General features: G+C 71.2%; 219 protein-coding genes, 2 tRNA genes, 3 pseudogenes and 1 riboswitch. Of the genes and pseudogenes, 160 read left to right on the top strand and 64 right to left on the bottom strand.

The window, feature by feature from the left end; genetic code table 11:
• The 66 genes from ACFQS1_RS19975 to ACFQS1_RS19655 form a co-directional block, all read left to right on the top strand.
• On the top strand, positions 1-224 hold a 224-nt coding region (locus ACFQS1_RS19975; protein ID WP_378970378.1), incomplete at its 5' end, for a hypothetical protein.
• On the top strand, positions 221-829 hold the full coding sequence (locus ACFQS1_RS19970) for a hypothetical protein (protein ID WP_378970376.1): 609 nt from the start codon (positions 221-223) through the stop codon (positions 827-829). The genes ACFQS1_RS19975 and ACFQS1_RS19970, both read left to right, overlap by 4 nt.
• A complete protein-coding gene (locus ACFQS1_RS19965) occupies positions 829-1173 on the top strand; it encodes a hypothetical protein (protein WP_378970373.1) in 345 nt (114 codons plus the stop codon). Before ACFQS1_RS19970 ends, ACFQS1_RS19965 begins: the two co-directional genes overlap by 1 nt.
• A complete protein-coding gene (locus tag ACFQS1_RS19960) occupies positions 1170-1649 on the top strand; it encodes a hypothetical protein (protein ID WP_378970371.1) in 480 nt (159 codons plus the stop codon). Before ACFQS1_RS19965 ends, ACFQS1_RS19960 begins: the two co-directional genes overlap by 4 nt.
• Positions 1649-1918: a hypothetical protein gene (locus tag ACFQS1_RS19955; protein WP_378970369.1), complete on the top strand. Its 270-nt coding sequence runs from the start codon at positions 1649-1651 to the stop codon at positions 1916-1918. The genes ACFQS1_RS19960 and ACFQS1_RS19955 overlap by 1 nt, the downstream gene beginning before the upstream one ends.
• Positions 1915-2145, top strand: a complete 231-nt coding sequence (locus ACFQS1_RS19950; RefSeq protein WP_378970367.1) for a hypothetical protein — start codon at positions 1915-1917, stop codon at positions 2143-2145. Before ACFQS1_RS19955 ends, ACFQS1_RS19950 begins: the two co-directional genes overlap by 4 nt.
• Entirely contained in the window at positions 2145-2339 is a 195-nt protein-coding gene (locus ACFQS1_RS19945) for a hypothetical protein (RefSeq protein ID WP_378970364.1), read from the top strand. Before ACFQS1_RS19950 ends, ACFQS1_RS19945 begins: the two co-directional genes overlap by 1 nt.
• Positions 2336-2911, top strand: a complete 576-nt coding sequence (locus ACFQS1_RS19940) for a hypothetical protein (RefSeq protein ID WP_378970362.1) — start codon at positions 2336-2338, stop codon at positions 2909-2911. Before ACFQS1_RS19945 ends, ACFQS1_RS19940 begins: the two co-directional genes overlap by 4 nt.
• The gene (locus tag ACFQS1_RS19935; RefSeq protein ID WP_378970359.1) at positions 2908-3402 is read left to right on the top strand and encodes a hypothetical protein; all 495 of its coding nucleotides are present in this window, start codon (positions 2908-2910) and stop codon (positions 3400-3402) included. Before ACFQS1_RS19940 ends, ACFQS1_RS19935 begins: the two co-directional genes overlap by 4 nt.
• Positions 3389-3814 carry an HNH endonuclease gene (locus ACFQS1_RS19930; protein WP_378970357.1) on the top strand — a complete coding sequence of 142 codons (426 nt, stop codon included), beginning with the start codon at positions 3389-3391 and terminating at the stop codon, positions 3812-3814. Before ACFQS1_RS19935 ends, ACFQS1_RS19930 begins: the two co-directional genes overlap by 14 nt.
• Positions 3811-3984 (top strand): hypothetical protein, encoded by a 174-nt coding sequence (locus tag ACFQS1_RS19925; RefSeq protein ID WP_378970354.1) that lies wholly within the window; start codon positions 3811-3813, stop codon positions 3982-3984. Before ACFQS1_RS19930 ends, ACFQS1_RS19925 begins: the two co-directional genes overlap by 4 nt.
• The gene (locus ACFQS1_RS19920; protein WP_378970351.1) at positions 3984-4223 is read left to right on the top strand and encodes a hypothetical protein; all 240 of its coding nucleotides are present in this window, start codon (positions 3984-3986) and stop codon (positions 4221-4223) included. The genes ACFQS1_RS19925 and ACFQS1_RS19920 overlap by 1 nt, the downstream gene beginning before the upstream one ends.
• Entirely contained in the window at positions 4223-4360 is a 138-nt protein-coding gene (locus tag ACFQS1_RS19915) for a hypothetical protein (RefSeq protein ID WP_378970349.1), read from the top strand. The genes ACFQS1_RS19920 and ACFQS1_RS19915 overlap by 1 nt, the downstream gene beginning before the upstream one ends.
• Entirely contained in the window at positions 4357-4896 is a 540-nt protein-coding gene (locus tag ACFQS1_RS19910) for a hypothetical protein (RefSeq protein WP_378970346.1), read from the top strand. Before ACFQS1_RS19915 ends, ACFQS1_RS19910 begins: the two co-directional genes overlap by 4 nt.
• Complete coding sequence (locus ACFQS1_RS19905; protein WP_378970344.1) at positions 4893-5999, top strand: glycosyltransferase family 2 protein; 1107 nt, start codon at positions 4893-4895, stop codon at positions 5997-5999. The genes ACFQS1_RS19910 and ACFQS1_RS19905 overlap by 4 nt, the downstream gene beginning before the upstream one ends.
• A 13-nt stretch (positions 6000-6012) precedes the next feature.
• On the top strand, positions 6013-6180 hold the full coding sequence (locus ACFQS1_RS19900; RefSeq protein ID WP_378970342.1) for a hypothetical protein: 168 nt from the start codon (positions 6013-6015) through the stop codon (positions 6178-6180).
• On the top strand, positions 6173-6376 hold the full coding sequence (locus ACFQS1_RS19895) for a hypothetical protein (RefSeq protein ID WP_378970340.1): 204 nt from the start codon (positions 6173-6175) through the stop codon (positions 6374-6376). The genes ACFQS1_RS19900 and ACFQS1_RS19895 overlap by 8 nt, the downstream gene beginning before the upstream one ends.
• A 151-nt stretch (positions 6377-6527) precedes the next feature.
• On the top strand, positions 6528-7049 hold the full coding sequence (locus ACFQS1_RS19890; protein ID WP_378970338.1) for a response regulator transcription factor: 522 nt from the start codon (positions 6528-6530) through the stop codon (positions 7047-7049).
• Positions 7046-7261, top strand: coding sequence for a hypothetical protein (locus ACFQS1_RS19885; protein ID WP_378970335.1), 216 nt, complete (start codon positions 7046-7048; stop codon positions 7259-7261). The genes ACFQS1_RS19890 and ACFQS1_RS19885 overlap by 4 nt, the downstream gene beginning before the upstream one ends.
• Complete coding sequence (locus ACFQS1_RS19880; RefSeq protein ID WP_378970333.1) at positions 7258-8013, top strand: DNA-methyltransferase; 756 nt, start codon at positions 7258-7260, stop codon at positions 8011-8013. The genes ACFQS1_RS19885 and ACFQS1_RS19880 overlap by 4 nt, the downstream gene beginning before the upstream one ends.
• A gap of 205 nt (positions 8014-8218) precedes the next feature.
• Entirely contained in the window at positions 8219-8533 is a 315-nt protein-coding gene (locus ACFQS1_RS19875) for a helix-turn-helix domain-containing protein (RefSeq protein WP_378970331.1), read from the top strand.
• Positions 8530-9051 carry a VUT family protein gene (locus ACFQS1_RS19870; RefSeq protein WP_378970328.1) on the top strand — a complete coding sequence of 174 codons (522 nt, stop codon included), beginning with the start codon at positions 8530-8532 and terminating at the stop codon, positions 9049-9051. Before ACFQS1_RS19875 ends, ACFQS1_RS19870 begins: the two co-directional genes overlap by 4 nt.
• Positions 9052-9055: 4 nt before the next feature.
• On the top strand, positions 9056-9643 hold the full coding sequence (locus ACFQS1_RS19865; RefSeq protein WP_378970326.1) for a hypothetical protein: 588 nt from the start codon (positions 9056-9058) through the stop codon (positions 9641-9643).
• A 337-nt stretch (positions 9644-9980) separates the two neighbouring features.
• Positions 9981-10754 (top strand): hypothetical protein, encoded by a 774-nt coding sequence (locus tag ACFQS1_RS19860; protein WP_378970323.1) that lies wholly within the window; start codon positions 9981-9983, stop codon positions 10752-10754.
• The gene (locus tag ACFQS1_RS19855; protein ID WP_378970321.1) at positions 10751-11110 is read left to right on the top strand and encodes a DUF6221 family protein; all 360 of its coding nucleotides are present in this window, start codon (positions 10751-10753) and stop codon (positions 11108-11110) included. The genes ACFQS1_RS19860 and ACFQS1_RS19855 overlap by 4 nt, the downstream gene beginning before the upstream one ends.
• The gene (locus ACFQS1_RS19850) at positions 11107-11478 is read left to right on the top strand and encodes a hypothetical protein (protein WP_378970318.1); all 372 of its coding nucleotides are present in this window, start codon (positions 11107-11109) and stop codon (positions 11476-11478) included. Before ACFQS1_RS19855 ends, ACFQS1_RS19850 begins: the two co-directional genes overlap by 4 nt.
• Positions 11478-11735 (top strand): hypothetical protein, encoded by a 258-nt coding sequence (locus ACFQS1_RS19845; protein ID WP_378970316.1) that lies wholly within the window; start codon positions 11478-11480, stop codon positions 11733-11735. Before ACFQS1_RS19850 ends, ACFQS1_RS19845 begins: the two co-directional genes overlap by 1 nt.
• Positions 11736-11869: 134 nt before the next feature.
• Complete coding sequence (locus ACFQS1_RS19840) at positions 11870-12103, top strand: hypothetical protein (RefSeq protein ID WP_378970314.1); 234 nt, start codon at positions 11870-11872, stop codon at positions 12101-12103.
• Positions 12100-12711 (top strand): XF1762 family protein, encoded by a 612-nt coding sequence (locus ACFQS1_RS19835; protein WP_378970312.1) that lies wholly within the window; start codon positions 12100-12102, stop codon positions 12709-12711. The genes ACFQS1_RS19840 and ACFQS1_RS19835 overlap by 4 nt, the downstream gene beginning before the upstream one ends.
• Positions 12708-13139: a hypothetical protein gene (locus ACFQS1_RS19830; protein WP_378970309.1), complete on the top strand. Its 432-nt coding sequence runs from the start codon at positions 12708-12710 to the stop codon at positions 13137-13139. Before ACFQS1_RS19835 ends, ACFQS1_RS19830 begins: the two co-directional genes overlap by 4 nt.
• Positions 13140-13759: 620 nt before the next feature.
• Positions 13760-14131: a hypothetical protein gene (locus tag ACFQS1_RS19825; protein ID WP_378970307.1), complete on the top strand. Its 372-nt coding sequence runs from the start codon at positions 13760-13762 to the stop codon at positions 14129-14131.
• Positions 14132-14298: 167 nt separating this feature from the next.
• Positions 14299-14697 carry an HIT family protein gene (locus ACFQS1_RS19820; RefSeq protein ID WP_378970304.1) on the top strand — a complete coding sequence of 133 codons (399 nt, stop codon included), beginning with the start codon at positions 14299-14301 and terminating at the stop codon, positions 14695-14697.
• Positions 14694-14921, top strand: coding sequence for a hypothetical protein (locus ACFQS1_RS19815; protein WP_378970302.1), 228 nt, complete (start codon positions 14694-14696; stop codon positions 14919-14921). The genes ACFQS1_RS19820 and ACFQS1_RS19815 overlap by 4 nt, the downstream gene beginning before the upstream one ends.
• Positions 14921-15280 carry a hypothetical protein gene (locus ACFQS1_RS19810; protein ID WP_378970299.1) on the top strand — a complete coding sequence of 120 codons (360 nt, stop codon included), beginning with the start codon at positions 14921-14923 and terminating at the stop codon, positions 15278-15280. The genes ACFQS1_RS19815 and ACFQS1_RS19810 overlap by 1 nt, the downstream gene beginning before the upstream one ends.
• A complete protein-coding gene (locus ACFQS1_RS19805; RefSeq protein WP_378970297.1) occupies positions 15277-15573 on the top strand; it encodes a hypothetical protein in 297 nt (98 codons plus the stop codon). The genes ACFQS1_RS19810 and ACFQS1_RS19805 overlap by 4 nt, the downstream gene beginning before the upstream one ends.
• 262 nt (positions 15574-15835) lie before the next feature.
• Positions 15836-16465 carry a DUF7341 domain-containing protein gene (locus ACFQS1_RS19800; RefSeq protein WP_378970294.1) on the top strand — a complete coding sequence of 210 codons (630 nt, stop codon included), beginning with the start codon at positions 15836-15838 and terminating at the stop codon, positions 16463-16465.
• Entirely contained in the window at positions 16462-16554 is a 93-nt protein-coding gene (locus ACFQS1_RS40660; protein WP_465263212.1) for a phosphatase domain-containing protein, read from the top strand. Before ACFQS1_RS19800 ends, ACFQS1_RS40660 begins: the two co-directional genes overlap by 4 nt.
• A gap of 817 nt (positions 16555-17371) precedes the next feature.
• Positions 17372-17767 carry a P27 family phage terminase small subunit gene (locus tag ACFQS1_RS19795; protein WP_378970292.1) on the top strand — a complete coding sequence of 132 codons (396 nt, stop codon included), beginning with the start codon at positions 17372-17374 and terminating at the stop codon, positions 17765-17767.
• On the top strand, positions 17760-19277 hold the full coding sequence (locus ACFQS1_RS19790) for a hypothetical protein (protein ID WP_378970289.1): 1518 nt from the start codon (positions 17760-17762) through the stop codon (positions 19275-19277). Before ACFQS1_RS19795 ends, ACFQS1_RS19790 begins: the two co-directional genes overlap by 8 nt.
• 18 nt (positions 19278-19295) lie before the next feature.
• On the top strand, positions 19296-20774 hold the full coding sequence (locus ACFQS1_RS19785; protein ID WP_378970287.1) for a phage portal protein family protein: 1479 nt from the start codon (positions 19296-19298) through the stop codon (positions 20772-20774).
• A 9-nt stretch (positions 20775-20783) separates the two neighbouring features.
• Positions 20784-21848 (top strand): phage protease, encoded by a 1065-nt coding sequence (locus ACFQS1_RS19780; RefSeq protein ID WP_378970284.1) that lies wholly within the window; start codon positions 20784-20786, stop codon positions 21846-21848.
• Positions 21849-21851: 3 nt separating this feature from the next.
• On the top strand, positions 21852-22238 hold the full coding sequence (locus ACFQS1_RS19775) for a capsid cement protein (protein ID WP_378970281.1): 387 nt from the start codon (positions 21852-21854) through the stop codon (positions 22236-22238).
• Between the two features lie 19 nt (positions 22239-22257).
• Positions 22258-23187: a phage major capsid protein gene (locus ACFQS1_RS19770; protein ID WP_378970279.1), complete on the top strand. Its 930-nt coding sequence runs from the start codon at positions 22258-22260 to the stop codon at positions 23185-23187.
• A complete protein-coding gene (locus ACFQS1_RS19765; RefSeq protein WP_378970276.1) occupies positions 23187-23480 on the top strand; it encodes a hypothetical protein in 294 nt (97 codons plus the stop codon). The genes ACFQS1_RS19770 and ACFQS1_RS19765 overlap by 1 nt, the downstream gene beginning before the upstream one ends.
• A 2-nt stretch (positions 23481-23482) precedes the next feature.
• On the top strand, positions 23483-23860 hold the full coding sequence (locus ACFQS1_RS19760) for a hypothetical protein (RefSeq protein WP_378970274.1): 378 nt from the start codon (positions 23483-23485) through the stop codon (positions 23858-23860).
• Positions 23861-23877: 17 nt separating this feature from the next.
• Positions 23878-24525 carry a hypothetical protein gene (locus ACFQS1_RS19755; protein WP_378970271.1) on the top strand — a complete coding sequence of 216 codons (648 nt, stop codon included), beginning with the start codon at positions 23878-23880 and terminating at the stop codon, positions 24523-24525.
• A 15-nt stretch (positions 24526-24540) separates the two neighbouring features.
• Positions 24541-25020 carry a hypothetical protein gene (locus ACFQS1_RS19750; RefSeq protein WP_378970269.1) on the top strand — a complete coding sequence of 160 codons (480 nt, stop codon included), beginning with the start codon at positions 24541-24543 and terminating at the stop codon, positions 25018-25020.
• Positions 25021-26079: a hypothetical protein gene (locus ACFQS1_RS19745; RefSeq protein WP_378970266.1), complete on the top strand. Its 1059-nt coding sequence runs from the start codon at positions 25021-25023 to the stop codon at positions 26077-26079.
• A 9-nt stretch (positions 26080-26088) separates the two neighbouring features.
• Complete coding sequence (locus ACFQS1_RS19740) at positions 26089-26808, top strand: hypothetical protein (protein ID WP_378970263.1); 720 nt, start codon at positions 26089-26091, stop codon at positions 26806-26808.
• 9 nt (positions 26809-26817) lie between these two features.
• Positions 26818-27609, top strand: a complete 792-nt coding sequence (locus ACFQS1_RS19735) for a hypothetical protein (protein WP_378970261.1) — start codon at positions 26818-26820, stop codon at positions 27607-27609.
• A gap of 10 nt (positions 27610-27619) precedes the next feature.
• The gene (locus tag ACFQS1_RS19730; protein WP_378970258.1) at positions 27620-27952 is read left to right on the top strand and encodes a hypothetical protein; all 333 of its coding nucleotides are present in this window, start codon (positions 27620-27622) and stop codon (positions 27950-27952) included.
• Positions 27953-28160: 208 nt separating this feature from the next.
• Positions 28161-28565 carry a hypothetical protein gene (locus ACFQS1_RS19725; protein WP_378970256.1) on the top strand — a complete coding sequence of 135 codons (405 nt, stop codon included), beginning with the start codon at positions 28161-28163 and terminating at the stop codon, positions 28563-28565.
• A gap of 14 nt (positions 28566-28579) precedes the next feature.
• Positions 28580-28816, top strand: a complete 237-nt coding sequence (locus ACFQS1_RS19720) for a hypothetical protein (protein ID WP_378970253.1) — start codon at positions 28580-28582, stop codon at positions 28814-28816.
• A 3-nt stretch (positions 28817-28819) separates the two neighbouring features.
• Positions 28820-29410, top strand: coding sequence for a phage tail tube protein (locus ACFQS1_RS19715; RefSeq protein WP_378970251.1), 591 nt, complete (start codon positions 28820-28822; stop codon positions 29408-29410).
• 110 nt (positions 29411-29520) lie between these two features.
• Positions 29521-29964, top strand: a complete 444-nt coding sequence (locus tag ACFQS1_RS19710; RefSeq protein ID WP_378970248.1) for a hypothetical protein — start codon at positions 29521-29523, stop codon at positions 29962-29964.
• Positions 29965-30017: 53 nt separating this feature from the next.
• Positions 30018-30224 (top strand): hypothetical protein, encoded by a 207-nt coding sequence (locus ACFQS1_RS19705; protein ID WP_378970246.1) that lies wholly within the window; start codon positions 30018-30020, stop codon positions 30222-30224.
• A 16-nt stretch (positions 30225-30240) separates the two neighbouring features.
• Positions 30241-30582 (top strand): HK97-gp10 family putative phage morphogenesis protein, encoded by a 342-nt coding sequence (locus ACFQS1_RS19700; RefSeq protein WP_378970244.1) that lies wholly within the window; start codon positions 30241-30243, stop codon positions 30580-30582.
• Positions 30579-33191, top strand: coding sequence for a hypothetical protein (locus tag ACFQS1_RS19695; protein ID WP_378970242.1), 2613 nt, complete (start codon positions 30579-30581; stop codon positions 33189-33191). The genes ACFQS1_RS19700 and ACFQS1_RS19695 overlap by 4 nt, the downstream gene beginning before the upstream one ends.
• Positions 33188-34750, top strand: a complete 1563-nt coding sequence (locus ACFQS1_RS19690; RefSeq protein ID WP_378970239.1) for a hypothetical protein — start codon at positions 33188-33190, stop codon at positions 34748-34750. Before ACFQS1_RS19695 ends, ACFQS1_RS19690 begins: the two co-directional genes overlap by 4 nt.
• Before the next feature lie 10 nt (positions 34751-34760).
• Positions 34761-35030 (top strand): hypothetical protein, encoded by a 270-nt coding sequence (locus ACFQS1_RS19685; protein ID WP_378970237.1) that lies wholly within the window; start codon positions 34761-34763, stop codon positions 35028-35030.
• Positions 35027-35437 carry a hypothetical protein gene (locus ACFQS1_RS19680; RefSeq protein ID WP_378970235.1) on the top strand — a complete coding sequence of 137 codons (411 nt, stop codon included), beginning with the start codon at positions 35027-35029 and terminating at the stop codon, positions 35435-35437. The genes ACFQS1_RS19685 and ACFQS1_RS19680 overlap by 4 nt, the downstream gene beginning before the upstream one ends.
• A 2-nt stretch (positions 35438-35439) precedes the next feature.
• Positions 35440-35979: a hypothetical protein gene (locus ACFQS1_RS19675; protein ID WP_378970233.1), complete on the top strand. Its 540-nt coding sequence runs from the start codon at positions 35440-35442 to the stop codon at positions 35977-35979.
• Positions 35980-35988: 9 nt separating this feature from the next.
• Positions 35989-36282, top strand: coding sequence for a hypothetical protein (locus tag ACFQS1_RS19670; RefSeq protein WP_378970231.1), 294 nt, complete (start codon positions 35989-35991; stop codon positions 36280-36282).
• Entirely contained in the window at positions 36283-37080 is a 798-nt protein-coding gene (locus ACFQS1_RS19665; RefSeq protein WP_378970229.1) for a hypothetical protein, read from the top strand.
• A 31-nt stretch (positions 37081-37111) separates the two neighbouring features.
• Positions 37112-37372, top strand: a complete 261-nt coding sequence (locus ACFQS1_RS19660) for a hypothetical protein (protein WP_378970227.1) — start codon at positions 37112-37114, stop codon at positions 37370-37372.
• A complete protein-coding gene (locus ACFQS1_RS19655) occupies positions 37369-37647 on the top strand; it encodes a hypothetical protein (RefSeq protein ID WP_378970224.1) in 279 nt (92 codons plus the stop codon). The genes ACFQS1_RS19660 and ACFQS1_RS19655 overlap by 4 nt, the downstream gene beginning before the upstream one ends.
• 55 nt (positions 37648-37702) lie before the next feature.
• On the opposite strand, the gene ACFQS1_RS19650 is transcribed toward ACFQS1_RS19655, so the two are convergent.
• The 3 genes from ACFQS1_RS19650 to ACFQS1_RS19640 all read right to left on the bottom strand — a co-directional run bounded on the left by ACFQS1_RS19650 (position 37703) and on the right by ACFQS1_RS19640 (position 38770).
• Positions 37703-37861 carry a hypothetical protein gene (locus ACFQS1_RS19650; RefSeq protein WP_378970222.1) on the bottom strand — a complete coding sequence of 53 codons (159 nt, stop codon included), beginning with the start codon at positions 37859-37861 and terminating at the stop codon, positions 37703-37705.
• A gap of 104 nt (positions 37862-37965) precedes the next feature.
• Positions 37966-38412: a hypothetical protein gene (locus ACFQS1_RS19645; RefSeq protein WP_378970219.1), complete on the bottom strand. Its 447-nt coding sequence runs from the start codon at positions 38410-38412 to the stop codon at positions 37966-37968.
• A gap of 94 nt (positions 38413-38506) precedes the next feature.
• Positions 38507-38770, bottom strand: a complete 264-nt coding sequence (locus ACFQS1_RS19640; RefSeq protein ID WP_378970217.1) for a hypothetical protein — start codon at positions 38768-38770, stop codon at positions 38507-38509.
• Positions 38771-38803: 33 nt separating this feature from the next.
• Between ACFQS1_RS19640 and ACFQS1_RS19635 the strand changes: the two genes are divergently transcribed.
• Positions 38804-39151 carry a hypothetical protein gene (locus ACFQS1_RS19635; RefSeq protein WP_378970215.1) on the top strand — a complete coding sequence of 116 codons (348 nt, stop codon included), beginning with the start codon at positions 38804-38806 and terminating at the stop codon, positions 39149-39151.
• 88 nt (positions 39152-39239) lie between these two features.
• On the opposite strand, the gene ACFQS1_RS19630 is transcribed toward ACFQS1_RS19635, so the two are convergent.
• Both ACFQS1_RS19630 and ACFQS1_RS19625 read right to left on the bottom strand, forming a co-directional pair.
• Positions 39240-39695, bottom strand: a complete 456-nt coding sequence (locus ACFQS1_RS19630; protein WP_378970213.1) for a hypothetical protein — start codon at positions 39693-39695, stop codon at positions 39240-39242.
• Between the two features lie 100 nt (positions 39696-39795).
• The gene (locus ACFQS1_RS19625; protein ID WP_378970211.1) at positions 39796-40002 is read right to left on the bottom strand and encodes a helix-turn-helix transcriptional regulator; all 207 of its coding nucleotides are present in this window, start codon (positions 40000-40002) and stop codon (positions 39796-39798) included.
• 162 nt (positions 40003-40164) lie between these two features.
• Between ACFQS1_RS19625 and ACFQS1_RS19620 the strand changes: the two genes are divergently transcribed.
• From ACFQS1_RS19620 to ACFQS1_RS19610, 3 genes are all read left to right on the top strand, one after another.
• Positions 40165-40461 (top strand): hypothetical protein, encoded by a 297-nt coding sequence (locus ACFQS1_RS19620; RefSeq protein ID WP_378970209.1) that lies wholly within the window; start codon positions 40165-40167, stop codon positions 40459-40461.
• The gene (locus ACFQS1_RS19615) at positions 40458-40805 is read left to right on the top strand and encodes a hypothetical protein (protein ID WP_378970207.1); all 348 of its coding nucleotides are present in this window, start codon (positions 40458-40460) and stop codon (positions 40803-40805) included. Before ACFQS1_RS19620 ends, ACFQS1_RS19615 begins: the two co-directional genes overlap by 4 nt.
• Positions 40806-41045: 240 nt before the next feature.
• Positions 41046-41360 (top strand): hypothetical protein, encoded by a 315-nt coding sequence (locus tag ACFQS1_RS19610; RefSeq protein ID WP_378970205.1) that lies wholly within the window; start codon positions 41046-41048, stop codon positions 41358-41360.
• A 4-nt stretch (positions 41361-41364) separates the two neighbouring features.
• On the opposite strand, the gene ACFQS1_RS19605 is transcribed toward ACFQS1_RS19610, so the two are convergent.
• From ACFQS1_RS19605 to ACFQS1_RS19595, 3 genes are read right to left on the bottom strand one after another with little or no spacing between them, the layout of a single operon-like run.
• A complete protein-coding gene (locus ACFQS1_RS19605; RefSeq protein ID WP_378970203.1) occupies positions 41365-42210 on the bottom strand; it encodes a tyrosine-type recombinase/integrase in 846 nt (281 codons plus the stop codon).
• Positions 42207-42425: a hypothetical protein gene (locus ACFQS1_RS19600; protein WP_378970201.1), complete on the bottom strand. Its 219-nt coding sequence runs from the start codon at positions 42423-42425 to the stop codon at positions 42207-42209. The genes ACFQS1_RS19605 and ACFQS1_RS19600 overlap by 4 nt, the downstream gene beginning before the upstream one ends.
• A 2-nt stretch (positions 42426-42427) precedes the next feature.
• Positions 42428-42628: a hypothetical protein gene (locus tag ACFQS1_RS19595; protein WP_378970199.1), complete on the bottom strand. Its 201-nt coding sequence runs from the start codon at positions 42626-42628 to the stop codon at positions 42428-42430.
• 231 nt (positions 42629-42859) lie between these two features.
• Between ACFQS1_RS19595 and miaA the strand changes: the two genes are divergently transcribed.
• Genes miaA through ACFQS1_RS19580 form a run of 3 tightly spaced genes read left to right on the top strand, consistent with a single transcriptional unit; the run spans position 42860 to position 45373 of the window.
• Positions 42860-43771 carry a tRNA (adenosine(37)-N6)-dimethylallyltransferase MiaA gene (gene miaA, locus ACFQS1_RS19590; RefSeq protein ID WP_378970197.1) on the top strand — a complete coding sequence of 304 codons (912 nt, stop codon included), beginning with the start codon at positions 42860-42862 and terminating at the stop codon, positions 43769-43771.
• 46 nt (positions 43772-43817) lie between these two features.
• Positions 43818-44651, top strand: a complete 834-nt coding sequence (gene dapF / locus ACFQS1_RS19585; protein WP_378970195.1) for a diaminopimelate epimerase — start codon at positions 43818-43820, stop codon at positions 44649-44651.
• Positions 44651-45373, top strand: coding sequence for a glycerophosphodiester phosphodiesterase (locus ACFQS1_RS19580; protein ID WP_378970193.1), 723 nt, complete (start codon positions 44651-44653; stop codon positions 45371-45373). The genes dapF and ACFQS1_RS19580 overlap by 1 nt, the downstream gene beginning before the upstream one ends.
• Positions 45374-45388: 15 nt before the next feature.
• Here ACFQS1_RS19580 and ACFQS1_RS19575 read toward each other — a convergent pair whose 3' ends face one another.
• A complete protein-coding gene (locus ACFQS1_RS19575) occupies positions 45389-46849 on the bottom strand; it encodes an NAD-dependent malic enzyme (RefSeq protein ID WP_378970191.1) in 1461 nt (486 codons plus the stop codon).
• A gap of 173 nt (positions 46850-47022) precedes the next feature.
• Between ACFQS1_RS19575 and hflX the strand changes: the two genes are divergently transcribed.
• Both hflX and ACFQS1_RS19565 read left to right on the top strand, forming a co-directional pair.
• The gene (hflX, locus tag ACFQS1_RS19570) at positions 47023-48459 is read left to right on the top strand and encodes a GTPase HflX (RefSeq protein ID WP_378970189.1); all 1437 of its coding nucleotides are present in this window, start codon (positions 47023-47025) and stop codon (positions 48457-48459) included.
• A 56-nt stretch (positions 48460-48515) separates the two neighbouring features.
• Entirely contained in the window at positions 48516-50345 is a 1830-nt protein-coding gene (locus ACFQS1_RS19565; protein ID WP_378970187.1) for a hypothetical protein, read from the top strand.
• Positions 50346-50584: 239 nt separating this feature from the next.
• On the opposite strand, the gene lexA is transcribed toward ACFQS1_RS19565, so the two are convergent.
• Positions 50585-51373, bottom strand: coding sequence for a transcriptional repressor LexA (gene lexA, locus ACFQS1_RS19560; RefSeq protein ID WP_378970185.1), 789 nt, complete (start codon positions 51371-51373; stop codon positions 50585-50587).
• A 264-nt stretch (positions 51374-51637) separates the two neighbouring features.
• Here lexA and ACFQS1_RS19555 point away from each other — a divergent pair, with 264 nt between their 5' ends.
• From ACFQS1_RS19555 to ACFQS1_RS19530, 6 genes are all read left to right on the top strand, one after another.
• Positions 51638-51958 carry a LysM peptidoglycan-binding domain-containing protein gene (locus ACFQS1_RS19555; RefSeq protein WP_378970183.1) on the top strand — a complete coding sequence of 107 codons (321 nt, stop codon included), beginning with the start codon at positions 51638-51640 and terminating at the stop codon, positions 51956-51958.
• 340 nt (positions 51959-52298) lie between these two features.
• Complete coding sequence (gene nrdR / locus ACFQS1_RS19550) at positions 52299-52751, top strand: transcriptional regulator NrdR (protein WP_378970181.1); 453 nt, start codon at positions 52299-52301, stop codon at positions 52749-52751.
• Positions 52752-52807: 56 nt separating this feature from the next.
• Entirely contained in the window at positions 52808-55669 is a 2862-nt protein-coding gene (locus ACFQS1_RS19545; protein ID WP_378970392.1) for a vitamin B12-dependent ribonucleotide reductase, read from the top strand.
• Between the two features lie 214 nt (positions 55670-55883).
• On the top strand, positions 55884-56591 hold the full coding sequence (locus ACFQS1_RS19540) for a hypothetical protein (RefSeq protein ID WP_378970179.1): 708 nt from the start codon (positions 55884-55886) through the stop codon (positions 56589-56591).
• Complete coding sequence (locus ACFQS1_RS19535) at positions 56588-56998, top strand: phage holin family protein (protein WP_378970177.1); 411 nt, start codon at positions 56588-56590, stop codon at positions 56996-56998. Before ACFQS1_RS19540 ends, ACFQS1_RS19535 begins: the two co-directional genes overlap by 4 nt.
• Complete coding sequence (locus tag ACFQS1_RS19530; protein WP_378970175.1) at positions 56974-57552, top strand: DUF3618 domain-containing protein; 579 nt, start codon at positions 56974-56976, stop codon at positions 57550-57552. Before ACFQS1_RS19535 ends, ACFQS1_RS19530 begins: the two co-directional genes overlap by 25 nt.
• An 8-nt stretch (positions 57553-57560) precedes the next feature.
• On the opposite strand, the gene ACFQS1_RS19525 is transcribed toward ACFQS1_RS19530, so the two are convergent.
• From ACFQS1_RS19525 to ACFQS1_RS19515, 3 genes are all read right to left on the bottom strand, one after another.
• Positions 57561-57893, bottom strand: a complete 333-nt coding sequence (locus ACFQS1_RS19525; RefSeq protein ID WP_378970173.1) for an SRPBCC domain-containing protein — start codon at positions 57891-57893, stop codon at positions 57561-57563.
• Between the two features lie 87 nt (positions 57894-57980).
• Entirely contained in the window at positions 57981-58880 is a 900-nt protein-coding gene (locus ACFQS1_RS19520) for an alpha/beta fold hydrolase (RefSeq protein WP_378970171.1), read from the bottom strand.
• On the bottom strand, positions 58877-59335 hold the full coding sequence (locus tag ACFQS1_RS19515) for a hypothetical protein (RefSeq protein ID WP_378970169.1): 459 nt from the start codon (positions 59333-59335) through the stop codon (positions 58877-58879). Before ACFQS1_RS19515 ends, ACFQS1_RS19520 begins: the two co-directional genes overlap by 4 nt.
• A 127-nt stretch (positions 59336-59462) precedes the next feature.
• Between ACFQS1_RS19515 and ACFQS1_RS19510 the strand changes: the two genes are divergently transcribed.
• Positions 59463-60020, top strand: a complete 558-nt coding sequence (locus tag ACFQS1_RS19510; protein ID WP_378970167.1) for a hypothetical protein — start codon at positions 59463-59465, stop codon at positions 60018-60020.
• A gap of 69 nt (positions 60021-60089) precedes the next feature.
• On the opposite strand, the gene ACFQS1_RS19505 is transcribed toward ACFQS1_RS19510, so the two are convergent.
• Positions 60090-60809: a metal-dependent transcriptional regulator gene (locus tag ACFQS1_RS19505; RefSeq protein ID WP_378970165.1), complete on the bottom strand. Its 720-nt coding sequence runs from the start codon at positions 60807-60809 to the stop codon at positions 60090-60092.
• Between the two features lie 91 nt (positions 60810-60900).
• Between ACFQS1_RS19505 and ACFQS1_RS19500 the strand changes: the two genes are divergently transcribed.
• Positions 60901-62373, top strand: a complete 1473-nt coding sequence (locus tag ACFQS1_RS19500) for a recombinase family protein (RefSeq protein ID WP_378970163.1) — start codon at positions 60901-60903, stop codon at positions 62371-62373.
• A 132-nt stretch (positions 62374-62505) separates the two neighbouring features.
• Here ACFQS1_RS19500 and ACFQS1_RS19495 read toward each other — a convergent pair whose 3' ends face one another.
• A complete protein-coding gene (locus tag ACFQS1_RS19495; protein WP_378970161.1) occupies positions 62506-62859 on the bottom strand; it encodes a hypothetical protein in 354 nt (117 codons plus the stop codon).
• A 1175-nt stretch (positions 62860-64034) separates the two neighbouring features.
• Between ACFQS1_RS19495 and ACFQS1_RS19490 the strand changes: the two genes are divergently transcribed.
• Genes ACFQS1_RS19490 through ACFQS1_RS19480 form a run of 3 tightly spaced genes read left to right on the top strand, consistent with a single transcriptional unit; the run spans position 64035 to position 65182 of the window.
• Positions 64035-64565: a hypothetical protein gene (locus ACFQS1_RS19490; protein ID WP_378970397.1), complete on the top strand. Its 531-nt coding sequence runs from the start codon at positions 64035-64037 to the stop codon at positions 64563-64565.
• Positions 64471-64971: a DUF5753 domain-containing protein gene (locus ACFQS1_RS19485; RefSeq protein WP_378970159.1), complete on the top strand. Its 501-nt coding sequence runs from the start codon at positions 64471-64473 to the stop codon at positions 64969-64971. The genes ACFQS1_RS19490 and ACFQS1_RS19485 overlap by 95 nt, the downstream gene beginning before the upstream one ends.
• 16 nt (positions 64972-64987) lie before the next feature.
• The gene (locus ACFQS1_RS19480) at positions 64988-65182 is read left to right on the top strand and encodes a DUF397 domain-containing protein (protein ID WP_378970157.1); all 195 of its coding nucleotides are present in this window, start codon (positions 64988-64990) and stop codon (positions 65180-65182) included.
• A 52-nt stretch (positions 65183-65234) separates the two neighbouring features.
• Here the strand turns inward: ACFQS1_RS19480 and ACFQS1_RS19475 are convergent, their stop codons facing one another.
• A complete protein-coding gene (locus ACFQS1_RS19475) occupies positions 65235-65402 on the bottom strand; it encodes a hypothetical protein (protein ID WP_378970155.1) in 168 nt (55 codons plus the stop codon).
• A 654-nt stretch (positions 65403-66056) separates the two neighbouring features.
• Here ACFQS1_RS19475 and ACFQS1_RS19470 point away from each other — a divergent pair.
• From ACFQS1_RS19470 to dtd, 3 genes are all read left to right on the top strand, one after another.
• The gene (locus ACFQS1_RS19470) at positions 66057-67241 is read left to right on the top strand and encodes an acetoin utilization protein AcuC (protein WP_378970153.1); all 1185 of its coding nucleotides are present in this window, start codon (positions 66057-66059) and stop codon (positions 67239-67241) included.
• An 8-nt stretch (positions 67242-67249) separates the two neighbouring features.
• Positions 67250-69796 (top strand): bifunctional acetate--CoA ligase family protein/GNAT family N-acetyltransferase, encoded by a 2547-nt coding sequence (locus ACFQS1_RS19465; protein ID WP_378970151.1) that lies wholly within the window; start codon positions 67250-67252, stop codon positions 69794-69796.
• Positions 69797-69920: 124 nt separating this feature from the next.
• On the top strand, positions 69921-70343 hold the full coding sequence (gene dtd / locus ACFQS1_RS19460; RefSeq protein WP_378970149.1) for a D-aminoacyl-tRNA deacylase: 423 nt from the start codon (positions 69921-69923) through the stop codon (positions 70341-70343).
• On the opposite strand, the gene ACFQS1_RS19455 is transcribed toward dtd, so the two are convergent.
• Entirely contained in the window at positions 70340-71128 is a 789-nt protein-coding gene (locus tag ACFQS1_RS19455; RefSeq protein ID WP_378970147.1) for a sporulation protein, read from the bottom strand. The genes dtd and ACFQS1_RS19455 overlap by 4 nt on opposite strands.
• A 243-nt stretch (positions 71129-71371) precedes the next feature.
• On the opposite strand from ACFQS1_RS19455, the gene sigB reads away from it, so the two are divergent.
• Positions 71372-72346: an RNA polymerase sigma factor SigB gene (sigB, locus tag ACFQS1_RS19450; RefSeq protein WP_378970145.1), complete on the top strand. Its 975-nt coding sequence runs from the start codon at positions 71372-71374 to the stop codon at positions 72344-72346.
• A gap of 97 nt (positions 72347-72443) precedes the next feature.
• Here the strand turns inward: sigB and ACFQS1_RS19445 are convergent, their stop codons facing one another.
• Both ACFQS1_RS19445 and ACFQS1_RS19440 read right to left on the bottom strand, forming a co-directional pair.
• On the bottom strand, positions 72444-73124 hold the full coding sequence (locus tag ACFQS1_RS19445) for a phosphotransferase (protein ID WP_378970143.1): 681 nt from the start codon (positions 73122-73124) through the stop codon (positions 72444-72446).
• Positions 73125-73153: 29 nt separating this feature from the next.
• Complete coding sequence (locus ACFQS1_RS19440) at positions 73154-73504, bottom strand: hypothetical protein (RefSeq protein WP_378970141.1); 351 nt, start codon at positions 73502-73504, stop codon at positions 73154-73156.
• 138 nt (positions 73505-73642) lie between these two features.
• Between ACFQS1_RS19440 and ACFQS1_RS19435 the strand changes: the two genes are divergently transcribed.
• Positions 73643-74293: an HAD family hydrolase gene (locus ACFQS1_RS19435; RefSeq protein WP_378970139.1), complete on the top strand. Its 651-nt coding sequence runs from the start codon at positions 73643-73645 to the stop codon at positions 74291-74293.
• A gap of 105 nt (positions 74294-74398) precedes the next feature.
• On the opposite strand, the gene ACFQS1_RS19430 is transcribed toward ACFQS1_RS19435, so the two are convergent.
• Positions 74399-76816: an FtsX-like permease family protein gene (locus ACFQS1_RS19430; RefSeq protein ID WP_378970137.1), complete on the bottom strand. Its 2418-nt coding sequence runs from the start codon at positions 76814-76816 to the stop codon at positions 74399-74401.
• Complete coding sequence (locus tag ACFQS1_RS19425; protein ID WP_378970135.1) at positions 76810-77541, bottom strand: ABC transporter ATP-binding protein; 732 nt, start codon at positions 77539-77541, stop codon at positions 76810-76812. The genes ACFQS1_RS19430 and ACFQS1_RS19425 overlap by 7 nt, the downstream gene beginning before the upstream one ends.
• A 120-nt stretch (positions 77542-77661) precedes the next feature.
• Between ACFQS1_RS19425 and ACFQS1_RS19420 the strand changes: the two genes are divergently transcribed.
• The 4 genes from ACFQS1_RS19420 to ACFQS1_RS19405 all read left to right on the top strand — a co-directional run bounded on the left by ACFQS1_RS19420 (position 77662) and on the right by ACFQS1_RS19405 (position 81115).
• Positions 77662-78828 carry a sensor histidine kinase gene (locus ACFQS1_RS19420; protein ID WP_378970133.1) on the top strand — a complete coding sequence of 389 codons (1167 nt, stop codon included), beginning with the start codon at positions 77662-77664 and terminating at the stop codon, positions 78826-78828.
• A gap of 38 nt (positions 78829-78866) precedes the next feature.
• Positions 78867-79874 (top strand): response regulator, encoded by a 1008-nt coding sequence (locus ACFQS1_RS19415; RefSeq protein ID WP_378970131.1) that lies wholly within the window; start codon positions 78867-78869, stop codon positions 79872-79874.
• Between the two features lie 181 nt (positions 79875-80055).
• The gene (locus tag ACFQS1_RS19410) at positions 80056-80622 is read left to right on the top strand and encodes an HhH-GPD-type base excision DNA repair protein (RefSeq protein WP_378970129.1); all 567 of its coding nucleotides are present in this window, start codon (positions 80056-80058) and stop codon (positions 80620-80622) included.
• A gap of 43 nt (positions 80623-80665) precedes the next feature.
• Positions 80666-81115 carry a DUF3099 domain-containing protein gene (locus tag ACFQS1_RS19405; RefSeq protein WP_378970127.1) on the top strand — a complete coding sequence of 150 codons (450 nt, stop codon included), beginning with the start codon at positions 80666-80668 and terminating at the stop codon, positions 81113-81115.
• Between the two features lie 75 nt (positions 81116-81190).
• On the opposite strand, the gene ACFQS1_RS19400 is transcribed toward ACFQS1_RS19405, so the two are convergent.
• Together ACFQS1_RS19400 and ACFQS1_RS19395 are read right to left on the bottom strand one after the other, a co-directional pair.
• Positions 81191-82066: a carbohydrate kinase family protein gene (locus ACFQS1_RS19400; RefSeq protein WP_378970125.1), complete on the bottom strand. Its 876-nt coding sequence runs from the start codon at positions 82064-82066 to the stop codon at positions 81191-81193.
• Positions 82067-82137: 71 nt separating this feature from the next.
• Positions 82138-83085, bottom strand: a complete 948-nt coding sequence (locus tag ACFQS1_RS19395; RefSeq protein ID WP_378970123.1) for a pseudouridine-5'-phosphate glycosidase — start codon at positions 83083-83085, stop codon at positions 82138-82140.
• 116 nt (positions 83086-83201) lie between these two features.
• Between ACFQS1_RS19395 and ACFQS1_RS19390 the strand changes: the two genes are divergently transcribed.
• The 5 genes from ACFQS1_RS19390 to ACFQS1_RS19370 all read left to right on the top strand — a co-directional run bounded on the left by ACFQS1_RS19390 (position 83202) and on the right by ACFQS1_RS19370 (position 86443).
• Positions 83202-83426, top strand: a complete 225-nt coding sequence (locus ACFQS1_RS19390) for a DUF3039 domain-containing protein (protein ID WP_378970390.1) — start codon at positions 83202-83204, stop codon at positions 83424-83426.
• Positions 83393-83773 carry a TRIC cation channel family protein gene (locus ACFQS1_RS19385; RefSeq protein WP_378970121.1) on the top strand — a complete coding sequence of 127 codons (381 nt, stop codon included), beginning with the start codon at positions 83393-83395 and terminating at the stop codon, positions 83771-83773. The genes ACFQS1_RS19390 and ACFQS1_RS19385 overlap by 34 nt, the downstream gene beginning before the upstream one ends.
• A 44-nt stretch (positions 83774-83817) precedes the next feature.
• Positions 83818-85548: a DEAD/DEAH box helicase gene (locus ACFQS1_RS19380; protein ID WP_378970119.1), complete on the top strand. Its 1731-nt coding sequence runs from the start codon at positions 83818-83820 to the stop codon at positions 85546-85548.
• Positions 85549-85715: 167 nt separating this feature from the next.
• Positions 85716-86207: a hypothetical protein gene (locus tag ACFQS1_RS19375; RefSeq protein ID WP_378970117.1), complete on the top strand. Its 492-nt coding sequence runs from the start codon at positions 85716-85718 to the stop codon at positions 86205-86207.
• A complete protein-coding gene (locus tag ACFQS1_RS19370) occupies positions 86207-86443 on the top strand; it encodes a helix-turn-helix transcriptional regulator (RefSeq protein ID WP_378970115.1) in 237 nt (78 codons plus the stop codon). Before ACFQS1_RS19375 ends, ACFQS1_RS19370 begins: the two co-directional genes overlap by 1 nt.
• A gap of 50 nt (positions 86444-86493) precedes the next feature.
• Here ACFQS1_RS19370 and ACFQS1_RS19365 read toward each other — a convergent pair whose 3' ends face one another.
• Together ACFQS1_RS19365 and ACFQS1_RS19360 are read right to left on the bottom strand one after the other, a co-directional pair.
• Positions 86494-86733, bottom strand: a complete 240-nt coding sequence (locus ACFQS1_RS19365; RefSeq protein ID WP_263024831.1) for a DUF7455 domain-containing protein — start codon at positions 86731-86733, stop codon at positions 86494-86496.
• Positions 86734-86986: 253 nt separating this feature from the next.
• Positions 86987-88552, bottom strand: a complete 1566-nt coding sequence (locus ACFQS1_RS19360) for an RNA polymerase sigma factor (RefSeq protein WP_378970113.1) — start codon at positions 88550-88552, stop codon at positions 86987-86989.
• Positions 88553-88830: 278 nt separating this feature from the next.
• Between ACFQS1_RS19360 and ACFQS1_RS19355 the strand changes: the two genes are divergently transcribed.
• A complete protein-coding gene (locus ACFQS1_RS19355) occupies positions 88831-89604 on the top strand; it encodes an inositol monophosphatase family protein (protein ID WP_378970387.1) in 774 nt (257 codons plus the stop codon).
• On the opposite strand, the gene ACFQS1_RS19350 is transcribed toward ACFQS1_RS19355, so the two are convergent.
• Complete coding sequence (locus ACFQS1_RS19350) at positions 89601-90149, bottom strand: LytR C-terminal domain-containing protein (RefSeq protein ID WP_378970111.1); 549 nt, start codon at positions 90147-90149, stop codon at positions 89601-89603. The genes ACFQS1_RS19355 and ACFQS1_RS19350 overlap by 4 nt on opposite strands.
• Positions 90150-90515: 366 nt before the next feature.
• On the opposite strand from ACFQS1_RS19350, the gene ACFQS1_RS19345 reads away from it, so the two are divergent.
• Both ACFQS1_RS19345 and ACFQS1_RS19340 read left to right on the top strand, forming a co-directional pair.
• The gene (locus ACFQS1_RS19345; RefSeq protein WP_020512573.1) at positions 90516-90812 is read left to right on the top strand and encodes a DUF4193 domain-containing protein; all 297 of its coding nucleotides are present in this window, start codon (positions 90516-90518) and stop codon (positions 90810-90812) included.
• A 123-nt stretch (positions 90813-90935) separates the two neighbouring features.
• Entirely contained in the window at positions 90936-91826 is an 891-nt protein-coding gene (locus tag ACFQS1_RS19340; RefSeq protein WP_378970108.1) for a hypothetical protein, read from the top strand.
• Here ACFQS1_RS19340 and ACFQS1_RS19335 read toward each other — a convergent pair.
• Complete coding sequence (locus ACFQS1_RS19335; RefSeq protein WP_378970106.1) at positions 91810-92298, bottom strand: DUF3093 domain-containing protein; 489 nt, start codon at positions 92296-92298, stop codon at positions 91810-91812. The genes ACFQS1_RS19340 and ACFQS1_RS19335 overlap by 17 nt on opposite strands.
• A gap of 68 nt (positions 92299-92366) precedes the next feature.
• Between ACFQS1_RS19335 and dut the strand changes: the two genes are divergently transcribed.
• The 4 genes from dut to ACFQS1_RS19315 are packed head-to-tail and all read left to right on the top strand — an operon-like array spanning position 92367 to position 94705.
• Positions 92367-92864, top strand: coding sequence for a dUTP diphosphatase (gene dut, locus ACFQS1_RS19330; protein WP_378970104.1), 498 nt, complete (start codon positions 92367-92369; stop codon positions 92862-92864).
• The gene (locus tag ACFQS1_RS19325; protein ID WP_378970102.1) at positions 92851-93525 is read left to right on the top strand and encodes a DUF3710 domain-containing protein; all 675 of its coding nucleotides are present in this window, start codon (positions 92851-92853) and stop codon (positions 93523-93525) included. The genes dut and ACFQS1_RS19325 overlap by 14 nt, the downstream gene beginning before the upstream one ends.
• A 32-nt stretch (positions 93526-93557) precedes the next feature.
• On the top strand, positions 93558-93935 hold the full coding sequence (locus ACFQS1_RS19320; protein ID WP_378970100.1) for an OB-fold nucleic acid binding domain-containing protein: 378 nt from the start codon (positions 93558-93560) through the stop codon (positions 93933-93935).
• On the top strand, positions 93932-94705 hold the full coding sequence (locus tag ACFQS1_RS19315; protein WP_378970098.1) for a DUF3159 domain-containing protein: 774 nt from the start codon (positions 93932-93934) through the stop codon (positions 94703-94705). Before ACFQS1_RS19320 ends, ACFQS1_RS19315 begins: the two co-directional genes overlap by 4 nt.
• Positions 94706-95695: 990 nt before the next feature.
• On the opposite strand, the gene ACFQS1_RS19310 is transcribed toward ACFQS1_RS19315, so the two are convergent.
• Together ACFQS1_RS19310 and ACFQS1_RS19305 are read right to left on the bottom strand one after the other, a co-directional pair.
• Positions 95696-96382 carry a potassium channel family protein gene (locus ACFQS1_RS19310; RefSeq protein ID WP_378970096.1) on the bottom strand — a complete coding sequence of 229 codons (687 nt, stop codon included), beginning with the start codon at positions 96380-96382 and terminating at the stop codon, positions 95696-95698.
• The gene (locus ACFQS1_RS19305) at positions 96379-97044 is read right to left on the bottom strand and encodes a potassium channel family protein (RefSeq protein WP_378970094.1); all 666 of its coding nucleotides are present in this window, start codon (positions 97042-97044) and stop codon (positions 96379-96381) included. The genes ACFQS1_RS19310 and ACFQS1_RS19305 overlap by 4 nt, the downstream gene beginning before the upstream one ends.
• A 113-nt stretch (positions 97045-97157) precedes the next feature.
• On the opposite strand from ACFQS1_RS19305, the gene ACFQS1_RS19300 reads away from it, so the two are divergent.
• A complete protein-coding gene (locus ACFQS1_RS19300; protein ID WP_378970092.1) occupies positions 97158-99197 on the top strand; it encodes an APC family permease in 2040 nt (679 codons plus the stop codon).
• 37 nt (positions 99198-99234) lie between these two features.
• On the top strand, positions 99235-100515 hold the full coding sequence (locus tag ACFQS1_RS19295) for a class I SAM-dependent RNA methyltransferase (protein WP_378970090.1): 1281 nt from the start codon (positions 99235-99237) through the stop codon (positions 100513-100515).
• A gap of 144 nt (positions 100516-100659) precedes the next feature.
• On the opposite strand, the gene ACFQS1_RS19290 is transcribed toward ACFQS1_RS19295, so the two are convergent.
• The 4 genes from ACFQS1_RS19290 to ACFQS1_RS19275 are packed head-to-tail and all read right to left on the bottom strand — an operon-like array spanning position 100660 to position 103623.
• Positions 100660-101334, bottom strand: coding sequence for a hypothetical protein (locus tag ACFQS1_RS19290; RefSeq protein ID WP_378970088.1), 675 nt, complete (start codon positions 101332-101334; stop codon positions 100660-100662).
• On the bottom strand, positions 101331-102398 hold the full coding sequence (locus ACFQS1_RS19285) for an ATP-binding cassette domain-containing protein (protein WP_378970086.1): 1068 nt from the start codon (positions 102396-102398) through the stop codon (positions 101331-101333). The genes ACFQS1_RS19290 and ACFQS1_RS19285 overlap by 4 nt, the downstream gene beginning before the upstream one ends.
• Positions 102395-102730: a PadR family transcriptional regulator gene (locus ACFQS1_RS19280; RefSeq protein ID WP_378970084.1), complete on the bottom strand. Its 336-nt coding sequence runs from the start codon at positions 102728-102730 to the stop codon at positions 102395-102397. Before ACFQS1_RS19280 ends, ACFQS1_RS19285 begins: the two co-directional genes overlap by 4 nt.
• Before the next feature lie 35 nt (positions 102731-102765).
• Positions 102766-103623, bottom strand: a complete 858-nt coding sequence (locus tag ACFQS1_RS19275; protein WP_378970082.1) for a bifunctional 5,10-methylenetetrahydrofolate dehydrogenase/5,10-methenyltetrahydrofolate cyclohydrolase — start codon at positions 103621-103623, stop codon at positions 102766-102768.
• A 15-nt stretch (positions 103624-103638) separates the two neighbouring features.
• Positions 103639-103719, bottom strand: a riboswitch (ZMP/ZTP riboswitch).
• A gap of 131 nt (positions 103720-103850) precedes the next feature.
• Here ACFQS1_RS19275 and dxs point away from each other — a divergent pair.
• The 6 genes from dxs (at position 103851) to ACFQS1_RS19245 (ending at position 111858) form a co-directional block, all read left to right on the top strand.
• Positions 103851-105797: a 1-deoxy-D-xylulose-5-phosphate synthase gene (dxs, locus tag ACFQS1_RS19270; protein WP_378970080.1), complete on the top strand. Its 1947-nt coding sequence runs from the start codon at positions 103851-103853 to the stop codon at positions 105795-105797.
• Positions 105798-105865: 68 nt separating this feature from the next.
• Positions 105866-107161 (top strand): outer membrane protein assembly factor BamB family protein, encoded by a 1296-nt coding sequence (locus tag ACFQS1_RS19265; RefSeq protein WP_378970078.1) that lies wholly within the window; start codon positions 105866-105868, stop codon positions 107159-107161.
• 5 nt (positions 107162-107166) lie between these two features.
• Positions 107167-108528, top strand: coding sequence for a PQQ-binding-like beta-propeller repeat protein (locus ACFQS1_RS19260; RefSeq protein WP_378970076.1), 1362 nt, complete (start codon positions 107167-107169; stop codon positions 108526-108528).
• 32 nt (positions 108529-108560) lie between these two features.
• Positions 108561-109880, top strand: a complete 1320-nt coding sequence (locus ACFQS1_RS19255; RefSeq protein WP_378970074.1) for an outer membrane protein assembly factor BamB family protein — start codon at positions 108561-108563, stop codon at positions 109878-109880.
• Between the two features lie 71 nt (positions 109881-109951).
• Positions 109952-110626 (top strand): response regulator transcription factor, encoded by a 675-nt coding sequence (locus ACFQS1_RS19250; RefSeq protein ID WP_378970072.1) that lies wholly within the window; start codon positions 109952-109954, stop codon positions 110624-110626.
• Positions 110623-111858 (top strand): sensor histidine kinase, encoded by a 1236-nt coding sequence (locus tag ACFQS1_RS19245; protein ID WP_378970070.1) that lies wholly within the window; start codon positions 110623-110625, stop codon positions 111856-111858. The genes ACFQS1_RS19250 and ACFQS1_RS19245 overlap by 4 nt, the downstream gene beginning before the upstream one ends.
• A 4-nt stretch (positions 111859-111862) precedes the next feature.
• On the opposite strand, the gene ACFQS1_RS19240 is transcribed toward ACFQS1_RS19245, so the two are convergent.
• The gene (locus ACFQS1_RS19240; protein ID WP_378970068.1) at positions 111863-112615 is read right to left on the bottom strand and encodes a DUF2637 domain-containing protein; all 753 of its coding nucleotides are present in this window, start codon (positions 112613-112615) and stop codon (positions 111863-111865) included.
• A gap of 612 nt (positions 112616-113227) precedes the next feature.
• Between ACFQS1_RS19240 and ltrA the strand changes: the two genes are divergently transcribed.
• A complete protein-coding gene (gene ltrA, locus ACFQS1_RS19235; protein WP_378970066.1) occupies positions 113228-114688 on the top strand; it encodes a group II intron reverse transcriptase/maturase in 1461 nt (486 codons plus the stop codon).
• A gap of 119 nt (positions 114689-114807) precedes the next feature.
• Here the strand turns inward: ltrA and ACFQS1_RS19230 are convergent.
• From ACFQS1_RS19230 to ACFQS1_RS19210, 5 genes and pseudogenes are all read right to left on the bottom strand, one after another.
• Positions 114808-115056 (bottom strand): annotated as a pseudogene (locus ACFQS1_RS19230) (DUF2637 domain-containing protein); the annotation flags it as partial.
• 181 nt (positions 115057-115237) lie between these two features.
• Positions 115238-116308: a hypothetical protein gene (locus tag ACFQS1_RS19225; protein ID WP_378970064.1), complete on the bottom strand. Its 1071-nt coding sequence runs from the start codon at positions 116306-116308 to the stop codon at positions 115238-115240.
• A 171-nt stretch (positions 116309-116479) separates the two neighbouring features.
• Entirely contained in the window at positions 116480-118540 is a 2061-nt protein-coding gene (locus ACFQS1_RS19220) for a 3-hydroxyacyl-CoA dehydrogenase NAD-binding domain-containing protein (protein ID WP_378970062.1), read from the bottom strand.
• Positions 118537-119727, bottom strand: coding sequence for a thiolase family protein (locus ACFQS1_RS19215; protein WP_378970060.1), 1191 nt, complete (start codon positions 119725-119727; stop codon positions 118537-118539). The genes ACFQS1_RS19220 and ACFQS1_RS19215 overlap by 4 nt, the downstream gene beginning before the upstream one ends.
• A gap of 265 nt (positions 119728-119992) precedes the next feature.
• Positions 119993-121312: a ribonuclease D gene (locus ACFQS1_RS19210; protein ID WP_378970058.1), complete on the bottom strand. Its 1320-nt coding sequence runs from the start codon at positions 121310-121312 to the stop codon at positions 119993-119995.
• Positions 121313-121454: 142 nt separating this feature from the next.
• Between ACFQS1_RS19210 and ACFQS1_RS19205 the strand changes: the two genes are divergently transcribed.
• A complete protein-coding gene (locus ACFQS1_RS19205) occupies positions 121455-122525 on the top strand; it encodes a S1C family serine protease (protein ID WP_378970056.1) in 1071 nt (356 codons plus the stop codon).
• Positions 122526-122573: 48 nt separating this feature from the next.
• Here ACFQS1_RS19205 and ACFQS1_RS19200 read toward each other — a convergent pair whose 3' ends face one another.
• The gene (locus tag ACFQS1_RS19200; protein WP_378970054.1) at positions 122574-123140 is read right to left on the bottom strand and encodes a DUF3000 domain-containing protein; all 567 of its coding nucleotides are present in this window, start codon (positions 123138-123140) and stop codon (positions 122574-122576) included.
• A gap of 108 nt (positions 123141-123248) precedes the next feature.
• On the opposite strand from ACFQS1_RS19200, the gene hemE reads away from it, so the two are divergent.
• From hemE to hemQ, 3 genes are all read left to right on the top strand, one after another.
• Complete coding sequence (gene hemE, locus ACFQS1_RS19195) at positions 123249-124304, top strand: uroporphyrinogen decarboxylase (protein WP_378970385.1); 1056 nt, start codon at positions 123249-123251, stop codon at positions 124302-124304.
• Between the two features lie 97 nt (positions 124305-124401).
• Positions 124402-125862 (top strand): protoporphyrinogen/coproporphyrinogen oxidase, encoded by a 1461-nt coding sequence (locus tag ACFQS1_RS19190; RefSeq protein WP_378970052.1) that lies wholly within the window; start codon positions 124402-124404, stop codon positions 125860-125862.
• Positions 125863-125908: 46 nt separating this feature from the next.
• The gene (gene hemQ, locus ACFQS1_RS19185; RefSeq protein ID WP_378970050.1) at positions 125909-126610 is read left to right on the top strand and encodes a hydrogen peroxide-dependent heme synthase; all 702 of its coding nucleotides are present in this window, start codon (positions 125909-125911) and stop codon (positions 126608-126610) included.
• Here the strand turns inward: hemQ and ACFQS1_RS19180 are convergent.
• Positions 126582-127043: a GNAT family N-acetyltransferase gene (locus tag ACFQS1_RS19180; RefSeq protein WP_378970048.1), complete on the bottom strand. Its 462-nt coding sequence runs from the start codon at positions 127041-127043 to the stop codon at positions 126582-126584. The genes hemQ and ACFQS1_RS19180 overlap by 29 nt on opposite strands.
• 82 nt (positions 127044-127125) lie before the next feature.
• Here ACFQS1_RS19180 and ACFQS1_RS19175 point away from each other — a divergent pair, with 82 nt between their 5' ends.
• From ACFQS1_RS19175 to ACFQS1_RS19160, 4 genes are all read left to right on the top strand, one after another.
• On the top strand, positions 127126-127401 hold the full coding sequence (locus ACFQS1_RS19175) for an isoamylase early set domain-containing protein (protein ID WP_378970046.1): 276 nt from the start codon (positions 127126-127128) through the stop codon (positions 127399-127401).
• A 55-nt stretch (positions 127402-127456) separates the two neighbouring features.
• On the top strand, positions 127457-127714 hold the full coding sequence (locus ACFQS1_RS19170; protein WP_378970044.1) for a hypothetical protein: 258 nt from the start codon (positions 127457-127459) through the stop codon (positions 127712-127714).
• 74 nt (positions 127715-127788) lie between these two features.
• Positions 127789-128589, top strand: coding sequence for a thymidylate synthase (locus ACFQS1_RS19165; protein WP_378970042.1), 801 nt, complete (start codon positions 127789-127791; stop codon positions 128587-128589).
• A complete protein-coding gene (locus ACFQS1_RS19160) occupies positions 128586-129062 on the top strand; it encodes a dihydrofolate reductase (protein ID WP_378970040.1) in 477 nt (158 codons plus the stop codon). Before ACFQS1_RS19165 ends, ACFQS1_RS19160 begins: the two co-directional genes overlap by 4 nt.
• Positions 129063-129116: 54 nt before the next feature.
• Here the strand turns inward: ACFQS1_RS19160 and msrB are convergent, their stop codons facing one another.
• Positions 129117-129527, bottom strand: coding sequence for a peptide-methionine (R)-S-oxide reductase MsrB (msrB, locus tag ACFQS1_RS19155; RefSeq protein ID WP_378970038.1), 411 nt, complete (start codon positions 129525-129527; stop codon positions 129117-129119).
• A 76-nt stretch (positions 129528-129603) separates the two neighbouring features.
• Here msrB and ACFQS1_RS19150 point away from each other — a divergent pair, with 76 nt between their 5' ends.
• From ACFQS1_RS19150 to ligD, 3 genes are all read left to right on the top strand, one after another.
• Positions 129604-130068, top strand: coding sequence for a hypothetical protein (locus tag ACFQS1_RS19150; RefSeq protein ID WP_378970036.1), 465 nt, complete (start codon positions 129604-129606; stop codon positions 130066-130068).
• A 96-nt stretch (positions 130069-130164) separates the two neighbouring features.
• Positions 130165-130680 carry an LPXTG cell wall anchor domain-containing protein gene (locus ACFQS1_RS19145; RefSeq protein WP_378970034.1) on the top strand — a complete coding sequence of 172 codons (516 nt, stop codon included), beginning with the start codon at positions 130165-130167 and terminating at the stop codon, positions 130678-130680.
• A gap of 108 nt (positions 130681-130788) precedes the next feature.
• Positions 130789-131811 carry a non-homologous end-joining DNA ligase gene (ligD, locus tag ACFQS1_RS19140; protein WP_378970032.1) on the top strand — a complete coding sequence of 341 codons (1023 nt, stop codon included), beginning with the start codon at positions 130789-130791 and terminating at the stop codon, positions 131809-131811.
• Position 131812: 1 nt separating this feature from the next.
• On the opposite strand, the gene ACFQS1_RS19135 is transcribed toward ligD, so the two are convergent.
• Positions 131813-132268, bottom strand: a complete 456-nt coding sequence (locus ACFQS1_RS19135; protein ID WP_378970030.1) for a GNAT family N-acetyltransferase — start codon at positions 132266-132268, stop codon at positions 131813-131815.
• A gap of 48 nt (positions 132269-132316) precedes the next feature.
• Between ACFQS1_RS19135 and ACFQS1_RS19130 the strand changes: the two genes are divergently transcribed.
• Positions 132317-132775, top strand: a complete 459-nt coding sequence (locus ACFQS1_RS19130; protein ID WP_378970028.1) for a potassium channel family protein — start codon at positions 132317-132319, stop codon at positions 132773-132775.
• Here ACFQS1_RS19130 and ACFQS1_RS19125 read toward each other — a convergent pair.
• Both ACFQS1_RS19125 and ACFQS1_RS19120 read right to left on the bottom strand, forming a co-directional pair.
• Positions 132726-134291, bottom strand: a complete 1566-nt coding sequence (locus tag ACFQS1_RS19125; protein ID WP_378970026.1) for an alpha/beta hydrolase — start codon at positions 134289-134291, stop codon at positions 132726-132728. The two genes, ACFQS1_RS19130 and ACFQS1_RS19125, sit on opposite strands and share 50 nt — an antisense overlap.
• Before the next feature lie 65 nt (positions 134292-134356).
• A complete protein-coding gene (locus ACFQS1_RS19120) occupies positions 134357-135424 on the bottom strand; it encodes an ATP-dependent DNA ligase (protein WP_378970024.1) in 1068 nt (355 codons plus the stop codon).
• Between the two features lie 77 nt (positions 135425-135501).
• On the opposite strand from ACFQS1_RS19120, the gene ACFQS1_RS19115 reads away from it, so the two are divergent.
• Positions 135502-136350 (top strand): transglutaminase-like domain-containing protein, encoded by an 849-nt coding sequence (locus ACFQS1_RS19115; protein WP_378970022.1) that lies wholly within the window; start codon positions 135502-135504, stop codon positions 136348-136350.
• Here ACFQS1_RS19115 and ACFQS1_RS19110 read toward each other — a convergent pair.
• The 5 genes from ACFQS1_RS19110 to ACFQS1_RS19090 form a co-directional block, all read right to left on the bottom strand.
• Positions 136343-136711: a DUF3037 domain-containing protein gene (locus ACFQS1_RS19110; RefSeq protein WP_378970020.1), complete on the bottom strand. Its 369-nt coding sequence runs from the start codon at positions 136709-136711 to the stop codon at positions 136343-136345. The genes ACFQS1_RS19115 and ACFQS1_RS19110 overlap by 8 nt on opposite strands.
• Positions 136708-137430 (bottom strand): HipA family kinase, encoded by a 723-nt coding sequence (locus ACFQS1_RS19105; RefSeq protein ID WP_378970018.1) that lies wholly within the window; start codon positions 137428-137430, stop codon positions 136708-136710. The genes ACFQS1_RS19110 and ACFQS1_RS19105 overlap by 4 nt, the downstream gene beginning before the upstream one ends.
• A 132-nt stretch (positions 137431-137562) precedes the next feature.
• The gene (locus ACFQS1_RS19100; protein WP_378970016.1) at positions 137563-138114 is read right to left on the bottom strand and encodes a hypothetical protein; all 552 of its coding nucleotides are present in this window, start codon (positions 138112-138114) and stop codon (positions 137563-137565) included.
• A gap of 80 nt (positions 138115-138194) precedes the next feature.
• Entirely contained in the window at positions 138195-138995 is an 801-nt protein-coding gene (locus tag ACFQS1_RS19095) for an ArsR/SmtB family transcription factor (protein WP_378970014.1), read from the bottom strand.
• Between the two features lie 77 nt (positions 138996-139072).
• On the bottom strand, positions 139073-140176 hold the full coding sequence (locus ACFQS1_RS19090; protein ID WP_378970012.1) for an MBL fold metallo-hydrolase: 1104 nt from the start codon (positions 140174-140176) through the stop codon (positions 139073-139075).
• Positions 140177-140290: 114 nt separating this feature from the next.
• Here ACFQS1_RS19090 and ACFQS1_RS19085 point away from each other — a divergent pair, with 114 nt between their 5' ends.
• From ACFQS1_RS19085 to ACFQS1_RS19070, 4 genes are all read left to right on the top strand, one after another.
• Positions 140291-141748 (top strand): deoxyguanosinetriphosphate triphosphohydrolase family protein, encoded by a 1458-nt coding sequence (locus tag ACFQS1_RS19085; protein WP_378970010.1) that lies wholly within the window; start codon positions 140291-140293, stop codon positions 141746-141748.
• A 145-nt stretch (positions 141749-141893) separates the two neighbouring features.
• On the top strand, positions 141894-142472 hold the full coding sequence (locus tag ACFQS1_RS19080; RefSeq protein WP_378970007.1) for a GAF domain-containing protein: 579 nt from the start codon (positions 141894-141896) through the stop codon (positions 142470-142472).
• Between the two features lie 27 nt (positions 142473-142499).
• Positions 142500-143393, top strand: a complete 894-nt coding sequence (locus ACFQS1_RS19075; protein WP_378970005.1) for a diacylglycerol/lipid kinase family protein — start codon at positions 142500-142502, stop codon at positions 143391-143393.
• 47 nt (positions 143394-143440) lie between these two features.
• The gene (locus ACFQS1_RS19070; RefSeq protein WP_378970003.1) at positions 143441-144433 is read left to right on the top strand and encodes a tetratricopeptide repeat protein; all 993 of its coding nucleotides are present in this window, start codon (positions 143441-143443) and stop codon (positions 144431-144433) included.
• Positions 144434-144504: 71 nt separating this feature from the next.
• Here ACFQS1_RS19070 and bioD read toward each other — a convergent pair whose 3' ends face one another.
• Both bioD and ACFQS1_RS19060 read right to left on the bottom strand, forming a co-directional pair.
• The gene (gene bioD, locus ACFQS1_RS19065; RefSeq protein WP_378970382.1) at positions 144505-145287 is read right to left on the bottom strand and encodes a dethiobiotin synthase; all 783 of its coding nucleotides are present in this window, start codon (positions 145285-145287) and stop codon (positions 144505-144507) included.
• Between the two features lie 860 nt (positions 145288-146147).
• Positions 146148-147284 (bottom strand): 8-amino-7-oxononanoate synthase, encoded by a 1137-nt coding sequence (locus ACFQS1_RS19060; protein ID WP_378970001.1) that lies wholly within the window; start codon positions 147282-147284, stop codon positions 146148-146150.
• A 57-nt stretch (positions 147285-147341) separates the two neighbouring features.
• Here ACFQS1_RS19060 and bioB point away from each other — a divergent pair, with 57 nt between their 5' ends.
• Entirely contained in the window at positions 147342-148325 is a 984-nt protein-coding gene (gene bioB, locus ACFQS1_RS19055) for a biotin synthase BioB (RefSeq protein ID WP_378969999.1), read from the top strand.
• A gap of 2 nt (positions 148326-148327) precedes the next feature.
• Positions 148328-148501: pseudogene (gene bsaP / locus ACFQS1_RS19050) on the top strand (biotin synthase auxiliary protein BsaP); the annotation flags it as partial.
• Here the strand turns inward: bsaP and ACFQS1_RS19045 are convergent.
• Both ACFQS1_RS19045 and ACFQS1_RS19040 read right to left on the bottom strand, forming a co-directional pair.
• On the bottom strand, positions 148494-149537 hold the full coding sequence (locus ACFQS1_RS19045) for a GNAT family N-acetyltransferase (protein ID WP_378969996.1): 1044 nt from the start codon (positions 149535-149537) through the stop codon (positions 148494-148496). The pseudogene bsaP and the gene ACFQS1_RS19045 sit on opposite strands and share 8 nt — an antisense overlap.
• A 109-nt stretch (positions 149538-149646) precedes the next feature.
• Positions 149647-150378, bottom strand: a complete 732-nt coding sequence (locus ACFQS1_RS19040; RefSeq protein WP_378969994.1) for an ACT domain-containing protein — start codon at positions 150376-150378, stop codon at positions 149647-149649.
• A gap of 242 nt (positions 150379-150620) precedes the next feature.
• On the opposite strand from ACFQS1_RS19040, the gene ACFQS1_RS19035 reads away from it, so the two are divergent.
• From ACFQS1_RS19035 to ACFQS1_RS18970, 14 genes are all read left to right on the top strand, one after another.
• The gene (locus ACFQS1_RS19035) at positions 150621-151328 is read left to right on the top strand and encodes a pyrimidine reductase family protein (RefSeq protein WP_378969992.1); all 708 of its coding nucleotides are present in this window, start codon (positions 150621-150623) and stop codon (positions 151326-151328) included.
• Between the two features lie 194 nt (positions 151329-151522).
• Positions 151523-153265, top strand: a complete 1743-nt coding sequence (locus ACFQS1_RS19030) for an ATP-binding protein (protein WP_378969990.1) — start codon at positions 151523-151525, stop codon at positions 153263-153265.
• A 10-nt stretch (positions 153266-153275) separates the two neighbouring features.
• Positions 153276-154427 (top strand): exonuclease SbcCD subunit D, encoded by a 1152-nt coding sequence (locus tag ACFQS1_RS19025; protein ID WP_378969988.1) that lies wholly within the window; start codon positions 153276-153278, stop codon positions 154425-154427.
• Between the two features lie 70 nt (positions 154428-154497).
• A complete protein-coding gene (locus ACFQS1_RS19020; RefSeq protein WP_378969985.1) occupies positions 154498-156996 on the top strand; it encodes an AAA family ATPase in 2499 nt (832 codons plus the stop codon).
• A complete protein-coding gene (locus ACFQS1_RS19015) occupies positions 156993-157958 on the top strand; it encodes a hypothetical protein (RefSeq protein ID WP_378969983.1) in 966 nt (321 codons plus the stop codon). Before ACFQS1_RS19020 ends, ACFQS1_RS19015 begins: the two co-directional genes overlap by 4 nt.
• Before the next feature lie 330 nt (positions 157959-158288).
• On the top strand, positions 158289-158969 hold the full coding sequence (locus tag ACFQS1_RS19010) for a sigma-70 family RNA polymerase sigma factor (RefSeq protein ID WP_378969981.1): 681 nt from the start codon (positions 158289-158291) through the stop codon (positions 158967-158969).
• Positions 158969-159745, top strand: a complete 777-nt coding sequence (locus ACFQS1_RS19005) for a zf-HC2 domain-containing protein (protein ID WP_378969979.1) — start codon at positions 158969-158971, stop codon at positions 159743-159745. Before ACFQS1_RS19010 ends, ACFQS1_RS19005 begins: the two co-directional genes overlap by 1 nt.
• A 178-nt stretch (positions 159746-159923) precedes the next feature.
• Positions 159924-160637, top strand: a complete 714-nt coding sequence (locus ACFQS1_RS19000; RefSeq protein ID WP_378969976.1) for a hypothetical protein — start codon at positions 159924-159926, stop codon at positions 160635-160637.
• Positions 160638-160743: 106 nt separating this feature from the next.
• Positions 160744-161472 (top strand): DUF4142 domain-containing protein, encoded by a 729-nt coding sequence (locus tag ACFQS1_RS18995; RefSeq protein ID WP_378969974.1) that lies wholly within the window; start codon positions 160744-160746, stop codon positions 161470-161472.
• 49 nt (positions 161473-161521) lie between these two features.
• Positions 161522-162745 carry a Pecanex-like protein 1 gene (locus ACFQS1_RS18990; protein ID WP_378969972.1) on the top strand — a complete coding sequence of 408 codons (1224 nt, stop codon included), beginning with the start codon at positions 161522-161524 and terminating at the stop codon, positions 162743-162745.
• 243 nt (positions 162746-162988) lie between these two features.
• Positions 162989-163885, top strand: coding sequence for a DNA-3-methyladenine glycosylase family protein (locus ACFQS1_RS18985; RefSeq protein ID WP_378969970.1), 897 nt, complete (start codon positions 162989-162991; stop codon positions 163883-163885).
• Between the two features lie 61 nt (positions 163886-163946).
• On the top strand, positions 163947-165236 hold the full coding sequence (locus tag ACFQS1_RS18980; protein ID WP_378969967.1) for a hemolysin family protein: 1290 nt from the start codon (positions 163947-163949) through the stop codon (positions 165234-165236).
• A 48-nt stretch (positions 165237-165284) separates the two neighbouring features.
• A complete protein-coding gene (locus tag ACFQS1_RS18975) occupies positions 165285-166040 on the top strand; it encodes an ROK family protein (RefSeq protein ID WP_378969965.1) in 756 nt (251 codons plus the stop codon).
• A 1-nt stretch (position 166041) separates the two neighbouring features.
• Positions 166042-166773 (top strand): HAD family hydrolase, encoded by a 732-nt coding sequence (locus ACFQS1_RS18970; protein ID WP_378969962.1) that lies wholly within the window; start codon positions 166042-166044, stop codon positions 166771-166773.
• 513 nt (positions 166774-167286) lie between these two features.
• On the opposite strand, the gene ACFQS1_RS18965 is transcribed toward ACFQS1_RS18970, so the two are convergent.
• Positions 167287-167916, bottom strand: a complete 630-nt coding sequence (locus ACFQS1_RS18965) for a class I SAM-dependent methyltransferase (RefSeq protein WP_378969960.1) — start codon at positions 167914-167916, stop codon at positions 167287-167289.
• A 69-nt stretch (positions 167917-167985) separates the two neighbouring features.
• Here ACFQS1_RS18965 and ACFQS1_RS18960 point away from each other — a divergent pair, with 69 nt between their 5' ends.
• Together ACFQS1_RS18960 and ACFQS1_RS18955 are read left to right on the top strand one after the other, a co-directional pair.
• Positions 167986-170850, top strand: a complete 2865-nt coding sequence (locus tag ACFQS1_RS18960; RefSeq protein WP_378969958.1) for a putative bifunctional diguanylate cyclase/phosphodiesterase — start codon at positions 167986-167988, stop codon at positions 170848-170850.
• 10 nt (positions 170851-170860) lie between these two features.
• A complete protein-coding gene (locus ACFQS1_RS18955; protein WP_378969955.1) occupies positions 170861-171712 on the top strand; it encodes an HAD family acid phosphatase in 852 nt (283 codons plus the stop codon).
• Positions 171713-171776: 64 nt separating this feature from the next.
• On the opposite strand, the gene ACFQS1_RS18950 is transcribed toward ACFQS1_RS18955, so the two are convergent.
• A complete protein-coding gene (locus tag ACFQS1_RS18950; RefSeq protein ID WP_378969953.1) occupies positions 171777-172160 on the bottom strand; it encodes a hypothetical protein in 384 nt (127 codons plus the stop codon).
• Positions 172161-172322: 162 nt separating this feature from the next.
• Between ACFQS1_RS18950 and ACFQS1_RS18945 the strand changes: the two genes are divergently transcribed.
• Positions 172323-175229, top strand: a complete 2907-nt coding sequence (locus ACFQS1_RS18945) for a helix-turn-helix transcriptional regulator (RefSeq protein WP_378969951.1) — start codon at positions 172323-172325, stop codon at positions 175227-175229.
• Between the two features lie 96 nt (positions 175230-175325).
• On the opposite strand, the gene ACFQS1_RS18940 is transcribed toward ACFQS1_RS18945, so the two are convergent.
• Both ACFQS1_RS18940 and ACFQS1_RS18935 read right to left on the bottom strand, forming a co-directional pair.
• Positions 175326-176051, bottom strand: a complete 726-nt coding sequence (locus tag ACFQS1_RS18940; protein ID WP_378969949.1) for an SDR family NAD(P)-dependent oxidoreductase — start codon at positions 176049-176051, stop codon at positions 175326-175328.
• Positions 176052-176123: 72 nt separating this feature from the next.
• A complete protein-coding gene (locus ACFQS1_RS18935) occupies positions 176124-176468 on the bottom strand; it encodes a histone-like nucleoid-structuring protein Lsr2 (protein WP_378969947.1) in 345 nt (114 codons plus the stop codon).
• A gap of 281 nt (positions 176469-176749) precedes the next feature.
• On the opposite strand from ACFQS1_RS18935, the gene ACFQS1_RS18930 reads away from it, so the two are divergent.
• The gene (locus tag ACFQS1_RS18930; protein WP_378969945.1) at positions 176750-177898 is read left to right on the top strand and encodes a glycoside hydrolase family 12 protein; all 1149 of its coding nucleotides are present in this window, start codon (positions 176750-176752) and stop codon (positions 177896-177898) included.
• Between the two features lie 199 nt (positions 177899-178097).
• Here the strand turns inward: ACFQS1_RS18930 and ACFQS1_RS18925 are convergent, their stop codons facing one another.
• Genes ACFQS1_RS18925 through ACFQS1_RS18915 form a run of 3 tightly spaced genes read right to left on the bottom strand, consistent with a single transcriptional unit; the run spans position 178098 to position 181622 of the window.
• Positions 178098-179732: a GMC oxidoreductase gene (locus ACFQS1_RS18925; RefSeq protein ID WP_378969942.1), complete on the bottom strand. Its 1635-nt coding sequence runs from the start codon at positions 179730-179732 to the stop codon at positions 178098-178100.
• 52 nt (positions 179733-179784) lie between these two features.
• Positions 179785-180777 (bottom strand): zinc-dependent alcohol dehydrogenase, encoded by a 993-nt coding sequence (locus tag ACFQS1_RS18920; protein ID WP_378969940.1) that lies wholly within the window; start codon positions 180775-180777, stop codon positions 179785-179787.
• An 11-nt stretch (positions 180778-180788) separates the two neighbouring features.
• Entirely contained in the window at positions 180789-181622 is an 834-nt protein-coding gene (locus ACFQS1_RS18915) for a helix-turn-helix transcriptional regulator (protein ID WP_378969938.1), read from the bottom strand.
• 76 nt (positions 181623-181698) lie between these two features.
• On the opposite strand from ACFQS1_RS18915, the gene ACFQS1_RS18910 reads away from it, so the two are divergent.
• The gene (locus ACFQS1_RS18910) at positions 181699-183315 is read left to right on the top strand and encodes an AMP-binding protein (protein ID WP_378969935.1); all 1617 of its coding nucleotides are present in this window, start codon (positions 181699-181701) and stop codon (positions 183313-183315) included.
• A 15-nt stretch (positions 183316-183330) separates the two neighbouring features.
• Here ACFQS1_RS18910 and ACFQS1_RS18905 read toward each other — a convergent pair whose 3' ends face one another.
• From ACFQS1_RS18905 to ACFQS1_RS18895, 3 genes are all read right to left on the bottom strand, one after another.
• Positions 183331-184878 carry an ArnT family glycosyltransferase gene (locus ACFQS1_RS18905; RefSeq protein WP_378970380.1) on the bottom strand — a complete coding sequence of 516 codons (1548 nt, stop codon included), beginning with the start codon at positions 184876-184878 and terminating at the stop codon, positions 183331-183333.
• A gap of 63 nt (positions 184879-184941) precedes the next feature.
• Entirely contained in the window at positions 184942-186606 is a 1665-nt protein-coding gene (locus ACFQS1_RS18900; protein ID WP_378969933.1) for an AMP-binding protein, read from the bottom strand.
• Positions 186603-187250, bottom strand: coding sequence for a hypothetical protein (locus ACFQS1_RS18895; RefSeq protein ID WP_378969930.1), 648 nt, complete (start codon positions 187248-187250; stop codon positions 186603-186605). The genes ACFQS1_RS18900 and ACFQS1_RS18895 overlap by 4 nt, the downstream gene beginning before the upstream one ends.
• Here ACFQS1_RS18895 and ACFQS1_RS18890 point away from each other — a divergent pair.
• The 6 genes and pseudogenes from ACFQS1_RS18890 to ACFQS1_RS18865 form a co-directional block, all read left to right on the top strand.
• Positions 187137-187553 (top strand): annotated as a pseudogene (locus ACFQS1_RS18890) (TRAP transporter large permease subunit); the annotation flags it as partial. The gene ACFQS1_RS18895 and the pseudogene ACFQS1_RS18890 sit on opposite strands and share 114 nt — an antisense overlap.
• Positions 187554-187722: 169 nt before the next feature.
• A complete protein-coding gene (locus tag ACFQS1_RS18885; protein WP_378969927.1) occupies positions 187723-188601 on the top strand; it encodes a TRAP transporter large permease subunit in 879 nt (292 codons plus the stop codon).
• Positions 188598-189599, top strand: coding sequence for a TAXI family TRAP transporter solute-binding subunit (locus tag ACFQS1_RS18880; protein ID WP_378969925.1), 1002 nt, complete (start codon positions 188598-188600; stop codon positions 189597-189599). Before ACFQS1_RS18885 ends, ACFQS1_RS18880 begins: the two co-directional genes overlap by 4 nt.
• Positions 189600-189800: 201 nt before the next feature.
• A complete protein-coding gene (locus ACFQS1_RS18875) occupies positions 189801-190538 on the top strand; it encodes a DUF6745 domain-containing protein (protein ID WP_378969922.1) in 738 nt (245 codons plus the stop codon).
• A 624-nt stretch (positions 190539-191162) separates the two neighbouring features.
• Positions 191163-191235 (top strand) — tRNA-Met (locus tag ACFQS1_RS18870).
• 4 nt (positions 191236-191239) lie between these two features.
• Positions 191240-191313, top strand: a tRNA-Arg gene (locus ACFQS1_RS18865).
• The last annotated feature ends 191 nt before the right edge of the window (positions 191314-191504 follow it).

Genomic DNA, 191504 nt, shown 5'->3' with positions numbered 1-191504 from the left:
GGGATGCGGCGCGGGATGCGGCGGGGGCTGCGGCGCGGGATGCGGCGGGGGCTGCGGCGCGGGATGCGGCGCGGGATGCGGCGGGGGCTGCGGCGCGGGATGCGGCGCGGGATGCGGCGCGGGCTGCGGCGCGGGCTGCGCTGCAGCCCACCGTCGACCAACTCCAGGACTCCGCCATCACCCTGTTCACCGCCATGATCAAGCCGCAGGAGACCGCGCGATGACCGACCTCGAGACCACCAACCTCGCCCACCACCCCCGCGAACGCCTGAAGGGCATAGCGATGACGATCTTCACCACGGACTACGCCGACTCCGGCGAGATCCCCGCCTACAACAGCCTCGGCGACGACCCGACCCGGAACCTGCGAGCCGAACGCGACGCGATCCTCGCCGCGCAGCACCAGCTCCGCTCCGCGGACCCGACCTGCGAGATCCCCGCCGTGAACGACGGCCCGGTCATCGACCTCGTCGAGACGGTCCGGATCCACGTCCCGGACGGCCTGGAAGGCCCGCAGAAACCCCCGCCGCCGCTGCCGAAACCCCCGAAGGTCGCCGAGTGGGAGCGCCTGGCCGACACCGAGCACCTGTCGATCCTCGGCGCGCTCACCGCGACCCCGGACGGCGAGATGGCCCCGCTGCCCCGGCCGATCCCCCCGACCATCCCCCCGCCCCGGCCGAAGCCGGCGTGGCGTGACAAGCAGCCCAGCCTGTGGCAGCGGATCACCCACCGGCCGAAGCACCGCAAACCCTCCTACCTGGCCGGGTTCGTGCAGCTCGCCGTCGTGGTCGCCCTGATCGTGGCCGGGCTGTGGCAGGTGATGGGCTGATGGCCGCCAAACGCGAGCCCCGCGCCGTCACCATCGCCGAGATCGAGCTTACGTTCAAGCTCGCCTCGTACTGGTGGGGCGACACGTGGTGCCCAGCCATTCACCGCAAGGGCAACGACCGGTACGGCATCCGCGTCCTGTCCTCGGTGAGCGTCCACGGCGCCAGCCGGACGGTCAACTACAGCTACTTCGAACTCGACGCCGACGGCGTGATCGACACAGCGCCGCTCGGCTACGCGAAGCAGTTCAAGCCGGGCCAGATCGCCGACATCCAGACCTGGGCTGAGCGGATGTCCACGCCGGACCCGAGCGCCGAGCGCATCACCTTCGGGGGTGGCTGGTGACCGCGCTGAAGCCGAACGCCGAACTGGCGTACCGAGTCCTCGACCAGATCGACGCGCACCCCGAAACCTGGGACCAGAGCACCTGGGACTGCGGCACCTCTGCCTGTTTCGCGGGCTGGGCCGTGCGGCTGTCCGGCTGGAAGGTGAACACCGACCAGGGCATCTCCCAGGTCGTCATCGACGGCCCGGAACACGTCATCGGCCTGGAAATCGACGAAGCCGCGCAGATCGCTCTCGGATCGGACTGCTACCTCCGCCGAGACGACGCCGACGACCCTGACGACCCTGACGACCTCTTCTTCAGCTGCAACACCCGCGAGGACCTCGGCCGCCTCGTCGCCGGGATCTTCGGCCCCCGCCCCTCCTCGTACGGCACCGGATGCTCCTGTGACTACCTCGGGGGGAACACCCCGGAGCATGCCCCGGGAGCGTTCTGCCCCAAGCCCGAAGAGCGCACCGAAGGCGGCGAGTCCTGATGGCCGCCGTCGAGACCCGCCGGGTCCTCGCCCGCTCCCACATCATCACCGCCGACTACCGCTATGTCGCCACCGCAGGACCGGAAATGTACGCCACCGCCCGCCGGCGTGGCTTCCTGCACTGGGACTGGGTGCTGTTCCCCGACGGCCGGTTCGGTGACATCTGGGCCGAAGGACGTGCCCGGACGCGGGAGAGCGCGTTCCTCGCGGCGACCGTGGCAGCGCAGACACCAGGACTCGGCCAGCGCGCGGAAGGAGGAGCGCGGTGAGCACCGCAACCATCCCGCTCGACCAGCACCCCACTGCCGCTGCCCGCGAGTACGGCCTGGCCGTCATCAACGCGTGCCTCGTCGACTACGACCGCGGCATGCGCACCGCCGCCGACGCGGAGCTGCTCCACGAGTCCGAGCGGCTCGAAGCCCTGCCGAAATCCCCGGTCGTGCGGAGCATGCGGGCGATCGTCGACGGCGCTCGCGCCGCCAGGGCGGTGGCGTGATGGCCGTGCACTCGCAAGCCCTGCCGTGGCGGGTCTACCGGCAGGACGCCGAGGCCCGCTACGCCGACGTCGAGGTCTGCGCCCACCGCTGGGGATGGGCCGCCGAGTTCTGCGCCGGGCGGCGGGAGACCAGCCGAAGCCACCGGGCCCAGTGGGGGATCTTCTACACCGCACGACGGGCGGTGGAGTCGTGAGCAACATCGACCTCAGCTCGTACAACACCGTCGCCGACCGGATGCGGGAATTTTTCGAGACCTACCCGGAAGGCTGCCTTCGCCCACACGCGCCGTGGCGGGTGGAGACCATCGGCGACAAGGCGTTCGTGATCTTCGAGGCCGCCGCCTACCGGACTGCATGCGACCAGAACCCGGGCGTGGGGACGGCGTGGGAGCCGTTCCCCGGCCGGACCCCGTACACCCGCGACAGCGAGCTGATGAACGCGGAAACCTCGGCGTGGGGCCGGGCGATCCTTGCCGTCGGCGCGGCCGACACGCGGAAGGGGATCGCGTCGGCGGAGGAGGTCCGCAACCGGCACGCCGAGCGGGACGCGTGGGAGGAGGCCGCGCCGGCCCCGACAACAGAGCAGGCGGAGAACTTCACGAAGCTGCTCGCCCTCATCCAGGCCGCCACCGCTACGGAGATACCGGCCATCGGCAAGGAGGTCAGCGCGCTGAAGTCCGACGGCCAGATCACGCCCTACCAGTACGAGCAGCTGGCGAGGGCGGCTTCTGCCCGGCTGGCGAAGGTGCAAGGAGGCGGGTCGTGAACCGGGCTGAGATGACCCGCCGCGTGCTGCTCCTCGAAGCAGCCCGCGACCAGATCGACGCGAAAGCCCGAGCTTTGCGGGAGGACCTGAACGCCGATGCGCGCGCCGAATACGAGGAGCAGGGGTCGGCGCAGACGTGGCGGTTCGACATTGGCACCTGGTCCCAGGGGATCTCGAAGGAAGCCCCTGTGGTTGAGGACCCGTCGGTGTTCGCCGCGTGGGTGAAGGGCCGCTGGCCGTCGGAAGTCATGGAGGTCGTGAACCCGGCGTTCCAGCGGGCACTGCTCGCCCGGCTGACACCGATGGGCGAGTCCGTGGTCGATCAGCGCACCGGCGAGCTGGTGCCCGGCTTGGCGGTCCGGCCGGGCGGCGTACCGCTGACGCTGCGGTTCAAGCCGAACGGCGACGCCCTGGCGGTGGCTGACCAGCACGCCGCGCAACTCGTCGCCGAGGTCACGGCGGCGCTGGGGGTCACCGATGCGCAGGGGTAGCCCGATGCGCCGGACGCCGCTGAAGTCCCGGCGGACGCAGACCGGCCCGCCCCAGGACGTTGTTGACGCTGTTTACGAACGGGCGATGTTTTCCTGCGAGCGCGATGGGCGCGCGGTCGGACCCCGGCGAGGGATCGACCACCACCTGCACCACCGACGTCCGCGGGCGATGGGTGGCACGGACCGGCCGGACACGAACCTGCCCAGCAACCTCTTGCTGCTGTGCCCGCCGTGCCACGAAGCGATCGAGTCCCGGCGCGGTGAGGCGCTGGCGGCCGGCTGGCTGGTGCCGCAGAACGGCGACCCGGAGGAGACGGCGGTCGTCCTTTTCGGCGACCGGATCCGCTACCTCACGGCCACCTGTGAGTACTCGCCGCACCCGCCCCGCTGGAAGGAAGGAGAAGCCCCGTGACCGCCGTGGACTGGAGCGCCTACCAGAAGTGCACCGAGGTGTGCGGCGCCGAACTCGGCCAGCCGTGCCGTGAGCTGACCGGATACACGGCGAACAGCGGAAGCGGCGCGGTGGTCGTGGTCGACGCCGCCCGCCCGCACACCGGGCGCAAGCGGAGGGCGGGCCGCTGATGCTGCGCTCTTCCGACATCACCTGGCAGACCGTCCCCGCCGAGCCGCCCATGTCCCGCCGCGTCTGGCGCAACGTCGACCGGCAGGTGACCGCTGAACTCACGGCGATCGACCGGGACCTGGCCGCATGGGCCGGGTGGGAGCCCAAAACCGAGGCCGTGGACCAGCTCCTCGACGCGCGTCTCTACTACCGGCCACCGGACGTCATGGACTCCTGGCCCAGGAAGGTGACCCGCTGATGGGACGCACGAATCCGTACCGTCATCCGCTCGGCCGCCGCTGCGGTGACCCGCGCATCCTGCTGGGCGTCCTTCTGCTGATGCCGTACGCCATGGCGCGGTACGGGATCGACTCCTGGCGGGAGCGGAGCCGATGACCTGGACCACGTGGTGCGGAACCTGCCGCGAGCCCGCCACCTTCCGTTGCCGCGAGCGCCTCCACGACGTGCGCGATTTGCTCGCCGACCGGGATCCGGCTGTGGAGCAGTGGCAGGAGTCCATATCGGCGCGGCTACAGCGCGTCGAGCAGGAACGCGACGCCGCCCTCGCCGAACTCACCGCCGTACAACGGGAGCTTGGCTTCTCCCGCCGGGCCGAGGACGACCTACGCGCCCAGCTCGAGCAGGAACTCGCCCGCCGCGCCCACCTGCACGAGGCACTCACCGCCGCCGTCCTCGACCGGGAGCACGCCCGCGCCCAGCTCGACGACGCCATCCGCCACTGGGCAGCCGAAGCGAAACGGCTGCGCGGGCAGGGCTACGGCGGCGTGTACGTGGCCCGTGACGACTACGGCCTGACCTGCCTGTTCTGCGACGGCCCGATCGTGCGCGGGCAGGCCGTCGAGACCCAGCCCGGAACCGCCAACGGGACGTGGCAGCACGCCTGCTGCCCGGCCGCAGGGGGGCAGTCGTGAAGCGCCGCGTCATCGCGGTCGTGCCCGCCTACAACGAGGCGGGCACCATCGCCGCCACCGTGGCCGCGCTGCGCCGGCAATGGGCGCCGGGGCTCGACGACATCGTGGTCGTGCCCAACAACTGCTCCGACGCCACCGCGGCCGAAGCACGTAACGCGGGGGCGACCGTCCTCGAGTACCCGGGGCACAACCCGCACAAGAAAGCGGGGGCGCTGAACTGGGCGCTCGGCCGGATCCTGCCGTACCTGGCGGACGGCGACATGGTCCTCATCACCGACGCGGACTCGGTGCTGGACCCGGACTTCACCGCCCACGCCGCCCGTGCGCTGCTGCGCCCGGCTGTCGCCCGGCACCGTGACGGCGTACGCCCGCGTCGTCCGGTCGGTGCGGCGTGCGCGCAGTTCCGGACCGCCCGGGACCCTGGCGGCCTGCTGGCCCGGGTGCAGCGCAACGAGTACGAGCGGTTCGCCCGGCAGGTCGCCCGGCGCGGCGACAACGCGCTCGTGCTCTCCGGTGTCGCCACCATGTTCCTCGTCGCCGCGATCCGGCACGTCACCGCCGAACGCGGCCGGTCCCTGCCCGGCTATCCGGGCGAGTTCTATCACCGGGACACCGCCACCGAGGACATCGAGTTGACGTTCGCGTTCCGGGCGCTCGGATACCGGCCGATGGCACCGGCGGGCGCGCGGGCGCAGACCGACATCATGCCGACCCGGCGCGCTCTGCACGATCAGCGTCTGCGGTGGCAGCGGGGAATGCTCGACAGCCTGCGCCTGTACGGCCTCACCCGCGCCACCGCAGTCGACGCGCTCAAGCAGGCCGGCATCTACCTCGGCTCGCTTGCCGCGCCCGCCTACCTGGCGTTCCTCGGCTTCGTCCTGGCGACCACCGGAACGGTCCCGTTCTCGTGGACCTGGGCCCCGGTCACCGTCGTGTTCGTCGCCGAGCGGGTGTGGACGGTACGCGCCAACCCCGTCCTGGACCGCCTCCTGGCCGCTGCGCTGATCCCTGAGTGGGTCTACGAGCAGTGGCGGTCAGGCGTGTACTGGCGCGCCCTGTGGAAGACACTGCGCGGCTCCCGCCGCGAGTGGATCAACGCCTGAAAGGAAACCCTCTGTGTACCCCGGAAAGATCGTCACCGGAACTGCTGTCACCTCGGGCGGCGCGCTCGCCGTCACCGGCCACAACTCGATGTGGCTGGTCATCGGCGGGCTGACGCTGATCCTCGCCGGGCTGGCCATCGTCCGGCTGGTCCCGAAGCGGCGGCGGGTGCGCGGTGGCTAGCGACGTGCTGGACCGTACGGCCCGGCAGGTGTACATCCCGGGCCACGCCGGCTACATCCACCGTCTCGCCACAGCGAAGACGAGCAGCCGTCTGGGCCGGGTCTACACGTCGGACTGTGACCGCACCTACTACGGCATGGACGGCGCGGTCCTGACAACGGCCGCGGTGACGTGCCCGCACTGCGGAGGTGCCTGATGGCGCTGATCACGGATCACGTGTGGCGTCCGCCGAAGCAGCCCGGAGGCGTCATCCGCAGCTGCCGGCCGCTGGACCGGCCGTGCGAGTACATGAACTGCCGCCGCCCGAGGGGCGAGCACGCCCGCGCCCGGACCCTGAGGCGGATGTCATGACCGGCCGGCCGCTCGACCTGTCCCACCGGGAGCAGCAGATCCTCGAGCTGATCGCCGACGGCCGCGAGCAGGCGGAGATCGCCCGCGCCTTGCACGTGTCGGAGAGCACCGTCAAAGCGTCCCGGCGGACCCTGTACGACAAGCTCGGCGCCCGGAACGGCTCGCACGCCGTGCACCTGGCCCACCTGCGCGGTGACCTGCCCGCCGGTGTGAGAACGGACGACGAGACGGCGATCCTGCGCGGCGTCCACCAGATGGGCTACCGGATCGCGCTGGCCCCACTCGCCGGAGGTGGCCTGGTGAAGCCGCGGGAGGGCCGACTGATGGCCGGCGACTTGGGCTGGCATGCGATGGAGTGCGGACTATGCCCGGAGACATGGTGGATCCCGTTCGGGGCGACCGAGTACGGCACCGCCGTGATCGACCTGGCCGCCGAGCACTGGCGGGACCACGTCGCCCGGGGCGAGGACCCGCGCATGGAGGCGCTCAAGGCAGGAAAGGCGGTGAGCGACGCGTGAAGCCGGCCGAGCATCGGGTGTGCGGTGGCATCTTCACCCCAGACCCGGCCATCCCGGCAGACGTCCGCTTCGTGCGCGGCAAGCGCGTGGTTCGCCGCGTCTGCCGGTGCGGTTTGGTCGGTGCGCCCGGGGACCCGCACCACAACGCCGAGGCACCCGAGGAAGCGGATCACGGGCAGCGGGCCGCCGGCGAGGAGGTCGATCCCGGGTGAAGCCGTACTTCGACGCGGGAGACGTCCAGCTCTACCACGGCGACTGCCGCCGGTTGCTCGCCGACCTGGACGTGACCGCCGACTGCGTGGTGGCCGACCCGCCGTACGGCGAGACCTCATTGGCCTGGGACCGCTGGCCTGACGGCTGGCCCGACGCGCTCCTGGAGGTCACCCGGTCGATGTGGTGCTTCGGGTCGATGCGGATGTTCCTCGACCGCGCCCTGCAGTTCGGCGCATGGCGACTCTCGCAGGACATGGTGTGGCAGAAGCAGAACGGCAGCGCCTTCCACGCCGACAGGTTCAAGCGCACCCACGAGTGCATCACGCACTGGTATCGCGGCGCCTGGGCGGAGACCTACCACGAGGTCCCGCGCGCGCCGTACTACGGCGCCAACGTCAAGGTCATCACAGCGAAGCGCGATCGCGGCTACCACCTCGGCGACGCCAAGAAGAACACCCACGTAGCCGGATCCGACCGGATGATGACCTCGGTGCTGCAGGTCCGGAACATGCAGGGCCGCGCGCTCCATCCGACCGAGAAGCCCGCCGCCGTCCTCTCGCCGCTGATCGAGTACGCCTGCCCTCCCGGCGGTCTCGTCCTCGACCCGTTTGCCGGCTCGGGCTCGACCGCCGTGGCCGCCCGCCTGCTCGGTCGCCGCGCCGTGCTCATCGAGGCCGACGAACGCTACTGCGAGGTCATCGCCCGCAGGCTCGCCCAGGACGTGCTGCCCCTCGGCGGTGAGCCCGGGTGACCATCCGCTGCCTTCGGTGCCACCGGGCCCTCAAAGACCCGGCATGGGCCACACGACGCTACGGGAAACGCTGCGCTGAACTCGTCGGGCTCGTAGCGGTACGCAGCCCTGCGCCTGTCCCGGTCAAAGCAGCACCGAGAGCAGTGGTGGAGAGCACCGATGGGCAGCTGGAGCTGCCGTTCGAGACGAAGGAAGGAGGCGAGGGGTGACCAGCGAACCATCGCCCGGACTCGGTGCCGCGATCCGTCGGAGGCGCATCGAGCGCGGCCTTTCCCAGCCGCAGCTGGCCGAGAAGCTCGGCATTTCAGTCAACGCCGTCAGCCAGTTTGAGCGCGGCGTAACCGTGCCCGGCGTATACACCCTGTCCGAGCTGGCATCAGTGCTCGGCGTCACCTACGGCGTGCTATTCGACGAACCGCTCGCCCTGGCCGAGCACGCCGTAGCCCAGGTCCGCGACGAAGTACGAGCGCTCGGCTACGACCTGGCACTGATCCCGATCGACCCCCGGAGGACCACGTGACCCGCTACCCGCTCGCCATCGCGTCGGCCGCCGCCTTCGTCGCCCTGGTCGTCGCCTCCAACTGGCTCACCGCCGAATACGGCCTGATCGGTGGCTTCGTCACCGCGGGGACCTTCACCGCCGGGCTCGTGCTCGCCGCCCGCGACGCGGTCCGCGAGACCGCCGGTGTCTGGTCTGCGCTCGGCTGCGTCGCAGTCGGCGCTGGGCTGTCCGTGTTCATGTCCACCCCCGCCCTCGCGCTCGCCTCAGGCGTGGCGTTCGCCGTCTCCGAGGCCGTCGACACGCTCGTCTATGAGCCTCTCCGGCGTCAGGGTCGAGTTCGCGCTCTTGCCTGGTCCAACCTCGTCGGGTCCGTCGTCGACAGCCTGCTGTTTTTGACCATCGCTGGATTCCCGCTGTGGCCCGCCATCGTCGGGCAGGTGGCCGTGAAGTGGGTCATGTGCGTAGCGCTGCCCCTGCTGGCCATCGGAGGCGTCCGTGCGGTACTTCGCTACCGCGTCCGGGCCGAAGGTGCGTAGCGCCATGGCTGCCGGAACCATCGGGCAGATCGCCACCCCGGCCGCAGGCAACCGCGTGCCGCCGGGCGTTGAGTGGGTGGCCGACAACGCCGTCTTCGCAGGCAACTACCCGGGCGACGCCGAGTACCTCGCATGGCTCGCCCAACGAGCGGATCGGGCCGCATGGTGCCGATTCGTTGTTGCGCCGGATGTGGTCGCGGACGCTGCTGCCACCCTCGCGCTTTCGCTGCCGATGCTGCCTCGCATCCGCGCGCTTGGCTTCCCCGCTGCGCTCGTTGCGCAGGACGGTCTGGAGCGCCTGGACGTGCCCTGGGACGCCTTCGACTGCCTGTTCATCGGCGGGTCGACGGAATGGAAGCTCGGCCCGGCCGCGCGCCGGCTTACGGCCGAGGCGAAGCGACGCGGCAAGTGGGTGCACATGGGCCGCGTTAACTCCCGTCAGCGCCTGCTCTACGCCTCGGCGATCGGCTGCGATTCGGTAGACGGCACGTACCTGGCGTTCGGACCGGAGCGGAACCTTCCGACGCTCCTTTCGTGGCTGCGCGAGTTGGACTGGCCCGCCCTCTTCGATCATCCGGAAGGGGCTGCCTGACATCTGTATGTGCACCATCCCGCCCGGAGCGCGACGAGCGTTCCGGGTAGCGATATTCCCGGTTAATGGCGAGGTCGAGCGTGAAACAGATAACACCGGAAAAGGTGCGAATAAAGCGGCGTGGCGCGCATTCACCTTCGCCGCTACCTGCGGTTTCGGTGAGAGAATTGAGGGGCGGAACGGGTGCGTCAACACCCGCTCCGCAGGCTCAACAACCGATTCGCCCACTGCTAGGCACACGAACCGGAAGGAGCCCTGGCGTGACTATGCCACGGGTCAGCAATATGCGCACGCCTCGCCACGCTGTGCGATTCACCACCGAACAGGCGTACGCCTAATGGGGGCCACCAACGTCGGCTGCGTATTCAGCCGGTACGCGGGCAAGGTCCCGCCGCTGTCGCTGGTCCTGCTCGCCTACATGGCGCTCGTCTCCAAGGATGCCGACGACTGGCCGTTCTTCCGCATGGGCCAGCCCGCGCTCGCCGAGCTGGCGATGGGCCGCGAGAACCCCGACGCCTCCGATGTTCGAGCGGTGCAGCGCGCACTGAAGCCGCTCCTTGACGTTGGTGCCATCACCGTCGACCGCGCAGGCGCGACGCGGGGCGACGGCAATGTCACCGCCCGGTACCGGCTGAACCTCCACGAGCGCGCTGACAAAGCCCGCGCCGAATGGGAGGGGACACCCGACGGAAACCGTCGTATGTCTGACGGCCGTAGAGATCCACAACATACGACGAAAAGTGGCGGAGACACCCGACGGTTTGTGACGGAACACCCGACGGTTTCTGACGAGACATACGACGGAAACCGTCGCCCTCAAGAAGAAGTAGGAGACATGAGGAGCGATAAAACCGAGGAAGAAGAGTCTTTCAAGACGGCCTCTTACCCTCCGCGCGCGAACGAGCCCGACGACACCGACAACGTCATCCCCCTGTTCCCCGGCACCGCCAACGCGCCCGAGGAGAACCCCTACCGCCCGATCCCCGTCGTCGGTCGCCGCCGCTGGTCGACGCCCGGCATGGACACCATCGCCGAAGCCATGGAACGCCAAGCCGCCAAGCGCGCCGAGCACCAAGCCCACCTCGCTGCTGAAGGGACCGAGACCGCGTGAGCGTCGAGAAGCTGGCCATCGCCGATCGCACCGAAGACGAATTCGCCATCATCCGAAGCTTCCTCGACGACGACGAACGGGTAGCCAAAGCCGCCTCCCCGGGGCCGTGGGACCACGGGAACGACGGCCTGGTGTGGCCGCCCCGGATTGGCGATCCAGTGAGCGGCTCGACCGAGATCGAGGACGCCGAGCACATCGCGCGCTGGCACCCGCTGCGCGTGCTGGCGCTTACCCATGCCCTGCGTCAGGCCCTCGACGAGTTCCACGGGGAGGCCCGCGAATACGAGGTCATCGTCCTGCTGTCGCAGGCGCTCTTCGCCGACCGGCTCGGCTTCCCTGAGGGGTGGCTGCGGTGACCCGCGTCCACACCCAGACCTACTTCACCGCCTTCGACCGGCACCGCCGGGCTGGCGCGTGCCTGAGCCCACTCGCCATCGGCTTGCGCGCAGACCGGCGAGGCATCTGGCGGTTCCCGCCGCAGGACCCGACCCAGCGCGTGATCTGGCCTGCCCCCGTCATCGACCTGAACTCCCGGAGAGCCGTGCCGAGCCTTCCGGGTAGTTACCAGTCGGGTGACGTGGCCTACGAGCTGGATGACGTGTGGCTCGTGGACCCGGACGATCCGAGCGTCGGCGCCGAGGCGCGCTTCATTCAGGCGAAGGCCATGGCGGCAGGGCTGAACGCCGCCGTCCGTGACGCCGGCGAGAACGGGAAGGAGCAGTAATGGGCGACCTCGACGTCCCCGACGGAATGGCGCTCACCTGCAAACCGTGCGGCCTGCGCCTCGACGACAACGCCACCATGGGCGTCATCGCCGCGCACTTCGAGGCCGAGCACGGCGACGCCGGGATCGAGCTCGAGCTGGTGGTGATCTGCCCGCGCTGCGACAAGCCCATGGTGTACGAGGGCAGCTTCGGCCGGGTCGACCGCTTCCAGTGCGGGCCGTGCCACCGCACCCGCACCATCCGGAGGAGCGAGTGAGCACCTTGGAGTTTGTCCTCCCCGAAGGCTCACCCGACCCGTGTCCGAACGCCTGCGGTGGGCTCACTGAGGACGCAAAGAGGCTGCGCGGTGACCTCCCGGTTGCACTCCTCCTACGGGAGGAGGACCCGCCGATGAGCGCCGAAGATCCGCAAGTCGTCGCATCGGAGCTTCGCCGACGCGGCTTGCCCGTGCACCGGGCCGACGACGTGATCGGCACCGATGAGCAACTGCGCGAGATCTTCACCTCGGCCCGCCTCGGTGGCTGGGACGGGACCCGCGCACCTCGCCCGCGACACATCAACCTCGGACGGCTGATCGCCGTGGGCGGTGTCTCTTCTCTCGACTCCCGAAGGACCACACCGTGACCCTCGCCCTCGTGCCCGTGTCGTTCGCCGATGCCTGTGCGTTCGTCGCGGCTTGGCACCGGCACCACGAACCGCCCGCCGGACACAAATTCTCAATCGGCGTAGCACGCGACCAGACGCTCGTCGGCGTCGCCATCGTCGGTCGCCCAGTCGCTCGGCCCTTTGACGACGGCTCGACGCTCGAAGTGACCCGTTGCGCCACCGACGGCACCCCGAACGCAGCCTCGATGCTCTACGCAGTCGCATGGCGCGCAGCCTCGGCGCTCGGGTACCGCCGACTCGTCACCTACACCCAGCGCGGGGAGTCCGGCGCGAGCCTGCGGGCGGCCGGGTGGCGCGTCATCGCCGAACGGCCACCGCGACCGGGCTGGAACGTGCCGAGTCGCCCACGGGACGCGAGGGGCACCGCGAACGTCCAGCGCTACCTATGGGAGGCGGTCTCGCCGCGTAGCGATGTCGCTGCGCTTACCCCGCAGGCGCGCGAGGACTGCCCGTTCTGCATGACCGGCCTGGCCTCTCACTGCCCTCGGCACCGCGACGAGCAAAACCTCATTGACCCGCCGCGCGCCGGCTCTTCTCGTCTCACGTCAGGAGAGACCCCCGCATGATCATCAACCTCACCCCGCACCCGCTGCACTTCTACCCGAATGACTGCCCGGACCGGATTGAGCGCGGGCAGGTAGAGCCCGAGTTCACCGTCGGCCCGTCCGGCAAGGTCGCCCGGCTCGCGCAGGAATCGCTCGGCACCGGCTTCACCGAGGCATTCGACATGGAGGGCACGTCGCCTGCCCAGTCGCTAACCGCGACGGCCGTGGAGTACGTCGACTACGGATCGGTCTACGGCTTGCCGCCCTTCGACGGCTGCGCGCCGCCCCGGACGTTCTACGTCGTCCCGCTCGTGGTCGCGCTGGCCGCCCGGGACCGGCCCGACCTACTGGTTCCGTACCGCGACGTCCGCAACATGCAGGGCTCCGTCATCGGCTGTCGCCAGCTGGCGAGGCCGGTATGCAACGCCAAGCACCGGGAGGCGTCGTGATCACCTACCGCGCAGGAGCCCACCACGGAGTCACCATCTGCCGAGAGGGGGATGGCTTCGTCTGCAACTGGGAGGGCCACGACTGCGCACGCGGACACCTGGTGGCTGTGGTGGTCAACGGAGACCGGGACCTAGCCGAAAGGATCTGCGCCCTGCTGAACGCGGACTCCGATCGGGATCCGGACATGGACGCGATGATCGCCATGCAGGAGTGGGACGCCCACGAGCGCAACGAGCAGCCGGTACGCGAGGGCTCGGGCACCACTCGGCTACACCCGACGTGCGTGGACGTCAGCGCGGACGATGAGCCGCCTGGCTCAGCGTGGATCTGCGTGCGCGCCTGCCGCGCCTCGGCCGACTCGTGTACCTGCCCACCTGCGTCGGGTCCGGCCACGATGCCCGACCCGCTCTGCGTGGTCCACCGGGGCCGTCGCATGAAGGGCCCGAAGCCTCCGCCGCTGGGTGCAGGATGCATCTGTGACGGCTCGGGGCGTGCCGGCCCGCGCCACGGCGAGGTGATCTGACGTGACCTGGCTCGACCGTCTCGGTATCGCTTTGGCCTGCGCCTTGATGGCCTTCGCGGCGCTGCTGGTCGCATTCGTCATCTGGCAGGTGTGGCTGTGACCGATCTCCGTGACCAGCTTCCCGCCTTCGAGGAAGCAGCCCGCCGCCTGCTGCACGCCCCTCGCCGCCTGGTCCTCGTCCACGCCCGCCCCGCCGCCTGCCACCCGGACCGTCCGGTGAACGCCCGCGGCTTGTGTGACTCCTGCTACGAGACCCACTGGCGTAACGGCACCCTCGGCCAGTTCCCGACGAAGCGCACCCAGCGGTTCCGGGACGACTTCGTCGCCGAGTACCGGCACCTGCGCTCCTACGGGCTCGGCCGTTCCGAGATCGCCGAACGGCTCGGAATGACCCGCAACGCCGTCGACGCCGCCTACCGCCGGGCCGTGCGCGCCGGCGCCCTTGCCCCTGACCGGAGGGCCGGATGAACGACGTGATCCCTGACCAGCGTGGCTTGTGCCAGCACTGCGGCATGTGGGCGTACTGGGACGGGCGTCGCTGGCGGCATGAGCTGAACAGGTCCGCTGCCTGCCCGAACGGCCGAACGTCCGCAACTGTCGATGGGAAACCACTGGGGGTCCCGGAAGGACAAGCCGTGACCCGTCTTCCCTGCTGTTCCACCTGGGACGGAAACACCCTGATCCACGAGACGACGACCATGCGCGCCGTTCTCGATGGCCACCCCGTCGCGCCAGGGCATGCCCTGGTCTACCCGATCCGGCATGTCGATCGCCTGGTCGACCTGACCGGCCAAGAGGTGATCGACGCGCTCTACCTGATCGAGGTGGCGCAGCACGCCGCCGACGTCCACGAGGCCGAGGACTTCACGATCGCCGTGAACGACGGCCCGTTGGCCGGCCGAACCGTCCCGCACCTCCACGTGCACGTCATCCCGAGACGGGCAGGGGATGTCCCTGATCCCCGGGGAGGGGTGCGGCGGCTGCTGGTCCCGGACATGACACAGGACCCGTGGATCACCAGGGAGGGCTCGTGACCTCCTACGAGGAATGGCGGGTCACCGGCCGATGGGGCGAGGAGCCGTACGAGTTCGTCTGGTCGCCGATCGGCAACGTCACCCGGGCGTGCGGCTTCGATACCGCCGAAATCGAGGCCCGGAACTTCGTCGATGCGATGCGCGAGAACCAGGTCTACTGGGCGGACGGTCCTCATCTTCACCGTCGCACGGTGACCGTAACCGAGTGGGAGGAAGCCGACTGATGGGCCGCTTCGTGATCAAGCCGGATCGGGACGTGGACTTCTACGTGGGCTGGTCGACCATCGTCGAGTCGATCATCTGGTGGGGGCCGCGCGCCGAGGTGCTGGCATACCTCGCCGAAGACGCGCCGGCGGATCCGCCGGAAGAGCGCCTGGCGCGCGCCGACCTGAATGGCTCCTCGGCCTACAACTACAAGATCGACGGCGGGTGGGAAGACGAGGGATTCACCTACGAGCAGCGCGGCTGGCTCCCTCGCTCCCTCCTGGTCGCCGCATGCGAGGCGCTGGAACGCGACGACGAACCCGCTGTCTGGGACCTGTTGGAGCCCTTCGAGGAAGGGATGGAGGTGCGCCGGGGATGATCCAACGTTTGCGAGCCATCGTCGAGCGCGCTGTGCGTCGTCAGGCTGTCCGCGCAGCCGATGCTGACGCTCACTGGCGGAGGATCACGAATAGGCCTCCGCAGGTGATCCACGCCAGCCCGGCGGACCTTGCCAGCGAGTTGTTCTGGACGCTGCACATCGACCCGGTTGCCCGCGAGTACGGCATCGAGTGCCCCACTGCGCTTCGGCGCGTTCTTCCTGATGACCATGTCCTCGAGCGCCCTAACGGGGAGCTGGTGCTCATCGTCCGCGTTGACAGGGAGTGCTCGTGAGCCGCCGCAAGCCCCCATCCCTCCACTGGCACGTGGGTGACTCCTGCCAGGTGCGCCACGTCTGGTACCTCGATGGCCGGGAGAAGGTGAGCTGGGAGGGCGCCGAGGTGGTTGCCGTGCGCGGGGACCGTGTCGTGGTGCGCCGGTACAGGTGGGAGTCGGAGCATCCTTGCTGGGAGCTTCGCAGGAAGCCGAAGCCGCTCGGCCACGCGATGGCTCGCGTGCTAAATCGGTTCGGCCACGACCGCCATCGGAGGACCGTATGACCCTTCTGGATCAGATCACTGGTCTGGCTGACGGCCTGACGGATCCCCACGTGAATCGGGAGCCGTACACGGTGTGGGACGGGAACCGGCATCGGAAGACGCATCATCACGTGACGGTGCAGCATGGTCTGTTGACGCAGCTGCACCGGGCTGTGCTCCCGGCGTCCGTGGCCGGCGAAGGGCCGGGTGGTGGCGTGCCGAAGTCGCGGCCGCCTCTGGAGATCGAGGCGCTGTCCCGCTACCGGCAGATCACCGCGGCCGCGCGCCGCTGGTGCAAGGATCTCGGCGTCGACCCGCGCGCTACGCCGGAGTCGACGATCCGCGCTCTTGTGGGCGCCGCCGGCCGCATGGATGACGGCGAGCAGCGGGAACTGCTGGCTGATCTGCGCCGGTGGGTGTCGTGGTGCCGGGTGTATCTCGGGCTTGAGCAGATTCGCCGGATCGCTGGCGCGCGCTGCCCGCTCGCTGACTGCGCCCAGTTGGGCAGCCTGCGCATCAATCTGACGACGAGCTACGGCATGTGCACTGCCTGTGGCGCGGCGTGGGATCGGGACACGATCGGTGTCCTCGCCGAGCACATCAGAGTCGCAAGAACGACAACCCCCACCGAAGGAGCACCCGCATGACCGCCCGAGCCGTTCTTTTCGACATCGACGGCACGCTCGCCCTGCGCGCGGGCGACCGCTCGCCGTTCGACTGGCATCGGGGTTGGTGAGGACGATCCCAAGAAGGGTGCCGCGCCGCCGTGCCAGTCGGGGCAGACGACGCTGATGCTGCTCGCTGGCCTCGAAGCCGAACTCGCCCGGCGCGCCTCGGCCGAGGCTGCTTGACGGTGGGCGTCAAGCCCTGCGAAGATCGCCGCAAGTGAACCCTGCCCGGACGCATTCGGCAGGGCGCGCAGACTACGACGGGCCTAGCCCTTTGAGCTTGGGCCTTTGTCGTATCCGGGTCATCCGGTGGGGGTTGCTGTTCCCCGGGGGTTCAGCGCAGGGGGTGCCTTCGTTTCCGGGGGTGCCCCCTTTCCTGCAGGGACACCGGCCTTCCTCTGGGGGTACGGCCTCTCGTCTTAGACCTCGGCGCACCCGGACACCCGCTACCCCACGGGAGGGCTGATGCCGAACGCCGGCAGCACCCACGCCCGGGGGTACGGCAAGGAGCACGAGGCCCAGCGCAAGGCATGGGCACCGGTGGTAGCCAGGGGCGAGGCCCACTGCCATGCCGTGCTGTGTCTCGAGCCCACCCGCGCGATCAGCCCTAGCAGTGAGTGGCACATGGGTCACACGCCCGACCGCACACGGTGGACCGGACCGGAACACCCGAGGTGCAACGTTGTCGATGGGGCGAAGCGCGGCGCGGCAGCGCGTGCGGGGATGAAACACTCGCGCACGTGGTGACAACGCTCTGACCTGCGGAAACGTCGGACCGAAAAAATCTTGGACCGGAAGGGTAGGGGACCCCCGCGCCGGTCCCCTTTTCTCTCCCCGCACGTTTCGCGCCGAAACTCTAACGCGCTGTGACCGGGGGTGATCACGGTGAGTAGTGTTCCCGAACCTCCGAAGGGCACCCGGCCGTGGGCGCGGCGACGCTGGGAAGCGTTCTGGCGCTCCGACGCCGCGAAACTCGTCGACCTGGACGCCGACCTGAACCGTCTGCACCGCTGGATCCAGCAGGTCGACCAGTACGACGCCGTCATCGAGGAACTCGGCACGAACTGGACCGTCAGCGGGTCGATGGGCGGCGAGGTCATGAACCCGCTCGTCAGGGTCATGGGACAGCTCGAGACCCAGCTCGCCCGCACGGAAACCGAGTTCGGGATGACGCCGCTCGGACGCAAGCGGCTCGCGATGAAGGTCGAGGGCGAGCAGGAAGCCGCGGACCCGATGGACGAGCTGGCGCAGCGTCGCGCCGGCAAAGCCGCCAGTGCTTGACCGGGTTGATCCGGCGTACCTGTCGGTCCCCGACAGGGTCGGTTCCTACGGCGACGAGGCGATTGACCTGGCGAAGGCGTACGGGCGCCCGCCGGACGCCGAGCAGTGCATCGCGATCGACGCGGGCCTGTCCTACCGTGCTGGCGGCCGGAGCGCGGCGCTCGAGTCGGGTTACGTCGAGCCTCGGCAGAACGGCAAGACGGGCGGCATCGTGCTGCCGATCGTCATGTTCGACCTGTTTCTGCTGCCGCCGGACAAGATCGTGTGGACGGCGCACCTGTTCAAGACGGCCCGGGAGTCGTTCCAGGACATCGTCCGGATCGTCGAGAACTGCGACATGCTCCGCAAGCGGGTCAAGAAGGTCACCTACGCCAACGGCGAGGAGGCCGTCGAGCTGCTGTCCGGCGCGAAGCTGGAGTTCCTGGCCCGCTCGAAGGGCGGCGGCCGGGGTATCGGCGGCAAGCGCATCGTGATGGACGAGGCGCTGTTCCTGCCGTCCGAGGCCATGGGCGCCCTGATGCCGACCCTCGCGGCCCGGTCGATGACCGGCGACCCGCACATCATGTATGCGTCGTCCGCGGGCGTCCTCGGCTCCGACCACCTGCGAGGGCTGCGTGACCGCGGGCGCAAGGGCGGCGATCCGTCGCTGATCTGGGTCGAATGGTGTGCCCCCGGCTCCTGGGACAAGCCCGGCTGCCAGCTCGGCCCCGAGTGCCCGCACACCGTCGACACCGACGGCTGCGCCCTGGACGACGAGCGGCTGTGGAAGCTCGCCAACCCGGCGCTGGGTCGCCGGATCTCCGCCGAATACGTCCGTTCCGAGCGGCGGGCGCTGCCGCCGGAGGAGTTCGGCCGCGAGCGGCTGGGCTGGTTCACCGAGCCTGCCGGCGTCGACATCGAGAACCTCCTCGCGAAATGGGCGGACTGCGCCGACGAGGACTCCAAGCCCACCGGGCGGCCGGTGTTCTTCCTCGACGCGGCTCCCGGGCTGAAGTCGGTCGCGATCGTCGCCGCGATGTGGCGTCCCGACGGGCTGCCCCACCTCGAGGTCGTCGCCTACGGGCAGGGCTCGAGCTGGGCGCCCGCCCATGCGGCCGGGCTGAACCGTCACAACCCGCTTGACTGGGTCATCGACCCAGGTGGCCCCGCCGGGGCGCTGCTGCCGGACCTCCGGGCGGCCGGGATCGACCCGCGTGAGATGACCACCCGTGACCTCGGCCAGGCATGCTCCGCGTTCGAAGCCGCGGTCGAGGCGGAGGCGGTCCGGCACCTGAACGATCCCGTGCTGCTGCGCGCCTGGCGGGCGGCGTCGAAACGGGACCTCGGCGACGGGTTGTGGGCATGGTCGCGGCGCAAGTCCGACGGCGACATCTGCCCTCTGGTCGGTGCTACCGGCGCGTTCTGGGGTCTGGCGATCCAGCCCCCGCCCACACCCGCACCCCCGCCGCCCGTCGTCACCGCTACATCCGCGCGCTCTGAAACCTCCGAACTCGCCTCCGCCGGCTTCTGACCCACCGAGGGGGGTGCCGTGGTCTCCGCGCCCATCAACGAGATCGGCTGGTCCGGAGCGAGTTCCAACTTCTGGACGTACGACGAGACCGAGACCACGCCGGAGCTGCGCTGGCCGCTGTCGGTCGACGTTTACGAGCAGATGCGCACCCAGGACGCGCAGATCGTCTCGGTGCTGCGCGCCGTGTCCCTGCCGGTGCAGCGGACGCCGTGGCGGATCGACCCGAACGGGGCGAAGGCGCGGGTCACCCAGTTCGTCGCCGACGAACTCGGCCTGCCCGTCGTCGGGAAACAGCCGAAAGCAGCGCCCCGGACACGGGACCGGTTCTCGTGGTCGGAGCACCTCGAGATGGCGCTATTGATGCTCCCATTCGGACACATGTTCTTCGAGCAGGTGTACCGGGTCGGCGCCGACGGGCGCGCGCATCTGCGCAAGCTCGGCCCCCGCCTGCCCCGCACGATCGAGGAGATCAAGGTCGCCCCCGACGGCGGTCTGGTCTCCATCACCCAGGAAGCGCCGCCGGAAGGCGGAAGGCAGCGGCCGATCCCGGTCTCCCGGCTGGTCGCCTACGTGCACCAGAAGGAAGGCGGCAACTGGAAAGGCCGCTCCCTGCTCCGCCCGGCGTACAAGAACTGGCTGATCAAGGACCGGCTGCTGCGCGTCGACGCGCAGACCATCGAACGCAACGGCATGGGTGTCCCGCTGTACAAGGGGGCCGAGGGGGAAGCCGACCTCACACCCGGCTCGAAGATGGCGCAAGCCTGGCGTGCCGGTGAGTCGTCCGGCGCGGCGATCCCGAACGGCGCCGACATGGTGTTACGCGGTGTCGAGGGTGAACTGCCGCAGGCGATGCCGTCGATCCGCTACCACGACGAGCAGATCGGCCGAGCGGTTCTCGCGCACTTCCTGAACCTGGGCACCCAGACCGGTTCGTGGGCTTTGGGCACGACGTTCGCGGACTTCTTCACCCTCAGCCTTCAGACGCTCGCGCAGCAGATCGCCGACACGGCGACGCAGCACATCGTCGAAGACCTGGTCGACGTCAACTTCGGTGAGTCGGAACCGGCGCCGCGGATCGTGTTCGACGAGATCGGCTCCCGTCAGGCCGCCACCGCGCAGGCGCTGAAGGCACTCGCCGACGCCGGGCTGATCGACCCGGACGAGGTGCTGAAGCAGGGCGTCCGCCAGCAGTACGGCCTGCCCGCCCCGGACCCGTCCACCGCCGCCCCGAAACTTGCCGGCCAATCGGCGATTCCCGGCCTCGACGGCCCTGACGTGCAGGCCGCCGCGGGCGTCGACACGCACCCCGGCGGCGAACAGCTGAAGCACTACTGGCTGACCGGCGAGGGCGCGGCGAAGTGGGCGACGTGGACCGAGCTGTACCACCACCTCGTCAAGTACATGACGCCCGCGATGGCCAAACGGACCGCGGCCGAGTGGTTCCACGAGCGGTACGGCTATTGGCCGGGCGACCAGCGCAATCGGCACGGAAAGTGAGGGCCGTCCGTGGCTGAGCTGCTCGGCGTTGAACTCGCCCGCCCCGGCACCTGGCAGCTGTCGTCCGGCCGCCGCGAGTTCACCGCAGCGATGCTGCGCGACGCCGCCGATTTCCACGCCTCCACCGGCGGGCAGAAGATCCCGCTCGGATTCGGCCACGTGGATCAGCGGTTCGACGGCGAACCGGCGTGGGGCTGGCTCACCAACGTCCGCTACGCCGAGGACGACCAGGGCCCGGTGCTGCTCGGTGATCTGACCGATCTCGAGGACTGGGTTGCCGCCGCGGCGCCGTCCCGGTGGCCGCACCGCTCGATCGAAGGCGTCGCCGGCGTGACGTTCCAGGGCCGCGAATACGGGCTCGTCCTGACTCGGCTGGCCCTGCTCGGCGCGACGCCGCCCGGTATGCCTGCCCTCAAGTCGCTGTCCGATCTGCGGCAGCTCGTCGCCGCATCGGTCGCTTCGGGAGGCGGCGAGTGGATCGCCGCCTCCATTCCCGATCCGTCCCCGCCAGGGGCTGAAGTCCATCCGTCCGACAGAAAGCGAGAGCCGGGCATGCCTGACGCAGCCAAGCTCCGAGAGGCGCTCGGCCTGGCGGCCGACGTCTCCGACGACGAGGTGACGGCGGCGCTCGCGTCGGCCGGGCTCCTCGCGTCCCCGCCCGAGCCGACCCCGGCTCCCGAACCCGTCACCGCGTCGGCCCCCGCCGACCCGGCGCCCGTCGCCCCGACCGGCGCGGGCACTCCCGGCACCATCGTGCTCGCCGCGTCGGTGTGGGAAGAGACCCAGAAGACCATCAAGAGCCTGTCCGCGTTCGTCGAGGAGACCAAGCGCAACGAGCGTGACCAGGTCATCGCCTCGGCGGTGCAGGCCGGCAAGTTCACGCCAGCGCAGAAGCCGCACTTCTCGAAGCTGTGGGACGCCGACCCGGACGGCACCCGGGCGCTGATCGAGAACCTCACCCCGAACTCGGCCCTGGCCGTGGCCGCGTCCGGCTACGCGGACGCCGGGGACCGGGAGTTCGAGGCCGAGTTCAGCGGCATGTTCCCGGCCGGCTTCTTCGGGAAGGGGAACTGACCCATGTCCGACTACCAGCCTGTTTTCACCGGCGGCGCGAAACCGTTCACCGCTACCACCTCCGCCGCCGTCACCGGCCGCCGCGTCCTCGCGGTCTCCGGCAGCGGCACTGTCGCGCATGCGGCCGCTGACGACCCGACAGTCGTCGGGGTCGCCGCGCACGACGCCGGCTCCGGCGCCAAGGTCACCGTGTGGCCGCTCGACGGTGTCATCCACGAGCTCGAAGCGTCCGGCGCGATCACCCAGGACGCGGGCGTCGTCACCGACGCCAACGGCCAGGTCAAGTCCGCCACCATCGCCACCGCCGCCGCGGCGGGCACGCTCATCGGCACCGCCGCAACCACCGCCGCTGGATCGCCGCTGCTGCTGCGTGTCCAGGGCCGCCGATAATCCCGAGAGGAGCTAGGCAGTGCCCACTACCTATCCGGCTGCTGCGCCCACCATCTCGGGCGACAACGTCACGATCAGCCGCTTCCTGAACAACCCGACGTTCCTGTCCCGGGTTCTGCGTACGTTCCGCGACCTGCGGTTCGTGTCCGACCAGATCCTCACCCAGCGGTTCCGCTCCAACGGCGGGGCCGTGCTGTACGAGCAGTCCGAGGCGTTCGTCTCGGACCGCACCGTCGAGGCCGTCTCGCCCGGCTCCGAGTACCCGTTCGCGTCGCTGCCGACCGGCACGGCCGCGATCGCTGCGATCGTCAAGTGGGGCCAGAAGCACCGCCTCACCGACGAGGAGATCGCCCGCAGCGTCTACGGCGGTGAGGCCGTGTCCCGCAGCATGCAGAAGGTCGTCAACTCGATCATCCGGCAGGTCGACGGGATCACCATGTCGGCGGTGCAGTCCGCCGCCGCCGACACGGCCACGGCCGGGTCGTGGGACAACGCGACCGCGGCGAACCGCAAGCCGCTCGAGGACGTCCTGCTGGGCGTGCAGCGCATCGAGGACCGCAACCAGGGTTTCCGCCCGGACACCCTGGTCGTGTCGCCGAAGGGTTACACGTACCTGATGCTGAACGACGGCATCGCGCAGCTCCGCAAGCGCGAGTCGAGCGACAACCCGGTCTACACCGGCATGATCGAGACGATCGCCGGGCTGACCGTGCTGAAGACGCCGTCGCTGACCACGACCGCGCTGGTGCTCGACTCGCAGCAGCTCGGCGGCATGGCCGACGAGACCGACGGCTCGCCCGGCTACTCGGTCGCTGACCTGGCCGTGCAGATCAAGGCCATCCGGCAGGACGACCTGGACGCGTGGGACCTGCAGGGCCGCCGCAAGACGGTGCCGGTGATCCGCGAGACCGGCGCCGTCGAAGAGATCACCGGGGTGGTGGCTCCCTGATGAGCTACGTGGTCACTGCCCCGTACGTCACCGTCAAGGTCGGCGACGGCCTGGGCTCGATGGTCCTCAAGGGCTTCTACCGCGGCGGCACCCTGCCCGCCGACACCGATCAGGGCGACCTCGACCGGCACCTGCGCAAGGGCATGATCGCCAAGGCGGGCACGCCGGAGGCCGAGGGCGTCGCGCCGGTCGGCGAGCGCGTCGAGTTCGACGAGCACGGCGGCCCCAAGCCTGCCGTGCCCGCGAAGCCGACGCCGAAGCCGCCCGTCAAGGCCGCGCCGGCCAAGGCCTGACGATGGCCGACCTGTTCGACCTCGGGGATTTGCCGTCCTGGCTGCAGGTCCCCGGGGTCGACACGGAAACCGCCATCCGGGTCCGCCGGTACGTCAACGGCTGGCTGCAGGACGCCACCGGCCTCGACACCTGGCCCGACCCGGTGCCCGACAAGCTGTGGGCGTGGGCGATCGAGCTGGCGGCCCTCGTTCACGAGAACCCGACGGCGAAGTGGTCGCAGACCGTCGACGACTCCGCCGACGTGTACGAGCGTGGGCCGCAGGGCCGCCGGCGCGAGATCCTCGACGCCGCGCGTACGGCCTACAACACCGCGGGCAAGCCGCAGGGCTCTTTTCCCGAGCCCGACTGGCACTGGACGTCCGTCACCACCCGATGCTGATCGCCTAGGAGAGCGCGGTGCCATTCAACGATCCCGCCAAGAACGTGATGCTGGACGCGCTCGACGAGTCCAACACGCAGATCACCCATGTGGGGATCTGCACCCTGTCCGATCCGGGCACGGGTGCGAACATGAACGCCGTCGAGGCGACCGGTGGCAGCCCCGCGTATGCCCGGCAGGCGGTCACCTGGGGCGGCGCAGCGTCGGGCGCGAAGTCCAACACGAACACGCTGACCTTCGACGTCCCGGCGGGCACGTACGGGTTTTTCGCCTGGTTCAACGCGTCGACGGGCAACACGAACAACTACCGTGGCTACGCCCCGTTCGGCGGGGCGACGCGGTCGTTCGGCACGGTGGACTCGGCGGGTGTGACCGGGAACGTGGTCCAGTCGGCGGCGCATGGCCTGGCCGACAACGACCGGGTGATGCTGTTCAACGTCTTCTCCGAGTCCCTGCCGACCGGGGTGTCGGAGGGCACCGTCTACTTCGTGGTCGGGTCGACGACGAACACGTTCCAGGTGTCTGCGACGCAGGGCGGCTCGGCGGTGGACATCACCGGCCAGGGCGAGCTGTTCTTCCAGAAGGTCGTGCCCGAGGTGTTCGCGGGCCAGGGCCAGATCACTGTGGCGGTGGGCGCGCTGGTGCTCGAAGCCACCGCGATGTGACGAGGGGATTCCACGATGTCCAAGGCCGGCTACAAGGTCAGCACCTCGTCGGCGGTGGCGCTGTCCGCGGCGACTGCCCGCACCGCGCTGATGATGATCACCCCGAGCAGCTTCGGCGGTGAGCTGAAGAAGTTCCGGATCGGCTTCGACGGCATCTCGGCGTCGGCGGTGCCGGTGCTGTGGGAGATCGTCCGGTCCACGAACGCGTCGAACTCGACGCCGGGCACCGGCAACACCACCGAGACGTCGAACATCGTGCAGGTCTACGGCCGGGCGATCACAACCGGGTTCACCGCGTTCTCGGCCAGCACGTCGGAGCCAACCGTGCTCACCGTGCTGGACTCGGGGCTGCTCACCCCCGCGGGCGGGCTGCTGCTGTACGACTTCGCGCTGGGCTCCGAGTTCGAGTGCGACGTGTCCGCCGGGCTCGGTATCCGGCTGACCGCGCCGGCGTCGGTGAACGCGCGGGCGTCGATGATCCTCGAACGGATCTAGGTGCCGGCGGTCCGGTCGCGGGCCCGCCTGCTCCGCGCCCCGGCCGCCGCCGGCTACGGCCACACGGCCGACCCGCTGTGGCCCGGGTCGTTCACCGGCGGCACGCACACCGGCAACTTCGTCGCCGCGTCGAACACCACCTACTCGTACCGCGACTTCCAGGGCGGCACCGACGTCGGCAGCACCGGCAGCCACGCCAGCAATGTGACGTTCCGGGGCTGCCGGTTCCAGCAGTCGGCGAACGTCTCCAACCAGGGCAACAACAGCGTGGCCCTGGTGCTGCTGTACGGCAGCAACGTCACCTTCCAGTACTGCACCTTCCAGCCGTCCACGGCGAACTACCCGGCCGAGCTGACCGGTGAGGAGCTGTCCGGCAGCACGGCCACGTACGTGGAGTACGGCAAGGGGTATCAGTACGCGATCGTCGGGGACGGCGGGTTCAACACCACCATCACGAAGCTGACCGTCGACCGGTGCGACTTCTGGGGCTTCGGCAACGCCATGCAACTCGCGGGCAGCACGGTGGCGAACCCGCACGTGGTGCAGAACTCGTGGTTCCACCACGGGGCCGATCCGTTCGTCGTCAACCAGACCGCGAACCAGTTCCACAACGACTGCTGGCTGGTCAACGACGGCAACTACCACGGCGCGCAGTGCCTGAACAACGTCATGGAGATCTGGGGCAACACCAACCTGCTCGCCTGGCAGGGGGCCGGGGCCTACAACGACTCGGTGGTCACCGGCAACCGGTTCTCCGGCGACCAGCAGTCGATCTCCCTGTCGGCGTCTGGCACATCGCAGCGGATCACGTTCACCGACAACGTGTTCTCCACGCGCATCGGCCGCTCGGTGGGGTCGGGCACGCCGCTGCGCGACTGGGCCGTCTCCGACTCGGGCACCGGCAGCCTGTGGCGGCGCAACACCTGGCTGGTCGCGGCCGGAGCCAGCACCGGCAACTATCCGGGCGCGAACTGGGGAAACGCGGCCTGGAACGGCCTGTACTGGTGGCCGTCGGACACCGACTCCGGATCCGGGCACGCCAGCGACTACACCGGATAGGGGGCGCTCGTGGCCGGCGTGGTCGTCCAGGTGAAGTCGCTCGCGCAGAACACCGCCACCGGCACGGCGTCGATCACCCTGGACTCGCCCGCCACCGCAGGCAACAAGCTGGTCGTGGTGTACGGCGGCGACGACTACGTGACCAGCGGCAACAAGCCGGCCGGGTTCACCGAGCCCACGGGCGGCCGGCAGGAGACCTTCCTCGGGCATTACGTCTGGTACAAGACGGCGGCCGGCGGCGAGACGACGTTCTCCTGCACGCCTGGCAGCTCGGTGACGTGGTGCATGATCGCGCTGGAGTTGTCCGGCGTCGGCAGCCTGGACGTCTCGAACGGCACCCTGCAGCAGTCGTCCGGCACCACGATGACCACGCCGGCCGTCACCCCGTCCGCGGGCAACCGGTTCGCGGTCGCCAGCATCGGCGGCAGCTTCAACGGCGCATTCAACACCGGCGTCGGCTCATGGACCAACGGCTACACCGAGACCGCCGACGTCGCGACCACGCTCGGCTCGGGCACCCGCGACAACATCTCCGTGGCCAGCCTGTCCTTCACCGCCGACGGTGTCAGCGGCACGTCGACCGGCATCACGTGGGACAACGGCGTCACCCCGCAGTCGCGCACCGGGATCATCCTGGTGTTCCAGGAGGCCGCCCCGGCGACCGCCACGCCGTGGCGCAACGTCCAGGTCGTCCCGCCCGTGGCCGTGCACCGCGCAGCGACCTACTGAGGGGGCGGCATGGCGCGTCTGGGCCGCTCCTACACGGTCACCGCGATCGTCGTCCGCGCCCCGCAGCAACAGGCCCAGGCGGACGCCCAGACCGGTGTTGCGGCCGCCGGCTTCTCCGCAACCGGCGCGGCGGTCAAGGTCGCCGCAGTGGCCGGCAGGTGCTCAACCGGCGTCGCGGCGGCCGGCACGGCGGCGGCGCAACGGTTCGCCGCGACCGCCGCACAGGTGGTCAACCGTGCCGCGATCGTCACCGCCCAGCGCCGCGCCCAGCTTCCGCCCGGCGCGTACATCGACTTCGGCGCGCCGGCGCTCGTCGGCGCAGCCGCGCAGACCGGCCAGACCGCGGCGGGGTTGTCCGCCCGCGCCGCAGCGGTCAAGGTCGCCGCCGCCGGCGGCCGGTGCGCCGCCGGCGTCACTTCTTCCGGCAGTGTCGGCTCCGTCGTGTCCCGCGCCGTCACCGGCATCTGCCCAGCCGGAGCGGCAGTCCGGGCAACGGCAGTAAAGGTGGCCCGTGGCGCGTCCGTGTGCACGGCAGGCGCAGCCGCGGCCGGGGGAGCCCGCAAGCGCGCAGCCTGCTCGGCTTCCTGCCCGACCGGCACGGCCGGCACCGCTGTCGTCGTCAAGCGGTCCCGCACGGCGGGCGTGTGTTCGGCGGGGTTCTGCGCCGCGCAGGTCAGCACGGCGCGGGCAGTGGTTGGCCGCTGCTCGGTCGGCTTAACCACCCGGCATCACCGGCACACCCGGCGTCCGTTCGCCGGCGTCACACAACGCCCGTACGCGGGCGTCACGTCCAGGCCGTAGGGAGGTCGCGGTGATCCTGCGCGAGACGATCACCCGCCTGCGCGCTCCGCTGACCTCGGGCGGTTACGGAAACCAGGAGCGCGACTGGGCGAACGCGACCAGCGAGGACTTCCTGGTGAAGTGGTCGCACAAGGCCGTCTCCGAGGTCATCGGCGACGAGGCCCGCACGGTCACCAAGGCGTACGTGTTCGGCAACCCCGACCTCGACCTGGAGTCCACCGACCGGGTGATAGGCCCCGACGGCCTGACGTACGACCTCGACGGCGACGTCATGCGCTCCTACGTCCGCGGCCAGCTCCACCACGTGCGCGCCTACCTGCGCCGGATCGACCTGTCGAGCTAGCTACAACGGGCTCACGCATACGCCGAAGTGCCGATTGCCAAACCGCGCGATCACGCCACATCGCCGCCCGTTCGCCTGGTTACGGACCCACCCGACCGACACGATCCAGTGCGCAGTGCGCCCTACCCGGTCGCTGGGCTGTGAACGAAGTCTCAGCGGGAGCACACGAGTCATCCGCCCAGCTTAAGGCCCGTGTCGGAGGTGAGCGATGACGTTCACGCCGTTGCCCGACGCGACGCAGGCGCTGATCACCTTCCTCGCGGCGCACGCGAGCCTGAGCCCGCTGCACGGCGGCCGCGTCAGCACCCGCCTTCAGGAACCGGCGCTGCCGTGCTTGCAGGTGACCGCGCTCGGCGGGCCGCAGCCGTGGCCGTGGGAGTCGGCGCCCGAGTTCCAGCTCGCGTCGTGGGGCGGGACGTCGGACGCGGGCGAGGGCGAGGCGTGGGCGCTCGACCTGGCCGTGCGCGCCGCCGTCTTCGACCTGCTCGGCACCGACATCACCGGCGGCCACGTGAACGGCGTCGCCATCCGGCTCGCGGGTCTCTGGTCGCCCGCGGACGACACCGGGCGCGCACGCGTGCGCTCGGACATCTCGATCACCGTCATGCCCTGAAAACCGGAGGAACCGTGGGCGCATTCATCGCAAAACAGGACATCCCTTGGGGCGGGGTGAACGCCTACACCCGGGGTCAGCGCGTCGAAGCCGACGCCGTCAAGGCCAACGGCTGGGAAGACCTGGTCGTCGGCGAAGACACCAAAGAGGCCCGCGACATCAAGGCCGAACTGACCGGCCGCCACCCGGGCGACTTCGACACGAAGACCAGCGCGCCGGCCAAAGGCATCACGCCGAAGCAGGAGGGCTGACACATGGGCGTCGCACCCATCACCTCGAACCTCGTCCAGACGGGCCCCGGCCGGATCCGCTACGCGCCGCTGGCCACCGCGATCCCGACGTTCACGCCGACCGCATCGAAGTTCGCGCCGACCTGGACCAACTGGCTGGACGTCGGTTCCACCGACGCGGGTGTCACTTACACCGAGTCGACGGAGACCGCGGACATCCGGGTGGCCGAGTCGAAGTACCCGGTCAGGGTGGTCACCACGTCCAAGTCGTCGCGGGTCGCGTTCGTCGCCAACGAAATCTCGGACCTGATCTGGAAGCTCGCGATGAACGGCGGCACGACGACCGTGACCGGCACGGCGGGCACGAAGATGACGGAGTACGCGCCGCCGCTGGCCGACGCCGAGGTGCGGGTGATGCTGGCGTTCCAGTCCAACCTGGACGACGAGATCATCGTCTGGCCGCAGGTGTTCAACGTCGGCTCCGTCGAGTACGTGCGCGGCACGTTCGAGACGAAGGCCGGGCTGTCGATGGAATGGAACGCCGAGATCCCGTCCTCCGGCTACACGACCCCGTACAAGCGGTTCACGACCGGGGCGCTGTCGCTGGCCACCTGATCCGCACCTCGCTCAAGCAGCCGCCCCGGGGGCGGTTTTTTCGTGCCCGGCCGCTCTCTCCCGAGGCGGCCGGGCACTCCTATCGGGAGACACCGGGAGCAGGAGAAGCAATGGCATCACTCGGCAGTTTCGCCGCCGCCGCACGCGAGTATGAGGCACCGATCGAGCCGGACACCTTCGACTTCGCCGGCGAGACGTTCACCGTCCGCGGCCGTATCCCCGGCATGGTCCACCTCACCGTCGGCGCGTCTATGAGCGGCAAGGTCAGCGGTGCCGACTTCGCCGCTGCCCTCATGGAGACCATCCGGCACGCCCTCACCGCCCCCGAACACGAGGCCGACGGCAAGGTCCTCGCCGAGGACGAGTCGGAGTGGCTGCGGTTCTACCACCACGCGGTGGAGGTCGGCGCCGAGCCGGAGCAGATCCGGTCCCTCGCCTACGCGTTACTCGGCAGCGAGAGTGGCCGCCCTACCGAGCGGCGATCCACCTCCTCCACTGGATCGCCGCGAACTTCGACGAGTTCGAGCAGCTCGTCCTCGGATTCCCCGGACTGACCGGTCTCGGCGCTCGGGGCCTCGGCTGGGTCGACAGGATCTCGCCGCGGCTGATGCTCAACATCGCCTACCGCCACCTGCGTGCGCCGCTGGCCCACGCCGGCCGATGCCAGAGCCAATGCGCCGCCGACTGCCCGGTCCTGGCGTTCGAGTCGGCGCTGGCCGAGCCGGTGCTGCAGTCCGAGATCGAAGCGGCCAGACGCGAGGAAGAGCGCTTCAAAGCGCTGGCCGCGGCACTCAACAAGGGCCGAGACGGGTGACGAACCGGAGGGTGCAGTGAAGGTTTCCCACGAGCCGACCGACCCCCGCGCGCTGCACGAGATCGCGAACTCCGACGAGGTCCAGCAGGAGCTGCTGAAACTGGCGAAGGACATCCGGCGCGACGCGCGCCAGCTGGCGCCGAAGAAGACCGGGACGCTCGCGCGGGGCATCGTGATCGAGGAGATCACCGACCTCGAGACCGGCATCGAGGGCTACGCGGTCGGCTGGTCGGACAAGGCTTTCTACGGCTGGATCGTTGAAGAAGGCTCCGAGAAGGAGCCGGCCAAACCGCACCTCGTCCCGGCGGCAATCAAGAACGGGGCGAAGAGCGGCTTCGGTGGCGGTGAAGTCCGGTGACCGTCCTTCGCCGCGCCTACGTCCCCGTCCTCCCCGAGCTGGATGGGTTCGACCGTGAGCTGCTCGAGAAGCTCCGCGCGCAGGACCCCGGGTCCAAGGCCGGTAAGCAGATCGGCGGTCAGCTCAACCGGGCGTTGAAGCGGCTGAACCTCGACCCGATCGACATCAAGGCGTCGCCGAAAGAGGCGCTGGCGAAGATCGAGGAGACCGAGGCGCGGCTCAAGCGCCTGGCTGCCGCGTCGCCGACGGTCGACGTCAAAATCAAGATCGATCGGGGTCTGGCGCAGCTGGCCCGGTTCAAGAAGCAGCTCGGCGACGTCGGCGACGGCCAGAACGCCGCCGAGCAGTTCGCCGTCGGTTTCTCCTCGAAGATCGGCCCTCTGCTCGCGAAAGCCCCGATCGGCCCCGCGGTCCTCGCGGCGGCGGTTGCGGCGGCCCCGGCGGTCGGCGCGGTCATGTCCGCGGCGGTCATCGGCGGCGCCGGTGTGGGCGGGGTCATCGGCGGGCTGCTGCTCGTCAAGGACGACCCCCGTGTCCAGCAAGCAAGCAAGGCGCTCGGCGAAAAGCTGCTCGGTGACCTGAAGGCCGACGCGACCCCGTTCCTCACGCCGGTGCTGCAGTCGATCGGCAAGATCGAGGCCCGGTTCGGGCAGGCGAACTCCCGGATCCAGGCGATCTTCTCCAAGAGCAGCGGTTTCCTCGGCCCGCTCGTCGACGGAGCCCTGAACGGGGTCGACGAGATCCTGCGGGGGATCCAGTCGCTGATCACCAAGGGCAAACCGGTCATCGATGCCCTCGGGGACAGCTTCACGATCATCGGCACGTCCGTCGGCAACGCCATGGAGACCATCTCCGGCGGGTCGGAGAACGCGGCCAGCGCGCTGACTGTTTTCGCGAAAGCGACCGGCGGCGCGATCGAAGCGACCGGCTACCTGGTGCGCGGGCTGACCGACCTGTACGGGATCATCTCGTTCATCCCCGGCAAGATCCACGACTTCAGTGTGGCGATGGGTGAGAACCTCGGCATCGTCGAGGGCTCCGGCCGGGCGGCCGGGATCGCCGCGGCCGAGACGTCGAAGATGGTCAAGTCCCTGCTGACCAACGTCGAAGCGGCAGCCGCAGCAGCCCGGGCGAACGGGCTGTTCACCGCCACCCAGGAAGACGTGACCGCCGCGCAGAAAGCAGTCAAGGACGCCCAGGACGCCTACAACACCTCACTCGCCGAGCTGGCCCCGCAGGGCACCCGGGCCACGCAGATCGCCGAGGGGCTGCGGAAGGCGATCCAGTCGCTGACCGGCGCCCAGATGACCGCTATCGACGCGAACGAGCAGTACGAGGCGTCGTGGGACAACCTGTCCGAGTCGATCAAGACGAACGGCAGGTCCCTCAACATCCACACCGCGGCGGGCCGGTCCAACCGGGACGCCCTCGAGTCGGTGGCGACGGCGACGCGGGACGCGTACATCGCCGACATCAACTCGGGTGTCGCGATCGGTGAGGCAACGAAGAAGCACAACAACCGCATCGCCGCGCTCAAGGAAGAGGCACGTCGCAACGGCCTGAACCGCACCGAGACCAAGAAGCTCGTCGACACCTACGGCTCGATCCCGAAGAAGAAGACGACCGATCTCGTCGTCGGCAAGATGGACGACGTCATCCAGGCGTTGAAGGATCTGTACGTCTTCCAGCGGTCCCTGGCGGACGGTATCCCGATCGCCTCGGAGATCGCGAAGCTCAAGGGCGAGAAGGGCCCGGCCAAGCGCTACGGCGGCTACGCCCGCGGCGGCGCGTACGAGGGCCGCCTGCCCGGCGCGCCGTCGTCGGTCGACAACCTGACGGGGATCGGCCGCGACGGGCGGATGTTCGGCCTCGCAGGCGGCGAGTTCATCGTCAACGCCCGGCAGACCGCGAAGCACCGGGCTGCGCTCGAAGACCTCAACGCCGGGCGCAACGGCTACGCGACGGGCGGCTATTACCCGGTCGAGCAGCGGAACTTTCGCGTCACGACCACCGGCCAGAACACCCGGATCCCATCGAGGTCCGAGGTCGAGGCGAAGGTCATCCTCCCGGTGCCGACCGGCGGCCGCACCTCTGACTGGATCGTCCAGGCGGCGCGGCAGATCGTGCCCGGCATCCAAGTCCTGTCGAAGGATCGCCCCGGCGCGATCACCCTCACCGGCAACCGCAGCTATCACGCGATCGGCCGGGCCGTGGACTTCCACTGGAACCGCAAGCTCGCCGAGGTGTGGAACCGGCGGTACGGCACCCGCACCAAAGAGCTGATCACCCCGTGGCAGGACCTGAACATCCAGAACGGCCGCCGCCACGCCTACAGCGACCTGGTGTTCAACCAGCACAACTTCGCGGGCGGGAACCCGCACGACCACATCGCGATGGACGACGGCGGCTTCCGCGTCCTGCGGCCAGGCCTGAACGTCATCAAGAACGGCACCGGCCGTCCTGAGCCGATCGCGGGCCCGGCAGGCATGGCGGCCATAGGCGGCGACATCCACCTGCACTTCCACGGCTCGACCATCACGACCCGACAAGCCGCGCAGGATCTGGTCGTGACGGCCATCCATGACGCGAGGCGGGCGAGGAAGCTGTGACCGTCCGCGGCCACCAACTCGCGATCGACTGGTCACAGCAGGGTACCTTCGCGAACGCGTTGGAGGACGCATCCAGCTACGCGCTGGCCGGCGACATCGAGGTCTCATGGGGGCGGGACGTCTCCGGCGAGAACACCCTCAAATCCACCGCCGGGCAACTGCTCTTCTCGCTGAACAACGAAGGTCAGCTGTTCAGCCCTGAAAACTCGTCCTCGCCGATCGCCGGGAAGATACTGCCGAACCGGCCGGTCCGCTACCAGGTCACCAACGGGGGCGTCACATACACGCTGCTGTCGGGCCAACTCGACGACTTCGACGTCTCCGGAGACCCGGTCGGCGTGTTTTCCGGCACCGCCCTTGACGGCTGGGGCCAGCCCGGATCGGCCACCCTATCGACGCCCCTCTACCGCGGCATCCGCACCGGCGACGCAATCGGCTACGTCCTCGACGAGATCGGCTGGACCGGCGGCCGTGACATCGACCCGGGCGCCACCTACATGCCGTGGTGGTGGGAGGAAGGCACCGACGCCGACACGGCCATCACCAAGCTGGTCCACTCCGAAGGGCCACCTGCCATCGCATACGTCGAGGGCGGCACGTTTGTTTTCAAGGATCGCCACCACCGGATCTTCGACGCGCGCAGCACCACCAGCCAGGGCACCTACACCCACACCATCCCGGCCGGCGCCGTCGCGGGCGACTTCAAGATCGAGGCCGGGAGTTTCGTCTACGACCACGGCGCCAAACGGATAGCCAACTCTGCCACCTTCAGTGTGGACTTGCGGGCGCCACAGAAGATCGCCGAGGTGTGGACGCAGGACGACCTGCTCACCGTGGCCGCGGGCGACACTCTCCGGCTGATCGTGCAGACCACTGGCCCGTTCCTCGGCGCGGTCGTTCCGTCGGTGGAGTCCGGCGACATCCAGCTGCAGTCCGGCGCCGTGTCCTCGGTGACGCTGTCGCGCACCTCCGGCCAGTCGGCGATCCTGTCGATCACCTGCTCAGGCGCGTCGGTCATCACCCGGGTGGCGGTACGGGCGAGCCCGGTCAGCGTCGTACGCACCGTGCAGGTTTCGGCGCAGGACACCGGATCGATCGGCCACTTCGGCATCCAGCAATGGCCGGACGACGCGGCGCCGACGTGGGCGAACCAGTACGACGCGCAGGCCATCGCCACGAAGATCGTCGCGGTGTACGCCAACTACCGGCCGACGATCACATTCAGCGTGGTCGGCCTCGACGCCACGTACCTCGCGGAGATCCTCGCCTCGAGGATCTCCGACCGGATCACCGTGCGCAACGACGCCCGCGGCATCAACGCCGACTTCATGATCGAACGTCTGAAGCACCGCATCACCAGCCTCGGCGTCGTCCACCGCCTGGAGATCACCTGCCAGGCCGCTGAGCCCACGCAGCCGGCGAACCTGTTCACGTTCGGCGTGGCCGGCAAGGGATTCAACCAGGGCCTCTTCGGCGTCGAGGGCATCGACAACGCCTCGAACGTCTTCCGGTTCGACGTCGCCGGGCAGGGCTTCGACCAGGGATCGTTCGCGAACTAGGAGCCCCACTGTGGATCACGCCGTTGCCCGCTACGACTGGGGCCGCTGGGTCGCCGACTGCCCGAGCCCCGACTGCACGAACGCGATGCTGCTGGATCCGGGGCAGCAGCGATGGCAGTGCCGGTTCCCGCTGGACGACCATGGCCACGCGTTCGGCGGCTGCGGCACAGTCGTGCCGATCGACTGGCCGGCCAGTCCGAGGGCTATCGAACTCGACCTGGCAGGCATGCCGGAGTCGCAACGCCAGTGGCGACCCGAGCAGTCCAGGGCGGCGCGGTGACAGATCTCGCCATCCCCGGCCTCGCGTACGCGGAGGCGAACTGGGGACGCTGGATCGCCCGCTGCCCGGCCGGGCTGTGTACGAGCGCGGTGCAGATCCGCCGCTGGCAGCAGCGGTTCGAGTGCGCCGGCCCGGGCAGCTGCGGCTGGACGACGCAGATCGTGTGGCCGGCGGACCCCGAGGGCATCGAAGTGCTGCTGGCGATGCGGCCTGACGTGCACACCCGGTCGTGGCGGCCCGGCGAAACGCTGCAGGACCTGCTGCACGAAAACGCCGTGCATGACGTGCTGCCGCCCGGCTGGCTGACCGAGTCCGGCTGCATCCTCGAGACCCGCGGCGAACGGGTGACCGCGGGCCAGGTGCTCACCGCCCTGCCGGAATACCGCCGACGCGAGATCGGAGCCTGACCATGGCCTGGACCACGCCGCTCACGGCCGTTTCGAACGCGTCGCTGACTGCGGCGCAGTGGAACGCGAGCGTGCGGGACAACCTGCTCATGACGGCGCCGTCGCTCGCCACCACGGCTGGGAGCATCTTCGTGACGAGCGCGGCGAACACCATCGTCGAGCGTGTCCCGCGGACCGATCTGGTGGGGGGTTCGGACACGGTGAGCGCGACCGCCTACGCGAACACCACAACGCCGGGACCTGCTGTCACCGCGGTCAGCGCGGCGAAGGCGCTGATTTTCACGAGCGGATGGCAGACCAACAACACCGGCGGCAACAGCGTCTACATGGCGCACGAGATCTCCGGCGCTACCACTATCGCCGCCGCCGACACGTGGGCGCTCGAGCAGCGCGACTCCGGCACGAACGGCCTGCAGAACGCCACCCGTACCCATTTGGAGACCTCGCTGACCTCCGGTTCCAACACCTTCACCATCAAATATCGCGTGAGTGGCGGCACCGGCACCGTGCAGCGACGGCACTTGACTGTCATCCCGTTCTGAGGAGAGGCGATGGCGCAGTTCGTGCACCAGTACGTCAGTCAGCTCGTGCAAGGCCAAGAGCGGGCAGCGCAGATGCTCGACGTCGACATCTACGGCGTCGACCGCTCGACCTGGGTGATGAATCTGACCGTGCTGACGATGCTCGGCGTGGTCATGAAGAAGGTCTCCGAGGTCGCCCCGGTGGTCACCGACCAGGTGTGGATCGATGCACTCGGCCATGCCCTGGACCAGAGCGCGCAGCAGCCGTGGCCGGCCGGTCTGCTCGGCCAGGTCAACCCGAACGAGCCCCCGGCGGTGGCGTGAATGTCCAATTGGGTCCTCATCCCCTGCTTGAAGGCGCTGTTCGCCGAGTTCGATCGGATCGCGCCGGGCCGCGACCGGGCCTCGGACGGCTCGATCGGCGACGCCGCCCACGGGAAGGAAGTTTCCGACCACAACCCGGACGAGACCGGCTCGGTGCCGATCCGCGACTCCGACCGGGTGAACGAGGTCCACGCGATCGATGTGGACGACGATCTGCGCGAGTCCGACCTGACGATGGAGAAGGTCGTGCAGTTCCTGCTCGGCCGCTGCCGGGCCGGCAAAGAGAAGCGGCTGCGCTACATCATCTACAACCGGCGCATCTGGTCCGCGTCGTCGGGCTGGGTGCAGAAGACGTACACCGGCGCGTCGGCACACACCGAGCACGCCCACTTCTCCGCGTCGTACACCACATCGCTCGAGGCCTCGACGGCCTCCTGGCATCTGGAGGACATCCCCGTGGCACTCACCGCCGCCGACAAGGCGTGGATCGACGCCCGCATCGACGCTGTCGCGGGCGAGGTGATCACCAAGCTCAGGCAGACCGCCGATGACCTGTCGGACACCGAGCGCATCCGCATCGCCCAGACGATGCTGGCGCAGAAGATGTCCGGCACGAGCGCGCCGGGCAACACCTACGAGCGCGGCCTGAACGACTTGGTGCCGGACCTGTGGCAGCTGGCGTTCTTCTCCCGCACGAAGGGCGGTGACCCGGTGCCGCCGGCTGGCGTTTTCGGGCAGATCCTCGCCGAGCTCGCCACCGTGAAAGCTGAGCTGGCCGGACTCAAGGCGCAGTCCTGATCCGGCCGTGCCGGGCTAAGGCGGATCATGAGTGAGTCCAGAGAAGCTGATCGGCTACGTCCGGGACGCGGGCTGCGTGGTGGTGGGCCTGGGCGGGATCACGTACCAGATCGTCACCGGGGACGTGAACGGGCAGCTGCTCACCACCTGCATGGGACTGCTCGGGATCGCGGGGGGCATCCGGGTATGGCAGCTGCGGCCTTCGAACGGCGGTGGTCGTGGGCGGTCGTCATCCTCGTCGCGGTCGGCCTCGTCGTCGGCGTCGTCCTCGCCAGCGGAGGGTGAGCCGTGAGTACGCCGTATGTGCGGTTCTGGTATGCGATCACCGTGGCGTTCGTGGCGTGCCTGGTCACTGCGGTCGCGTCGGTCGGATACGCGTCCTGGGTGAACGAGCAGTCGCAGAAACGTGCGCGGCAGGCCCGGATCGAGTCTGACCAGCGCTGGTGTGCGCTGCTCGTGGATATCAGCCGCGGGCAGGAGGATTCTCCGCCGAGGACCGAGTCGGGTAAGCGGTTCGCGGCGGAGATCGACAAGCTGCGCCGGGAGTTCGGCTGTCCGGAGCCGTGAATTGAAACGTGCCATAACGATCTAAAAGGGTAGGGGCCCTTCCGGGCCCCGGTCCTCAGTGCTGGGTGATCGTGATCGTCGCTCCGGTCTCCACTCGGCTGCGGAGGTCGATCCGGTAGGCCTGCATCGTCTTCGGGTTCCGGAAGGTCTTCTCGTATTCCCGGGTGCCCTTGCTGTCCTCGATCTTGACCGTTGCCTTGGTGACCTTATTCATTTCCGGCTCCCTGTCTCGTTCTCCCTTATGCCTATAGTCTATAGCACGCTACAGGTCATGTCTATAGCGTGCTATAGAAAAAGTTGGAAGGCGAGACGGGGGGATCAGCGGCGCCTGTCGCGGATCTGGTAGAGCCGCGGCTCGCTGAGCCTGGCCGCCGACGCGATCTGCTTACGCGCCACCGAGGTCCGCATCAGTCCTCGCACCAGTTCGTCGCGGCGCTCGTCCAGCTCGGCCAGCCTGGCGGCAACCTCGGCCAGCTCGGCAAGCATCTGGTCTCCGGTCGGCGGCACTGCGGGGCACTCGATTCCACGCCCGGCCAAGACGCCGCGAACGATCTGCTCGGGCGACCACTCGCCGCGCCATTCGCCGGTGTCCGCGTCCACCCCGAACTCGCGGAGCTTGGCCGTGATCGCCTGATTGATCTCGTCCTCGATCTCGCCGCGGTCATCGTGGTTGTCGAGCACATCGCGCAGCAGGTCGTCCATGGCGGGGCTCATGCCCAGGTCGGGCAGGTAGCCGGCGTAGGTCTCGGTGTAGCTGGTGGTCATCTCGTCCCCCTCGGCTCGTCGTCCTCGATGACCCAACTCTATAGCAATCTATAGCTCATGTCTATAGCTTGCTAGAGACTCTCATCCCTAGGTGCTACGTCGCGACCCAATCGCCGCCGATGGTGCGCATCCACCGCCCCGCCGTCGCGCGCGCATAGTGCTCGGCGTCCGGCCCGGCATACCGGCACACCCCCGGCCTCGGCCACAACCCCGGCCAGTCGTACAGCCGCGCGTACCAGCCTCCCCCGCCCAGAAGCTCACCGACGGCGACCTTCGGAGCAGCACGGTCCCACTCGCCGCCAGCAAGCCAACGGGCCCGCTCGGCGTGCCTCACCTGCGCCAGGTCAACCCGCTCCACGCCCCCAGTAGAACACACGTTCGGAGGCAACCCATGAGACTCAGCCGCGACCCCGCGCTGTGGACCGGCCTCGCTGCCGCCCTTGTCCAGCTCATCTCGGCACTGATCTTCCCGCTCACCGCCGGGCAGCAGGCCGCCCTCAACGCCGGCATCGTCGCCGTCGCCGGTCTGGTCACCGCGGTCTGGGTACGCCGCGACGGGCAGGCCGCCGCGATCCTCGGCTTCGCCCAGGCAGTCATCTCCGGCGCCCTGTACTTCGGCTTGAAGCTGGCGCCCGAGGCGCAGGCCGCCATCATGGCGCTGGTCACGACCGGCGTCGCGATGTTCGTCCGCACACAGGCAGTCGCGCCGGTCACGGCCGACGGTGACCGCCAGGCGTAACCTGGACTCTGCGGGCAGGGCCCGCCCGTACCAAACGCACAGCGCCGCCTCTCCTTCGGGAGGGGCGGCGCTTTTGTCGTGTCCGGGGTCAGCTCCGGTTGGACACCTCGGTCCGCGGCGCGGCATCCGAGCCGGTCGCCGTGCACGTCAGGTCGATCGAGCCCTCGACCGGGGCGATCAGCGCGGTGGTCAGCGTGTAGTGCACCGTGCCGTTCACCGTCCAGCCGTCGCCCTCCTCCACGGTCTCGAGCATCTCGATGCCGGTCACGGTCGGGATGATGGTGGTCGCCGAGCCTGCGCCCGCGATGTTGGACCGCTGCTGCCACTCGTCGCCGAACGCCGTCCGGCACGCTCGCTCCGCGGCCGCCTTCGACAGCCCGCCGCCGGGGATCACGCCCGCGGCGTAGAGGATCCCGCCGACCAGGAGCACCAGCACGGTCGGCACGGCGGCGATGGCGATCAGCAGACCGCGGCGGGACTTCGGCGCCGGCGGCGGGGTCATGAAGTTGGTCGGGACGATCGGCTGGCTGGGTGGGTAGGTCATCGCAGCGTCCTGCTCGCTCGGTGATGGGGCGCTCACAGGGTGGGGTATCGATGCAACCCGGTCAATCGCATGATCGGCGGGCCGTGCCGGGATGATCGGGTCACTCGCCGCCGGTGTCGGCGGCCAGCTCTGGTCGACGCTCGCGGATCCACGCTTCGACGTCGCGGGTGTCCCAGACCTGGCCCATGGCCAGGTGGGCGATGGGTTCGGGGAAGTCGCGGCGGGCGGTGATCTGGTAGGCGCGCTGTCTGGTGACGCCGAGGCGTTCGGCGATTTCTGCCGCTCCCATGACTCGTAGCCGCCCCATGTCGATCACGCTATGGGGTGGCTAGTTGTCAGATGAGTTATATTCCGACATCTAGTCTCGGCCACTTGTCAATCTGTAAAGTCCCGGCGCACAGGGAGGCGGGTTCCCGACGTCGCGAGCGGGTGCCCGTCGCCCTCCCATCGCGACGGGAGGGAACACACCATGCGGGAGTACCCGCCAGCACACGTCATCCACGAAGCCGCCTGCGAGGACGCCCCGCGGGGGCTGATCTCTTTCCGGGCCCACCTGCTGCCCGTGACCCATCCGAACGCCCGCGCGCACACCTGCGTCAGCCCGCAGACCGTGACCTACGACCGGGAGGTCGTCGCCGAACCGGGCGACGAAGGCGACCACGCCTACGAACCGTCCGACACCAGGCCTCCCGACGCGACCCGGCTGCTCTGCCAGCACTGCTGGGGCACGCACGGCGAGGTCGACGTGGCGGAGTGGCTGCGATGACGGCCTACCCGAAGTACCCGTCCGAGCTCGCCCGCAAGAACCAGTCTCTCCTCGCCGGCCGGCTGCGCTGGCCGGTCGGCGCGCTCGCCGCCTGCTGGGACCTCGAGAACCGGTTCCCCGGCTGGCGTGTCTCCTGGCTCCGCGAGAACACCAGCCCCGGTTTCGAGCGGCCGGCCGGTTTCTGGGCGACGTGGGACGTGGACGGCCACCATGCCGAGGTCTTCCGCCAGGACGCGGGCGAGCTGGCGGAGCGGCTGGCCGAGGGTGTGCCGGAGCACGTGTACGGCAAGGAGGGGTGCCCGTGGTGCTTACGGCACGCGGGCTGGCGCCGGGTGCGGCTCTAGTGGGTCCGGCTGCACGGTGGAGGTACTGGGCGTCGAAGCTGCGCCCGGACCGCGACAAAGCTCAGCTAGGGGCCCCCGTTCACCCTTCCGGGCGACCTTGTAGGCCAATTCGCGGATCGCCAGCACGATCAGATGACTTCCCCGCCCCCGAACCCACCCCCGGAAGCGGCGGGGATGGAGAAGAGGGGAAAGGGCTCCGTGACCCGAGCGACTGAAATCTCGGCCCTCATCAGATCCATCATGCTGCTGCCTGCCGGGGCGGCAATCGACAGCACTCGCGCCCAGCTCTGCCTGATCCACATCGAACGTCGCGGCTATCAGCTCGTCGGCATCGTGCACGACTGGGCCACCGCCCTCGTCAAGGTCCGCGCCCACGACGCCGAGGTCGTCGTGCTCGCCGGCCCTGAGGACTTCAACCCGGACTGGATGCCACGCATCGAGTACTGCGGCGACGAAACCCAGGAACTCGCCCGGTACGGCTACCTCCGGCACCACAATGAGCCGCCGGGCGATTCGGGCGACGTTCGCCACCGCCGGCCCGGGCCCGTCAGCTGAACGATCACACCGCGACCGGAAGGCTGGCCACCGCGGCCTGCATCCGGTCGCGGTTCACTTCCACGTACCGGCGTGTCATGTTCGCGTCGGCGTGGCCGACCAGCTCCTGCACCGCGAACACGTCCTGCGTCGCGTCGAATGCCCGCGTGGCGAACCGGTGCCGCAGCTTGTGCATGCTGGTAATGCCCGCGCCGACCGCACGCCGGATCTGATGGTTCCCGCGGTGGGAGACCTGGTCCTCGGTCAGCCGGGTCACGCCGTCCCGATCCACCGCCACCGGCCCAGCCGGCAGCTCCTTGATCGCTTCCCAGATCAGCGGGTGCGTCGGCACGTACCGCTCCTTGTCGCCCTTGCCGTGCAGCCAGATCCTGTCCTCGGTGACGTCCGACCGGTCGAGGCGTGATATTTCGCAGCAGCGCAGGCCGCCGTACGCGCCGAGCAGGATCCAGGCCAGCCAAGGCGCGGGCACCTGCCGGGTGAGCGTGGCCAGTATTTCCTCCCGGGTCGGCCGGGGCTTTGTCTTTGCCGGCTTGATGTCGGGCAGGTCGGCGGTCGCGTCGAAGTTGCGGCGGATCCGCTCCGGGGTCTTCGGGTCGACCGACCACTTCCCCCAGCCCTTGAGGATCCGTACGTAGTGGGAGCGGGTGGTCTTGCCCCGCCGGGGGCCGCCGCGCCGGTGCGGGGACGGGGTGAACAGCCAGTCTTCGAGTTCCTCGGTGTTCGCCGACGCCAGCCCGCAAGGCAGATCCTGGTCGGCCTGGCGCAGGACGCGGATATAGAACTTGATCGTGTTCGGGGAGCGGTCTAGGCGGCGCAGATGGCGCTCGTAGTCATTGATCAGGTCGGTCATCGGCTTGCCTGCATCTCGGCGCGCACCCGGTCGGCAGCGACGAGGACGTTGCGGATGTGCTCGAGGCGCTCGGCTTCGCTGCTCACCACACCGGCCAGTACAGCGCGCACAAGTCCGCTCGTGCTGATGTACGTGTGGCCGACGGTCTCGCTGTTCTCGCGGATGATCTCGGCGTAGTACTCGACGCTGCCGTAGGTGAGGCTGGCGGTCTCCATGGCTACTCCTCTGCAAGGGCTTCGGCCAGGGCGTCGAGCACCATGAGCGTGCCGACGCGGGCCTGGCGGGCGGACAGGGTAGGGCTGGTGTGCAGCGCCTCTATCTGGTCCAGGGCCGCGGCGTAGGCGGCCTCGGGGGAGCGGTTACGCATCCGGTCGGCGAGGGCGCCGACGAACCGGTGCCGGGCGCTGGCGTTGTCCATGGTCCGAGCGTCCGCGCTGCGGCCCAGGGGCGGGATCGGCCTCATCTATTCGGCCGTGCGCCGAACGCCTGGCCGGACCGGGGCGGGGCGGCGCTTGCGTGCCGGAACGGCGGAGACGGGGCGGGTGGGACCGGGTTTGGGCTGGCTGAACGGACGAGGCGTGCGGCGGGGCTTCGCCATCGCGCTCACCCTGTTGGCCATGTCGACGGAAGAGTGTCCTACCGTTGCTCCGTGCCGTTCGATCTGGTTCCGCGGGTGATCACCATTGTGGGGCCGACCGCGGCGGGGAAATCCGCCCTGAGCATCGCTCTGGCCCACGAGCTGGGCGGCGAGGTGATCAACGCCGACTCCATGCAGCTGTACCGCGGCATGGACATCGGCACGGCCAAGCTGACGGTCGCCGAGCGGGAGGGCGTTCCGCACCATCTGCTGGATATCTGGGATGTGACAGTGCCGGCCGCGGTGGCGGAGTATCAGGCGCTGGCGCGGGCGGCGATCGACGAGATCTCGGCGCGCGGACGGGTGCCGCTGCTGGTCGGCGGCTCGGGGCTGTACATCCGGGCGGTCCTCGAGGAGTTCGACTTTCCCGGCACCGACCCGCACGTGCGGGCCCGGCTCGAGGAGGAGCTGGCGGCGAACGGCCCGGCGCCGCTGTTCGAGCGGCTGAGGCACTGGGATCCGGTGGCCGCGACGACCATCCTTCCCTCGAACGGGCGGCGGATCGTGCGCGCGCTCGAGGTGATCGAGCTGACCGGCAAGCCGTTCACCGCGTCGCTGCCCGCCCCGGTCCCGCGCTATCCGTCGGTGCAGATCGGGGTGGATCGCGAGACCGGCGCCCTCGACGAGCGGATCGCCACCCGGGTCGGCCTGATGTGGGCGGGCGGCCTGGTCGACGAGGTGCGCGGGCTGATCGGCCAGGGCCTGCGGGAGGGCCGCACGGCGAGCCGCGCCCTCGGGTATCAGCAGGCGCTCGCGCAGATCGACGGCACGATGTCCGAGGCCGAGGCGAAAGCGGACACCGTACGCGGCACCCGCCGTTTCGTCCGCCGCCAGCGTTCCTGGTTCAAGCGCGACCCGGAGATCCGCTGGCTCGACGGGGCGTCGGACACACTCGTGGCGGATGCGCTGGCGCTTACGGAATGATGGACCGGTCCGTTCTACTCCACCGACCCGCGGCGGAAGACCCCAGATGAAATTCACCAAGGGCCACGGCACCGGCAACGACTTCGTCATCGTCCCCGACCCGGACGGCGCTCTCCGGCTGACTCCCGAGCGGGTCGCGCGGCTCTGCGACCGCCGCTTCGGCATCGGCGCGGACGGTGTGCTGCGGGTGGTGCGCGCCGCCAAGGACGCGGACGGCGCCGCCTTCGCCGCGGACGCCGAGTGGTTCATGGATTACCGCAACAGCGACGGCACGATCGCCGAGATGTGCGGCAACGGCGTGCGCGTCTTCACCAGATACCTGGTGTCCAGCGGGCTCGCCACGGCCGGCCCTGAGGGCCTGCCGGTGGCGACGCGAGCCGGCGTCGTGGTCGCTGTGCTGGAGGGCGACGAGATCCGGGTGCGGATGAGAGACCCCAGGGTGTACGCGGCGAGCACCGCGACCGTGGGACCGCTGACGTTCCCCGGCGTGGCCGTCGACTGCGGCAATCCCCACCTGGTGTGCGGCGTGCACGACGGGCTGGAGCTGCCCTCGCTCGACCTCACGACGGCGCCCGGCTTCGATCCCGCCCTGTTCACCCAGGGGGTCAACGTCGAGTTCACGGTCCCGGCCGAGCCCCTCGACGGCGTCGACCGGCACGTGGCGATGCGCGTCTACGAGCGCGGCTCGGGCGAGACGCTGTCCTGCGGCTCGGGGGCGCTCGCGGTGGGCGCGGTGGCGCTGCGGGACGCCGGCCGGACGACCGGCGTGGTCGCGGTCGACGTGCCCGGCGGCCGGCTCATGGTGACCCACGACGAGGACGGCCATTGGTGGCTGGGCGGACCGGCGGTCCTGGTGGCGAACGGCGAGGTCCTCGACTGATGCGGCACCGCGTGGCGCACCGCGGCTATTCGGCCGTGGCGCCGGAGAACACGCTGCCCGCCTTCGCCGCCGCCGTGCGTGGCGGCGCCACCCACGTCGAGTTCGACGTGCGCACCACCGTCGACGGGGTGCCCGTCGTGATCCACGACCGCACGCTCGACCGGACGACCTCGGGGTCCGGTTTCGTGTGGGAGGCGGATTCCTCGGCGATCCGCTCGCTGGACGCCGGATCCTGGTTCTCCCCGGGCTTCGCCGGCGTCCGCGTGCCGACGCTGGCCGAGACCCTCGACCTGCTCGGCGGCGGCCCGGAGATTCTCCTCGAGATCAAGCCACCCGCGACGCACGACGAGGTCAAGGCCATCGTCGCGCAGGTCGCGGAACGCGGGCTGCTGTCCCGCACGATCATCCAGAGCTTCGACCCCGACGTGGTGCGCCGGGCCTACGAGACCGCCCCCGACGTCCGCCGGGGTCTGCTGCGCCAGGGCCTCCTTCCGGAGACGGTCGCGCTGGCCCGGGAGCTCGGCGTGTCCTGCTGCAACCCGTCGGTGGCCGACGTGCTGGCCGGCCGGCCCGCGGTACGGGCGCTGACCGAGGCCGGCATCGACGTCATGCCCTGGACGGCCAACGACATGTCGCAGTGGGCCGTCCTGGCGTCCTGCGGCGTCGCCGGCCTGATCACCGACCGCGTGGCCGAGCTGACCGGCTGGTCGGCCCGGGCCTGACGCTCCCGGCCCCGGCTAGAAGCTCTCCTCGGGGGCCGTTTCCAGCTCGGCCTCGGGCATCGCCGCCGCGTTGTACGGCGCCGGGACGCCCCGCACCACCGCGCGGATCGCCGCGGCGACCGCCGGGGTCACCTTGGGGTCGAAGACGCTCGGGATGATGACCGTGGGGTTGAGCTTGTCCTCGCCCACCACGTCGGCGATCGCCCGCGCCGCCGCCAGCGCCATCTCCTCGGTGAACTCCTCGGCGCTCACGTCGAGCATGCCGCGGAACACGCCGGGGAAGGCCAGCACGTTGTTGATCTGGTTGGGCTGGTCGGAGCGGCCGGTAGCCACCACCGCGGCGTGCTTGCGAGCCTCCCGCGGGTCCACCTCGGGGTCGGGGTTGGCCAGCGCGAACACGATCGACTTGCCGGCCATCTTGGCGATGTCGCCGCCGGTCAGCAGGTTGGGGGCGCTCACCCCGATGAAGACGTCGGCGCCCACGATCGCGCCGGGCAGGTCGCCCGAGTAGTTGGCCTTGTTGGTGTTCTCGGCCAGCCAGTGCCACGTCGGGCTCATGTCCGGCATCCCGCGGTGCAGGGCGCCCAGCCGGTCGTACGCGATGATGTCGCCCACGCCCTGGCGCAGCAGCAGTTTCATGATCGCGGTGCCGGCCGCGCCGGCGCCGGAGACCACCACGCGCACGTCCTCCAAGCGCTTGCCCACCACCCGCAGGGCGTTGGTGAGCGCGGCGAGCACGCAGATCGCGGTGCCGTGCTGGTCGTCGTGGAAGACCGGGATGTCCAGCTGCTCGCGCAGGCGCTCCTCGATCTCGAAGCAGCGCGGCGCGGCGATGTCCTCGAGGTTGATGCCGCCGTACGCCGGGGCGATCGCCTTCACGATCCGGACGATCTCGTCGGTGTCCTGCGTGTCGAGCACCACCGGCCACGCGTCCACCCCGCCGAAGCGCTTGAACAGCGCCGCCTTGCCCTCCATCACCGGCATGGCCGCGGCCGGGCCGATGTTGCCCAGGCCGAGCACCGCGGAGCCGTCGCTGACCACCGCGACCGTGTTGCGCTTGATGGTGAGCCGGCGGGCGTCGGCCGGGTTCTCCGCGATCGCCATGCAGACCCGGGCCACGCCGGGGGTGTACGCGCGGGACAGCTCGTCCCGGTTGCGCAGCGCGACCTTGGAGCTCACCTCGATCTTGCCGCCGAGGTGCAGCAGGAACGTCCGGTCCGACACCTTGCGGACGTCGACGCCGTCCAGCTCCTCGAGGGTCTTGACGACCTGGTCGGCGTGGCCGGAGTCGGCGGTGTCGCAGGTGAGGTCGACGAGCACGTGGGTCGGGTCGGAGTCGACCACGTCGAGCGCGGTCACGATGGCGCCGGCCTCGCCGACGCAGGTTGTGAGGCGGCCGATCGACGAGGCGTCCGCGGTAACGGCGATGCGAATCGTGATCGAGAATCCTGCGCTCGGCAGGCGGGTGGTCACCACGGTGTGTCCTCCGGATCGGGCGGATCGTTCACCGCATTCTCGCTCGTTCGGAATATCGGTTTCCAATCCGGTGGTTACTACTGAGTTGGCCACGATTGCTCAACCAGTCGGCCGGTTATGTAGGTGCGCCCAGCTCCGCGACGTGCCACGATCGGGCCGAGGAGGTCATTTTTTTGCGAAACACTTACCAGGCACCTGTCCTCGACGAGATCGAGGCTGACCCCACGACCGGCGAGCTCGAGCTCGAGGAGCGGCACTCGCTCCGGCGGGTCGCCGGGCTCTCCACCGAGCTCACCGACATCACCGAGGTCGAGTACCGGCAGCTGAGGCTCGAACGGGTCGTCCTGGTCGGCGTCTGGACCGAGGGCACGATCGCGGACGCGGAGAATTCGCTCACCGAGCTCGCCGCGCTGGCCGAGACCGCCGGCTCCCAGGTGCTCGAGGGCCTCATCCAGCGACGCGGCCGGCCCGACGCGGCCACCTTCATCGGCCGCGGCAAGGTCGACGAGCTGCGCGACGTGGTGGTCGCCACCGGCGCCGACACGGTGATCTGCGACGGCGAGCTCTCCCCGTCCCAGCTGCGCAACCTCGAGCAGCAGACCAAGGTCAAGGTCGTCGACCGCACCGCGCTGATCCTCGACATCTTCGCCCAGCACGCGAAGAGCAAAGAGGGCAAGGCGCAGGTCGAGCTGGCCCAGCTGCAGTACCTCCTGCCGCGGCTGCGCGGCTGGGGCGAGACGCTCTCCCGCCAGGCCGGTGGCTCCGGCCGCGGTGGCGGCGCGGGCGGCGGCGTGGGCACGCGCGGTCCGGGTGAGACCAAGCTCGAGACCGACCGCCGGCGGATCAACATCCGCATCGCGCGCCTGCGGCGCGAGATCAAGGCCATGCGCACCGTACGGCAGACCAAGCGCTCCCGCCGGCAGGCGAGCGGGGTCCCGGCCGTGGCCATCGCCGGCTACACCAACGCCGGCAAGTCCAGCCTGCTCAACCGCCTGACCCAGGCCGGCGTGCTGGTGGAGAACGCGCTGTTCGCCACCCTCGACCCGACCACCCGGCGCACCGCCGCCGAGGACGGCCGCGTGTTCACGCTGTCCGACACGGTGGGCTTCGTCCGGCACCTGCCGCACCAGATCGTCGAGGCGTTCCGTTCGACGCTCGAGGAGGTGGCCGAGGCCGACCTGGTCGTGCACGTGGTCGACGGCGCGCACCCCGACCCCGAGGGTCAGGTCAGCGCCGTGCGCGAGGTGCTGGGCGAGGTCGGCGCCGACCGGATCCCGGAGCTGCTGGTCATCAACAAGGTGGACGCGGCCGACGAGGAGAGCCTGCTCCGGCTCAAGCGGACGTGGCCCGACGCGGTCTTCGTCTCGGCGCGCAGCGGCGCCGGCATCCCCGAGCTGCACGCCGCCATCGCGCAGCGGCTGCCCCGCCCGGCGGTCAACCTGCGGGTCCTCCTTCCGTATGACCGAGGTGACCTGGTCGCCCGAATTCATCGGTCCGGTCAGGTACTCAACACTCGCTATACGGATGAAGGCACCGAGCTGCAGGTACGGGTCGACGAGCGGCTCGCTGCCGACCTGGAGCCGTTCCGCGACGGAGAGTGGGCGGGCTGACCTCGGTTGATCCACGCGTAACACCGGTTCGCGACGCCGCATGCGACACTGATCGGATGCGGCGTCTCGTGTTTCCGGTCATCGCGGCCGTTGGCCTGGTGATGGCCGGTCCGTCCAGCGCGTTTGCGGATGATCCGGCACCCACCGTCAGCGTCAAGGCGACGGCGGGCAAGAAGATGTGCAAGGTGACCGATCCGAAGCTCGACGAGCTGTCCGGGATCGTGGCCACCACATCGGGCTACGTCGTGATCAACGACAGCACGAACGTCGACTCCCACAAGAGGGTGTTCTTCCTCGACACCAAGTGCAAGATCGTCGACGACGTCGCGTACTCGGGCAAGGGTCCGCTCGACCCCGAGGATCTGATCCTCTCGCCGGACGGCAAGACGCTGTGGATCGCCGACATCGGCGACAACAACTACAACAAAGAGGACGGCACCCGCCGGGAAAAGATCGCCCTCTGGAAGATGCCGGCCGACGGCTCCAAGAAGCCGACTATCTACCGGGTGAAATACCCGGCCGGCGACTACCACGACGCCGAGGCGATGCTGCTGACCGGCGACGGCATCCCGCTGATCATCACCAAGGAGATCGGCAAGGCCAACATCTACCAGCCGTCCGCGCCGCTGGTGGCCAACAACGACGACCCCGTCCCGCTCAAGAAGGTCGCCACGCTCACCGTCTCGGCGACCGAGACCGACGGCACGCCGATCGCCCGCATCGGCAACAAGTCGATCGACGGCGGCGCGATCGCTCCCGGCGGCGGCAAGGTGGTGCTGCGCACCTACACCGACGCGCTGGAGTTCGACGTCCAGAACAACGACGTGCTCGCCGCGCTGAAGACCAAGCCGCGCTACACGGGCCTGCCCAACGAGCCGCTCGGTGAGGCGATCACCTACAGCGCCGACGGCAAGTACTTCTACACCGTGTCCGACATGAACGGTGACAAGGAAGCGACGAACAACATCCTGCAGTACACGCCGTCCACCGAGGCCGCGGTCATCAAGAAGGGCTCCGCGGCCGGCGAGGGCGGCGGCAAGGCGTGGTACTCCGACCTGACGATCGACCAGATCACGTACGGCGTCGGCGCGGTCGGCCTGATCGGGCTGATCCTGGTCGGGGTCGGCGTGCTCGGCATCGCGCGGCACCGCAAGCGCCTGGCGGACCTGCCGCCGACGGTCGACCTGGACGACCCGCCGGCCGATCCCGAGACCGAGCTGATCGGCGTGGGCGGCGCCCCGCAGCGGGCCGCTGTCTACGGTGGAGCCCGATCCGGCCCGGCGGCCGGCGGCGCGGGCGGCCCGGTCTACGGCGGCCAGCAGCGCGGCGGTGGCCCCGTCTACGGCGGACAGTCCGGCGGTTACGGCGGCCAGCCCGGCGGCGGCAAGCCGCAGTACGCGCGTTCCCCGCAGGGCGGCCAGCCCGCGCGCGGGCCGCAGCAGCCCGGCCCCCGGCAGGGCGGTGCGCAGCCGGCCGGCCCGCGGCAGGGCGGCTCCCCAAGCCAGCGTCCCCAGCAGCCCGGCCGCAACGGCGTGTACGGCGCGCCGGGCGGCGGCGCCGGGGCCGGTGGCGGCGGCGTCGCGGGCGCCGGTGGCGGCCGGGCCGGCGGCCAGTACGGTCAGCCGCGCGGGCCGCAGCAGGGTCAGCGTCCGCAACGGCCGGCCGGTCCGTCGCAGGGCGGGCAGGGCGGCATGCAGCAGCCCCGGCCGCAGCAGGGTGGCGGCCCGCGTCCGCCGCAGGGCGGCCGCCAGCAGCCGCCGCGCGGCCAGGGCGTCTACGGCCAGCCGAACGGCCGGGAGGGCGGCCCGCGCCCGCCTCAGCGCGGCGGCGACGACCGTGGCTTCCGGCCCGAGGGCCGCTTCGACAACCCCGGCTACCGCCGCTGAGCGCGGTGGTTCCGGCTGCTGCCGCCGAGTTCGGCAACCTCGGCTGCCGCCGCGGCGGAGAGAGCGCCGGAGCTCAGGAGACGCCGGGTGCCTGGCTGCCCCGGGCGCCTGGCTGCCCCGGGCGCCCGGCTCACGGGCTGGGTGGCCGCCATCCGGCCCGGCGGCCGGGGACGGCCCGGTGTTTCGCTCGGGCCGTCCGCTGGACCGGGGACTTTTGCTGACTCGTACGATATGTGGGTTTAAACGCGACGCAGGACCGCGACCACTCGTCCCATGATGGTGGCGTCGTCGCCCGGAATCGGGTCGAAGGCCGGGTTGGCCGGCATGAGCCAGACGTGGCCGTCACGCTGGCGGTAGCTCTTCACCGTCGCCTCGCCGTCGATCATCGCGGCCACGATGTCGCCGGTGTTGGCGGTGGGCTGCTGGCGCACCACGACCCAGTCGCCGTTGCAGATCGCGGCGTCGATCATGGACTCGCCCTTGACCTCGAGCATGAAGACCTCGCCCTCGCCGACCAGCTCGCGCGGCAGCGGGAAGAACTCCTCCACGGCCTGCTCGGCGAGGATCGGGCCGCCGGCGGCGATGCGGCCGACCAGCGGAACGTAAGCCGGCTGGGGACGCGCGCTGCGGACCGTCTCGTCGTCGACGAGATCGTTGGGGGAGCGCACGTCGACGGCTCGCGGGCGGTTGGGGTCGCGGCGCAGGAAGCCCTTGGTCTCGAGCGCCTTCAGCTGGTAGGCCACGCTGGACGGGGAGACCAGGCCGACCGCCTCGCCGATCTCGCGGACGCTGGGCGGGTAACCGTAGCGCTCCACCCAGTCGCGGATGAATTCCAGGATGCGCCGCTGGCGCGCGGTGAGGTCGGCGGTCACCAGGTCGGGGAAGTGGCTGACCACGGGCGTGACCGACCGCAGCTGCGGCGCCTCGGTGCCGCGCGCGCGGCCCGGTGCGCGGCGGCGCAGCGCGGTCGCCGCCTCGGGCTTGGAGATCTGCTCTTGTTGCCGGCTCGTCCGGTCGTCGGTCGACACGTCCGCCCTCCCTGTCGGCCAAGTGCCTCGTCGGCACGTGGTGCGCTCGCGGAGCCGGCGCGGATGCCGTGGGGATGGCGATCGCCCGGCTGACCCTCTTGTCGCAAAACCGTAGTGGTGGGGTGCGACATATTCAAACATCTGTACGACATTCGCTTCGGCGTGTCGCTCGCAGGTGCTCGACTTCCGTACGTGTGTTCTGGTAGACCGTCGTACGGGCGTTCTATCGAACGAGTGTTCCAATAGTGGATCTTGGGGGTCTCGATGGTCGCGCACGGTGTCCGCCGGGCCGAGCCGCCGCTGCGGTTGACCCGCCGCGGCCGGGTCGTGGTGCTGGTTCTGTTCGCCGCGCTCGCCTCGGTGGCGAGCGCCGTGTTGTTCACCACGGCGTCCCGGGCCTCCGACGACCCGTCGACGCCGTTGCCTGCGATCACGGTCCGGTCCGGCGACACGCTGTGGGACATCGCGGCCGGGGTCGCTCCCCGGCGCGACGCCTGGTCCGCGGTCGACGAGATCCGCCGGCTCAACCATCTGGGCAGCGGTGATCTCCAGCCCGGGCAGGTTCTGCTCCTCCCGCGCTCCTGACCGGCCGCGTGATCTTGCGGCCCGTCGCGCGTTGATCTTGCCGGGGCCGCTGCGTGATCCTGCCGGAACGGCGGTCGGTAGTCGGGTGGTACACCCCACGTGTCGAGCCGCAAAATCCGGCGCGTCGGCACGCCGCTGCGCTTGCGTCCGCGTCCGCCGGGGCATAGCGTCTACCCCAACATCTAGTAGTTACAAGGGTGTAAGTCATCCACAGGTTGGGGTTTTCCTCCCCAAGGTTGTCCACAGGCCGTCGACGGCGGAGCGCTGGCAGTGATCATCGCGACGCCGTGTTTTGGCGTGCTTGGGGGGATCATGGCGAGGGCTCCGGGAGGAGATCGCGGTGCGCTGCCCGTACTGTCGCCATGCCGACTCGCGCGTGGTCGACTCGCGTGAGGCCGACGACGGGGCGTTGATCCGGCGCCGTCGCTCGTGCCCCGAGTGCGGCAAGCGCTTCACCACGGTCGAGGAGGCGGTCCTCGCCGTCGTGAAGCGCAGCGGCGTGACCGAGCCCTTCAGCCGCACCAAGATCATGAGTGGGGTCCGCAAGGCCTGCCAGGGCCGGCCCGTCGACGAGGACTCGATCGCGAAACTCGCACAGCGCGTCGAGGAGACCGTCCGGGCCAAGGGCGCGGCCGAGATACCCAGTCACGAGGTGGGGCTGGCGATCCTCACCCCGCTGCGGGAGCTCGACCAGGTGGCTTATCTCCGGTTCGCCAGCGTGTACAAATCCTTCGACTCGCTCGACGAGTTCGAGAAGGAGATCGCCGCGCTGCGCGAGCGCCTGAGCAACTGACGCACCACAGACGAGTGGCAGAAGCAACGAGGGGGAGCAGTATGGCCGGGGACGGCATCACAGCAGGGCGGCAGCGCAGCCGGGCGAACGGCAGCGCCGCCACCGGGGGGCTGCGTGTCGAGCGGGTCTGGACGACCGAGGGCGTCCACCCGTACGACGAGGTCGACTGGGAGCGCCGGGACGTCGTCATGACGAACTGGCGGGACGGCTCGATCAACTTTGAGCAGAAGGGCGTCGAGTTCCCCGCGTTCTGGAGCGTGAACGCGGCGAACATCGTCACCACCAAATACTTCCGCGGCGCCGTCGGCACGCCCGAGCGGGAGTGGTCGCTCAAGCAGCTCATCGACCGTGTCGTCTCGACGTACCGCAAGGCCGGCGAGAAGCACGGCTACTTCGCCACCAAGGCGGACGCCGAGCTCTTCGACCACGAGCTGACCTGGATGCTGCTGCACCAGGTGTTCAGCTTCAACTCGCCGGTGTGGTTCAACGTCGGCACCAAGTCGCCGCAGCAGGTCAGCGCCTGCTTCATCCTCTCGGTCGACGACTCGATGGACTCCATTCTCGACTGGTACAAGGAGGAGGGGCTGATCTTCAAGGGCGGCTCCGGCTCCGGTGTCAACCTGTCCCGCATCCGCTCGTCCAAGGAGCTGCTGTCGTCCGGGGGGACCGCCAGCGGGCCGGTGAGCTTCATGCGCGGCGCCGACGCGAGCGCCGGCACCATCAAGTCCGGTGGCGCCACCCGCCGCGCCGCCAAGATGGTCATCCTCGACGTCGACCACCCCGACATCGAGGAGTTCGTCTTCACCAAGGCGCGCGAGGAAAACAAGATCCGCGCGCTGCGCGACGCCGGCTTCGACATGGACCTGGGCGGCGCCGACATCGTCAGCGTGCAGTACCAGAACGCCAACAACTCGGTCCGCGTCTCCGACGAGTTCATGCGGGCGTACGAGGAGGGCGGTCAGTTCGGGCTGCGCGGCCGCCTCGACGGCTCGGTGATCGAGGAGATCGACGCGAAGAAGCTGTTCCGCGGCATCGCCCAGGCCGCGTGGGAGTGCGCCGACCCGGGCCTGCAGTACGACGACACCATCAACGACTGGCACACCAACCCCGAGACCGGCCGGATCACCGCGTCCAACCCGTGCTCGGAGTACATGTCGCTGGACGACTCGTCCTGCAACCTGGCCTCGCTCAACCTGATGAAGTTCCTCCGCGCCGACGGCGGCTTCGAGGTGGAGAAGTTCGTCAAGAGCGTCGAGTTCATCATCACCGCGATGGAGATCTCGATCGCGTTCGCCGACTTCCCGACCGAGAAGATCGGCATCACCACCCGCGCCTACCGTCAGCTCGGCATCGGGTACGCCAACATCGGCGCCCTGCTGATGGCGTCCGGCCTGCCGTACGACTCGGAGGCCGGCCGGAGCCTCGCCGCCGCGATCACCTCGCTGATGACGGGCACGGCGTACCGCCGCTCGGCCGAGATCGCCGGAGTCGTCGGGCCGTACGAGGGCTACGCCCGCAACGCCGAGGCGCACAAGCGGGTCATGCGCAAGCACGCCGCGGCCAACGACGAGATCAAGACGGCCGGCCCGGTCGCCACCTCGATCGTCAAGGAAGCCACCCGGCAGTGGCAGAGCGGCCTCAAGATCGGTGAGAAGAACGGCTGGCGCAACGCCCAGGCGTCGGTGCTCGCCCCCACCGGCACCATCGGCCTGATGATGGACTGCGACACCACCGGCATCGAGCCCGACCTGGCCCTGGTCAAGTTCAAGAAGCTGGTCGGCGGCGGCTCGATGCAGATCGTCAACCAGACCGTGCCGCGCGCGCTGCGCAGCCTCGGCTACCCCGAGGAGCAGGTCGAGGCGATCGTCGAGCACATCTCCGAGCACGGCAACGTCGTCGACGCCCCCGGCCTCAAGCCGGAGCACTACGCGGTCTTCGACTGCGCCATGGGCGAGCGCGCGATCGCCCCGATGGGCCACGTGCGGATGATGGCGGCCGTCCAGCCGTTCATCTCCGGCGCCATCTCCAAGACGGTCAACATGCCCGAGACGGCCACCGTCGAGGAGATCGAGAACATCCACTACCAGGGCTGGAAGCTCGGCCTGAAGGCGCTCGCGATCTACCGCGACAACTGCAAGGTCGGCCAGCCGCTCTCGGCCGCCGGCTCGTCGTCCAAGAAGGAGACGGCGCCGGCCGAGGTCGTGCCGGTCGTCGAGAAGGTCGTCGAGTACCGCCCGGTCCGCAAGCGGCTGCCGAAGAAGCGGCCGTCGGAGACGGTGTCGTTCTCGGTCGGCGGCGCCGAGGGGTACCTCACCGCGTCGTCCTACCCCGACGACGGCCTCGGCGAGGTCTTCCTGAAGATGTCGAAGCAGGGCTCGACCCTGGCCGGCGTCATGGACGCGTTCTCGGTGGCGATCTCGATAGGACTCCAGTACGGCGTCCCGCTCGAGACCTTCGTCGGCAAGTTCACCAACATGCGCTTCGAGCCGGCCGGCATGACCGACGACCCGGACGTGCGCATGGCGGCGTCGGTGATGGACTACATCTTCCGCCGCCTGGCGCTCGACTTCCTGCCCTACGACACCCGCGCCGAGCTGGGCATCTTCACGGCGAAGGAGCGGGCCGCCCAGGTGCAGGCCGAGGTGGCGGCCGAGGCGGCGGCATCGGTCGACCTGGCCGGCATGGCCGCGTCGGCGCCGGTGTCCGCCCCGGTCGGCGCGTCGACGTCGGAGGCGCCGGCCCCGGCCGAGCCGGAGAAGGCCGTACCGGCCTCGATCGGCTCGTCCACCGAGCTGCTGGAGGTCGTGATGGGACAGGCGGCCGACGCGCCGCTGTGCTTCACCTGCGGCACCAAGATGCGCCGCGCGGGCAGCTGCTACGTGTGCGAGGGCTGCGGCTCGACCTCGGGCTGCAGCTGATCAAAAGGCGCGTGAATGCCGCTCACCCGGATTTCGGGTGGGCGGCATTTCGTTTTTCTTGATCCTTGCTGGGCGGCAATAATCCCGGCGTATTCCCTGGCTACCCACCGCGTAGCGGTATTAACGCGTGAATTTTTCGGTCATCGATTTCTGGGTTAGAGCGCTCGGGGCGGGGGATTTTCGGTCGCAGAATCACTTCCATCCTGGAGGCAACGTGACCGACCTACCGACCGGCGTCTACACGTCGGACAGTTCCCCCGGTGGTGAGTCGTCCAAGGCCAAGCAGGTCGCCGAGCGGGGTGCTCAGGCAGCCGGCCACGCCGCGACGGACGTCAAGGACACCGCCGCACAGCAGGCACAGCGCGTCGGCGCCGAGGCCTCAGCCCAGGCGCGCAGCCTGGCCGGCGACGTGCGGGACCGGCTCAGTGAGCAGGCCCGTACGCAGAACGACCGGCTCTCCGGCAGCATCCGCCAGACCGCGGACCAGCTCGACGAGATGCGTGGCGACCGCAGTGACTCCCCAGCCGCCGCGATCGTGTCGCGAGTCGCCGACGGTGGCCGGCAACTCGCCGACTACCTCGACCGGAACGGGCCCGAGGGCGTGCTGCGCGAGGTGCAGGACTTCGCACGGCGCCGGCCCGGGGCGTTCCTGGCCACCGCGCTGGCGGCCGGCTTCGTCGTGGGCCGCCTGGGCAAGAGCGTCGCCAAGGCCGGTTCTTCCGGCGGCGACGGCAGCGCCGCCAAACCCGCTGCGGACGAGTTTTCCACCAGCTACCCGCCGACCACCGGTTACGCGACCGGCACCGAACCGGCCGCCGGTACCGAATACGCAACCGGCACCGAATACGCGGCTACCGGAACCGGCCGGCCCGTCCCGGTGGCCGAGGAGTATCCGCCGTTGTCCTCGGAGCCGCGGCTATGACCGTCCCGCAGAATCGCTCCGAGGAGGTCGCCGACACGTCGATCGGCCAGATGATCGGCGACATCAGCAACGACCTGTCGCAGCTGTTCCGCCAGGAGGTGGAGCTGGCCAAGGCCGAGCTCAAGCAGGAGGCGTCAAAGGCCGGCAAGGCCGCGGGCATGCTCGGCGCGGCCTCGTTCGCCGGCTATCTGGCCGTGGTGCTGCTCAGCTTCGCCCTGGTCTTCGGCCTGGCGAACGTCATCGACGCCGGCTGGGCGGCGCTCATCGTGGCCGTCATCTGGGCGGTCATCGGCGCCGTTCTCTACACGAACGGCCGCAAGAGGCTCAAGACCGTGGACCCCGTGCCACGGCGGACGGTCGACACGATCAAGGAGGACGCCCAGTGGCTGAAGAACCCGACCGGCTGAGGCAGAACATCGAGAGCACCCGCGCCACCCTCACCCGCGACGTCGACCTGCTGGCCGAGAAGGCCAGCCCGCGGCAGGCGGCGCGGCGGCGGTGGACATCGATACAGGAGAAGGTCATGGGAAGCGCCGAGCACGGCAAGCACGCGGTCGCCGAAACCGCGTCGTCCGCCCAGGACACCGTCAGCGAGAAGGCCCATGACGCCGCCGACGCGGTGCGCTCCGCTCCGCAAGCGGTGGCCACGCAGACGCAGGGCAACCCGCTCGCGGCCGGGATCATCGCGTTCGGGGTCGGCCTGCTGGCGTCGACGCTGATCCCGGTCACCGAGGTCGAGCGGCGCGCCGGGCAGGAGCTCAAGGAGCACAGCGGCGAGCTGACCGACCGCCTCAAGGACGCGGCCGGCGAGGTCAAGGACGACCTGTCGGGTTCGGTGCAGCAGGCGGTGGGCGAGGTCAAGTCGACCGCGCGCGACGCCGTCGACACCACCAAGCAGCAGGCCCAGTCCTCGGCGCAGGACGCCAAGCAGGAAACCACGCAGGCGGCCCGCAACGCCTGACCTTCCGTTCAGCCCAAATGGGCCGGCAGCCGGGCCAGGCAGGTCTCCCATCCGGCCCGGTACATCTCGGCGGTGGCGGCATCGATCCGGTCATGCACGACGACCAGGTCGGTGCCGCCGTCCCGTGCCGTGAGCGAGATCGTCACCCGGCTGTCGCGATCCTCGCCGAGCCAGCGCCACGCCCACACCCGCTCCGGCGGGGCCGCCACATGTGTCGAGATCACCGCGGATTTGTCATGCTCCGTCGGCTCTTGGCCGGTCGGCTCGTGATCCATCCGTCCACTTTGCCACCGACGGCCGCGGGCTCGCCGCCCCTCCCTCCCTCCCTCCCTCCCTCCCACCCGGCCGGCCGGCCGGCGCCGCCTCGGCCTTGTCCGCGGCTTCCCGTGTCTCGCCCCTGGTCAGCCGCTTCCCGTGTCTCGCCCTGGTCAGCGGCTTCCCGTGATGAAGTCGGTGATCAGGCCGGCCAGGACCGCCGGCTGTTCGATGACCATGGCGTGTGAGGCGTCGGCGAGCGAGAGATAGCGGACCCCCGAGGCCTCGGCCTGGTCGACGAGGTAGCGGCGGTGGGCCGCGTAGAGCTCGGCGAACGGCTCCTGCTCGGGCAGATCGCGGGTGGGCAGCACCACCAGCTCGGGGCAGGTCGTGGCGGCGTAGACGGGCGCCAGGTCCAGCTCGTTCATCAGCTTGCGCAGCTGGGACGTCGTGGCGGCGGACGGACGGGTCGAGGTCTCCCCGTTCTCGTGGACCAGGTTGCGGCGGAAGCCCTCGATCCACACCTTCTCGTTGGCGCCCATGTCGCGGGCGGCCATCTGCTGACGCTCGACCAGGTCGGGCAGCTGATCGGCCTCGATCACCCGGCCCGCGGCCGCCTCCATCTGGTCGAAGATCGCGTGCAGGCGGGCCAGCTCGGCCGCCGCCTTGCCGGGGTCGAGGCCGGGCAGGTGGTCGGGGCGGGTGGGCGGCGGGTTGCCGTCGAGGCTGATCACCGCGGGGGCCTCCGGGTGGCGCTGCCCCCACAGCGCCGCCAGCATGCCGCCCAGCGAATGGCCGACCGCGGCCGGGCGGTCGAGCTCCATCTGCACGCACACGGCGGCCAGGTCGCCGAGCGCCGCATCCCAGCTCCAGGCGCCGTCGCCGGAGCGGCCGTGGCCGCGCAGATCCATGGTGATCACCCGGTGGTGCGGGCGGAGGGCGCGCGCCAGGGTGGTCATGTGGGCGAGGTTGCCGCCGGCGCCGTGCAACAGCAGCAGCGGGGGCGCGTCGCCGCCGAAGTCGCGGACCGCGAGCGGCAGCTCCCCGGCGTCGATCAGGCGGTCGTTGATCACGATGTCTCCTCGTTCTTCTGGGCGCGCAAGCGGTCGCGGATGGCTTCGGACGGCACACCGCCGTCGGGGTGACGGGGCAGGCGGCCGCGTCTCACCAGGTCATGAACGCCTTGCCGGGTGATGCCGAGCATCGCGCCGGCGACGGCATAGGAGACCGACTCGGACCACGGATGCCCGGCCCGGACGGCGACCGCCTGGCCGAGCGGGCTCGTCCACCAATCGGGTGGCGGGTCGAACGCGCGGTCGCTCGGATAGAGCGTGGCGATCAGCCGGGCCGCCGTCAGCACGGCGGTGCGGTCGTCGCCGTGCTCCATGGTGTCGGCCCAGCGCCGGGCGCGCAGCCGCACCAGATCGCGCAGCGCGCCGACCGTGTCGTCGCCGTCGAGCAGCACCTCGAGCGGGTCGAGCAGACGCACGTCGAGCAGGCGCACGATCTGCTCCACGAGGTCGGTCATTTGGTCATCCTACTTGACACTCACCGTCAAGTGCTACGGAGCGTGTGCCTTTGGTGTCCGAGTCGGCCTTTCGCCCGATCGCCGGGCAAAGTACGGTGTGCCCCGAAAACCCTCGGGAGGATCAGTCGTGCGTTCGCGTTCCGTCGTGCTCGGTGCCGCCGCGCTGCTCAGCCTGGCCGCCTGCGACAACCGCGCCGACGCGAGCAAGCAGGAGCAGCTGCCCCCGGTCGAGATGGTGACGCAGCCGGCGGCCTCGGCCGGCGGCGCGTGCATCCTCTGGGACTACGCCATGATCAAGTCCAAGATCGGTGTCACCTTCGACGTCGCCGCCTCCGACCAGGTCGACGACACCTCCACCTGCGTGGTCCAGACGGTCAACGGCGACTGGCCCGATCTCGCCCTCTCCGTCGTGGAGAGCACCCAGGCCGACGCCGATTTGTTCCTGTCGGACCTCAAGCCCGACAAGGCGACCAAGCTCAAGGGCCTCGGCAAGGCCGCCTACCGGCTGAACACCGCCGCGACCGGCGCGCACGGCCCGGTCATCGAGATCGGCTGGCTCAGCGAGGCGAAGCAGCTGCAGACGTTGCGCTTCACCTTCGCCAAGAACGCCAAGGCCGCCGACGTGAGCGCGATGAACACCAAGCTGCTCGCCCTCGCGAAGGCCATGGACACAACGGCGGGCTGACGGCCCACGTGCCGTCGGCGGTGAGTGTCAGTCAGCCACGGCCCGGAGTGCGGCAGCGGGTGCCACCGGTCAGTGCGCGGCCACGAAGACCCGGGACGCGACCTCGCGCGGGAGCCGGATCTTGTCGCCCGAGCGGTCGATGGTCACGGAGTCACGCTCCTGCGCCACGGTCACCGTCGTACCCGGGTCGATGCCCGCCGCATGCAGTTGGCGCAGCACGTCGGCGTTGGTCTGCACGCTCTCGCAGATGCGCCGCACCACCACGCTGCCGGACAGGCCCGGGAACGCCAGGTTGCGCTCGCCCTGGCTGCTCGTGCTGGTCGCGGCGCCCGCGCTGATCTCGTCGTCCTCCGGCAGGCCCAGCTTGTCGAGGCCGGGGATCGGATTTCCGTACGGCGAGCGGGTCGGCCGGTTGAGCAGCTCGTAGACCTTGCGCTCGACCGTGTCGCTCATCACGTGCTCCCAGCGGCAGGCTTCCTCGTGAGCCTCCTCGTAGGGCATGCCGATGACGTTGACCAGCAGCAGCTCGGCCAGGCGGTGCTTGCGCATGACGGCGACGGCGGCCACCCGGCCGGCCGGGGTCAGCACCAGATGGCGGTCGCCCTCGACGGTGAGCAATCCATCGCGCTCCATGCGGGCCACCGTCTGGCTGACCGTCGGGCCGCTCTGGTGAAGGCGCTCGGCGATCCGCGCGCGCAGCGGCGGGACGCCCTCCTCCTCCAGCTCGAGGATGGTGCGGAGATACATCTCCGTAGTGTCGACTAGTGAGTGCACGTTTATCTTTGACACCTGCCTAATCGAGTCGTACCGGAGGAACCAGTGTCGCACGTGCACGTGTCGATCGACCACCTCGCCCTCGGGGGCAGCCGTGGGTGAGCCTGTGCCGCTGCGCTGCGCCATCTACTGCCGCATCTCCCAGGACCGGGAGAGCGAGGAGAAAGGCGTCCAGCGCCAGGAAGAGGACTGCCGGAAACTGGCAGCTCAGCGCGGCTGGGAGATCGTTCGCGTCTTCATCGAGAACGATGTCTCCGCCTCGACCCGGACGAAGAAGAAGCGGCCTGAGTACGACCGCATGATCGCCGCCTGCGAGGCCGGCGTCGTGGACGTGATCGTCGCCTACTCCAACGGGCGCCTGACGCGCCGGCCCCTGGAGCTGGAGGATTTGATCAAGCTCCACGAGAAGACGGGCGTGCTGATCAACACCGTCAAGAGCGGTGACGACAACCTCGGCACCGCTGATGGCCGGATGGTGGCCCGCATCAAGGCCGCGGTGGACGCCGCCGAGGTGGAGCGTTCAGCCGAGCGTGTCGCTCGCGCTGCCCGCCAGCGTCGGGAGGAGGGCCGGCTGCACGGTGGTGCCCGGACCTTCGGCTACATCCATCCGACCAAGGAGAACGGCTACGGCTACTGCCAGGTCATCGACCCGGTGGCCGCGGACGCCATCAAGAAGGGGATGCAGGTGCTCTTCGACACGGGCAAAGTGTCGGAGGTGCGCAACCTGTGGCAGCGCATGCGGGTGAAGACGCCGCTGGGCAAAGAATGGCGCAACGAGGGCAACGTGGCCAGGACGCTGCGCAACCCGCGGATCGCCGGCCTCGTGGTTCACGACGGGGAGATCGTGGGTGAGGGCAACTGGCCGGCCATCATCAGTCGCGCTGAGCACGAGGCGATCGTTGCCGCACTCGGGGATCGGGGGAAGAAGTACAAGGCGACCGGCTCGCGGACGAGGGCGCGTCGTTACCTGCTGCCGGGCTTCGTCTACTGCATCTGCGGCTCGCCGATGTCCGCGCAGGTCTACAAGCCCGCCGAGGAGAGCGTGAACCGTGGCCTCGACCGGTACCTGTGCGTCAAGCAGCGGGGTGGGTGCGGCAAGGTTTCGCGCTCGAAGCCGTGGCTGGACGAGGTGGTCCGGCAGTACGTGGCCGGCGCGATCGAGGGCCGCGTGAGCGTCCCTGAGGGGCTGGCAGACGGCGACCCTAACCCGGCCATAGAGGCGGAGATCCGGGAGCTTGAGAAGCAGATCAAGCGGATTCAGGGGGGCCAGATCACGGGCATCTTCACTGACGACGAGGCGCTCGACCAGATCATCCCGAGGCGGGAGCAGATCAAGGAGCTGCGCGCGAAGCAGGGGGAGATGGCGCGGGAGGCCGCGATGGACAAGGTTGACCCGGAGGAGGAACTAGAAGACTGGCTTGACGAGGACCCGGAGACGTTGCACCACCGCAGGGAGATCCTGGGTCGGTACGTCAAGCGGATCATCGTCAAGCCAGTCGGCAAGGGTGGCAGCCAGGGTTGGGGTGGGCCGCCGGTTGATTCGATCTCTATCGTCCCGGTCGAGCGGTTTCTCGGCTGAGCCGGGTGCTGCGGATTGATCGAAGGATGTTGGTGACCTCCGCGTCTCGCTGAGGGTCGGGGTTGTTCCGAGCCCACTGTCTGCCGACCTTGCGGAAGTGGGCTCGGATGCTTTCCGGGATGGTGCTGTTGCTCACCCGGCGACTCCGGTGGGCTCGCTGTTGTCGTCGTGGGGCTCGAAGACGACGGCTCCGCTGTCGGCGTCGGTGTAGTGGTCGATGCGGGACTCGATGAAGGCGGCCAGCGCGGTGCGCCAGTCGTCGTCGGCCATGTCGATGGCACTGGGGACGGTGGTGGTGAAGTCGGTCTTGGCGATCTCGAGCATCAGCTCGATGGCGTACGAGACGTGGTGGCCGGCGGTCAGGAAGTCGCCTTCTTCGAGCTGGCTGAAGCCGGTGGAGAGGTGGCCGAGGACGCCGTAGGTGACGGCTCGCTGGCAGGAGTTGCATGCGGTCAGCGGCTCGTTGGTGCCGTCGAGGCCGGCCATGTGGCCGATGATCTCCGCGGCTACTGCGTCGTCTGCGGCCGGCACGGCAACTGCGACAAGTACACGCAGGTCGAGCCCAGGACCAGAACGAGGAAGATGAGCCAACTACGAGATATCTAAGACAGAGTTCTCAAGTTTGGGCCGCCAGCATGCTTGTCGAACTTAACTTTTATAAGTTTTGGGGATACTCGCCAGGCGTCTACCAGGGAAAACATTCGGTTCCGCCGGTGAAGTTACCGTGGTTGTATGGAAGTTTTCTTCCTGGGGCTTGTAGAGTTCTCTACAGAACCTAACGAGTATCGTCGATGGGGCATAGCTCAGCATCGATCGGATCTCGTTGGTGAGCCGGCCCCGCCCCATCTGTCTGGCTGGACCTCGAGGGCGGAACCGACTACCGATGGTGGGCCCATCTGATCCCGTGGATCAGGTGGGCCCCGTTTTGCAGGTCCCGATCAAACCGACGATGGCCGTGATCAGGGTGGAGACGACGATGATCGTCTCGATTAAGAGACGCCACCGCCGCTCGGTGCGGTCGGGCCTGCTGCGAGGCTCGTCGGAGTCCGGCTGGGCCGGTTCCGTCTTGTCTGGCAGCCTGTTGTCAGGTTCCTCGGTGTCCGGCTTCGCCGGCTCAGGTTCCCCTGGCAACACGACCTCCTTCCATTACTCGTGCCCGCCCCTAATGGGTGGCACTCCACGGGAGCGCCATCCGGATGGGCCGTGCGACCGAGGTCGGAAGGTCTGGAAGTACGATACCGCCGGACGCGACGGATTCTCGTCTCGGCCGTTCAGGTGCCGGGCCGAAATATCGCCCCGGCAGCGGCTTTGAGCTGCGGAAATGGCCGTTCCAAGAATGCCCCAAAGGTGGTTCAGAAATGGCTGAACGGCTGAGGAATACCCCAATTTCCGCCACGTTACGTGCCTGGGCTGCCACATCGGGTAACGCTTCAGCCGGCCATGTCCCCGCTTGACCCATTCGAGGAAGTCGACGCACTTAGGGGCGGGGCACGTCAAGGGCGCCGTCACTGATTCTTTCCGGGTAAGGGCGCGTGTGCCGTCGGTGATCGTCCGGAACGTGTAGGAACGCCTGTACCTGCCCGGCTGGGGCGTGAGGGCGCGGAACTCCGGTATGAAGCGGACTTCTCACAGAACACGTCACCCGGAGTCCCGCGCCAGCTATGAGTATCACCTATGCCGCTGCCCTGTCCGTCCACGACGAGACCGTGCTGCGCATTGCGGCACTGCTGTACGCCGAACGGCTACGCCGCAATACCCGGTCCGGGCGGCGGGCATTGACCTGCCAGCAGCAGGCCGTCGTCTTCCTGCGCTGGTTGCTGGACGGCACCCGGGTGAGCCAGTTGGTCGCCGACAACCAGGTCAGCACGTCCACCGGCTACGAGCGGCTGCACGAGACCACCGCGGTTCTGGCCGCGCAGGCCCCCAGCCTGCACGGTGCGCTGCTGGCCGCGAAGGCCGCCGGCTACGACTACGTCCTGCTGGACGGCACCCTGATCGAGACCGACCGGGTCTCGACCCCCGGCCCGACGCCCGGAGTGGACCTTCATCGGATTCGAGTACGAGGCCGAGTCGCTCCAGAACTACGAGTCGCTGTTCGTGCCGGGCCTGCTGCAAACCGAGGACTACGCACGCGCCGTCATCGGCGGCGTGGTGCAGGGGATCTCCGGCGAAGACCTGCAACGTCGCGTTGACGTGCGCCTACAGCGGCAGAGCGTCCTGCACCGGCCGGCGCCGATGCAACTTCACGCCGTCATGGACGAGGCGGCGATCCGTCGGGTGGTCGGCGGGCCGGCGGTCATGCGCGCACAGCTCGAACGGCTCGCGCAAGCGGCAGCATCTCGGCACATTCGGCTGCAAGTCGTACCCTTCGGGGTGGGAGCGCATCCTGGCATGCCGGGCAGCTTCATCGTCATGAACTTCGCCGATCCATTCGACGCGCCGCTCGTCTACGTCGACAGCATGGCCGGCGATCTCTTCCTCGAAGCCGAGGAGGATGTGCGGCGCTTCGAGGCAACGTTCGATCGGATCGCCACTGACGCACTCTCGCCAGCCCAGACCAAGAAGCTGATCCAGGAAGCGGCAAAGGCCGCGTCATAGCAAGGAGGAGTGCCGGATGGACCTCACCGGTGCGAAGTGGTTCAAGAGCACCCGCTCAAGCGGCAACGGCGCTTGCGTCGAGGTCGCCATCACAGACGAGGGTGTCGCTGTGCGCGACACCAAGGACCGGACGAAGGCGCCGCACATCTACACCCGCGCCGAGTGGGACGCCTTTATCGGCGGCGTCAAGGACGGCGAGTTCGACCTGTAGTCACAACGCAAAAGAAAGAGCCCCGCTCGACATGATGCCGAGCGGGGCTTCTTCATCGACGTGCGGCGTACACCGTTGCGACGGCTTTTCCCAGGGCGATGATCGTCGTTGGGATGATGCGGATCAACTCCGCCCTGATGTTGATGGGGAACATGCGGCGCTCGCCGCCGCTTTCGCCCGGAGCGCCGTCGCCGTCGTCGCGCGGTGCTTCGTCTGGCATCTTTTGCCTACCCTCGATGTATGTGATGGTGGAGGTTGGCGCCCGGGCACGGCCGTCCTCTTACATACAAAAGGTTAGAGCGGGGCACAGTTCACCGCAAGACGAATAGTAGCATAGCATAGGACTCCGACATGCGGAAAATCCAAGTCACCGCGTATGGAATTTATTGAAAAAGCCATCGTGAGCTGCGCAAATGTATAAGTCGATTTTTATCTAGAACCTCTGGGCGGAGCAGATCGCGCACAAATGGTCATTTTTTAGCAAGGCCCGGCCCCTCATCGCGAGGAGCCGGGCCTTTTTGTTGCTCATTTCATTTTTGAAACTCAGGTTCCCGCCGACCGCCGGCCTCCACCCCCTGGCGCACGCGCTCGGCGAGCTGCCGGCCGAGATTGCGGAAGTGGTCCTTGACGTTCTGGGGAAGGCTGCTCATCGCCGACTCCTGTACCTAGTTTGCCCCGGTATGGACTACTTCGGTACGCTCAGGCAAGAGATAACTTGATGATCTGTCGTATCGACAGATCATTCAAGGTGCGGCCCTCCCGGTAGCGATATTACCCCGGCGCCCGGGGTTGACAGCCGCGCTGATCTGGTGTGCGACAGACCCTACCTGAACGCGTTCCGGAAGTGTCGGGGGTGCGTGGCAGCATGACGGTCATGGCAGACCGGACGACCGCCGTGGTGTGGGATCAAGCCCTGCTCGACTACGACATGGGCGACCATCCGCTCAACCCCGTGCGCGTCGAGCTGACCATGGCACTCGCCCGTGAGCTGGGCATCCTCGACCGGCCCGGCGTGCGCATGGTCACCCCGCGGCCGGCGACGGACGACGATCTCACCCGCGTTCACCGCGCCGAATATCTCAAGGCCGTCCGGCTCGCCCCGAGCGATCCGTTCTTCCGGGGCTGGGGGCTCAACACCCCCGACAATCCCGTGTTCGAGGGCATGCACGAGTCGTCCGCGCGCATCTGCGGCGCGACCATCGCGGCCGCCGAGGCCGTGTGGGAGGGCACGGCGACCCGCGCCGTCAACGTGGCCGGTGGCCTGCACCACGCGATGGCCGCCCGGGCTTCCGGGTTCTGTGTCTACAACGACCCCGCCGTCGCGATCGCGCGCCTGCTCGACCGTGGCGCCCAGCGGGTGGCCTATGTCGATGTCGACGTCCATCACGGCGACGGCGTGCAGGCCGCCTTCTACAACGACCCCCGGGTGCTCACGATCAGCCTGCACGAGTCGCCGCTCGCGCTCTTCCCCGGCACCGGCTTCTCCGAGGAGGTCGGCGGTCCGGGCGCCGAGGGCACGGCGGTCAATGTGCCGCTGCCGCCCGGCACCTCCGACGGCGGCTGGCTGCGCGCGTTCCATGCCATCGTCCCGTCGGTGGTGCGCGCGTTCGCACCCGAGATCGTCTTCAGCCAGTGCGGCGCCGACGCCCACCGCCTCGACCCGCTGGCCGACCTGCGGCTGTCCGTCGACGGCCAGCGCGCGGCGTATCTGGCGATGCGCGCCCTGGCCGACGAGCTCTGCGACGGCCGCTGGGTCGCCACCGGCGGCGGGGGATACGCGCTGGTCGAGGTGGTCCCGCGGGCCTGGGCGCACCTGCTCGCCGTGGCCACCGGCGACCCGCTCGATCCCGCCACCGCGACCCCGGCGGCCTGGCGCTCGTTCGCGGCGCAGCGCTGCCCGGGCGGTGTCGTGCCCGAGACCATGACCGACGGCGCCGACCCGCCCCTCGAGCGCTGGGAGCCGGGCACCACGCCCGACCCGATCGACCGGGCGATCCTCGCCACTCGTACGGCGGTGTTCCCGCTGCACGGCCTCGACCCACAGGACCCGAGAGACTAGGCGGCGTAGTGGAAAAGAGCGCAGATGTCCTGCTCTCCGACGGGTCCGCGGCTCACCTGCGGCAGATCCGGCCCGAGGACGCGCCGGCCATTGTGGATTTCCACTCGCGCATGAGCGAGCGCACGCGCTACCTGCGCTACTTCTCGCCGTACCCGCGAATTCCCGAGCGCGACCTCGAGCGCTTCGTCCACGTCGACCACGCCGACCGCGAGGCGTTCGTCATGGTGAGTGACCAGCGCATCATCGCGGTCGGCCGCTACGAGCGCCTCGGCCACGACTCGCCCGAGGCCGAGGTGGCGCTGGTGGTGGAGGACGCGCATCAGGGCCGGGGCATCGGCTCGGTGCTGCTCGAGCATCTCGCGCAGGCCGCCCGCGAGAACGGCATCCATCGTTTCGTCGCCGAGGTCCTCCCGGAAAACGGCGGCATGCTGCGCGTCTTCAGCGACTTCGGCTATTCGATCCAGCGCCGCTATGCCGACGGCGTGGTGCATCTCGACTTCCCGATCGAGCCCACCGAAAAGTCGCGGGAGGTGCAGGAGTCGCGGGAGCAGCGCACCGAGGCCCGGTCGATCGCCCGGCTGCTGGCGCCGCGGGCGGTAGCGGTCTACGGCGCCAGCGCGAGCGGCCAGGGCATCGGCGCGGCCATGCTGGGCCATCTGCGCGACGGCGGGTATGCGGGGACGATCGTGCCCGTGCACCGGCGGGAGCAGCGGGTCGCCGGCCTTCCGGCATACCGGTCGGCCACCGAGTCCGGCGTCGCGGTCGATCTGGCGCTCATCGCGGTGCCGCCGGAAGCCGTCGCCGACGCGGTCGAGGACGCCGCCGCGAGCGGCGCCGGCGGATTGGTGGTGGTCTCGGCCGGCTTCGCCGAGGCCGGGGCCGCGGGCGCGGCCGCCCAGCGGGCGCTGGTGGAACGCGCGCACGACGTGGGGTTGCGCGTGGTGGGGCCCAACAGCATGGGGATCGCCAACGCCGACCCTTCCGTACGCCTCAACGCGACGCTCGCGCCGACGCTGCCGGCGCCGGGGCGGGTCGGGTTCTTCAGCCAGAGCGGCGCGCTCGGGGTGGCGCTGCTGGCCGAGGCCGACCGACGCGGGCTGGGCCTGTCGAGCTTCGTCTCGGCCGGCAACCGGGCCGACGTCTCCGGCAACGACATGCTGCAGTACTGGCAGGACGACCCGGGCACCGACGTGGTCCTGCTCTACCTCGAGACCTTCGGCAACCCGCGCAAGTTCGCCCGCATCGCCCGCCGGATGTCCAGGGTCAAGCCGATCGTGGCGGTGGCCTCGGCGACCCGCCCGCCCGGCCTCGCGGGCGACCTGCCCGGGCCCGATGCCAACGCGGTGACCGCCCTGTTCGCCCGCTCCGGCGTCATCCGGGTCGACACGGTGCGCGAGCTTTTCGACGTCGGCCTCCTGCTGGCCCACCAGCCCCTGCCCGGCGGCCGGCGGGTGGCGGTCGTCGGCAACTCCTCGGCCCTGTCGCGGCTGGCGGTGTCCGCCTGCCGCGCGGCGGGACTGGTCGTCGCCGAGGGCTATCCGCACGACATCAGCCCTCAGGCCGGCGCGCACGAGTTCGCCGACGCGCTGGCCGATGCCGCCGCCGACGCGCGGGCCGACGCGCTGGTGGTGGTGTTCGCGCCCCCGTTGCCCGGCCAGCTCCCGGACGAGGACGCCGACTTCGCCGCGGCCCTGGCGAGCGTCGCGCTGGCGGGCGAGAAGCCGACGGTGGCGACCTTCCTGCTGGGCAACCTGCCGCCGCGGGTGCCGTCGTATCCGTCGGTCGAGGAAGCGGTGCGGACGCTGGCCCGGGTGGCGAATTACGCCGATTGGTTGCGCCGCCCGCCGGGCGTGCTGCCGGTGCTCTCCGATGTGGACCCTTCGGCGGCCGACCTGGAGGGGCCGCCGTCGGCGCTGCTGGCCGCCTACGGCATCGACGTGGTGCCGTCCACGCTGGCGACGTCGGAAAAATCGGTTCTCGCCGCCGCCTCGTCGCTCGGTTATCCGGTGGCTTTGAAGGCGGCCGGCGGGGCGCTGCGGCATCGCATCGACCTCGGGGCGGTGCGGCTGGCCCTCGCCGACGAGGACGACCTGCTCGCCGCCTATGCGGATCTGTCGGCGAAATTCGGTCCGGACGTGCTGGTGCAGACGATGGTGGCGCCGGGCGTCGCCTGCACGGTCGAGGTGGTGGAGGACCCGGCGTTCGGGCCGGTCGTCGGCTTCGGCCTGGGCGGGGTGGCCAGCGAGCTGCTCGGCGACCTCGCGTGGCGGGCGGCGCCGCTGACCGACCGCGCGGCCGAGGCCCTGGTCGACGAGCCCCGCGCGGCCCCGCTCCTGCACGGCTATCGCGGGTCGGCCCCGGTCGACCGCGCGGCCCTGGTCGACCTGCTTCTGCGGGTGGGGCGGCTGGCCGACGACCACCCTCGCCTGCGCTCGCTGATGCTCAACCCGGTGCTGGCCCGGCCGGACGGCATCTCGGTCCTGCATGCCGCGACCGAGCTGGGCCCGCCCATGCCTCGCCCCGACACGGGCCCGCGCCGTCTCCGCATCCCATAGGCCGTCTCGCCATCGATGGCGCCGGGCGCCCGTCCCCTTCGGACTTTCACCGTTTAGGCTGAGAGGGCACCAAAGGACCAAGCGAACCTGAACGACATACCGGGCAGTTTGAAAGGGGTTTCGCATGCGGGCACTGGTGCAGACCGTGAGCCGGGCCAGTGTGACCGTCGACGACGAGGTGATCGGCAAGATCGAGGACGGTCTGCTCGTGCTGGTCGGGGTAACCCACGACGACACGCCGGTCAAGGCCGCCGAACTGGCACGCAAGACGCATGAGCTGCGGATTCTCGACGACGAGGCATCCGCCTCCGATGCCGGTGCGCCGTTGCTGGTGATCAGTCAGTTCACCCTCTACGGCGACGCCCGCAAGGGGCGCCGGCCGACCTGGAGCGCGGCCGCGCCGGCCGAGATCGCGGAACCCCTGGTCGACGCGTACGTCGAAGCCCTGCGCGCCCGGGGAGCGACCGTGCAGACCGGCCGTTTCCGGGCGCACATGCTCGTCGAGAGCGTCAACGTCGGACCGCGCACGTTGCTGCTGGAAATCTAGAAGAACAGCCCCCTGCGCTGGGCGGATTGCCGCAGCCACTGGTCGAGGCGGCCGGCCCAGTCGACGCCGTCGGCCGTGGCGTAGTCGACGTCGAACTTGCCGAACGCGTCACGACCTTCGGTGAACATGCCGCCCCGCTTGTCGATCTCCAGGACCACCTGGAGGCGGTGCGGCGTCGGGATGAACGTCAGCTCGAGCTGGTTGATGCCATGCGCGTACGCGGACGGCGGGTAGAACTCGATCTCCTGGTAGAACGGCAACTGCTGCTCCACCCCGTAGACCCGGCCCCGCTCGACATCGGCGCGGCTGAATCGGAAACCGAGCCTGAGCAGCGCGTCGAGAATGCGCTCCTGGGCCGGCAACGGGTGCACCGCCACCGCGTCGAGATCCGACTTGTCGACCGCGCGGGCCACCTCGAGCTCGGTCGTCAGCCCCATGGTCATGCCGTGCAGATGCTGCCCGTAGACCTCGGTGATCGGGGTTTCCCACGGCACGTCGAAGCGGAACGGCACGTCGTAGCGTGCCCCCGGGTCGAGCCGGAACGAGCCGGTCAGCCGCTGACGGTGGAACTCCTGATCGGTGTTGTACTCGCTGTCGCCGCTCTCCACCTCGACCCGGGTGATCAGCCCGACCGCGAGATATTCCACGTCAACCGCGTGATCGCCGCCCTGGACGTGCACCTGGCCCTCGAGGAAGCCGCCGGGCCGGCAGTTGGGGTTGGCCAGGATCGTCTCGACGGACGGCCCACCGACACCCATCGCCTGCAACATCTTCTTGAAGACCACTGAACCGAAACCTCCTGGACGGCGTTTGCAGAACATTATCGGCGCACCACAACAACGCAGATCGGGCATTCCACCCACTTGTCGGCTTGGTGACGTCAGGGTTCTCCCTGATTCATGCCACCTGGACGCTTGCCTCACCTCCGCTTAACGCGTCCCGGGCCAAGCTATCGATCACCGGCACGAAGCGGCTGGGACGCACGAGACGGTTATCAGCGGGGAGGGGACTGAAAGGTGGTCCTGCAGATGAAGGCCTCTGACGAGAACAGCATGACGGACGGTGTCGAGCTTCTGGCCGACCTGGACGCCACGGACGAGCGTGGAGTCTCCGCCGACCTGGTTCGGGCCTACCTGAACGGCATCGGCCGCACCCGCCTCCTCACCGCCGTCGAGGAGGTCGAGCTCTCCAAGCGCATCGAGGCCGGGCTCTACGCCGAGGAAAAGCTTGCCGAGGCCAACGACGACCTCGTACCCCTTCTCGAGATCATCATCATCGAGGGCAAGGCCGCGAAGAACCACCTGCTCGAGGCCAACCTGCGGCTGGTCGTGAGCATCGCGAAGCGCTACACCGGCCGGGGGATGGCGTTCCTGGATCTGATCCAGGAGGGCAACCTGGGCCTGATCCGGGCGGTCGAGAAGTTCGACTACACCAAGGGCTACAAGTTCTCGACGTACGCCACCTGGTGGATCCGGCAGGCGATCACCCGCGCGATGGCCGACCAAGCCCGCACGATCCGCATCCCGGTGCACATGGTCGAGCAGGTCAACCGCATGGTCCGGGCCCGGCGGGACCTGGCCGCGACGCTGGGCCGCGAGCCGAGCATCGCCGAGATCGCCACGGCCATGAGCGTGCCCGAGTTCCAGGTCATCGAGCTCATCTCGTACGACCGGGAGCCGGTCAGCCTCGACCAGGCCGTCGGCGAGGACGGGGAGAGCGCGCTGGGCGACTTCGTCGCTGCGGCCGACCCGAACCCGGCGAACACCATCGGCCAGGGCGAGCTCCGCAACGAGGTGGAGATCGTGCTCGCCACGCTCTCGGAGCGCGAGTCCGCGGTGATCCGCCTCCGCTTCGGTCTCGACGACGGCCGGCAGCGCACCCTCGACGAGGTGGGTCGCGAGTTCGGTCTCTCCCGCGAGCGCATCCGCCAGATCGAGAAGGTCACGATGCTCAAGCTCCGCGACCCCGAGCGCGCCTCCCGGCTGGAGGCCTACGCGGGCTGATCCCGCGCCCCTCAACTGCGCGACCGTCCGGCGGATCCTCCCCTTCCGCCGGACGGTCGTTTGCTGTCGGCGCTCGTTGCAGTGCGGCGCTCGTTTGTTATCGAACGCCGGCTCGCACCCGGGCGACGGCGGTGCCGATCATCGCGATCTCGTCCGGCGACATGGTGAGCTGGCCTCGGCGGTACGCCGCCGCGTCGTCGAGCAGGCGAACCGGGTCGCCCGGAGCCAGCTCGAGGAACCGGTCGAGCATGGCGTCGATGGACGCACCGAGCGGATGCTCGATGGACCCGATCGCCACCTGCGCGATGATCAGCGCGCTCAGCGCCGTGTCCAGGTCGCCCGGTCCGTCGCCGGCGTTCCGCCAGTCGATCACCACCGGCCCCCGCTCGGTGATCAGCACGTTCTCCGGATGCAGGTCGAGATGGACGATCGTGTCCCGGCTACCGGATCCCCGCGGTGGCAACTCGTGCAGCCGGCGCAGCAGGTCGGCGAGCATCACGGCCCCGTCTTCCAGGGCAAGGTCGCCGGCGAGCGCCGCCTCGGCCATGGTCGGGCCGTGCAGCCGCTCCATCACCATGTCGGGCCCGCTCGCGGCGTACACCGCGGGAACGGGATAACCGTGGCTGGCGGCGTACGCCATGATCTCGGCCTCGTGCGCGGTGTCCGCCGCGGTGCGGTAGCGCCGCAACACCCGCCCGTCGTCGAGCAGAAAGACATCGGCCTCTCGGCCGGCGGCGAACGGCTCACTCGTGGCCGGGATCGGCAGCTGGTTGGTCACGCCGCCGACGGTAGTGGCCCGCGGCCAGATCAGTCGACCGCGTTGCTGCTGGCGTCGCTCGTGTAGCTGTCGACCGGCGTCTCCAGGGCGCCGGTGGTGGCGTCGCCGGTAGTCGTGTTCGCGACGCCGGGCCCGGTGCGCGGGCGGGCGCGGAAGCTGTTCGGCCCGGCCGTGCCGCCCGTCGTGGTCATCACGCCGTGCCCGGGGTGCGGCCCGCCGTCCTGAAGCTGGTCGACGTCGGTGCCCGCGGCGAGCGTGCTCGACAGCCCGGCGTCGTCGTCACCCTTCTCCGGCCGGGACGAATCCGGCTCGTCGAAGACCCCGGGACCGTAGTCGCTCCCGGCGATCTCCCGCTCGATGCTCTCGTACGAGTCGCTCATCGTCGTACCCCTTCCTGACGGACCGGTGACATGCTGCGACGTTACCCGCGAGCGGCCGGCCCATTGCGTTCGTCGCTGTGATCCGCGTCGCGGCGCAGCCGGCCGGACGTGCTTGCCCGCCGGACGGATGATGATCCGGTGCTGAAGGCGATCATCTTCGATCTCGACGGAACGATCCTCGACACCGAGACGCCCGAGTTCACCTCCTGGCAGGAGGCGTACGCCGCCCACGGCGTCTCGCTCGACCGGACCGTGTGGTCGCAGGCGATCGGCACGTCGGACTCGGGCTGGGATCCGTATGACCACCTCGAGGAGTTGATCGGCGGCCCGGTCGACCGGGCGGCGCTGCGGGCGACAAGACATTCCCGTTTCGACGAGCTGATGTCCGCGGCCGAGGCCAGACCCGGAATCGTCGCCTGGCTGGACGAGGCCCGCGACCTGGGCCTGCGCGTGGGCCTGGCCTCGAGCTCCGGCGCGGCCTGGGTCGCGCGGTTCCTCGACGCGCTCGGTCTGCGCGATCGGTTCGCGGTGCTGGCCACGCGAGACCGGGTGGCGCGCAGCAAGCCCGCGCCCGACCTGTACGAGCTGGCGCTCAACGACCTGGGCGTCCGCGCCGACGAGGCACTCGCCGTCGAGGACTCGCCCAACGGGGTGGCAGCGGCCAAGGCGGCCGGCTTGTTCTGCGTGGCGGTGCCCAACCCGCTGACTGCTGACCTGGCACTGGACGGCGCGGACATCGTGCTGGGCTCGCTGACCGAGCGCTCGATCCGTGAGGTCGCCGGCCTTTGAGGCCCCGGGCCGACTCCCGCGGCGGGGCTTTGGGGCCTCACCGGGAAGATCCCGTCGCCGCCGTTCGAGGACTGGCGTCGGCTCCCGTCGTCGGCGTTCGAGGGTTCACGACAGCTCCTGGGCGGGGTTGAAGCGGGTGAGCCGTGCCCGGGCGGGAAGCACGCTGGCCGTCAGCGCCAGGGCGAGGCAGACGCCGACCGCGACGGCGACGGTCGGCCAGGGCACGGTCAGGGGCACAGCCATACCGGTCTGCTCGCGTAGCCCGCTCACGCCACCCCAGAGGGCCAGGACCGCGGCGGCGCCCCCGAGCACGGCGCCGATAGCGACGACGAGGGCCGACTCGCCGGCGACGGCGAGCAGGACCTGGCGCGGCGTGGCGCCGGCCAGCCGCAGCAGGCGGTAGTCGGGCGCGCGGCGAGCCGTGGACATGAAGAGCGTGTTGGCCACCGCGAGCGCACCGTAGCCGACCGACACCCCAATCAGCAGAAGCGTGAAAATCCAGACAAGACGGTCTTCGTCCGCGTCCGCCTGCCGGGCGTAGGTGCCCACATCAACCACTCGCGCGCCCAGCATGGCCGCTGCCCCGCCGCCGAGCCGCCGCGCGCCGTCATCGCCAGACGCCGGGCCGGGCACGGCGCCGGGCGGCGCGTCTGGTTGGGCGCTGGACGCCTCGCCCGCCTCGGTCACCGCAGCGGCTGTCGCCAGCGCCGAAGGGTCGTGCTCTCGCACGGTGGCGCGGCTCAGCATCACCTCGGCCGGCGCCTGGTCGTCGGGGAGGACGGCCACCACGCGCAAGCGCGCCGGCCGCCCGTCGGGGAAGGCCGCCGTGAGCGTGTCGCCGATTCCCAGCCGCGACTGCGCGGCCCGCGACTGCGAAAGTGCCACGGCATCCGGCTCGGCGAGGGCTCGCGCCGATGCGGGGAGGGAGGCCGCCGAGGGATCCACGCCGGCGGCTGGCAGCACGGTGTCGTCGACGTAGAGGTCGGTGGGCAGGGGCGCCGACGGTGCCGCCGCGTCGGTCAGACCGGGTGTCCCGTCCGGGATCAGGACTGTGCCGGACCGCATCGCGTCGGCACGTCGGCTCGCGTAGGCGTCGGCCGAGGTCTGCACGTTGCCCGCGATGAAGACCGCGAAGGCTACCGTCAGCAACACCGGTGCGGCGGTCGACGCGGTGCGCCTGGCCCCGGCCAGCGCGCTCTCCCGCATCACCGTCGCTATCGGCCCGCGAGCCGGCCGCAGCAGCACCCGCACGAGCAGCGGCACGGCGGCCGGCGCCAGCACCGTCGCGCCCACCACCAGCAGCATCGCCCCGAGCAACGCGAACGTCGCGAGATCGCTGAAGTCGTTGGTCGTCGTTGTGGCGAGGCCGGCCACCACGCCGCCGCTCGTGCACAGCAGCCCGACGATCCAGCGAAGCCGCGTCATCGGCCGGGGCTCGACCTGCGCCTGCCGCAGCGCCTCCAGCGGGCCGACCCGGGCCGCGCGGCGGGCGGCCATCAGCGATCCCGCGACGGCGAGCAGCGGACCGGCCGCGACGCCCGCCAGGATCGCCGGGAAGTGGAACCCGACCGCGAACGACGGCGGCTCGAACCCCGCATCGACCAGTACCTTTCCGGTCAGCGGCGAGAGGGCGAGCCCGAGGAGCGTGCCGGCCGACCCGGCGACGATCCCGACCATTGCGGCCTCCCGGACCACCGAGCCCCGCACCTGAGCGGGCGTGGCGCCGGTCGCTCGCAACAGGCCGATCTCCCGCCGTCGTTGGTGGACGGTGAGCGCGAAGGTGGAAGCGATCACGAAGGCGCACGCGAACGCCGACAACGCCGTCATGGCGGTGATCACCTGAAGGCCGATCCACCGGGTCCGGGCGTCGGACCGCGGCTCGAGCTCACCCAGCGCCGAGCCCGCCAACACCGTCGCGCCGCCGGCGAGTGCGTTCACTTGCGCCAGGTGGGGACCCCCGGTGAGACCGATGACGCGTACGCCGGGGGCCAGGCGCGCCGCGGTGGTGTCCGAGACATAGAGGCGGCCGGCCTCGATGAGCCCGGCCACCCGCCATGCGGACGGACCGGTCGCCGTCAGGATGGTGATCGAGCCGCCGACCGGGATCCCCGAACCTCGGGGGACGACGACCTCGCGATCGGCAACCGGTGAACGGCCTTCGACCAACGTGTCGGCCGCCAGGGTCGAGCTCGCCCAGCCGTGGCCCTCCTGGATCGCGGGTGAAGGACGGTCGTCGATGAGAGGCTGGGCGTAGAAGCGTCGATCGGGGACCGCGGCGGTCACGCCGGGGACCGCGGCCAAACGGGCTGCCAAGGCGATCGCCTCCGCGGACGACCAGGGCCGGGGCTCGGGGAACGGAGCGGCCGGGGTCGTCACCCGGTGGCTCTGCACCGCCACTGTGACCGCCGCGTATCGGTCCGGCACTCGCGGGTGGGCCGAACCGAGCAGCGTCATGGTGAGCGCTACGGCCGCCGTACCGAAAAAGACCGCGACAAACGCACCCACCCGGTCTCTCGTCAGCATGTCGCCTCCACCGCGGCCATGCGGGCGGCGATCGACTCGGCGGAGGTCGCGGTCAGGCGATCGACAAGCCGGCCGTCTGTCAGCAGCAGAATCTCGTCGGCCACCGCCGCCACCGGGTCGTGGGTGACCATCACGATCGTCTGGCGGCGCTCGTCGACCAGGCCGCGCAGCAGGGCGAGCACCTGACGGGAAGTGGTGGCGTCGAGCGCGCCGGTCGGCTCGTCGGCGAAGAGCACGGACGGACCGGTCAGCAACGCGCGGGCGATCGCCACCCGCTGCTGCTCGCCGCCGGACAGCTCGACCGGGCGGTGCCCGGACCGGTCGGCGAGACCCACCCGGCCCAGCGCGGCGGCCACCTCCTCCGGAGCGACCCGGCGGCCGGCCAAGCGGGCGGGCAGGGCGACATTTTGCGCGGCGGTGAGCGAGGAGATCAGGTTGAAGGCCTGGAAGACGAAGCCGACACGCTCGCGGCGAAGGATGGTGAGACCGGTCTCGTCGAGCTCGCTCAACCGCACGCCGTCGAGCACCACCTCGCCGGAGCTCGGCCGGTCCAACCCGGCGGCGCAATGCAGGAGGGTGGATTTGCCCGAGCCGGACGGGCCCATGACGGCCGTGAAGGTGCCGGCCGGGAGGCCGACGGTGACGCCGTCCAGGGCCGTCACCCGGCCGCGGCCGGCGGTGTACTCCATCCGTAGGTCGTGGAGCGCGACCATCGCTGTCGTCATGGCTGTCGACGATCGCGGCCGGGCGGACGAAAGTCGTCAAACCCAGGTCCACACTTGGAGATCGCGAACATCAGACCGTGGTCTGACGCGCCCGGCGGGACTTCTGATTAATGTCGCGGCATGACGACCGCAGCGCCCTCCGTGTTCCTCCGCGGGCTCAGCCGCGGCCAGCTGCTCGCGGGTGACGCGGTGCTGGCCGTGGGGGCCGCGGTGCTCGGCTGGCTCGCCGCGGCCGAGGTGCCGCTCGCGTCGTCGCGAGTCTCCTGGCACGAGCCGGCCTGGGTGTCGGTGCTGATCGGCCTGCTGCTGGGCGTGCCGGTGGCGGTGCGCCGGCTGCGGCCCGAGGCGGCGGCCTGGTCGGCCATCGCGCTTTGTGTGTTCGCCGCCGGCACCGGGGCAATACCCGATTACGCGGGCATAGCGCCGAGCGTCGTGCTGGGTCTGGTGATCTATACGGTGGGCACCGATGTGCGGCGGCACCGGTCGGTGCTGATCATCATTCTTGGCATCGCGGTGCTGGGCGTGACGTTCAGCTTGGCGACCCGCGAGCTGTACGAGGTGGGGCTGGTTCTGTGGGCGCTGGGCATCTGCTGGACGCTCGGGCGCGCCATTCGCGAGCGCCGGGCCTACGCCGCGCAGAGCGCCGGTCAGGCGACCGAGCTGGCGTTGCGCGCGGAAAGGCTGCGCATCGCCCGCGACCTGCACGACATCGTGTCGCACAAGATGAGTGTCATCGCGGTCCGGGCCACGATCGCCGACCACATCGCCGAGGCGCGGCCCGACCAGCTGCGCGAGTCACTGCGGCTGATCGCGACCACGAGCCGCGAGACGCTCGCCGAGCTTCGCGGCGCGCTGGGGGCGCTGCGTGCCGAGGCGGTTGTCGCGCCGGCTCCCGGTCTGACCGAGCTCGACGACCTCGCCGCGGCGGCGCGTTCGGCCGGGCTTGCGGTCGATCTCGAGGTCCGCGGCGACCGGGCCGTTCCGGAGAGCGTCGGCGTGGCCGTGTTCCGGGTGGTGCAGGAGGCGGTCACGAATGTGCTCAAGCATGCCCGGGCGACGACCTGCCGGATCGGAATCGACCTCGCGCCGGGCGAGGTCGGGGTCGAGGTGACCGATGACGGCACCGGGCCTCGCGACGACGGTGAGGACGGGGAAATGGATAGAACGGCTGGGCAGGGGCTGATCGGGATGCGTGAGCGGGCCGCGATGTTCGGCGGGGAGTTGGTTGCCGGGCCGCGGCCCGAGGGTGGCTGGCGGGTGGCGACGACCCTGCGGTATTCGGCATGAGCAGGGCGGTTTCCGGCACGGGCAGGACGGTGTTGGGCGTGGGCAGGGCGGCTCCCGGCGGGGGCGCGGCGGTGTTCGGCGTGGGCAGCGCGGCTCCCGGCGGGGGCGCGGCGGTGTTCGGCGGGGGCGCGGCGGTGTCCGGCGGGGGCGCGGCGGTGTTCGGCGGGGGCGCGGCGGTGTTCGGCGGGGGCGCGGCGGTGTTCGGCGTGGGCCCGGCGGTGTTGGGCGGGCGCGGGACGGCTCTTGGCGTGAGTGCGGCGGCGGTTGGTGTTGGTGGGGCGGTGTTGGGCGGGCGGGGCACGGCTCGTGGCGCCGGTGCGGTGGTCTCGGCCGGAGCGGGGGCGGGGCCTGGTGTGAGTGGGGTGGTGTCCGGCGGGCGCGAGGCGGTGCTCGGCGGGGGCGGGGAGGTGCGGGTCGCGCTGGCTGACGATCAGCCGTTGCTGCGGACCGGCTTCCGGCTGCTCATCGAGAACACGCCGGGGATGGTCTGCGTGGGGGAGGCGGGCACCGGGAAGGAGGCCGTCGAGGTCGCGCTCCGGAAGCGGCCCGATGTGATCCTCATGGATGTGCGGATGCCGGACATGAACGGCATCGAGGCGACTCGGCAGATCTGCCAGGGCAACGCCGGGGCTCACACGCGGGTGCTCGTGCTGACGACGTTCGACCTCGACGAGTATGTGTTCGGGGCGATCCGCGCCGGGGCCAGTGGCTTCCTGCTCAAGGAGGTGCTGCCGGACGATCTGATCAACGCGATCAGGGTGGTCGCGGCCGGCGAGGCGCTGCTGACGCCGGGCGCCACGCGGCGGTTGATCGAGGCCTACACCGAGCTGCCCGAGCGCAAGGTCACGCCGCTTCCGCACATCACGGCCAGGGAGCGGGAGGTGCTGGAGCTGATCGCGCGGTGCCGTTCGAACGAGGAGATCGCCGCCGATCTGCAGGTGAGCATGGGCACCGTCAAGACGCACATCACCCGGCTGCTGGCCAAGCTGGGCGCCCGCGACCGGGCCCAGCTGGTGGCCCTGGCCTACGAGGCCGGAATGCGCTGACGCGGTAATTGGCCTGCGCTGGCGTGGTGATCGGCTTGCGCTGACGCGGTGGTCGGCCCACGCTGACGTGGAGTCGGGACTGCGCTGACGGGGTGGTCCCACTGCGCTGACGTGAGTTCGATGAGAACTGTTCTGAGCTGGGGTGGATGCTGATGTGCGGGCTCTTTGGCAGGCTGTCGCCATGACTCTTTCGCTGCCGATCGACGACGAGGCCAACAAGCTGTTGTCCAGTGATCCATTGGCGCTGCTCATCGGGATGGTTTTGGATCAGCAGATTCCGTTGGAGAAGGCGTTCACCTCGCCGTGGGTGCTGGCTCAGCGGCTCGGGCACGCGCCCACCGCCGCGGAGATCGCGGAGTTCGATCCCGAGGCGCTGGTGGCGATCTTCGCCAAGCCGCCGGCGTTGCATCGCTTCCCCAAGGCCATGGCCGCCCGGGTGCAGGAAGTGTGCCGGGCGCTCGTCGAGGAATACGACGGGGAGGCGGCCAACCTCTGGGCCGGCGTGGCCGACGGCAAGGAGTTGCTCAAACGGGTGGGCTCGCTGCCGGGGTTCGGCAAGCAGAAGTCGCAGATCTTCGTGGCGTTGCTCGGTAAGCAGTACGGGGTGGAGCCGGCGGGCTGGCGCGAGGCGGCGGGTGGCTACGGCGAGGCCGGATCTTTCAAATCCGTGGCCGACATCGTCGACGGCGAGTCGCTGGGCAAGGTTCGCGCCTACAAGAAGGAGGTGAAGGCCGCGGCCAAGCAGTGAGGCAGGATCGAGGAGCGCGCGTACCGGGACCGAGTGGGCATCGATGCCCCGGCGGTGCAAGGATAGGGAGTCGATCGGAGTCCTTACCGTGAAGAAGCAGCCGGTCCTGATCACCGATGCCGCCCGCAGCCAGGACGAGCAGTTTCGTAGCCGGCAGATCCGCTACGTGACGATGATGGGTCTGCGGGCCGTCTGCCTGATCGTCGGTGCCATCCTGATCAGCGCCCATCCGCCGCTGCTCGCGCTCTGGCTCATCCTCTGCGCGGTCGGCATGGTCACCCTGCCGTGGATGGCCGTGCTCATCGCCAACGACCGGCCCCCCCGCAGCAAGGCCGAGCGGGCCGCGGCCGCCGCCGAGCGCGAGAAACCGCAGCCCTCGCTCGCCCAGCACACCGACGAGCAGGTGGAGTATCTGACCATCGACGCCGATTGGACGCCCCAGCCCGGCCGGGAGCGAGAGCCGGAACGCGAACGGGAACGCGGACAGGGCTAGCGAGGCAGGGCGGCCGGGCCGGCGCGGCGAAGTCAGCCCGGCCAGAGTTAACGGGGCCGAGCCGGCGCCGCCCAGTCAGCGGGGCCGGGCACCGATCTGGGCGACGGCCTCGGCGCCGAGGGCCGCTCCGGCGGCCAGCGCGGCCTGCGGGCCCGCGCCGGAAGACCACGCGTCGAGCAGGCCGGCCGCGAAAGCGTCGCCCGCGCCGGTGGGATCCTTCACGGGTACGCGTGACGCCGCCCCATGCCAGATCCGGCCGGCCCGATCCGCCCAGCACGCGCCGGCCGCGCCCCGTTTGACCACGACGTTCGACACGTACGTGGTCAGCCCGGCCGCCTGCTCGGCCGCCGCGCCCGGACCGGCCAGCACGTCGGCCTCGTCCGCGTTGCACAGGAGCAGGTCGGCGCCGCGTACCCAAGTCAGGAAAGCCCTGGCACCCACGGCCCGCAGCGGTGCCGCCGAGGCCGCGTCGACGCTCGTCGTGAGACCTCGCTCCGAGGCGGCCGCCAAGGCCGCGAGGCCGGCCGGCCTCGAACCCTCGTGCAGCAGCGGATAGCCGGAAAGGTGCAGGTGGCCGGCCTCGGTCGCGGCGATCGCGGCCACCACGTCGTGCGGGTCGAGCAGCAGCGACGCGCCGCGGTCGGTGACCATCGTGCGCTCCTCGGGGCCGGCCAGCACCACCACGCTTCCGGTCGCGGCGCCCGCATGCGCCCGCACCGCGCAGCGCACCCCGGCCGCGGTCAGCTCGGCCACCCGTTCGCGGCCGGCCGCATCGTCGCCGACCGCCGCCACCAGTGTCACCGGCCGGCCGGCGCGGGCCAGCCAGGCGGCCGTGTTCGCGGCCTGGCCACCGCCACCCACCGTGATCGCGGCGGCCGTGTCCGAGCCGATCTCGATCGGGCCGGCGTGCGACACCAGCACGTCGGTGACCAGGTCGCCGACGACAATCACGCCGGAACTGCCCGCGCCGGAACCTCCCGCGCCGGAACCGCTCACGCCAAGCCCGTTCACAAAGGCATCGCTCACGCCGGCACGGAGAAGCCCAGCGTCGCGGGCGTCGCGGTGCTGGCCACGGCGATCCTCGCGGCCAGCGCGGCGTTGCGCAGGATGATCCGGACGTTCACCGCGAGGCTCTGCCCCTCGGTGGTCTCGTGGAAGTGCGCGAGCAGGAACGGCGTGACCGCCTTGCCGGTGATCCCGTCGCGGGCCAGCAGCGCGAGCCCCTCCCGCAGGGTGCGATCGTGCAGCGCCGGGTCGAGCTGCTCGTCGGTGGGCAGCGGGTTGGCCAGGATCAGCGCACCGGCCCCGATCGCCTGGTCGGCGCGGGCCCGGATCACGTCGGCGACCTGCTCGGGGGAGTCGAGCTCCCAGTCGATGTCGAAGCCGCCGTCGGTGACGAAGAAGCCGGGGAAGCGCCGGGTGCGATAGCCGGCCACGGCGACGCCCAGCGTCTCGAGCCGCTCCAGCGTGGCGCCCACGTCGAGGATCGACTTGACCCCGGCGCAGACCACGACGATCGGGGTGCGGGCCAGCGTGACCAGGTCGGCCGACTCGTCGAACGTGACGCTCGCTTCGCGGTGCACGCCGCCCAGGCCGCCGGTGGCGAACACGCCGATCTCGGCGGCCGCGGCGACCGCGCTGGTCGCGGCGACCGTGGTGGCGCCGTCGGCCCGGCGCGCGGCGGCCACGGCCAGATCGCGGACGCTGAGCTTGGCCACGTCCTCGGCCAGCGCCAGGTGCCGCACCTGGTCGTCGTCCAGGCCCACGACGAGGTCGCCGCCGATCATGCCGATCGTGGCGGGCACCGCGCCGTTGTCGCGGACGGTCTGCTCGATCTCGCGTGCCACCCGCAGATTGTCGGGGTGCGGCAGGCCGTGCGAGATGATCGTGCTCTCCAGCGCGACCACCGGCCGGCCGTCCCGGCGGGCGCGGGTCACGTGCTCGCCGTATCGAATCGCGAAGTCAGTCACGAGGCAACCGTACGGTGCCGTTGGACCGTCCCGCTGTGAGGTGTCAGACTTGCTGGTCGGAGCTTCGTACCTCCGCCGCGCTGGGGGCGCCGGCGGCACAATTCACCGAAGGGCAGATTCTCGTGAGCACGCAGATTCTGGAGCGGCCGGAGACCAAGGACGCCGACACCGGACCGGAGATGTTCCACTACGTCCGTAAGGAAAAGATCGCCGAGAGCGCGGTCATGGGCACCTTCGTGGTCGCGCTGTGCGGCGAGAAGTTCCCGGTGACCAAGACGCCGAAGCCCGGCTCCCCGGTCTGCCCGCAATGCAAGGAGATCTACGAGGCGATGACGCACTGATCGGTCTGCTCGTCGGCGATCTCGTCGGCGTCGCGGTCTTCGCCGCCTCCGGCGCGTCGGCCGCGATCGCCAAGCGCCTCGACCTGTTCGGCATCGCGTTCGTCGGGTTCGTGGCCGCGCTCGGCGGCGGCATCCTGCGCGATCTCTCGATCGACGCGGTGCCGCCGCCGGCGTTCGCCGACTGGCGGTACGCGGTGACCGCGCTCGGCGGGGCGATCCTCGTCACGATTCTGCATGGGCTGGGGCTCGCAGGTCCGGTCTCGGCGGTGGCCGCGGCCGTGCTCATCACGGGTGTGCGCCTGCTCGCCCTCTATCGGCGGTGGTCCGCGCCGATCCCCGTGCGCTGAGCCGGCCATGGCTATGCTGGCCCTTCTGTGCCGGAACTGAAGGGATGTTCGTGAGCCCGCCTTTACCGGATCTGGAGAGGTTCCCACCGCTGCGCACCTGGCAGCGAAAAGCGCTGGTGGAGTACCTGCGGCGCCGCTCCGAGGACTTCATGGCCGTGGCGACGCCCGGGGCCGGCAAGACCACCTTCGCCCTCCGGATCGCCGCCGAGCTGCTCGCCGACGGCACCGTCGAGGCGGTCACCGTGGTGTGCCCGACCGAGCACCTCAAGAGCCAGTGGGCGGCCGCCGCCGGCCGGGTCGGCATCCAGCTCGACCCGACCTTCCGCAACGCCGACGTGCACTCGGCGCGCGACTTCCACGGCGCGGTCCTGACCTACGCGCAGGTCGGCATGGCCCCGGCGGTGCACCGGCGGCGCACGATGACCCGCAAGACGTTCGTCATCCTCGACGAGATCCACCACGCCGGCGACTCGCGCACGTGGGGCGACGGGGTCAAGTCCGCCTTCGAGGAGGCCACCCGCCGGCTGATGCTGACCGGCACCCCGTTCCGGTCCGACGAGAACCCGATCCCGTTCGTGGCCTACGAGCGCGGGGAGGACGGCCTGCAACGCTCCCGGGCCGATTCGGTCTACGGGTACGCGGACGCGCTGCGCGACCGGGTGGTGCGGCCGGTGCTGTTCATGGCGTACTCCGGCGAGACGCGGTGGCGCACCAACGCGGGCGACGAGCTGGCCGCCCGTCTCGGTGAGCCGATGACCAAGGATCTGGTGGCCCAGGCCTGGCGTACCGCGCTGGACCACCGCGGCGACTGGATGCCACAGGTGCTGCGGGCCGCCGACGCCCGGCTGACCAAACTGCGCGAGCACGGCATGACCGACGCGGGCGGCCTGGTCATCGCGAGCGACCAGCAGACCGCCCGGGCGTACGCGAAGCTGTTGCACGAGATCACCGGGCGGCCGGCCGTGGTCGTGCTCTCCGACGACGAGGGCGCCTCGGGCCGGATCGCCTCCTTCGCCGCCTCCGAGGAGCGCTGGCTGGTCGCGGTGCGGATGGTCTCCGAGGGCGTCGACATTCCGCGCCTGGCCGTGGGCGTCTACGCCACCAGCGCCTCCACCCCGCTGTACTTCGCGCAGGCGATCGGCCGCTTCGTGCGGGCCCGGGTGCCGGGCGAGACGGCGACGGTGTTCCTGCCCAGCGTGCCGCACCTGCTCGGGCTGGCCAGCGAGATGGAGGCGCAGCGCGACCACGTCCTGGGCGCGCCGAAGCAGAAGGACGGCCTCGACGACGACCTGATGGAGCGGGCGCAGCGCGAGGAGGATGCCTCCGGCGAGCTGGAGAAGCAGTTCGAGGCGCTGTCCTCGATCGCGGAGCTCGACCAGGTCATCTACGACGGCACCTCGTTCGGCACCGGCGCCCGCACCGGCACCGCCGAGGAGGAGGAGTACCTCGGCATACCCGGGCTGCTCACCCCCGACCAGGTGTCGATGGTGCTCAACAAGCGGCAGGCCGACCAGTTGGCCGCCCAGAAGCGGCAGAAGACGGCCGAGACGGTGCCGGCCCAGCGCGATCCCGCGCCGGTGCCGATGACCGCAGGGGAGCGGCGCAACAGCCTGCGCCGCCAGCTGAACACGCTGGTGGCCGCCCATCACCACCGCACCAACCTGCCGCACGGCAAGATCCACGCCGAGCTGCGGCGGATCTGCGGCGGCCCGCCGAGCGCTCAGGCGACCATCGAGCAGCTGGAGGAGCGGATCGCGACGATCCAGACGTTGTGAGGTCGATTCCGCGGTCCCAGCGGCACGCTCCGGGTTTTCCGTCCCTGGGGTGGACTTGACCCATACCCGGGCCGGGCCGGGTCGTAGAAAGGCGCTGCGGCGCCCGGCGGCCACATTCGATGTTAAGGCCACTTGACGTCAAGAGGACTTAACACGATGATGGACGCATGACGACATCAATGCTCGACCGCGTGGTGCGGTGGAATCTCGATCTGGACGGCGACCTCTACGGCGACGAGCGGGAGCGGTACCGGTGGTATGAGGGCATCGCCACCGCCTCCCAGCTCCAGGCGATCCTCATTCCGTGGGTGGCGGCGATCGCGGTGTGGCCGCTCGGCGACGACTCGGTCCTCCCGCTGGCGCTGATGCTGGTCGCGTTCTGGCTCCCGGCCGTGCTCAGCACGATCTACGTCAGGGCGCGCAGGGTGGAGACCGCTCCGCGCAGCTGGAGCGCCAAGCGGGTTCTGCTGACCGCGGTGACCGCCCCGCCCTACGGGGTGTTCGTGGCCGGCGCCTTCTACGTCCACGACCCCGACAACTCGACCTGGATCGGCGCGATCGTGGGCGGCTTGATCGGCGGGTGCATCAGCGTCGTGGCTCTGGTCGTCAAGGGCCGGCGGGTTCAGCGGCGCGAGGCGCTCGCCAAGGACGAGGACTGATGGCGCCACCGTCCGGTCCGGTGCGGGCCACCGAGGCCGACGGTGCGGCGGGCACCCGCATCCGGGTCGCCCGCAAGGAGGCCGGCCTCACCCAGCAAGGGCTCTCGGCGGCGGTGGGGGTCAGTCGGCAGACCATCATCGCGATGGAGACCGGGGATTACGCCCCGTCGGTGTACCTGGCTATCAAGATCTCCCGAGCCCTGGGAGTGACCGTGGAAAGCCTCTGGGACGCGTGAAAAGGGACGCCCCACACCTGGGCGTCCCTTCGATCACGTCTTCCGGGGATCTAGTTGGAGTTAGACATCATGTCCGCGCCACGCCAGGTGAACTCCGGGTCCGCCGCGTACTGCACCGCGATCTTCACCAGGTCCTCGGCGTACCGGTTGGCGTGGTGTCCGCAGAACACCAGCTCACCGCCACCAGCCAGGGTCAAACGGAGCTTTCCGGCTGCATTGCAGCGGTCGCACCGTTCATCGGCTGCGGGGCCGGCCACACTACCCGCCGGCGGCGTGAGAGTCGGGGTCATCGCCTTCCTCCTCTGTTCGAACCGATGAACATGTTCCTCGGCTACTGCTCACATCGTGCAACACCCTGCACCGTTGCAGCCTTCCCACTGTGCCCCGGGGGGACCAGGGTCACACGTGCTTGGGGCTAGTGTGCCGTGATCCAAGGGTGCCACGTCAACGATCATTTCTGCACAACGGTCTGACCATCACCCGGCGATGTACGGGTGGTGATCAAACGGACACGCTCTGTTGACTAAGGCCCGGCCGTCCTGCCTAGTCCAAGTAGTCCCGGAGAACCTGCGACCGGGACGGGTGACGCAGCTTCGACATCGTCTTGGACTCGATCTGCCGGATGCGCTCGCGGGTGACGCCGTAGACCTGGCCGATCTCGTCCAGCGTGCGGGGCTGGCCGTCGGTCAGGCCGAAGCGCAGCCGGACCACGCCGGCCTCGCGCTCGGAGAGCGTCTGGAGCACCTGCTGGAGCTGGTCCTGCAGCAGCGAGAACGAGACCGCGTCGACCGCGACGACCGCCTCGGAGTCCTCGATGAAGTCGCCGAGCTGGCTGTCGCCCTCGTCGCCGATGGTCTGGTCGAGCGAGATGGGCTCTCGGGCGTACTGCTGGATCTCCAGCACCTTTTCCGGGGTGATGTCCATCTCCTTGGCCAGCTCTTCCGGGGTGGGCTCGCGGCCCAGGTCCTGGAGCAGCTCACGCTGTATGCGGCCGAGCTTGTTGATGACCTCGACCATGTGCACCGGGATGCGGATCGTGCGGGCCTGGTCGGCCATCGCGCGGGTGATCGCCTGCCGGATCCACCAGGTGGCGTACGTCGAGAACTTGTAACCCTTGGTGTAGTCGAACTTCTCGACCGCCCGGATCAGGCCGAGGTTGCCCTCCTGGATCAGGTCGAGGAACGCCATGCCGCGGCCCGTGTAGCGCTTCGCCAGCGATACCACCAGGCGGAGGTTGGCCTCGAGCAGGTGGTTCTTGGCCCGCTCGCCGTCGCGGCCGATCCAGCGCAGGTCGCGCTCCATCGTCCGCTCGAGCTTCTCCTCGCCCTCGTCGCAGGCGCGCAGGCGCTCGGCCGCGTACAGCCCGGCCTCGATGCGCTTGGCCAGCTCGACCTCCTGCTCGGCGTTCAGCAGGGGGACCTTGCCGATCTGCTTGAGGTAGGCCCGGACGGAGTCGGCGGAGGCGGTCAGCTCGGCGTCGCGGCGGGCCTGCTTGAGGGCCTCGGACTCCTCGTCGTCCCACTCGAAGTCGCCGTCGGTGGCCGAGCTCGCGGCGTCGGTCGCGGCGGCCTCGACCATGGCGGCCGGCTCCTCGACGACCACGTCCTCGATCTCGGCGGCCAGCGCCTCGGGATCGATCTCCTCGGCGTCCTCGGGAGCGCCCTCCTCGCCCGGAGCGGCGGCCTTGGCGGGCGCGGCCTTCTTGGCAGGGGCGGCGGTCTTGGCGGCCGCCTTCTTGGCCGGCGCCGCCTTCTTGGCGGGGGCGGCCTCGCCCTCGGCGGCCGGCGCGGCGGCGGCGCTCTGCTTCGGGGCGGCGGCCTTCTTCGTGGCCGGCGCCGCCTTGGCGGTGGTGGCCTTGGAGGCGGGCGTCGCGGCGCGGGCGGCGGCAACCTTGCGGCGAGTGCTCGCCGAGCCGTCGACGACGACGGTGATGCCGGCGTCCACGAGACCGCGCAGGATCTTCTTGGCCTGAGCCGGATTCACCTCGGCGGACTCGAGCGTGCGAGCGACCTCGGCCGATGTGAGCTGCCCGCCGGCGCCCTGCGCGTGGGCGATCAGGGCCTCGGTGAGAGAACGAACGTCGGCACCGTTCTGGTGGGCTTCTGTCACGAAAGACCTTCCGGAGGCGATGAGGTTGTGCGGCCATGAGCCCAGCGCAGCGCACGGCGGGGAAGCTGGCCGGTGTTGGTGTGGGGACCCCCGGGACGCTCTCTTACGTTCGCGAAGCGGTGGGTAGGCGTGAATTGTAGCGCCGTCCGGTGAGATCCTCCCGCCGCAGCACGCCGCAGGGGGTCGCCGACCTCGCCGGAGACTCTTGGCGCGAGAATGGTATCGGCGGAAAGGGCGAACAAGTGAGCGAGTTTCCGGCGGCCGGCGAGCTGCTTTCGATGGCCGTGCCGATCGCGCGCGAGGCCGCGGCGACCGCGCGGCGGATGCGGTCCGCGGCGATCACCGATGTCGAGACCAAGAGCACGCGTACGGACGTGGTGACGGCCGCCGATCGGGCGGTCGAGCGCCAGGTGGTGGACGCCCTGCGTGCGGCGCGTCCCGCGGACGGCGTGTTGGGTGAGGAGTACGGCGAGTCGCCGGTTGCCGAGGGCGCCGTGCGGTGGATCCTCGACCCGATCGACGGGACCGTGAACTACCTGTACGGCATACCGGCGTACGCGGTGTCGCTGGCCGCCGAGGTGGACGGCGTGGTGGTCGCCGGCGTCGTGATCAACGCGGCCACCGGCGACGAATGGACCGCGACTCGCGGCGGCGGCGCCTGGCGGGCCGGGCGGCGGCTGCGCTGCTCCTCCCAGGAGAATTTGGCGCAAGCTCTGCTCGGCACCGGTTTCGGCTACGACGCCAAGCGCCGGGCCCATCAGGGCGCGGTCGTGGCCCAATTGATCACCCGGGTGCGGGACATCCGGCGGATCGGCGCGGCGTCGCTCGATCTGTGCTCGGTCGGCGAGGGCGTTCTCGACGCATATTTCGAGAAAGGTCTCAATCCGTGGGACCACGCGGCCGGCGGGCTGGTCGCCACCGAGGCCGGCGCGATCGTCCGCGGGCTCCAGGGCGCCCCGCCCAGCCTCGAGATGGTCGTGGCCGCTCCGCCCGCCCTCTTCGGGCCGCTGGAAGCCGCGCTGGTCGAGCTGGACGCGGCCGGCGGGGCCTAGGAGTCGTCGTCCTTCTTCTTGACCGGCTTGATGCAGGCGCCCGGCGGCAGGGTCGGCTCGCCGACCTCGACCAGCGACTGGTTGACCTCGGTCGTCGTGGCGAGCTGCCGGAACTGGCTGCCGATCACGATGTCGATCGTGGCGCCCTTGCGCTTGGCGTTGTACTCCATCTTCGACTGGGCCAGGAAGTACGCCCGGAGCAGCTGGGCCCGCCCGACCGCGTCCGGGCCGAACCGGATCTCGGCGACGCCCTTGTACTTGGTCTTGCTCTCGGCCGGCTTCTGCACGGTGAAGCGCCGGTTCTTGAACTCGTTGGTGACGCTGTCGGCCAGCCCGGGGGTGTTCGTGCCGTTGAGGATGCGTACGGTTACCTCGGCCGGATCGTCCGGCAGCGTCACGTCGGCGAGCGGGGCGCCCGCGGGGCAATCCTCTCCGTTCACCACGTCGCCCTGCGAGTCGCGGACCAGGGCGGTCACGACGAAGACCACCGCGGCCACGGCGAGCACGCCAACGACGACGAGCGCTCGGACGCGGGCAAAGCTCATGGGGCTGGCTCCAGGATTGGGTGAGACGGCCGCGGGGGACGCGGCGCCTGTCGGGAGGCGCGGTGCCTGTCGAGAGGTTAGCGTCTGTGCGCCAGGCATGCGGAAACAGGGAATCCCTCCGGCGCGCCGACGATGATCCAGAGCGTTTCGCCCCTACTTTGATGTCGCCTCGGTCACATCGGGAACAATGGGCCGCCTGTATGCGTACAACTCTGCCGCGACGCAGGTAAGGTTCCGCGCTCGCCGGGGCAGTTTCCAGAGGTCAGTACGAGTTGTCAGAAATCGTCCGGCGGAACCGGGAACCGAAACCTCGTCACCGGCGTTACTAACGCCAAGTGACTCATCGATACAGGAGAGTGAAAACCGATGGCCACCGACTACGACGCCCCGCGTCGCGATGAGGTCGACCTCGGCGAGGACAGCCTCGAGGAGCTCAAGGCCCGTCGCGCCGACTCGCAGTCGGGCTCAGTGGACGTCGACGAGGTCGAGGTGGCGGAAAGCTTCGAGCTGCCCGGCGCCGACCTGGCCGACGAGGAACTGACCGTCAAGGTGCTGCCCATGCAGCAAGACGAGTTCCGCTGCGCCCGTTGTTTCCTCGTGCACCACCGCAGCCAGCTGGCCGCGGAGCGCAACGGGGAGCTGATCTGCCGCGAGTGCGCCTGACCGGCGTTCTCGCGCGCAGCGCACCACCGGCCGCGCTCCCGACCGGACCGTGCTGGTTTCAATGGGGGACACGACCGGGCATCAGGCTTTCCAGCTGATGCCACGCACCACGGGGAGGACACCATGAGCCACCCTTCGCCGGAGGCCGAACCGGGCGCCGCCACGCCCGCCGAGGCCGACGTCAACGGCGACACGGAGCTGGGCACGACCGCCGAGCTGGGCAGGACCGCCGAGCCGGGCCGGACCGTGGAACCGGGCACGGACCTGGAACCCGGCCAGGACGCGGAACTGGGCCAGACGGTCGCGGCATTGACCGCCGACGACCTCGAGCCGGCGACCCGGCGCGAGCTGCTCGGCCGCCTCGTCGGCGACATCCGCCGGCGTGGGCTGGGCCAGCTGTTCCGTCCCAAGGCCGCGCTGCGCTGGATGGCCGACGCGGTCACCGACGTGGCGCCGCACGTCCCGATCCGCGATCGGGCCACGCTCCACCGCCACTTCCCCGGCCTGAGCGACGACGACCTGGCCGAGCGCCTGATCCGCAACGCCGCGCGGTCCACCGCCGGGATCGGCGCGGTCGGCGGCGGCGTGGCCGCCGTCGAGTGGGTCGCCACGCCCACGCTGCTCTCGATGCCGGTGCTGCTGGCCGCCGAGACGGTCGCGGTGGTGGCGATCGAGCTGAAGCTCCTCGGCGAGTTGCACGAGGCCTACCACCAGCCGATCGCCGGCGGTCCCGGCCAGCGTGCGCTCGCGCTGCTCCAGTCGTGGTCGCAGCAGCGCGGGATCAACCCGCTGCTGCCCGGCGTGGGGGTGGCCACCGTGCTGGGCACGGCCGCCCGCCGTGACCTGCAGAACAGCCTGCTGCGCCGGTTCGGCCGCAGCCTGAGCACGCTGGGGCCGCTGCTCACCGGCGCCGCCGTCGCCGGTTATCTCAACCGGCGCGCCACCCGGGCGCTGGGCGAGCACGTCAGCAAGGACCTCCGCCGGTCGCGGCCCAGGATCATCGAGTCTTCCTGACCTGGTCGAGCAGCGCGGTCGCCAGCTCCACCGGGCGCCGCGTGCTGATCAGCCAGAACGGCGTGGGATCGGCCGGGTCGTCGAGCAGCACCTGCACCGCGGGGCCGATCCACGGCCGCTGGATGACGAAGGCCATCGGATGGGCGCCGACGCCGAGGGCCTCGCGCTTGCCGGCGGCGTCCAGAGCCACCACATCGGAGATCACCGCGAGCGGCAGCCGGGCGTCGTCGACCTGGAGCTCGTCGGCGGTCACCGTCACCCGGATGCGGCCGAACCAGAGCAGCAGGGCCGCGGTGAGCGGCAACAGCACGGCGAACGGCAGCCAGCCCGGGGCCTCGGGGAAGCCGAGCAGGATCTCGAAGCCGACGATCAGGTCGACCGCCAGCGCGGCCAGCCAGGACCACCACGAGAGACCCAGCCGCTCGGTGTAGGCGGCCGGTGCGGTGCTGCGCGCGGGGGACTGCGGTGTCACCCTGGAAGGGTACGACGCGCCTGAAGAAAGCGGGCACGGCAGTATGGCAGGGTGGGTGCCCGGCCTTGATGAAGGAAGCTGCCTTGACCGACGTTGTCATCCCGATCCGCAGGCTCGATCCCGGCCTGCCGCTCCCGGCCTATGCGCACCCGGGCGACGCCGGCGCCGACCTGGTCGCCGCCGAGGACGTGACGCTCCACCCCGGTGGGCGGGCCACCGTGCGCACGGGCATTGCGGTGGCGATCCCCGAGGGCTACGTCGGTCTCGTCCACCCGCGGTCCGGGCTGGCGGCCCGGCTGGGTGTCACGGTGCTCAACGCGCCCGGTACGGTCGACGCGGGCTACCGCGGCGAGGTTCTGGTCATCCTGGTGAACCACGACCGCGAGCAGACTGTCAAGATCTCACGCGGCGACCGCATCGCCCAGCTGGTCGTCCAGCGGGTCGAGCGGGCCGTGTTCCACGTGGTCGACACCCTCGACGACACCGCGCGCGGTGCCGGCGGCACGGGATCGACCGGCGGGCACCAGTCTTTGATCACGGAAGGTGGCAGTGATGTTCTCCCGTAAGCGCCCCAAGCACGTGCGTGCCGCCGACGCGCCGCCGTCCGAGGCGCTCGCGCAGAGTCTCGTGGCCGACGACGAGGGCCCGGCCCCGGCGACCGGCCCCTGGGACGCCAAGCACGCGCCCGAGGGGGTGCAGCGGCTCGACCTGGGCAGCCTGCAGATCCCCGCGATCGAGGGCGTCGAGGTGCGGGTGCAGGCCAACCCGGACGGCGGCGTCGAGCAGGTCGTGCTGGTCGACGGCGACAGCGCGCTCCAGCTGGGCGTGTTCGCGGCGCCGCGCACCGAGGGCATCTGGGACGAGGTCCGCGCCGAGATCGCCCAGGCGATGACCGCCGACGGCGTCTCGCCGCGCGAGGTCCAGGGGCCGTACGGCGCCGAGCTCACCGCGCGGGTCACCACCCCGGAGGGCCCGGCCGACGTGCGATTCGTCGGCGTGGACGGGCCGCGCTGGATGGTGCGGGCGCTCTACCAGGGCGCGGCGGCGGCCAACCCGGGCCGCGAGGGCGCGCTCGGCGAGGTGCTCTCCGGGCTGGTGGTCATCCGCGACGCGGAGGCCCGCCCGGTGCGCGAGGCGCTGCCGCTCCGGCTGCCCAAGGAGATGCACGATCAGGCGGCGGCCGCGCAGGCCCAGGAGGAGCAGGGACCGAACGGCCACCACCGGTGATTCGGCGCACCTGACGGCGTACCGTGGTTGCCATGTCCACCGATGAGCGCACCGGTCTGCGCAGGTTCCTCGACCGGCTGACCGCCAGCGACTCGGAGCTCGACGCCGAGCGGCTGCAGCGAGAGAGCGCGAAATGCGGCGCCATGCCGGTCGGCCAGTGCAACCGGGGACAGGTCGTCTCGGTGTCCGGCCGGTTGCGCACGGTGGCGTACACTCCTCGGACCAACCTGCCGACGCTGGAGGCCGACCTCTACGACGGCAGCGACGTGGTCACGCTCGTCTTCCTGGGCCGCCGGTCGATCGCCGGCATCGAGCCCGGCAGGCAGCTCACCGCGCGTGGCCGGATAGCCATCCGGGATGACCGCAAGGTCATCTACAACCCGTACTACGAGCTGGAGGCGCCCCGGTGACACCCGGCAGCGAGCCGCCGCGTCACGCCGCGCAGGAAACCGTGGAGGAACGGCTCGCGGAGGAGGTCGTGGAGGAGCTGGACCTCCATCCGGTGCCTTCGGACGAGGACGACGAGCCCTTTCCCTCGATGAGCGAGCAGATCGCCGAGCAGTTGGGCGGCGTCCGCGGGCTGGTCGAGTCGAGCCTCCCGGTTCTGGCGTTCGTGCTGTTCAACGTGGTGCTCGGGGACGCCGTCCTCGGCCTGGACAAAAAGACGGCGCTGTACTGGGCGATCGCCGGGTCGGTGATCTCGGCCGTCGGCATCGGCGTGTTCCGCCTGATGCGCAAGCAGCCGGTGCGGCACGCGGTCAACGGTCTGTTCGGCATCGCGATCGGCGCGTTCCTGGCCTGGCGCACCGGCGAGGCCAAGGACTTCTACCTCCCCGGCATCCTGCTGACGTTCGGGCAGGCGGCGGTGCTGTTGCTCTCGGTGGTGGTGCGCAAGCCGATCATCGGGTACGCCTGGGGGATCATGGCCAACAAGGGCCATCAGGACTGGTTCGGCAACACGCGGCTGTTCCGCACCTTCCAGTGGCTGACCCTGGTGTGGGTGCTGTCGCTGTCGCTGCGGGCCGGCATCCAGTATTACCTGTGGGCTCTGGGCGAGGCGAACGCGCTGGGCATCGTCCGGATCCTGATCAGCTGGCCCATCTACGCGGCCACCTTCGCCTTCACGGCCTGGGCCATCCACCGCGTCACCAGCACCCAGAAGGACATCGCGCCGGCGTAGGCCTTGGCGGTTTGGTCGCTCAGCTTTATCGGTACGGGCGACGACCGTCCACAACCGCAGACGACGCCGTGCCCGCCGCGCGACGCGAGGCGCGCGCGGGGTACGGCCTGTGTCGCGACCGCCGGGCTGAGCTCGGTGGCGCCGCCCGCCGGCCCCCGCTCACCCTGACTGACGCGCCCCGTCGGCCGCGCGCTGCGGGCTCGCGCTCGTGCGCGGTCACGTTCGTGTTGCCCGCCGCGGGCCCGGGCTCGTGCGCGGTCACCTTCGTGCGGCCCGCCGCAGGCCCCGGCTCGTGCGTGGTCACGTTCGTGCGGCCCGCCGCGGTGGGGTGGTGGCTGGGCCGGGCTGCCATGGGCTGGCCCGCGCATGCTCACCGTGAGCGCGGCCCGTTGCGGCGCCGTCGTGGCGATCCGTACCCGCCGCCCGCTCGGCCTCCGTCTGCCACCAATGCGTAGATCTTGTTGAGTTGCCGTTCGCGCCGAACGGATACTCACCATCGCCGGTCGCCCTCGATCAACAGCCGCCAGATATACCCGATATTTCCGGCAGGCGTCTCACATGGTGAGCGGATCGTCCCAGGCACCGCGACACGCGGCCACGACATGGGAACGCGTCCCTCTGGCTGAACGCGCTCGCCACATCGTGGGATCCGAGGCCGGCCAGCGCGACGGGCCGCACCCCGCCGCGCCCACCCAACCCCCCGGGCCATGGCAAGCAGCCCAGCCTGCTGATCACCGCAAGTTTTCGATCTTCGCAGCGCCCACAATCCATCCCCCGCCCCGGCGCTTGGGCGGGGTCCAGTAGAGCAGGTGGGTACGACAAGAAATCGTCGCCGTCCACAGGGGCGGCTCGGGCCCGACTACCAGGGCGATGCCCGGCCATCGGCACCCGCACGCGCACCGCGGTGTGACGCGGGTCGGGTGCCGACTGCGGTTGGGGACGGCGTACGCCGTACGGAAAATGCGGTTTTGCGGAGGCGCCGGGCGGAAGTCAGCCGCCCAGCTCGCGGCCCTCGGTGCCGAGGATGACCGCGCGGATCTGATCTTCGACCTCGGTGGTGCAGACGAAGATGAGCTCGTCGCCGGCCTCGAGCGGATCGTCGGCGGTGGGTACCACCACCCGCTTGCCGCGCAGGATGGCCACCAGGGCGGCGTCGCGGGGGAGCGGGACGCTGCGGACCGGCTTGCCCTCGTAGGGGGCGTGACGGGGCAGGGTGATCTCGACCAGGTTGGCCTCGCCCTGGCGGAAGGTCATGAGGCGGACCAGGTCGCCGACCGTGACCGCCTCCTCCACCAGCGCGGCCATCAGGCGGGGCTTGCTGACCGAGACGTCGACGCCCCACTGCTCGGTGAACAGCCACTCGTTCTCGGCGCGATTAACCCGGGCGACCACTCTCGGCACCGCGAACTCGGTCTTGGCCAGCAGCGAGACCACCAGGTTGACCTTGTCGTCGCCGGTGGCCGCCACCACGACGTCGCAGCCGGCCACGTCGGCCTCCTCGAGGCTGGACAGCTCGCAGGCGTCGGCCAGCACCCACTCGGCCTCGGGCACTCGCTCGGGGCGCAGCTGGCGGGGCTGCCGCTCGATCAGCATGACGCTGTGGCCGTTGCCGATCAGCTCCTGCGCGATCGACCGGCCGACGTTGCCGGCCCCGGCGATGGCGATCCGCATGGTCACTGCCCTTCCCTGTGCGATCCGGCGGCGATGTCCAGCACATCGCCGACGGTGTCGTCGGTGACCAGCAGGAAGATCTGGTCGCCGTCCTGGATGACGGTGGACGGCGTGCCGAGCATGCCCATCCCGAAGCGCATCAGGTAGGCCACCCGGGCGCCGGTGGCCTCCTCCAGGGTCTTCAGCGGGCGGCCCACCCAGTCGCGGTGGATCGGCGCCTCGACGATCGAGATCACGCTGGTCGGGTCGCGGAACACCTCGACGGTGCCCTCGGGCACGAGGTGGCGCACCATCCGGTCGGCGGCCCAGCGGATCGTGGCCACCGTGGGGATGCCGAGCCGCTCGTACACCTGGGCGCGGCGCGAGTCGTAGATGCGGGCGACGACCCGGGACACGCCGAAGGTCTCGCGGGCCAGCCGGGCCGAGATGATGTTGGAGTTGTCGCCGCTGGAGACCGCGGCGAACGCGTCGGCGCGCTCGATGCCGGCCGCCCGCATGACGTCGCGGTCGAAGCCGACGCCGGTGACCGTGATGCCGCCGAAATCCGAGCCGAGACGGCGGAACGCGTCCGCGTTCTGGTCGATCACCGCGACCGAGTGGCCGCGGCTCTCGAGGTTGTGCGCGAGCGTGGAGCCGAGCCGGCCACACCCCATGATCACCACGTGCACGTGTCGTGCCCTCCCGGGTCAATGCTGACATGTGTGAGCGTGCCATGCCCCCGCGGCGGACGGCGGCCGGGGCGGGGCACACCGCGGGTGGACCGGCCGTACTCTTGGCACTCGTGGCCAGTTCGACCTCCCTCGCCAAGCGATTGCTGCTGGGCCGACCGTTCCGCTCCGACCGGTTGCAGCACACGCTGCTGCCGAAGCGGATCGCGCTGCCCGTCTTCGCCAGCGACGCGCTGTCGAGCGTGGCGTACGCGCCCGACGAGATCCTGCTGACCCTCTCGATCGCCGGTGCGAGCGCCTTCGTGATCTCGCCCTGGATCGCCCTCGCCGTCGGGGTCGTGATGATCACCGTGGTGGCCAGCTACCGGCAGAACGTGCACGCCTACCCCTCCGGCGGCGGCGACTACGAGGTCGCCACGGTCAACCTCGGCCCGCGGGCCGGCCTGGGCGTGGCCAGCGCCCTCCTCGTCGACTACATCCTCACCGTGGCCGTGTCGACCTCGTCCGGGGTGGCGGCGCTGGGCGCGGTGTGGCCGCTGGCCAAGAACAACCCGGTCGCGTTCTGCGTCGGCGGGATCGTCATCCTCACCGCGCTCAACCTGCGCGGCCTGCGCGAGGCGGGCATCGCCTTCGCCGTTCCGACGTACGCGTTCATCGTGGTCATCATCGGCGTGATCCTCACCGGCCTGGTCCGCGAGTTCGTCCTCGGCCAGGAGCTGCGCGCCCCCTCGGCCGGACTGGTGATCACCGCCGAGCACGGCCACCTGACCAGCTTCGCCTTCGTCTACCTGCTGTTACGCACGTTCTCCTCGGGCTGTGCGGCGCTCACCGGGGTCGAGGCGATCTCCAACGGGGTGCCCGCGTTCAAGCCGCCGAAGAGCAAGAACGCGGCGACCACGCTGCTGCTGCTCGGCGTGACCGCGATCATCATGCTGGTCGGCATCGTGGTGCTGTCCCGCCGCACGCACCTGCAGTTCGTCGAGGACCAGAGCACCCAGATCGTCTCCGGGCCGCCCGGATACGACCAGAAGCCGGTCGTCGCCCAGCTGGCCGAGACCGTCTTCGGGCACGGGTCGCCGCTGCTCTATCTGGTTTCCGCGGTGACCGCGCTCATCCTGTTCCTGGCCGCGAACACCGCCTTCAACGGCTTCCCGGTGCTCGGCTCGATCCTCGCCCAGGACCGCTACCTGCCCCGCCAGCTGCACACCCGCGGCGACCGGCTGGCCTTCTCCAACGGCATCATCTTCCTGGCCGGGGCGGCGATCGTGCTGGTCATCGCGTTCCAGGCGGAGACCACCCGGCTCATCCAGCTCTACATCGTGGGCGTGTTCGTCTCGTTCACGCTGTCCCAGGGCGGCATGATCCGGCACTGGAACCGGCTGCTGCGCACCCAGCGCGATCCCGCGCGCCGCAGCCGGATGAAGCGCTCCCGCGCGATCAACGCGTTCGGCATGGGCCTGACCGGCGCCGTGCTGATCGTCGTGCTGATCACGAAGTTCCTGCTCGGCGCGTGGATCGCGATCGCCGCGATGGTGGTCATCTACGTGACCATGCTCGGCATCCGCAAGCACTACACGCGGGTCGCCCAGGAGCTGCAGCCGACCGACGAGCGCCCGGTGCTGCCCAGCCGCAACCACGCGGTCGTGCTGGTCAGCAAGGTGCACATGCCGACGCTGCGGGCGGTCGCCTACGCCCAGGCGACCCGCCCCGACACGCTCACCGCGGTCACCGTCAACGTCGACGACAAGGACACCCGCACCATCCAGCAGGAGTGGGAGCGCCGCCAGATCCCGGTGCCGCTCACGGTGGTCGACTCGCCCTACCGCGAGATCACCCGCCCGATCATCGACTTCGTCAAGGGCATCCGCCGCGGCTCGCCGCGCGACGTGGTCACCGTCTTCGTGCCCGAGTATGTGGTCGGCCGCTGGTGGGAGAACCTGCTGCACAACCAGAGCGCGTTGCGCATCAAGGGCCGGCTGCTGTTCGAGCCCGGCGTGATGGTGACCAGCGTGCCGTGGCAGCTGCGGTCCAGCCAGGACCGTGACCTGGAGCGTTTCGACCGCGGCCTGAGCCGTGCCCCGCAGCGTGGCCCGCGGGCCCGCACCGAACCGCCACCCGACCCGGCCGAGCCGGCCGAGGACGCACACACATGACCGATCCCAGTGTTGATCTCGTCGAGGGCGCACATACATGACCGATCCCAGTCTTGATCTCGTCGAGGGCGACCGCGTGGAAGTCGAGGTCGGCGCGCCCGCCCACGGCGGGCATTGTGTGGCGCGTCTGGACGGTCGCGTGCTGTTCGTGCGCCATGCCCTGCCCGGCGAGCGCGTCACCGCCGAGATCACCGAGCGCCACCGCGGCTACCTGCGCGCCGACGCCGTCGAGATCCACACGCCGTCGCCGGCCCGGGTCCGGCCCCCGTGCCCCTACGCTCATCCCGGTGGTTGCGGTGGGTGCGACCTGCAGCACGTGGCCGGCGACGCGCAGCTGCGGTGGAAGGGCCAGGTGGTCGAGGAACAGCTCCGGCGCTTGGCCGGGCTTTCCTTATCCGTACGGGTCGAGGAGCTCCCGACCGCAACAGCGGGGGACCGCCTGCTCGGGTGGCGCAGCCGGGTCCGCTACGCCGTCGACGCCGCCGGTCGCCCCGGCCTGTTGCAGCACCGCTCGCACCAGGTCGTACCGATCGACCGCTGCTTGATCGCGCACCCGGCCATCCAGGAGCTCGACCTGCTGCGGCGCGAGTGGCCCGACGCCGACGCGCTGGAGGCCGTCGCCTCGACCGGCGGCGACGTGGTGGCTCTGGCCCGGGCGGCCGGAAGCGGGCCGCTGCCGGCCGAGGATCCCACCGAGCCCGGCATCGCGGCCGGTGGGCGCGTTCGGCTCGCCGGCCCGGACGAGGTCGACGAGGTGGCGGCGGGACGGCGCTGGCGTGTGCCCCCGGAGGGCTTCTGGCAGATCCACCCGGCCGCCGCCGACACGCTCGCCGCGGCGGTCGTCGATCTCCTGCGGCCCGCCGCGGGCGAGGTCACCTGGGATCTCTACGGCGGCGCCGGGCTGTTCGCGGCGGCCGTCGCCGATCGCACGGGGGCCCGCACCACGCTGGTCGAGTCGTCGCCGATCGGCTGCGCCGCGGCCCGCGCCAACCTGGCCGATCTCGCCATGGTCGAGATCGTCGAGGCCCGGGTCGAGACGGCCCTGCACCGGCGCCGCGTCATTGGCCCGGTCGACTTGGTCGTGCTCGACCCGCCGCGCTCGGGTGCCGGAGCGCGGGTGGTGCGAGGCATCGCGGCGGCCCGGCCCCGGGCGGTCGCCTATGTCGCCTGCGACCCTGCCGCCCTGGCCCGGGACATCGGCACGTTTCTTTCGCTCGGCTGGCGGCTGACCACATTGCGCTCCTTCGATTGCTTTCCGATGACGCAGCACATCGAGTGTGTCGCGCTTCTCGAGCCCGCGCATCGGACCGTGGTCTGACATTCCCGGGTCCGATGTGCATACCTGGGTCCGATGTGGCCGGGCCCGTTCTCCGGCATCGTTGACCGCGAACGACAGGCGGTGCATCGTCCTCCGCGGACGACAGGCGGTGCACCGTTGTCCGCGGACGACAGGAGGTGAGGTCTAAGGCTCCAGGTAGCGAGGCAGGCGCAGGCGCCAGGCGAACAGCGCGTAGGTGCCGCCCGCACAGATCAGCCAGGTGATGGCGGCGTGCAGGAGGGCCCGCCACAGGTAGCCTGAGTCGGCGCCGTCGACGACGTAGGTGCCCAGCTCGCGGGCCGACCAGAAGGGCATCAGGCGGGCCGCCAGGCCGGCCGGGTCGGCCAGCATCTGCACCGCGCAGATGCTCAGCAGGGCCAGCGCTCCTTCCAGCTCGCGGGGGAGGACCGCGGCGACGAGGCTGCCCAGCGGGGCGGCGATGGCGGCCGTCAGCGCCATCATCAGGCCGGCCGCCAGCGGACGGTCGAGGCGCTGGTCGGCTTCGGCCAGTGCCCAGTATCCGGCGGCCAGGGCCACGCCGCCGCTGGTGAGGGCGAGCAGCCGGCCGCCGATGACGTCGAGGACGGAGGCGCCGGTCAGGCGCAGGCGGGGGTCGATGCCGCGGGCGGCGTTGACCACGAAGAGGGTGAGCGTGGAGACCGCCCAGCCGATGCCGAGGGTCAGCATGCGGATCGACTGACCTTCCAGATCGCGGCGCACCAGATAAAACCACAGGGGAAGGCTGACGACGAGAGCCAGCGCCACGCGCCGGCGGCCGACCTCGCGCGCGGAGAGGGCCGCCACCACGAGCGCGGTCATTGGGCGGCTCCCAAGTCGTGGACGTGGTTGACGTGCTGCAGGTCGTGCAGCAGGTGGGTGACCACCACGACCGCCTTGCCGGCGTCGCGCCAGGCCAGGACCTGCTTCCAGAAGTCGAGGTAGGTGCCCTGGTCGAAGCCCTGGTAGGGCTCGTCCAGCAGGAGCAGGTCGGGGGCGTGCAGCTCGCCGAGGACCAGGTTGAGCTTCTGCCGGGTGCCGCCGGAGAGGTGCTGGGCGAGCTGGCCGGGCTCGGGGCGCCAGGCCAGGCGGGCGGCCAGATGTTCGCCGGTCGAGCCGGCCCGGCGGGCGGCGAGGCCGGCCGCGGCGCCGAAGAGCCGGAAGTGCTCGCCGGCGGTGAGCCAGCCGGCGGTGCCGCCGTCCTGCGGGACAAAGCCGACCCGGCGGGTGCGGTGGACCGTGCCCGTGGTGGGGCGGGTCAGGCCGGCGCAGATGCGCAGCAGGGTGGACTTGCCGCAGCCGTTGGCGCCGACGATCGCGGTCACCTCGCCCGCCCGGACGGTCAGGTCGACGCCGGAGAAGACGGTGCGGCGGCGGTAGCGCTTGCCCACGCCGGTCAGCCGCAGCCGGACGGCGCCCGGCTGGATGGCGCCGGGCCGAACCGCGCCGGGCTGGATGGCGCCCGGCTGGATGGCGCCCGGCTGGATGGCGCCCGGCTGGGTGGCGCCCGGCTGGGTGGCGCGAGGCGGGACGGCGGCGGGCGGGGCGGCGGTGTTGAGCTCGGTCAGCAGGTGCCGGGCGTAGAGATGGGCCGGGCCGAAGAGGGCGTCCGGCGCGGTGGCGGACTCGGCGGCCTGCTGGGCGGTCTCCTCGGCGAGCCGGCGCGCGCGGGCTGGCTGCAGGCCGAGCCGCAGCAGCTCGTCCTCGAAGCGGCCGGTCCAGCCGCCTCGGCCGCCGGTCCGGTCGCCTCGGCCGCCGGTCCGGTCGCCTCGGCCGCCGGTCCAGCCGTCTCCGCCGCCGGTCCAGCCGTCTCGGTCGCCGGTCGGGTCGCCGCGGCCGTCTCGGTCGCCGGCCGGGTCGGGCAGGCCAGGCGGTGTGCCGCTCATCGTGCGGCTCCGGCGGTCACCAGCAGGTCGATGCCGTCGCGGAAGCGCTGCCACTCGGCGACCTGGGCGTCGAGGGCGGCCCGCCCGGCCTCGGTGACCGCGTAGTACTTGCGGCGCGGGCCGGACTCGGACGGCTGCCAGCGGGGCTCGGCCAGGCCCTGCTGCTCCAGGCGCAGCAGGGCCGGGTACAGCGTGCCGCCGGGCACGTCGGCGACGCCGGCCGCGGTCAGGCGCTGGGCCAGGCCGTAGCCGTAGTCGGGGCGTTCTCGCAGCATCGCGAGCAGGCACAGGTCGAGGAAGCCATGCAGCCATGGCCGTGGCGCGGTCACCATGGCTAGGTAGGCTACCTGCTAACCAGAGAGCCTGACTAGCTGGCGCGCTCGGCGGCCTGGATCGCGTTGCGGAAGAGCATGGCGACCGTGGTCGGGCCGACGCCGCCGACCCGGGGCGTGATCGCGCCGGCCACCTCGGCGCAGGACTCGTCCACGTCGGGGAGCAGGCGGCGGCCCTCGTAGCGGACACCCGCGCCGATGACGACCGCGCCCGGCCGTACGTGCTCGGGCTGGATGATGCCGGGGACGCCGGCCGCGGCCACCAGGATGTCGGCCCGCTGGGTGTAGCGCGGCCAGTCCTTCACCCCGGTGTGCACCACCGTCACCGCGGCGTTGGCGGTCGGGCGCTTCTGGGCCAGCAGCATGGCCAGCGGGCGGCCCAGGGTGGCGCCGCGGCCCAGGATGACCACCTCGCGGCCGGAGACCGGGATCTCGTGGTGGGCCAGCAGCGTCTCGATGCCGGCCGGCGTGCAGGGAAGCGGGCCGGGCAGGCCCAGCGCCAGGCGGCCCATGTTGAGCGGGTGCATGCCGTCGACGTCCTTGTCGGGGTCGAGGGTCTGCAGGGCCGCGTCGTAGTCCAGGTGGCCGGGGATCGGGTACTGGATGAGCACGCCGTGCACGGCCCGGTCGGCGTTGAACTCGTCGATCACCCGCAGCAGGTCCGGCTGGGTGGCGTCGGCCGGCAGGTGCCGGTGCGGCGAGGCGAAGCCCAGCTCGGCGGCCTGGCGCTGCTTGATGCGGATGTAGCCGGCGCTGGCGTCGTCGTCGCCGACCAGGATGGTGGCGAGGCTCGGGACGACGCCGCGCTCGCGGAGCTTGGCGGCACGGACGGTCACGTCGGCCAGGACGGCCTCGGCGACGGGAGCGCCGGGCAGGAGACGGGCGGAAGGCATACGGGCTCCTCGAGGCACGGGAACCCAGGCGGTCGATTCCCGTGGCCGGCTCCCCGATGGTCACCCATCCCCGTGCCGCCAGTCGCGCAGAGGCCTCCCAGGATGCCATATCGCCACGCTTGTGAGGGAAGTCACCGATCTCGGTGATGTGCAGGTTGTGTGTAGGACCAGGCTCTGTATGTTCGCGCGGCGTGCGCCCCTGCCCTGCGCCGATAGACTTCGCATCCATGAGCGAAGCCCACCCCGCCTCGACCGGCCTGCTGGCGTCCATCACCTGTCCGGGTGACCTCAAGCGCCTCACCCCCGAGCAGCTGACCCTGCTGGCCGCCGAGATCCGCGACTTCCTGGTGGCCAAGGTGTCCCGCACCGGCGGCCACCTGGGACCCAACCTGGGCGTCGTGGAGACCACCCTGGCCCTGCACCGGGTCTTCGAGTCCCCGCGGGACAGCCTGCTTTTCGACACCGGCCACCAGGCGTACGTTCACAAGATCGTCACCGGCCGGCAGGACGGCTTCGACCTGCTCCGCCAGCGCGGCGGGCTCTCCGGCTACCCGAGCCGGGCCGAGAGCGAGCACGACTACATCGAGAACTCGCACGCCTCCACCGCCCTGTCCTACGCCGACGGCCTGTCCAAGGCGTACACGCTGCGCGGCGAGGAGCGGCACGTGGTGGCCGTGGTCGGCGACGGCGCGCTCACCGGCGGCATGTGCTGGGAGGCGCTCAACAACATCGCCGCGGCGGAAAACCGGCTGGTCATCGTCGTCAACGACAACGGCCGGTCGTACGCGCCGACCATCGGCGGCCTCGCCGACCACCTCTCCACGCTTCGCCTCAACCCGGGCTACGAGCGGGTGCTCGACCTGGTGAAGGACGCGCTCGGCTCGACCCCGGTGGTGGGCAAGCCGGTCTACGAGGTGCTGCACGCGGTCAAGAAGGGCATCAAGGACGCGGTCAGCCCGCAGCCGATGTTCGAGGACCTCGGCATCAAGTACATCGGCCCGGTCGACGGCCACGACGTCGTCGCCATGGAGTCGGCGCTGCGCCGGGCCAAGGGCTTCAACGCGCCGGTCATCGTGCACGCGGTGACCCGCAAGGGCTACGGCTACCGCCCGGCCGAGCTCGACGAGGCCGACCGCCTGCACGGCCCGGGCAGCGCCTTCGACGTCGAGACCGGCAAGCTGCTGGCCAAGCCGTCGGTGAAGTGGACGCATGTCTTCGCCGAGGAGCTCGTGCACATCGCCGACGAGCGCCCCGACATCGTGGGCATCACGGCGGCGATGGCCGAGCCGACCGGGATCGCCGCGCTCGCCCGCAAATACCCCGAGCGGACGTACGACGTGGGCATCGCCGAGCAGCACGCGGCGACCAGCGCGGCCGGCCTGGCCATGGGCGGCCTGCACCCGGTGGTCGCGGTCTACGCGACGTTCCTGAACCGGGCGTTCGACCAGGTGCTGCTCGACGTGGCGATGCACCGGCTGCCGGTGACCTTCGTGCTCGACCGGGCCGGCATCACCGGGCCGGACGGCCCGAGCCACTACGGCATCTGGGACATGAGCGTCTTCGGCGTGGTGCCGGGCCTGCGGATCGCGGCGCCGCGGGACGCGGCCACGCTGCGCGAGGAGCTGCGGGAGGCGGTCGCGGTCGACGACGGGCCCACGATCGTACGATTCCCGACCGGTTCCGTGGCGCCGGCGACTCCCGCCGTGCGCCGCTTCGGCCAGGTCGACGTGCTGCGCGAGGACGACCGCAAGGACGTGCTGCTGGTGCCGGTGGGCTCGTTCGCCGGGCTGGGTCTCGAGGTCGCCGACCGGCTGGCCGAGCAGGGCTACGGCGTGACGGTGGTCGACCCGCGCTGGGTGCGCCCGGTGCCGATCGAGCTGATCGGCCTGGCCGGCCAGCACCGCATGGTGGTCACCCTGGAGGACGGCGTGCGGGCCGGCGGCGTCGGCGACGCGGTGGCGAGCGCGCTGCGCGACGCGGCGGTCGACGTGCCGCTGCGCGACTTCGGCGTGCCCACCGGCTTCCACCCGCACGGCAGCCGCGCCGAGATCCTCGCCGCGCTCGGCCTGACGGCGCAGGACATCGCCCGCGACGTCACCGAGTGGGTCTCCCGCCTGGAGGACGCGGCCGAGCCGCACAGCGCCCTGGGGGGACCCGCACGGGAGAAAGCCTAAACGCCCCATAGGCGGCTGAACGGGACCGTTGCCCGGCGGTTCCGTTACCCAGTCGTTATTTTTGGGCGATGAGTGACGTGGTAGTCATCGATCTTGGTCTCGAGCGTGGGGAGCCATCCACGTACGATCGCCCGGGCCGGCCGACCACCCCGATCTGGTTTCCCGCCGCGGTGCTGGCGGCGCTCGTACTGCTGCTGACCGCGGGCTCGGTGGCGCCCGCGAAGTCGCCGCTCTCCACCGTCTTCCGGCTGCAGGTCGGCCCGGCCGACACGTACGCGATGACCGACGACGGCCAGTTGCTCGCGCAGACCTTCGGGCTGCTCACCTCGTACAACCTCAGCGACGGGCGGCTGCGGTGGCAGGCCGGGCAATCGACGCCCGCCTACCGGCTGCGGCTCTCCGACGACATCGTGCTGATGCGGCCGTGGACGACCGGCAACACCGAGCCGGGCACCACCGCCGTCTCCACGTTCACCGGCGGCACCATGTGGGAGCGCCCGGGCAACGTCGTCAACATTGCCGGCTCGTCGGCGCTGCTCGCGGTCTCGTCGGTGCGCGGCCTCAGCGGCGCCGGCCGCCGGGTGCAGGGCCCGATCGACGCGGTCGACCCGGCCACCGGGCGCACCCGGTGGACCGTGCGGGTGCCGTCGACCGCGGTGCTGCTCGGCGTGCCCGGCGCCGGCGACGACGAGTCCCGGATGCTGCTCGTGCACGACGACCGGACGCTCGCGATCCACGACCTGAGCACCGGCAAGGTCCTGGTCAGTCGCAAGGTGCCGGCCGCCGGCTACAACCCGTCCAACCCGGTGGTGGCCGGTGGGCGGATCCTGCTGCGGCACCCCGGCATCGTCGGCGGCGAGATCTCCGCCTTCGACCCGGTCACGCTCAAGCAGGTCTGGACCGAGCCCGCCGAGGACTCGTACCGGATCCAGCCGTGCGGCATCAACGCCTGCCTCAGCGGCTCGGACGGCGTACGCGCGATCGACCCGTTCACCGGTGACACCCTGTGGCGGCAGCCCACCTGGCACAGCGTCACCCAGTACGGGCAGATGTTCGTCGCGTTCGGCGACCCGGACGAGACCTCGCCGCTCGGCGTGATCGACCCGCGGACCGGCGCCCTGCAGGTCAGGCTGCGCGGCTGGCGCCCGGTCAGCGGCGCCGGCGCGGACGGCGGGCTGCTGCTCACCCGGGCCGCCGACGGGGGAAGTCGTACCATGGTCGCCGTCGCCCGGCCGGGCGACACCAGTCCGCGCGTGCTCGACGCGCTGCCGCGGGGCACCGGCGAGTGCCAGGCGGCCCCCACCCGGCTGGTCTGCCGGACGATGTACGGCGAGCTGGTCGTCTGGGCGTACCGGGAGGGGTAGGAGCGTTGGCGCTGATCGAGCTGGACCTGACCACCCAGCCCGACCCGGCGCCCGGCTCGCTGCCACCCGCCCACCGGTACCGGATCCCCGGCCTACTCCTCGCAGCCGTGCTGCTGCTGGCGCTCGGCGGCGCCTCGACCGGCGCGCCCACCCTCTGGCGGCACCTCGGCGCGGTGCCGCCGCCGGTCGGCGCCGAGACCCAGCACCGGCTGATCGGCGACCGCGTCTACACGGTGGCCTCGACCGGCGGCGAGCTGATCACCACGGCCTGGCGGCTCGACTCGCCGCCGCGCCGGCTGTGGACTGCGCGCTTCCCGGCCCGGCTGACCGGCCCCGACGAGGTCACCTACCGCGGCGTGGAGGTCCGGCAGTCCGGCGACGTGGTGCTGCTCTCGGACGGGCCGGCCACCACCGTGGTCGACGCGGCCACCGGCGCGGTCCGCTGGCGCTCCCCGGTCGGCGTCATCCCGCTGGCCGGCGGCCGGATCGGCATCACGCAGACCCCGCTGTTCCGCCCCGGCACCGTCTACGACCAGGCCTCGGGCGAGCCCGGCCTGCTCTACTTCTCGGCCTCCGGTGAGCCGCATGTCGAGCCGCCGGTGCGCACCGAGATCCGCGGCGTCGACCTGCGCACCGGCCGGACGCTCTGGACCGGCGCGGCCGGCGGCTCGATCAACGTCTTCGCCGCGCCCGGCGACGCCGCGGCCGCGCTCGTGCTCGCCTCCGACCGGCTGGAGCGGATCGACGGCGACACCGGCGCGATCGCCCGGGCGCTCCGAATGCCCAAGATCGGCGACAGCGGGCCGGCCGGCGGCTCGCTCGCCGACGGCCTGTTGCTGGTCCGCTACGGCGACTACGCGTTCGACGGGCACGAGGTCGCCTACGACCCCGGCACGCTCGCCAAGCGGTGGCAGCGGTCGGTGCCCGAGGTGCTGCTCGACCCGCCCGACTGCGACGGCCTGCTGTGCGCCGGGCCCCGCTCGGCGCTCGACGTGCTCGACCCGGCCACCGGCCGGGCCGCCTGGCGGGCGCCGGCCGGGGTCGACCTCGGCGAGCACGACGGGTACGTGCTGGAGAAGAACCCGGACACCGGCGCGCCGCTGCGCCTGGCCGACCGGGACACCGGCACGACCCGCATCGACCTGGCCGGCTGGGACGGCGCCCTGACCGGCCACCCCGACCGGCCGCTGGTGCTGCGCCGCAGCCTAGACGGCGGAAAGAGCGCGTTCGGCGTCGTGCTCGCCGGCCGGGACAGGGTGCAGTTGCTCGGCGAGAGCGCCGGCCCGGTCAGCGGCTGCACCTCCGACCGGCATTACGTGATGTGCCGCGGGAACGAGGGCCTCGAGGTCTGGGCGTACACCCCCTGACCCTGCACAATGGGTGCACCGTGAGTCACGTCATGATCGATCTCGATGAGGTGCCGGAGCACCTCGCCTCGACGGCCGCCCGGCCGCCGGTGCCGTACCGCGCGTTGCTCGGCGCGCTCTCGGTCGTGATGCTCGCTCTGCTCGCCGGCGCGACCCACCCGGCGCCGCAGCAGCAGCCCACGGTGATCCCGGCCCGCCTCGGCGACACCTTCCGCCTCGACGGCGACTTCATGTACGTGATCGGCACCGGCGGGGTGGACAGCTTCGACGAGGTGCGCGACCGGGTCATCACCACGTACCGGCTGCCGGCGGTGCGGATGGTCAGCCGCACCACCGTCCCGATTCCCGGCACGGTGGTCGACGTCGATCAGGCCAGCGACACCGTCATCGTGGGCTACCAGCTCAACGCCAGCGGCAGCCAGGCGACCGTGGCCTACCCGGCCGGCGGTGGCCCGATGCGGTGGACGCGGAGCGCACGCTTCGTCGCCGCCTCCGAGGCCGACGGGATCGCCCTGCTCAGCGCCGACAACGGCGACATCGCGATCGACCTCGCCACCGGGCAGGAGCGCTGGCGGGTCGATCGCCCGGCCGCGGGGTTCCTCGCCGAGAGCGGCGCCCGCGCCGACGGCGGCTATCCCGACTGGCTGGTCGCGTTCTCCGATGCCCGCGTCCGGAGCTGGGACGCGCGCACCGGCCGCCCGATCGCCTCGGCCACCGTGCCGAGCAACCACCTCGACGGGATGATCTGGCCGGTCAGCTCGTTCCTGCTGATCAACGCGGGCGAGGGCGGCTTCGAGGGGTACCACCTGCCCGGCCTGCGGCCGCTCTGGCACACGCCGGTCGACCTCCGGCAGAGCTGGATGCAGACCGACTGCGGCTCGGTGATCTGCACGTTCCGCCAGCAGCGCGGGATGAGCGTGCTCGACCCGGCCGACGGTCACCTGCTCTGGGACTCCGACCGGTGGGTGTACGCGCGGCCGCTCGGGCCGTACCTGCTGGCCACCGCCGACGACGGCGGGCGGGCCGCGTTGTCCGTCCTCGACCCGGCCACCGGGCGGGTGCTGGGCGACTTCGGCGCCTGGCAGGGCCTCGGCGTGGCCGGCGACAGCGGCCTGATCTGGGGGCAGCGCGCGGCGCCCGGCAGTTATCAGGTCTTCTACGGTCTGCTCGACCCGGCCGATCGGTCGGTGCGGGTGCTGGGCCGCGCCGACCGCGTCTCGGGCGGCTGCGAGACCAGCGCCGTGCCGCCGCCGGCCCCCGGTTCGCCGGAGGGGGCGACGGGCCAGCGCACCGCGGGGGTCATGGTCTGCCGGCTGGTCGACGCCTCGGTCGCGGTCTGGCAGCTTCGGTAGCCTTCTCTTACGGCCTCTTCACATCGGCTCGGGGAGGCTGATGCCCTGCGGTGGCGATGGAGGCTGGACCGGTGCGCGTGCTGGTGGTGGAAGACGAGCGGAACCTGTGCGACGCGATCGCCCGCGGGCTGCGCCGCAAGGGCATGGCGGTCGACGTGGCGTACGACGGGCTCGAAGGCCACGAGATGGCCTACGTGACCCGCTACGACGTTGTGGTCCTCGACCGCGACCTGCCCGGCAAGCACGGCGACGAGATCTGCGCCGACCTGGTCGCCTCCGGCGCGCTGACCCGGGTGCTGATGCTCACCGCCAGCGGCACGGTCGCCGACCGGGTCGAGGGGCTGCAGCTCGGCGCCGACGACTACCTGGCCAAGCCGTTCGCGTTCGAGGAGCTGGTGGCCCGGGTGCAGGCGCTCGGCCGGCGGGCCACCCCCGCTGCCCCGCCGGTGCTGACCGTCGGCAACCTGATCCTCGACCAGACCCGCCGGGTGGTCACCCGCGGCGGCGTGCCGATCGAGCTCACCAACAAAGAGTTCGGCGTGCTCGAGGAGCTGTTGAAGGCCCGCGGCGGCGTGGTGTCCAGCGAGGAGCTGCTCGAACGCGTCTGGGATGCGAACACCGACCCGTTCACCACCACGGTGCGGGTCACCGTCATGACGTTGCGCAAGAAGGTCGGCGACCCGCCGCTGATCGAGACCGTGGTCGGCGCCGGATACCGCGTGCCCGAGCCGGTCGGCCTCTCATGACCGTCTACCTCGGGCGCAGCCGGCGAAAGCTGGAGCTCAGCCTCCGGCCCACGCTGCGGCTGCGGCTCACCCTGCTCAACGGGATCCTGCTGATCGGCGCCGGCGCGATCCTGGTGCTGCTCGCCTGGCTGCTGGTCGGCGACGCCATGCACCCGGTCGACGCCCTCCGGCCCGGTTCCACGGTCACGCTCGCCGACGGCAACACCCGCGACGCGATCGCCTGGCAGACCACGGTGGTCGACCGGGCCTCCCGCGAGGTGCTGGTCAAGGGACTGGTGGCGCTGGTCGCCATCGGCATCATCGGCATCGCCGGGGCGTACGCGGTGGCCGGGCGGGCGCTTCGGCCGCTGCACGCGGTCACCCAGACCGCCCAGCGTCTCGGCGAGGAGACCCTCGACCAGCGCATCCGGTACTCGGGCGCGGACGACGAGGTGGCCGAGCTGGCCCGCACCTTCGACGCCATGCTCGACCGGCTGGCCGGTGCGTTCGAATCGCAGAAGAGATTCGTGGCCAACGCGTCGCACGAGCTGCGCACCCCGCTCGCCGTGATGCGGACCGAGATCGACGTGACCCTCAGCGACGACGAGGCCGACGTGGCCGAGTACCGCCGGATGGCCAAGGTGGTGCGCAACGCCTCCGAGCGGGCCAACGGGCTGGTCGACGCGTTGCTGGTGCTGGCCCGGTCGGAGGCGCAGTCCGGCCGCCGGTTGGTGCGCAAGGTGCCGGCCGACCTGGCGACCAGCGTCTCCAACGCGCTGTCCGCGGTGAAGGCCGAGGCCGAGCGGCTCAAGCTGGACGTCACCACCGACCTGCAGCCGGCGCCGGTGGTGGGCGACCCGAGCCTGCTCGACCGGCTGGCCGGCAACCTGATCGAGAACGCGATCCGCTACAACCACCTGCTGGGCAAGCTGTGGCTGCGCACCGAGATGGCGAACGGCCAGGCCCGGCTGATCGTCGGCAACACCGGGTACGAGGTCGAGCCGGGCGACGTCCCCGGGCTGTTCGAGCCGTTCCGCCGGGGCGGGTGGGAGCGCACCGGGTCGCGTGGGTCCGGTTTGGGGCTGTCGATCGTCCGGGCGGTCTGCGACGCCCACGGCGGGACGGTGTCGGCGGTCGCCCAGCCGGGCGGCGGGCTCGAGGTGACGGTGGCACTGCCGACGGCGGACGCGACCCCGGTGGTGGCGGCGTCGGCGTCGGTCCCGCGCGGCAAGAACGTCGGCCTCGCGTCCTGAAGGGTCAGGCCGCCAGGGTGTGGTCGCCGGCCGCGGCCTCGCGGCGCACCGTGCGCCAGCGCGACGGGCTGATGCCGAGCTCGGCGGCGATCTCGGTCTCGGTCAGCGACGGGCGCTCGGCCTTGATGCGGTTGGCCAGGGCGACGGTCTCGGCGGGGGAGCGGCGCTCCTTCTTGGCGGACGTCCCCGGCTTCGCGGCGCCTCGGGTGGCGCTGGTGCCCGGGCCGGTGGCCGCCCGCGCGGTGGAACCGGCTTGGCTGGTGGCCGCACGGGAGGCGGCGGTGCCGCGCTGGGCGGGGACGGTGCGGCCCGAGGTGGCGGTGCCGCGCTGGGCGGGGACGGCGCGGCCCGAGGTGGCCGGCCGGCGGGTCGGGGCCGGGGTGAATGCGGGGGTCTCGCTGGTGCCGTGGGTGAGGGCGGCGGCGATCTGGGTGCGGGCCCGGGGGTCCATCGCGGCACGGCCGCGCTGGCCGACGGCGCCGATGGAGGGGGTGGGGATCAGACCGGGGATTGCCGGTTCGGGCGGGGCCTCGGACCGGCTCGGCATCGCGACGCCGGGGGCCGGCTGGGCCGCGGTGGCGGAGCTTGCCGCGGCGGTGGCCTCCTGGCTCTCCAGGGACGAGATGCGGCCGGCCAGCTCGACCAGGCAGATGCTGGCCACCACGATGAGGCCGTCGACCGAGAGGGGCAGCAGGTAGGGCGAGGCGCCGGTCTCGCCGTAGCGGGCGGCGACGCCGGCCATGTGCCAGTACGACACCGTGCGCCGCGAGGCGCCGCAAGATCGAGTGGAGGTGTGAGACCGCCACCGCCGTTCTGTCGCAGCAGGACGGTGAAGCTGAGGGCAGCCTGTCCCGGGAGGTGCCGGGAGCGGGTGGGAAGCAGCCCTGACAACGCCGGGACGGGCTGGCACTGCCAGACGGTTCGGGTCCGGCAAGCGAGACGGGAAGGTGTACGTGAGGAACCAGCGTGTAAAGCTTCTCAAGACTAGGCACCAGCTCAAATCTGGCGGATATGGGCTGGGTAGCGGCGTGCGTGTCCCTGGTTGGTCAGGCCGGGGACAACTTCCGGGTGGTCTGGTTTCGGCTGTCCGGGAGGCCATGGTGAAGGACTGCGGCGTAGCCGTGGCGATGCCGCAGGGGCAGAGCTGGGCACCTAACCCGACGATCGATCGTGTGGTGAACGCGGGAACCTGCCCGCAACCGCCCCAGCGCCCGACCGGCCAGGTCGGGGCGGGGCAGGCACATCGTCTGCCGAGGGTTGCGGATAGGGGCGGAGTCGCCGTAGTAGTCGGAGGCCGGGAAAGCCGGCCACAGGGCGAAGGGCGACAGCGAGTACGCAGCCGAGAGGCTGGAATGCCAGGAGGTCGCCGGTGAATATCGGCGCACCGCCGATCGTGTGGCCGGAAACCTACGGTCAGGCGGAACGGCGGGTACTGGAGATCCAGGCGAAGCTGCACCGATGGGCCAGCGAGGATCCTGCTCGCCGGTTCGATGATCTGTTCAACCTCGTCACCGATCCCGCGTTCCTGATGGTCGCGTGGGAACGGGTGCGGTCGAATAAGGGAGCACGCACCGCCGGGGTGGACGGCATGACCGCCCACTACATCCAGGCGGTGCGAGGTCAGGAGCCGTTCCTGGCCGAGATCCGCGCCGACGTGAAAGCCGGAGCGTTCACTCCCGTGCCCGTACGGGAACGGATGATCGCGAAGGCGAACGGCAAGCTGCGTCGTCTGGGCATCCCGACCGTGCGGGACAGGGTGGTCCAGGCTGCCCTGAAGCTTGTCCTGGAGCCGATTTTCGAGGCCGGGTTCCGCCCGTGCTCGTATGGCTTCCGCCCGAACTGTCGGGCGCAGGACGCTGTCGCGGAGATTCAGTTCTTCGGCACCAAGGGCTACGGCTGGGTGTTGGAGGCCGATATCGAGGCGTGTTTCGATCGGATCGATCACCCGGCTCTGATGGACCGGGTGCGTCGCCGCATCGCGGACAAACGGGTTCTGCGTCTGGTGAAGGCGTTTCTCACCGCGGGGGTGCTGCGCGCCCACGTCGGGTTCGAGGAGTCCAGGGCCGGCACGCCGCAAGGCGGCATCTTGTCGCCGTTGCTGGCCAACATCGCGTTGTCGGACCTCGACGACTTCTTCGCCGAGTCCTGGCAGCATGAGATGGGCAGCCACGCGCGACGCCAAACCCGCAGGCGCAACGGTAAGGCGAACTGGCGGCTGGTGCGTTATGCCGACGATTTCGTCGTCATGGTCGCCGGGGAGCGTGAACACGCCGAGGCGTTGCGGGAACAGGTCGCGCAGGTGCTGGCCCGGATCGGACTGGTTCTGTCCGGGCCGAAGACGCAGGTAGTCCACCTTGATGAGGGGTTCGACTTCCTCGGGTGGCGCATCCAGCGCCGCAAGCAACGAGGAACGACCAAGCGGTATGTCTACACCTATCCGGCGAAGAAGGCGCTGGCCTCGATCGTCGACAAGGTGCGCAAGACAACCGCGCGGACAGCACACACCCATCTGTCCGATCTGTTGCGCGAGCTCAACGCGATCCTGCGGGGCTGGTGCAACTACTTCCGGCACGGCGTCTCCAAGGCCACGTTCAGTTACCTGTCGCGCTTCGCGTGGCGGCGGGTTCTCGTCTGGCTGCGGAAACGCCATAAACGCGTGCCCTGGAAGGACCTGATCCGTCGGTATCTGCCCGGCTGGAAACCGACGCACGAGGGGATCGTCTTGTTCGACCCGCAACAGGTGGTGATTGAGCGTTACCGCTACCGCGGGGCGAAGATCCCCACACCGTGGGACCGATGGCATCGAATCGCAGCAATGATCAACGCGTAGCTCACCGGCGTGTGCTCGTGGAGAGCCGGATGCGCGGAGACGTGCACGTCCGGTTCGGGCGGGCGGGTCAGGGAAACGACCGGACCGAAAGGGCGGCACCGCGCCCTGACCCGACCCCACCACGCGGCGATGCCCGCGATCGTGGCGGTGGCCAGCAGGCGGGTCACGGCGAGCCAGCGGCGGTGCACCGGGACCCGGGAGATCAGCTCGACGGTCAGCAGCAGGGCGAGCGGCGGCCAGGCGGCGATGGCCTGGCTGATCGGGTTGTCCAGCGCGTGCAGGACGTTGGCGACGACGGAGGCGGCCACCCCGAGGAACAGGGTGGCGCGAACCGCCCACCGAACGCGACGCAAGTGCCGCAGGACCACCACCGGACCACTCCTCAGTCAGTCGACAGGACCGACCCATCCTGACCGGTGCGGGTTACCGGAACGCTCCCGGCGCGGAACCGTGTCCGGTCCGTGCCGGGAGCGTTGCGATCATGTGATCGTGTCGGGCGGCGTGTCGGCTTGACCCCCTCGGGCCACGGCCCGATCGGGCGGAAGCGGCTCAGCTCTTCTTCTCGACCTGGGCGCGGAGCTTGGGGAACTCGGCCTTGGCCTTGCTCACCGACTTGTCGTACCAGATCAGCATGCCGACGCTGCCGTCGTCGGCCCAGCTGCAGATCGCCATGTCGGAGCCGCCGGCCTCGGTGGAGCCGCACTTGGCGGCGCCGCCCAGCGTGCCGGTCGAGGCCGAGGAGATGCTGTTGACCTTGAGGCCGCCGATGCCCAGGCTGGAGATCATCTGGTCCAGGGTCTCGCCCGGGTCGTCGACCGGGGCCTGGGCCGCGGCGACGATCACGATGTCGGACTTGGCCGGGGTGCCGTAGAGCGCGCCGATCGAGCCGGTGGCGCCGGGGAACTGGCCCAGCGCCGACTCGAGCGAGTTGGCCATGCCGGCGAACTGCTCGTCGTCGAGCTTCGGACGGCCGCCCAGCGTCTTCGGCGCCGCGATGGTGGTCTTGGTCGCCTTCTGGGTGGGCTCGGTCGTCTCGTCCGTCGTGGTGGTCGTCGGGTCGCCCGCGGGGGCCGTGGTGGCGGTGGTGCCGCCGGCCTTGTCGCTGTCGTTGTTGTTCTTCGCGATCAGCGCGATCGCCGTGCCGCCGCCGACGCAGAGGACCAGCACGATGCCGACGATGGTCAGGATGATCGGCAGCGTCTTCGACTTCTTCGGCGGGGTCGGCGGCGGGAAGCCCGGCTGGCCGAAGCCCTGCTGCGCGTAGTCGGCCTGCCCGTACGGCTGCTGCCCGTACTCGGGCTGGCCGTATTGCGGCTGGCCGTACTCGGGCTGGCCGTACTGGGGCTGCCCATACTGGGGCTGACCGTACTCGGGCTGGCCGGACTGGGGCTGGCCGTACTGGGGCTGGCCGTAGGCGGGCTGACCGGAAGACGGCGGCTGGCCGTACTGCGGCTGCTGCCCGTAGTCGGGCTGGCCACCCGCCGGATACGCCTGCGTGGGCGGCACATCCGGGTTGGGTTGAGCGGGGTACTGCTGGCCCTGATACGGCTGGCCCCCGTAGGGCTGGCCGGAGGAAGGCTGACCGTTGTAAGGCGGGCCGGAATACGGCGGCTGCGACATCAGGGCTCCATCGATCGGCTATACCCTCAGGAGCCTATCTGTCGTCGCCAAACGGGTTCGCCGCCTCTCCGGCCGACGTGGCCCACCGGATCGGACAAACCCCCCGGGAGTGCGACAACGCCCCGCGCCGGGCGGGCGCGGGGCGTCGTGGATCCGACTACATCGGGAAGATCACCGCGGCAGGCTCGCCACGCCCTCCGGCAGGAACCGCTTGCCGGTCACCTTCTCGGCGATCCCGCTCCGGTCCAGGTACGGCGTCACGCCGCCCAGGTGCATCGGCCAGCCCGCGCCCAGCACCATGCACAGGTCGATGTCCTGCGCCTCGGCGACCACGCCCTCGTCCAGCATGATCCGGATCTCCTCGGCCAGCGCGGCCAGCGCGCGGTCGCGTACCTCATCGGCCGTCAACGGCTCGGAACCGCCCGACGCGAGCTTGACCACCTCGGGGTTGATCTCGTCGTCGTCCATCAGCGGCAGCCCGGCGTCGACGATCTTCTTGAGCGTCGGCGAGTCGGTGAAACGCGCCGGGAACGCCCGGTGCAGCGTCTCGCCCACGTGGTAGGCGACCGCCGGCCCGACCAGCTGCAGCAGCGCGATCGGGCGCATCGGCAGGCCCAGCGGGTCGAACGCGGTGTCGACCACGTCCAGCGGGGTGCCGGCGTCGACGGCCTTGAAGACCTCGCTGGTGAAGCGGGTGAGCACCCGGTTGACCACGAACGCCGGGGCGTCCTTGACCAGCACCGACGACTTCTTGAGCTCCGTGCCGACCGCGAACGCCGTGGCCAGCGTGGCGTCGTCGGTCCGCTCGCCCTTGACGATCTCGAGGAGCGGCAGCACGGCGACCGGGTTGAAGAAGTGGAAACCCACCACCCGCTCCGGGTGCTCGAGGCCGGCGGCCATCTCGGTCACCGACAGCGAGCTGGTGTTGGTCGCGAGGATCGCCTCGGGCGAGACGATCTTCTCCAGCTCGGCCCAGATCTGCTTCTTGAGGTCGAGGTTCTCGAAGACGGCCTCGATCACGAAGTCGGCGTCGGCGAAGACGGACTTGTCGACCGAGCCGGACACCAGGCCGCGCAGCTTGGCCGCGGTGCCCTCGTCCATCCGGCCCTTGGCGACCGTCTTGTCGATCTGGCCGCGTACGTAGTCGACGCCCTTGTCGACCCGGGCCTGGTCGAGGTCGGTCAGCACGACCGGCACCTGCAGGCGGCGGGCGAACAGCAGCGCGAGCTGGGAGGCCATCAGGCCGGCGCCGACGATGCCGACCTTGGTGACCTTGCGGGCCAGCGACTTGTCGGGCACGCCGACCGGCCGCTTGGCCCGGCGCTGCACCAGGTCGAACGCGTACAGCGAGGCGCGCGCCTCGTCGCCCATGATCAGGTCGGCGAGCGCCTGGGTCTCGGCCGCCGTGCCGTCCTCGAAGGAGGCGTCCTTGGCCAGCGCCAGCAACTCGAGCGCCTTGTTGGCCGAGGGGACCGCGCCGTGCAGCTTCTCGTCGAGCTGCTGCTTGGCGAAGAACAGCACGCCGTCCCACATGTCCTTGTCGACTTCGGGCCGCTCGACCGTGACGGTGCCCTGGACGACGCCGGCCGCCCACTCCAGCGACCGTTCGAGGAAGTCGGCCGGCTCGAAGAGCACGTCGGCCACGCCCAGCTCGGCGGCCTGCTTCGGGCGCAGCACCTTCTGGGTGAGCGGGTTCTGCAGGATGACCTGGGCCGCGCCCGGCGCGCCGATCAGGTTGGGCAGCAGCTGGCTGCCGCCCCAGCCGGGGACCAGGCCGATCGCGACCTCGGGCAGCCCGAGAGCCGCCGCGCCGCCGGACACCGTGCGGTAGTGGCAGTGCAGCGCCACTTCGAGACCGCCGCCGAGCGCCGCGCCGTTGATGAAGGCAAAAGTCGGAATCGTCGAGTTCTTCAGGCGAGCGAAGACGCGGTGACCGAGTTCGCCCAGCTCGACCGCCTGCTCCCGCGACGTGATGTACGGAATGCCCGTGATGTCCGCCCCGACGCAGAAGATGTACGGCTTGCCGGTCACGGCGATGAACGCCGGGTCGGCCTCGGTGGCGGCCGTGATGGCGGCGTCCAGGGAGGCGAGACCGCCGGGGCCGAAGCTGTTCGGCTTCTTGTAGTCGAGGCCGTTGTCCAGGGTGATCAGCGCGGCTTGCTTGGCGAGACCCGGCACCCGGACAAACCGGACGAGGGCCTTGGTCACGACCTCATTCGGGTGCTGGATCACTTCGCCTCCCAGTTCGGGTTCTCCCAGATCACGGTGCCGCCCATGCCGATGCCGATGCACATGGCGGTGAGGCCGTAGCGGACCTCGGGGTGCTCGGCGAAGTGCCGGGCCAGCTGGGTCATCAGCCGCACGCCGGAGGAGGCGAGCGGGTGACCGATGGCGATCGCGCCGCCCCACGGGTTGACCCGCGGGTCGTCGTCGGCGATGCCGTAGTGGTCGAGGAACGCGAGCACCTGCACGGCGAACGCCTCGTTGAGCTCGAACAGCCCGATGTCGTCGATGGTGAGGCCGGCCTTGTGCAGCGCCTTCTCGGTCGACGGGATGGGCCCGTACCCCATGATCTCCGGCTCGACGCCGACGAAGCCGTAGGAAACCAGGCGCATGGCGATCGGCAGCCCGAGCTCGCGGGCCGAGGCCTCGTCGGCGAGCAGGGCTGCGGTCGCGCCGTCGTTGAGACCGGCGGCGTTGCCGGCGGTCACCCGGCCGTGCGGGCGGAACGGCGTCTTCAGCGTCGCCAGCTTCTCGAGCGAGGTCTCGCGCGGCGCCTCGTCGACGGTCGCCAGGCCCCAGCCCTCCTCGGCGCTGCGCACCGCCACCGGCACCAGGTCCGGCTGGAGCTTGCCGTCGGCGTACGCCTTGGCGGTCTTGATCTGGGAATTGAGGCCGTAGCGGTCGGCCCGCTCCTTGGTGATCTGCGGCAGGCGATCGTGCAGGTTTTCCGCCGTCGAGCCCATCACCAGCGCCGACGGGTCGACGAGCTTCTCGGCCAGGATGCGCGGGTTGGGGTCGACGCCCTCGCCCATCGGGTGCCGGCCCATGTGCTCGACGCCGCCCGCGATCGCGAAGTCGTAGGCGCCCATCGCGATGCCGCCGGCCACGTTGGTCACCGCGGTCATCGCGCCGGCGCACATCCGGTCGATCGCGTAGCCCGGCACCGTCTTGGGCAGGCCGGAGAGCAGCGCGGCCGTGCGCCCGATGGTGAGACCCTGGTCGCCGATCTGGGTGGTGGCCGCGACCGCGACCTCGTCCACCCGCTCCGGCGGAAGCTGAGGATTGCGCCGCATCAGCTCGCGAATGCAGCGGATGACCAGATCATCGGCGCGGGTCTCGGCATACATGCCGCCCGCCTTGCCGAACGGTGTGCGGACGCCGTCGACAAAGACGACCTCACGTACTTCACGGGCCACAAGACCTCCTCCAGCGCAGTTCCCTGGAATGCTACTCGTCAGTAACTAATGGGTGCCACCGACCCGGCGAAATGTCACATGCTTGTTTCACTTCAAGATCAAGAACGGGATGTCGTGCCTGGGTGGTGGGTACGGACCGTCGCTCCCGCCGAGGCCGGGCCTGGGGCCCAGCAGTGCTGGCCCGAGGCCCTTCATTCTGCGTGAGTGGTAGCGCAAAACCCACAAAACCCCGCGGACCGTCGCGGCTAGCGACGGTCCGCCGGGATCAGGCTGTGGGCGCGGGGTCGGGCAGGACCTCGGCCAACTGGACTGCCAGCAGGGTTACCTGCCAATTGCGGGCGCCGAAGCCGCGCAGCGTGTCGGAGACGGTCTGGGCGCTCACCTCGTCGGGCGGTGACCACGCCAGGCGGCGGATGAAGTCCGGACTTATCAGGTTTTCCGGGGGCAGACGGTTGGCCTCGGCGGTGGCGACCACCACGCCGCGGCAGCGAGCCAGGCGGGCGGCGGCGATCGGGTCGCGCTCGGCCCAGCGGTGCGGCGGGGGCGGGCCGTCCATCGGCTGGTTGACCGGCAGCTCGTCGTCGGGCAGCGCCCGCGCCTCGTCCAGCGCGTCCAGCCAGACCCGGGCCAGGCGGCGGACCGAGCGGCCGCCGAAACCGGGGATGCCGAGCAGGGTGCGCTCGTCCTTGGGGTCCGACTCGGCGGCGGCGATGATCGCGGAGTCGGGCAGCACCCGGCCGGGGGCCGAGTCGCGGCGGGCCGCCACGCCGTCGCGGGCGTACCAGAGCGCGCGCACCCGGGATTGGGCGCGCGCGCCGCGTACGCGATGAATGCCGGACGTGCGCCGCCAGGGATCGGGCCGGACCCGCGGCGGCCGGTCGGCCGACGCCACCAGGGCGGCGAACTCCTCCGCGGCCCAGGCGGACTTGCCCTGCCGGTCCAGCTCGGCGGCCAGGTGGTCGCGCAGGTCGGTGAGCAGCTCGACGTCGAGGGCCGCGTAGGTCAGCCAGGAGTCGGGAAGGGGCCGGGTGGACCAGTCGGCGGCGGAGTGGTGCTTCTCCAGCGAGAAGCCGAGAAGCTGCTCGGTCAGCGCGGCCAGCCCGACCCGCTCGAAGCCGGCCAGGCGGGCGGCCAGCTCGGTGTCGAACAGGCGGCGCGGCTTCATGCCCAGCTCGGCCAGGCACGCGAGGTCCTGGCTGGCCGCGTGCAGCACCCACTCGCTCTCGGCCAGGGCGGCGTCCAGCGTGCGCAGATCGTCGAGCGGCAGCGGGTCGATCAGCACCGTGCCGGCGCCGGCACGGCGCAGTTGTACCAGGTACGCCCGCTGGGTGTAGCGGTAGCCGGAGGCGCGCTCGGCGTCCACGGCGACGGGGCCGGTGCCGGTGGCCATCTTGGCCACGATCTCGGCCAGCTCGGTCGCGGACTCGACCGGGCGGGGGGTGCCCTCTCGGGGGGCGGTCAGCGGGACGGCGGCGGGCAGGGGGTCGGGACCGCCAGACGTCGGGTCGGGCGGCTCGGGGAGCGGTCGTCCGTCCCCTGCCGGCGCTGGCTCGTCCCGACGGCGCAGGGGTGCTTCGTCGGTCACTCCGTAACCGTACGGGTGCGCCACCCCCGCATGATGCAGCCGGGTCCCGGCGCGTCGGTTCTCGATCCGAAACCGACTCATCCGAAACGGCTTCCCGTCCGTATAACCACTCGCAGCGCCGAGACCCGGGAGGCCGTGCCGGATGACCACCACGTACGACCCGTTCATCCCCGCCGACGGCGCTGACCAGGGCCGATACGACGGGCGACGGCGCGCCGAGGACCAATCCTTCCCGTCGCGATCCGCGGAGTACGCGCAGCCGGCGCCCCGGTGGCAGCCGGAACCGCGATGGGAGCCGGCCGATCAGCCGTGGGAACCGGTCGATCAGCGATGGGGATCGGTCGATCCGCGGGGGGAGCCGGTCGATCAACGATGGGCGCCGGAGCCGCCGCGGCATCCGCGGTCCTGGCAGAGCAGCGGGCTGACCGGGACGTTCCCGGTGGCCGAGCCGGAACCGGAGCGCGCCCGGGCCGGCCGTGGCCGGGTGAAGCCCCTGCTGACCGGCCTGGTGGCGGTGCTGGTCGCGGTGGCGGGCTGGCAGGCGTACCGGATCGAGAGCATGAACAGCGACAACGCCACGCTGCACTCGACCCTCGCGGCCGAGAAGAACCGGACCGACCGGCTGGAGAAGCAGCTGGCCGGGGTCTTCGACCCGGAGGCGGTGTCGTCGAAGGTGCTGCCGAGCGTCTTCCGGGTACGCGCCGGCTCGTTCACCGGCACCGCGTGGTCGGTCGGCAGCAAGGCCGCCGACGGCCAGGCGAACCTGTTCACGAATTACCACGTGGTCGCCGACGTGTGGACCGACGGCGGCAAGTCGGTGACCCTCGAGCGCGGCAGCACGAAGATCAAGGCCACCATCGTGAAGGTCAGCAAGGGCAAGGACCTGGCGCTGCTGCGCGCCGACCAGGAGATCACCGGCCTGGCCACCGCGCCCGGCCAGGTCAAGCCGGGTCAGCAGGTGGTCGTGGTGGGCGCCCCGCTCGGCCTGGACGACACGGTCACCACCGGCGTGATCAGCGCCTACCGCCCGGACGACCCGGACGGGCCGACCATCCAGTTCGACGCGCCGATCAACCCGGGCAACTCGGGCGGCCCGGTGGTCAACGCGAACAACCAGGTGGTGGGGCTGGCGACCGCGAAGGCCAAGGACGCCGAGGGCATCGGGCTGGCGATCCCGGTGAAGACCGCCTGCGCCACGTTCGCCGTCTGCTGAACCCGTTGCTTTTGCTGTTTCCGGGCGCTTCCCGCTCTCGCCGGCGCTTCAGCCGACGCGGTGCCGGTCGGTCAGCGCCGTCACCCCGGGCGGCGGCAAGCCGGCGGTCGAGGCGAGCATCGCGCACCAGCCCAGCAGGTGCGCGGCCGTGTCGGTGGAGGTCGGCGTCCAGGACGCGCGGACCTCGAGGTCGGCCGTGGGCGCCGGCCCGGCCAGCTCGCCGAAGCGGGTCGACGCGGTCTGGGTGATGGTGCCGCCGATCGCCGTGTACGTCGCGGCGTGCTGCTCGAGCGCGTCGGTCAGCCAGGTCCACGCCACCGCGGGCAGCAGCGGGTCGCCGGCCATGTCCGGCTCCAGCTCGGCCGTGACCAGCGTGACCAGCCGCAGGTCGCCGCGCCAGGCCTCGTGGCCGGCCGGGTCGTGCAGCAGGATCAGCCGCCCGCTGGCCACCTCGTCACCGGCCCGCAGCACGGTGGCGCTCAGGGCGAACGAGAACGGCGCCAGGCGCTGCGGCGCCGCGATCTCCTCGAGCAGGATCTCGGGTCTCGGCGCGGCCGCCCGCAGCCCGCCCACCGCGCGAGAGAACGCGTCCGGGGCAGCGGAGGGGGTCGCCATGCCGAGAGCCTATGCCGCGCTCCGGTGTCCGTCGTCGATCGCCGCGCCGAACTTGGCGGCTTCGCTTCGCCGGCGGGCGATCGCTTTGCAACCGGTGCGACGGCGAATTTGCCGCCGTGCGACGATCGGGCGGTGACTCTCGACGATTCGCCCTTCGTGCGGGCGTGCCGCGGCCAGGACGTGCCGCACACCCCGGTCTGGTTCATGCGGCAGGCCGGGCGCTCGCTGCCCGAGTACCGCAAGGTCCGGGAGGGCATCGCCATGCTGGAGTCCTGCCGGCGACCGGATCTGGTCACCGAGATCACCCTGCAGCCGGTCCGCCGGCACAACGTGGACGCGGCGGTTCTGTACAGCGACATCGTGGTGCCGATCGCGGCGGCCGGCGTCGACCTGGACATCGTGCCCGGCACCGGGCCGGTGGTCGCGGCGCCGATCCGCACCTCGGCCGACCTGCAGCGGCTGCGCCCGATCACGGCGGACGACGTCGCCTTCGTCGCCGAGTCGGTGCGGCTGCTGGTCGGCGAGCTCGGCAAGACTCCCCTCATCGGGTTCGCCGGTGCGCCGTTCACGCTGGCCAGCTACCTGATCGAGGGCGGTCCGTCGAGGACATACACCCGGACCAAGGCCATGATGTACGGCGATCCCGGGCTCTGGCACGCCCTGCTGACCCGCCTCTCCGGCATCACGCTGGCGTTCCTGCGCACCCAGATCGAGGCCGGGGTCAGCGCGGTCCAGCTGTTCGACTCGTGGGCCGGCGCGCTCTCCGAGGCCGACTACCGCGAGTTCGTGATGCCGCACTCGCGGGAGGTGCTGGCCGGGCTGGCGAACGAGGGGATGCCGCGCATTCACTTCGGGGTCGGCACGGCGGTGCTGCTGCGCGCGATGGGCGAGGCCGGCGCCGACGTGGTGGGTGTCGACTGGCGTACGCCGCTGGACGCCGCCACCAAGGTGATCGGGCCGGACCGCGCGGTGCAGGGCAACCTCGACCCCGCGGTGCTGTTCGCGCCGTGGGAGGTGGTCGAGCGGGAGGCCCGCCGGGTGCTCGACCAGGGCCGCGCGGCGCCGGGCCACGTCTTCAACCTCGGCCACGGCGTGCTGCCGGACACCGACCCCGAGGTGCTGACCCGCCTCGTCGAGCTGGTGCACACGGCCTCGTCCCGCTGACCCGGCTCGTCCGCCCCGTCTCATCCGCCCCGTCTCGTCCGCGGACTGACGGCTCACATCCACCGACCCCGGTGGTGACCCGGGGTCGCGGCCTGCAATGGTGGATGACGTGCGGAAGCGGGTTGCGGTCATCGGCGGCGGCATCGCCGGCCTGGCCGCCGCGGTGCGGCTGAGAGATCTCATGCCGGCGGCGACCGACATCATCGTGTACGAGCAGGGCGGCGTCCTCGGCGGCAAGCTGCGCACCGGCGAGCTGGGCGGCCTGCCGGTCGAGCGCGGGGCCGAGTCGTTCCTGACCTCATCGCCGGACGGCGGCGAGTCGGCGGCGGTCGCGCTCGCGAAACGCCTCGGCCTCGGTCCGTCCCTGGTGCACCCGGCCAAGGTCCCGGCCGCGCTGTCGATCGGTGGCCGCCTCACCCCGATCCCGGCCGGCACGCTGATGGGCATCCCCGCCGATCCGTCGGCGCTGGGCGAGGTCGCGCACGCGTCCGGCCACGACATCGACGAGGGTCGCCCGCTGCTGGCCGAGGGCGCCGACGTCGCCGTGGGCACGCTGGTCCGCGCGCGATACGGCGCCGAGATCGTGGACCGCCTGGTCGACCCGTTGCTCGGCGGCGTCTACGCGGGCCGGGCCGACGGCCTGTCGCTCGAGGTGACCGCCCCGCAGCTGGCCGGCGCGGCCCGGGTGGAGCACACCCTGGGCGCGGCCGTCCGGGCCGCCCAGCGCGCGCGGGCGACGAACGCGGGCCGGCCGGTCTTCACCGCGGTCGAGGGCGGCATGACCCGGCTGGTCGCCGCCGCGGCCGCGGCGAGCGGGGCGCGCATCAGCCTGGGTCTCCCGGTGCGCGACATCTCCCGTACGGCGCACGGCTGGCGCCTGTTGCTCGGCCCGGTCGCGACGCCGCCCGGCCCGGGATTCTCCGCGTCGGCCACGGCCGGCCGCCCGGTGCCCGCCGCGCAGACCGACGATGTCGACGCGGTGGTGCTGGCCGTGCCAGCCCGGCCCGCCGCCCGGCTGCTCCGCGGCCTCTCGGCCGAGATCGCCGAGGCGGTGGCCGTGCTCGACTACGCGAGCGTGGCCCTGGTCGGCCTGGCGCTGCCGCCGGGGACGCCGCTGCCCGAGTTGTCCGGCTTCCTGGTGCCGCCGAGCGAGGGCACGCTGGTCAAGGCGGCGACGTTCGTCACCCGCAAATGGCCGCACCTCGCTTCCCGGCGGCCCGGCTCGGGGCCGGTGATCGTGCGGGCCTCGCTGGGCCGGGCCGGCGAGCCGGAACGGCTGCAGTTCGGCGACGACGTGCTGCTCGAGCGGGCGCGGCGCGAGCTGGGCGAGCTGATCGGCGGGGAGTTGCCGCCGCCGGCCGCGTCCTGGATCCAGCGCTGGGGTGGCGGGCTGCCGCAGTACGCGCCGGGCCACCGGGAGCGGGTGGCGTTCGCGCGCCGCGAGCTGCCGCCGGGGCTGGCGCTGGCCGGGGCCGCCTTCGACGGCGTGGGCATCCCGGCGTGCGTCGCGAGCGGCGAGCGCGCGGCCGAGGACGTGAGCAAGGCGCTGGCCGGATGACCCGCTTGAGCCGCGCCGACGATGTGAGCAGGACCTTGGAGGGTTGATGAGCGAGCAGACGAACGCGGCCAGGATCAACGAGCTGAACGCGACCATCCGGTACACGATGTGGTCGGTGTTCCGGGCCGGGACGCCGCTGCCACCGCTGCGCGAGGAGCTGGCCGGCGAGGTCGACGGCCTGTTCGAGCAGTTGGCCGGCAAGGACGTCACGATCCGCGGCACGTACGACGTGTCCGGGCTACGCGCCGACGCCGACGTGATGATCTGGTGGCACTCCGGGTCGTCGGACGCGTTGCAGGACGCGTACGGCCTGTTCCGGCGCACCGCGCTCGGCCGGCACCTGACGCCGGTCTGGTCGCAGATGGCGCTGCACCGGCCGGCCGAGTTCAACAAGAGCCACCTGCCGGCGTTCCTGGCCGGCGAGGAGCCGCGGTCGTACCTGTGCGTCTACCCGTTCGTCCGCTCCTACGAGTGGTACCTGCTGCCCGACGAGGAGCGGCGCTTCATGCTGGCCGAGCACGGCAAGCTGGCCCGCGGGTACCCGGACGTGCGGGCCAACACGGTGGCGTCGTTCGCGCTCGGCGACTACGAGTGGATGCTCGCCTTCGAGGCCGACGAGCTGCACCGGATCGTCGACCTGATGCGTGAGCTGCGGGCGGCCACCGCCCGGCGGCACGTGCGCGAGGAGATCCCGTTCTACACCGGCCGGCGGCGGTCGGTCAGCGAGCTGGTTGCGGCGCTGCCCTGAGCATCGGCACGTGCGGGATGCCGTCCTCGACGTACTCCGGGCCGGTCTGCCGGAAGCCGAATCGGCCGTAGAAATTCTTGAGGTGGGCCTGGGCGTCCAGCACGCTTGGGCGATCCCCGACGACCTTCAGCGCCTCGGTCACCAGGGCGCCGGCCAGCCCGCTGCCGCGGGCGTCCGGCGCGGTGACGACGCGGCCGATGCGTGGCACCCCACCGTCGTCCAAAATGCGGAGGTACGCCCGGATCGCGCCGGCCCGTTCGATCCAGAGATGCCGGGTCCCCGGCTCGGTGTCCCGCCCGTCCGGGTCGAGGTAGACGCAGGCCTGCTCGACGACGAAGACCTCGCTGCGCAACTTGAGGATCGCGTACAGGGTGCCGGCGTCGAGGTCGGCGAAGGATGCGAGACGCAGGTCGGACCGGGCTTCCGCGGACATGTCGCCGATCGTATTGCGGCGCGGCGTCACCCGTACCGGGGCCGCCCGTTGTACGGATGGAAGCCCGAGTGTGGAGGTCTTCATGATCAAGAAGAGCCGGCTGTTCGGCAACAAGACCCGGGTGACCTTCTGCCTGCCCGCCGACGTCCCGCCGGGACAGGTCAGCGTGGTCGGCACGTTCAACGGCTGGCAGCCCGGAGCCCACGAGCTGAAGCTGCGCCGCGACGGCACGCGGACGGTCAGCGTGCCGCTGCCGCCCGGCCACCACGCGTTCCGGTACCTGGCCACCGACGGAGTGTGGCTGGACGACGAGCAGGCGGACGCGGTGGGGCCGCACGGGAGCGAACTGCGCCTGTAAGCCGTTCTCGCGCACTTATCCGTGAAAAGCGCTCATTTACCGTTAATCTGGCGGCATGACCATGTACGAGACCTCGGACCTGCACAAACGTGTCGCGCGGTACGAGGCGGCGGTGGACGAGCTGCGGGCGGCGCATCAGGACATCCGGACCGTTCTGGTCGACCAGGTGCTCTACGAGCGGTGGCAGCAGATCGGCGCCGAGCTCGGGTTCACCGGGGCGCCGCCGGCGTCGGCCGCGCCGGCCGGGCAGGCGCAGGATCTCGGCGCGATGAACCAGCAGATTCCGCAGATGTCGGAGGCCTGGGCCGGTTAGGACCCTCCGCCCGGCGTCATCTTCGCTGCCACCGGGGTGACGCCGGCGGAGCCATGGCGGCTAGGTTTGCTGCCATGGCTGTCGACACCCAGTACGAGGACCTGCTGCGACGGGTTCTCGCCTCCGGAACCCCGAAGACCGACCGGACCGGCACCGGGACGGTGAGCCTGTTCGGCGAGCGGCTGCGCTACGACCTGTCGCGGACGTTCCCGCTGATCACGACGAAGCGGGTGCACTTCAAGTCGATCGCGGTGGAGCTGCTGTGGTTTCTGCGCGGCGACAGCAACGTCGGCTGGCTGCGCGACCAGGGCATCACCATCTGGGATGAATGGGCCGACCCGGCCGGCGAGCTCGGGCCGGTGTACGGGGTGCAGTGGCGGTCCTGGCCCACCCCCGACGGTGGCCATGTCGATCAGATCGCCGGGGTGCTCGAGACGCTGCGGACCGATCCGGACTCGCGGCGGATGATCGTGTCGGCGTGGAACGTCGCGGACCTGCCGTCGATGGCCCTGGCGCCGTGCCACGCGATGTTCCAGTTCTACGTGGCCGACGGCAAGCTGTCCTGCCAGCTCTACCAGCGGTCGGCCGACCTCTTCCTGGGGGTGCCGTTCAACATCGCCTCCTACGCCCTGCTGACCCGCATGGTGGCGCAGCAGGTCGGGCTGGCGCCGGGCGACTTCATCTGGGTGGGCGGCGACTGCCACATCTACAACAACCACGTCGAGCAGGTGACCGAGCAGCTGACCCGCCCGGCGTACGAGTTTCCGAAGTTGGAGATCGCGCCGGCGTCGTCGCTCTTCGACTACTCGTACGACGACTTCACGCTGGTCGACTACCAGCATCACCCGGCTCTGCGGGCGCCGGTGGCGGTGTGACCGTGCACATGATCTGGGCCGAGGCCCGGGATGGGGTGATCGGCGCCGACGGCGGCATTCCCTGGCAGTTGCCGGGGGAACAGGCCCTGTTCAAGGAGCGGACCATGGGCGCGACCGTGGTCATGGGCCGGGCCACCTGGGATTCGCTGCCGGCCGCCGTGCGCCCGCTGCCCGGCCGGCGCAATGTGGTGCTGACCCGGGATCGGTCGTGGTCGGCGCCGGGCGCCGAGGTGGCGCTGTCGGTGGCCGACGTGCCGGCCGACGGGCCCGTCTGGGTCATCGGCGGGGCGGCGGTCTACCAGGCCTTTCTGCCGCGCGCCGAGCACATCGTGCGGACCCGGATCGACCTGGACGTCGAGGGGGACACCCGGGCGCCGGCGCTGGACTCCTCGTGGGTGATCACCGGGTCGTCCGGGTGGCGCACGGCGCCGAACGGGCTGAAATACGTGGTGGAGGATCTGGCGCGGGCTTGATGCCGGTCGGCGCCGTCCCGCGGAGCGGCGCCGACTGACCCGATCTCTCGGGAGTTACGCCGCCTTCGGGTCCAGGCGGATCGAGAGGCTGTTCACGCAGTGGCGGGTGTTCTTGGCGGTGAAGTGCTCGCCGCGGAACACGTGGCCCAGGTGCGAGTCGCACCGGGCGCAGCGGATCTCGACCCGGACCATGCCGTGGCTGCGGTCCTCGATCTCCTTGACCGCCCCGGGGATGGCGTCGTCGAACGACGGCCAGCCGCAGTGCGAGTCGAACTTGTAGTCACTGGGGTAGAGCGCGGCGCCGCAGGCGCGACACTCGTACATCCCCTCGGTCTTGGTGTCGACGTACTCGCCGGACCAGGGCGCCTCGGTCGCGGCCTGGCGCAGGACCCGGAACTCGTCCGGGCTCAGGCGCACCCGCCACTCGTCCTCGGTGGTGGGCAGGGTGGTGTCGTTTGTTGCCATGCTTCAAAGGTACGTCGATCATGGCCGACGCACGCCCGGTGCGCCCGTTGCCATCGCCACACCCGTTGGGCCGGGCATGGAAGATGCATCGCCCGCGACTTTCCACCCCACCTGCCGGCAGGCCCTCGGCCGCGGCCTCTACCTCGGCGCGGTCGTGGCCCTGGTGGCGGTCGCCGCCGCCGCGGTCGTGGCGCCGCCGGGATGGGTGTGGGCGGTGCTGGCGTCCGGGCCGCCGGCGACCGGGGCGCTGCTCGGCCTGGTGCTCGGGCGGTGCACCGGCACGGAGGTCAGCGCGGGCGGCATCCGCACGCGGTCGGTCTTCGCCGGCGATGTGGCGCCGTGGCACCGGGTGGTGGATCTGCGGGCCGAGCGGCGGGGCGGCCGGACAGTGGTGTCGGTCTATCTCGACTCCGGGGCGAGTGTCCAGCTCCAGGCGCCGTACGACGGCGGCCTGTTCGCCGCCGACCCCCGCTTCGAGCTAAAGATGTTCGCTTTGTCCCATATATGGCGTAGTAACCGTTTCGGTGGTCTTCCGGGATGATGACCCGCCGAGGAGCGTTAGCGGGTAAACCGGGGCATTTGCCGCTAAGCTCCCGATCGGACCTGGAAATACCGCAACAGAACGGGATAACTCCTCATGAGTGCAACTCGCCGGATTCTGGCCGCCGGACTGCCCGCGGCCGCCGCCCTCGTCTTCGCCGCCTCGCCGGCGCTGGCGGTGGGTGACCACGCCGCCCGCCCGGCCGCCACCGCCTCGGCGTGCCCCGCGGGCGGACGCGACAACTGTGACTACGGCGCCACCGGCGCCGGCGCGTACGGCAACGCCGGCGCCGAGACCCCGGGCGCGGAGACTCCCGCCACCGCCGCCACGCCGGCCGCCGGCCACACCCGCGGCCAGGCCGGCTACAACACGCCGACGACGGTGCCGACCACCCCGACCGCGCACGTCGACACCGTGCCGCCGACCCCCGGCCCGAGCACGACGGTCCAGGCCGCCACGCCGACCCCCACCCAGAGCACGGGCGGCGGGGTCAGCGCGGGGCACGCCCTGCCGGTGACCGGCGCCCCGACGGGCGCGATCATCTCGCTGGGCGCGCTGATGGTGGCCGCCGGCGCCGCCTCGGTCTGGTACACCCGGCGGCGTCGCGCCTGATCTCCGGTCTCCGCACAGGCCGTCCGGCACCGCGCCGGGCGGCCTGTTCCGTGCCCGCCCTGCGGCGGCCTGTTCTGTGCGCGACCTTGGCGGCATAGGGTCGGGTGCATGCCGAAAGCCGCAGCGGAAGAGCACGAGATCGCCGGCCACACCGTCCGGCTGAGCAGCCCCGACAAGGTCGTCTTTCCCGGCCGGGGCTTCACCAAGCGCGACGTCTTCGAGTACTACCTGGCCGTCGGCGACGGCATCCTGCGTGCCCTGCGCGACCGGCCCACCACGCTGCAGCGCTTCCCCGACGGCATCGAGGGCGAGGCGTTCTACCAGAAGCGCATCCCCACCCGAGGCGTCCCGCCCTGGATCCAGACCGCGAAGATCACCTTCCCGAGCGGCCGGGGCGCCGACGAGCTGTGCCCGGCCGACCTCGCGCACGTCGCCTGGGCCGCGCAGATGGGCACGATCGTCTTCCACCCGTGGCCGGTGCGGGCCGCCGCCCCGGACCACCCCGACGAGCTGCGCATCGACCTCGACCCGCACGAGGGGACGGGCTTCGCCGAGGTGGTCGCCACCGCCGGGGTGATCCGCGACGTGCTGGCCGACCTGGGCTGGGTGGGCTATCCCAAGACCTCGGGCGGCCGCGGCGTGCACGTCTACATCCGGATCGCGCCGCAATGGTCGTTCGTGCAGGTGCGGCGGGCGGCGATCGCGCTGGCCCGGGAGGTCGAGCGGCGCGCCCCCGACCGGATCACCACCGCCTGGTGGAAGGAGGAGCGCGGCGAGAAGGTCTTCCTCGACTTCAACCAGATGGCCCGCGACCGCACCATCGCCTGCGCGTACTCGCTGCGGGCCAACGGCCGGGCCACCGCGTCGGCCCCGGTCACCTGGGACGAGCTCCCCGACGTCGAGCCGGACGATTTCGACCTGCGCACCGTCCCGGCCCGATTCGCCAAGATCGGCGACCCGCACGCGGCGATCGACGACGTGGCCCACGACATCACGCCGCTGCTGGAGTGGTCGGAGCGGGACGAGCGCAACGGGCTCGGCGACATGCCGTACCCACCCGATCACCCCAAAATGCCGGGGGAGCCGCCCCGCGTTCAGCCCAGCAAGATGAACAAGGCCAACTGGACGTAGGTCAGAGCGGTAGTTTCATGCCCTCGTGGCTCGCGGTGAAGCCGAGCGACTCGTAGAAGCGGTGCGCGTCGGTGCGGCGCTTGTCGGTGGTCAACTGGGCAATCCGGCAGCCCCGGTCGCGGGCCAGGCCCAGCGCGTACGCCATGAGCTTGCGGCCGATGCCGCCGCCGCGACGGTCGGAGCCCACCCGGACCGCCTCGATGGTCATCCGCCAGGCGCCGCCGCGGCTCAGGCCGGGGATGAAGGTGAGCTGGCAGGTCGCGACGACCTCGCCGTCCTCCTCGGCCACGATCAGCTCGTTGTGGGGGTCGGCGTCGATCGCCTCGAACGCCGCCCAGGTCGCGGCGTCGACCTCCTCGGGGACCACGCCGAAGCCGCGGGCCCGGCTGATGTCGTCGTCGGCGAGCAGCTGCAGGACGGCCGGCACGTCCGAGCGCGCGGCCGCGCGGAATCTCAACCCCTCCGGCCTCCCCTCGGGCTGCGCCGCTCGGGCACCATGGTCGCCATGCACGTCGTGCTCACGCCCTTCCGGAAGATCTATCGCGGCATCGTCTGGCTGGCGAACTCGCCGCGGACCCTGATCCTGTCCTACGCGCTGCTGATCGTCGTCTGCGGCGCCGCCTACCACTACTTCGAGAAGAGTCCTTCGTACGGCGACTCCCTCTGGTGGGCGGTCGTGACCGCCTCCACCGTCGGGTACGGCGATATCTCCCCCTCAAGCTGGGGCGGCCGGATGCTCGCCGGGATCCTCATCTCGGTCATGGTGCTCCTCGTCATCCCGCTGATCACCGCTCATTTCGCGAGCAAGCTGATCGTCGACACCGACGCCTTCCGCCATGAGGAGCAGGAAGAGCTCAAGCAAAACCTGCGCCGCGTGCGGGCGCTGCTCGAGGCGATGGCCGAGCGGGAGGGCGTCACTTTGCCGGACACCGCAGGCCCTCCTGTGGCACCTTCAGATCGATGAGGTAGTTGTCGACCGCGCTGACGATGCACGGCGTGCTCGGGTACGCCGTGTGGCCCTCGCCCTCCCAGGTGAGCACGTGGCCGACGCCCAGCATGCTGGCCAGGTCGGCGGTGTTCTCGTACGGCGTCGCGGGGTCGCCCGTCGTGCCGACCACGACGATCGGCGGGGCGCCGGTGGCCGGGCCGGCCGGGTACGGGTCGCGCTCGCCCGGCCACAGGCTGCACGAGAGCATGCCGACCGCGAGCGACGCGCCGAACAGCGGATACTTCGCCCGCCACTCGCCCTGCAGCTTGCGGATCTCGTCGATGCCCGGCACGTCCTTGGTGTCGGCGCAGTTCACCGCCAGGTTGGCGTCGAAGAGGTTGCTGTAGCTGCCGTCGGGTTTGCGCTCGGCGTACTGGTCGGCGAGGTTGAAGATGCCCTTGGGGTTGCCCTCGTTGAGCGCGGACACCGCGCCGGCCAGCGCGTTCCAGCCCGACTCGGTGTAGAGCGACGAGATCACCGCCAGGAAGATCCAGCCGGCGGTGGCCTTGCGGCCGTCGGAATAGGGCACCGGATTCTTCTCGGCCGCGGCCATCGCGTCGGTGACCGCCTTGCGGGCGTCGGGGGCGATCGGGCACTTGGCCGGCGTCCGCTTGCACCAGGCGGTGAAGTTGGTGAAGGCCCGCTCGAAGCCCTTGGCCTGCGACTCGGACCCTTGCACGTAGGTCTGCTTCGGGTCGATCGCGCCGTCGAGCACCATCGCCCGGATCTCGGTGGGCGACTGCTGGGCGTAGGTCGCGCCGAGCAGGGTGCCGTAGGAGAAGCCCAGGAAGGTCGTCTTCTCGTCGCCGATCGCCCGGCGGATCGCGTGGATGTCGTGGGCGGCCTGGTTGGTGGAGAAGGTGACCAGCTGGTCGCCGTACTTCCGGCCGCAGCCGTCCACGATCTTCTTGGTCAGCGCGACGTAGCTGTCGAACTGGGCCTGGCTCGCCGGGTCGGGCGGCGCCCCGAAATTCGCGTCCTGGTCGGCGTCGCTGATGCACTTGACCGGCTCGGAACGGCCGACGCCACGCGGGTCGAAGCCGAGGATGTCGAACCGGTCGGTGATCGCGGTGGGCAGGCCGCCGAGGGCCTCGCCGTAGGAGAGGTAGACCGCGAACTCGACGCCCGACCCGCCCGGGCCGCCGGGGTTGATCAGCAGGGAGCCGATGCGGTTCTTCTGCGTCTTGGACCGGATGCGGATCACGGAGATGCCGTAATTCTGGCCGTTGCTCGAGTTGTTCCAGTCGCGGGGGACCTCGACGGTGGCGCAGTCGTAGGTCATCCCGGTGGCCCCGCGGCCGACCAGCCGTTCGGGGACGTCGGAGCAGTCGCTCCAGTCGGCGGTGCCGGCGCCCTGCGGCGCGGTCGAGCCGTTGCCGGTCGAGGTGGGCTCGCCCGACCCGTCCGGGGCGAACGTGGGCACGGTGCATCCCGAGACGGCGAGAACCGTCGCGAACAGGAGTCCGGCGACCAGACGGAGGCGACGCGGCACGATCACGGCCCTTCCACGGCTTGGTTGGCTGGACCGACCCTAACCGGTTGGTCTGACCGGAACCTTCAGCGGCTGGTGAGTACCTCGGCCAGGTTGAACTGGACCGGGCGCTCGAGCTGCTCGTACGTGCAGGTGTGCGGGTCGCGGTCGGGCCGCCAGCGCTCGAACTGGGCGGTGTGCCGGAAGCGGATGCCCTCCATGTAGTCGTAGCGCACCTCGACCACGCGCTCCGGGCGCAGCGGCGTGAACGACAGGTCCTTGCCGTTGTTCCAGCGGCTGTACTCGTTCTTGCGCGGGGTGCGCTCGCCCTGCTCGTGCGCCGCCCAGTCCCAGGGGTGGCCCTCGAACGTGGTGACCAGCGGCTGGAGCTCGCGGAACAGCTCCTCGCGGACGGCGATCGGGAAGCTGCCGATGACGCCGACCGACACCAGCACGTCGCGCTCGTCGTACAGGCCGAGCAGCAGCGAGCCGATCCGGTCCTCGGCGGACTTGTGCACGCGGTACCCGGCGACGACGCAATCCGCCGTACGCTTGTGCTTGATCTTGGTCATCACCCGCTTGTCGGGCTGATAGGTCAGATCGCGGCCCTTCGCGATCAACCCGTCGAGACCGGCGCCCTCGAACTCGGCGAACCACCGCCGCGCGGTGGGAAGATCGTCGGTGGCCGGGGTGATGTGCACCGGTGGCTGCGCGTTTTTGAGTACGTCTTCCAGGCGCGCCCGGCGCTCGGCGAAGGGACGCTCGGTCAGATCCTCGTCGCCGATGGCCAGCAGGTCGAACGCCACGAAGCTGGCCGGGGTCTGCTCGGAGAGCAGCTTGACCCGGCTCGCCGCGGGGTGGATGCGCTGCTGGAGGGCCTCGAAGTCGAGCGTGTTGCGAGCGGTGTCGGCCACGATCACCTCGCCGTCGATCACCGCGCGCTCGGGGAAATTGTCCAGCACGGCCCGGACCACCTCGGGGAAGTACCGGGTCATCGGCTTCTCGTTGCGGCTGCCGATCTCCACCTCGTCGCCGTCCCGGAAGATGATCGAGCGGAAGCCGTCCCACTTCGGCTCGTACACCTGCCCGGGCGGGATCTCGGCGACGGGCTTGGCGAGCATCGGCTTGACCGGTGGATTGATCGGCAGGTCCATGGCACCCAGTCTGCCGCCTGGGACGCCATCCGGAAGCCCCTTGACCCTGACATCGTGGCAGACCCGAGACTCGGCGCATGGCCTACTCGCGACAGACCCGGTATTCCGACCCGCGGGCGCATGCGGCCCTGTTCGACCCGCTGCCCGCCGACCCGGCCGGCATCGGGGAGGTGATCCGCAACCTCGTCGTGCACTACCGCGCGTCCGGCATCGACTTCCCGCCCGACCGGCTCGCCGAGATCGACAGCCGCTGGGCCGACCGGCTGCTCGACGCCGACCGGCGCCGCTTCGACACCCCGCTGGCCGAGCCGCGCGCCCCCGAGCAGCGCATCGTCGGCTGCTGCCGCGACTTCGCCCTGCTCACCGTGTCGGCGCTGCGGCACCAGGGCATCCCGGCGCGCAGCCGGATCGGCTTCGCCGACTATCTCGGCCCGGATTGGCACTACGACCACGTCGTCGCGGAGTACTGGGACGGCGCCCGCTGGGTCGCCACCGACACCCAGATCGACATCGCCGACCTGCGGCTCGGGCCGGGCGGGCTGCGCACGGCGGCCCAGGTCTGGTCGGGCTTCCGGCGCGGCGAGATCGACCTCGAGACGTTCGGGGTCGATCCCGGCGCGGACCACCTGCGCGGCGGCTGGTTCGCCCGCAACTATGTGATCGGCGAGCTGGCCCACCGCCTCGGCGACGAGCTGCTGCTGTGGGATCTCTGGGGCGACATGTCCGAGGAGCTGCCCGACGACCTGTCGCTGATCGACGAGCTGGCCGAGCTGCTCCAGGCCGCCGACGCGGGCGACCGCGCGGCCGAGCGCAAGCTGGCCGACCACTACGCCGGCGATCCGCGGCTCCACCCGGGCACCCACGTGACCTGCGCGTCGCCGACCGGCGCCACATTCACCGCCGACCTACGGCGGGACGCTATCTGACCAGCAGCTCGAGCAGGCGCTCCAGCTCGGCGGCCGGGTCGGCGGCCAGGCCCATGTGGACCGGGCCGGCCCGCAGGATGGTGCTGCGCGGGGCGACCAGCCAGCGGAAGCGCTCGCCCGGCTTCATGTCGGCGGCCGCGCCGGCGCCGTTGCAGGTCGCCTCCCAGGAGGCCAGCGCGGCGGCGATCGCGGTCACGTCGGCCTGCGGGTCGAGGCAGCGCAGCCGGTCGGCGTGCAGGTGCGTGCGGGCGGCCAGGAAGTCGAGGCGCTGGCTGTAGAGCACCACGCCGACGTTGATCAGCTCACCGCGTTCGATCCGAGGGACGGCCTGGATGATGGCGTACTCGTACGGGATCCTCATGGCAGCCACGCCTCCGGCTGGGCGGCCCGCCGGGACAGGTGGGTCAGGTAGGCATCGCGGTCGCCGTCGTCGAGCCACTCGTCCGGAACCAGCTCGAGCACCTCGGCGAGCAGCTCCGGGGTCAGCCGCTCGGCCAGGGCGGGGCCCTCCGTGGCCAGGGCGGTGGCGTACGGCTTGAGCACGTGGTCGTCCCACTTGTACGGCCGGTGCACCACGCTCTCGGCGCGTGGCCAGTTGTGGTGGAAGTAGAGGGTGGCCCCGTGGTCGATCATCCAGAGGGCGTTGTGCCAGATCAGCAGGTTCGGATTGCGCCAGCTGCGGTCGACGTTCTCGACGAACGCGTCGAAGGCGACCACCCGGGAGGCCAGGGCCGGGTCGACCGGGTGCGCGTTGGGGTCGTAACCGAGCGACCCCGGCAGGAAGTCCATGCCGAGGTTGGCGCCGGCGCTCGCCTTGATGAGCTCCTGCACCTCCTCGTCGGGCTCGGCCCGCGCGACGACCGGGTCGAGGTGCACGACGGCGAGCTCGGGCACCGGCAGTCCGAGGCGCCGCCCCAGCTCGCCCGAGATCACCTCGGCGACGAGCGCCTTGGGGCCCTGACCGGCCCCGCGGAACTTCACCACGTAGGTGCCGAGATCGTCGGCCTCGACGACGCCGGGCAGCGACCCACCCTCACGCAGCGGGGTGACGTACCGCAGAGCGGTGACCTGACGAAGCACGCGCCCACCCTAACCGCCCCTGATCATCGCGGGCCGGCGCCGCTCGTATCCGCGGGCCGGGCCGCTCGTATCCGCGGGGCCGGCCCGCGAGCTGGTGCTCGCGGGCCGGAGCCCGTCGCAGGTGGACGGAGGTCAGGTCGTGGGGCCCTGGCGGCGCAGCTCGTCGACCTTGGTCATGGCCTGGCGCAGCTCGGCCAGCCACTCCTCGGTGTGCTGGCCCACCAGCTTGACGCACCAGGCGAGGGCCTCGGAGCGGGAGCGGGCCACGCCGGCGTCGACCAGGGTGTCGAGGATCTGGCGCTCGGGCTGGCGCAGCCGGGTCATGACCGGAGCGGCCAGGTGGGTGAACAACTCGTTGGTGTCGCCGCAGCGGATGCCCCAGGCGACCTTGCGCTGGTAGCGGTGCTCGATCTGGCGGGCCACCCGGATGCGGTCCTCCCGGGTGTCCTCGCGGAACTGGTTGATGCGACCCGCCTGGGCCGCGGCCCGGTCGGCCTCGGTGGCGTCGGCGCCGAGGCCGGGCTCGGCGACGCGGCCCCAAATGATGATCTCGTCTCGGTCGACGACCACCTCCGGGCGCTCGGTGAACCAGCCGTCGGGGACGGCGCCGGTCACCCAGGCCGCGGCGTCGTCGGCGTTGGGCGGCTCGGACCGGCCGCCCGGTGGAGTGGGACGAAAACGCATACCAACCTCCCATACGAACGTGATTACAGGATTACACCGTTACAGCGTTTGCTGCTATCACGTTCGCTGGGGGCGGAACGCTAATCGTGCTTGGCCATCTGGGCGTCGCGGATCGCGGCGTGCATCTCCCAGGGCGCCTGCGGGAGCACGTGACCGGTCTCGAGCAGGGACTTCAGGTTGGCGAAGACGGCCGGCCAGCCGTGCGAGATCGCCTCGACGGCCTCGTCGTCGGCCAGATTCTCGTGGGTCACGGTCAGGCGGACGATCTCGTGGAACGGCTCGATGTCGAAGGTGACCCGCGACGGGCCGGTGGCCGGTGGCGCTTCCGCCGGATCCTCGAAGGTCATGACCAGGCGCCGCGGCGGGGCGACCTCGAGAACTTTTCCGCCGGCGTCGGCGATGCCGGAGTCGTCGGTGCGGACGTGCTTCCACTCCGAGCCGGGCTGCCAGTCCGAGACGTTGCTGTGGCCCCAGTACGCCGCGGTCAGGTCGGCGTCGGTGAGGGCCGCCCAGACGCGCTCGGGCGTGCTCTGGATGTAGGTGACGTAGACGTACGCGGGCTTCTCGGTCATCTCTCGCTCCTCCGCGTGGTGCTTGATGGCGGCCAGCGCTCGCAGCCTCGGCTGCTCGAAGGGGGCCAGCCAGCGCTGCTGGATGTCGTGGATCGGCACCGGGTTGAGGTAATGCAGCTTTTCCCGGCCGCGCCGGACGGTGCTGATCAGATTGGCGTCCTCGAGGACGGACAGGTGCTGGGTCGCCGACTGGCGGGCCATCTCGAGCTGGCCGCAGAGCTGGCCCAGCGTCTGGCCATCGTGTCGGCGCAGGCTGTCGAGCAGCCGCCGGCGCGACGGGTCGGCCAGAGCCTTGAACACCTTGTCCACGCGCTCATTATGCAGGCAGGAACCTGCATAACGTCAAGCGACGACGAGAGCAGAGGAGCGATCGGGCGAGAGGCGGGTCAGGCGATCTGCTGCCACCAGCCGTCGACGGCCGGCGGGTTGTCCACGTCGACGCGCTCGCCGGGACGGGGGACGGCCAGCCGGACGTCGCGGGCCTTGGCCTCGGCCCAGGCGCGGTCGGCCGGCTCGGGCCACTCGTGCAGCGCCAGGTTGAAGGTCGCCCAGTGCACCGGGATCATCAGACCGCCCCGCACGTCCTGGTGGGTGGCGACGCCGTCCTCGGGGATCATGTGGATGTCCGGCCAGGCGTCGCCGTACGCGCCGATCTGGATCAACGTGACGTCGAACGGGCCGTGCTCGCGGCCGATCTCGGCGAAGCCGGGGAAGTAGCCCGTGTCGCCGGAGTAGAAGACCTTGCGGGTGGGCCCGTTGATCACCCAGCTGGTCCACAGCGTCTCGTCGCGGGTGAAGCCGCGGCCGGAGAAGTGCCTCGCGGCGGTGGCGACGAACTCGAGGCCGGCGACCTTGGACCGCTCGTTCCAGTCGAGCTCGACGATGCGGGTCGCGGGGACGCCCCAGCGCTCGAGGTGGGCGCCCACGCCCAGCGGGACCAGGAACGGCGCGGCCTGGAGGTCGACCAGGTTCTGGATCGTCGCCATGTCGAGGTGGTCGTAGTGGTCGTGGGAGATCAGCACGGCGTCGAGCGGGGGCAGGTCGCGCAGGGCGACCGGCGGCTCGTGCAGGCGCTTGGGCCCGGAGATGCGCGACGGGGAGCAGCGCTCGCTCCACACCGGGTCGAGCAGCACCCGGCGGCCCTCGATCTCGACCAGCGCGCAGGAGTGGCCGTACCAGGTGACGTGCAGACCCTCGGCGTCGAGGCCGGGCGTGGGCGTCACCACCGGGATCGGCAGCCGCGGGTGGCGGGCCTCGCGGTCGCGCAGGGCCGCGGCGGCCAGGCGCGGCACCGACGCGGCGGTCACCTCGCTGGCGGGGACGGTGTTGCGGAACTTGCCGCCGGAGAACTGCGGGCTCGCCAGCACGCGGGCCAGGCGGTCGCCCTTGGCCTTGCCGCCCATCTGGCGGGGGATGTCCTTGGCCACCCACACCGCCGCGGCGCCCAGCGCCAGCGCCACCCATGCTCCGGTACGTCCTCGCTTCGCCATCAGCCCAGTCTGACGAACCGGAGTCGTGCTCCGCCACCTGCGCGACGATCGCACCGCCCGTGACTATCGACACCCTTCGGAACCCTCAGGAGCGTGGCGGTAACGTTGCCGGGCATGGACGATTCGCGAGCTCAACGGCTCTTCGGGGACAGCCTGGTCGCGCCGGGTGATCTCGCCTCGGGCCCGTACCGGGTCGACCGGGACCGGATCGTCAGCTCACCGTTCTTCGCCCGGCTGGCCGGGGTCACCCAGGTGATCAGCCCGGGCGGGGCCGGCCTGCTCGTGCACAACCGGATGACGCACAGCCTCAAGGTCGCGCAGGTGGCGAGGGCGATCGCCGAGCGCGTCCGGGGGCGCGACCGGTCGGACCTGTCCGAGAAGCTGGGCGGGTGCGACCCGGACGTGGTCGAGGCGGCCGCCCTCGCCCACGACCTGGGGCACCCGCCGTTCGGGCACCTGGGCGAGCGGGTGCTCGATCAGCTGGCCCGGCACCGGCTGCGGATCCCGGACGGCTTCGAGGGCAACGCGCAGTCGTACCGGATAGTCACCAGCACCGAGATCCGGGGCGAGGCCACGATCGGGCTCAACCTGACCAACGCGGTGCGGGCCGCGATCCTGAAGTATCCGTGGACCCGGCACGGCGACGCCCGGTTCATGGACCCGCCGCCGCGGGGCGCGGCGCCGCCGCCGGACGACCCGGAGAGCGGGTCGGCCAAGTTCGGCGCCTACCTGACCGAGTTCGACGACATGGCCGCCGCCCGGCGGAGCTTCACCGGGCGGGTCGCGGACTGGCAGCAGACGGTCGAGGCGTCGGTCATGGACACGGCGGACGACATCGCGTACGCCATCCATGATCTTGAAGACGTGCACCGGGTCGGCGTGCTGCAGCAGGGTGCGGTCGCCGCGGAATTGATGGCCTGGCAGCGCTGGGGGCCGGCCACCGACCTGGGACGGGCCGGCGGCGCGATCGAGTCGCTCCGGCGGCAGCTGCACCGCAAGGACGGGTGGATGGCCGACGACGAGGCGTTCGCGTCGGCGATCGAGCTGGTGCGGGCCGAGCTGGTCGACGGGTTGCTGGCCCGGCCGTTCGACGGCTCGCTGGAGGCCGAGGCCCGGGTCGGCGCGTTCTCGGCGACCTGGACCCGGCGGCTGGTCGAGTCGATCGAGCTGGTCGAGCAGCCGGCCGTGCGGTCCGGGCACGTCCAGCTGGCCACCGCCCAGTGGCACGAGGTGCAGATCCTGAAGTTCGTGCAGAACCGGTTCGTGCTGGCCCGCCCCGACCTGGCGCTGCACCAGCGCGGGCAGGGCCGGCTGCTGGCGTCGCTGGTGGAGGCGCTGCTGGCCTGGCTCACCGACCCCGACGAGGAGCAGCGGATCCCGCGCCGGCTGCGCGACCTGGTCGAGCTGGCCGAGAACGAGCTGCCCGAGGGCACGCCCGACCGGATCGGCCAGGCCCGCGGCCGCGCGGTGATCGACTTCGTGGCCGGGCTGACCGACAACCAGGCGGTCGGCCTGATGGAGGCCCTGTCCGGCCGCTCGCGGCAGCTGTGGACCGACGCGTTCGTGCTATGACCGTCGATGTCCCACACCTTGTGCGACTTTCACGTTCGAAACGCGAGCGTGGCATCAAATCGGTCATCGTGAGCATTGCTTCGCGCAAGGGCGGTTCCTAGGCTCGGCGTGTTCCGTCAGCGACCAGGTGCGAGGGGGCCCACCCATGACCAACAGCAGTCCGACGTCGTCGAACGCCTACGAATACCTGGACAACGTCGGCCCCGAGGAGCAGGCGCGACTCGAGGCCGTCCGCCGCTACCGGCTGGTCGATCAGCCGGTCGAGGACGCGTACGATCGGATCGCGTTCGTCGCCGCGGCCATTTTCGACACGCCGATCGCGACGGTTTCGCTGGTCGAGCAGGACCGGGTCTGGCTGGCCGCCTGCCAGGGCCTCGGCGGCGTCCGCGAGGTCGGCAAGGAGCCCGGCCTGTGCGCGTCGGTGATCGCCCAGGACGACGTCTATGTGATCAACAACGCGGCCGTCGACCCGCGCACGCTCGAGCACCCGCTCGTCCGCGGCGAGCTCGGCCTGCGGTTCTACGTGGCCGCGCCGATCCGCACCCACGACGGCTACCGGCTCGGCACGGTCAACGTGATCGACAATCGGCCGCGCGAGGCCACGCCGCGGCAGCTGCGGGCGCTCGAGCACCTGGCCGCTATGGTGTCGGACGAGCTCGAACTGCGTCTCATGGTGATCCGCAGCGCGGCGGCCGAGCAGCGGATGCGCGAGACGGTTAGCTGACGGCCGGTATCGGGTAGTGCGCAGGACATGCGCACCCCCCGAACCATCGCCGTTGTCGCCCACCAGCGCAAGACGCTCGACGGTGGGCTCGATGAGCTGCGCCGCCGGCTGACCTCCGCCGGCGTGTCGAAGCTGCTCTGGCAAGAAGTGCCCAAGAGCCGCAAGGCGCCCAAGAAGGTTCGCGCCCTCCTGGCCAAGAAGCCCGACCTGCTGCTCGTCTGGGGCGGCGACGGGATGGTGCAGCGGACCCTCGACGTCGCGGCCGGCTCGAAGGTCCCGGTCGGGATCATTCCGGCCGGCACCGGCAACCTGCTCGCCGGCAACCTGGGCATTCCGCACTCCCTGGCGGAATCGCTGGACATCGCGCTGACCGGCCGGCGGCACCGGATCGACCTCGGGAAGCTCAACGGCGAGCACTTCGGCGTCATGGCCGGCGTCGGCTTCGACGGCGCGATGATCCAGGACGCCGACCGGAAGATGAAGGACCGGCTGGGCAAGCTCGCGTACGTCTGGGCCGGCCTGCGCCACGTCAACGGCAAGCCGGCCGCCGCCCGGATCGTGGTGGACGGTGTGAAGTGGTTCGACGACGAGGCCAGCTGCGTGCTGATCGGCAACGTCGGCACGATCACCGGCGGCATCAAGGCGTTCGACGACGCCGAGCCCGACGACGGCTGGCTCGATGTCGGCGTGGCCACCGCGCACGGCGCTCTGGAGTGGGCGCGGGCGCTCGGCACGATGGCGGTGGGCCGCTCCGAGCGGTCGCCGTTCGTCCGCACCACCCGCGCCCGGCGCATCGACGTCAAGCTCAAGACCAAGATGGAGTACGAGCTGGACGGCGGCGCCCGCACGTCCACCAAGAGCTTCTCGGCCCGGGTCGCGCCGGGCGCCGTGAAGGTGTGTCTACCGCGACATGATCGATAATCCACAATGTATCGACACGGGGCGTCGTGATGTGATCACATTCGGCCATGACCTCTCCCTCCGGGCCGGATCGCGAGGCGTGGCAGCGCGACTTCGAGCAGGTGATGCGCGACGATCCGGGCGGGGCGGCCGACGCCCTGCTGGCGCTCTGGCCCGACGTGGAGTCCGACGCCGAGATGGTCGACCTGCTGCGCGCCAACACCGAGGCGCTGCTGCGGGACGGGGGCGACGCGCTCTGGGCCGACGGCCTGCACCCGGTGGTCTTCCGGGCCGGCCACAGCCTCTCCCATCAGGGCCGGCTGCCCGCGGCCACGATCTTCTGGGAACGCCTGCTGCCCCTCGCTTCGGGGCGACTCGGCGCCGAACACGCCGACACCCTCACGATCAAAAACAATCTCCTGTGGGCGTACGGGCGCGGCGGCGACCCCGATCGAGCCCTGGCCGGCTTCCGTGACCTGCTGGCCGCCCGCACCCGCGTGCTCGGCCCCGACCACGAGAACACGCTGGCCACCCGCCACGCCCTGGCCACCTGGCAGGACGCCACCGGCGACCACCCCGGCGCCGCGGCCGCGATGCGGTCGCTGATCGGCGACTACGAGCGCACGCTGGGCCCCGACCACCGCGACACGCTCAACACCCGCATCGCCCTGGCAGAGATCGTCGGCCCCGCCGACCCCGCCGCCGCGGTGGCCGAATTGCGCACGCTGCTCGACGACTTCCGCCGGGTGCTCGGCGCCGACCACCCCGAGGTGCTGGAGGTGGCGGTCGAGCTCGCGTCGTGGCTGGCCGAGGCGGGCGAGTTCGACGAGGCGCTGACCCGGGTCGACCGGCTGCTGGACGACTACGACCGGGTCCTCGGCCCGACCCACCACGACACCCTGACCCTGCGCTTCGTGGCGGCCGACATGCGCGCCCGGGCGGGCCGCGAGCGGGAGGCGACCGAGGCGATGCACTCGCTGCACGGCGACGTGGTGGGGCTGATCAACCAGGGCCGCCGCGAGGTCGAGGACCTGCGAACCTCGATCGAGTCCTGGTCCTGAGCGGCGCCGGTGGCCGTCGGTCTCCTCGGCCCAGACGGGCCTGTTGTCGACGCCGGTGATCGGCGAGGACGTCAGTGACCGTCGGTCTCCTCGGCCCAGATCCGCCAGTTGTCGATGACGCCGTACAGCGGTGGGGTCAGCCAGCCGGGGGCCGAGCGGCGGAACACGCCGGGATCCATCCGGCCCGCGCCGTCCGGCAGGGCGCCCATCAGGTGCGGGGCCAGCTCCGAGAGGTTGGCCCAGTGGACCAGCTCGGGGTCGGCGGGCCAGGCGCCGATCACCACGCCGGCCGGGACGCCGCGGCGGCTAAGCGCCTCCAGGGTCAGGGCGGTGTGGTTGAGCGTGCCCAGGCCGGCGCGCGCCACGACGACGGTCTTGACGCCCAGCGCGATGGCCAGGTCGGCCAGCGTCCAGGCCTCGCCCGACGGCCGCACACCCATGGGCACCAGCAGGCCGCCCGCGCCCTCGACCAGGACCAGGTCGTGCTTGTCGGCTTCGGCGCGGACGGCGTCGACCACCTCGTAGAGCTCCAGCGGCGGCAGCTGAGCCACCGTGGCGGCCGCGAGCGGGGCCATCGGCTCGGGGTATTCGGCCAGCGTGCGAGTGGTGTCGGGCGCCGCGAGGCGGGTGATCACCTCGATGTCGGTGCGCGCGCCGGTGGCGATGCCGGTCTGGCCGGGTTTGATGACGGCCACCCGGAGGCCGGACGCCTGCGCGGCGGCGGCGATCGCGGCGGTGACGATGGTCTTGCCGACGTCGGTGTCGGTGCCGGTGATCAGGACGACGCCGCGCCACTCGCCGTGGTCGGGGCGCGGGGGCGCCGGCTGGGCCTGGGCGGTGAGCTCGGTGTCGATCTCGTCGCCGAGGGTCTCGGCGGCGGGAAGGTCGTCGGGATCACGCTGGGTGGTTGGCTCGGCGGTCGGCTCGGCGGTCGGCTCGGGGGCCGCGGGATCGGGGGAATCGGGGACCGGGGAGACCGGGGCGTCCGGAACCGGGGAAATCGGAACCGGGGAGATCGGCGCGTCCGGGAGCGCGGGGGTGGGCTCGGCCGGCGGCAGCTCGTCAGGGGAGCGGACAGGCTCGGCCGGCGGTGCGGTCTCGCCGGAGGTTGCCGTCGCGCTCGCTGGGGCGGTCGCGCTCGGTGGTGCGGTCTCGCTGGGCGGGTCGGTCTCCGCGAGCTGAGCGGCGTCCGGCTCGGTTGCCGAGGCGGGAGGTGGGTCGTTCGGGGCCGGATGCGGGTCGTCGCCCCCTAGGAACTCGTCCGCGGCAAAAGGGCCGGGCTCGGCAGGCCGGCCGTCGGCGGGATCGTCGGCGGGCGAGGAGTGGGCGGGGTCGTCGGCGGGCGAGGAGTGGGCGGGGTCGTCGGCGGGCTCGTCGTCGTCGGGGAGCGGCGGCGCGAGCGACGGGGCCGGGCGCGGCGACGGCACCGCCGGCCGGATGGTCACCGAGCCGGGCGCGGGCGAGGGCAGCGACCCGCCGGCCGCCGGTGCGGCGGGGCGGACCCCGGCCGTGGAGAGTGCGGGCGGCACCATGGCGGGCGCCGACGAGGGCACGGGCGCCGACGAAGGCAGGGGTGACGACGAGGGCAGGGGTGATGCGGGCAGCGGTGATGTAGGCGCCGACCGGGGCAGGGGCGCGCCGGTGACGCCGTCCGGGCCGGGGGTCAGGACCATGTTCGCGGCGCGGAGGCGGGTCGGGTCGAAGCTGCTGGCGGTCATGGTGCGCACTCCACGATGACGTCGAGGGCGTGGGCGAACGCGTCGTCGGTGACGCCCGCGTTCAGGGTAAGCCTCAGCCGGGACGAACCGTCGGGGGTGGACGGTGGGCGGAAGCATCCCACCGCCACGCCGCGGTCGCGGCAGTCGGCGGCCCAGGCGACGGCGGCCTCGGGGCCGGGGGCCGGCACCGACAGCACCCCGGCGGCGGGCGGCCGCACCTGGAAGCCGGCCGCGGCGAGCCGGCGCACGATCTGGGCGCCGCGGGCCCGGACCAGCGCGCGGCGGTCGTCGGCGGACCGGGCGATGCGGACCGCCGCCGCGACGCCGCCGGCCACCGCGGGTGGCAGGGCGGTGTCGTAGATGAAGGTGCGGCCGGTGTCGACCAGGTGGTCGATGAACTGCGCCGGGCCGGCCACCACGCCGCCGGCGCCGCCCAGCGACTTCGACAGGGTGGCCGTGACGATGACGTCGGGCCGGCCGGCGAGGCCGGCCGCGGCGACAGCGCCGGCGCCGGCCGGGCCGAGCAGGCCGAGCGCGTGCGCGTCGTCGACCAGCAGCAGCGCGCCGCGGGCCGAGGTCACCTCGTGCAGCGCGCGGAGCGGGGCCAGGTCGCCGTCGACCGAGAACACCGACTCGGTGACGACCACGGCGGGCCGGTCGGGGTGGGCGTCGAGGATCGCCGCGACGCCGGCCGGGGAGTTGTGCGGCGCGACCACCGTACTCGTGCCGGAGATCTTGCAGCCGTCGATCAGGGAGGCGTGATTGTAGGCGTCCGAGACGATCAGGTCGCAGACCGCGGTGACGCCGCGGACGGCGGCGACGTTGGCCAGGTAGCCGGAGGAGAAGACCAGGGCGGACGGCGCACCGAGCCACTCGGCCAGTGAGGCTTCCAGCTCGGCGTGGGCCGAGGTGGACCCGCGGACCAGACGCGAGCCGGTCGCGCCCAGCCCGTACGCGTGCAATGCCGCAGCGGAACCGGCCACCACCGCGGGGTGGACGCTCAGCCCGAGATAGTCGTTGCCGGCCAGGTCGACGACCTCGTCGCCGGCCGGACGAGGCCGCAGCTGACGGGTGAGCCCGGCCTTGGCCCTGCTCCCGGCGAGGCGCTCCAGCGCATCCAACCAGCCCGTCAAGGCACCCCCAACGATCACGAAAAAGGGAAACTATCAGCAGCACGGTAGGGTACGGGCATGCAAGAGATCTTCGAGAAGGTGCTCGCCACCGGTGCCGGCCTCGACGAGGCGGGGATCCTGGAAGCGCTCAGAACGCCGGACGAGGATCTCCCCGAGCTGCTCCAGCTGGCCCACGACGTACGCATGAAGTGGTGTGGCCCGGAAGTTGAAGTTGAGGGCATCGTCTCGCTGAAGACCGGTGGTTGCCCGGAGGATTGCCACTTCTGCTCGCAGTCGGGGCTGTTCGCCTCGCCGGTGCGCTCGGTCTGGCTCGACATCCCGTCGCTGGTGGAGGCGGCCAAGCAGACTGCCGCGACCGGCGCGACCGAGTTCTGCATCGTCGCCGCCGTGCGCGGGCCCGACCAGCGCCTGATGGATCAGATGCGGGAGGGCGTCAAGGCGATCCGGGAGGCGGTCGACATCCAGGTCGCCGCGAGCCTCGGCATGCTCACCCAGGCGCAGGTCGACGAGCTGGTCGAGATGGGCGTGCACCGGTACAACCACAACCTGGAGACCTGCCGCTCCTTCTTCCCGAACGTGGTGACCACGCATTCGTGGGAGGAGCGCTGGGGCACGCTCACGATGGTGCGCGACTCGGGCATGGAGGTCTGCTGCGGCGGCATCCTGGGTCTGGGCGAGACGGTCGAGCAGCGGGCCGAGTTCGCGGCGCAGCTGACCGAGCTGGACCCGCACGAGGTCCCGATGAACTTCCTGAACCCGCGCCCGGGCACGCCGCTCGGCGATCAGCCGGTGGTCGAGGGCAAGGACGCGCTGCGGGCGATCGCCGCGTTCCGGCTGGCCATGCCCAAGACCATTCTCCGGTACGCGGGCGGCCGGGAAATCACTCTGGGCGACCTCGGCACGCGCGACGGCCTGCTCGGCGGGATCAACGCGGTGATCGTCGGAAACTACCTGACCACGCTCGGGCGCCCGGCCACCGCGGACCTGGCCCTGCTGGAAGACCTGAAGATGCCGGTCAAGGCGCTCTCGGCGACGCTCTGATGTACTGCGACCGGTGCGGCTCCCCGGCCGACGCGGGTGACCACGCGGCGTGCGCGGCGGCCCGCAAGCTGGAACCGCCTCGCTACTGCCCGGACTGCCGCCGGCGGATGAAGGTGCAGGTCGTTCCGGCCGGGTGGACCGCCACCTGCGTCGAGCACGGCACCCGGGTCAGCTGACCGGCGTCTCGTCCTTGGCGGGCGCACGCCCGGTGATGGGCAGTGTCACGGTGACCATCGCGCCGTCCCGCTCGGACGTGGTGGCGCCCATCCGCCGCAGCGTGCGCAGCATCGCCACGTTGTCGGCGGCCGTGTGCGCCACCAGCGCGGCGAAGCGGCCGCGCTCGGCCCACGCCATCAGGCGGCGGACCAGCGCCGTGCCGATGCCGCGGCGCTGCCAGCCGTCCTCGACCAGCACCGCGAGCTCGCCGAGGTCGCCCTCGGCCAGCAGGTTGGCCATCGCCACCACCCGGCCGCCCGGGTCGATCGCGAGCAGCGTGCGCCCGCGGACCGGCTCGAGCATCCGGCGCAGCCGGGTCTCGCCCGGCGTGCCGCCGCCCAGATAGCGACTGGCCACGGTGGCGGCCGAGGAGCGCTCGTGCAGGGCGCGCACCGCCTCGGCGTCGTCGCCGGTCGCGGTGCGCACGGTCAGCTCGGCGCCGTCCGGCAGCAGCAGGGTGGCCTGCTCCTGGTGGTGGCGCACGGTCGTGCCGGCCACCTCGACCAGGGCCTGGGCCCGCGCGTACTCGGCCGGGGTGAACGCGGGCCGGGCCCGCAGCACCTCGTACGAGCCGCCGGCCGGGTCGGCCAGCGTCATCCGGTCGTCGGTGTAGCCGGGCCGGCCCGGCAGCGGGTCGGGCCGCCAGCGGACCTCGGTCGCCTCGAGCAGAGCGACCAGCGCCTCGCCCAGCGCGTCGGGGTCGTGCACCAGCCGCCCGGCCAGGGCGAGTGCCCGGGTCGGCTGGTCGGCGAGGCCCTCGGCCTCGGCCCGCGCCACGAACGCGTCCCGGCCCCGGCCGCGGGCGATCGCGGCGAGCAGCTCGACTTCGGTGAGCGCGTCGGGCGCGTCGACGAGGAAATCGTCCACCGCGCCGGCCTCGGTGGTGTGCACCTGAACGGCGAGAATGTTGACCGCCTTGAGCGCGAGCGCGGCGGTCAGAACGGAAAGGTAGCCCGGCCGGTCGTCCACCGTCGCCCGGATCCGCCACAGCGCCATGGTGAGGCACTCCCTTCGGCTGTCCTGCCCTTCAATACTGCCTGGGCGGTGTTAACCGGACATTGCCTGAGCTGGGGGTTTCCGGGAGAGTCCGATCACATGACGGCGCTCACATCACCGCCGGCACGGCGGCCTCGTCGAGCCGGTCGCCGAGGATCACGGCGGCCGCCCGGACCAGCTGCGCGACGCGGTCGACCTCGGTGACGTGGAAGCCGGCGGCGGGCAGCTCGTCGTCGTCCTGCCGGGCGATCACCAGCACCAGCCCGGCCCGGCCGAACGGCGCGACCGCGTAGCGGGTGCCCTCGGTGCCGGTGAGCGGGCGGGCCCGCAGCGGCGTGATCTCGGGGAGTCGCAGCGGGGCGGGGGCGCGCCAGCTCGCGTACGCGATCGTGGCGTCCCCGCCGAGGCTCGTCATCGGCTCGGCCGGCAGCGGGCGGGGCGCGCCGGCCCGGGCCGCCCAGTCGGCCGGGACCACCGCGGCGGCGGCCCAGTCGGCGGCCAGCAGGCCGGGCACCGCGTCGACGAGCGTGGCGAGCCCGTCGGCCGGGTTCGCCGCGACCTGGGCCAGCAGCTCGGCGTCGTGGCCGCCGTTGACCGGGGCGCCGATCGCCTTCCACACGCCGTCGACCTGCACGCCGGGGATGGCGGCGAGACCGGCGAGGAGCCGCTCGACCCGGGCGGCGCCCGGCCAGACCACGGTGAAGTCGTCGACGGCGCGGCCGCCGAGACGCTCCAGCACGACGACCTGGACGATGTCGGCGCCGGCGACGCCGAGCGTGCGGGCCACCTGGCCGAGGGCGCCGGGACGGTCCGGCAGGGTGACTCGAACCCGCAGCAACATGCAACTCCTCCCGTCGGGGAAAGGCGGCACGGCGAGCCGCCCCCGTGGCTGTCCACCCTGCCAAATCGGGGTTTCGCTCCGGTTGCGCGGCGGTGTCGCCGGCATCAAGGGATTAGGGTTCGGGGTGTGATCTGCCAGGCCTGCCGGGAACGACGCCACGAGGACTGCCGGGGCGGGTCGTGGTGCGACTGCCAGCATAAGACGCCACAGCCGACCCCGCCCGTGACGGGCCCGCCGGGGCCGTGAGCGTCTTCCGCGCCTGGCCCGACGACCTGGTCGACCTCTATCCGCGCCGGGCCGAGCCCACGCTGCGGGTCAACTTCATCGCCAGCGTCGACGGCGCCGCCACGATCGACGGCCTCTCCGCCGGCCTGCAGGGACCGGGCGACAAGGAGATCTTCGATTCGCTCCGGATGGTCTGCGACGCGCTGATCGTCGGCGCCGGGACGCTCCGGCAGGAAGGATACGACGCGCTGCGATTGACGCCCGAGGCGCGAGCATGGCGAAAAGATCGAGATTTGCCCGACTTTCCGCTCATGGTGGTGGTGTCGAGGTCGCTGGAGCTCGATCCCGAGCAGCTGGTCTTCAGCGACGCGCCGATCCGGCCGATCGTGCTCACCCACCGTCAGGCCGTACCCGGCCGGTTGACCGAGGTGGCCGACGTGATCGCGGTCGGCGACGGCGAGATCGACCTGGCCGCGGGCATCGCCGCGCTGCACGCGCGGGGCGCCACTCAACTGCTTTGCGAGGGCGGTCCGGCCCTGTTCGGCTCGCTGATCGCGCGAGACCTGGTCACCGAGCTCTGTCTGACCGTCGCGCCGCTGCTGGTCGGCGGCGGCCCCGGCCGCATCGCGACGGGGGCGCCGAGCATCGCGCGGGAGATGTCGCTGCGGCACGTGCTCTCCCGGGAGGACATGCTCTTTCTGCGGTACGAGCGTCAGGGCAGCTGACCGGCCCACGTGGTCCCCTTCTGGTGAGTCGTCACCCGTCATTGGCCGATCGGCCGCAATCGGTTCGATTCTGGGGCGCGCCTCCACAGGTTCAGCAAGATCTTGTGGATAAATCTGTGGATGGCCACCAGAAGTTGTGGACAACCAATGCCAACCCTGGCCACCTGCTGGTTCTGTCGTACCCCTGAGGCAACATGATCGGCGTGTCAGATGAAAATGCCGCAGTCGGGCGGGTGCTCGGCACGGCCGACGCCACGCCGCTCCAGTTCTGGACGGCCGTGACGCCGGGGAGCTACCTGCAGCTCGACGATGTCGTGGTGACCCGCCGGGAGCTGCCCGACCGCGAGCCGGTGACGATCGCCGGCGTGGTCACCCAGGTGCGGGCCCGGCACGAGGGCGCGCAGTTCGACTCCGACGTCTTCGCGATCGCCGACGGCACGCTGCCGGCCCTGGTGCAGGAAGCGGCCGAGATCACCACGACCCGGGTCGACCCCGAGCTCTACGTGCCGCCCGCGCCGGGCGCGGTGGTGCATCGGGCCGAGGGCGAGGCGCGCGACGCGGCGTTGCATTTCGACCGCATGGAGCGGCGCATCCCGATGGGCACGGGCCGCGACGGCGTACCCGTGTTCTTGAATGCCGATTTTCTCGACGGCACCCGGGGCGCGCACGTCTCGATCTCCGGCATCTCCGGCGTGGCGACCAAGACGAGCTTCGCGACCTTCCTGCTCTACTCGGTGTTCCGCTCGGGCCAGCTGGGCGCCGACGGGGCGAACGCGCGCGCCCTGATCTTCAACGTCAAGGGCGAGGACCTGCTGTTCCTCGACCACGCCAACACCAAGCTCGACGAGCCGACCACCGCGGCGTACAAACTGCTCGAGCTGCCCGCGACCCCGTTCGCCGACGTCCGGGTCTACGCCCCGCCGCGGGCCGGCGACTCGTCCGGCGCGCCCGATGTGAGCAGCCGGCTCACCGGGGTGGACGCGTTCTACTGGACGCTCGAGGAGTTCTGCGCCGGCAAGCTCCTGCCGTACGTGTTCGCCGACGCCGACGACGAGCGCCAGCAGTACACGATGGTGGTCCACTCGGTGACCGCCCACCTGAACCGGTACGCGGTGCCGGCCGAGGGCGGGATCAGCATCGACGGCCGCCGCATCTCGTCCTACGGCGACCTGGTCGACCACATCGTCGAGCAGCTCACCGACGACGACACCCGGTCCACCTGGGCCGGCAGCGCGGTCAACATGGGCACGGTCAACGCGTTCGCCCGCCGGCTGATCGGCAGCAAGCGCGACCTGTCCCGGCTGATCCGCGGCGACCTCGCCCAGCGCCGCCCGCACCAGATCAAGACCGCCGAGTCGGCCCAGGTCACGGTCGTCGACCTGCACAACCTGCCCGACCGCGCGCAGCGCTTCGTGGTCGGCGTGACGCTCAAGACCGAGTTCGAGGAGAAGGAGAAGGCCGGCACCGGCCGCCCGCTGCTGTTCGTGGTGCTCGACGAGCTCAACAAGTACGCCCCGCGCGAGGGCACCTCGCCGATCAAGGAGGTGCTGCTCGACATCGCCGAGCGCGGCCGCTCGCTCGGCGTGATCCTGATCGGCGCCCAGCAGACGGCCAGCGAGGTCGAGCGCCGCATCGTCACGAACTCGGCGATCCGGGTGGTGGGCCGGCTCGACCCGGCCGAGGCGGCGCGGCCGGAGTACGGCTTCCTGCCCCCGGCCATGCGCCAGCGCGCCCTGCTGGCCCGGCCCGGCACGATGTTCGTCAACCAGCCCGACATCCCGGTCCCGCTCTGCGTCGAGTTCCCGTTCCCGGCCTGGGCCACCCGCAAGTCCGAGTCGGGCCCGCCCCCGGCGTCCTCGATGCGCTCGATCGTCCAGGGCGCCGATCCGTTCGCCGTGGTCGGCCGGCCCGGCGCCGACGACGACATCCCGTTCTAAGGTTGCTCCGATGCGCATCTTGCACACGTCCGACTGGCACGTCGGCAAGGTCCTCAAGGGCCGCACCCGGCACGACGAGCACATCAAGGTGCTGGCCCAGGTCGTCGAGATCGCCCAGGCGGAGCGGCCCGACCTGGTGATCGTCGCCGGCGACCTCTACGACACCGCGGCGCCGACGGCCGACGCCACCCGGGTGGTGACCCGGGCGCTCTCGGCCCTGCGCCGCACCGGCGCCGAGGTGGTGGCGATCGGAGGCAACCACGACAACGGCGCCGCCCTGGACGCGCTGCGCCCGTGGGCTTCCGACGCCGGCATCACCCTGCGGGGGTCCGTCGGGCAAAATCCCGATGATCTGCGCATAACCGGCACCACCGGCGACGGCGAGCGCTGGCAGTTGGTCGCTCTGCCGTTCCTGTCTCAGCGCTATGCCATCCGCGCGTCCGAAATGTATGAGTTGACGGCGGCGGAGGCCAACCAGACGTACGCCGACCACATCGCCCGGCTGATCGAGAAGCTCAGCGAGCCCTTCGCCCAGCCGGGTGTGATCAACCTGCTGACCGCCCACCTCACGATCGTCGGGGCGTCGGCCGGCGGCGGCGAGCGCGAGGCGCACACCATCATGGGGTACGCGGTGCCCGCGACGATCTTCCCGCCCGGCGCGCACTACGTGGCGCTCGGCCACCTGCACCGCTCGCAGAAGGTGATCGCCCCCTGCCCCGCGCGCTATTCGGGCAGCCCGCTGGCCGTCGACTTCGGCGAGGAGGAAAACATCCCGTCCGTCGCGATCGTCGACGTGTCGACCGACAAGGCGGCCCGGGTGCGGGACGTGCCGATCGCCTCGGCCCGCGCCCTGCGCACGGTGCGCGGCACGCTCGAGCAGCTCGCCACGGTGAAGCTGCCGGACGCCTGGCTGCGCGTGCTGGTGCGCGAGACGCCCCGGGTCGGCCTGCGCGAGGACGTGCAGGAGCTGCTGCCCAACGCGCTCGAGGTGCGGATCGACCCCGAGATGATGCCGAGCCGGACCGGCGGGCGGATGGCGCAGCGGGCCGGCCGGTCGCCGCGCGAGCTCTTCGGCGACTACCTGGACCATCGCGGCAACGCCGAGGACGGCGTCCGCGAGCTGTTCGACGAGCTGTACGACGAGGTGAGCACCGCGCCATGAGTGAGCGAAGCGAAGGCAGGTGGCTCAGTGGCCGGGCCTCAGGCCCGGGCGAGCGAAGCGGAGCCGGGGCATGAGACCGATCAGACTGGACATGTCCGGGTTCACCATCTTCCGCGACGAGACCACGGTGGACTTCACCGACGCCGACTACTTCGCGCTGGTCGGGCCGACCGGCTCGGGCAAGTCGACGGTGCTCGACGCGATCACGTTCGCGCTCTACGGCACGGTCCCGCGCTGGGGCGGCGCCCGCGGCATCGCGAACGCGCTGGCCCCCTCGGCCGCCGAGGCCCGGGTGCGGCTGGTCTTCGAGTCGGCCGGCGACCGCTACGTGGCGACCCGGGTGGTGCGCCGCGACGGCCGGGGCAACGTCAAGACCGCCGGCGCCGGGCTGCAGCTCATGCCGCCGGGATTCGACGTGACCAAGCTGGACACCGGCATGGACCTCGACGACCTGGGCGAGGTGCTGGCCGGCACCCCGGCCGAGATGGAGGAGGCGGTCCTCGGCGCGGTCGGCCTGCCGTACGAGCAGTTCACCAGCTGCGTGGTGCTGCCGCAGGGCCAGTTCGCCGACTTCCTGCACGCCAAGCCGGCCACCCGGCAACAGATCCTGGTCAACCTGCTCGGCCTGCACGTCTACGAGGAGGTGCAGCAGCGCGCGGTGGCCCGCGAGCGCACCGCCACCGACAAGCTCAGCGTGATCGACCAGCAGCTGGCCGGGCTCGCCGACGCGACCGACGCGTCCGTCGAGGCGGCCGAGCGCCACCTGGCCCGGATGCGCGAGCTGGCGGGCGCCGTCGAGGAATCGGTGGGGGAGCTGCGGCCGGCCCGGCCCGGCGAGGCCGAGGCGGCCGCCGGGCGGGACGCGCTCGACGGCGAGCTGCGGCTGCTCTCCGGCATCCGGATGCCCGAGGGGAGCACCGAGATCGCCGGCGCGACCGCGGCCGCCCGGGCGAGCGCCGTCGCGGCCGCCGACGAGGTGCGCGTCTGCGAGGAGCGCGAGGACAAGGTGCGCGGCGAGCTGGCCGCCGCCGGTGACGCCGGCTCGTTGCGGCTGATGCTCGACCGGCACGCCGAGCTCGACCGGCTGACCGAGCAGGAGGAGTGGTTCGCCGGCGAGGTCCAGGTGGCCGAGGTCGAGTTCCGGGACGCGCAGGCGGCCGCCGAGCTCGCGCACAGCGCCCACCTGGGTGCCACTCAGCTGCTGGAGCAGGCCCGGCTCGACTACACCGAGGCGCAGCGCATCGACCGGGCCGCCGCGCTGCGGGCGCATCTGTCGGCCGGCGACCACTGCCCGGTGTGCGAGCAGACCGTGCCGGCCGTCCCGCCCATGCCCGAGGGCTCGGCGGTGCGCGCCGCCGAGGCCGCCGGCCAGGCCGCCCGCGCCGCCGCCGAGGTCGCGGAGTCGGCCTGGAAGCAGCGCGACGCCGTGGCCCGCAAGCTGGAGGGCAACCTCGAGCGCAAGCGCGCCCAGCACGAGCACCACGTCTCCCGGCTGACCGAGGTGCGCGCGGTGGTGGCCGGCTCGCCCGGCGTCGCCGCGCTCCAGCGGCAGCTCGCCGAGATCGACGCGCTGCAGCGCAAGCTCGACCAGGCCGGCGTCGCGGTGCGCACGGCGCGCGAGGCGCAGCGCCGGGCCCAGGCCGCCGCGCACCAGGCCGAGGAGCGGGTGCGCGCCGCGTGGCGCACCTTCGACGGCGTGCGCGACCGGGTGGCCCGGTTCGCCCCGCCGCCGGCCGACCGCGACGACCTGGCCGCGGCCTGGACGGCCCTGGTCGACTGGGCCGGGGACGAGCACCGCAGCCGGGCCGCCGCGCGCGACGAGGCGCAGGCCGCGGTGGCCGCCGCCCACGAGGCCACCGTCCATGCGTTCGCGACGGTCGACGCCCTGTTCACGGCGGCCGGCGTGACGCCGCCGGCGCGGGGCGCCGAGAGCGGCGAGAACGACCTCATCCGCGCGGCCACCGTGGCGGCGACGACCGCTGACGCCGAGTGGCGCACGGCGGCCGACCTGCGTGACCGGGCCCGCGACCTCACCGAGCAGCGGATGGCGCTGCAACGCGAGGGCCGGGTGGCCAAGGCGCTCGCCGGGCACCTGCGGGCCAACAACTTCGAGCGCTGGCTGCTCGAGGAGGCGCTCGACCTGCTGGTCGACGGCGCGTCGCGGATCCTGCGCGAGCTGACCGGCGGCCAGTACGACCTGATGCACGACAAGGGCGAGTTCTATGTGATCGACCACCACGACGCCGGGTTGCGGCGCGGGGTGCGCACGCTCTCCGGCGGCGAGACGTTCCAGGCGTCGCTGGCGCTGGCGCTGGCCCTCTCCGAGCAGCTGGCCGGCATGTCCACCACCGCGGCGAGCCTCGAGTCGATCGTGCTGGACGAGGGCTTCGGCACGCTGGACGCGGCGACCCTCGACGTGGTCGCCGCGACCCTGGAAAATCTCGCGGCCCGCGGCGACCGGATGGTCGGCATGGTCACCCACGTGACCGCGCTCGCCGAGCGGGTGCCGGTGCGCTTCGAGGTGCGCAAGGACGCCAGATCGGCCCACGTCGAGAGGGTCGGCCTGTGACCAGGATGTACGTCGACGCGTGGGATCCGTCCTACGGCTCCTCCTTCGAGGGCGGCGGCGAGGACGGCCCGGCGTCGCCCAGCAGCGCCCAGGTCGACACCGATGTGGAGGTGCCGGCCGCCGAGTGGGCGCCGATCGACCCGCCGCGCGGCCTCGACCCGCCCGACGTGGTGTTCCTGGTGGACGGCGTGCGGCGCAACGACGCCGGCCTGTGGACCGAGGAGGAGGACGGCACCTCGTACGCCGGGCTGGCCGCCTCGTTCGCGGCCGGCGTGGTGCGGTGCGACCTGGGCCGGGGCTCGGCCGAGCTGGCCGACGCCCGGGTCGGGCGTGGACTGTTCACGGCGAGCCCGTCGGCGCAGGCGCTGCAGACTCAGATGGTGCGCTACGAGGTGCACCGGGTCTCGGGCACGGGCGAGGCCAGCAAGCTTCCGGCCGCGGTGCAGCCGCAGCTGACCGCGCTGGAGATCGAGATATCGTCGATCGCCCGCGGCGGCGCCGGCGACGACCTGCTGGTCGTGGACGGTCCACTGCGCAACCGGCGCCAGCTGCCCCGCACGATCGGGTATGTGAAGACCCAGCAGAAGCAGTACCTCCCGGCCGCGCTGACCGCCGTGGTCACCGCGTTGCGGCCGGGCCGGCGCACCCCGGTCTTCCACCTCGGCACGGTCTGGGGCGGCTGGTCTTGGTACCTGCGGCTGCCGGGCGGCTCGGGCGCGCCGTGGTCGGGGATCGTGCGGGTGGAGTGCTCGCCCGACCTGACCCCGGAGCAGGCGATCGAGCTGGCCGAGCTGTCCGCGGTGACGCTGCCGCGGTTCGCGTCGTCGGCGTACAAGGATCCGCGCGCCCCGCAGAACCTGGTGCCGATCGCCGGGCTCGAGCGGCGGCTCCGCGGGATGCTCGGCGACGCCCGGGTGCTCCATCGGGCCTTGACGCTGGCCACAGCGCGAAATCGGGCATAACGGTTCCGGGAGCGCTCCCAGTCCCGTGATGAGAACGCTGTGAGAGCGTCCGCCTACGGACCGGTAAGAACCGCACCGCCAGTGCGTCGCCGCTGCTCACCAGGCCGTTTCCCGGGACGCCCACGGCTGAGTATTATTCGGTCGCCCTGGTAGGCATATCGGTCCAGATGGATGAATTTGATCGTCTGCCGATGTGCCCGTGCCGCCCCCACACGACACCGGAGGACAGTTGATCGCCGCCGTCCCGGAAATTTCCACGCCACCGTTGATCCCGGCGGGCCTCCCCGGCCGTATCTCAGGCGACGGGGAAAGCTCCGGGCGGAGGTATCAATGCATGCGCTGGTCGAGGAACGACTCGCGCCGGGCGGGGTGTGCCAGATGACACAGCAGCGTTCCGGCGGCGGTCGGTGGCAGTCTCTCGACGGAGGCCGTGGTGTGGATGACGGTGGTTCGGTGATCCCCCGGCAGCAGGCGCCCCGGCACGGCGTGACCGAGCCGAGCCACGAGGACACGCTCGTCCGGATGCTCTACGAGGAGCACGCGGGCCCCCTGCTGATGTTCGTGCTGCGGCTGACCGGCGGCGACCGGCAGCGCGCCGAGGACATCGTCCAGGAGACCCTGCTGCGTGCCTGGCGCAACGCGCACCGGCTCGGCGCGCAGGGCCAGCAGTCGCTGCGGCCGTGGCTCGTGACAGTCGCCCGGCGGATCGCGATCGACGACCACCGCAGCGCCAGCGCCCGTCCCGCCGAGACGTACGACCGCGAGCTCGAGAGCTTCCCCAGCACCGCCGACGACACCGATCGCGTCCTGCAGTCGATGACCGTCTCCGACGCGCTGCGCGAGCTGTCGCAGTCGCACCGCGAGATCCTGATCGAGACCTACTTCCGGGGCCGGACGGTGCCGGAAGCGGCGGAGAAGCTCAACCTTCCGTTGGGTACCGCCAAGTCACGTGTGTATTACGCTCTGCGTGCGCTGCGTGCCGCGCTGCAGCAGCGGGGGGTGACGGAGTGATGACGCAGGAAGAGCACTACGACGTCGCGTCGTACGCACTGGGTGTGCTGGACCAGCACGACGCCGCGCGCTTCGAGGACCACCTGATCGAGTGCCCGCGGTGCGCGTTCGAGCTGGAGTCCTTCGTGCAGGTCGCCGATCTGCTGGCCGACGTGGACGCGGGCGCCGTGATCGCCGCCGAGGAGGCCAAGCGCGACGGCGTCATGCTGCACACCATGCTCGGCGAGGTCCGCACCGAACGGCGCCGGGCCAACAGCCGCCGGCTCTATTCGCTGGCCGCCGCGGTGGTCATCTTCGCGATGCTGTCGATCGGCGCCCTGTTCGCCGGCGGCAAGTGGTTCGCGCCCGACCAGAAGCCGGCGGGCAACACCGCCCAGCGCGGCAGCTCGCAGCTCGACCCGCTGCCCAACACCCAGGGCGGCCCCGGCATCGGCGGCCCCGAGCTGGCCGGCCAGCGGTACAGCGGCAGCGACCCGCGTACCGGCGTGCATCTCGACGCGGCGCTGGAGAAGAAGGACTGGGGCACCCAGATCTCCTTCGCGATCTCCAACATCAAGGGCCCGCTGGAGTGCCGGCTGGTGGCGGTGCACACCGACGGCACCACCGAGTCGCTGGTCTCGTGGAACGTGGGGGAGAACGGCTGGGGCACCGCCGCCAACCCCGAGCCGCTGCTGCTGCAGGCGATCACCGCCACCTCCCGCGAGAACATCGCGCACATCCAGGTGCAGGAGGTCACCAACGGCGGCGGCGGGGACACTCTGGTCCGCGTACCGTAAAAAGATCTTGAAAGAAGTGGGCCCGGCCGATCGGCCGGGCCCTTTTTTGTACATGCGCCGATACGCCGCGTGCTTCAAACAAAATTAAGGGAATTGATTGGGCCGATTGTTCAACCGACCCGGCCCGGCCCCCGTACTACTGCCCGGAAACGCCAGATGCGGAATCCCTGGAGGGCACGTGGTACCGGAGAAGCGCAAGTTGATGGTCGTGGGCGCGGCCATCGCCGCGGCGTTCGCAGTGACCGGCTGCGCACCGGCCGGATACAACGCCGCCGACTACGGCAATGCCGCTGAGCCCGCCTCGAACACCGCCGCGAGCCCGGGCGCGACCGCCGACCCGGCGGCCACGACCGACCCGGTGGCCGAGACCGACCCGGACGCCACCGCCCCGCCCGGCTCGGACGCGAGCACCGCCCTCTCCGACGACCAGGTCACCAACAAGCTGACCGGCACGGCCGTGAAGCGCATGGGCTCGGTCGTCGAGAACGAGGACGGCTACGTCCTGTACCGCTTCGACTCGGACTCCAACAACCCGGCGAAGACCAACTGCAACGGCGACTGCGCCCGGACCTGGCCGCCCGCGCTCACCAACGACGGCAAGCCGACCCTCAAGGGCGTCAACCCCAAGCTGGTCGGCACGGTCACCCGCGCCGACGGCACGAAGCAGCTGACGCTCAAGGGCTGGCCGCTCTACACCTACATCGGCGACAAGCAGCCCGGTCAGTGGAAGGGCCAGAACGTCTCCGGCAAGTGGTTCGTGATCAAGCCGGACGGCGCCAAGAACCTGACCTGCCTTCCGGCCATCTCCAAGCCGGTCGCGCCGCCCGCCGACGATTCGGATTCCGACGATTCCGCGGGCACCGGCAGTTCCGGTGGCGACTACAGCTACTAGTCCGTCACTTAAGCGCGATTTAAGAAACTGCTGATCTCGGAGGTTGGAAATGGTTGCCGCCCGCTTCTCTCGCCGGCTCTCGCGCTGGCTGGTGGGCATTTCGGCAATGATTTTGACGTTCCTGCTGGCGCCCGTCTCGCCGGCCCATGCGGCGGGCGGGGACATCCCGGTGCCGCAGAGCTCGTTCAACGCCAAGGGCAGCGGCTCGGTCAGCCCCGCCGACGCCGACTTCGTCATCAAGGTGCGGCTGGCCGGGCTGTGGGAGATCCCGGCCAGCAACATGGCCCAGGAGAAGTCGGACGATCCGCGGATCGTCAACATCGGCAAGGCGATCGGCGCGCAACACGTGGTGCTGGACAAGCTCGACCGCGAAGTGGCCAAGAAGCTCAACATCGACCTGCCCAGCGAGCCGAACGGCGACCAGCAGAGCTGGCTGGCCGAGATGCGGAACGCGAACGCGACCACGTTCGACCAGATCTACATCGACCGGCTCCGCGCCGCGCACGGCAAGATCTTCCCGGCCATCGCGACGATCCGGGCCAGCACCCGCAACGACTCGGTGCGGCAGCTCGCGCAGCAGACGAACCAGTTCGTCCTGACGCACATCACGCTGCTGGAGTCGAGCGGGCTGGTCAGCTACGGCGACCTGCCGACCGCCCCGGCCCCGGCGAACCCCGGCGCCGGCCCCGTTCCCGTCGACGGCCAGATGATCGCGGCCGCGCACAGCAGCACCAATGCCATCCCCGGTGTCAACACCACGGTGATCCTCATAGTCCTCGCCGCCGCACTCGTGGCCGGCGTCATCACGACCATGCGCATTTTCCGGGCGAGGTAGTTCCCCGCCACCCCGTCCAGGTCGTCGAGACAGAGAAAGGTGTCCCCCCATGCGAAGGTCCAAGTACCGGCGCGCTTCATCCAGGAATTCGGGTTGGTTCAGCGGCCGTCGCCGGATCATCGCGGTCGCCTCGACCCTCGTGGTCTTCGGTGGCATCGTCACCGTCACCCAGATCTCGAGCGCGTCGACCAACCGGACGCAGCGGAAGGCGTTGTCGGCCTGCGACAGCGTCCGCGCTCCGGCCGGCACCAAGCTCTCCACCAAGACCCGCAGGGGCTCGTGGACCCAGGAGAACGGCGCCGTCACGCAGCACGCGGACGACGGCGCCGGTGACGTGGCGACCACGGCCGAGCTGCGGGCCCGGTGCCGCCGCTGGGTGATGCACAACGTCGGCAACAACAACGGCGGCGGCGAGCAGACCACCGCGCCGGCGGACGACGCGACGACCGCGCCGCAGGCCGACCCCAGCGCCGACCCGACCGCCTCCGGCGACACCGGCAACAACGGTGACGACAACAACGGCGGCGGCGACAACGGCAACGGCGACAACAACGGTGGCGGCGACAACGGCGACAACAACGGCGGCGACAACAACGGCGGTGGTGACAACAACGGCGGCGGCGACAACAACGGCGGCGGCCAGCAGGAGACCACCGCGCCGGCGCCCGACCCGACCAACTCCGACGGCGGCACCACTCCGCCGCCCGGCGTCGGCCTCGGCGTCCTGACCAACAACTGCTCCACGAGCAACCTGCAGCTGCACGACGGCTTCCAGGTCGGCGACCGCTGCGTCACCACCGAGTTCGGTGAGGTCTCCAGCGCCGCCAACAACCCGTCGCTGCTGATCACGCAGGCGCCCCGCTCGGTCGCCGTGAACGCCCCGTTCACGCTGACCGTGAGCACCCGCAACCTGATCCGCGACCGGTTCCTCGCGGCCGGCAAGGGCGGTTACTACGTGGAGAGCTCCGTTCTGCAGGACGGCATCACCCGCGGTCACTTCCACACCGCGTGCCGCATGCTGTCGAGCACCCGCGAGGCGCCCGACGCGTCGCCGGTTCCCGCGTTCTTCGTGGCCACCGAGGACAGCCAGGGCGGACGGGCCCCCGACTCGGTCACCATCCAGGTGCCCGGCATGCCCAGCGCGGGCACCGCGCAGTGCGCCTCGTGGGCCGGTGACGGCTCGCACCGCATCCCGATGATGGAGCGGGCCAACGAGACGCCGGCGTTCGACGCCGTGCGGATCCAGGTCCGGGCCGGCCGCGGCGGCAACTAACAACTGATCGCGGAGCGTCGCCGCAGAAACCGGAGCCGAACCCGGGACGGACGGGGTAACCGACATTGCCCCGTCCCGACCGGGACCCCCCGTCGGCACCGGTGGTCGCCCTTCCCCCTGACGGACGACTCCAGCGGCCACCTCCCAGGCGACCTGGATCACTCGGGTGTCCGGTCGCCCCCCGATGGCCCTGACCGGGAGCGCGGTCAGGGCCATCGGCCTTTTGTGTGGCAGAGTTGCCGGGTGTCCCGTCGCCTGACCCTGCCCGAGCGATATGCCTTCGGGCCGTCGCTCGCCTCGCTTCAGGCGCCCAACGGCGACCCCTGTGTGCGGGTGAGCGCCGGCGACTTGTGGATGGCCGCCCGCACCCCCGCCGGCCCGGGCACGCTGCACCTGGCACTGTCCGGCGGCGAGATCGAAGCCACCGCCTACGGTCCCGGGGAAGCCTGGCTGACCGAGCGGGCCGACGCCATCGCCGGCCTGCGCGACGACGTGACCGGCTTCCCGGCCCTCGCCAAGGCCCACCCGCTGGTGCATCGGCTGGCGCGCACCTTCGCCGGCCTGCGGATGCCGGCCACCGGACTGGTCTTCCACCGCGTGCTGCGCGCGATCCTCGAGCAGAAGGTCACCGGCGTCGAGGCCTTCCGGGCGTACCGCAAGATCTGCCGGAAATTCGGCGAGCCGGCGCCGGGCCCGGTGGATCTGCTGCTCCCGCCCGATCCGGCCGCGATAGCGGCCTCGCCCTACTGGGTGTTCCATCCGCTCGGCGTCGAGCAGCGCCGCACCCAGTCCCTGCTGCGCGCGGCCCGGGAGGCCGGCCGCATCGAGCGCTGCGCCGGCCCGGCCGAGGCCACCCGCCGGCTGACCGCGCTGCCGGGCATCGGACCGTGGACCGCCGCCGAGGTGGTCCGCGTGGCCTACGGCGACCCGGACGCGGTGAGCGTCGGCGACTACCACGTGCCCAACACGGTCGCCTGGGCCCTGGCCGGCGAGGCCCGCGGCACCGACGAGCGGATGCTGGAGCTGCTCGAGCCGTTCCGTGGACACCGGGGCCGGGTCTGTGACCTGCTCGCGCACGGCGGCATCGGCGCACCGCGCTTCGGACCGCGGATGCCGATCCGGTCGTTCGCGGGGTATTGAACAACCACTCTGGGTACGTTGATCCCCTTCGCATCCGCTGAAACGGGAGAGCTGACGACAAATGGGTGGCACCGGCGGAGAGATCGTCCTGGTCCTGGTGCTCGTGCTCGTGAACGCCGCCTTCTCCGGGAGCGAGATGGCGCTGGTGTCGCTGCGGGACAGCCAGATCCAGCGGCTGGAACGGCAGTCCCGCAGCGGCAAGGTCCTGGGCCGGCTCACCCGCGACCCCAACCGGTTCCTCGCCACCATCCAGATCGGCATCACCCTGGCCGGCTTCCTGGCCTCGGCGGCGGCCGCCGTGTCGCTGTCCAAGCCGCTGCTCGGCCCGCTGAGCTTCCTCGGCAACGCCGCCCAGCCGGTCGCCATCGTGATCGTCACGATCGCGCTGACCTTCGTGACGCTGGTGATCGGCGAGCTCGCGCCGAAGCGGATCGCGATGCAGCGCACCGAGGGCTGGGCGCTGCTGGTCGCCCGCCCGCTCGACATCCTCGCGACGATCTCCCGGCCCGCGGTGTGGCTGCTCGGCGCCGCGACCAACGTGGTGGTGCGGCTGGCCGGCGGCGACCCGGCCGCCCAGCGCGAGGAGGTCACCACCGAGGAGATCCGCGACATGGTCGCCGCGCAGCAGGATTTCTCGATCGAGCAGCGCACGATCATCAGTGGCGCCTTCGAGATCGCCGACCGGATCCTGCGCGAGATCCTCGTCCCCCGCCGCGACGTGCTCACGCTCGCCACCGGCACGCCCGCGCACGAGGCGCTGCGCTCGCTGATCGCCGGCGGCCACTCCCGCGCCCCCGTGGTCGGCCCGTCCGGCCTCGACGACGTGATCGGCGTGGTGCACCTGCGCGACCTGGTCGACGCCGAGGGCGCGGTCGACGCGGTCTGCCGTCCCGGGCTCTTCCTGCCCGAGACGCTGCGGGTGAGCGACGCGCTGCGCCAGATGCGCGGCGAGCGCGTCCAACTGGCCCTCGTGGTCGACGAGCGGGGCGCGATCGACGGCATCGTCACCATGGAGGACCTGGTCGAGGAGATCGTCGGCGAGATCTACGACGAGACCGACCGGGATGTGGCCGCCGTGGTCCGCGAGGCCGACGGCGCGCTGCTGCTGCCCGGCTCGTTCCCCATCCACGACCTGCCCGACATCGGCCTGCACGACGAGTCGAACGCCCACGAGGACGGCGACTACACCACGGTGGCCGGGATGGTCCTGGCGGCGCTGGGCCACATTCCCACCGATCCGGGCGAGGTGGTCGAATTGCCGGGGTTCACGGCCGAGGTGGTCGAGGTCACCGGCCGGGCCATCACGCGGGTACGGCTGCGCCCGCTGCCCAAGGCCGCCCAGGAGGCGTAGGGGTCACAATTGCTGTGCGAGGAGGTGACCTCCATGCACACTGGCGGCGTGGCTTTCACCCTGACGATCGACTGCGGCGGCGGAGGCATCAAGGGCTCCGTGCTCGACGAGGCCGGCACGATGCGGGCCCAGCCGTTGCGCGTGCCCACGCCGTACCCGTTGCCGCCCGACCTGTTCGTGAAGACGCTGGTGCAGCTGGGCGAGCGCCTCCCGCAGGCCGACCGGGTCACCGTCGGCATGCCCGGCATGCTGCGGCACGGCGTCGTGGTGGCCACCCCGCACTACGTGACCCGCTCCGGCCCGCGCACCCGGGTCGATCCCGAGCTGCTCACGGCGTGGGGCGGCTTCGACGCCCGTACCGCGCTGGCCGAGGCGTTCGGCCTGCCCACCCTGGTGCTCAACGACGCCGAGGTGCACGGCGCCGGCGTCGTGGCCGGGACGGGCTGCGAGCTGATGCTGACCCTCGGCACGGGGCTGGGCTGCGCGCTCTTCGACGGCGGCGTGCTCGCCCCGCACCTGGAGATGTCGCAGGCGCCGGTGCGGTGGGGGATGTCCTACGACACGTACATCGGCGAGCACGAGCGCCGCCGCCTCGGCGACGCGCTCTGGTCCCGCCGCGTGCGCAACGTCGTCGACGGCCTGCGCCCGGTGTTCCTCTGGGACCGCCTCTACCTCGGCGGCGGCAACTCCCGGCTGATCACCCCCACCCAGCTGGCCCGGATGGGCGACGACGTGGTGGTCGTGCCGAACACGGCCGGCATCGTCGGCGGGGTCCGCGCCTGGACGCTGGGCACCGCTCGCTGACATGCGTCCCGGCGCCCTGCTCCTGGACTTCGGCGGCGTGCTCGCCGACGCGCCACCCCAGCGATCCGCCCCGCCCGCCCTGGTCCTGCGCATCTACAACCTGTCGCGGGGCGCGCTGACCCCCGGCCAGATCCAGCGCTCGCTCACCGACGGCGCCGCCGCCTACGCCCGCTGGCGCGACGAGGACTGGCCCGACGAGCTGTCCCAGGCCGAGGTCTGGGAGCGGTTCATCCTTCCCGGCTGGCCGCCGGCCGCCCAGGTCCCCGTGCGCGGCGCGGTCAAGAAGCTCTCCTACGAGTGGGCCTATCGCGACAATTGGGACCTTCGCCCCGGCATCCCCGAGGCGCTCGCCACCGCCCGCGACGCCGGCATCCCGATGGCGGTGGTCAGCAACACCCTCTCCGGCGCCGCCCACCGCGACTTCCTCGAGAAGGCCAAAATGTCCGGCTTCTTCGCCGCGCAGATCTACAGCGACGAGGCCGGCGTCCGCAAGCCCAACCCGCAAATGATCTGGAACGCCACCGACCTGCTTAGCGTCGCCCCGCAATCATGCTGGTTCGTGGGCGACAGCCGCCGCCGCGACATCCGGTGCGCCCGCCGGGCCGACGTGGCGCTGGCCGTTCTGATGCGCTCGCCGCGCACCGCCACCGAGCCCGCCGGCCCCTGGCCGGTCGCCGACGAGACCATCGCCGACGGCTTCGAGCTACGCGAATTACTGCAAAAAAGCCTTTGATCGTACGAGGAGGCCGCTTCCCGCCGAATCCGGCCAGTCCCCGCCGCGCAGAACAAGCTGAGTGCAACGCCAGGCCGCAGATCCGCTGCGGCCGAGTGGGCGGCTGCGCAGCGCGATGTTGATGACTTCGCGTTCGTCGCGTGCTATTCAGTCGCGTGCGCCAATTCATCAGAGCGGTCGGCTGAGCGCGGGCGGGCTCCGGTGCGCAGCGCGATGTTGATGAGTTCGCGTTCGTCGCGCGCGCCAATTCATCAGAGCTGCGCGGCGGGGGCCGCCGAGCGTGAGGGGCCCCGCTCGGCGTGACCAGGCACCGTCCGGGCCGTGGCAGCTGGCGCGCCCACCCCCGGAGCCGGCGGCGGGTCGCTCTCGGTGACCAGCCTAGAGGCTAGCAACGGGCCACACCGGCCGCAGCGTGTCCGGCGGGCCGGAGTTGCAGCCAGCCGGTTCCGCGCGGCGGGGACGACCCCGAATTCGGCGGAACGGACCGCGCCCCGTACCCGTGCAAGGAAGCTCTCAACGCACCTGCCACACCGACGTGTGCCGGAACGGCACGCTCTCCAGCGACTCGATCACCGGCACGTCGTAGGCAGCCCGCTCGATCAGGCCGTCGGCGGGGAGGTAGGCGCGGCCCGGATCGCCGACCAGGACCAGGCAGCCGCGGCCCGCCGCGCGGCGCAGGAAAGGCAGCACGCGAGCGGCCATCTCGCGGCTGTAGAAGACGTCGCCGGCCAGGATCACCGCGGCCTCGGGGTCGGTGTCGAGCACGTCGCCCTCGAAGAGCGCGACCTCGACGTCGTTGGCGATGGCGTTGGCCTCGGCGGCGGCCAGCGAGTAGGGGTCGATGTCGTTCGCGGTCACCGGCGCCGCGCCGGCGCGCGCGGCGGCCACCGCGACCAGGCCGGAGCCGGTCGCCAAATCGAGCACGGAGCGGCCGGCCACCAGGCCGGGGTGGTCGAGCAGGTGGCGGGCCAGCGCCTGACCGCCCGCCCAGGCGAAGGCCCAGAACGGCGGGGGCTGCGGGGCGCCGGATTCCTCGGTCTTCTCCCAGAGCTCGATCGGCTCGGCGGCCTGGAAGAGGGAGATCTCGGGGACGAAGGGCACGGCGGCCAGCTCGGTGTGGGCGCGGATGAACTCGAGGAGCACCCGCCGATTGTCTCAACTGGCGCCGGGCCGGGCCGATCTGCGAACCGGAAGTAGGACGAAGGGAGCGGTATGCCGGTCTTCGGCGCGTGGATGGTGGCCCTCGTGGTCGCCTTCTGCCTGGCGCCGGGGCAGCGGCCGGCGATCGGCCTGGCGGCGGGGCTCTCCGCGGTCGCGGCGATCTGGTGGGGCGTGCGGCGCAACCGGGCCGGCGACCGTACGCCGTGGGCCTGGCTCGCGGCGGCGGTGACGTTGTCGACGGCCGGCGGGGCGCTGTTCCCGGCCGACGCCGGGGCGGCGCCGATCATCGCGGCCTATCCCGTGCTGGCCGGTGTGCTGCTGACCTTCGTGCGGCGCCGGGCCGGCCGGGCCCGGGACCGGGCGGCGCTGCTCGACGCGCTCACCGTCACCGCCGGCGGCGCGCTGATCGCGTGGACGTTCGTGCTCGCGCCGCGGGTGGCCGACCACGACTGGCTGATGCTGGCCTACCCGCTCGGGGACCTGCTCTGCCTGGGCCTGGTGACCCGGCTGCTGAGCACCCGCCGGCTGATGGCGGGCAGCCTGCTCGGCGGCGGCGTGGTGCTGATGCTGCTCGCCGACGTGGGGTACGAGCTGGGCTGGATCGGCGACATGGCCGCGCTGGGCCGCTTCGCGTTCTATGCCGGGGCGGGCCTGGCGGCCCTGCACTCCTCGATGAACTTCCTGAGCGTGCCGGCCGGCGAGCCGCCCTCCGAGCGGGGCCGCCTGCGGGTGGCGCTGCTGGCGCTGGTCGCCCCGGCCGTGCTGTTGGCGGTGGGGCCGACCGTGGTGGCGGTGCTGAGCGCGATCACGTTCCTGCTGGTGCTGCTGCGGATGGCCGGCGCGATGGCGAACCACCGGCAGGCCCTCGCCCGCGAGCGCGGCCTGCGGCAGGCGTCGGCGGCGCTGGTCTCGGCGGTCGATGTGGACGCGGTGGCCGACGCGGTGCGCACGGCGGTGGAGCAGTTGCTGCCGCCGCACACCCCACACGGGGTGGTGCTGGCGCGGGCGGTCGCGCAGGACGGGCCGGCGGTGCAGCGCGCGGCCGGGATCGTGCCGACCCGCGACCTGGACTGGGCGGTCGCGGTGCGGCTCACCCAGTTCAGCACCACACTGCGCTGCCCGATGGTCCTGGCGGACCGGCCGGTGGGGGAGCCGCTGGTGGGCGTGCTGCACGTGGGCGCGCCCGAGAAGGAGCTGCCGGGGCTGCGGCGGGCTCTCGAGGTGCTGGCCGGGCAGGCGGCGCTGGCGCTGGAGCGGATCGAGCTCAGCCAGGAGGTGACCCGCCGCGACAGCGAGACCTACTTCCGGACCTTGGTGCAGAACACCGCCGACGTCATCCTCATCCTCGACGACCTCGTCATCCGGTACGCCAGCCCGTCGGCGGTGCGCGTCTTCGGCCTCGACCCGACCGGATCGTCGCTGGCCGACCTGATCCATCCGGACGATCTGCCGCTGCTGTCGCATGACGGCGCCGATCTTCGCGGGCCCGCCGACACGCTGCTCGAAATGCACCGGTCCGATCTGTCGGAGGAGCCGACCGTGGCCGGCGTGGTGCTCACGCTGCGCGACGTGACCCGGCAGCGCCGCCTCGAGCAGGAGCTCACCCACCAGGCGTTCCACGACGCGATGACCGGGCTGGCCAACCGCGTGCTGTTCCACGACCGGCTCGAGCACGCGCTGGCCCGGGGCGCCCGCGACGGCTCGGTGGTCGGCGTGCTCTTCATCGACCTGGACGACTTCAAGATCGTCAACGACACGCTCGGGCACGCGGTCGGCGACGCGCTGCTGATCGCGGTGGCCGACCGGATCGCCGGCGCGCTGCGGGCCGACGACACGGCCGCGCGGCTGGGCGGCGACGAGTTCGCGGCGCTGGTCGAGAACGTCCAGGACCCGGGCGCGGTGGAGGAGACCGCCAACCGCATCCTGGCCGCGCTCGCCGAGCCGATCGTGATCGACGGCGAGACCTCGCTGAACGCGGTGGCCAGCATCGGCATCACCACCACCCCCGAGGCGGACAGCGCCGACGAGCTGCTCCGGCAGGCCGACCTCGCGCTCTACGTGGCCAAGGGGGCCGGCAAGAACCAGTGGCGGCGCTACCAGTCGCACCTGCACGACGCGATGGTGGAGCGGCTGGAGCTGCGGTCGGCGCTCGATCACGCGGTGCACGAGGGGCACTTCCTGCTCGCGTACCAGCCGATCGTGGATCTCGGCTCGGAGGAGCCGGTGGGCTTCGAGGCGCTGGTCCGCTGGTACCACCCGACCAAGGGCGTCGTCGCGCCGGCCGAGTTCATCGCGGTGGCCGAGGAGAGCGGGCTGATCGTGCCGATCGGCCGCTGGGTGCTGCAGCAGGCGCTGCACACGGTCGCGCAGTGGCGCCGCGCCCTGCCGCCGGACCGCCTGCCCTACGTGAGCGTCAACGTCTCGGTGCGGCAGTTCCGCGAGGCGGGCTTCGTCGACGAGGTGCTGCAGGCCCTGGCGTACGCCGGCGTGCCGCCGGCGGCATTGATGATCGAGCTGACCGAGACCTTGCTGGCGGGCGATCACGAAACGGTCTGGCGTGACCTCGCGCTTCTTCGCGAGCACGGCGTACGGGTGGCCATCGACGACTTCGGCACCGGGTACTCGTCGCTCGGCTACCTGCACCGGCGCCCGGTCGACGTGGTGAAGATCGACAAGATGTTCGTCGACGACATGGTGGACAGCCCGCAACAGCTGGCCCTGGTCACCGGGATCGTCGGGCTGGCGCAGACGCTCGGCCTCACGGTGATCGCCGAGGGCATCGAGTCGCCGGTCCACCGCGACCTGCTGGCCCGGCTCGGCTGCCCGCTCGGCCAGGGCTACCTGTGGTCGAGCCCGGTCGACGGCACCGAGGCGCTAGCTCAAATGTCATATGTGCCGGACGGCCGGGCGGCGTAACGTCCGCCGGATGAACATCACTTCCCTGCGCGGTCCCCGCCGCATCGCGGTGGCCGCGGTGGCCGTCACGGCGGCGGTGCTGGGTGGCGCCGGCGTCGGCTGGGCCGCGGCCACGAGCACCGCTCAACCGGCGATCAAAACCATCACGCCACGGTCCGAGAAGGACGTCACCAACATCGACGTGCTGCGTCAGCAGTTGCGCAACTACTACGGCGACCCGCTCGGCACCGGGCAGTTCGCGGCCACGAGCAACTACGCTCGCGAGGCCTCCAAGGTGGCGTCGGAAGGCGTCCGTTATCTGAGCCACCACCGCGCGCACGGCCACGTCACCAAGGCGATCGTCCTGGACGTGGACGACACGACGCTGGCCACCTGGAACTACGAGGTGTTCAGCAACTGGGCGTACAACCCCGCCACCAACGCCGACTACGTCAACGGCCAGAAGTTCCCGGCGGTGCCCGGGATGGTCGCGACCGTGCGGACGGCCGAGCGCGAGGGCTACGCGATCTTCTATCTGACCGGGCGGCCGACCTCGCAGGAGCAGGCCACGCTCGGCAACCTCACCGCCGACGGGGTGGGCGTGGACGCCGGCTTCCCCAAGCCGACGACGCTGCGCGGCGGGGAGGACGGGCTGTTCACCAAGCCGGACGTCAGCGCGTACCCGGCCTATCTGAAGAAGGCGTGCGCCGCCGACCCGGACGGCAAGTGCACGACGATCCACTACAAGGCCGCGACCCGGGCGCACATCGAGTCGCTCGGCTACGACATCGTGGCCAACTTCGGCGACCAGTACAGCGACCTCAAGGGCGGCTACGCCGACCAGACCTTCAAGCTCCCGAACCCGAACTACTACCTGCCCTGACCACACCCGGCGCCACCGGCATGCGGTCCGCTCCGGGTGGAACGGGCCGCATGACGGCGCTCTCTCAGGGCGTCAGCAACAGGGTGTCCCCGACGACGAACGAGTTGTCGAACGGGGCGGCCGCGTTGCCGATCAGGCGGGCCTGGGGCTGAATCAGATCGCCGGAGCGGCCGGCGGTCGCGGCGGCCGGCACCGAGAAGCTGAACAGGTTGTCCCCGGCGGCCGGCCAGTTGGCGTCACCGAAGTTGCCCACGGTCTCCTGGGAGTTCAGCAGCGCGGGGTTGGTGAGGTCGGTCAGCGTGAGCCGGACCCGGTATTTGCCACCGGTGCCGAACAGGGCCCCGCCGACCTCCGCCCGCACTTTGAGGTTGATCGGGGCGCCGGCCTTGAAGTCGTCGTTGTCGCTCTCGATCGTGATGACGTTGACGTCGTTCTGCGCGATGGTCACGGTTGTTCTCCTCGGTCGTTTCGGATGTTCGCAGGCGCCTGCTGTCTCCCAGAGTCGGCGAGCGGCGCCGGCGGCGAATCGTGGAGCGCACCACGAGAATTGGCCTGACGGGTGGCCGACCGTAGCTGGACACCTCGCCGTGGCCGGCAACAGACTCGGTGGGTGCCACCGGAACTGCTGGACCGGCAACGGGAGATCGCCGCCCTCGAGCGGCAGATCCGCGCCGTGCGAGCCGGCTCCGGTCGCCTGATCGTGGTCGAGGGCCCGGCCGGCATCGGCAAGTCGAGCCTGCTCGGCGCGGCCGTCCGCAAGACCCGGACGGCCGGCGTCCGGGTGCTGCGGGCGTGGGCCGCCCCGCTCGAACGCGACGCGGGCTGGGCGGTCGCGCGTCAGCTCTTCCGGCCCATCCGGGCCGGCCCGGAATGGCCCGAGCTGGCGGTGGGCGCCGCCGCTCTCGCGGTGCGGGTGCTCGACCCGGAGCCGCCGGCCCGGTCGCAATCGGGCGATGCCGCGCACACGGGCGCCCACGGGCTGATCTCGCTCGCCTGCGGCCTGGCCGAGCGATCGCCGACGCTGATGGTGATCGACGACGCCCAGTGGACCGACGTCCGGTCGCTGCGCTGGCTCGTGCGATTGACTCACCGGATCGCCCATCTTCCGCTCGGTGTCGTCTGCGCGGTCCGGTCCGGCGAGGCGCCGACCGACACCGGCCTCTTCACTCAGCTGCTCGCCGCGGCGCCGGAGGCCCCGATCCGTCCCCGGCCACTGGACGCGGCCGCCGTGGGGGCGGTCGTCCGCGAGCGGCTGCCCCACGCCGGGCCCGCCTTCGGCGCCGCCGTGCACGCCGCGACCGGCGGAAACCCGTTCCTGCTCGGCGCGCTGCTGGACCACCTCATCGGCGAGCGGATCGAGCCGACGGACGAGACCGCGGCATCGCTGGCCGCCATCGGGCCGGCCCAGGTGACGCGCCGCGTGCAGGCCCGGCTCGGCCGCCTCCCGGCCGGCGCGGACGCCCTGGCCCGGGCCTTCGCCGTGCTCGGCGGCCGGGCGCCGCTGCGCCACGCCCGCGAGGTCGCGGAGCTCGGCGCGGCCGACGCGGCGCGGCTGGCCGACCACCTCCGGGCCGCCGGGCTGCTCGACGGCGACGGCGCCACCTGCGGGCTGACGCATCCGCTGGTGGCCGGCGCCCTGTACGGCGGGATGGCGCCCGGCGAGCGTTCGCTCCGCCATGCGCGGGTGGCCGCGCTCCTGCGGCGGGAGCGGGCCGAGCCGGAGGCGGTGGCCGCGCACCTGCTGCACAGCGAGCCCGCGGCTTCGCCGGCCACCGTCGCGATCCTCCGGGACGCCGCGAGCCGGGCCGAGCAGCGCGGCGAGCCGGCGGGCGCGCTGGCCTTCCTCCGGCGGGCGCTGGCCGAGCCGCCCGCGGATCGTGCCGTCGAGGCCGAGGCGCGCGGCGAGCTGGGACTGTTGCTCGCGGCCCACGGGCAGGCCGGGGCCGGCGCCGAGCTGGAGGACGCGGTGCGGTCGGCGCCGACCCCGGCCCAGCGGGCGCGGATCGCCCTGGCCGGCGGGCGCGCCCTCGCCCTGGCCGGCCAGATCGACGAGTCGATCCAGCTCTGCCGCCTGGGTCTCACCGATGCGGGCCGCCAGGGTCGCGCCGATGCGGACCGCCTGGGTCGCGCCGGGCCGGTCGACGCCGCTTGGCTGCTGACCCGGCTGGAAGCGGAGCTCGTCGGCGCCGCGTGGCTCCGGGCATCGACGGTGGCCGAGGCCCGCGCGCGCCTGCACGACCGCCTCGCCGACCCGGACGGGCACGCGCTGTGGCTGGTCCACGCGGCGTGGGAGTCGGTGTGCGACGCTCGGCCCGCCACCGAGTCGATGGGCCTGCTGACCGCGGCGGTCGCCGGCGGCGCGCTGGCCGATGACGCCGGCCCGATGCTCGGGACCTTCGCCACGCTCACGCAGATCGCGTGCGAGGACTCACCGCTGCCTGCCGGGCGCGGGTGGGTGGGGGCGGCCGGCGACAGCGCCGGGGCGTTGCCTGCTCCGTGGCGAGCGGGTTCGGCCGGGGAGAGCGTTGGGGCGTTGCCTGCTCCGGGGCGTGGGCCGGCGGCACGGGCCCATGAGAGCGCCCTGTGGGCGATCGCGGAATCGCGCCGGGGCCGGATCACCGACGCGGAGGCCGATGCGCGCTCCGCGTTCGAACGCACGTCGTCGGGGTGGGCGCTGGTGGCGCTGGCCGACGCGCTGGTCGAGCTGGACCAGCCGGCCGACGCCGACCTGTTGCTGACGAGCGCCGATCCGCGGCCCGACCTTCTCACCACCGCGATGCTGCTGGAGACGCGTGCTCGTCTGCGGCTCGCCCAGCACCGTCCGGTGGAGGCGCACGACGACTGCCTCGCCGCGGCCCTCGCCTGGCGGCGGCTGGGTGTCGAGCATCCGGGGGTCGCGGGCTGGCGCGTCGACGACTGCGCGGCGCTCGTCGCCCTGGACGACATCGGCGGCGCCCGCAAGCTCGCCGACGAGCATCTCGAGCTGGCCGAGCGGGTCGGTCTGCCCGGCCCGCGCGGGGCCGGGCTGCGGGCCCTGGCGCGGACCGTGGATCGCAGCGAGGCGATCGACCTGCTGCGGCAGTCGGCCGAGCTCCTGGCGGACACCCCGGCCCGGCTCGAGCACACCCGGTCGTTGCTGGCCCTCGGCTCGGCGCTGCGCCGGGCGAATTGCCGCGCGGCCGCCAAGGAGCCGCTCCGGATGGCGCTCGAGACGGCCGACCGCGGCGGGATGCGGATGCTCGCCCGGCGGGCCCGGCGGGAGCTGTACACGGCCGGGGCCCGCCCGCGGCGCGCCGCGGTGTCCGGATGGGACTCGTTGACAGCGGCCGAGCGGCGGGTGGCCGAGCTGGCGGCGGCGGGCTGGAGCAATCCGCAGATAGCCGAGCGGCTTTTCGTCACCCGGCGGACGGTGGAGACGCACCTGACGCACGCCTTCCGGAAGCTGCGCCTGGGGACGCGGCGGGAGCTCGCGGCCTGCTTCGCGAACCGCGCGGCGGACGGCGAGCGGCCGGCTTAGCGACGGCTTGCGGGCGGCCCCCGCGGTCTCGGACCGGAGAGCCGGTGGGCGGCGCGGCCGGTTCGGGCGCGCGGGTCGTGGGGGGTGCCGGCCGGTTCAGGCGCGGGGGCGGCGGGCGGCGCGGCCGGCGTAGAGGCGGTCGGTCAGGAACGGGAGCCCGTTCGCGACGGCCATCGCCGCGCGGTACTTGACCGGGACCACCATGCGGCGGCGCGGCCGGCGCAGGGCGCGCTCGACCGCGGCGGCGACGATCTCGGGTCCGGGGAGGTTCTTGCGGTTGTTGAAGCCGGTGTCGATGAAACCCGGCTCGATCAGCGTCACGCCGATGCCGGTGCCGATCAGCTCCCGCCGCACCGAGTCGGTCATGCCGCGCAGCGCGAACTTGGTGGCGGAGTACGTGCCGCCGAGGCCGATCTCGCCGGCCACCGAGCCGATGTTCACGATCGAGCCGCCGCCCTGCTCGCGCATGATCGGCACGACCGCGCGCATCAGCCGGATCGGCGCCAGGAGGTTCACGTCGATCATCTGGGTGACCACGTCGTCGGCGGCCAGGATCGACGAGTCGCCGCCGACCCCGGCGTTGTTGACCAGGCCGTCGATCCGCCCGCCGACCTCGAGTGCCCGCGCGATCAGCGCCTCGATGGCCGCCGGGTCGCGCACGTCGGTGGGCACCGCGACGGCCGTGCCGATCTGCTCGGCGGCCGTTCGCAGTTCGTCGGCCCGCCGGGCGGCAAGCACCACGGTGCAGCCGGCGCGACCGAGCCGGACCGCGGTGGCGCGGCCGATTCCGCTCGACGCCCCGGTGACGATTACGACTCGCATACTGTCTCCCTTTGCGAGGAAAACGGCGCCGCCGAGTCCGGCGACGCCGTTTATCCGGCTGCTGGGATCAACCTATCGCTTGCTGTGGTACGCCTCGACGATGTGACTCGGGATGCGACCGCGCTCCGAGACCTCGAACCCGTTCTTGTTGGCCCACTCGCGAATCGCCTGATTCTGGTCGCGGCTGGCCCGGCCGGTGGTGGCCGTCGAGCCGCGCCGGGCTGGGGAGACGGCAGTGCTGCGGCCGACCCGGGTGGCCGCGTTCAGGAACGGGTCGAGTGCCTTACGCAACTTGCCGGCGTTCTTCTCGGAGAGGTCGATCGTGTAGTTCACACCGTCGAGTCCGAACTCGACGGTGCGGTCGGCCTCTCCGCCGTCGAGGTCGTCGGTCAGAAGGGTTATTACCTGCTTGGCCATGGTGTGCCTGCTCCTACAACGATGTCATTTGAGTGACGACTATACGCACGCGGCGTGGCGCCGCGAATGTCGATACGCTTTCATTCTGTCTCTCGATAGTTCTCAGTGCAAATTGCCGCTCTGCATGTCGCAATTCTCTCCGCGCGGGCGGGCGCCCCCGACGGATCCTTCGGACGTTGTCGGAGACACCTACTTTTCAGGTTCGTCAATGTCCTGTAACGTGTCGTGGGAGCGCTCCCACCATCCCGTCCCCGCGGGATCCCCTCACAAGGAGCTTCGCAATGAGACGTGCCATCCGCGCCCTCGCGGCGCTCGGCCTCCTGGCCGGCGCGGTCGTGACGGCCTTCGCCGTCGCCGGACCAGCGGCGGCCGATACGCAGATCTGCGAGCAATACGGCAGCACCACCATCGGCGGCCGGTACGTGGTGATGAACAACCGCTGGGGCACCTCGGCCCAGCAGTGCATCAACGTCACCAGCACCGGCTTCTCCATCCAGACCCAGCAGGGCACCGGCAGCACCAGCGGCGCCCCGGTCTCCTACCCGGCGGTCTACCTGGGCTGCCACTACACCAACTGCTCGCCCGGCACCAACCTGCCGATGCAGGTCAGCGCCATCTCCAGCGCGACCAGCAGCATCAACTACCAGTACATCTCGGGCGCCACCTACGACGCCGCGTACGACATCTGGCTGGACCCGTCGCCCAAGAAGGACGGCGTCAACCAGCAAGAGATCATGATCTGGTTCAACCGGCAGGGCTCGATCCAGCCGATCGGCTCGGTGGTCGCCAACGCCAACATCGGCGGCCGTAACTGGGAGGTCTGGCGCGGCAGCAACGGGTCGAACCAGGTCGTCTCCTATGTGGCGCCGTCGCCGATCAGCAGCTGGAGCTTCAGCGTCCTCGACTTCATCAATGACACCAAGAACCGTGGCGCGATCACCAGCTCGTGGTACCTGACCAGCATTCAGGCCGGTTTCGAGCCCTGGATCGGCGGCGCCGGCCTGGCCGTCACCAACTTCTCGGCGTCGGTGAACGGCGGTGGCGGCGGCCCCACCGGCGGTCCCACGACCGGACCGACGACCGGGCCGACGACCGGGCCGACCGGCGGCACCTCCGCCTGCCGGGTCACCTACGGCACGAACGTGTGGAACACCGGCTTCACGGCGAACGTCACCGTCGCCAACACCGGTAGCAACGCCATCAACGGCTGGGCGCTCAACTTCACCCTGCCGGGCGGCCAGTCCATCACCGGTTCGTGGAACGCCAACATCAGCGGCTCGAGCGGCGCGGTCACGGCCCGCAATGTCGACTACAACGGCAGCATCCCGCCCGGCGGCAACGCGTCCTTCGGGTTCCAGGGAACCTACTCCGGCAGTTTCGCCAGCCCGTCCTCGTTCACGCTGAATGGCGCGACCTGCACCAGAGCGTGAGCTCATAGACCCGAGCCGCCTCGTCGCCGATGCTCCGGTGCCGGGGCGGTTCGTCCAACTCAGCTGGCTGGCGTCGCCTCCGGCGCCGCGGGCGATCGCCCCTTTCAGGCTGATGGGGAGGCAGGCGACTTTCCGGCGCCGCAAACCCCGCGGCGACGAAAAGCCGACTGCCTCCCCATCAGCGGGGCGATCGCGGCAGTTACCAATTCTGCGGACGTAAGGCGGCGGGCGCGCCGGTCGGAACTGCTGGCTTGTGCGGCGCGATCGGAGCGAGGCGTTCGTATTGTGTGCCGAGGGGTGGGCGGGGGTCGGTGTCGCCCTTGTTGGGCCATAGGGACATTGCGCGCTCGGCCATCGCGGTGATGGTCAGGGACGGATTCACGCCCAGATTGGCCGGGACGGCCGAGCCGTCGACGACGTGCAAACCGTCATAGCCGTAAACGCGGTGATACGGATCCAGCACGCCGGTGTCCCGGGAATCGCCGATCGTGGCGCCGCCGAGAATGTGCGCCGTCATCGGAATGTCGAAGATGTCGCCGACCGTGCCGCCCGGGAAACCGCCGATCTTCTCGGCGATCCGGCGCACCGCCTCGTGGCCCTGCGGGATCCAGGTCGGGTTCGGCTCGCCGTGCCCGGGGCCGGTCGTCAGCCGGCCGCGCTTGGTGCGCCGCACGGTCAGCGAGTTGTCCAGCGTCTGCATGACCAGCGCGATGATCGTGCGCTCGCTCCACCGGCGCACCGAGAGCGAGCGCGCCAGCACGTACGGATGCCGCAGCGCCTGGCCGAGGAACTTGATCGGGCGCGGCACCCGGCCGCCGCCGTCGACCAGCAGCGTGGCGAGCAGTCCCATCGCGTTGCTGCCCGGGCCGTAGCGGACCGGCTCGATGTGGGTCGTGGCGTCGGGGTGGAACGACGAGGTGATCGCCACGCCCCGGGAGTACGGCTCGGCGGGCACGGCGCCGGCCTGCGCGCCGAGCAGGGCCTCGGAATTGGTGCGGGTCAGCGAGCCGAGCCGCGCCGAGATGCCGGGCAGCACGCCGGTGTCGCGCATCGCGTGCAGCAGCCGCTGGGTGCCGAGCGCGCCGGCCGCGAGGATCACCTGGTCGGCGGTGAAAGTCCGCTTGTCGCGGGTCTCGATGGTCCAGCCCGGGCGAAGCGCGACCACCTCGGTGTCGGGGAAGACGGTCGCACCGGCCTTCTCGGCCAGATAGAGGTAGTTGACGTCGAGGCGGTTCTTGGCGCCCACCTTGCAGCCGATCATGCAGTTGCCGCACTGGGTGCAGCCGGTCCGCGCCGGGCCCGCGCCGCCGAAGTACGGGTCGGGCACGGTCTTGCCGGGCTCGCCGAAGAACACCCCCACGGGCGTACGCCGGAAGGTCGCACCCACCCCCATGTCCTCGGCCACCTGCCGGATGACCACGTCGGACGGCGTCATCGTGGGCTGCTCGGTCACGCCGAGCATGCGCGAGGCCTGGTCGTAGTGGGGCGCGAGCTCGGCCGCCCAGTCGGTGATGCCCGACCAGTGCGGGTCGTCGAAGAACGTGGCCGGCGGGCGGTACAGCGTGTTCGCGTATACCAGGGAGCCGCCGCCGACCCCGGCCGCCGACAGCACGACGATGTCCTTGAGCAGGGTGATCCGCTGGATGCCGCGCAGGCCCAGGCGCGGCGCCCAGAGGAAGTTGCGCAGATCCCACGAGGTCTTGGGCAGGGTCGCCGGGGTGAAGCGGCGGCCCGCCTCGAGCACCCCGACCCGGTAGCCCTTCTCGGTGAGGCGCAGCGCGCTGACGCTGCCGCCGAACCCGCTGCCCACGATCACGACGTCGAAGTCCGCCATCGCACCACCCTGTCATTACCGGCCGGTAACCGGAAGGGGTGGGACTCTCCTTTCAGGGCTCGATGAGCACCTTGATGTGCTCACCCGAGGCCGCGTCGGCAAAGGCGGCCGCCGCCCGGTCCAGCGGATGGACGGCGGTGACCAGGTCGGTGACGTCGACGGCGCCGGAGGTCAGCAGGCCGATCGCGCCGGCGAAGTCCGCGGGCAGATAGGTCGCGCTGCCCTGGATGCGCAGCTGGCTGTCCTGCACCATCGGCAGCGGGATCGTCACCGGCGCCGGCGGGACGCCGACCACGACGACCGTGCCGCCCTTGTTCGCCATGGTCAGCGCCTGGTCCATGGTGGACTGCTCGGCGACGCAGTCGAAGACCACGTCGGCGCTCTCCCCGAGCGCTTCCCGGGCGAGGAACGCGGCGTCCGCGGCGGTCGCGTCGATCACCGCGTCCGGGCCGAACTTGGCGGCCCGCTCCCGGCTGCGCGCCGACCGCGCGGTCATCACCACCTGCGCGGCGCCCTGCGCGCGGGCCACCATCAGCGTGAGCAGCCCGATGGTGCCGGCGCCCAGAATCGCCACGGTCTTGCCGGCCAGCCCGCCGGCGAGCCGGGACGCGTGCACGGGTGTGCCGAGCGGCTCGATGAAGGCGGCCCGCCGCCAGTCGAGCTCCGCCGGGATCACGTGCAGCCGCCGCTGGTCGACCGTGAAGTAGTCGGCCATGCCGCCCTGATCGTGCGCGCAGCCGAAGAAGCGCAGCCGCTCGCAGACGTTCTGGCGGCCGGCCCGGCACTGCTTGCACTCCCAGCAGGGCAGGAACGGCTCCAGCGTGACCCGCGTGCCGACCGCGAGCGATACCCCCGGGCCGACCGCCTCGACCGTGCCGCTGACCTCGTGACCGGGCGGATAGGGGAGCGTGATGAAGGGGTGTCGGCCCTGCCAGGCGTGCACGTCGGAACCGCACACGCCGGCCGCCGCCACGCGTACGAGAGCCTGATTTTGATCGGGAATCGGCACCTCGGCGTCGGCCACTGTCACTCCCGTGGGAGTCACGACGACCCGCCTCACGGCAGATACCCCAGCCGGCGTGCGGTCACAATCGTCTCCATCCGTCCGTGCGTGCCCAGTTTGCGCATCGCGTTGCGCAGGTAGCTCTTCACCGTCTCGGGCAGCAGTCCGAGCCGGCGGGCCGCCTCGGCGTTGCCGCACCCGACCGCGACCATGGCCAGCACGTCCAGCTCGCGCGGCGAGAGCGGGTTGCTTTCGCCGGCGGCGGGCCGATGCGCGACCAGGCGGTCGGAGATCTGCTGGAGACGCGCCTTCAGCTCCGGGTCCGAGGTCTCCGCGGCCAGGGTACGCAGATCCGCATGGGCCAGCCGCACCTCCTCCCACTCGCCGGCGGTGGCGTCGGGCGCGCCCCGGGCCGCGGCCGTCTCCAGCTCGGCCATCCGGCGGGCGACCTCGCGGCGGACGGTGACCTCGGTGCCCAGCCGCAGCGCGATCCGGCCCATCGCGTCGAGCGCCCGGCCGCCGACGGCGACCGGCTCGCGGGTGCCGGCGTAGAGAACGGCCAGCACCGAGCCGCCCATCGCGACCGGGACCGCGGCGATGGCCCGCAGCCCCTCGGCGGTGACCGGCGCGTCGTACTCGTGGCTGATCCGCGGATCGGCCGCGTAGTCCTCGACCCGGCCGGGCCGCGCGGTGGTCACCACCCGCCCGCCGAGCCCGTGCCCGGCGCTGACGATCAGCCCGTGCAGCGCGAGGGTCGACGTGCCGGCGAAGTCGGAGAGGCGCATCTGCCGCGGATCAGCCGTCACGACGCCGCCGAAGGCGACCGGCAGCCCGGTGGCCCGGCGGATCCGGCCGAGCGCGGTCGGCAGGTCGGCTGTTTCGAGCACGGGGACAGCATGTCATCGGACCTCTACCCCCGAACAGGGGTGGCGTGAATGCGGTCCGCGGGCCCATGCTGCGGAAATGTTGTCCTACGCGTCCGGCACCAGCACCGCGCCCCTGCTCGGCGAGACGATCGGGGCCAACTTCGAGCGCGCCGTCGCCCGGTACGGCGACCGGGAGGCCCTGGTCGACGTCGCGGCCGGACGGCGCTGGACCTACGCCGAGCTCGACGCCGACGTCAACCGGCTGGCGCTGGGGCTGCTGCGCCGCGGGATCGCCAAGGGGGACCGGGTCGGGATCTGGGCGCCGAACTGCGGGGAGTGGGTGATCACGCAGTACGCGACCGCGAAGATCGGGGCGATCCTGGTCAACGTCAATCCGGCTTATCGGACGCATGAGCTCGAGTACGTGGTGACGCAGTCCGGCCTGTCGCTGCTGATCAGCGCTCTGTCCTTCAAGAGCAGCGATTACCGCGAGATGGTCTCGTCGATCGGTTTCACCGATGTCGCCTACATCGGCTCGGACAGCTTCGCCGACCTGTTCGCCGACGGCAACATGTCGGAAATTTCGGCACATGGCGCGTCGCTGGCCTTCGACGACCCGATCAATATCCAGTACACGTCCGGGACGACCGGCTTCCCCAAGGGCGCGACGCTCTCGCACCACAACATCCTCAACAACGGCTATTTCGTCGGCGAGCTGATCAACTATACCGAGCAGGACCGGGTCTGCCTGCCGGTGCCGCTCTACCACTGCTTCGGCATGGTGATGGGCAACCTCGGCGCGACCTCGCACGGCGCCTGCATCGTGCTGCCGTCGCCCGGCTTCGACCCCGCGGCCACCCTCGCCGCGGTGGCCGCCGAGCGGGTGACCTCGCTCTACGGCGTGCCCACGATGTTCATCGCCGAGCTGGGCCTGCCCGGCTTCGCCGACTACGACCTGTCGTCCCTGCGCACCGGGATCATGGCCGGATCGCCCTGTCCGGTCGAGGTGATGAAGCGGGTGGTCGCCGAGATGAACATGGCCGAGGTGGCGATCTGCTACGGCATGACCGAGACGTCCCCGGTGTCCACGATGACCCGCCCGGACGACAACCTGGCCCGCCGCACCGAGACGGTCGGCCGGGTGATGCCGCATCTGGAGTCCAAGGTCGTCGACCCGGCGACCGGCCTGGTCGTTCCGCGTGGCGAGCCCGGCGAGCTGTGCACCCGCGGTTACTCGGTCATGCTCGGCTACTGGGACCAGCCGGAGGCTACCGCCGACGCGATCGACGCGGCCCGCTGGATGCACACCGGCGACCTGGCCACCATGGACGAGGACGGATACCTCAACATCGTCGGCCGCATCAAGGACCTGGTCATCCGCGGCGGCGAGAACGTGTACCCGCGCGAGGTCGAGGAGTTCCTCTACGGCCACCCGGACATCGCCGACGTCCAGGTGATCGGCGTCCCCGACGCCAAGTACGGCGAGGAGCTGATGGCCTGGATCGTGATGCGCCCGGAGGCGGCGCCGCTGACCGCCGAGGCGGTGCGGGACTACTGCGCCGGCCAGCTCACCCACTACAAGATCCCGCGGTACGTGCACGTCGTCGACGGCTTCCCGATGACCGTGACCGGCAAGGTCCGCAAGGTGGAGATGCGCGAGCGGGCCGTCGAGATCCTCGGCCTGCGGGACGCCGCCCGCATCCGCAACGCCTGACCGGCCGGCGCCACCTCAGCGGCGATAAATGGTGATGGAATACCCGACTTCGTCGATCGGACGGCTGGAGTCGATGAGCTGCTTGAGCTTGCCCTTGGCCAGCGCCACCCGGGAATCCGACACCACCAGCAGCCCGCGCACCTGGTCGTTCGGCACCGCGAGCGGGTTTCGCGCCGAGATCCCGTAATAGGCGGGGACGCCGCTGCCCTTGTAGACCAGCCACACCGGCTCACCCGGATACCGCTCCCGGAGCCGGCCGGACAACCGCGGCAGATCCTGCCCCCAGTCCACGTTCGAGTCGTGCAGGTTCAGATGCGTGTGCGACGTCCCGCCGAACGCCTCGTTCGAATACGGCAGATAAAAGGGGAAGGTCCGAACGGAGCTGACCGCCACGAAGGCGACCAGCACGGCCGCGACCGCGTGCGCCCACCGGAACCGGATCGCCACCACGGTGCCCGCGACCACGGCCAGGAACACCGGCATGAAGATCACGTACCGCGAGCCGTAGTCGCGCGACCCGGTCATCGCCACCAGCATCAGCAACCCGGCCGGCACCAGCAGATACAGCGTCGCCACCCGCAGCGCCGGCTTGACCAGCATGGTGATCGTGCCGGCCAGCCACAGCGCGATCATCCCCAGCGGCGTCTTGATCAGCAGCGCGGCCGGCGCGTAATACCAGAGCGACCCGCGATAGGCCTTGCCGAACAGGAACCCGTTGAACGTCCGCGACTCGAACCGGAACTGGATCAGCACCCCGTCCCGATAGGCCTTCGGCAACGGCAGCAGGTCGACCGCCATCCCCTTCAGCCCGCCCGGGTTGCTCGCCAGCGCCGGCGTGGTCCACCGCAGCCGCGGATCCACCGCCAGATACACCAGCCACACCACCGCCGTGGCGATCAGCCCCACCGCGATCGCCGCCACCACGCGCCAGGCCATCCGCTTCCACCAGGCGCCCGGTCGGCCCACCACAAAAGGCGACAAGAGCGTCAAGAGCAGGACCAGGGGTACGGCGGGGAGCGAGCTCATGCGCGTCGCGAGCGCCGCCCCGAGCGCCACCCCGGCCAGCGGAAGGTAGAGCCGGGGCCGGGTCCGTGACCGCCACATCATCCAGAAGGTGGTCAGCAGCAGGCCCGCCGCCGGCACGTCCAGCGTGGCCAGCGACCCGTGCGCGATCACGTCCGGCGAGAACGCGTAGAGCGCCAGCGCCACCAGCCCCGCCCACGGCCCCGCGAGGTCCCGGGCGAAGCCCAGCACCACCAGCCCGAACAGCAGCGTCAGCACGATCATCGGCAGCCGCGCCGCGAGCATCAGCCGATAGGGGTTGTTGCCGGTCTCGTACAGCACGTGCCGGCCGAGGTTGGTCTGGTTGCCGGTGAAGGCCGGGTCGAGGTACGGCTTCTCGAAGGCCAGCCCGGCCGCCATCACCAGCTTGCCGAGCGGCGGATGCTCCGGGTTGTACCGCAGGCTGTGCTGCTGGGTGAGCACCTCGGCCGTGCCGACGTACACCGGCTCGTCGATCGTCGGTGACTGCTGGACCGCCGTGGTGACCATGGCGAACGCCATCCCACCGAGCAACGCGACGACGACGAGCAGGTAGATCAGGCGACCGCGGGACACCGCGCAACGTTAGCCGGTGAACTCGCCCGCCGGCCGGGACTCCGGGTCGGCGTGCTTCTCGTGTTCGGCCGCGCGCAGCTCGACGCGGCGGATCTTGCCGGAGATCGTCTTCGGCAGCTCGGCGAACTCCAGCCGGCGGATCCGGGCGAAGGGCGGCATGTGCTCTCGCGCGTACGCGAAAATGGTCTCCGCGGTCTCGGCCGTCGCCGGAAATCCCTCCGCGAGCACGACGTAGGCCTTCGGCACGGCCAGCCGCAGCGGGTCGGGCGACGGAACGACGGCCGCCTCCACCACCGCCTCGTGCTCGAGCAGCACGCTCTCCAGCTCGAACGGCGAGATCCGGTAGTCGGAGGCCTTGAACACGTCGTCGGTGCGCCCCACGTACGTGATGTAGCCGTCGTCGTCCCGCGACGCGACGTCGCCGGTGTGGTAATACCCACCGGCCATCCGCTCGGCGGTGAGCCCGGGATCACCGTGATAGCCGGCCATCAGCCCGGTCGGCCGCGGATCGAGCGCCACACAGATCTCCCCCTCGGTGGCGGGTTCCCCGGTCAGCGGGTCGAGAAGCTCGATCGAGTAGCCCGGCACCGGCCGGCCCATCGAGCCCGGCTTGACCGGCTGCCCCGGCGTGTTGGCGATCTGCACGGTCGTCTCGGTCTGCCCGAAGCCGTCCCGGATGGTCACCCCCCACGCCTTCTTGACCTGGTCGATGACCTCGGGGTTGAGCGGCTCGCCGGCCCCGACGACCAGGCGCGGCGGGGTGCGCAGCGCGGCGAGGTCGGACTGGATCAGCATCCGCCAGACGGTCGGCGGGGCACAGAAGCTGGTCACGCCGCACCGCTGCATCTCGGCCAGCAGGCGGCCGGCGTCGAAGCGGGTGTAGTTGAAGATGAACACGCACGACTCGGCGTTCCAGGGGGCGAAGACGTTGCTCCAGGCGTGCTTGGCCCAGCCCGGCGAGGAGATGTTGAGGTGGACGTCGCCGGGGCGCAGGCCGATCCAGTACATCGTGGAGAGGTGGCCCACCGGGTACGACTGGTGGGTGTGCTCGACGAGCTTCGGCCGGGCGGTCGTCCCGGACGTGAAGTAGAGCAGCAGCGTGTCGGTCGCCTGGGTGGCGGCGTCCGCCGCGAACCCGGCATCTTCGGCATAGGCGTCCGCGAAGGCGCGCCAGCCCTCGACCGCCTCGCCCACGGCGATCTTGGTGGCGTCGACGGCCGCGAACTTGGCGGCGGCGGACGACAGCGCGATCACATGCTTGGCGCCGCCCCGGGCCACCCGGTCGGCGGCGTCGGCCGGGCCGAGCAGGGGAGTGGCGGGGATCAGCACGGCGCCGAGCTTCATGACGGCCAGGATCGTGTCCCACAGCTCCACCTGATTGCCGAGCATCAGGACGATCCGGTCACCGCGCCGCACGCCCTGCGCACGCAGCCAGTTCGCCACCTGATTCGACCGGCGGGACATCTCGGCGAACGAGAAGCGCTGCTCCGAGCCGTCCTCCTCGACGATCCACAGCGCGGGCGCGTCGTTCCCCGCGGCGATCACGTCGAACCAGTCGAGCGCCCAGTTGAACTCGCCGAGCGCGGGCCACGCGAACCCGGCCCCGGCCGCCTCGTAGTCTGCCGAATGCTCCAGCAGGAAGTCCCGCGCCGCCCGGAATGCCGCCGTCGTCATCCCCACAGCCTGCGCCCGGCTGCCCGGCCACGCCACCCCCGGACGGGGGTGCTCGGGTCGCGCCGGTTCCGCTTTCCGACCGGTTGTCCTACTGTCCATCCATGGGCGGTGATCGATATGAGGCGGTGCTGGACGACCCGCCCGCCGTTCACTACGACGACGAGGAGCTGCCGGCCCGTAACCTCACCGGCCGCATCGGGCTCGGCGTCTCGATCGTCGCGTTCCTGGTCGCCGTGCTCGTGCTGTGGCAGGTCTTCCGGCCCCTGGCCCGGGGCAGCCAGTTCTACCTGATCATCTTTCTGGCCGGAACGCTGCCGCTGGTCTTCCTCGCGTACCGGTCTCGATTGCCGTTCTTCGGGACGAACGGCCGGGACCGGCCGACGCTGCCGGACTGGCTCCTGGCCGGCGCCGCCGTGATCGTCTGTCTCTACCCGGTCAACCCCCTGCGCGGCGGGTACGACGGCTTCCTCGACCGGCAGGGCCTGCTCGAGCCGATCGACATCGTCTTCGGCGCCGTGTTGCTGATCCTGGTGGTGGAGGCCTGCCGGCGCACGACCGGGGTCGCGCTGCCGATCGTCTGTCTCGCTTTTCTCGCGTACGGGTACTACGGCGGCCTCCTGCCGCAGCAGTGGCCGATCGCGCACGCCGGACTCGATTTCTCCCAGATCGTCGACGCGCTGTACAACTCGGGCAGCGGCTTCTACGGCACCCCGCTCGACGTGGCGGCGACGTACATCGTGCTGTTCACCATCTACGGCGCGGTGCTCGACCTCTCGGGCGCGAGCCGCTTCTTCGTCGATCTGTCGGTGGCCGCCTTCCGCAAGTCCCGCAGCGCGGCCGGCCGCACCGCGGTGGCCGCCGGCTTCCTGCTCGGCACCGTCTCCGGCTCGGGCACCGCGACCGCGGTCAGCGTCGGCGCGGTCACCTGGCCGATGCTGCGGCGGGCCGGCTACCCCGCCGACCAGGCCGGCGGCATGCTGGCCGCGGCCGGCGTCGGCGCGATCCTCTCCCGCCCACGCTCGCTTCCGGGTCCGCGCCCTCGACACGCCGCCGGCCGGCGCATGGCGGCTGCTGCTCCGCTTCGGCTACCACTTCTCCTCACTGATCCTGATCATCGTGCTCCTGGCGCTCGACATGAGCGCGACCCGGGCCGTCGTGTACGCCACGCTGGCCGCGTTCCTGCTGTCGTTCCTCGACCGGCAGGCGTGGATGACCCCTCGCCGGATCTTCACGGCGCTCGCCGCCGGGGTGCGCGGCGTGCTGCCAGTGGTCGCGGTCTGCGCCGCGGCCGGCATCATCACCGCGATCACCACCAAGACCGGCCTCGGCGCGCAGCTGGCGTCGCTGCTGGTCTCGGGCGCGCGGGCGGTCACCTCCAACCCGACCGCGATCCTGGCGCTGACCGTGGTCCTGGCCGCGGTCGCGCTGGCCATCCTCGGCCTGGCCGTCCCGGTCACGGCCAGCTTCATCATCGGCTGGGTCATCATCGGGCCCGCGCTGCTCGGCCTGGGCGTCCCGGCGCCCGCCGCCGCGATGTTCGTCTTCTACTACTCGGTGCTCTCCGAGGTGACCCCGCCGACGGCGCTGGCCGCGGTGGGCGCGAGCGCGATCACCGGCGGGCGCACGATCCCGACGATGTGGCAGACCCTCAAGTACGCGCTGCCCGCGTTCCTCGCGCCGATCGCCTTCGTGCTGACCGGCAACGGGTCCTATCTGCTGGGCCGGGGCTCCTTCGTCGGCATCCTGTGGGCCACGGCGGTCGCCATGCTCGCCGTGCTGGGGCTGGCCGTGGCCACCGGCGCCTGGTTCCCCGGGATCGGCCCGGCGCCCCTCGCGGCCCGCATCCTGGGCGCCGCGGCCGGTCTGCTCCTGCTCTATCTGGAGCCGCTGACGATCGCGCTCGGGGTGGGGGCGCTCGTGGCGGCCGCCGGCATATCCCTTTTATCGGCTAAAACGCCTTCTCCTCCAGTCAAAGTAGAAACGGGGATGACATGAGACGAACCGCATCAGCCGTTGCCGCCCTCGTACTCGTCGGGGGTCTTGCCTCTTGTGGCGGCCGGCAGGACGCCGCCTCGACCGACGCCGGCGGCGCGGTGACCTGCGAGGTCGACCAGGAGACCCGGGTCGGCATCGCCACCGGCAACGCGACCGGCGTCTACTTCGCGCTCGGCAACGCCTACGCCGAGCAGATCGGCGCGGCCGGCGGCAAGCTCAAGGCCACGGCGGCCGAGACCGGCGCCTCGGTCCAGAACATCCAGCAGGTCGTCGCCGGCACCTACAACGTCGCGTTCGCGCTGGCCGACACCGCCGCCGACGCCATCAACGGCACCGGCAGCTTCACCTCCAAGCAGCCGATCGCCGCGCTGGCCCGCATCCACACCAACTACACCCACGTGATCGTCCGATCCGGCGCCGGCATCAAGGACGTCGCCGGCATGCGCGGCAAGCGGGTCTCCACCGGCTCGCCGAAGTCCGGCACCGAGGTCATCGCCAACCGCATGCTCACCGCCGCCGGCCTCGATCCCGCCAAGGACATCAGCGCCCAGAAGCTCGACCTCACCAAGACCGTCGACGGCCTGAAGAACGGCTCGATCGACGCCATGTTCTGGTCGGGCGGCCTGCCCACGCCCGGCATCACCGATCTGCTCACGACCGCCGCGGGCAAGGTGGAGTTCCTCGACGTCACGCCGTTGCTGCCCGACCTTCAGAAGATCAATCCGGTGTACGAGGCCGGCACCGTCCCCGCCGCCACCTACCGGACCCCCGCGGACGTGCCCACCGTCATCGTTCCGAACTTCCTGCTCGTCCGCGACGATCTGGATCCCGACGTGGCCTGCGTCCTCACCCGGGTCCTCTTCGACCACAAGGCCCAGCTCGAACAGGCCAACGCGGCCGCCAAGGAGATCAGCCTCGACACCGCCCGCAAGACCGACCCGGTGCCCCTGCACCGCGGCGCGGTCAAGGCCCTCGACGACCTGAACGCCCCCAAATAGCCGCCGTTTCCGGCTTGCCGAATCGCGGTCCGGTCCTCATCATGATCACATGACCATCTCTCGAAAGGGCGTGCGCGCCCTCGCGCTTTGATCGCCCCCGCGCGGCGTACGGCCGCGCTTTCCGCGCTGCGAACCGGCTCGCTCAGGTCGGAGCTCTGGCGCCGGGCCACTGAGATTCGCCGGGAATGGCAGGACATCGGGGTGTCGACCGAGCCGGCCGACCGCTCCCTGACCGAGGAAGCCATCGCCTCGATCTACGCCCGGCACCGCCGTCCCCGCCCCGAATTCCGCTGGGTGGCATCGCCGTATGCCGCACTTCCGCACCTGGCCGGCTTCCCCACCCACCAGACCCTTCGGTCCTGGGTGGACACGCGCCGCCCACCCGGACGCCCACCGATCGCGAGCGACATCGCCGCCGGCCTGTCCCGGCTGCGCTCCGACCTGTCCGAGGGCTTCGTCGAGCCGGCCCCCGACCGCCCGTTGATGAAGCGTCCCCAGGGCAAGCCGTGGCCCAGCCTCCCACCGCTCGAGGCCCTGGACGCCGGACTCCCCTTCCAGGAGCTCCTCCGGCAGGGAGTTCGCGAGGCGCTGTTCCGCAGCCTCGCGGCCGGCATCTATCTGCCCATCCGCGCAGCCCTAACCGCGGCTGCCCTTCCGGTCGGCTGGTATGGCCATCAGGACGCCGCGTGGATCGGCCACCTGGACGCGCTGCGCCGGCTGGGGCTGGTGTCGGGCGGGCAGAGCGCCGCCTTCGAGCCCTGGGTGACCCTCGCCCGCGCCGGCGGCTGGTGGTGGCCCGGGGAGCGGGTCTGCGTGCTGGTCGACCGGCCGGCCGTTCTCCGCGTCGAGCCGGTGCCCGGCGCCTGGGCGGGCGAGATTCGCCTTCGCCGTGTTCCCGGCACCTCCGCCGTCGAATATCGCGACGGCTGGACGATTTGATCCCACGGCCCGGCGGCCACCAGGTCGCCGGGCCATTCTTGGAATCGGCGCGAAAAAGGATTGTCAGCCTCGATAGTTTTCGTCTACTGTTTGGGAAGTCCGCAGGGAGCGCGCACGAAAGGGGTTCGAGATGATGTGGCAGGCCGCCAGTCGGGTCGACCTCGCCGCGCTTGGTGCGACGTTCGATGGTGATGGTATTGGTGGCGGCATCGCCGAGCCCGCGGGCCGGTGCATGCGACGAGAGACGAATTGGCGCTCCCCGGGAGTGAGCTGGCGAAACGGCTGACGCCGTCACGGATTCCGCCGCCGCCCTCCCATTCTGGGGAGAGGCGGCTTCTTCGTCTCCGGGGGTCTCCGAGGCCGGTGGCGGTTCTTCGCCGGATAGCCTCCTCCGAGACGCGCTTAGCTCAATTGGCAGAGCGACGGTCTCCAAATCCGTGTGTCGCGGGTTCGATTCCGGCCGCCCGTGTGCGCAAATTGAATAGCGAATTCTGACATCCCCGAAATGGGGCGAGGAGCGGCGGCTCACGCGGGCCGGCTCGGCGGGTAAGGCGACCGCCGGGCTCGCTGGACGGGAATACTTGCGCTACCCGGCCAACGCGCGCCGCCGCCCTCGCCCAACAGGTCGTCGTAGCTCAGCGGTAGAGCGCCGCCCTCATAAGGCGGAGGCCGGATGGTTCGACACCACCCGACGACATCGAACCCCCGTGGCGCAACGGGACAGCGCGCCGGACTACGAATCCGGAGGCTGGGAGTTCAAGTCTCCCCGGGGGTGCTTGCAGGGTGGAGCAGCTCGGAGTGCTCGCGGGTTTCATAGGCCCGAGGTCGTGGGTTCAAATCCAGGGCCCCGGCAAAGTCGTGGTGGTGTCCGACTTGGGTGGATCAAGGTAGAAGCGCCTCGGTTGGCGGCAGCAGGACGGGCATGACCGGTTCAGAAGATCATCAAGGTTCCTACGCCACGATGAT

The sequence above is a fragment of the Paractinoplanes rhizophilus genome (genome assembly GCF_042664765.1).
Taxonomy (GTDB): Bacteria; Actinomycetota; Actinomycetes; order Mycobacteriales; family Micromonosporaceae; genus Actinoplanes; species Actinoplanes rhizophilus.
This window is presented reverse-complemented; position numbering and strand designations above follow the sequence as displayed.

Excerpts from the sequence above, each read along its gene's own strand:
- ACFQS1_RS19970 (WP_378970376.1), top strand. The coding sequence starts at position 221 with ATGACCGACCTCGAGACCACCAACCTCGCCCACCACCCCCGCGAACGC.
- ACFQS1_RS19965 (WP_378970373.1), top strand. The coding sequence starts at position 829 with ATGGCCGCCAAACGCGAGCCCCGCGCCGTCACCATCGCCGAGATCGAG.
- ACFQS1_RS19955 (WP_378970369.1), top strand. The coding sequence starts at position 1,649 with ATGGCCGCCGTCGAGACCCGCCGGGTCCTCGCCCGCTCCCACATCATC.
- ACFQS1_RS19945 (WP_378970364.1), top strand. The coding sequence starts at position 2,145 with ATGGCCGTGCACTCGCAAGCCCTGCCGTGGCGGGTCTACCGGCAGGAC.
- ACFQS1_RS19930 (WP_378970357.1), top strand. The coding sequence starts at position 3,389 with ATGCGCAGGGGTAGCCCGATGCGCCGGACGCCGCTGAAGTCCCGGCGG.
- ACFQS1_RS19920 (WP_378970351.1), top strand. The coding sequence starts at position 3,984 with ATGCTGCGCTCTTCCGACATCACCTGGCAGACCGTCCCCGCCGAGCCG.
- ACFQS1_RS19915 (WP_378970349.1), top strand. The coding sequence starts at position 4,223 with ATGGGACGCACGAATCCGTACCGTCATCCGCTCGGCCGCCGCTGCGGT.
- ACFQS1_RS19910 (WP_378970346.1), top strand. The coding sequence starts at position 4,357 with ATGACCTGGACCACGTGGTGCGGAACCTGCCGCGAGCCCGCCACCTTC.
- ACFQS1_RS19890 (WP_378970338.1), top strand. The coding sequence starts at position 6,528 with ATGACCGGCCGGCCGCTCGACCTGTCCCACCGGGAGCAGCAGATCCTC.
- ACFQS1_RS19865 (WP_378970326.1), top strand. The coding sequence starts at position 9,056 with ATGGCTGCCGGAACCATCGGGCAGATCGCCACCCCGGCCGCAGGCAAC.
- ACFQS1_RS19860 (WP_378970323.1), top strand. The coding sequence starts at position 9,981 with ATGGGGGCCACCAACGTCGGCTGCGTATTCAGCCGGTACGCGGGCAAG.
- ACFQS1_RS19845 (WP_378970316.1), top strand. The coding sequence starts at position 11,478 with ATGGGCGACCTCGACGTCCCCGACGGAATGGCGCTCACCTGCAAACCG.
- ACFQS1_RS19840 (WP_378970314.1), top strand. The coding sequence starts at position 11,870 with ATGAGCGCCGAAGATCCGCAAGTCGTCGCATCGGAGCTTCGCCGACGC.
- ACFQS1_RS19830 (WP_378970309.1), top strand. The coding sequence starts at position 12,708 with ATGATCATCAACCTCACCCCGCACCCGCTGCACTTCTACCCGAATGAC.
- ACFQS1_RS19810 (WP_378970299.1), top strand. The coding sequence starts at position 14,921 with ATGGGCCGCTTCGTGATCAAGCCGGATCGGGACGTGGACTTCTACGTG.
- ACFQS1_RS19805 (WP_378970297.1), top strand. The coding sequence starts at position 15,277 with ATGATCCAACGTTTGCGAGCCATCGTCGAGCGCGCTGTGCGTCGTCAG.
- ACFQS1_RS19800 (WP_378970294.1), top strand. The coding sequence starts at position 15,836 with ATGACCCTTCTGGATCAGATCACTGGTCTGGCTGACGGCCTGACGGAT.
- ACFQS1_RS40660 (WP_465263212.1), top strand. The coding sequence starts at position 16,462 with ATGACCGCCCGAGCCGTTCTTTTCGACATCGACGGCACGCTCGCCCTG.
- ACFQS1_RS19775 (WP_378970281.1), top strand. The coding sequence starts at position 21,852 with ATGTCCGACTACCAGCCTGTTTTCACCGGCGGCGCGAAACCGTTCACC.
- ACFQS1_RS19765 (WP_378970276.1), top strand. The coding sequence starts at position 23,187 with ATGAGCTACGTGGTCACTGCCCCGTACGTCACCGTCAAGGTCGGCGAC.
- ACFQS1_RS19760 (WP_378970274.1), top strand. The coding sequence starts at position 23,483 with ATGGCCGACCTGTTCGACCTCGGGGATTTGCCGTCCTGGCTGCAGGTC.
- ACFQS1_RS19750 (WP_378970269.1), top strand. The coding sequence starts at position 24,541 with ATGTCCAAGGCCGGCTACAAGGTCAGCACCTCGTCGGCGGTGGCGCTG.
- ACFQS1_RS19735 (WP_378970261.1), top strand. The coding sequence starts at position 26,818 with ATGGCGCGTCTGGGCCGCTCCTACACGGTCACCGCGATCGTCGTCCGC.
- ACFQS1_RS19725 (WP_378970256.1), top strand. The coding sequence starts at position 28,161 with ATGACGTTCACGCCGTTGCCCGACGCGACGCAGGCGCTGATCACCTTC.
- ACFQS1_RS19715 (WP_378970251.1), top strand. The coding sequence starts at position 28,820 with ATGGGCGTCGCACCCATCACCTCGAACCTCGTCCAGACGGGCCCCGGC.
- ACFQS1_RS19710 (WP_378970248.1), top strand. The coding sequence starts at position 29,521 with ATGGCATCACTCGGCAGTTTCGCCGCCGCCGCACGCGAGTATGAGGCA.
- ACFQS1_RS19705 (WP_378970246.1), top strand. The coding sequence starts at position 30,018 with ATGCTCAACATCGCCTACCGCCACCTGCGTGCGCCGCTGGCCCACGCC.
- ACFQS1_RS19675 (WP_378970233.1), top strand. The coding sequence starts at position 35,440 with ATGGCCTGGACCACGCCGCTCACGGCCGTTTCGAACGCGTCGCTGACT.
- ACFQS1_RS19670 (WP_378970231.1), top strand. The coding sequence starts at position 35,989 with ATGGCGCAGTTCGTGCACCAGTACGTCAGTCAGCTCGTGCAAGGCCAA.
- ACFQS1_RS19665 (WP_378970229.1), top strand. The coding sequence starts at position 36,283 with ATGTCCAATTGGGTCCTCATCCCCTGCTTGAAGGCGCTGTTCGCCGAG.
- ACFQS1_RS19650 (WP_378970222.1), bottom strand. The coding sequence starts at position 37,861 with ATGAATAAGGTCACCAAGGCAACGGTCAAGATCGAGGACAGCAAGGGC.
- ACFQS1_RS19645 (WP_378970219.1), bottom strand. The coding sequence starts at position 38,412 with ATGACCACCAGCTACACCGAGACCTACGCCGGCTACCTGCCCGACCTG.
- ACFQS1_RS19635 (WP_378970215.1), top strand. The coding sequence starts at position 38,804 with ATGAGACTCAGCCGCGACCCCGCGCTGTGGACCGGCCTCGCTGCCGCC.
- ACFQS1_RS19630 (WP_378970213.1), bottom strand. The coding sequence starts at position 39,695 with ATGACCTACCCACCCAGCCAGCCGATCGTCCCGACCAACTTCATGACC.
- ACFQS1_RS19625 (WP_378970211.1), bottom strand. The coding sequence starts at position 40,002 with ATGGGGCGGCTACGAGTCATGGGAGCGGCAGAAATCGCCGAACGCCTC.
- ACFQS1_RS19620 (WP_378970209.1), top strand. The coding sequence starts at position 40,165 with ATGCGGGAGTACCCGCCAGCACACGTCATCCACGAAGCCGCCTGCGAG.
- ACFQS1_RS19615 (WP_378970207.1), top strand. The coding sequence starts at position 40,458 with ATGACGGCCTACCCGAAGTACCCGTCCGAGCTCGCCCGCAAGAACCAG.
- ACFQS1_RS19610 (WP_378970205.1), top strand. The coding sequence starts at position 41,046 with ATGCTGCTGCCTGCCGGGGCGGCAATCGACAGCACTCGCGCCCAGCTC.
- ACFQS1_RS19605 (WP_378970203.1), bottom strand. The coding sequence starts at position 42,210 with ATGACCGACCTGATCAATGACTACGAGCGCCATCTGCGCCGCCTAGAC.
- ACFQS1_RS19600 (WP_378970201.1), bottom strand. The coding sequence starts at position 42,425 with ATGGAGACCGCCAGCCTCACCTACGGCAGCGTCGAGTACTACGCCGAG.
- ACFQS1_RS19595 (WP_378970199.1), bottom strand. The coding sequence starts at position 42,628 with ATGGACAACGCCAGCGCCCGGCACCGGTTCGTCGGCGCCCTCGCCGAC.
- dapF (WP_378970195.1), top strand. The coding sequence starts at position 43,818 with ATGAAATTCACCAAGGGCCACGGCACCGGCAACGACTTCGTCATCGTC.
- ACFQS1_RS19580 (WP_378970193.1), top strand. The coding sequence starts at position 44,651 with ATGCGGCACCGCGTGGCGCACCGCGGCTATTCGGCCGTGGCGCCGGAG.
- ACFQS1_RS19565 (WP_378970187.1), top strand. The coding sequence starts at position 48,516 with ATGCGGCGTCTCGTGTTTCCGGTCATCGCGGCCGTTGGCCTGGTGATG.
- ACFQS1_RS19555 (WP_378970183.1), top strand. The coding sequence starts at position 51,638 with ATGGTCGCGCACGGTGTCCGCCGGGCCGAGCCGCCGCTGCGGTTGACC.
- ACFQS1_RS19535 (WP_378970177.1), top strand. The coding sequence starts at position 56,588 with ATGACCGTCCCGCAGAATCGCTCCGAGGAGGTCGCCGACACGTCGATC.
- ACFQS1_RS19515 (WP_378970169.1), bottom strand. The coding sequence starts at position 59,335 with ATGACCGACCTCGTGGAGCAGATCGTGCGCCTGCTCGACGTGCGTCTG.
- ACFQS1_RS19495 (WP_378970161.1), bottom strand. The coding sequence starts at position 62,859 with ATGGCCGGCCTCGACGGCACCAACGAGCCGCTGACCGCATGCAACTCC.
- ACFQS1_RS19490 (WP_378970397.1), top strand. The coding sequence starts at position 64,035 with ATGAGTATCACCTATGCCGCTGCCCTGTCCGTCCACGACGAGACCGTG.
- ACFQS1_RS19480 (WP_378970157.1), top strand. The coding sequence starts at position 64,988 with ATGGACCTCACCGGTGCGAAGTGGTTCAAGAGCACCCGCTCAAGCGGC.
- ACFQS1_RS19475 (WP_378970155.1), bottom strand. The coding sequence starts at position 65,402 with ATGCCAGACGAAGCACCGCGCGACGACGGCGACGGCGCTCCGGGCGAA.
- ACFQS1_RS19470 (WP_378970153.1), top strand. The coding sequence starts at position 66,057 with ATGGCAGACCGGACGACCGCCGTGGTGTGGGATCAAGCCCTGCTCGAC.
- dtd (WP_378970149.1), top strand. The coding sequence starts at position 69,921 with ATGCGGGCACTGGTGCAGACCGTGAGCCGGGCCAGTGTGACCGTCGAC.
- sigB (WP_378970145.1), top strand. The coding sequence starts at position 71,372 with ATGAAGGCCTCTGACGAGAACAGCATGACGGACGGTGTCGAGCTTCTG.
- ACFQS1_RS19440 (WP_378970141.1), bottom strand. The coding sequence starts at position 73,504 with ATGAGCGACTCGTACGAGAGCATCGAGCGGGAGATCGCCGGGAGCGAC.
- ACFQS1_RS19430 (WP_378970137.1), bottom strand. The coding sequence starts at position 76,816 with ATGCTGACGAGAGACCGGGTGGGTGCGTTTGTCGCGGTCTTTTTCGGT.
- ACFQS1_RS19425 (WP_378970135.1), bottom strand. The coding sequence starts at position 77,541 with ATGACGACAGCGATGGTCGCGCTCCACGACCTACGGATGGAGTACACC.
- ACFQS1_RS19420 (WP_378970133.1), top strand. The coding sequence starts at position 77,662 with ATGACGACCGCAGCGCCCTCCGTGTTCCTCCGCGGGCTCAGCCGCGGC.
- ACFQS1_RS19410 (WP_378970129.1), top strand. The coding sequence starts at position 80,056 with ATGACTCTTTCGCTGCCGATCGACGACGAGGCCAACAAGCTGTTGTCC.
- ACFQS1_RS19405 (WP_378970127.1), top strand. The coding sequence starts at position 80,666 with ATGCCCCGGCGGTGCAAGGATAGGGAGTCGATCGGAGTCCTTACCGTG.
- ACFQS1_RS19385 (WP_378970121.1), top strand. The coding sequence starts at position 83,393 with ATGCAAGGAGATCTACGAGGCGATGACGCACTGATCGGTCTGCTCGTC.
- ACFQS1_RS19380 (WP_378970119.1), top strand. The coding sequence starts at position 83,818 with ATGTTCGTGAGCCCGCCTTTACCGGATCTGGAGAGGTTCCCACCGCTG.
- ACFQS1_RS19375 (WP_378970117.1), top strand. The coding sequence starts at position 85,716 with ATGACGACATCAATGCTCGACCGCGTGGTGCGGTGGAATCTCGATCTG.
- ACFQS1_RS19370 (WP_378970115.1), top strand. The coding sequence starts at position 86,207 with ATGGCGCCACCGTCCGGTCCGGTGCGGGCCACCGAGGCCGACGGTGCG.
- ACFQS1_RS19365 (WP_263024831.1), bottom strand. The coding sequence starts at position 86,733 with ATGACCCCGACTCTCACGCCGCCGGCGGGTAGTGTGGCCGGCCCCGCA.
- ACFQS1_RS19355 (WP_378970387.1), top strand. The coding sequence starts at position 88,831 with ATGGCCGTGCCGATCGCGCGCGAGGCCGCGGCGACCGCGCGGCGGATG.
- ACFQS1_RS19350 (WP_378970111.1), bottom strand. The coding sequence starts at position 90,149 with ATGAGCTTTGCCCGCGTCCGAGCGCTCGTCGTCGTTGGCGTGCTCGCC.
- ACFQS1_RS19345 (WP_020512573.1), top strand. The coding sequence starts at position 90,516 with ATGGCCACCGACTACGACGCCCCGCGTCGCGATGAGGTCGACCTCGGC.
- ACFQS1_RS19340 (WP_378970108.1), top strand. The coding sequence starts at position 90,936 with ATGAGCCACCCTTCGCCGGAGGCCGAACCGGGCGCCGCCACGCCCGCC.
- dut (WP_378970104.1), top strand. The coding sequence starts at position 92,367 with ATGAAGGAAGCTGCCTTGACCGACGTTGTCATCCCGATCCGCAGGCTC.
- ACFQS1_RS19325 (WP_378970102.1), top strand. The coding sequence starts at position 92,851 with ATGTTCTCCCGTAAGCGCCCCAAGCACGTGCGTGCCGCCGACGCGCCG.
- ACFQS1_RS19320 (WP_378970100.1), top strand. The coding sequence starts at position 93,558 with ATGTCCACCGATGAGCGCACCGGTCTGCGCAGGTTCCTCGACCGGCTG.
- ACFQS1_RS19295 (WP_378970090.1), top strand. The coding sequence starts at position 99,235 with ATGACCGATCCCAGTCTTGATCTCGTCGAGGGCGACCGCGTGGAAGTC.
- ACFQS1_RS19290 (WP_378970088.1), bottom strand. The coding sequence starts at position 101,334 with ATGACCGCGCTCGTGGTGGCGGCCCTCTCCGCGCGCGAGGTCGGCCGC.
- ACFQS1_RS19285 (WP_378970086.1), bottom strand. The coding sequence starts at position 102,398 with ATGAGCGGCACACCGCCTGGCCTGCCCGACCCGGCCGGCGACCGAGAC.
- ACFQS1_RS19280 (WP_378970084.1), bottom strand. The coding sequence starts at position 102,730 with ATGGTGACCGCGCCACGGCCATGGCTGCATGGCTTCCTCGACCTGTGC.
- ACFQS1_RS19275 (WP_378970082.1), bottom strand. The coding sequence starts at position 103,623 with ATGCCTTCCGCCCGTCTCCTGCCCGGCGCTCCCGTCGCCGAGGCCGTC.
- dxs (WP_378970080.1), top strand. The coding sequence starts at position 103,851 with ATGAGCGAAGCCCACCCCGCCTCGACCGGCCTGCTGGCGTCCATCACC.
- ACFQS1_RS19265 (WP_378970078.1), top strand. The coding sequence starts at position 105,866 with ATGAGTGACGTGGTAGTCATCGATCTTGGTCTCGAGCGTGGGGAGCCA.
- ACFQS1_RS19255 (WP_378970074.1), top strand. The coding sequence starts at position 108,561 with ATGATCGATCTCGATGAGGTGCCGGAGCACCTCGCCTCGACGGCCGCC.
- ACFQS1_RS19245 (WP_378970070.1), top strand. The coding sequence starts at position 110,623 with ATGACCGTCTACCTCGGGCGCAGCCGGCGAAAGCTGGAGCTCAGCCTC.
- ACFQS1_RS19225 (WP_378970064.1), bottom strand. The coding sequence starts at position 116,308 with ATGTCGCAGCCGCCGTATTCCGGCCCGCCTTACAACGGTCAGCCTTCC.
- ACFQS1_RS19205 (WP_378970056.1), top strand. The coding sequence starts at position 121,455 with ATGACCACCACGTACGACCCGTTCATCCCCGCCGACGGCGCTGACCAG.
- ACFQS1_RS19200 (WP_378970054.1), bottom strand. The coding sequence starts at position 123,140 with ATGGCGACCCCCTCCGCTGCCCCGGACGCGTTCTCTCGCGCGGTGGGC.
- ACFQS1_RS19190 (WP_378970052.1), top strand. The coding sequence starts at position 124,402 with ATGGTGGATGACGTGCGGAAGCGGGTTGCGGTCATCGGCGGCGGCATC.
- hemQ (WP_378970050.1), top strand. The coding sequence starts at position 125,909 with ATGAGCGAGCAGACGAACGCGGCCAGGATCAACGAGCTGAACGCGACC.
- ACFQS1_RS19180 (WP_378970048.1), bottom strand. The coding sequence starts at position 127,043 with ATGTCCGCGGAAGCCCGGTCCGACCTGCGTCTCGCATCCTTCGCCGAC.
- ACFQS1_RS19175 (WP_378970046.1), top strand. The coding sequence starts at position 127,126 with ATGATCAAGAAGAGCCGGCTGTTCGGCAACAAGACCCGGGTGACCTTC.
- ACFQS1_RS19170 (WP_378970044.1), top strand. The coding sequence starts at position 127,457 with ATGACCATGTACGAGACCTCGGACCTGCACAAACGTGTCGCGCGGTAC.
- ACFQS1_RS19165 (WP_378970042.1), top strand. The coding sequence starts at position 127,789 with ATGGCTGTCGACACCCAGTACGAGGACCTGCTGCGACGGGTTCTCGCC.
- msrB (WP_378970038.1), bottom strand. The coding sequence starts at position 129,527 with ATGGCAACAAACGACACCACCCTGCCCACCACCGAGGACGAGTGGCGG.
- ACFQS1_RS19150 (WP_378970036.1), top strand. The coding sequence starts at position 129,604 with ATGGAAGATGCATCGCCCGCGACTTTCCACCCCACCTGCCGGCAGGCC.
- ACFQS1_RS19145 (WP_378970034.1), top strand. The coding sequence starts at position 130,165 with ATGAGTGCAACTCGCCGGATTCTGGCCGCCGGACTGCCCGCGGCCGCC.
- ligD (WP_378970032.1), top strand. The coding sequence starts at position 130,789 with ATGCCGAAAGCCGCAGCGGAAGAGCACGAGATCGCCGGCCACACCGTC.
- ACFQS1_RS19130 (WP_378970028.1), top strand. The coding sequence starts at position 132,317 with ATGCACGTCGTGCTCACGCCCTTCCGGAAGATCTATCGCGGCATCGTC.
- ACFQS1_RS19120 (WP_378970024.1), bottom strand. The coding sequence starts at position 135,424 with ATGGACCTGCCGATCAATCCACCGGTCAAGCCGATGCTCGCCAAGCCC.
- ACFQS1_RS19115 (WP_378970022.1), top strand. The coding sequence starts at position 135,502 with ATGGCCTACTCGCGACAGACCCGGTATTCCGACCCGCGGGCGCATGCG.
- ACFQS1_RS19110 (WP_378970020.1), bottom strand. The coding sequence starts at position 136,711 with ATGAGGATCCCGTACGAGTACGCCATCATCCAGGCCGTCCCTCGGATC.
- ACFQS1_RS19100 (WP_378970016.1), bottom strand. The coding sequence starts at position 138,114 with ATGCGTTTTCGTCCCACTCCACCGGGCGGCCGGTCCGAGCCGCCCAAC.
- ACFQS1_RS19090 (WP_378970012.1), bottom strand. The coding sequence starts at position 140,176 with ATGGCGAAGCGAGGACGTACCGGAGCATGGGTGGCGCTGGCGCTGGGC.
- ACFQS1_RS19085 (WP_378970010.1), top strand. The coding sequence starts at position 140,291 with ATGGACGATTCGCGAGCTCAACGGCTCTTCGGGGACAGCCTGGTCGCG.
- ACFQS1_RS19080 (WP_378970007.1), top strand. The coding sequence starts at position 141,894 with ATGACCAACAGCAGTCCGACGTCGTCGAACGCCTACGAATACCTGGAC.
- ACFQS1_RS19075 (WP_378970005.1), top strand. The coding sequence starts at position 142,500 with ATGCGCACCCCCCGAACCATCGCCGTTGTCGCCCACCAGCGCAAGACG.
- ACFQS1_RS19070 (WP_378970003.1), top strand. The coding sequence starts at position 143,441 with ATGACCTCTCCCTCCGGGCCGGATCGCGAGGCGTGGCAGCGCGACTTC.
- bioB (WP_378969999.1), top strand. The coding sequence starts at position 147,342 with ATGCAAGAGATCTTCGAGAAGGTGCTCGCCACCGGTGCCGGCCTCGAC.
- ACFQS1_RS19045 (WP_378969996.1), bottom strand. The coding sequence starts at position 149,537 with ATGGCGCTGTGGCGGATCCGGGCGACGGTGGACGACCGGCCGGGCTAC.
- ACFQS1_RS19040 (WP_378969994.1), bottom strand. The coding sequence starts at position 150,378 with ATGTTGCTGCGGGTTCGAGTCACCCTGCCGGACCGTCCCGGCGCCCTC.
- ACFQS1_RS19030 (WP_378969990.1), top strand. The coding sequence starts at position 151,523 with ATGATCGGCGTGTCAGATGAAAATGCCGCAGTCGGGCGGGTGCTCGGC.
- ACFQS1_RS19025 (WP_378969988.1), top strand. The coding sequence starts at position 153,276 with ATGCGCATCTTGCACACGTCCGACTGGCACGTCGGCAAGGTCCTCAAG.
- ACFQS1_RS19020 (WP_378969985.1), top strand. The coding sequence starts at position 154,498 with ATGAGACCGATCAGACTGGACATGTCCGGGTTCACCATCTTCCGCGAC.
- ACFQS1_RS19010 (WP_378969981.1), top strand. The coding sequence starts at position 158,289 with ATGCATGCGCTGGTCGAGGAACGACTCGCGCCGGGCGGGGTGTGCCAG.
- ACFQS1_RS19005 (WP_378969979.1), top strand. The coding sequence starts at position 158,969 with ATGACGCAGGAAGAGCACTACGACGTCGCGTCGTACGCACTGGGTGTG.
- ACFQS1_RS18995 (WP_378969974.1), top strand. The coding sequence starts at position 160,744 with ATGATTTTGACGTTCCTGCTGGCGCCCGTCTCGCCGGCCCATGCGGCG.
- ACFQS1_RS18990 (WP_378969972.1), top strand. The coding sequence starts at position 161,522 with ATGCGAAGGTCCAAGTACCGGCGCGCTTCATCCAGGAATTCGGGTTGG.
- ACFQS1_RS18980 (WP_378969967.1), top strand. The coding sequence starts at position 163,947 with ATGGGTGGCACCGGCGGAGAGATCGTCCTGGTCCTGGTGCTCGTGCTC.
- ACFQS1_RS18970 (WP_378969962.1), top strand. The coding sequence starts at position 166,042 with ATGCGTCCCGGCGCCCTGCTCCTGGACTTCGGCGGCGTGCTCGCCGAC.
- ACFQS1_RS18960 (WP_378969958.1), top strand. The coding sequence starts at position 167,986 with ATGCCGGTCTTCGGCGCGTGGATGGTGGCCCTCGTGGTCGCCTTCTGC.
- ACFQS1_RS18955 (WP_378969955.1), top strand. The coding sequence starts at position 170,861 with ATGAACATCACTTCCCTGCGCGGTCCCCGCCGCATCGCGGTGGCCGCG.
- ACFQS1_RS18940 (WP_378969949.1), bottom strand. The coding sequence starts at position 176,051 with ATGCGAGTCGTAATCGTCACCGGGGCGTCGAGCGGAATCGGCCGCGCC.
- ACFQS1_RS18935 (WP_378969947.1), bottom strand. The coding sequence starts at position 176,468 with ATGGCCAAGCAGGTAATAACCCTTCTGACCGACGACCTCGACGGCGGA.
- ACFQS1_RS18930 (WP_378969945.1), top strand. The coding sequence starts at position 176,750 with ATGAGACGTGCCATCCGCGCCCTCGCGGCGCTCGGCCTCCTGGCCGGC.
- ACFQS1_RS18925 (WP_378969942.1), bottom strand. The coding sequence starts at position 179,732 with ATGGCGGACTTCGACGTCGTGATCGTGGGCAGCGGGTTCGGCGGCAGC.
- ACFQS1_RS18910 (WP_378969935.1), top strand. The coding sequence starts at position 181,699 with ATGTTGTCCTACGCGTCCGGCACCAGCACCGCGCCCCTGCTCGGCGAG.
- ACFQS1_RS18905 (WP_378970380.1), bottom strand. The coding sequence starts at position 184,878 with ATGGCGTTCGCCATGGTCACCACGGCGGTCCAGCAGTCACCGACGATC.
- ACFQS1_RS18900 (WP_378969933.1), bottom strand. The coding sequence starts at position 186,606 with ATGACGACGGCGGCATTCCGGGCGGCGCGGGACTTCCTGCTGGAGCAT.
- ACFQS1_RS18880 (WP_378969925.1), top strand. The coding sequence starts at position 188,598 with ATGAGACGAACCGCATCAGCCGTTGCCGCCCTCGTACTCGTCGGGGGT.